Source organism: Microbacterium sp. NPDC089186 (assembly GCF_040685115.1).
GTDB lineage: Bacteria > Actinomycetota > Actinomycetes > Actinomycetales > Microbacteriaceae > Microbacterium > Microbacterium galbum.
Map to the genome: position 1 here is coordinate 195,775 of NZ_JBFBHJ010000001.1, position 230,686 is coordinate 426,460.

Sequence of the window (230,686 nt, forward strand, 5' to 3'; positions counted from 1 at the left end):
CGGACGCCTCGTCTGGACGCTGTGTCTCGCGGGGGCGTCCGAGGAGACGATCGCCGAGGCGGCGGAGGCGGAGTTCGGCGAGCCGGCGGAGGGGAGCGCGTCGGCGGTGATCCGTTCCACTCTCGACGAGCTGCGCACACACGGGTTCATCGAGGCGGCATGACCGACCGGACCTCTCCCCCGGTGCCGCGTGCGCGCGGATGGCGACGGGTGCGCCGGTCGCCCGTGACCCACGTGATCGCGGCGTTCATCGTGCTGGCCATCGTGCAGCTGTTCCTGGTCAAGCCGTTCCAGGTGCCGTCGGAGTCGATGTCGCCCACGCTCGAGACCGGCGACCGCATCGTGGCCGACCGGATCTCGCTCGCCGTGTCCGACCCTGCGCAGGGCGACGTCGTCGTCTTCTCGCGCCCGGACGCGTGGAAGACGGATGCCGCGCCGCGCGGAGCGCTGCGGACGGCGGCGGGGTGGGTCGGCGACCTCGTCGGATTCGGTCCGAGCAACCTCGATGCGCTCGTGAAGCGCGTCGTGGGGACCCCGGGGTCGACGGTACGGTGCTGCAGCACTGAGGGGCAGGTCGAGGTCGACGGGGTCGCGCTCGACGAGGAGTACGTTCGCAACGACCTGCCCTTCATCGCTGGACAGCTCGACTGCGAGAGCGCCCCCACGTCCTCGCGATGCTTCGGCCCCATCGACGTTCCCGAGGGCCACTACCTCGTGATGGGCGACAACCGGGCGAACTCGGCCGACTCGGTCGTCGGATGCCGAGGAGCCCCGGCATCCACGGACTGCGCACGCTTCGTCGACCGCGCGGACATGATCGGCGAGGTACGCGCGATCGTGTGGCCCCTCGACCGCGCGTTCGGCCCACTGGACTGACGGCGGGCGGGCCGCCGCTCCCCCGTCTGCGGCGTCCGTACGACGACGGCGCCGCCCCCGAGGTGGGAACGGCGCCGGCGCGAATTGGTGTCAGGCGTTGCCTATGTGCTTGTCGACGCTCTGACGGACCTCGTCGACCTTTGTGTGCTGCTCGGCCGGCACGACCTTCTTGATCGCGTCGGCGGCGCCGTCGAGGATCTTGTCGCTGACCTCTTCGGCCTTCTCGCTCTTGAGCGCCTCTTCGATCTTGTCGCGGTTCTCGTCGAGGAGCTTCTTGCCCTTGTTGATGATGTCGTCGACGCCCATGGCGTTCCCCCTCACTCGGTCGATCCGGCCGGAACGCCGGGTCGATTCACCGCTCATTGTGGCGCGCGTGGTCATCGCGGGGAAGACGTTGACGCGCACGGACGACGAAGGGCGCCGCGCGGTGTGCGCGACGCCCTCGTGTCACCGGTAGGTCAGATGGTGACGCCGCTGTCGATCGTCTCGAAGTTGACGGCAGAGGCCTCGACGACGGCGCGCGTCGGCGGCAGCGTGTTTCCCGAGGTCGGGCGGAGGATGACGAACGGAGCCGGAACGCGGTTCGCCGAGCCGTTGAGCAGCTGGCCGGAGTACGAGAACGTGATGCTGCCCGACGTCCCAGACGCGACGGTGCCGCCGGACTGGGTCCAGCCGCGCAGGTTCTGGAGGATCGGGGTGTAGTCGCCCGATCCCGACCACTTCACCGTGATCGTGGGCGCAGACGCGTAGTAGGAACCGGCCGGATACTCGTCGCCGTTTCCGTCGTAGATGAAGAACCCGAAGCCCGAGGTCGACTGGTTGATACGGATCTCGTTCGGGTTGCCGCCACGGTAGGTGGAGATCGACGTGCCACCGTCGAGCGTGCTCGCGGACCCCGACGGCACAGGCTGCGGTCCGGTCGTGCTGGCGGAGGCCAGCGGCGCGGCGACGGCCACGGCGATGACGGGCGCGGCCCACGCGGCGGTCTTGATGACGGCGCGACGGCTGACGGAGCCGGTGGCGGTCTCGGAGTTCTCGGTGCTCATGTGTGCCCCCCAGGGGTTCGATCGGATGTCTCGTCCGTCATCGGGTGAAGAACGAGGTGACAACACCGCGATGATCTCGACGCGGGGCGGTGAGCACGCGGGTGAGTGGCGGAAGACGGCGTCTCGGGTATGAGAGATGGCGCGTCAGGCGCGAACCGCGTGCGGGCGGCGCGCAGCGCGCACGCGCGTCGGAGAGGGATGCCCCTCAGCGGCGAACGCCCGAGCAAGAGACGAGCCGTTCGCGAGACCGCAGGTGTGCGCCACCCGCTCGATCGAGAGCGAGGAATACGCTGGATCGCGCAGCAGTGTCATGGCGTGCCGAACACGCGCGCCCCGGATGCTGCGGTCCATCGTCGTGCCGCGCGCCGTGAACTGCCGCTGCAACGTGCGCAACGACGTGTTCAGCTCCGCGGCGACGGACGCCGCCGTCAAGTCGGGATCCCCGACGCGCGCGGTGATGACCGACAGGGCGGCCGCGTGCAGGTCCGCCGCGGGCTTGTCGTGCCGGGCTTTCAGCGACGCCACGACGACGCCGACGATCATCTCCTGCAGCAGTCGCTCCATGAAGTAGAGCGAAAGCCCGGTCTGCCGGTCTCGCGTCGTCGCGCAGGTCCACGCGAAGGTCAAGAACGGCCAGAAGAGGGCGGAATGCGTGTCGATCCCGTGCGCGAAGGGTGCCTCGATCCCGATGCCGTTCAGCACCTGAGCGGGGAACGTCAGCACGAGGTGGCACTTCGCCGCCGGGGTCATCGCCGCCTGCGCTCGTGAGGCGAGCAGTGCCGTGCTCGGCCCCTTCTCGGTCACCGCCCCACGAATGGAGGGAGGGCGGTCGAGCGCGATGAGCAGGGAGACCTCGTCGTCCGCGGCTCCGGATGCCACGGACACCGGCCGCGCGTGAACACTCGCGCGAATACGCACGCTGCCGAATCCGGCTTCGATCGGAGCGGTGTCGTTGAGCGCGATGACCACCGACGCCCCCCGACGCAGTACGACAGGACCGCACCGGATGCGCGATCGTCGCGCCGGATCGCAGCCCAGCGCATCACCCATGCAATCGGGAGGACCGCAATGCTTTCGCGGTGGAACGTCAAGGGATTGTCAAGATTGCGCTAAGACTTGCACAATTCGCGCAGCCGGATGCCGCGAGCGGTGAAGCTCACGGCATCCTTCCTCCCCCTCAGAGCCCGGCGGTGGCTCGAAGAGATCGAGGATCGTCAGCTGGAGAAACCGGCGACGAACGGGTCGCACGACGGATCGATCGTGACCGGGGTGTCGCTCGCCGTCGGGGTGTGGCGCAGATCGAGCGGACCGAGCGGGCCGGAGGGCAGCTGCACGGTATACGAGACGGTGCGGGTCTCGTTCTGGCCGAGCGTGACCATACGGCTCTCGCCGGTGTTGCCGTTCTCGTTGCCGCTGCGCGACAGCGACGCGATGTCGCCCTGCCCGGGGTCCATCGCCGTGATCGCCGCGCCGGGAGGTGCGAAGAACAGCGTGTCCAGCATCATCGTGCGCGGAGGCAGGCCGTAGGAGCTGTTACGGAAGCCCAGCGTGTACGCGTTCGTGATGTCATCCGTGATGCCGTTGCGCATGTTCATGCTGACGTTCACGGTGCGATCCGCTGCGTTGCACGAGGCGAAGACCTCGGTTGAGAGGTGGTACTCGAGCTTGCTGACCGAGAAGTCGTTCAGGTAGATACCCAGCTGCGTCGACGCGGCGTTGTCGCCGCGCAGACCGCCGTCGAGGCCCACCTCCGTGACGAGGGCCTGGGCCTGCTCATCGGTGAACCAGAGGTTGATGCGCTGCTCCTGCGCGCTCCGGGTGAGCTGGTCGAACATCGCGATCGGGTTCCACTGCCCGGCTGCGAGGCGCGAGAAGACCGTCGACGACACGGCCGCGAAGAACTCGTCGGACGAACGTCCGTTGTCGCCGGCGTCGCCGTAGCGCTGGTAGGCGTCGCTGAGCACGAGCTTCACCGCGTTCTCCGCGGTGATCTGCTCGCCTGTCGGCAGATCGACGGGTCCGAGAACCTCGAGCATGTGCGCGAGCACGACCGGGTCGATCGAGATCACACCGTCGAACTGCGAGCCATCGGTGCGCTTCCACAGGGATTCGAACAGGCGCGCCGTGGTCGGGAAGTCCGGTGAGAACGTGAAGTCCTGCGAGTACCGCGTGAAGGTGTCGGGGTAGAGCGCGAGAGTGCTCTCGGGCAGGTCGAGCGCCGAGCGGCCGGCCTGACCCGCGGCGTAGAACGCCATCGAGTCGGACTGCTCCTTGAGCTCGATCCGTCCGTTGTCGACGACCATGACACTCGATGCGGCGGGGTTGCCGCCGGTGGCGCGGATCTCGGCGTTGTTCTGGAAGAGCACCAGATACGTCTTCGGTCCGTCCGCCCCCGCGGCCGCCAGCAGCGACGGCAGGTACTTCTGCACCAGCGTGAGCGAGGGGGCGGCCTGGTCGACGATCTGCGCGACCTGGTCGAGCGGCTCGGTGACGAGCGGCAAAAGGTTGGTGCGGTCGATCCCGTCGGTGACCACCTTGGCATCCGTGAACGCGGCGGTGATCTCGGGCAGAGCGCCCTCGGCCGCGCGGAACGGCTCGAGGTTGATGCCCCCGCCTTCGACGGCGAGCGACGAGAAGTCCGAGGCCGACAGCAGCGCGACCGTCGGCGGGAGCGCCCGCGCGGTCAGCTCTCGCGTCATCGCGGTGAGATTCTGCACCGCCTCGGTGTTGTCCTTGACGAGAGGAAGGGAGGATGCCAAGTCCCAGAGCGGTCCGGACGAATTGGCATCCGCCCGATTCGTCTGCTCGAGCACCTCGCCCGAGACCTGGTTCAGACCCGCAATGTCGCGGTTGGCGACGATCTGCGGAACGAAGGAGAGCTTCGCCTGCGCCCCGAGGAGGTCGGTGCGCACGACGCCCGCCTGGTGGGCGAACGCGAGGGCGACGGCGGCCGCTCCGAAGACGGCGAAGCCGAGAGCGCCCAGGGTCCAGCCGGTGATGGTGGCGGCAAGAGAGGCGCGAGACGAGCGCTCGGGCGCTTCATCCGCACCCGAGCGGCGAGACCTGTCGCGGCGCGAGCTCGCGTCGGCGATCACGAGCTGGTCCCCGTGCCGTCACCGGTGGTGGGGGGATCGACGATGATCGGCGGGAGACTCGGCTCCTCCGTCGGCGGATCCGTCGGGGTATCGGTAGGCGGATCCGTGGGCTGGGTCGGAGGGGTGGACTCCGAGGGCGACGGGGACGGCGACGGCGCCGGGTTCGTCGACCCACCCCCCGAGTTCGACCCGCCCGAGCCCGGGTTGCGCGTCGGCTGCTGCGTGGGCGTCCGCTCGCGTTCGGCTTCTTCGAGCGCGAGCACACGCTGGTTCTCGGCACGAAGGGCGTCGACGGCCGCGGCGTAGACGGGCATCTCGGCGAGACCGTCTCCCCCCGCCTGCTGAGCAGCAGTCACACGTCCCGCCGCGTCGGTGACCGCCGCGCGGAAGCTCTGGGCCGCAGAGTCGTTCTCGATGACCAGCTTGTCGGCCTCCGCCTTGATCGCGGATCCGAGGGTCGCGAGCTGCGACTTGAATGCCGATACCGCCGCGGTGATCTGCGACCGGGCATCGCGTGCGTCGGTGATCAACGTGGGCAAAGACTCGCGGGCGAGACGGACGCCGTCGATCGCCTTGCCCACGTCAGCGAGCGACTTCTCGTCGATCGATGCGCGCTGATACTCCGGGATGGAGACGGACGTCGCGGTCGCGGACGCCTGCAGCAACGTGCCGCGCGCCGCCTCAGCCGCACCCAGGGCTGCTCCGTCTACGCGGCCCTGCAGCGCGACGAGGACCGATTCGCTGGCCTGCGCCAGCGATGCGGCCTCCGTCACCGACGCGTCATAGAGGTCAGCAGCGGTCTGCAGCACCTTCGTGTCGTTGGCCAACTCCGCCTCGCGCTCGCGCAGACTGACCATCGCATCGTCGGCGGGGTTCGCCGTCGCGCGCTGTACGACCGCGAAGGACGCCGTACCGACGATGGCGAGCACCGCGACCACAGCGGCTGCCACGCTCAGATAGTTGACCGCGCCGGCCTTGCGTCGTCCCCCGAACAAGGGCCTCTTGCCGACTTGCGCCAGTTCCGGGGCCTGCCAGCCGGCATCCTCGGCGGACTTGCCGCCAGCGCCAACGAGCGCGGAGAGGGCGGCGCGAGAGTCGGGCGTGGATGCGGGGCGGGAGCCGCCGACGAGCGCCGTCAACGCGCTCCGAGAATCGTCGGACGACGCCTGCGCCGACCCGCCGGTCAGGTCGAGGAGATCCTTCGACCGTGAGGACGTGGCGTGCGAGGCGCTCTCTCCGACGAGGGCGCGCAACTGCGACGATTCCGATGCGGCTCGCGCGTCGACCGAAACAGCGGCCGCAGCGCCCACCAGATCGCGCAAAGCGCTGCTCTCCGTCGGGGCCTTCGCCACCGAACGTGCGTTGCCATCCGATTCGGTCGAGGATCCGACGAGCTTTCTGAGATCGTTCATGGCGTCTCCTCGGCGCATCTTCGGCGCCGTTCTGCGAATGTCGTAGGGTAGTCGAGGGGGCGCCGGGCACGGCGCGGATTGTCTCGGGCAACAATAGCCGCAGAAATCTCGCGTATCCGCCTCGCACCCACTTCCCTACACAACAGGCGAATGGACGAGGCTTGGAACTGCGCGACTATCTCCGGATCCTGCATCGCAACTGGATCCTCATTCTGGCGCTGACGGTTCTCGGAGGCGCAGGCGCGTACGGGTACTCGCTGCTGCAGACGCCGTCCTATGAGGCGAGCACCCAGCTCTACGTCTCTGTCCGCTCGGAGAGTTCGGGCGTCAGCGAACTGGCGCAGGGCACGAACTTCGCACGACAGGCTGTCGTCAGCTTCGTGGACGTCGTCGATAGCGCTCTCGTGCTCGACCGGGTTATCGACGACCTCAACCTGGACGAGAGTGCGCAGCAACTCGCTAGGTCGATCGATGCCTCTTCCCCGACTAATTCGGTAATCATCTCGATCAAGGCGTCGAACCCGAATGCCGAAATGGCTGCGTCGATCGCGAACTCGGTGGGCACGAATTTTGCGGACGTGGTCGTCAACCAGCTCGAGAAGCCGGACGGCAATACCGCCAGCCTCGTCAAGGTTGAGACCATCGAGCCGGCTCTGGTGCCAACCTCTCCGGCTGCACCTCACACACCCATCAACATCATTCTGGGCATCATCATCGGACTCGGACTCGGACTCGGATTCGCAATTCTGCGTTCGATTCTGGACACTCGCATCCATTCCTTGCACGACATCGAGGCCGCCACCGAGTCGCCCGTGCTCGGCGGCATTGCGCTGGACCCTGACGCGAAGAGGCGTCCCCTGATCGTGCACGCCGACCCGAGGAACCCTCGCGCAGAATCCTTCCGCAGTCTTCGGACCAACCTTCAGTTCATCGACGTCGATGGAGCGTCGCGATCCTTCGTCGTGTCCAGCGCCGGTCCCGGTGAGGGAAAATCCACGACAACCGCGAACCTTGCAATCGCGCTTGCTGAAACCGGAGCTCGCGTGGCACTGGTGGATGGTGACCTTCGACTGCCGCGAGTGGCCGATTACATGGGTATCGAAGGTGGTGTCGGTCTGACTGATGTCCTCATCGGCCGTGCTGAGCTCGTCGACGTCCTTCAGCAGTGGGGCACAGGTCGGCTCTTCGTCCTTCCCTCTGGCCGAACGCCTCCCAACCCTTCGGAACTCCTGGGCAGCCAGGCAATGCAACGCACCCTGGCCGAGCTCGCGGGAGCTTTCGACTATGTGCTGGTCGACGCTCCACCGCTTCTTCTTGTGACCGACGCGGCAGTGGTTTCGCGCTTCACGAGCGGCGTGCTCATGGTCGCGGCATCTGGCACGACAAAGAAGCCGCAGCTCACCGCGGCGGTCGAGAAGCTGAACGCTATCGGTAGCCGGCTCTTCGGCGTCATCGTCACCATGCTGCCGGCGAAGGGCCCGGACAGTTACGGGTACGGCGCGTATTCGTACAGCGCCCAGGAGGAGTCCGTCTCCCCCGGTAGGGGAGAGCGACGGGCGCGCCGGCAGAATTCGGAGGACCAGTGACGTTCTCTATCCTGTCCGTCTGCACAGGGAACATCTGCCGGTCCCCGGTCGCAGAGCTCCTGATTGCGAGCGAACTCGAATCGCTCTCGACAGTGAAGGTCTCCAGCGCGGGCACGGGCGCACTCGTCGGAAGCGGAATCCCCGACCAAGCCCAGCAGCTCGCAGCGACCGCCGGACTAGACCCCTCAGGGCACGTCGCGCGTCAATACGACATGGCAATGCTCCGTGAGGCGGACCTCATCGTCGCGATGGCGCGTGAGCACAGAAGGATCGTCGTGGAGACGTTCCCGGGTGCCATGCGTCGTTCATTCACCCTCCGCGAACTCGCTCGAATCGCCGCCATCGCGGAACCGTCCCTCCCCGACGCCGTGCGCGGTGCGGGTGCGTCCTCCGCGGACGAGGGGATGCGCGCCGCCGTCGCTCTCGCGTCGACGCTCCGAGGCACGGTTCCGCCTCCTGCATCGCCAGACGAGTTCGATATCGTCGACCCGTATCGACGCTCGGACGAGACCTATCGCCGCTCATTCGAAGAGCTCGCCCCGGCGGCACGGAGAGTCGCGACGTTCTTGCGGACTGCTGCCGATATCGCTGTCGCCTCCTGATCCAGCGCGCGAATGCTCGCCGTGTCCGTGCGCCTGATGGGCGCGGATGCACGCATATTTCGCACAGATATTCGTCGGCCCAGAATCGCATCAGAGGCCACCGTCGACCGCTCTCGCCGGGAGCGAATGCAGCTAGGGTCCCGATCGTGATGAATGAACCGGTGTCGCCGAGCCGCCGTGACCTGATCCTCATGACGGGTGTCGCTGCTGCGGGCGCTGTCGCAGCGACTCGCGGGTCGTGGGCACCCGAAGAGCAGCCACCAGCCCAGGCCTACGCCGCTATCAACGTGCGCGACCACGGGGCGATCGGAGATGGCGCCGCGGATGATTCGACGGCGGTGCGGCGCGCGCTGAGGTCCGCCCAGGCCAGCGGCCAACCCGCCACGCTGTACTTCCCGCAAGGAACCTACAGTGTGAGAGCCGGAACTCTGGTGGTACCGGCCGGGCACCCGATGACCATCCGGGGCGACGGAGCGCATGCGTCACAAATCTCGCTCAGGGAAGAAGCACAGAACTCGGACGCCTTGGTCGCTTTGAACGCGACCTTCGCGGCAATAGAAAACCTGCAGATCGACGGAGGCGGCACGACCGGTGACAACGATCTGCTCGTGCTAAACGCCGGATACAACCGCGTGAGCAACTGCAATATCAGCCGCTCTCCCGCCACCGGAATCGCCGTGGGCAGGCATGGACGGTCCCTTGCTCATGTGCTCGAGAACATTATCGTTCGAGATTGCGGCGCCTATGGCATCCGCGTTCATGGCACGGCGAAGGCTAGCGACACCGGGTCGACCGACGGTCTGTGGTCCAACGTGGATGTTGGCCGGTCCGGCCTCTCGGGCATCTTTCTCGAATCGTCCTCGCAGAACATGTCCAACGTGCATGTTTGGCAATCGGGTGTTCGCGGAGGGGACAACGGAGACCAGCACGGCTTTCGGGTCGCTTCGCGCACGCACATTTTTGCTGGGTGCCAGGCAGAGAAAAACCTGGGCGATGGGTTCCACTTCGATTTCGGTGGAGGCGAGGGGAGCGTCGTAAGCGGATGTCGCGTCTGGGAGAACGGCGGGTCGGGACTTGTCGGCGAGGGCACCGGTCATCTGACACTCATCGGGTCGACGTTCACCAGGAACGGGCGGATCAACGTCGGAGATGCGGCAGCCGATGACGCCGTTTCTGCGGCGGCGATCCGCAATGAGGGTGGTGACGCGTGGACGATCACGGGTTGCAGCGCCTGGGACGACTCTAGAGAGCTATCCGCCGTGTGGGTGCCGGAGGATTCCACGACGCCGGAGATCCCGCGCCGCGGGGCGGGGATGAGTCAGACGTTCGCCTACGTCGAAACGGGTTCCCAGGGCCGCTCAAGCATAACCGGAGCGATCTTTCGCGCCGAAGAGCACCTCAGCGGGCAGTCCATCAAAACGGAGTCCGCGCTCCTGCGGGTATCAGGCTCAGATCTCGGGGAAGACGACGCGCCGTCGATCCGTGCCGCTACGACTGTCGCTCTGCCGCCCTGGGGAGACGTCATACGCGTGACGGGGTCTCAAACAGTGACGAAAGTGGGGCCGAGCCGGCCGGGTCGCGTGGTCACCCTCATCTTCGATGACGCGAGCAGCGGAGGCATCGTCGGCAGTTCAAACGTGCGAATGCGGGGAGATTTTGTTCCCGACAAAGGATCCAGCGTGACCCTCGTGTGTGTGGGCGAAAACTGGCAGGAGCTCGCGCGCTCGGTATGACGTCCGGACGGAGCCATCCCCGACGATGTTCCGAAATGCTGCGAGGTAGTATCTGCGCGTGGGGACATTGAGTGAGTCGCGTGGATATGGCCGCGGCGCGGTGAAGAACATTCCGGACGCGTCCGCGGAGGTTCTCGTCCCCGCGCCGCCCAGAACAGCCGGATGGCAACTGCGAATCGCCTTCTACGCCGTCTACGTGGCCCTGCTGATGATGGCGCCGACCATCGTCTCGTCCCCAGCGCGGTATTTCGGAGTGTCGTCCGACACCGCCCTCTACTGGACGTGGCTGGCAATCAACGGCTTCGCCGTGCTCCTCGTGCTCGCTGCAGCCCGGCAACGTCCTGCCGCATTGCTGACCGTGATCCTCTTCAGCGGTTACATCCTCGCCTCCTCCATGTGGTCGGTTGCGCCTCAAACTTCCCTCCAGTACGGTTCCACCCTCGTCGGGGTTCTCTGCGTCGCGTATCTGATGTCGGTGGACATGGGCATGCGGGGCATTCTCGTACTGCTGGCACGTGTCACGGTTACTTTGTCGGTCGTCGGTCTGCTGCTTTACGTAATGCGCGCCGACATCGCCATCTACGTCGACGCCGCAAACCGGGCGAATCTTCTCGGCACTCTTCCTTTCAAGGGACTCTTCCCGCACAAGATCGTGGCCGGTTTCTACGCGGCCACGGGCATCGTCGCCATCATGGCGACCTCGCGCCCAGGTGCCGGCAAGGTCCTTTCCGTTCTCTGTCTCCTGGCGGTCATCGTCCTGTCCAGTTCCTCCACCGCGCTGGTCCTGCTCCCATTCGCCATCGCCATCTACCTCCTGACGCGTCGGGCGTTGGAGCGCGGGATGCGCGCTCGCGCGTGGATCGCGTCCCTGATCATCACCGCCATCGTCGGCGGTCTCCTTATGGCCTGGACGTGGTCCGATGTACTCGGACTACTCTCCCGCGACACCACCCTGACCGGTCGAACGACTCTGTGGGACTGGGGGCTTCGAACGTGGGCGGAACGCCCCATATTCGGGTGGGGATACGGCGCATACTTCGAGACCCCCGAGGCCGCGGCGGTTGCGTACTCTATCCCGGAGTTCCGCAGCTGGGACGTTCCGCATTTCCACCAGACCTACATTCAGACCGCGGTCGATTTCGGCGTTGTCGGCCTCGTCGCCCTCGTCGTCGTCATTTTTAAGGTCCTCCTGCGGTCCTACAAGCATGGCGCCGCCCTCGGGAGCTCCGTCGCCGCGGGTACGTTCGCGATCGCGCTGACGGCCGCCGCTGCAGGGTTCGTCATGTACCTGGTGCCTTCGTACGCCTACACCGAGGTCGTGCCACTCTTCCTCTTCGCGACGCTCTTTTCGACAGGGGCGATCGAGAAGGCTCGACGGCGCGCCTCCCCAGCGGGTGCCCGAGACCAACGACGCGTCCGATGATCGCATGACATCCCCCTGTATCATTGTGCTGATACGTTGAGGCGTCTTTCCGCGTACCCCCAAAGATGCGGGGTGGATGCGGCGCTCAATCTTTCCGAGAGAGAGACATCTTGACTGACACGCCGAGCTCGCCCTCGAATGTCGCCGCAAATCGCATCGTGACGCACGTCCTCTATCTATCGGGCGCCCCCCGCCTGTCCACGAAGCCAACAACGGAGAGCCTGGGCCCGAGATCCCACATTCTCGGCGTAATCGGGGCCCTTCGAGAGAGCGGATCGATAGTCCACGCCTTCGTCGTAGGCGACGACGTGCCGCAGTCCTTCCATGCCTCGGGAAGCGAGGCCCGGATGACGGCCTCTGCAGTGAGACTCGTCGCCGCCGACCTTGGGCGTCTCGTCTACCGAGTCCGGTCCGTGGCCAAAGTGCGGCGCATGCTGCGGAAGATCGCACCACCCCCCGCTATGGCTTACGAGCGATATGCACTCATGCAGGAACTGGGCAGAGCGGCGCAACGTAAAGGTGCAACCTGGGTTCTCGAAGTCAACGCCTTGCTCGCCATCGAGTCCACGTCGGATCGGCGGGCGACTTCCAGCCGCAGAATCGCGTCCTGGTTTGAAAAGCGCACCTTCCGCCGGGCAGATCTCATCGTGGCGGTGACCGAACAGCTCAAGCTCGCAATCCACGACATCTATGGCATCCCACTCGACCGGATCGTGGTCGTGGAGAACGGTGTGGATACGGCCCGACACGACGACGCGTCGGTCGAAAGGCAGGCCGTCCCCACGATTGGGTTCCTCGGGACCCTCTACCCATGGCAGCGCGTGGACCGTCTGCTTAGAGCAGTTAGCAGAAGCGAGACCGACTGGAATGTCCGAATCGCTGGCGAAGGGCCCGACTTCGACGCACTGAGACGTCTCTCCGATGAACTGAATCTGGGCACGAAGGTCACCTTTCTCGGCCGCGTTCACCCGGATCAGGTTCCTGCGTTTCTGAAGACCGTGGATGTCTGTTACGCGGGTCACGGCAGTGCTGAGGGAGTTTATTTTTCTCCTCTAAAGCTCTGGGAGTATCTCGCCGCCGGGCGCCCCGTTCTCGCGTCGCGTCACGACGCGACAGTCCGACTCGCATCGGAGGGGTACGCCGTCGAAGTGTTCGATGAGTCCGACAGCGATCTGGAGCGCGCATTGCTCACCGTCTCTTCGAAGCTGCAGGAGCTCCTGGAAACGGGGGTGCGCGACCAAGAAAGAGTCCGTAGCTCTCACAGCTGGACTGCCCGTATACGACCGCTTCTCAATCGAGTTGCCGAGGGAAAGCCGACCCTCACGTGAGAACTGTCTCGCTGCCGTGGGACCTGGGGCTGGTCACTCCACTCGATGCCTCGGAAGCATGCGACTGGATCCTCGGCGCCGCAGAGGACCTGTCACGTCCGCGCATCCTCAGTAATCTGAACCTTCATGCCCTGCATCTGTCTCTCGAGGACGGCCCTGTTCACACGCTGACCTCTCGTAGCGATGTCACGCTGGTCGACGGTTGGCCGATTCTTCTCCTCGCGAAAATGGCATCGCCGAAGTTTGGATGGCCCACGACGCGCGAGCGCATCGGAAGCACTGACTGGCTTTCGGAGCTGATGCGACGCGACCCTGAAATCGCCGTGGTCGCCGTGGGCGGGACGCCTGAAACCGCCACCAGAATGACGAGCTACGTCAACGACCGCACGAGCAACATGCAATGGCAGCACTTCGACGGGTTCAGTTTCGCCCCGGCCGCCGAGGCATCGTCCGAGACGGGGATCCGAGACATGGTCTCGCGGGCTGATGTCGTCCTGGTCGGACTCGGAATGCCCACACAGGAGCAGTGGATCCTCGACCATCTCGCCTTGATGAAGGGCGGCGCAGTCGTCGCCAATGTGGGCGGGTGCTTCGACTATTTCGCCGGGACGCAGCGGCTCGCGCCCCGCTGGATGGGCCGCTTCGGCCTGGAATGGCTGTACCGGCTCGCCCATTCGCCCCGCAGGCTCGCAAAGCGCTACCTGATCGAGCCTTTCCTGCTCCTCAGCCGCCTGGCTCGGAGGGGACAACGCCCGCATGCGTGATCCGCACACCCCGGGAGTGACCTGTACCCGTCTCGCGAGCCGTATCGAGGGATCTTCTTGAGTTCTCTGGCGTCGGCTGCGGCTCGCGGTGGTGGGATCACGATCGTCGCGCAGGTCGTCAAGGTCGCCTTGATGCTGAGTTCGACGGTCGTTCTCGCGCGCCTCCTCGACCCCACCGACTATGGTCTGGTGGCCATGGTGGTGGCCGTCGTCGGAGTGGGGGAGATCTTCCGCGATTTCGGTTTATCGATGGCCGCTCTGCAGGCGAAATCCCTCAGTCAAGCGCAACAGTCCAACCTGTTCTGGATCAACTCGGCCGTAGGACTCGTGCTGGGCGTTGTATTCTTCGCAGTGTCGTACCCGCTGGCGGCGTTCTACGGTCAGCCTCAAGTTGCGATGATCACCCAGGCACTGTCCGCCACCTTCGTTTTGGGCGGGCTGTCTACGCAATTCAAAGTGCATATCAATCGCGACCTCCGGTTCATCGCCTTGGCTGTTGCTGATCTCCTCCCCTACGCCCTAGGCATCGGGGGCGCCATCGCGATAGCGGCGATTTTCGCGAATTTCTGGGCGCTCGTCGCCCAGCAGTTGATCGTTGCTGCCGGGACACTTCTGTTCTCGTTCGCACTCACGAAGTGGCGGCCGGGGCTCCCCCGGCGAGTCCCAATGGACGGACTGATCTCCTTCGGCGCGAGCTTCGCGGGCACTCAGATCATCTCCTACCTGACAAGGAACATCGACAGTCTGCTCATCGGCAAAGTATGGGGCTCCAACGCCCTCGGCTACTACGACCGCGCGTACAACCTGGTGGTCCTGCCGCTGACGCAGATCAACACGCCGATGTCGCGCGTCGCCGTTCCGGTCCTGGCCCGCATCGCCGAGGAAGGCGACCGTTTCGTCTCGTATCTGCGACGCGCCCAGTTGGTGGCCCTTTACGTGACGTCGTCGATCTTCGCCGTACTCTTCGCACTCGGAACACCCCTGGTCGTCGCCGTGCTCGGGCAGCAATGGGAGCCCGCCGGACCCATTCTGAGTGTTCTCGCCGTGAGCGGAATCTTCCGTTCTCTCGTTCAGGTGGCTCACTGGGTCTACATGTCCCAGGGGCTCGCGACCGCTCAGTTGCGCTTCTATCTCGTCGCTCAACCGCTGCTCGTGGGAGTCATCGCGTGCGGGGTGCCCTTCGGGCCCCTGGGTGTAGCGGTGGCCGTGTCGATCGGCTACAGCCTGTTCTGGATCACATCGCTCGCGTGGGTCCGCCGGGTCACGAAGCTCAAGTTGGGGGTGCTGTACACCGACGCGCTGTCGGCGCTGGGGCTTGTCGCAATCCCGATGGCGGCGGCGGCATTCGGAGTGCGGCTCCTTGTGGAGAACTGGGGCGGCGCTCCCATCCTGGTCGTCGTCCTCGGCTCGCTGGCCGCGATGTTGTGGGCGGCGCTCGCCTTCGCGATCTTCCCCCGTATTCGGGCGGATGCAGCTCAACTCATCGACTTCGGACGCCGCGCGATCGGTCGCCGACCTAATGGATAACCACCCGAGCCCCCGTGGCATCGAGAGACGGATCACCCCGTGAAGAATTCAGATGTATTCATAGCCGCTCACGGCCAAGACGATAATGTCGGTGACCCGGCACTCCGGCGCGCCATGCTCGATGGCCTCGCGCTCGGACGCCGCCGGCACATCCTCGTCGGCACCGCTTCACACGCGTACATCAACGCGCTCGGACTACGCGCTGACGACGTGACGTATAAGAGCAGGCGCGAATGGCAGCTCGCCGCGTTTCGGCACGCGCTCCTCGGACGCGCGGCCTTCGTCTCGAACGCAGGTGAGATACAGCTGAATCGAAGGCGCCTGAGAATCAACCGTGTCGATAGGCTCCTCGTCGGCCTGATCCGCCTGAGAGGCGGCGCAGCGATCACGACAGGTCTGGGGGTTCGCAACCCGTCCGGGAGTCCGTCGGCGATGCTGACCTCGCTCTCACGCGCTTGCCAGATCACGACCTGGCGCGACGAAGAAAGCCGCCGCTTCGCTCGCTCGGGTTCGGTACGTCCTGACTGGGCATTCGCGCTGGGATCGAGTGGTGACGATCTGAAACCCGACGGTCGCGCTCTGCTGGTCGTCTCGATGCGGGGGGACACCGCCGATCTCACCGCCGAATGGAGGGAAGCGGTAGCGGAACTCCAATCTGGCCTAGACCTCGAGCTCGTCATCGTCTCCCAGGTCGAACGCGACGTCGAACGAGGAGACCAGATCGGCGCCGATCTCGGCGCGAACGTGCACCCGTGGCACGCCGGAGATCATCTTGCGGCTGAGGCCGACCTGCGGGAGGTCTACCGGCGCGCTCGAGTCGTCGTGAGCGACCGCCTGCACGTACTCATCTTCGCCGCAACGGAGGGAGCCGTGCCGCTCTACCTCCCCAATGTCGAATCGTCGAAGATCCCGCGTACGATGGCCGTGGCCGGCCTCGTTGAGCATCACGTCAGTCCCAGTGATGAACGCCTGGTGGAACGGGTGGCTACGCTCGTCGCCGAGCAAACCATGCTCGTGACCCGGGTCGAGAACGCGCGCGCCCAACTACGCGAACTGTCGGCAGCAATGAACGCGCTCATCTCAGGCGGCGGAGCCCGATGAGCGTCAACGAATCGCCGGCGCCCACGCATCACGACATTCGTTGCGTCGCCATTTCCATCGCGACCTTCCGCCGGCCCCAACTTCTGAGTCAGTTACTCAACGTGTGCGCCGCGCAGACCGCGGAGGTGGACGCTCGAGTCCGGATCGTCGTCGTGGACAACGATCCGCTTGCGTCTGCGCGCGAGGCCGTAGCGTTCTTCCCCGGCGTCGAATACATCCACGAACCCCTACCCGGAATCGCGGCCGCGCGAAATCGTGGTCTCGACGCGACCACGGAAGACGATGATGCGATCATCTTCATCGACGACGACGAGGTGCCGGCGCCGGGATGGTTACGGGAGATGTTGGCCTATGCGGTCGAACACAGGGCGGACATCGTCACCGGCCCGGTGGAGCCGATCATTACCGACTCGATCCCGAGATGGATCGTCAGAGGCGGCTTCTGGCGGCGGCAGAACGGCTTATCCGGCAGCACGCCGGGTTCTGTCGCGACCAACAACACTCTTTTACGCTTGGCTGCGTGGCGGGCCAACCCCACGCGCTTCAGCGAAGCGCTGTCTATGAAAGGCGGGAGCGACACGGAGTTCTTCCGATCGCTGAGAGCAGCTTCTCCCCTGAAGGTACTTTGGTGCGCTGAAGCCGTCGTGTCGGAACACGTCATTCCCGAGCGAGCGAACGCGAAGTGGCTCTTCCGCCGCGCGATCCGTATCGGGAATATCAATGCGCGCTATAGGACGCGGGCCGCAGCCTTCATGGGCGGCATCGCCCGCATCGGGGTCGGGCTGCCTTTCATCGCGTTCGATTTCGCAGTCCATCGACAGCCCATGGCACGCAGCTGGAACATGCTGGCGCATGGTCTCGGTATGGTCGGAAACGTCTTGAACGTCGACCTGGTCGAATACCGTCGCAAAACGAACGGAGCCTGATGTCCGCCTCAACCTTCGCTTGTGTCATCCCGACGCATAACAGACATCACTTCCTTCGCGAATCTTTGTCATCTGTGCTCGAACAGACCGTGCGGCCCGAACAGATCATCGTCGTCTCCGACATCGAAGACGCGACGGCAGCAGAGATCTGCGCGGAACTTGCCGCCGCCGCAGGGCATCGCGGGGTCCTCTTCGTGCACGACCCGTCCGCCGGTTCTGGAGCTTCCGCTTCCCGCAACCGTGGCGCCTCGGAAGCGACCGCTGACTTCATCGGCTTCTTGGATGACGACGATCTCTGGCAGCCCTCATTACTCGACGCCGTCGCACGCGCTCTTCAAGAGAATCCCGTCGACCTGGTGGCCGTCAATCGAGAGATATTCTCTGAATCTGAGTCCCATGAAGGGCCCCGCATCGTCGAAGGCCTGACCTCCGCCGATGTCGCGGCAGCGAGTTTGGGCACGACCGGTAGCAACATGATCGTCAGTCGTCGAGCCTTCCACGAGATCGGGGGGTTTGACTCCCAGCTACCGGTCAAGAACGACACTGACTTCTTCTTCCGATACCTTCTCGCGGGGTTCGCCTACACCGTCGTACCCAGCCAGCTCGTAAGGCAGCGCAAACACGGTCTTGGACAACTCACCACGAAGAATGAACGACGTGCCCACGGTACGGAGTTGTACATCGCCAAGCACCGTGAGCACCTTACGCGCCGAGATCTTCGCAAGCTGCGTCTGACCATCCACCGCATCCGTCGCGCGTCAGCTACGACGTTCAGAGGCAGGACCTTCCACCTCTTCGGAGCTCTCGCGAACTACACCCCCGCAGACTTCATCCGCGAACGGCGCGAGTGGAAGATGTGGCACCAGGCGGACGCCTGAGAGCACGACTGCCCGCCTCCCGCCTAGCGGACGCCCAGGTCCGGCAATGTCTGATCGAGGTCCCGGAGGGCGAGGCGGGCGGCATGCCAGCCCGCCATGCCGTGAACGCCGGCACCAGGCGGGGTAGAGGCAGACGCGAGGTATACACCCGGTAGTGGCGTACGCCACGGCCGTGCGGTCAGCGTAGGGCGAGTGAGCAACTGCCCCGCGTCGACCCGCCCCCCGAGTATGTCTCCGCCGACGAAGTTCGCATTGGTCGCCGCGAAGAACGGGGCAGGACGGGCTTCGTGATGGATGATCAGCTCACGGAACCCGGGGGCGAATGATTCGATGCGTCGCGCTATCATCTCGCTTGCATCAATCTCCGAGTTGTTCGGGACATGAGCGTAAGCCCAGACGATCTCGTCGGATGACCCCTCGGGGAGACGCGATCGATCGAGGCGAGTGGGCTGCGAGAGAAGCACGTAGGGATCCACCGGAACTACCCCTGCGCGTGCTGCCTTCTCCGCCCGCGAAATGTCGGCCTCGTGTCCTCCGATATGGACCGTCCCGGCGTCGCGGAGGCGCGAATCCGCCCAGGGAATGGGCGCGGAAAGGACGAAGTCGACTTTCGACGCTGCGTTGCCATACCGGTATCTCGAAAGGCGCCTCGAGTACGAAGCCGGCAGCAATCCACGACCCAGGCGCGCGAAACCTCGCGGACCGATGTTCAGGATTGCGACGTCTCCAGGTCTCCAGACTTCGCGCAGGTCATCAACGTGATGTCCGACATTAATTTCGCCCCCGTGGGCGACAAGGTCAGACACGAGAGCCTCCGCGATAGCGGCAGAGCCTCCACGCGGAATAGGCCATCCCGAGGCATGTGCCTCTGCTGCGAGGACGGCACCGACAAAACGGGCGGGAAATGAGCCAAACGGGGCCGCGGCGTGCGCCGTCACCCCCGCAGCGAGCGAGCGCGCATCCTCTCGAAGTGTGGAGAACCCACCCACCGCAGCTGCCAGCGCGGCCGCGGCACCGATTGTCGATGGACGCGCGCGCAGATCCATGCCGCCCAGCCTCCGCACCGCCTCAATGTTCAGGAGGAGCGGCTTCATGACCCGCCCCCAGCCCGCCCCGGAGCGTCCCAATTCGTCGATAGTTCGTTGCAGGCTGCGATACGCGACCGCGGATACACCCTCCATAGCATGGGCGTAGGAGATGTCAGGAGTGAGGAAATCGACTCTTCGTGTTATCTCGAAGGACTGGAAGAAAACCGACGCCAGCGCCATCGGGTGCGCTGCGGAACACACATCGAAAATCCCGTCGAATGCTTCAAACCGGTCGGTCCTAAGCCCACCTCCAGCCTTCGCCGCAGACTCGTGCACCGTCACCTCGTGTCCGGCCCGAGCCATGATGACCGCGGCAGCGAGTCCATTCGGTCCGCTGCCGACGACGCTTACTCTCATGATCGACCCCGATCAGGCACGTAGCTCCTGCGACGGCTCGACTGCCCGCCCGATAGACGCCCTGCGCACGACCCACATCACTGCGGGGGCAAAGAAGACAGCGTAGACAAGCGTGTAGTCGATGAAGGATATGCCCAGCGTCAGAAACACTGCGATATGGAAGCAGGAAAGTAGCGCCAGCCAACACCGAAAAAGCAACGGCGTTAGAACGAAGAAGAACAGAAGTCCCTCGGCGGCAATAGTCGCATAGTCCAGCGCCTTCCAGAACAGGTGGTTGTCGAAGGTCAGCATCCACGGTCCGAGAGCACCGAGTTTGTCGTCGGCGGCGATGTCTTTCGCCAGGTATCCGCGTGTCGCGTCGCGGGTTGGGTCGAGCCAGCCGCCCGCGATCTTGGGAGCAGCCGCGGACAGCATCCCCCACCCGATCGTGAAGGCGAAGAGCAGGATCGGCACCCCGCGGGTTACCGCCGGCGTCCGCCCGCGCCTTCGGCGGATGACGGCGTCGAGCGACCATCGCGAACCCCACCCGGCCAAGCCCAGGAAGACCGGCACGAGTTCGAACAGGATGAAGTGGTCCACCTTCGAGAACGAGTACGAGAGCCCCGCGGCCGCCATGATCGTGAGCGTCAGGAACAACGAGACAGGAATGGTGGCGATGCCGATCACCAGAAGAACCGCGAGGACGAACCTCACGACCGAAATGGCGACGAGCAATTCGATGGGAGGTACTGAATGGATGAATCCGAAGAGCCCCGGACGAGGGTTCACGAAATCGTCCGGGAGACCCGCGATCCAGGTGATGTCTACAGGAAGGAAGATTATCCAGGCGCCGTAAGCAATTCGCAGCGCGGCGAGAAAGCGGCCGTCCGCCTGGTACGAAGCCGCCGCGCGCGCAACCGTGCGCTCAAGGAACGTGATCACAGCGCCACCGTCTTCCACGCGCATGGCTGCGACTCCACGACCCTCGCGTCCTCGATGCTGATTGTTGTCGATACCCAGCAGAGCCGTATGCCCGTGACATCTTCGCGTCCCGAGACGATTCGAGCGCGATCGCGCAACCAACTGATGGACTCCTCCGAGAGGGTCGTCTCAGCCTTCGGCCCGAGGATGTAATCAAGGGTCGGCCCAGCCGTAGAGAATCTCAACGGCTCCATCAGTGCAGAAGGGTCGATGGGCGTTGACGTTCCATCCGCGAGGTCGACCTCGGCATCGACGAAGGTCGCCCCAACCGTTCCGTCTGAATTCGCCGCCGTTTGGAAGCCCGGCATCCGAATGATGGGGTATGGCTCGGGCGAGACTCGGAACGAAAAGAAACCCTGAATGACCAAGAAGCAGACGAAGGCTACGACTATCAGGAGGTTCCTGCGCTGCTTCGACGGCCGGAGGCCGGGCTCAGCCGTACGTGACATCAACGTTCCCCTCGCGACCTGACAACTTGTACATCGTATCGATCGACGGGTTTCGGGGTCGTTTCGGCTCGTCGAGCGCCGAACAGATCAATGGTGATGACTCCCGTACGTTCACCTGCCGCGAGCGGACGCGGACTCTGCCGGCCGCATCTCACGGCGCAAACACGATGTCGAGGTAGGGAGGTGCCGCGGATTCTCTGCTCCGAACCTGAACGATGACCGGTTTCGGCGTCAAGAAAGGCGCATCTTCGGTGAATCCGAGTGACATGCTGCTCGAGTCGGCTGCAAGCAACTCGCGAAGGTGATCCGAGATGTCGATGGTGCGGTAGTCAAAGGTGCGACCCACCTCCACGCCACCCACCGGCGCAAGCATCTCCGGACGGTTTCGATAGGTCACCTCCGTTTCCGACCAGGCCCCTTGAACGGCTCGGACGTCGAGTCTTGCACGATCGCCCGTCGCCTCAGTGATGGCAGCGTTGAGCGACAGCGTCGCAGATGCAATCTTCTTCCCCTTCAACCCGCTGATGTCGAACCCCATGTAGGTCAGACGCGTGTACGACTCGTCAGTGGATCCTCCCGTCGTAGGTTTGACGGGCATCTTTGTTTCCGAGGCGTAGTTGGTGTCCGCGACGTCACCACCCCGTACGTAAGCGTCCCCGCTCGAGAAGAGGCGTACCTTCAACGGATCCGTCACCGTCACATCGACTTTCTGCGTGAGCGTCGAGCCGTTGGTCGTGACCTCTACCGATACCGTGGCAGCCCCCACCGCCCTCGGCTTGCACACACCTGAACCATCGACCTCAACCACCGCGGGGTCGCTGGAGGAGTACGTCATCTGCAGAGCCGATGAGGGAATCGATTCGCCAGTCGTACTTTTCGCTGTAACGGAGAGCTGCGGTGTCGTGTCCAAACCGACGGTCGGACCCACCCCGCTCAGTTCTACGGTACTGAGGTAGGGGGCTAGCCTCGTCGCAGGTTCAGGCTTGAGCACCACATCGATGTACGCCGGAGTCGAGGATTCTCGACTCTTGATTTGAGTGATCACGGGCTTACCGGTGAGGAACGGGCCGTCCTGGGTAAACCCGAGGGATAGACGATCCGCTTTGGCCGCCGCCTTGGAAGCCGCGTAGGAGGTGATGTCGGTCTGTCTCTCCGCGAACGTCGTATCCACTGCGGTGCTTCCCACCGTGGCTCCCAAGCTCGGTCGATTCGAGAACGTGAGTCCACTCTCGGTCCAGGTGCCCTCGACGGCATGAGCATCGACTCGCGCCCTATCCGCAGACGGTTCCGTCACCGCAGCCGTAGTTGTGAGAATCGCCGAAGCAATCTCCTTCCCTCTGAGTGCCGAGATGTCGAAGCCCATATACGCGAGTCGGGTGTAAGACTCATCCGTGGATCCCGTGTTGGCGGGTTTGACGGCGAGCTGCGTGTCCTTGGCATAGTTCGTGCCCGCGGAGGTTCCGCCCCTCACCCAGGCGTCGGCGTCAGGATAGATCCGCACCCTTTGCGGATCATCGACCTTGACCACGGCGTACGCGGATGCCGTCACCCCCGCCATCGTGACCACCACCCCGATAGACGTCTCTCCTGCCGCCAGTGCCGTCACTACTCCCGAATCGGAGACCCGGGCCACGGCCGGATTGCCTGAGAGGTAGCGCACCGAGGTGAGGCTCGCTGGATCAATCGAACGTCCGTCGGCTCTCTTGGCTGCGAAAGCCATGGAGGCTGTCTGCGCCTTCGTCATCGTGGCGGGTACGCCGGTGACGCCTACAGAGTCGAGCCGTGAGACAGCTGGTGCCACCGACGGGACCGTGACCGCGTAGCTGTAAAGCTTGATCTCGCTGATGGACGTCTTTGGATCAGTCCCCTGGTCGCCATGGCCGATGATCCGCACCCATTTGGACGACGCGCTCGTCGTCGGAATGATCAATTGCGAGCCAGTGGATCCGTCGTACGCTCCGTCGTACCGAGTGATCCACGTCGAGCCGTTCCAAGAAGTCTGTACTTCGAATTTGGTGTGCCGCGATCGGTTGGCCCGCCAGTCGATCTGAAGAGACTTTATCGATCGGGGCTGGTCGAGTGTGTAAGTGATCGAGTTGTCTAGCCACGTCGTCCAGTAAGTGGCGGGGTCACCGTCGAAAGTCATCGCTGGCGAGCCCTCGGTCGTGCGCGTCGCCGCCGCCGATTTGATCGTCATCGGCCCTCGCTCGATCAATACGCGATAGGTCGTGGGCGTCTTACCCGGCTCTGTGATTGTGGTGGTCGCCACGCCCGGAATGCTCGTAGGAAGGCGGCTCGCCACGGTGGCACCGCTCTTGTACGCGGCGACCGTCGGGACGGCGGATGCAGGATCCCATTGCGTCGTGTAAGCGAGGGTGTTGGGAGAGAAGCCCGAGAGCTCCGTGCCGCCTACCCGGATGCCCTGTGCGCGCGAGCTTCCCTGAGCTTCGAGCCTCCAATCATCAAGCGCGACGATACCTGCTGACGATGGGGCCGAAAGCCCGCTGGTCAAGGGCGTGAATTGCACGGCGAGAGTGGTGTTGCCCTTCGTCGAGACCTGAATTGCGAGCTTGCGGATACCTGAGTTCCCGTTCTGCTGAGCAGGATGGGGCGACGTCGGCAGCGGGGCCGCTGCCGTGTCGACGAACGTTGCCGTTGCGCTTTGCGAGATGATGCGCGCGAGCAATTGCTTGCCGTTGGACGTCAGAGTCGCGGAACGACCGTCGCCCGCGATCTGAATGGCCGCCGCAGTGTGCATGGACCATAGCGCTTCCACCGGCTTGCTGGACCGAATCTCGTCCTGCACGATCACCTGTTGCCGCCCATCGAACAACTTGACCCCGCGCTTCCAGGAGGTCACGTCTCCGGGGTACAAGGCCGAAAGATCGGCGATCGAGAATGCTGATGTCACGTTCGACTCGAACCGCGCGGCGGGGGTCGTTGCGAGGGTGGTCGGGCGGGGCTTGTATGGGTTTATGACGAGGGTGTTTTGTCCTTCTGCGGCGAGCCTGTAGTAGTCCCACCGGCTGCCGGAGGTGCCCTCGTCGAAGTATCCCGACAACCCGTAGTCGTCTTTCCCCAATTCGGTGGCCCAATTCTGGCCCAAAGCGTCGAGATTGAAGGTACCGGCGTCGAGGTGCTGGTGACTCGCGTCGGGGAGGCTTCCGTTCCGGAAGCCGACAAACGTCGCATTCGGGTCGCTCCAGGACGACCTGAAGCTGGCTACCGCCGCGTTTGGGAAATTGCGATCCATCGGCAGCGCCGCTGCCGTGGGCGAGGCCGAGGTCTTTCCGGGCTCGTACCAAAGCAAGCGCTGCACCGAGTTCCCGCCACGTCCTTCGTCGATCCCCGCGTACCGGAACGATGCGTTGTTGTACACATTCCCCAGGCCCGCTAGTACGGGTCCGCGACTCACGCCACGCTCACTATCGCCAAAATTGAACCGATCCCCGGACGGGCTGGACATATAAATAGGGAAGAGTCCGGTGACATCAAGACCCGGCAATGACGACAGACCGACGTCGCCTCCGGTAGCCGACCGGAGGCCTTGCAACATCACCACGAGATATCGCGTCGCGTAATCCCAGTAGCTAAGCCCTTCGGCGTAGCCGCCACCATTCGCGTAGGTGCCGATACCGCGCTGCACACTCGTGATCGCCGCGGCAAGGATCTTGCTGGACGTCGCTGGGTCGTCCTGCGCAACGGCGATGGCTCCGACCGTGAGACCGCTGTTGATCACGATGTTCCAGTTATTGTTGTTTCGGGCCCAATTCCCGCCGTGCGCATAGGGGCCGTTGCTTCCTTCGGCAGCGTCAAAGACCGGGAATGCCGGTTTGAGTCCCAGCTCGACGATCGCTCTCGACAGCTGCGACCGCCGGCCGGAGGACCAGTAGGAGTACAGCCAGTCATAGCCGATCGCCACGCCGTGGGTCATCTCGGCGGTGTCGAGGAAATGATCCGGGTTCCAGTCACCGAATCGAGTGACCGCATCCAGGTCCTTCCACAGACGCTCGGCATATTTCGCGTCCTTACTCACCTGCCACGCCATCCCTAGCGTGTAAGCCCGCTCAACCATCTCTCGGCTGGTGTCGAGGATTTTGATGCCGTCGGGCTTGGTGTAGGTGAGCACGGGCTTCGTGAGGAGTGCATCCGCAGCGGAAACGACACCAGCGTAGGTTCTCGCGCTCCAGTCATCGGACGCAATTTGCGACTTCAGGAGCGAGAACCGCGAACCGTCGGCCAGCAACCGAGGGTGGGCCGTCGTCACCTGAGCAGCAGAGATGGACCCTATGCCCGCGGCCGTTGCCGCACCCACCGGTGCAACCAGGCCGATCAGGAGCGAAAAGACGACACCGATCGCCATCACGCGGGAGCCGCGGCGGACGTCTTGCGAGTTCATGGGAGTCCTCTGGGGGAGTGCCCCATTCCCAGATGACACCACTTGCCGACGGTCACCCGAACGGTCGACAGCTATAGCGGTATCCACGCCAGAGCCCCCGGTGGTAAGGGGCACCGTAGACGTTTCCGACGCCGGCGAATGTGGCCAGCGAATTCAGAATCAGAATAATGTAACTCGGCACCCTCAAGTCGCCGATGTACGAAATACGTGCCGCGGGTGCAGAAGCGGTTCGGCGAAAAGCAGTCTCGTTCGGAGAACCAACGCGTCCGCGTCGCGGAGGGCGGACCTCCTCCGCGCTCTAGCCTTCGCTCCGCTGCCAGAACCGGAACCCCACGATGTCGCCCTCCGATTCGTAAGACCCTGCCACCCACGGCGCCAGCCCCGCGAAGTGGTCCTTATCCGCCGGACACGCGATCGAGATCCCGCACGACACGGGCGACTCCACGATGAGGGCCGGCGGGAAGGCTGTCACGTCTGCCAGGTACTGCGCCGGCAAGCCGCCGTATCCCTGCTCGACAGGCAACGAGTAGGTGATCGCCGTCGGCGACAACCGCTGCGAAGCCGCGAGGATCCACGTCTCGGCTCCGTGCACGAGCACACGGTCGTCGGGACTCGTCTCGGCGAGGACACGGTCCACGATCTGCGCCTGGTACGAGCCGGCGGTGAAAACGCCCGCGCCGAGCGTGGTGCGAAGGCCCTGCAGGGCGGTCGCGCTCGAGCCGGACAGCACGATCGCCGCGAGCGCAACGAGTCCGATCGCTCGGCTCGTACGCTGCCGAGCGCGTGCTTCTCTGCGCCACCACTCCCCGACCGCCGACGACACCTCGGCACCGGCTCCGGCGACAGCGACGGCGAATCCGGCGATCGCCACGACGAGATAGTGCGGGTATGGCCGGCCGGACGCCATCTGAGAGAGCGCGTCGACCACTCCGACCCCGATGAAGACGACGATGACGGTCATGGCCGGTGACCACGTGCCCTTCGCGACGATCCGCCTCATGAGGACGGCGCCGATCATGACGAGCGCGGCGGCGACGACCGCTCCCGAGACGAGCAGCTGGGCCAGCGTCGCGAAAGAAGCGACGCGCTCCCCCAGCGGCGTGCCCTCGGAGTAGAAGAGGTTGTATCGGACGTACTGGTCCACCGCCGCCCGCAGGGCATCACCCGTCCACAACCACAGGGTCAGCGCCACGCCGACCGCGGCGATGACGCCGATGACGGACGCAGCGACGGCGAGGCGCCGCCGGAAGAAGACGACGCACACACCCGCGAGCACCAGCAGACCCGCGACGTTGTTCATACGCGTGAACAGACCGACGGATACGGCGAGGCCGAGTGTCATGCCTGCTCCGACGAGGACCCGTGCGGGAGCGTCCCGCCCGAAGCGCAGCACGATGTCCGCGACGAGGCTGTAGGCGACGAGCTGGAACGGGAACAGCCACGTCTCCGTGAAGTTGCCCCCCTCGAAAACCCCGAGATAGGTCACGCCGGTGATGAGCACGACCACGGCCGCCCATGCCCGGATCCACCGCGCCCAGATCAGGCCCGCGACGGTGAGCCCGAGGAAAAGGACGATCGCCTCGAGGATCGGAGCACCGACGATGCCACCCCCGAGACGCCACGCGAGGGTCTCGATCACCGCGAGGAGCGGGCCCTTGTGATCCCATGAGTCGACATAGGGCATTCCCCCGCGCGAGACGACCATTCCCGTGTAGAGGAAGACTCCGGAGTCACGCGTGATGTGACCGCTGACGATCATCGGCACGTAGGCAGACAGGCTCACGATGAGGGCGGATGCCGCCGTGAGCAGCGCAGGGCGCGCGGTCAGGCGCGTCATCCGACGGACTCGCGGACACCGACGACGTTGCGCTCACGCCACTTCTGCAGCACACGCCGGTCCCGGGCGTGGACGGCAGCCACCGTCGCCGCCGCCGCGGCGACTCCCACCCAACCCCCCACGGTGTTCGCGATCACGTCGTTGACGGTTGCGAAGCGCGCCGGCAGCACGAAGAACTGCAGCGTTTCAAGCGCGACCGACAGGGCGGGCACGAGGGGCAGCGCCAGCCACAAGAATCGCGTCGGGAAGACGAGGGAGAGGAAATACGCCAGGGGGACGAACATGGCGATATTCGCCGAGAACTCAAGCCAGCGGTAGCCGAACCACTGCGGAACACCATTGCGATGCAGGATCGACAGGACGCGCTCGATGGCGCTCTCGTACCCCTGGTCGATGGGTGTCGGCGACAACGTGGCCGCCAGCACGACGGCGAGGCAGAGCCCCAGACCCGTCCAGGCGAACAGGTGACGCACGATCAGCCGCGCACGGCCGCGTCGTGCGGAACCCCGCGCCGAACGGAGCCGAGGATGTCGACCCGCCACAGTTCACCGAGCGCTCGGGCGGCGAATCGCACGAGACGACGCGGAGGCAGTACGGCACGCGCACGCCCGCCACCCCACATCGTGCCCTGTGCGACCGCGCCGCGACGGGGGATGCTGGCGACGGAGACGTACCGCACCCGCAGCCGTTCGCGTGCTTCGGAGATGGAGAAATGCACGTGAGGGACGAGGGCGTCCGCCGGGACACCGTCGACGAGGCGGCGCAAAGCCGCCTGCCCGTAGGCGCGGAGAGGCGTGTTGACGTCGGGGACGGACCTCCCGCACAACAGGAACACCGCGAACCGCACCAGCCCGCTCAAGGCGCGCCGGAACCAGGGATCGGTGCGCCCGCGTCGCACGCCGTGCACGACATCGGCCTCGGCGTGGTCGAGAGCCGAGGCCACGCGGGCGATGTCGTCTCCGTAGAACTGCCCGTCGCCGTCGACGTGCACGATGATCCCGGCTCCGCTGCGGAGGCCCTGTTCGTACGCGGCGAGCGCCGTGGGGCCGTGACCCTGATTGCGCGGGGAGCGGATGACGTCGGCGAGGGGAGCGGCCGCGTCGCTGGTGGCATCCGTGGACGCATCGTCGACCACGATCACGGAAACGGGGACACCGATGCTCTCGAACGAGGCGTGGATCTCCGCGAGGAAGGACGGCAGGGCCTCGGCCTCATTGAAGGCCGGTATCACGACCGCAACATGGTCTTGCGCCTGCACCCTGGCATCCCCGCTCTCAGCCGGGACGGATTCACCCGGCAATTCCCCCGAACATGTAGCGTATGACACTCGTGGGGCGCAGCCGGAATCTTCGTCGTGCGGGCGCTCTGTCTGCCCGCTTCCTCATCGTGGGCGCGATCAGCACCGCGATCGAGATCGCCGCCTTCAATCTGCTGCTTCTGACGGGGATGGGTCCCGTCGCGGCGAAGATCGTCGCGTCGCTCATCGCCCTCGTCAACGCCTACATCGGCAACCGCGAATGGGCTTTCCGTTCGCGCGCACGAACGGGTGCCGGGCGGCAGATGGTGAAGTTCCTCCTCGTCAACGCCGCCTGCACGGGTCTCGGTGCGGGTGCCGTCTGGCTCGGAGCACGCGCGCTCGAGGCCGTGTTCGGAGCGGCCGACCCCGTGGGTCTCAATGTCGTCAACCTGTTCGCGATCGGCGGGGTGACCGTCATCCGGTTCGTGCTCTATCACTTCGTCGTGTTCCCACCGGCGCGGGCGATTCCAGCCGCGGAAAGCCCCTCGGGTAGGCTCGCCCCGTGAAAACCGCCCCCCGCGTGCTCGGCACCTTGTCTCTGCTCGCCGCGCTCGCCTCCATCGGGGTGCAGCTCGCGGTCGTCGCGCGCCTGTGGGCGGCCTTCGTCGAGACACTGTCGCTCACGGGCACCCTCGCCTTGAGCGCCGCGGGTGCGGTGCTCGGCCTGGCCCTCGCCGTCGTCGCGGTGATCCTGCGACGCGGCTCGGTGGGCGTGCTCACCCCGATCGCGGGACTGATCAATCTCGGCCTTCTTGCGGCATACGCCTACCTCTTCGCGGTGCTCTGAGTCACCCCGCGGACCGGCGTCGCCAGGCTTCCGACGAACCGCTGTACCCGATCAGCCGCACGCCGTCTCGGTCACACTGGTGCGCACCGGGTTGACCATGGGGGTGTGCACGAGCGACACCTCGCCGCCGTCTTCGGGCGCGCCCTCGAAGGTCATCGTCAGCGTGTGCGCCTGCTGCAGCCCGTTGACGACCCACATGCGACCCACGGGGCGGCCGAGGTGTTCACCATTGGTGATCTCGACGTCGGTCCCGTCGATCGTCGCCTTCACGAATCGCGCGCCACTGGGCCCGTAGAACTGGATGTCCGTCCCGATCGTTCCCTTCGGGTAGTGCCGCGCGCCGTCGACGTAGTTCACAAGACCGTCCGAGGTCGCTTGGTCGAGCGCATTCACGAAGGTCACCGTCGTGGTGTACGTGGGCACCGCAGAGCAGCGGTCGGCGACGACGTCGGCGGACATCCAGGTGTAGAAGCTCAGCTTGCCCTCGGTGAGGTCGTTGACGAACACACCCAGCGTCGTCTGGTCGGGGCCGTCGCTCTCCGGCAGCGGGCCGGACAGACGCGATCCGTCGAATGCGGACTCGATGCCGTCGTCGAAGGAATGGAAGTAGACCCTGTTCTCGTCGACCGCCTGAACAACGGCCGTTGCGAAGGGGACAGGCTTGAAGTCGCCGGAGGAGACCGCGTCGAAGACCTCCACGGCAGCTGAGGCGAAGAACGCGTCCTGGTCGTCGTTCTTGGGGTACCTGGCGTAGACATCGCTCAGCAGGATCTTCACCGCGTCGTTCGAGGTCAACTTGTCACCGGTCGCCAGCGTGATCGGACCGGTCGCCCGGAGGATGTACGACAGCACCACGGGGTCGATGGAGATGACCCCGTCGATCTGCGTGCCGAACGACTCGGTCCAGTAAGCCTTGGCGAGTTCGGCCGACAGGGTGAAGTCGGGCGTCGACGTGATGTCCTGCGAGTACCGACCGACCTTGTCGTCGTAGAGCTTCACAACCTCGGGGTCGAGGTCGATGATCGGCGTCTCGCGCTTGTTCGTGAAGTCACGGCTCGTCGCCTGCGCGGCGATCTCGAGCTTGCCGCCGTCGAAGCGGAGCATGACCACGGATGCCGGGATGCCGCCGGTTCCGCGCGCCTCAGCGTTGTTCTGCACGAGGAGCAGGTAGTTCTTCGCGCCGTCGGCGCCCATCATCGTCGACAGGTGCGGCATCACGGCGTTCGCGCGAGACAGCGCCGGCTGCAGGGCATCGACGGCGCCCGTGAGCTGCGAGAGCGGCCCACGCAGCATGCCCGGCGTGTCGGCGAGGTCGACGCCGGACAGGGCATCGGCCGCGCGCTCTCCGGCATCCGCCGCCGTCGACACCGGGCCGGCGAGTGAAGAAAGCGCGGCGATGTCGAACACTCCCCCCGTCGGGCGCAGGAGACCCGGGTCGATGTCGGACAGGGCGGGCAGGACGCCTTGCGCCAGCTCATCGATCGCGACAGTCGACTCTCGGACCGCGTGCAGAGTGGGGCCCACGAACGGTGCTTGCTCCGCCACCCACCAGAACGGGGTGTCGGCTGCCCCGCGCGCGGCCGCTGCGTGCCCCTGCAGCGTCTTCACGGACGCCTGAACGGCTGCCGGGTCGTCGCCCCCGAACTCGTCCTGCAGTTGAGAGACCACGGGCACGGCGGCGCGCAATTCTTTTTGCGCGATGAATGCGCCGATTCCGACCGCCGCGACGACGATGACGAGAAACGCCGCGACGACGCCGAGCGCGATCCACGCAATTCTCGTGGGGCTCAGGCGGGTGAGGGAGATACGCGACATCACATTCCGTTCACGCCGCGAGTCCAGGGTCCGGCGTCGTGCGCAACAGGGCCCATCGCGCAAATCGGTATGCTAGCGGAGTCGAATGGAAAGACGGTTGATGCGCAGAGCGCTCACCCTGGGGGCTCATTCGACTCCTACCCGCCGAAAGACGAGGAGCCGCGTGGGATCCGACCGCACGCCATCCGTCGCCATCATCGGCACCCGGGGGTATCCGAGCTATTACGGCGGATTCGAAACCGCGGTTCGCCGGCTCTCTCCTTACCTCGTCGATCACGGCTGGGATGTGACCGTGTACGGGCGTCCCGGGTCGATCGAACCCGACGATCCCGAACGCGACCGCCGGGTGGTCTCACGGCAGACGAAGGGAGTCGATTCGCGCGCTCTCAGCACGTTGTCGTACGGGTTCACGTCCACTTTCGATGCGGTTCGTCGCCGACCCGACGTCGCGCTCATCATGAATGTCGCGAACGGCTTCTGGCTCCCGATGCTGCGCGCTCGTGGCATCCCCACGATCGTCAACGTGGACGGTCTCGAATGGGAACGCGAGAAATGGAGCGCGCTGGGGAAAGCCGTCTTCAAAGCGGGCGCACACGTCACGGCCAGATGGTCCACGGAACGGGTCGTCGACGCACGCACCATCGGTGACGCGTGGCAATCGCGTTTCGGCGTCGGGGGCGAGTTCATCCCCTACGGTGCCGACGTGCCCGCACCGTTGCCCGTCGAACCCGGCTTCTCGCACCGCGGATACGCCTTGCTGGTCGCACGTTTCGTGCCGGAGAACACCGTCGGCCCGTTCTTCGACGCGGCCGAGCGCCTGGCCGAGACCCACGACGTGATCGCTGTCGGCTCGGCGGGCTACGGCGGCGAGCTCGACGACCGCGCGGCCGCCCTCGCCACGCGTCTGCCCCGCTTCCACTGGTTCGGCCATGTGCACGACGACAACCGCCTCCACAGCCTCTGGCAGCACGCCGGCGCGTACTTCCACGGTCACAGCGTGGGCGGCACCAACCCCGCTCTCGTACAGGCCATGGCCGCGGGGGCGCCGATCGTGGCGCGCGACACCGTGCACAGTCGCGAGGTGCTGGGAACGGACGCCGGCGAGTTCACCGGCCCGGCTCCGGCCGACATCGAGAACTCCCTCCGTCGACTGCTCGACAGCCCCGAGCGACAGCAGCAGCTCAGCGCGGCGGCGGTGCGGCGCGCCCGCGAGGCGTACTCGTGGGAGAGCGTCAACGCCGCGTACGAACGGCTCCTGCGCGCGCACCTGAACCCCGCGGGCGACCGTACGAACGAAGCGCAGGAACGGGAACGCTGACGCCATGGGCATCGCCGGGAAGATCATCCACGAGCAGCGCGAGCGCCTGCGCGAGGCCGGCAGCGACCGGTGGCGCATCGTGAGTGCGCAACTCGCGGCGAAGGTCGGGCCGATGGCCGCGCGAGGGGCTCTCCTTGCCCCCCGCCTCGGATCCGTCCGGGGCCTGCCGTTGATCGGGCGGGGCGTGCGCGTGCGCAACCCTCACCTCGTGCACGCCGGTCGTGACCTGGTCGTCGAGGACTTCGCCGAGATCCAGGGTCTCAGTCGAGACGGCATCCGGTTCGGCGACGGCGTCTCGATCGGGACGGGGTCGCTCATCCGCCCGAGCAGCTACTACTCTCGCGCGATCGGCGTCGGGCTTGTCATGGGTGACGGCAGCAGCCTCTCCCCCGGGTGCTACATCGGCTGTTCCGGCGGGGTGACCATCGGCGAGAAGACCATGCTCGGCCCCGGTGTGCGCGTCTTCGCCGAGGATCACGTGATGAGCGACCCCTCGCTCGACGTGAAGTCGCAGGGCGTCGAGTGGTCGCCCATCACCATCGGATCCGGATGCTGGATCGCCAGCGGTGTGACCATCACTTCCGGCGTGACGATCGGCGACGGCGCCGTCGTCGCCGCCGGCGCGGTGGTGACCCGCGATGTGCCCGCCGGCGCGGTCTACGGTGGCATCCCCGCCCGGGAGTTGAAGTCGCGGAGCGCCGAGTGAAGACGCGTCGCTGCATCGTCATCCACCCCTCCGACGAGATGTATGGCGCCGATCGCGTGCTGCTCGAGGTGCTGCGGACGGCCCCCGACGATCTCGACATCGAGGTCTGGTTGCCCACCGACGTGGAGTACCCCGAGCGACAGCTGACGCGGGCGCTCGCGGATGCCGGCATCCGCGTGCGTCATCTCGCTCTGCCCATCATGCGCAGGGCCTATCTGCGCCCGGCGCGGCTGCCGGCGCTGGGATGGAGGACGCTGACCGCGAGTGTGCGCCTTCTGGCGGCTCGTCCTCGGCTCGTCTACCTCAACACCGCCGCTGCGGCCCTGGCCGCACCCGCTGCTCGCGCGTCGGGCGCACGTGTGGTTCTGCACCTTCACGAGCACATCGACGAGCGCTCGCGTGCCGTCGTCCCCTTCCTTCGTTTCGCGCATCGCATCATCGCCGTAAGCCGTGCGGTCGCCGACGTTTTGCCCCCGCCTCTTCGCGCGCGCACCCGGGTCGTGAACAACGGTTTCTCGGCGGACGCCCCCACCGACCTGCCTCCCTTCACTGATGGCATCCGCCTGGTCATCGCGAGCCGGTGGAACGCCTGGAAGGGCCACGCCGTCCTGCTCGCCGCGTGGAACGCCGCGCGACGCGACGATCTGCACCTCACGGTGCTGGGCGACAAACCCCCGAGTGGCGAGGCCGTCGATGTTCCCGCCCTGGTCGCGGTCTCTCCCCGTCCGCACAGCATCACGGTCGTCGGCCCGACCTCGGAGGTGAGGGCACACCTCGACGCCGCGCACGTCGTGGTGGTGCCGAGCACCTTGCCCGACCCGCTGCCGACGATCGCCATCGAAGCCCTCGGCGCGGGACGTGCCCTGCTCGCCAGCGACGGGGGCGGTCTGCGCGAGATCGCAGGAGACAGCCCTCTGCTGGTCGCCCCGGGAGACGTTGCGGCGTGGACCCGCGCGCTGGAGGGCCTCGACGAGGACACCGTGCGCGCCGCCGCGTCCGCCGCTCGCGCTCGCTTCGAGCAGTTGTTCTCTCGCGACACCTTCGATCAGCGCATGCGCGACGAGCTCTGGAACGAGGTCGCCCGGTGACGATCTCGACCGCCTCGGCCTTCCAGCGGCCCTCGCTGACCGGGCGGACCCGCCTCATCACGATCGCTCTCATCGCCGCGGTGGTGGTCAGCTCGTTCCTGGGCCGGTACGACGCGGAGATCCTCGGGTTCCGCGTCCGCGTCGAACAGGTCGTGCCGCTCGTGCTGGCGGGATGGATGCTGATCCATCCGGTGCTGCGGTCGGCGTTGTTGCGCGCGCTGCGGCACCCGGTGCCCCTCGTGTTCGCCGCCTTCGTCGCGTGGAACATCGTCACGACACTGATCTTCTCGCCGAGCCTGACGTGGAGCGCGTCGATCCTCATCTGGCTGCTGATCGATCTGCTGTTGCTGCTGTCGATGATGGCCCTCGCCGAGGGCGCCGACTTCGCCGGCCGGCTCGGGAGATTCTCAGTCGCTCCCTGGGCGCTCGTCGGCTTCGCCGCCTACGTCGTCGCGAACCTCACCCGCGGTCAGGTGGCGCTCGGCGCCGACTTCGACTATCTCTACGAGGTCTACGTCGCCCGCGTCACCGCGATCGAGGCCAACATCTACGCATCGATCCTGATCTTCTGGACGCTGCTCGCGATCACCCGGCGCGGCATCGGTCGCTGGGAGACAGCGGCGATCGCCGTCTCCGTGCCCCTCGGTCTCGTGGCTTCCCAGACGCGCACGGCCGTCTTCAGTCTCGTGCTCGGTCTCGCGGTGTTCGGCGTGTTCACCGTGTTCTCGCTGCGCTCGAGCTGGCGGGAACGCGTCCGGCGCATCGCGCCCGCTCTCGTGCTGATCGGGACGCTCGTGGTCACCTACGGCATCGTCGCCGCGCTGGGCGGCACCGAGCCCGCGGATCGCACCCTGCCGGAAGCGACGGCCTCCGCACCGTCCGCGACGAGCGCCCCGGCCGTGACGCCGACTGCGACCCCTTCCCCCGCCCCCACCCGGGAGCCCGACCCGACCAACCCCGAGCAGCAGAACAAGATCGGCGACGTCGACTTCCAGGGCGGCACGATCGGCTTCCGTCTCGAGGTCGCCGGTCTCGCCGCGCAGGAGATGAAGGGCGTCAACCTGTGGTTCGGCAACGGCACGAACACCTTCGGCCTGCGACACGAACAGCCCGGCACCCCCGGAGTCAGCGGGCACATCATCATGCTGCCCGTGCAGGTGCTCTACGACGGAGGGATCGTCGGTCTCGGGCTGCTCGTCGCACTGTTCGTCGCGGTCTTCGTGTGCGTCCCTCGCCCGCGCAAGCCGATCGCGGCGGGTCTGCTCGCCTCGTACCTGCTGTCGGCGACCCTCACGAGCATGTTCTGGTTCGCGATCACGTGGATCCTCATCGCGGTGCTGCTGCGGCCCCTGACCGAAGACGAACGTGACCTCGACCGCTCCTGAGGCGCCCCGGCCCCATCGCGCCCGCAGCGTCGCCCTGCTGACCGGGGTGTCCGCTCTCTCGGCCATCTCCCCCCTGATCGCGCTGCCGCTCATCACGCGCGCCGCGGGCCCCACGGGGTTCGCGGAGATCGCGATCGGTCAAGCGCTCGGAACCCTCGCGGCGACCCTCATCACCTTCGGCTGGGCCGTGCGCGGGCCGGTCGAGGCAGCGCGGTCCTCGCACCCCTCGCGCGTCTTCCGCGCCAGCATCGTCGTGCGGGGTGCGAACAGCGTGCTGATCCTGCCCGTCGTGGCCGTCGTCGCCGCTCTCGCGAGCCACGCCGACGATCACGCGCTCGCGATCGTCTCGGCCCTGGCCTTCTCGCTGCAGGGGCTCTCCCTCAGCTGGTACGCGGTCGGCGTCGGCCGGCCTCTGCTGTCGCTCGTGTTCGACGCCCTCCCCCGCATCGTGCTGAACCTCGTCGGAGCCGTTCTGGCTCTCGTCACCGGCATCCCCCTGCTCTACCCGGTGATCCTGCTGGCCGGAACCTTCGCGGCGTTCGTCGTCGCCACGTGGCTGATCGGCCTGCGTGAGCGGTTCGCGGTCGGCGAGACCCTGCGCGACGCACGGTCGGCCTACCGCGGGGGCTGGCGCACGGCGCTGGCCGCCGGCCTGCTGACGTTCTCCGAGACGGCGCCGTTGTCCACCCTCGGCGTGGCCACCTCACCCGCGGCGATCGGCTTCGCCCCCTTCGATCGCGTGCTGAAGTACGGCTACATCGGCGTGTACATGATCACGTCGTCGTTCCAGGGGTGGGTGTCGTCCGCGGCCGGAGCCGCCGGGCTCCGTCGGATGCGCCGCGCGGTCGGCATCCACGGGCTGCTCGCGATCGGGCTCGGCGCCGGGTTCGCGCTGGTGGTCCCCTGGGCGACCCCGATCGCGCTCGGTCCGGGCTTCGAGATCGCCCCCCTCACCGCTCTGTTCGGTGGCATCGCCCTCGCCGCGATGACCCTGGCGACCGCCCTCGGAATGTGCGTCGTCCTGCCATCCGGGCGCGACGGCGCCTATCTGGCCTCGGTCTGCGTGGCGGCCGTGCTGATCGTGCCCGCGGTCCTCATCGGCGCGGGCCTCGGCGGGGTCGCGGGCGCCGCCGCCGGCGTCGCTGCCGTTCAGCTCGCGGCCTTGCTGGCGCTGAGCGTCGCTGCGGTGCCGGTGCTGCGCGGTCGGTGACCCTCGTCGCGGCCGATCAGGCCAGGAGGTAACCGGCGGCCGACATCGCGACCCAGACGGCGGTGAAGAGCAGACCGGCGAGCAGAGGCCCCCACGGCCGACGCGACAGGGCGACGAAGACGGATGCCGCCAGGCCGAGGCCGATGAGGAGAGCACGCGGCATCCCCGACACCGTCGGAGAGAACACGGCCGGCACGACGGCGAAGGCGAGCGTCGACGCGGCTGCAGCTGCGACCCGGCTCCACACCGGCGTCAGGCGCGTGGCGGCGAAGGACTCGGCGGCGGGGTAGACGAAGAAGATCGCGAAGAACGTCAGGCCCAGCACGACGATGAAGGGCGCGGCGACGCCGAGCACGAGCCAGCGGGGGGACAGGGCCGCGAGAGCGGGGAACCCGAGGTCAGCGGCGAAGACGCCGGTGAGGAACGGCAGGATGACACCGAGCACGAGGGCCCACAGCACGTCGAGCGCCCGCAGCGAGAAGAACCCGGCGAAGCGCGTCCGGGCCGCCAACGCGAGTCCCGTCGCGCCCAGGATGAGAGCTGCGGCGAGAGCACCGATACTGCGGCCGACGTCGCCGTCGAAGGCGATCGAGGCGAGCGAGCCGACGGCGAGGGCGACGACGAGCGCCCCGAGCGCAGCGGCAAGGGGCTTCCACGTGCCGGCGAAGCCCGCGCCGCGCCGCGGTGTCGAAGACGCTCGGCCTACGCCCCGGCTCTCGGGCCGCTCCGCGGCCGTGCCGCCGATGTCCGCCGGGATTGTAGAGTCGCCGCCGATCGCGACGCTGTTGGCGACGCGTACTTCCCGACGGGATCGTCGGCTCGGGTCGACGGCAGCATCATTCACCCGCTCAGCATACGGGTTTCACCCGCGGCGCCCGGGTGGAGGACGCGAGGCAGCCGCGAGGCACTGCTGCGGCTTGCGCGCCAGGGTGAAGACTCAAGTAGGCTCGCGCTCACGCGAAGGATGAAGTGGGGACGACCGGAACGCTGATGGCACGCACACGTCGCCGTGAGGGGAGCCGCACCGCAGCCGCTCCGCCCGGGGCACCCGGACCAGCCAGCGAGCTGGTCCCGCTCCCCCACAATGTGGCGGTCGAGCTGCTCGCCGCGGCCGTGAACGATTTCGCGGAGCTGCACGGCATCCGCGTTCTGACGATCAAGGGTCGTGTGCTCGCGGATCAGGGACTTCGCGCGGTCCGCGGTTCGTCGGACGTCGACGTATTGGTCGATCCGTCGGCATTCGAACGCCTGTGGCGCCTCCTCCGCTCGAGCGGGTGGACCGATCGCGACAAGGCCGTCCTGGTCGAGCTCCCTCGAGAGGGATCCGTGCTCGCGCCGCACGCGCGAACCCTGGAGCACCCGCAGTGGCCCTGTCACCTGGACCTCCATCGGTACTATCCGGGATTTCTGAGCCCCGCTCAAGACGTGTTCGACACCCTGTGGGAGGCCCGCTCGACGATCGAGCTGGCGCACCGCGTGTGCCCCGTCCCCTCTGCGACCGACCACTGGCTCGTCGCCGCTCTCCACGCCACCCGCTCCCGCGATGCCGTCCAGCTGCTCGATCTCGAGGAACGGGCAGCCGAGCGCCTGAGCGCGGACATGGGCGACCTCTCCCGACGAGCTGTGGCGACGGGAGCAGTCGGACCCCTCCGCGACACCCTGAAACGGCTCACCGGCGATACCTTCGCCCTGTCGCCCGAAGCGGACCGGCTGACGGCATTGTGGCGACGACGCGTGGAGTCGCCGGACGACCTCCCCGAGACCCTTGCCGAGCAATTCGCCGGCGCGAGCTGGCCGGCCCGCGCACGCCTGGCGGCTCGTAAGCTCGTCCCCAGCCCACGCTTCGCTCAAGCGTTCTTCGGCGTCGCCGACGATCCGCTCAGCCTACTCCGCTTCTACCTGCGGCGCATCGTCACCGCGCCCGCCAAGCTGCTCCGCATCCTCGAAGCTGCACGTCGACGGAGGTGGTGAATGACTCACTCCACGCCCGTGTGGCAGCGCTCACCCGGAATCGGTTGGACGCGGGACGGCTCGACGGCGTACATCGCGCTCCCCGCACGGATGACGCCGTTCGCCGTCATCCGGCTGTCCGATGTGGGCGTCGCGATCTGGGAGCTGATCGACGGGCTCCGCGACGAGGATGAGATCGTCTCGGAGATCGTCCGCGTCTGGGAGGCGGACGAGGCCGACGTGCGGCCGACGGTCGCCTCCTTCATCGACGCACTCGCTACGAAGGGCGTCGTGCAGCCGAGCGACGGCTGAGCCGGTCGGTTGGACCCGTGAGCGCGCTTCGTCAGCGGGCCGCTCGGCGGGAGCGCCGCGACGGCGAGACACTGTCGCCAGTCGTCGACGCCGCCACCGCTGTGCTCCGGCGGACGCCGGGCCCCTCATCCACGCGCGCTGACGTTCGCGCCTTCCCCTTGGAAGCCTTCGCGGGTCCCGCTGCCGTCACCGTCTCCGGAGTCGCCGACGGCGGTGCCGCGTAGTAGTCCCCGGTGTACTGGTAGTCGTCGTAGCCGCGGCCGCGTCCGCGGACGGGCACCCGGTTGATGACCACCCCGAGGCAGCGCGCGTTCGCCTTCTCGAGGTTGAGCATCGCCTTCCTCAGCGTCTCGATCGTGGTCTTGCCGACGCTGGCCACCACCATCACGCCGTCGGCATGGTGTCCGAGCACGGCGGCGTCGGTCACGGGGAGCAGCGGCGGTGCATCGATGATGATCGTCGCATCCGCCGACAGCGTGCGCATGAGATCGCGCATGCGCTCCGAGCCGAGGACCTCGGACGGGTTCGGGGGAAGCATCCCCGCTCCCAGGACCAAGAGGTTGCCGTCGACGCCGACCGGCTGCGCGACCTCATCGAAGAGAGCGCGACCGGCCAGAACGTCGGTGAGGCCCGCACCGTCGATCAGGCCGAAGATGTTCGCCACCATGGGCCGTCGGAGGTCACCGTCGATCAGCACGACGCGTTGCCCGCTCGCCGCGAGCACGATCGCGAGGTTCGCGCTGGTGGTGGACTTTCCGTCGCCGGGGAGCGGGCTGCTGATGACGATCACGCGCGGAGGATTGTCCACGTCGATGAATTGGAGGTTGGTGCGCAATTCGCGGAGCGACTCCGCCACGCGGAAGAATTTCGCACGCGCTCCGCCGCTCATCCCTCCGTCGAAGGGAACCAGCCGACCGGTGTCGGTGAAGGACTTCTCGAGAGGGATGGTGCCGACGACGGGATGCCCGGTCTCGCGTTCGACCACCTCTGCAGATCGGATGCGGCGGTCGAGAACGTATCGGACCACGGCACCCGAGACTCCCGCAGCGAGACCGATGAGACCGCCGACGGCCAGCGCGATACGCCAGTTCGGCGAACTGGGCGAGCGGGGCAGCTGAGCGGAATCCCCCGCGATGAGCTGCACGAGCGCTTGGCCCCCGTCTCGCGATTCGAGACGCGAGATCTCGGACGACATCGCCTGGATCCACGCCTGCGCGAGATCACGCGCGCCCTCCGGCGTCGAGGCGTTCGCGACGACGAGGAGGTTCACCGTGTCGACGGGATTGCTCACGCGCACCTGATCGACGAGCGTCTCCGGGCGCGTGTCGAGCCCCAGCTGAGTGATGACGTCTTCCGCGACCGACCGCCACGTGCCCAGATCGATGTACGACTTGACCTTGGACTTCGCGAGGTTGTCGGCGATGAGCGCGGATCCGGTGTCTTCACCCTGGCCCGTCACGGCGACGAAGCCGCTGGCATCCGCGGTGTAGACGGGCTTCTGCAGGGCGACCCAGCCCGCGGCGGCCCCGATGCCGAGGAGAGTGCCGAGAAGCAGCCACACCCAGCCCACTCGGATGATGCGCAGGTACGTCTGCAACTCCACCGGACACACTCCCTTTCACGCCGTCATCGCGACAGCCTCGCCCCCCGGGCGTCTCAGCGCGAATTCCGAGGAATGCCTCGGGCACATGATTCTAGAACCCGCTCGCGCGTCTCCGTGAACACGAACGAGCGCATTCACACTCTCATTCTTAGCGTCCGGAGAAGGTCGGCGTCGACCGACGTCATGCCGAGGTGGACGACGTCTCGGACAGGGCACGTCGCATTGTCCGCTCCGATGCGAATCCGCTCTGCCGCGCAATGCGCTGCACGGTCATTCCCGAATCCGCTCGCACCTCGAGGAGGGCACGGGCGAAATCGACGCGGAGCGAACGGAGATACGTCGACGGCGACGTCCCGCGTTTCTCGAAGAGGCGATGCAGGTGTCGCGACGACACGTGCAGCTCCGCCGCGGCGGCCGCCACCGAGAATCGCGGATCGGTGAACCTCGACTCGAACAGCAACCGCACGCGATTGAACGTCGAGGTCCGCGCCGCCGCGACCACCTCGCGCTCCCCCGCGGAGAAGAACAACGCGAACGCGATGTCGAGGAGCGTCCTCTCCATGACCATCGCTTCGACCATGCTCAATGACGGCCGCATTCCCGCGACCGTCGTCACGTATGCCCGCGCCGCCAGGGCGGCCGTCGTGAGGGACGGCCGACTCGAGACGCGATCGACGTCGAGACCGAGGTCCTCCACCGCGGCCCGCGGAAGCCACAGCGTCGCCGCCGCTCCCCGGCTCCAGACCAGGCGCAGAGGGAATCCGTGGCGGAGGACGATCGGCGCGCGGTCCACCCCCTCGCGCGGGGTGTCGCCCTCGACGGTCGCCTGCGCCTCGTCCACGGGGAAGACGATCCCGATGTAGCCGGTATCGCCGGCCTCCGACCACAGCCACAGATCACCGTGATCGACCGCGTGCAACGTGATCGCGGCGCGCCCGGCTGAGGTGACACCGGCCGGATGCGGAATGCGCGACATCCGCAGGTGGTCCCGCAACAGCGCACGGATCGGGGCACGATCCGCGCCCGGATCGACCGCCGGGGTCGACGATGCGATGCTGCTCATCCGACCCCCCAGCCTCGATCGCAGCGTTGCTTGTCAGGGGGTGTGGTTGCACGGATAGACGGTGTGAGCAGCACTGCGCACGACCGCACCACGGCGCCCCGCCCCCGCCCCCTTACATTCGGGAGACGGGGCGCCGTGATCCTCCACCGCACGGTAGCCGCCGGCATCCGGCGTCGGTCGGCTCGACCGCGGATATCGGTACCGGAGTCAGTAGTCGCGTCGGTAGTCGGCCGGCCCTCCGCCGGCGCTCCTCCGTAGCCCGCCGGTATCCGGCGCGGACGTCAGAGGATGCCGGCTCCGACCGGGACCAGAATCGAAGACGACGCCACGAGCGTGCGTCCCGGGAACACGATGGTCGCGGTGACGGGGAACGACGCCAACGCATTGATCCCGACGCCCGTGCTGACGCCTGCGAGGCCCCACACCACGGGGATGTCGACGGTCCCGTTCGACCCGACGCTGAAATTCTTCGACGTCGTGAACGACGTCTGCGGGAATCCGTACTGCGATCCGAGCGCGCTCTGGTACACCGCGGTCCGCTGGCCGGGCGTCGTCAGCGTGCTGTCGAACCGATAGACCCCGAATCCGCGAGCGCGTCCGACGGAGACGTTGATCCCGACGGGGCGCTGCACCGTGATCGTCACGGTCGCGGTTCCCGACAGCGCGCCGGCGCCGTTGGTGACCCGGAGCGTCGTCGGCACCGTGATCGCCACCGCGGCGGTCGCCGTAGACGCCGAGTCGAGGACATTGAGGGTCAGCAGGCTCGTCACGTCGTCCGTGAGGGCCACGGCGGCGTTGTTCACCGACGCGGAGGCCGCAGGAGCCGCGACAGCGGCCGCGATCACCGGAACCGACCACGCGGCGCCCTTCAGAACGGTACGCCGCTCGATCCCCCGCGCCGCACCCGTCGCACCCGACGCCGTGTCCGATGACAGCTCTTCCAACATCGATTCTCCCCTTTTGCGAAAAAGCGGGAACCGGTCGAACCCGCCACGCGATCGTCGCGAAGGGGGCTACTGGTCGACATCGGTAAGGTCTCATCACGGCCGCGAAAGGTCCGAAAGTGACCGGTCGGAAATGCGAAACAGGCGCCGCGAACGGCGCCTGAATGTCGGAAACGGACGCCGTCAACGGCATCCGGAAATGACAAAGGCCGGGCCCGAAGGCCCGGCCTGTGCCGAGTGAAGTCTGGGGGGACTTACTTGAGGATCTTGGTGACGGTACCGGCACCGACGGTGCGGCCACCCTCACGGATCGCGTAGCCGAGGCCCTCTTCCATGGCGATCGGCTGGATGAGCTCGACCGACATCTCCGTGGTGTCACCGGGCATGACCATCTCGGTGCCCTCGGGCAGCGTGATGACGCCGGTCACGTCGGTGGTGCGGAAGTAGAACTGCGGGCGGTAGTTCGTGAAGAACGGGTTGTGGCGGCCGCCCTCTTCCTTGGACAGGATGTACGCCGTGCCCTCGAAGTTGGTGTGCGGGGTGACCGAACCGGGCTTCACGACGACCTGGCCGCGCTCGACGTCGTCACGCTTGGTGCCGCGGAGGAGCAGACCACAGTTCTCGCCGGCCCAGGCCTCGTCGAGCTGCTTGTGGAACATCTCGATACCCGTGACCGTGGTCTTCTGCGTCGGGCGGATGCCGACGATCTCGACCTCGGAGTTGATCGCGAGGGTACCGCGCTCGGCGCGACCCGTGACGACCGTTCCACGACCGGTGATGGTGAAGACGTCCTCGATGGGCATGAGGAAGGGCTTGTCCTTGTCACGCACCGGGTCGGGGATGGAGGAGTCGACGGCCTCCATGAGCTCGACGATCGAGTTGACCCACTGCTCGTCACCCTCGAGAGCCTTCAGGCCCGAGACGCGCACGACGGGGGCGTTGTCGCCGTCGAAGTCCTGCGACGACAGGAGCTCGCGGACCTCGAGCTCGACGAGCTCCAGGATCTCCTCGTCGTCGACCATGTCGCTCTTGTTCAGCGCGACGAGCAGGTAGGGCACGCCGACCTGCTTGGCGAGCAGGACGTGCTCGCGGGTCTGAGCCATCGGGCCGTCGGTGGCGGCGACCACGAGGATCGCGCCGTCCATCTGAGCGGCACCGGTGATCATGTTCTTGATGTAGTCGGCGTGACCGGGGGCGTCGACGTGAGCGTAGTGACGCTTGGGGGTCTCGTACTCGACGTGCGAGATGTTGATCGTGATACCGCGCTGACGCTCTTCGGGCGCGGAGTCGATCGACGCGAAGTCACGCTGAACGTTGGTGGCCGACGGGAACTTGTCGGCGAGCACCTTCGAGATGGCAGCGGTGAGCGTGGTCTTGCCGTGGTCGACGTGACCGATCGTTCCGATGTTCACGTGCGGCTTGGTCCGCTCGAACTTGGCCTTAGCCACTGGGTCCTCCTCAGGACGTTGGTTGCGAGGTCTCGGGCGCTGGATTGCGACCGATTCTTCGCGGGGATGGTTCTCAGATTACTAGAGAGTCGGTATTCAGTTTGTGCGGATGCCGGGAACCCGAGCAGAACCCGGGATTCCCGGCATCCGTGAGAGCGGTGTTACTCGCCCTTGTTCTTCTGGACGATCTCGTCGGCCACGGCCTTCGGGACGTCGGCGTAGCTGTCGAACTCCATCGAGTAGACGGCACGGCCCGAGGTCTTCGAGCGCAGGTCACCGATGTAGCCGAACATCTCGGACAGCGGCACGTTGGCCCGGACGACCTTGACGCCGGCGGCGTCTTCCATCGACTGGATCTGGCCGCGACGCGAGTTCAGGTCGCCGATGACGTCGCCCATGTACTCCTCGGGAGTACGCACCTCGACGGCCATGATCGGCTCGAGGATGGTGGGGTTCGCCTTGCGGACGGCCTCCTTGAAGCCCATCGAGCCGGCGATCTTGAACGCCATTTCCGACGAGTCGACGTCGTGCGAAGCACCGTCGAGGAGGATCGCCTTGACACCCACCATGGGGTAGCCGGCGAGCACGCCGACGTTCATGGCGTCCTGGAAGCCCTGGTCGGTCGGCGAGATGTACTCGCGCGGGATACGACCACCGGTGACCTTGTTCTCGAACTCGTAGGTCTTGTCGGCCGTGACCTCGAGGGGCTCGATCGCGAACTGGATCTTCGCGAACTGACCCGAACCACCGGTCTGCTTCTTGTGGGTGTAGTCGTGACGCTCGACCGCCTTGCGGATGGTCTCGCGGTACGCCACCTGGGGCTTTCCGACGTTGGCCTCGACCTTGAACTCGCGCTTCATGCGGTCGACCAGGATGTCGAGGTGGAGCTCGCCCATGCCCTTGATGACGGTCTGACCGGTCTCGGCGTTCTGCTCGACGCGGAACGTCGGGTCTTCTTCGGCGAGCTTCTGGATGGCGACACCCAGCTTCTCCTGGTCGGCCTTGGTCTTGGGCTCGATGGCGACCTCGATGACCGGCTCCGGGAACGTCATCGACTCGAGGACGACCTGGTTCTGCGGGTCGCAGAGGGTGTCACCGGTGGTGGTGTCCTTCAGACCAATGACCGCGTAGATGTGACCGGCGGTGACGGAGTCGACCGGCATCTCCTTGTTGGCGTGCATCTGGAAGATCTTCCCGATGCGCTCCTTCTTGCCCTTGGTCGCGTTGACGACCTGGGCACCGGAGTCGAGGTGACCCGAGTACACGCGGATGTAGGTGAGGCGACCGAAGAACGGGTGCGTCACGATCTTGAACGCGAGCGCCGCGAAGGGCTCCTCGCGGTCGGCGTGACGCTCGATGACGACCTCTTCGTCCTTGGGGTCGTGCGCCTCGATGGCGGGCACGTCCAGGGGCGAGGGGAGGTAGTCGACCACGGCGTCGAGCATGGGCTGCACGCCGCGGTTCTTGAACGCCGAACCGCACAACACGGGGTAGACCTCGCTGGCGATCGTCATCTTGCGGATGGCGCCCTTGATCTCCTCGTGGGTGAGCTCTTCGCCACCGAAGTACTTCTCGAGCAGGGCGTCGTCGGACTCGGCGACGGTCTCGAGGAGCTTCTCGCGGTACTCCTGCGCCTTCTCGACGAGGTCGGCCGGGATCTCCTGGATCTCGTACTTGGCGCCCATGGTGACATCACCCTTGGCGTCGCCGGGCCAGACCAGGGCACGCATGTAGACCAGGTCGACGACGCCGACGAAGTCGTTCTCGGCACCGATCGGGATCTGGAGCACCAGGGGCTTGGCCTTCAGGCGGTTGACGATGGTGTCGACCGTGAAGTAGAAGTCGGCGCCCAGCTTGTCCATCTTGTTGACGAAGCAGATGCGGGGGACGTCGTACTTGTCGGCCTGACGCCACACGGTCTCGGACTGGGGCTCGACGCCCTCCTTGCCGTCGAAGACGGCGACGGCACCGTCGAGCACGCGGAGCGAACGCTCCACCTCGACGGTGAAGTCGACGTGACCGGGGGTGTCGATGATGTTGATCTGGTTCTTTTCCCAGAAGCACGTCACAGCAGCGGAGGTGATCGTGATGCCACGCTCCTGCTCCTGCTCCATCCAGTCGGTCGTGGCCGCACCGTCGTGCGTCTCGCCGATCTTGTGGTTGACGCCCGTGTAGAACAGGATGCGCTCGGTCGTCGTCGTCTTGCCGGCATCGATGTGCGCCATGATGCCGATGTTGCGGACCTTGTGGAGGTCGGTGAGCACGTCTTGTGCCACGGGTGTCTTCCTTACCTGTTGGGAGGTTGATGCCGGGCCCATCGGAGGGTCCGTGACCGGGGTTCGATCACGGACCCTCCGCGGGTTTTACCAGCGGTAGTGCGCGAAGGCGCGGTTCGACTCGGCCATCTTGTGGGTGTCTTCGCGGCGCTTGACCGCGGCACCGAGGCCGTTCGAGGCGTCGAGGATCTCGTTCTGCAGACGCTCGGTCATCGTTTTCTCACGACGACCCTTCGCGTAGCTCACGAGCCAGCGCAGCGCGAGCGTGTTGGCGCGGTGCGGCTTGACCTCGACGGGAACCTGGTAGGTCGAGCCACCGACGCGGCGGCTCTTGACCTCGAGGGTGGGACGGACGTTGTCGAGCGCCTTCTTCAGCGTGGCGACGGCGTCCTGGCTGTTCTTCGCCTCGACACCCTTGAGGGCGTCGTAGACGATCGACTCGGCGATGGACTTCTTGCCGTCGACGAGGATCTTGTTGACCAGCTGGGTGACGACGGGGGCGCCGTACACCGGGTCGTTGACGACGGGACGCTTCGGGGCGGGACCCTTACGAGGCATGGTTCTCAGCCCTTCTTCGCGCCGTAGCGGCTACGAGCCTGCTTACGGTTCTTGACAGCCTGGGTGTCGAGCGCACCGCGGACGATCTTGTAGCGGACACCGGGGAGGTCCTTCACACGACCACCACGGACGAGCACGAGCGAGTGCTCCTGGAGGTTGTGACCCTCACCGGGGATGTACGCGGTGACCTCGGTGCCGTTGCGCAGCTTGACGCGGGCGACCTTGCGCATGGCCGAGTTCGGCTTCTTGGGGGTCGTCGTGTACACGCGGGTGCACACGCCGGCCTGCTGGGGGTTCGACTTCAGCGCGGGAGCCTTGGTCTTCGAGACCTTCGGCGAGCGGCCCTTGCGAACCAACTGCTGAATGGTTGGCACGTTCTCTCCTTGATTGGCCGGGCGGTTCCTCTCGGGCCGCCCGGGGTGCTGCACGGTGACAGCGGTCGTGTCTCCCCCGTCATGTCGCTCATCTTGCGATTCGTGACGTGTCGGGCTCACGTGTGATCCACCGCGCGTCAGAATGATCGGACGCGGTTGTGGTGGATATGCCGTGGGGGTGACCTGTTCGCAGGCCAGTCCCTGAGATGGTGCGAGCGTTGATCCGCACGACCTACCCGAAGGCACGACGCACGGCGCGCGTGAACGCACACCCGCTCAATGATACGCGTTCCCCGGAGGACGGGCAAACGTGCACGCGTCTCCCCCAGCCGACGGTCAGGATGCCGCCCGCTCAGCCCAGGAGCAGCACCGCCGCCGCCGCGCCGGCGGCCAGCAGCAGGACCACCGCGGTACCGATCAGCAGTGCTCGCCAGGCGCCCCGTCGAGCCGGCCGCGGCCGCACGAGGGCGGGATGGTCGCGGAGCCCGGACCGCGCAGGCGGCACGGAACGCGCCACCCGGATCGGCGCATCGACCCGCGGATCGTAGATCTCGCGCCCCAGGGCGGCGGGCACGCGCGCCTCACGCACCGCCCCGTCGACGGCCTGCGGTCCCGCGTCCGCCGACCGTCGGCTCGCGGAGGCATCGGCCGCATCGGCACGACGCGCGCGGCGCGTACCCGCCTGGGTGTCGTCGACTCCGTCGGGCGCGCGACGCGGTCGAGTGCTGTCGTCGGGTGGCTCGTCGACGGCGGGCGCGGACGAGCGCCGGGCACGGAGCCCCGGCTGGGTGTCGTCGGCGGGGAGAAGTTCCGGGCTGCGCGCCGTGCGCTCCTGCACCGGGGCACGACGCACGGTCGCGTCCTCGAGCTCCGCCTCCGGAGCGGCGGGCCGCGCGACCACGGTGCGATCGTCGGCGTCCGCTGCGGTGTCGACGCGCCGGGCGATAACCGTCGCGTCGTCCGGCTCCGCAACGGCATCCGCACGACGAGCGATCACCGTCGCGTCGTCCGGCTCCCGCACGTCGGAGCGCACGGTGGCGTCGTCGAGGTCGTCAGCGTGGGACCGCACGGTGGCGTCGTCGGGGTCGTCTGCGTCGGCGGCCGCGGGTGAGCCGCCGTCGGCCGCGGCCGGCGGATTCGCCGGCCAGGGCCGCAGTCGGCCCGCCCACAGCGTGACCTCGTCGGGATCGTCGGCTCGGTCGAACGGGCCGCTCACACGTTCCTCCGCGTGAGGCGCACCTCCGCGTCGCCGAGGAAGAACCGTTCGCCCGCCTCGATCTCCTCGCCGGGGGGAGCTTCCACCTCGGTGCCCATGAGCGTGGCGAACAGCACGCCGTTCGTCGACTCCAGGTCGGTGACGTACCAGGTGTCGCCGCGCAGCTCGAGGCGCGCGTGCGTCTTCGAGACCGTCCGCGTCTCGTCGACGATCGGGACGAGCTGAGCGTCGGGGTGCGCGGCATCCGGGCCGGGACGACGGCCGAGGATGACGACCGACGACGTCAGATCGACCGTCTCGCCGTTGGGGGCGATCAGCGCCCATGGGATGCGCTTGCGCCGCGCCACGACCGTGCGGTCGAGAGCGTCGAAGTCGTCGTCCGACGGGACCTCCGGGCGCGTGTACAACGCCGACACCGACGTGCGGGCCGAGCGCGGAGCGCCCGCGTCGGGGGCGTCGGGTACGGCCGAGACCGCTTCGGAGAGCTCGGGGAACTCGTCGGCGGGGGTCCGGGAGACGCGGGGAGCGGAAACCGGCGTCGGCGCGGGCCGCGTGAGCGGTGCCTCCGGGATGATCGCGGGCGCCTCGTCCAGCTCCTCCGCCTCGCGGCGCGCGGGAGCAGCCCACGGCGACGGGCCGTCGTCGACGGGATGGTCGGGTGCCGCATCCGCCGAGGGGGACGCCGATGCCGCCGAGGGGGAGGCCGACTCGACATCGGTGGGATCACTCGTGCGCCGCGCGGCCGGTGACGCGCCACGGGTGGGAGCTCCGGGCAGCAGCAGCGCGCGGGTCGCGAGGGCGTCGGCATCGGGCTCAGCCGGCGGCTCGGCGAAACGCGGGACCCACCCCGCCGGGGACTGCTCGGCATCCGGCTTCTTGTCGACGTCGGCGCGCCCGGCCTGCTGATCGGCCCGATCTCGCGGCGCGGCCCCGTCGGCCCCCGCGGGCGCGCCGTCGCGCAGCGCGTCGAGCACCTCGAAGACCGATCCGGATGCGGCGGGAACGGACCGGTCCGTCGAGCGGTGTCCGTCGAGACGGGCCGGCGCGAGATCGGTCGGCGGGGCCCAGTCGCTCGGGGACGGGACCGCATCGGCCAACGAACCGGCGGGGGCGGCGAAGGGCTGCACGACGGGCTCCGACACCGGCGGCGCCGCGTCGACGAAGCGGTCGGCTGCGGGGCGGTCGGCTGCGGGGCGGTCGTCCGGGGCGGGCTCGGCCTCGGGCGTCCACCCGCCGATCAGCGGGACGTACGGGCCCTGGAAGTCGCGTCCGCGGCGAACGGGTGCGGAGTCCTCGTCGGCACCGCGGGCGGCGTCGCCCTCCCACCGTGCGGAGCCGAAGCCGAGGACGCTGGCCCAGACGACGAGGAAGACGGCGCCCAGCACGGTGAGGCCGCCGCCCGCGCCGAATCCGACGGTGATGCGGTGGACCGCCACGACGAGGACCACGTAGAAGGCGATGAAGCCGAAGAGGGGCACGAGGTTGATCAGCACGAGCCACGGCGAGAACCCGCCGAGCTTCAGCACGGTGGCGACGTTGACCACCGGCACCCACGCCTTCCAGACCGGCTCGCCAATCTTGCGGAACATCGCGGCCAGGGCGAGGGCGAGCCAGACGTACAGCACCACGACCAGGGCGAGCGAGCTCGCTCCCAGGACCAGCGTCGTCGAATCGGTCATGTCGTGTCGCGCCCCGCCGCCGTGGCGGAACGCTTCCCCCTCTCGTCGCGATGCGGCGACCCCCGCCGAGAAGGCCGGGGGGCGAGGAACCGCAGGAACGATCTCAACGATACGGCCGCGCGCACTCGGCGCCAGAAGCCGCGCTGACGGGTGAGGACGCGACGTTCGTCGTCGACGATGCGCCAGAAGGCGGTGACCTCGTCGGGGGTGATCCGGTCGGCGGCGAACACGGCGCGATCGGCATCAGCGGCCAGGCGGATGCCGGAGGGCGTCGCGAACGCGTCAGCGACCTCGCGACGGGTCGATGCACGCGGCACGGAACGCCCCGCGTCGAGTCCGGCGTCGACGTACTCGTCCCACCCGCCGGCGATCGCTCCCCTCGGATCGGGGTCGCGTCGACGGCCGCGGCGGCGCAGCGCCTTGGCGATGAGCACGGCCAGGAACGGCCCGAACAGCACCAGCACGACGAGCACGGCGATGCCCGCGGTGCGCAGCAGCGGCCAGAGCCACGCGAGATCGATGCCCTCGTCGGTGCGGGAGTCATCGTCGCGGGAGTCGTCCTCCTGCACGGGCTCGGGCGGGACGACCTCTTCGACGGTGTCGGGACGCACCTCGGTGACGTTCTCGGGGTCCTGCTGCTGGGTGACCTCAAGGCTCGGCGACTGCTCCCACTGCGGGGTGACGTCGACGGCCGCCCACCGACCGTCGGCGCCCTGGACCTCCGTCCACGCGGTGAGGTCGCGCGGTCGGCACTCCCCCGCGTCGCACGCCGACAGGGTCGGGTCGGCGGTCTCCAACCGCGTGCCGACGACGACGCGGGCGGGGAAGCCCAGTTCGCGGGCGATGAGCGCCGTCGCGACCGCGAACTGCTCGTCGTCGCCGACGGCGGCGACGTAGTTGCCGGTCGCCTCCGCACGCGGGTCGTCCTCGCGATCGAGGAGACGCTCGAACATGCGGTCGATGCGCGCGAGGGAGTGACCCGAGGCGCTCGGCTGCAGCTGATAGCCGGGGAGGTCGGCGGTCCACGCGGGAGCGGCGGTGCCCGGCGCGGCCAGGCTGTGGCTGAGATAACCGCGCTCCCGGAGCAGCTGGACGAGGGCCTGCAGGGCTGCGCCGTCGGAGCCTGTCGCGTGCTCCTCGACCCACCTCTTCAGGTTGTCTCCGCCCGACACCCCCTGCGGCGCTCCCGGAGGTGTCACGGACGCGAGGTCGACGGGGGCGGGCTCCACACCCGAGAGCTCGTAGCGGTCCCCCACGCGCAGGCCTCCATCGGAGGTCTGCACCCCCGCTTCGGCGGAAGCACTGTAGTAGAAGCGGTCGGCCAGAGCGCCGCGCCGATCGCCCTCGAACGTCGCCGAGGCGAGACGGCCGGCGGTCGGCATCCAGATCCCGTCGAGATCGACGATCTCCACCTCGGCTGCGATCGTGCGACCGTCGCCGGCGTCGCGGGTCGAAGGTAGGCGGACGAAGCCCGCTCCCTCCTCGCCCGAGGCGCGGAAGATCTCTCCGTCGTAGGCATCGAGAGTGGCCAGACGGATGCGCTCGGGCAGCGCCCCCTCGCCGCTCACGCGGAACAGCACCTCGTCGGCCCGGGCGTCCGAGAACATGGCGCGGTACTGCGCGAGGGGACTCACGGCCTCGGCGATCTGCTCCTGCGGTCCGGCAGCGGAACGGAGGACCTCCCGCTCCGCTCCCCGCGACATCCACGGCACGACGGCGACCGTGACGACCGCGGCGAGGGCGACCATCGCCACCCCGAGCGCGGCGCGTCGGCGGTCGGTGCGGGAGCGCCCCGGGGCCACCTGCGCGGCGGAGACCTCGCTCGCGCGGCGGAGCGCGCGGGCACGCTCGTCGTGGGCGCGCCAGGCCAGCCACAGCACGGCCGACAGCAGCGCCGCCAGGCCCACCACCGTCTCCACGGGAGCGGCGAGGACGACGGGTCCGATCGTGAGCGGCGCGCTCGTCGCCGTGCGGCCGAAGAACAGGCCGAAACCGCTCATCCCGAGACCGGGGACGACCGCGATGGCCGCCCATCGGTCGGTGCGCCCCGCGAGCGCGAGGGCGAGCGCGGTGCCGACGAGGAAGACCACGAGGGCGGGGATCAGGAGGTTGCGGTACGCACCGACCGGCAGGTCGACGGTGACCAGGTCTTTCCAGGCGACGACCACGCCGGCATAGGACTCGCCGAGCCCGTGCAGCACGTCCAGCGGCGACGTCAGGCGCGACGGCACGGCGAGAGGGACGGCCAGGAGCGTGAAGGCGGCGACGAGCCCGGCGGCGAGAGCCCATCCGCTCCCGCGCCGCCACGCGACGAGCGTCACCACGGCCGCCCCGGCGAGAGCCCATCCGCTCCCGCGCCGCCACGCGACGAGCGTCACCACGGCCGCCCCGGCGAGGGATGCCGCGACGACGAGAACGAGGAACGACACGGCCGCGTAGATGGGCCATGCCGCCACCGCGGCGAGCGCCGCGGACACCGCGGTGTACAGCGCGGCGGCGGTCCACCGCGGCGCCGACGACGCCTCACGGCGACGCCGGGGCACGCGGTCGCGCGAGCCGCTCACGAGGTGGCTCCCCGCACGAGAAGACCGGAGAGGTCGTCGAGGGTGCCGATGGTGAGCACGGTGAGGCCCGCCACGCTCTGCATCCGCGGGTGCGCGCGTTCGTCGCAGATGACCGCGGCGACCGCGGTGTCGGCGGGGAACGCGAGAGCCGCCTGCCGCAGGCGGGCGAGGGGCACGAGGGAGCCGGTGACGAGGAACGCGATCGACAGGCGCTCGTTCGCCTCGGATGCCAGCCGGCAGACGTCTTCGACGGGCATGGTGTTCTCGTGGCGCTGGATGGCGCTGAACCCGTCCAGCATCGCCCGCGGGGAGACCACCGGGATGTGACGGATCGCCCGGAGCCGGCCCTTCACCACGCGGGGGATCTCCGAGCCCGTGACGATGTCGATGTCGCGCGCATCGCGCACGGCACGCAGACCCAACGAGGCGGCGGCCGAGACGGCGAGCTCGTACTCGTCGGCATCCGCGTACTCCTGGGTCGCGGCGGCGAGCACGACCGCCATCCGCGAGCGGCGCGACTCCTCGTACTGGCGTACCATCAGGCGCCCGGTCTTGGCCGTGGACTTCCAGTGCACCTGGCGCTGCGAGTCGCCGGGAGCGTACTCGCGGATGGCGTGGAACGACATGTCCGCGTCGACGAGACGCCGGGTCGCGTTGCCCTCGAGGTCGCGGACGAGTCCGGCGCTCGTGGACGGCAGGCCGACCGTGCGCGGATGGACGAAGAGGTCGTGGACGTCGTCGAAGGCGTGCTCGCGTCGCAGCAGTCCCACCGGGTCGCTGCGCACGGTGGTCACCGGCCCGACGCGCACGACACCGCGCGGCAGCGGCGGGATCTCGAGAGGCTCGGTGCTGCTGTGCCCCGGCCGCAGGAACGGCACCCCGAATTCGACGAGACCGCGACCGACGGGGATGTCGAGACGCCCCGGCAGCGCCGGCCGCGAGCTGTCGTTGCGGACGACGATCTCGCCCGTGACGCCGTTCCCGGCGGTGACGCGCTCGTGCTCGAGAGCCAGATCGACGTCGTAGGCGCGTGCGCCGAAGAGGAACGGGACGCTCATGAGCAGCAGCAGCAGCGCCGCCGAGCCCGCCACCATCCACTCGACCCAGCCGAAGACGACGCCGAGCGCGAGGCCCACTGTGGCCGCGATCGCGACGACGGCGCCGGCGGGACGGACGGTGCGCCCCGCCCACGACAGGGCCGCGGCCACCGCCTCGGTGATGACGCGCCATGTCTCGGCGACCTGCACCACGGCGCGCACGATACGGCGCTGCCGGCGGGTGGCGGTCGAGGTGATCGACGTGCGCGAGCCCGTGGCCATGGTCGCGGCCGAGGTGCGCGTGAGCCGCGACTCGGTGACGTTCGGATCAGGCATGGCTCACCCCTCGATCCGTGCGGACACGGCGCACGGGCGTCACGCGCTCTCGCGCTGCGTCGGCGGGAGCGTGTCGAGCAGGACCTGGCCGACCACGGCCTCCTGCGTGACCCCGTCGAACTCCGCCTCGGGGTGCAGGATGAGCCGGTGCGAGAGCACGGGCACGGCGAGCGCCTTCACATCGTCGGGCGTCGCATAGGTGCGGCCCTGCGACGCGGCCCGCGCGCGCGTGGCGCGCGTAAGGGCGAGCGCGCCGCGGATGCTGACGCCCAGGCGGACCTCGTCGGCCGTGCGGGTGGCATCCACGAGTCGGGCGATGTAGTCGAGGACGAGCGCGTCGACGTAGACGGATGCCGCGAGATCGGCCATGCCCACCAGCGCCTGGGGGGTGATGATCGGGCGCAGGTCGGCGGTGGCGACGGGGGCGCCGTCGAGGATGCGCACGGTCGCCGCGTGGTCGGGGTAGCCGAGGGACGTGCGCAGCAGGAAGCGGTCGAGCTGGGCCTCGGGCAGGCGATAGGTGCCGGCCTGCTCGACGGGGTTCTGCGTGGCGAGCACGAGGAAGGGCACGCCCACCTCGCGCGAGACGCCGTCGATGGTGACCTTGCCCTCCTCCATCACCTCGAGCAGGGCCGACTGCGTCTTCGGGCTCGCGCGGTTGATCTCGTCGGCGAGCACGATGTTGGCGAAGATGGGCCCGCTGTGGAACTCGAACGCGCCGCTCTTCTGGTCGTAGACGGTGATGCCCGTGATGTCACCGGGGAGCAGGTCGGGCGTGAACTGGATGCGGGTGTTCGTCCCCTGCACCGACTGCGCGACGGCGCGGGCGAGCGAGGTCTTGCCGGTGCCGGGGACGTCTTCGAGCAGCACGTGCCCGTCGCTCAGCATCGCGGTCAGCACGAGCTCGACGACGTGGCGCTTGCCGAGCACCGCACGCTCGACGTTGTCGGCGATCTGCGAGAAGGTCTGGGAGAACCAGGTGGCCTGCTCCTGGGTGATCGTCATGTCGGTGCGTTCTTCCTGTGGGGGATGGATGGATGCCGGGATCAGCCGTTGCCCTGGGGCGGCTGCGAGGGGTCGCCCTTCGGCGGCTCGGAGGGGTCGGCCTTGCCGGGGTCGCAGGTGCCGCCCGTGACGAGCGTGGCGTCATCCAGACCCCAGCCCTTGGCGGACCAGCTGACCTGGACCTTCGCGTTCTCGACGCGGGTGGCGCCTTTCGGCACGACGGTCGGGTCGCTCGCATCGAGCTTCTTGCCGCTCCTGTCGTAGTAGACGACGCCGGAGCGGTCGGTGGAGGTACGCGCCTCGCCGTTGCTGGTCTTCCACCCGAGTTTGAGCTCGCTGCCGGCGACGCAGGAGTCGATACGAGCCGTCGCCTGCACCTGGTACGGGGCGCTGCCGGAGGCCGGCTTCACGACGCCGCGGTCGGAACGCGTCGGCCAGAGGTCGTGCTGGAAGTAGACGCCGATGTTCGGGTCGCTGTCGTAGACCGATGTGCCGTTGTCCCAGTTGTCGTAGACGACACGGTTGTTGCGCGGAGGCTTCGTCCCCTCCTGGATGCCGCTGATCTTCCACCGCGCGGTGTCGCCGCTCACGTCGGGCTTCGTCCCGACACGGAACGTATAGCCCTGCGGGGCGGAGGTGTCCTGCGCGGCGTCGATGCTCTGCTCGATCTGGTCGGAGCCGTAGCTCTTACCCTCGTAGACCGAATCGACGCACATGCGGACCGTGTAGGTCACCCCGTCGTCCTTCCCCGGGAACTCGCGGCGCGGCCCGTCGTCACCGACGCGGCACGAGCCGTCGATGGCGAAGCCGTAGCGCACCTCGGAACCGTCGCCGTTCTTCGACGCCGAACCGGTGGCGACGATCGTCACCTTGCCGCCGCCCTCGGGTTCGGACGTGAGCGTGAGGCCGAGCTGCTGCGGCTTGCCGACGCCGTGCGCGGTGAAGACGAGCGCCTGACCGCTCTGCGAGCCGCCGAGCCCCGGCGGCACGGTGAAGCGCGAGATCGGGGTGACCGTGATCTGCGTGGAGGAGTTGCTCCCGACCGGGAACGCGTCGACCGAGATGTTCTCCTGGTTGCGGCCGATGTCGACGGTGCGCTTCTGCCCCGCGGCGCTGACGATCTCGAGGGAGCCGGTCTCGGCGGAGTCGATGCCGCGGATGGCGAGATCCGCGACGTCTCCGTCACCCCCGTTGTTCACGGGCGCGAAGTCGCCCGACTTCGGCCTGTCGGGGGAGGCGTAGGCCCATGCCGTCGTGCGCACGGCGCCGCGCGACTCGCCGACGCTGTTCACCGCCGTCACCACGTACTCGCGCTGCTCGCCGTTCGGGGCCGAGATCACGGGGCACCCGCCATCGGGGCCGCACTGCGCGACGACCTCGCCGCCGGAGCGGACCGTGAACCCGCTGAGCGCCGGGTAGGCGCGACGGGCCTCGCCCGGATCGACGCGGAGCGTCAGCGAGCCGTCGGCGAAAGCCGTCTGCCGCACGCTCGCGGGCGAACGGGGGTAACCGAGCAGGTCGAGCACGACACGGGCATCGCGCGTGGACGCGGTCGAGCGCCCCTGGGCGTCGCGGAGCGTGACGCTGGTGCTGCAGGTGGCGCCGGGGGCGTCGGCCGTCCACGAAGCGACGACGCTCGACGCCGAGCCGACCGCGAAGGTCACGCCCGTGCACGCCGCCGTGGGCCGCACGTCCACGACCTCGAGCGGCGTCCGCGGCAGCGGGTTGACCTCACCGCTGATGCCGATGACGTCGATCGAGCAGCTCGAGCCCTGAGCCTGCGAGCACTGCGACGACGTCGTTCCGCCCTGGGGCAGCGTCGAGGGCGCCGCGCCGACGCGGAGGACGAGCCGCGCGGGGGCGACGGCGTTGTGACTGGTGACGGAGATGACGGCGGCGTTGTCGGTGCCGGGCACGGAGCGGTCGGCGCCGACCACCGTCACGACCGATCCGTCGAGCGAGACCTGGAACGCGGAGCCGCTGTAGTCGAGGGCGTACCGGATCCCGGCCCAGTCCTCACGCCCCAGCTGCCACGAGGTCATGTTGCGCAGGTCGAAGGTGGCCGTCTCACCGGGGCCCACCGTGAGCGAACCCGGGCGCAGCTCCGGCTGCGGATCGCGGGCGACCACCCCGATGGGCACCGAGAGCACGGTCCAGTCCTGCGTCCCCGCCACCCGCACGGGCACCTGGCACGCGTCTGTCCACGGCGAGCCCGTCCCGGCGTCGTACTGCACGACCGACCCGGTGACGGAGCAGCGCCCCTCGGCGCGGACGCCGGTGGTCGAGACGTCGGTGCCGACCTCGAGCGCGGCCCGACGGGGAAGGGCGACGAGGGATGCCATGTCGAACTGCACCGAGGCCAGCTCATCGACCCGCTGCGCCGACCCGGGGCGAAGCGCGAGGGTCAGGTCGTCGTCGCCCGGCACGCGGAGGAACGCGTAGGTCGTGACGTCGGCGTCGCCGACACGGCCCGTGATCGCGAACGGGATGACGCGACGGGTCGCGGGCAGCTCGCCCGAGATGCGCCGGCCGTCGAGGCGCACGTCGGTGGGCTGCCCCCACAGCGCCACCTCGAGGTCGCCGACCTCACCGCCGGACCAGGTCGCGCGGCCCGCGATCACGTCGACCCCGGTGGTGAAGTCGTCGCGGTTCTCGACCGTGAGCACGGTGTCGGTCACCACGGGGTAATCGGGCACGCTCTCGCGCACCACCTTGACCACGATGAGTCCGCGCCCGGTGTTGCCGGAATCGGACTCCACGTCGTACAGGAACGACATCGTGCCGGGCTCGTCGCCCGCGCGCAGGACCACGCCGGTGTCGCTGACGCTGTCGACGAACCCGTCGAGTCGCGCGTACTCCGGGTTGGCGCTGCCGTCGACGAGCGTCTCGGGAAGGTCGGGCCGCACCGCCGTGAGCGTCAGTCGCCCCTGCGTGGGATCGATGTCGTTCGCGAGCGGACTGACCCGGATCGTGCGGTCTCCCCCGGCCTGCACCTGCACGTAGTCGGTGAAGGTGATCGGACTCGGGTTGGCCTCGGCATCCAGGATTCCGATGCGCACGGTGCCCTCGCCCGTGGCGCCCGAGGAGTCGGCCACGCGGTAGCGGAACGACACCTGCCCCCGGTCGCCCGGCACGGACGAGTAGACGATCGACGACCCGTCCGGGGAGACGGATGCCGTGCCCCGGTCGGGCTGGGCGACGATGCGGTCGAGCGAGACGGCGTCACCGTCGGGGTCGACGCCGAATCCCTGGAAATCGATCGTCGTCGTGCCTCCGCTGAGGACGCGCCCCTGGAGGGTGTCGGGGAGGGGCGCCCGATTGGCCTCGCCGCCGAGGACCGTGATGCGCACGGTCGCCTCGTCCCAGAGGGCGGGCGTACCGGTGGTGTAGACGCGGTACGTCACCTCGTAGGAGCCGGGCGTGGTCGGCGCCAGATAGCGCAGCACGCCGCCCGACGCGAAGGCGAGCGCGTCGCTCGCCGGCTGCGCCTGCACGCTGGAGGGGTCGAGGCTCGGTCGCCCTCCGGCCGGCGAGATGTCGTTGTCGAGCACCGGGATGTCGATCTGCGCCCCCGCGCGCACCGTGACGGTGTCGTCGACGGCGATCGGCGCGATCTCGGGAGCCGGTGGGAGAAGGTAGACGGTCGCCTCGCCGCTCACGCGGGAGCCCTCGTCGTCGGTTCCGTCGCTGACGGTGTAGTCGACGGTACCGAGCAGCCCCGCGCCGCCGTCGGCGGTGGAGCCCGAGACGCGCAGATCGTTCTGCCCGACGGTGTCGACGGTGAGGGAGGCCCCCTCCTCGGCCGCGGGCGTCACGTCGCTGAGCAGCAGCACGCGGCCGGTGGGGTTGGACACCGCGCTGAACACGTCGAGGGTCGCATCCTCCTGCGGGCGCACGAAGGCCACGACGGGGGCGGTCGACAACTGGGCGGGCGCGTCGGCGGGGAGGAGCGTGATGCGAGCCGTCCCCGTGGCGTCGCGACCCCCGGCGTTGACGGTGAAGTCGACGCGGTACACACCGGGCTCGGATGCCGTGAAGTCGAACACCGTGCTGCCGCCGACCACGGTCGCGGTCGCGGCGGCATCGTCGAGGACGCGGACCGAGCCGAGGGAGATCTCCCCGGCGGTGCCGGTGACGTGCGGGCCGACGTCGACGGCGAGGGAGGTGCCGACCGTGTCGACGGTGGCGAAGGACTGCACCGCGAGAGTGGGATCGGGAGCCACCCGGATGACGAGGGGCTTGGTCGTGGTGGCCCCTGCGGTGTCGGCGATCGTGACGTCGAGCTGGATGCTCTGTTCGCCGCCCGACCCGTCGTCGGCATGCTGGTAGACGACGTCTCCGCCGGGGGTGGCGGCGACCGTGCCGACGCCGCTCGGGTTGTCGACCGAGAGCAGCAGGAGCGGGTCTCCGTCGGGGTCTACCCAGCCGGGCAGGACGGGGACCGTGAGGGTGCCGCCGCGCGCGACCTCGGGGGTCGGCCACTGCTGCAGGCATTTGTCGGTGCCGCACCACCCCGGAGCGGCGTTCGACTCCGCCGGCGAGACCGTCAGGGTGACCGTGGTGGGTGCCGACGTGAGTCCGTCGGCCGTCGTGCCGTCGGTCACCGCGTAGCTGAACGTCGCGGTGCCGGTTGCTCCCGGCTCGACCCGCACCGCCAGGCGCTGACCGGAGTCGATGAGCGAGAGCCTGCCGAAGCCGGGATCGAGCCCGGTGACGCTCTCGGGCACGATGCTCAGCACGTCTTCGTTCGGATCGTGGTCGTTCAACAGCACCGGAAGGGTGTTGAGCCGCCCCGCCCGCACCCCGAAGGCATCGGGTTCGGCGATGGGCGGCTTGGGGTCGAGGACGACGCTCAGCTGCTCCTCGCTCTGGACGGCGGCCTCTTCGGTGCGGTCGTCGAGCGACCAGTTCTGACTGGATGCCACGAGGGCGCCGTCGGGCACCGTCCACACCCAGCCGGTGCGCGTCTCGTTCAGGATGACGGCGTGATCGGTCGCGACGAACACCGGGCGCCGCTGGTCGGGCATCGTGGCTCCGTCGTAGGCGAGGTCGGTCTCGCCCTGGTCCGACCGCCACAGGGTGCCCCGACTGTCGCCCGGGAGGAGCCAGGCGGCGTAGGTGACGCCCTGGTGGGTGAGCGGGCGCGCGGGCTGCCCGAGGATGTTGCCTCCCCCGCCCACCTCGCGCCGGGGTCCGGACCCGTCGGTCGGGATCGTCCAGAGCGACTGATCGTCGGCGACGAAGACGGCATCGGCTCCCGCGTCGGCGTCGCCGACCGAGACCTGGTCCCCCAGGTCGAGGTCGACCGGGTCGGTGCCCCGCATCCACACGCGGCCGGCCTCGGGATCCACGAGCACCCAGGTGTCGCCGGCCGCGGAGATCACCGGAGCGGTCACCGTCACGTCGAGGGCGTCGCGCGCGCGCACCTCGTCGGCGTCGATGTCGTACCGGATCACGGACTGGTCCACCGAGGAGTAGGCGAAGAGCATCCCCCGGTCGTCGAGGGCGATGGCATCCGCCGTGTACGACACGGCCTCGTCGTCACCGGCGGTTCCGAAGGGGTCGAGCTCGGCGGCGCGCTGACCCGCTTGGCTCAGCCGCCCCGCGAAGAGGGCTCCCGTGTCGGTGCGGTAGACGACGTAGTCGCCCGCCGTGGCGACCGAGGTGGTGCCGGGCGGGGTGTCGGGGGCGGCCTCGAGCTGGTCCTGCTCCAGGTCGACGGGCTGCGCCTCGTCGATGCGTGTGAGCTTGCTGTAGCTGTCGGTGAACAGGTACGCACCGTCGTGCGCCTGCGCCACCTGACTCGGATTGCCCGCGGTGCGCACCGTGTCGAGCTCGCCGACCGTCGTGTTCACGCGTGCGTAGCGCTGCCCCTCACCGGTCTGCAGCGCCCACACCGAGGTGTCGACCTCGGGGGTCTGCTGCGCGTCGAGGCCGGGCCACACGATGCTCGCGGTCACGACGAGGGTCGCGGCGACGAGGGTGGAGGCGAGCCCGACCAGCGTGCGGCGTTTCATCGCAGCACCCCCGTGGCGTAGAGCGCCGCGACGACGACCGCGCCGGCGGTGACGAGGGTCGCGGAGGCCAGCACCCAGGGCAGCGCCCGCGACGCGGTCGAGACCGGGGCCTGGATGTCGGTGTCTTCGTCACGTGCGTACCCGGTGATGCCCGAGGAGTCCCGCGTCTTGCGCGAGATCTCGCGCTCGATGCGCGAGCGTGCGGGGCCGCGGACGGTGCCGTCGGCGAAGTCGATGGAGCGGGCGGCGGGTGCCCACTCGGCCGCGGGGACCTCGAGCGGGGTCGCCGGCACGCCCATCTCGGCCTGCACCCCCTGCAGCGCCTCGCCGAAGGCGCGCGCGCTCGGGTAGCGCTGGGCGGGGTCGCGCGCCATGGCCTTCGCGAGGACGTCCTGCACCGACGGCGGGACGTCGGACCGGGAGATGGCCGTGTAGGAGGCGCGAGCGATGCGGCGGCGCAGCTGCTCGCGCGAGTTCTGCCCCTTCTCGCGCCGCTCGAACGGACTCTGCCCCGCCAGCAGCGAATAGACGGTGGCGCCCAGACTCCACACCTCGCTCGCGATCGTGCCGGCGGTCTGCTCCGCGACGACTTCGGGGGCGCTCCACGGCACGCTCATGGCGAGCATCTCATCGGCCCCCTGGCGCACGAGCGACGACGAGATGCCGAAGTCGGCCAGCACGGGGGCACCGAAGGTGGTGACGAGGATGTTGCTGGGCTTGACGTCGCGGTGGATGAGCCCCGCGTGGTGCGCCGACTCGAGAGCTCCGGCCATGCGCACGCCGATCGACAGCACCTCGGCCACCGGCATGCGCTCGACGCGGTAGCGCTGGGCGAGCGAGCCCGGGCAGAACTCCATCACGATGTACGGGCGCCCGTCGGCCGAGATGCCCGCCTGGTAGACCGTCACGATCGAGGGGTGCGCCGACAGGTGCGCGAGCACGTCGGCCTCGGCGTTGAACATGCGCAGCAGGTCGGTGTCGCGCACGTCGCTGGGGAGGACCTTCACCGCGACGTCGCGACGGGGCATGTCCTGCCCGTACAGGAAGACGTCGGCAAAACCGCCCGACCCCAGAGGACGGATGTAGGCCAGCCCGGGCAGGATGGGCGGCGACGACGGAAGCCGCTGCGGCATCGAGCCCCCTCCCCCGGACGACGCGCCCGCACCTCAGCGAGCGCACAACCCGTCGATGCTAACAAAGCAGTCTTCATCGGCCCTGCGCGTTGTGCACAGGTGACCGCAGGACACCGAGCGCGCTCAGGATGCCGGGGCGTCAGGCTCGCGCGGATCGAACGGCGCGTCGAGGGAGCGGGTGAGGTCGTCGAGCAGCGCTGCGATCTGCGGCTCGACGTACTCCGCCACGGCCGCTTGGATGCGCAGGCGATGGTGCAGGAGGATCGTGCACACCTCCCGCCCGATCATGTTCGCGTAGTCGTCGGCCAGACCGACCTCCTGCCGCAGCGCCGCCTTGGCGGCATCCGACAGGGGCGGGAGGGCCGGGATCTCGGCGTCCTCCTCCGCGGCGAGACCCGAGAGGGTGAACAGGAAGGGCGACCCGGGTTCGGGGTCGGGGTCCAGCGGCATCCCGTCGAACTCCGGTTCGAGCCCCTCGGCGGGCCGATACGAGCGGCGGCGATTGCGCTCGGCCTGCTGGTCGAGCTCGGCCTGCAGCATCGGGAGGTTGCGCGAGGTGTAGTCGGCGACGGCGTGGTCGACGATGCCCTTCACGCGCGTCGAGAGACCGTGCTGCACCCCGTGCGGAACGTCGGAGCCCAGCCCCGCGGCGGACAGGACCGGCGAGCCGAAGCACCGGCGACACGGGGCGACGCGACCGCGATGGTTCGCGGGCTCCCAGCGCGGCAGCCATCGCAGCCAGGCATCCACGGCCTGGCTGACCTGGCTTTCGAGCGACCGCTCCACGGCGCCTACGTTAGTGCGACACGCCCGGGCACGTGGGGATGCCACGGCGCGGAGGCGCCAGGACGTCCGGACGGGAGTGCCGGATCGGCCGCGCGTGATCATCAGGGGGCGTCTTCGTCGTCCTCCCACCGCCATCGGGGCCCCTCGGACCGGGTCCGGCACAGGAACACCCCGAGAAGGCCGGCGAGCAGCCCGGCCGCCGCGACCACGGGCCCGGGAAAGCCCAGCACGACGCTCCCGGCAGCGGCGAAACCGCGTGCCGGGTCTGCTCCGCTGACGACCGCGCCGACGACGATCCCTGCGGCCTCGCCGACGAATGCCGCGATGGCGCACGGAACCGCGGTGAGGTATCCCGGCGGGTCCGCCCGCAGGCCCCACAGGAGCACCCCGGCGAACAGGGCGAGAGCGGCGACCTGCCCGATGACGCCGGGGATCGAGCCGAGCCCGCGGACGGGGATGACGTCGGCGTCCAACGCGAGGCTCGCCACCCCGAGCCCGCCGATCGAGAGGGCGATGAAGGTGACCGCCGCGAAGACGACCGCGACCGGCGGGGTGACCCCCGCCGGTCGCGGCTCGTTCGTCATGGCATCCGTGTCGATCTCAGCGCTGCGAGAGCTGAGGACCGGCCTCGAGCGTGCGCTCGTACTCGCGCTGCGCTTCAGCGTTGATGTCGGTCACGCGGCGACCCCGTGCCGAGACCCAGGCGCCGAACCAGATGGTGAGCTCGCGCCCCAGCACGAAGGCCACGATCGCCAGCGGCGCAAGGACGTTGTTCTGCAGCAGGTCGAGCGACTCGCTCGAGGTGATGCGCCAGAAGGGGGCGGCGAACAGCACGCCCAGCAGGTGCCCCGCCCAGGCGATGACGCCGACGACCAGACCCCACACCACCCAGTGACCCCAGCGACCCCGGTTGATGAGGGCGCCCAGGAACCAGAAGCCGAGGAAGAACGCCACGGTCGGCACCCACAGGCCCGCGGTGGCGAGCGCCGCCAGCGCCTCGCCTCCGAGCTCCGAGACGCCGAAGGCGCCGGTCAGCAGGCCGAGGCCGAGCGTCGCCGCAAGGTAGAGCACCGCGAAGACGACGGCGGCGAGCAGGCCGATCGCGCCGGCGGCGCCGCGGTTGCCGCGCGGACGCGGCGCCTCGGGAGCCTGCACGAAGATGGGCTGCGGTGCCCCGACGGCACGGGTGGGCTCGTCGGCGACGGGCGTCGCGGTCGTGGCGGACGCGCCCGCGGCGGTCCCTGCGACCCCCGCGGCGACGGCCGGTGCGACCGTCGTCGGCGCGTCGTCGTGACGGGGCGCCTCGGTCTCGGCGGTCGCGTATCGTGCGGTGGGCGCGTCGTGCTCGGGTTCGGCCGACGCGGCGTAGGCGGCCCAGCGTGCGTCCTCGTCGTCCAGATCGACGGATGACGTGCGCCCGGCGGCGGCGGAGGCCTGGGGCTCGACGGGAGACGCATCGTGCACGACCGGAGCCGTGTGCTCGCTCCGGGCGTCGCGCAGTGCGGCGGCCTCGTCGCGCTCGTGTGCCTCGCGCTCGTCCCAGGCGGCCTGGGCCGCGTCGCTGTCGACGGCGTCGCGCTGCGCGGCCTCGGCGTCGGCGAGGCCCTCGTGGGCGCGCCCGACCACGTCGTGCGCGTCGTCACGGGGCTCGGCGACGGGGTCTCCGTACGAGTTCGTGGGCTCAGCGACGGGGTCGCCGTGCGGCTGGTGGTCGCTCATGGGGTCTCCTCACGCGGTGCTTGCGCCGCAAGGCTAACCCGCGCCCGGCGTGTCGCCCGGAAGGCGTGCCGTGGATGTGCGTCTCGCCTGAGTCCGATGAGACGCCTAGGCTGAACGCATGCCCGGTCGCCTGACTCGCACGGCCCTCGTCGCCGCGATCGTCGGCGCGGCCGCGCTCGGCACGACGGCGTGCGCGCCCTCGGCCGACGAGGCGTCTCCGCAGGAGTCGGCGCCGGTCGTCTCGACCAGTCCCACCCCGATCCCCACCATCACGCAGACCGCGACGGCCGTGCGCATCCCCGCGGACTGCCGCGCGATGCTCTCCGCCGACGTCCTCTCGCAGCTCGGGACGGTGCCGCTCAACGACCCCTCGCTGGGGCCGTCCGGCGTGCAGTCGGACGGATCGCTGATCTGCATCTGGCGCGACCCCGCCGCCGACACCACGAGCCTGATGACGACCATCTCGCGCGTGGACCGAGGCCCCGCCCTCGACATGCTCAACGACCTGGTGACCACCCAGGGCTTCAGCTGCTACACGCCCGATGAGGGCACCCGCTGCGAGAAGACCTGGATCAACGACACCTACCCCGTCAACGACGGTCGCACCCTCTTCTGGCGCGACGACGTGCTGGTCGACACCCAGTACTCCAACCTCGCCCCGACCGGCTACACCGCGAGCATCATCTCCTCGGTCTTCGGCTGATCGCGCGACGGCCTGCGCTCACTCCCCGAAGAACGCGTGGGATGCCACGGTCGCGGCGTACGCGTCCGGCATCCAGCCCGTGAGGGTCGACGAGACCCAGCGATCCCCGCGCAGGTCGTGGACCTCGAGGACGTCGCCGGTCGCGCGTTCGCAGTGTGTGACATCGCCGTCGGCCGCGCAGCCGAATCCCTGCGCGGCGAGCGTCGCCTGCGCCGCGGCCGCCCCCTCGGGCGTGACCGTCGAGACGGTCGTCTCCACGAAACGCCCGTCGACGCCGCGCCAGTGGCAGGTGACGACGACGGTGGGACTCGCGGCCGCCACCGCCTCGGGGGTCGAGAGCGGGACGGTGCGGCGCTGCCACAGCAACGCCTCGGGCGACCACACCAGGGACGACCACAGGGGCTGAGAGTAGAGGTGGCGGCAGTCGCCCGCGGGCTCCGCGGCAGGGGCCGCGGTGGCCGTCGGCGTATCGGTCGTCGCGCGCAGGGTGTCGCCCACGAAGCTCACGGCGGTCGGGATGCCGGGCGCGGCGAGGATCCCCAGCGCCGCCACGGCCGCGGCGCAGAAGATGCCAGCCGGCCATGCCAACCACAGGCTGCGTCCACCGATTCGGGCCATGGTTTCCTCCGCATCCACGGTAGGCGCACACCCCCGGCGCACCCTCCCCTCGACACGCCGCGTCCCGGTCCCGACACCCGCGCGACACGCCGCCGGCACGACGCGACACCGGCGTCGTCCACGCGAGACGCTCCGCACGCACGACGAAGGCCCCCGGCGCGAGCCGGGGGCCTTCGGGGTGATCAGGATGCCGCGCCGAGGCGTGGCATCCGTCGATCAGGGTGGAGCCGGCGAGCGGCTCCACCCCGCGATCAGTTGTAGGTGCCGGGCGTGAAGTCGTCCGTCGAGAAGCTGTCGAAGTCGACGTAGCTCAGGTCGGCGTCGGAGTACGCACCGTCGGACGCGAAGATGCGGTTGGGGTACCGCTCGCTCTTCGCCTCTTCCGTCGCCTCGACCGTGACGTTGCGGTACTTCGCAAGACCGGTTCCGGCGGGGATGAGCTTTCCGATGATGACGTTCTCCTTGAGGCCGACGAGCGGGTCGCTCTTGCCCTCCATGGCCGCCTGCGTCAGGACGCGGGTGGTCTCCTGGAACGACGCGGCCGACAGCCACGACTCGGTCGCCAGCGACGCCTTGGTGATACCCATCAGCTCGGGACGACCCGACGCGGGGCGCTTGCCCTCGCCGACCGTCTCGCGGTTGATGGTCTGATAGCGCTTGAAGTCCACCATCTCACCGGGCAGCAGGTCGGTGTCGCCGTGGTCGACGACGGTGACCTTGCGGAGCATCTGTCGGACGATGACCTCGATGTGCTTGTCGTGGATCGGCACACCCTGCGAGCGGTACACGCCCTGGACGCCGTTGACGAGGTACTTCTGCACCTCGCGGGCACCCTGCACGCGCATGACCTCCTTGGGGTCGAGCGTTCCGACCTGGAGGGGCTCACCCACCGAGACGTGCTGGCCGTCCTCGACCAGGAGCGTCGCGCGCTTCAGGACGGGGTAGACCACCGGCTCGTCGCCGTTGTCGGGCGTGAGGATGACCTTCTTGGCCTTGTCGGTCTCGTCGATCGTGATGCGACCGTCGGCCTCGGCGATCGGGGACGCACCCTTGGGGGTACGCGCCTCGAACAGCTCCTGCACGCGGGGCAGACCCTGCGTGATGTCGTCCGCCGACGCGGAACCACCGGTGTGGAAGGTACGCATCGTCAGCTGGGTACCGGGCTCACCGATCGACTGGGCCGCGATGATGCCGACGGCCTCGCCGATGTCGACGATCTTTCCGGTCGCGAGCGAACGGCCGTAGCACTTCGCGCAGACACCGACGGCCGAGTCGCAGGTCAGCACGGAGCGGACCTTGATCGTCTCGACGCCACCGGCGACCAGCTTGTCGATGAGCACGTCGCCCACGTCGTCGCCGGCCTCGGCCAGCACGGTGCCCTGCGCGTCGACGACCGCCGTGGCGAGCGTGCGGGCGAACACCGAGTTCTCGACGTTGGCGTCCTTGACCAGCGAACCGGTCGAGTCGGCCGCGGCGATCGGGAGCTCGAGGCCCTTCGACGTGCCGCAGTCCTCCTCGCGGATGATGACATCCTGCGAGACGTCGACGAGACGACGCGTCAGGTACCCCGAGTCGGCCGTACGGAGGGCCGTGTCGGCCAGACCCTTACGGGCACCGTGCGTCGCGATGAAGTACTCGGCGACCGACAGACCCTCGCGGTACGAGGAGATGATCGGACGCGGGATGATCTCACCCTTGGGGTTGTTCACCAGGCCGCGCATACCCGCGATGTTGCGGATCTGCAGCCAGTTACCACGGGCGCCCGACGAGACCATGCGGTTGATGGTGTTGTCGGCGGGGAAGTTGTCCCGCATGGCCTTCTGGACCTCGTCGGTCGCCTCGGTCCAGATCTTGATGAGCTCCTGACGACGCTCGGCGTCGGTGGTGAGACCCTTCTCGTACTGGCCCTGGACCTTCGCGGCCTGCTTCTCGTAGCCCGCGACGATCTCCGCCTTGTTCGGCGGGGTGAGGATGTCGCTCAGCGCCACGGTGACACCCGAACGGGTGGCCCAGTAGAAACCGGCGTCCTTGATGCGGTCGAGCGATGCAGCGACCTCCACCTTGGGGTACTCCTCGGCGAGCTTGTTGACGATCTGCGACAGCTTGCCCTTGTCGGCCTGCTCGCGAACGAACGGGTAGCCCTTGGGGAGCGTGTCGTTGAAGATCGCCTGGCCGAGCGAGGCGTCGACGAGACCGTGGGTCTCGTAGCCCTCGGGCGCCTGGCCCTCGAGGAACGTCAGTCCGGGGATGCGGATGCGCGCCTTGGCCTGCAGGTCGAGGGTGCCCTCGTCCTTGGCCAGGATCGCCTCGCCCACCGAACCGAACGCACGGCCCTCGCCCACAGCACCCTCCTTGAGGGTGGTGAGGTGGTGCAGACCGATGATCATGTCCTGCGAGGGCAGGGTCACCGGGCGGCCGTCCGACGGCTTGAGGATGTTGTTCGAGGCGAGCATCAGCACGCGGGCCTCGGCCTGGGCCTCGACCGACAGGGGCAGGTGAACGGCCATCTGGTCACCGTCGAAGTCGGCGTTGAACGCCGCGCACACGAGCGGGTGCAGCTGGATCGCCTTGCCCTCGACGAGCTGGGGCTCGAACGCCTGGATGCCGAGACGGTGCAGGGTGGGTGCACGGTTCAGCAGCACGGGGCGCTCGCGGATGATCTCCTCGAGCACGTCCCAGACCTCGGGACGGTAGCGCTCGACGGCGCGCTTGGCGGCCTTGATGTTCTGCGAGTGACCGAGGTCGATCAGGCGCTTGATCACGAACGGCTTGAACAGCTCGAGAGCCATCTGCTTGGGCAGACCGCACTGGTGGAGCTTGAGCTGGGGTCCGACGATGATGACGGAACGGCCCGAGTAGTCCACGCGCTTTCCGAGCAGGTTCTGGCGGAAGCGACCCTGCTTTCCCTTGAGCATGTCGCTCAGGGACTTCAGGGCGCGGTTGCCGGTACCGGTGACGGGGCGACCGCGGCGGCCGTTGTCGAACAGCGCGTCGACGGCCTCCTGCAGCATGCGCTTCTCGTTGTTGACGATGATCTCGGGGGCACCGAGGTCGATCAGGCGACGGAGGCGGTTGTTGCGGTTGATCACGCGACGGTAGAGGTCGTTCAGGTCGGAGGTCGCGAAGCGGCCACCGTCGAGCTGCACCATCGGACGAAGCTCCGGCGGGATCACCGGGACGACGTCGAGCACCATCGAGGCCGGCGACATGCCGGTCTGCAGGAACGAGTTGACGACCTTCAGGCGCTTGATCGCGCGGATCTTGCGCTGACCCTTGCCCTCGGAGATCTGCAGGTGGAGGCTGTCGGCCTCGGCCTGCAGGTCGAAGGTCTCCAGGCGACGCTTGATCGACTCCGCGCCCATGTGGGCCTCGAAGTACTGGCCGAAGCGGTCCTGGAGCTCGTGGAACACGTCGTCCTCGGGCTTCAGGGCGCCGACCTCGAGCGTGCGGAAGTCCTCCCACACGCGCTCGAGCTTGGCGATCTGCTCGTCCGCGTTCTTGCGGGCCGCCGTCATGTCCTTCTCGGCGGCGTCCTTGACCTTCTTCTTCTGGTCGGCCTTGGCACCCTCCGCCTCGAGAGCGGCGAGCTCCTCCTCGAGCTTGGCGAGGCGAGCGGCGACGCGGGCGTCGCGGCGGTCGCCGAGCGTCTTCAGCTCGAGACGGATGTTGTTCTCCTGCGTGGCCAGGTCGCGGTGACGAGCATCCTCGTCGACCGAGATGACCATGTAGGCGGCGAAGTAGATGACCTTCTCGAGGTCCTTCGGCGCCATGTCGAGCAGGTAGCCGAGGCGCGAGGGCACGCCCTTGAAGTACCAGATGTGCGTGACGGGCGCGGCGAGCTCGATGTGGCCCATGCGCTCACGGCGGACCGAGGACTTGGTGACCTCGACGCCGCAGCGCTCGCAGACGATGCCCTTGAAGCGGACGCGCTTGTACTTGCCGCAGGCGCACTCCCAGTCGCGGGAGGGTCCGAAGATCTGCTCGCCGAAGAGGCCGTCCTTCTCGGGCTTCAGCGTGCGGTAGTTGATCGTCTCGGGCTTCTTGACCTCACCGAAGGACCAACGACGGATGTCGTCGGCGGTGGCCAGACCGATACGGATCTGATCGAAAGTGGTTGATTCGAGCACTGGTTCTCCTGTGTCGGAATTCTCTGAAATCTGAGCTGGGTCGCTGAGCTGGAAGCTCAGATCTCGTCGATCGACGAGGACTCGAAGCGGCTGGAGATGTTGATGCCGAGCTCCTCCGCGGCGCGGAAGGCGTCGTCATCCGTGTCGCGCAGGTTGACGGCGGTGCCGTCGGCCGAGAGGACCTCGACGTTCAGGCAGAGCGACTGCATCTCCTTCATGAGCACCTTGAAGGACTCGGGGATGCCGGGCTCCTGGATGTTCTCGCCCTTGACGATGGCCTCGTACACCTTGACGCGGCCGAGGATGTCATCGGACTTGATCGTGAGGAGCTCCTGCAGCGCGTACGCGGCACCGTAGGCCTCGAGCGCCCACACCTCCATCTCACCGAAGCGCTGGCCACCGAACTGGGCCTTACCGCCGAGCGGCTGCTGGGTGATCATCGAGTAGGGACCCGTCGAACGCGCGTGGATCTTGTCGTCGACCAGGTGGTGCAGCTTCAGGATGTACATGTAGCCGACCGAGATGGGCGCCGGGAACGGCTCGCCGGAGCGGCCGTCGAACAGCAGCGTCTTGCCCGAGGAGTCGACCATGCGGTCGCCGTCGCGGTTGGGGATCGTCGAGTCGAGCAGACCCGCGATCTCCGCCTCGAAGGCGCCGTCGAACACCGGGGTCGCGACCTTCGTGCCGGGGGCGGCCTCGCGAGCCGACTCGGGCAGCTGGGCGGCCCACTCCGGGGTGCCCTCGACCTTCCAGCCCTGCTGGGCGATCCAGCCGAGGTGGAGCTCCAGGACCTGACCGAAGTTCATTCGACCGGGGATGCCGAGCGGGTTGAGGATGATGTCGACCGGCGTGCCGTCGGGCAGGAAGGGCATGTCCTCGATCGGGAGGATCTTGGCGATGACGCCCTTGTTGCCGTGGCGGCCGGCGAGCTTGTCGCCCTCGGTGATCTTGCGCTTCTGGGCGATGTAGACCACGACGCGGCGGTTGACGCCCGAGCCGAGCTCGTCGTCGCCGTCTTCGGCGTTGAACTCCTTGACCGCGATGATCGTGCCCTGCTCGCCGTGGGGCACCTTCAGCGAGGTGTCACGGACTTCGCGGCTCTTCTCGTTGAAGATCGCGCGGAGCAGGCGCTCCTCGGCGCTGAGCTCGGTCTCGCCCTTGGGCGTGACCTTGCCGACGAGGATGTCGCCGGGACGCACCTCGGCGCCGATGCGGATGATGCCGCGGTCGTCGAGGTCCTTCAGCAGGTCGGGGCTGACGTTGGGGAGGTCACGGGTGATCTCCTCCTTGCCGAGCTTGGTGTCGCGCGCGTCGACCTCGTACTCCTCGATGTGGATCGACGACAGCGTGTCGTCCTTCACGAGGTCCTGGCTGAGGATGATCGCGTCCTCGAAGTTGTGACCCTCCCACGTCATGAACGCCACGAGGAGGTTCTTGCCGAGGGCGAGCTCGCCGTTCTCGGTCGCGGGACCGTCGGCGATGACCTCGCCGGCCTCGATGCGCTCACCCGCGGAGACGACCACGCGCTGGTTGTAGGACGTGCCCTGGTTGGAGCGGTCGAACTTGCGGAGGAAGTAGTCCTGCGTTCCGCCCTCGTCGAGCTGGATGGTCACGACGTCGGCCGAGACCTCCAGGACGACACCCGACTTGTCGGCGGTGACGACGTCACCGGCGTCGATCGCGGCGAAGCCCTCCATACCGGTACCGACGACGGGCGACTCGCTGCGCACGAGCGGCACGGCCTGGCGCTGCATGTTCGCACCCATGAGGGCGCGGTTGGCGTCGTCGTGCTCGAGGAACGGGATGAGCGAGGTCGCCACCGACACCATCTGGCGCGGCGAGACGTCCATGTAGCCGATCTCGTCGACGGGGAACAGGTCGACCTCGCCACCCTGACCGCGGCGGGCCAGGATGCGGTCCTCCACGAAGTGACCGTCGGCCTGCAGGGCCACACCGGCCTGGGCGACGATGTGGTCGCTCTCCTCGCTGGCGGTGAGGTAGTCGATCGTGTCGGTCACACGGCCGTCGACGACGCGGCGGTACGGCGTCTCGATGAAGCCGAACGCGTTGATGCGGGCGAACGAGGCCAGCGAGCCGATCAGACCGATGTTCGGGCCTTCCGGGGTCTCGATGGGGCACATGCGGCCGTAGTGCGAGGGGTGGACGTCACGGACCTCGACGCCGGCGCGCTCACGCGACAGACCGCCGGGGCCCAGGGCCGACAGGCGGCGCTTGTGGGTCAGACCCGCGAGCGGGTTGTTCTGGTCCATGAACTGCGACAGCTGCGACGTTCCGAAGAACTCCTTGATCGCGGCGACGACGGGGCGCACGTTGATCAGGGTCTGCGGCGTGATCGCCTCGATGTCCTGCGTGGTCATGCGCTCGCGGACGACGCGCTCCATGCGCGACAGACCGGTGCGGACCTGGTTCTGGATGAGCTCGCCGACGGCGCGGATGCGACGGTTGCCGAAGTTGTCGATGTCGTCGGTGTCGAGGCGGATCTCCGCGGCCTGGCCGTTGCGGGTGCCGTCGAACGTGACGTCACCGCGGTGCAGGCGGACGAGGTACTTGATGGTCGCGACGATGTCGTCGACGGTCAGCACCGAGTCGCTCAGCGGCTTGTCGAGACCGAGCTTCTGGTTGATCTTGTAGCGACCCACCTTGGCCAGGTCGTAGCGCTTGGCGTTGAAGTAGAAGTTGTCGAGCAGCGCGCGCGCGGCCTCGGCGGCGACCTGCTCGCCCGGACGCAGCTTGCGGTAGATGTCGCGGAGGGCGTCTTCCTTGGTGAGGATCGTGTCCTTCGACAGCGTCTCTTCGATCGAGTCGAAGCCGCTGAACTCGGCGAGGATGTCTTCGCTGGTCAGGCCGAGGGCCTTGAGGAAGACGGTGACCGACTGCTTGCGCTTGCGGTCGATGCGCACGCCGACCTGGTCGCGCTTGTCGATCTCGAACTCGAGCCAGGCACCGCGCGAGGGGATGACACGGGCCGAGACGATGTCCTTGTCGGAGGTCTTGTCGGGCGTCTTGTCGAAGTAGACACCGGGCGAGCGGACGAGCTGCGACACGACGACACGCTCGGTGCCGTTGATGATGAACGTGCCCTTGTCGGTCTGGAGCGGGAAGTCGCCCATGAAGACCGTCTGCGTCTTGATCTCACCGGTCTGGTGGTTCATGAACTCGGCCTCGACGTACAGCGGCGCGGCGTAGGTCTTGCCGCGCTCCTTGCACTCTTCGATCGAGTACTTCTCGGGCTCGAGGTAGGGGTTCGTGAACGAGAGCTGCATGGTCTCGCTCAGGTCTTCGATCGGGGAGATCTCCTCGAAGATCTCCTCCAGACCGCTGATCTCGGGCACGTCGGTGCGACCGGCGGCCTGGGCCTCGGCGACGCGCGCCTTCCAGGCCTCGTTACCGACGAGCCAGTCGAACGACTCGGTCTGCAGCGCGAGCAGATCGGGAACGGTCAGCTTGTCGGAGATCTTCGCGAACGAGAGGCGGGATGCTCCGCGTCCGCTCTTCGGGGTGGTGGTGGTGGATGCGTTGCTCGCAGCAGCCAAGGGAATAACCTCCAGAAGCCCGGGCGAGGGGCTCGTGATTCCTTGTCGTCAGGTGGAGTGCGTTCCTGCCCCGATAACCTGCTCGTCGCACACCGCGGTGAGGCGGGGACGGGCAGGCTCAGCCGACCACCATATGAGGGCAGGGGGAATCGAGGAGCGCAAAGTCCAAGCATACGCGGCAGGACTCGCCGTGTCCAGTCCAATTCTTGACGCGTCTGCGGACCTGCGGTATAACCGCGTGCGCCTGTCGCCCATTCCCTCTCGGGCCCGCCCTCAGACGCGCCGGAACCGCACGCGATCGCCCGGTCTCACCTGCGCCAGCGCGTCCAACGCGGCATCCGTCACCACGGCGATCACGGGATAACCACCGGTGACGGGGCCATCGGCCAGCAGGACGACGGGGCGGCCGTGCGGAGGCACCTGGATCGCCCCCGGACGCATCCCTTCGCTGGGCAGCTCGTCGTGTCGACCGCGGTCGAGGGCGGGGCCGTCGAGACGGACGCCGACGCGATCCACGTCGCTCGAGACGCTCCAGGGGGTGTCGAGAAGCGTCGCCCATGCGTCGGCCGCGAACCAGTCGGCACGGGGACCCTCCGCGACGGCGACCTGGTGCAGCGAGGGAGGAACCGTCCAGGGGAAGGCGTCGACCACGGGAACGGCGGATGCCGCGGACCCGGCATGCAGCACATCGCCCGCGTGCACGGGAGCGGGGCCGAGCCCCGCCAGCACGTCGCGCGCTCGCGAGCCCAGAGCGGCCGGGGCGGCGATCCCCCCGCGGACGGCGAGGTAGGCCCGCAGCCCCGCACGAGCGGACCCGAGGCGCACCTCGGCCCCGGCGGGAACGAACTGGGGCGCGTAGGCGTCCACCGCGCGGCCGTCGACGACGACGTCGACCAGGGCTCCGGTCACGCACACCCACGCGTCGCGCTCGGCGCGGGCGACGAAGCCGCCGAGGGCGATCTCGAGACCGGCGGCCGCCTCGTCGTTGCCGACCAGGCGGTTGGCCACGCGCAGCGCCCGCCGATCGAGGGCCCCCGAGCGCGCGACACCGAGGGCGGCGCGACCGGCGCGACCGAGGTCCTGCACGGTGGTGAACGCGCCGGGGTGGAGGACGCGGAGGGCGGGGCGGGCGTCGGCGGTCGCGACAGCTGCGGAGGGGGCTGAGCCCGTCGACGCCTCCGGAGGCGGCGGCGCGGCGAGGGGTCCGGCGGCGACGCGCTCGCGCTCCGGGACGAAACGCACGCGCGCTCGCGGGGGCAGCAGCACCGGCGTGGCGGCATCCGGATCGAAGAGCACCGCGTCGGTCGAACCGATCAGCCGCCAGCCTCCCGGGGTCTCACGCGGATAGGCCCCGCTGAAGGCGCCCGCGATCCCCACGGCCCCGGCCGGCACGCGGGTGCGCGGCTGCGCCAGGCGCGGCACGTCGTGGCGCCACTCGTCGCTGACGAGGTAGGCGAACCCCGGGGCGAAGCCCGTGAAGGCCACCGTCCATTCCACCCCCGCGTGCCGGGCCACGAGATCGCCCGCGGGGATGCCCAGCAGCGCGGCGGTCTCGTCGAGATCGGCGCCGTCGTAGCGCACCGGCACCTCGACGAGAGGGCCGGGCGGCGCGGCTCCGGCGGGCGAGAGGGCGGCGCGGCGGATCCACTCCTCGACCGCCGCGCGACCGATGCGGCGCGGGTCGAACGCGACGAGGACGGTGCGCGCGGCCGGGATCAGCTCCTCCACGCCCGCGGGCGGCGCGACGGCGAGGGCCGCGTGCAGGGCCACGACACCGGCGAGGCCGGCGACCTCGGCCAGCACGGCCCGCTCCCCCATGGGCCGCAGGGTGACGGATGCCGCGCGATCGGCATCCCCCGAGGGCGTCACCACGGAGCGCGCACCGCGACACCGGCGTCGTCGAGAGCGATGCGCACCGCCCGCGCCATCTCGACCGCGGCGGGGCTGTCGCCGTGCAGGCAGAGGGAGGCCGCGTCGACCGGGAGGGAGGTGCCGTCGACGGCGTCGACCACTCCCTCGCGCACCAGCCGCAGCGCGCGCTCCGCCACACGGGCGGAGTCGTCGAGCAGGGCTCCCGGGGTCCCGCGCGGGACGAGCGCGCCGTCGCGGGTGTAACCGCGGTCGAGAAAGGCCTCGCGCACGAAAGGAAGTCCCGCGGATACCGCAGCCTCGGCGATCGCCCCCGACAGACCGAGCACGGGCAGGGGCCGACCGAGGCGGGCGGAGTGGTCGGCGACGGCGGCGACGACCGCGGCCGCCTGCCCCGCGTCGTCGATCACCGCGTGGTACAGCGCGCCGTGGGGTTTGACGTAGCGCAGCTCGGCACCCGCCGCGGCGAGCGCGTCGAGCTGCGCCGCGATGCTCGCGCGAAGGTCGGCGGGGGCGGGGTCGCGGCGCACGCGGCCGAAGTTGTCGCGGTCGTCGTACGAGGGGTGCGCTCCGACGGCGACGCCGAAGCGGCGGGCCCGCTCGACGGAGGCCCGCATCGAGGCGGCGTCGCCCGCGTGCGCGCCGCAGGCGACGTTGGCGCTCGACACCACGGCGAACATCGCCTCGTCGTCGGCGGTCGGCATCCCGCCGACCGTCTCGCCGAGGTCGGCGTTGAGGTCCACCTGCATGCTGCCACGGTAGCGGCGCGGCGGCCGGGGCGGTGCCGCGCCCCTCACCGGAACACGGGATGCCCCGAGAACAGGACGCTCGGAGCCCGCGGCATCCTGTCCTCGACGGATCCCCCGTTCCCGACGCCCGGTCGGGCCTCGCCGCCGCCCGAGCCCCCTCACCGCCGCCCGGCCCGGTCGACGCCCCGCCCGGCGGCCGCCCCGCCGGCGAGGGGCGGGCCGGTAGCGTGAACGCATGGCCCGCATGCGCATCGAACCCGACGACGCCCCGACGGCTCGACTGTCGGACGGGTCGCTCGCGCGCGTCTCTCCTTCGGGGTTCGTCTCGGGCTGGGAGCTCGTCGTCGACGGCACCCCGCAGTCGCACGTCGACCTCGACGACCCGACGCACCTGCACTTCGAGTACGTCGCGCGGATGGGCGCCGTCATCGACCGGCTCCGGATGCCGGGCCAGCCCCTCACCGCCGTGCACCTGGGCGCGGGTGCCCTCACGCTCCCCCGCTACGTGGAGGCCACGCGGCCGGGGTCGCGTCAGCAGGTGATCGAACTCGAGCCCGCGCTGTGGGACCTCGTGCGCGAGAACCTGCCCCTTCCTCGCGGCGCCTCGGTGCGCGTGCGCATCGGCGACGCGCGAGAGGGACTCGGTCGGCTGCCCGCGGGCCTGGACGGGGCCGTCGACCTGCTCGTCAGCGACGTCTACTCGGGTGCACAGACCCCCGCCCACCTCACCACGGTGGAGTTCTACCGCGCGGCATCCCGTCTCCTGGCACCCGACGGTGTCCTCCTGGTCAACGTCTCGGACGGACCCGGCCTGGCCTTCGCCCGTCGGCAGGTCGCAACCATCCGCGAGGTCCTCCCCGAGGTCATCGTGCTCGCCGAGGTGCAGGTGCTCAAGGGTCGCCGGTTCGGCAACCTCGTGGTCGCCGCCTCCGCCGCGCCCCTTCCCGTCGAGTGGCTGCCGCGCCTGATGGCGGCGGGACCCCACCCCGCGAAGGTGGCCCAGGGCGGCGAGATCGTCGAGTTCATGCGCGGGTCGCGTCCCGCCACGGATGCCGATGCGACGCCGTCGCCGAAGCCCTCGGCATCCATCTTCGAACGCTGACGTCGCCGGACGTCGGGCAGGGGCTTTCGCCCCTCGACCGCGTGGCGCGTGCGGTGTCGGCACGAGGTCGGCGCAGACTGGAACTCCTGCCCGACCGAGAGGAGCGACGGTGAGCTACATCCACGGGTACGACCCCGACACGTTGCGTGAGATCACCGACTCCCGCGAGTGCCAGGAGCGTCTCGACGAGATCGGGTCGCAGCGCAGTCTGCACGCCCTCCTCGAGCGGGTGTGGCTGCTGAAGGTGCTCGACCGATTCGACGAGGCCTTGGCCGTCTCGGAGCAGTCCGTGCGCGTGGCCCGCATGGCCGGGACCCGCCGCGATCTGCTGCGCGCGCGCATCCTGCACGCCACGATCATGCAGTGCCGGGGCGCCTACGCCGCCGCCGAGCAGGAGCTCACCATGTGCGCCGAAGAGGCTGAGGGACAGGGCTGGGCGAGCATCGCCGCCTTCGCGCTGCAGCACCGCGGCAAGGTGCACTACGACGAGGGCGACTACGAGGGCGCCCGTCGCGACTTCAAGCAGGCGCTCTTCCTCCGTCAGAACGCCGGCGCCACCGACGCGCAGCTCGAGTCCACGCTGCTGGCGATCGACGCAGCCGACCGTCGACGCACGCGCGAGGTCGTCGCGAGCTGAATGTCGTAGGCCACGCCTAACCTTCCGGTCATGTCCGATCTGCAGCGCGTACGCACGTGGGCCGAGGCGCTGATCACCCTGCACCTCGACGCGTCGTGGACGTTCGCGTTCGACAACGCCAAGCGACGCGCGGGGCTGTGCGACTACAGCCGCAAGCGCATCAGCGTCTCGCGGTATCTGGCCGCCCGATACGACGACGACACCAACCATCAGACGCTCCTGCACGAGGTCGCGCACGCGCTCGCGGGGCCCTCGGCCGGCCACGGGCCGCGCTGGAAGCGCACGGCGCTCGAGCTCGGCTACGTCGGCGGCACGACCCACGCCGGAGAGACGGCGAACGAGCTCGCCCCGTGGGTGGGCACCTGCCCCGCCGGGCACGTCGCCTATCGTCACCGACGCGCGACGCGGCCGACGTCCTGCGCGAAATGCGCTCCGTCGTTCGACCCGCGCTTCGCGCTGTCGTGGGTGCACCGCGACATCACGCGCGCCGAACGTCGCGCTGCCGCCACTCCGCGGTGATGGCCTGCGGCGGGTGTCGCCGGGCCCGCGGCCGTCCGCGAGGGGCGGGCCCGATGACGTCGTCGCGTCATCCGTCCCGGCCGGCACTGATGACACTTCGGCCTCGAACGCCGTTCGCGGGCTGACGCCCGGGCCTCGGGGCTCACGCGCCGACGAAGACCCCGTCGCGCAGCACCGGGACCACGGATGCCGCGTCGCGCGCGGCCGCGGCGAGCACGGCGTCGCGACCCCCGTCGGCGGCGAGCGCGCGTCCCCCGCCGCTCGCCGTGAGCAGGTGGCGCACCGCCCCGCCCAGGGCACGGAAACCCTCGCCGGCGACGGCGGCGTCGGGCGAGGCGTGGTCGATGCCGAGGTCGCCGAGGGCGGCGATCACGGCGCCCGCACCGAGAAGGTCCTCGACGGCGAAGCGCAGACCCTGTTCGTCAGTCGACCCGGCGGCGAGGATCGAGATGCTGGTGCGCTCGCCGCGGGAGCGCTGCACCTCGAGCACGTGCGCCGCCACCGCCGCCGCGTTGCGCAGACCTGCCGCGACCACGTGGGCGCCCGTCTCGTGCGCCGCCCGGGCGAGCGCGGCCACCTCGTCGTCGTCCGCCGACACGTCCAGGCCGGCGGCGTTCTCGACGGCGGCGAGGGCGTGGGCGGTCAGGCCGAGAGGCTGCACGATCACCACGATGTGGGCGGGGGCGAGACGGCGGAGCCCACCGAGGCCCCACTCCAGGCGCACCTGGTAGTCGGACTGCGACAGGGCGGGGTCGATCGGCATCCTTCGATGCTAGAACGACGGGGACGTCGCGCCCGCCGGTCCTCCCCGCTGATGACGGATGCCGCGGCGGGGGGCGGTTCGTCACGGCGCGGCCGTCAACCCATCGCTCACCCCCAGGCGGATCGGGCACCATCTGAACATGCGGATCCTGCTGAAGTTCGTGATCGACTGCGACCCCGACGCCGCGTGGCGCGCCCTGCACTCCCCGCGCGCGGTCGCGGAGCTGTACGGACCCCTTCTCACCGTGGACGGGCTGACCCAGATGCCCCCCACCTTCGAATCCGGTGACGACGTGCCCGTGCAGATGAGCGTGGCCGGTGTCGTACCCGTCGGGCGCCAGCTCATCTCGGTGGCGGATCGGGAGACCAGCGACGCGCACGGTCGCGTCCGCGTGTTCCGCGACTGGGGCGTTCCGTTGACCGGACCGCTCTCGACCCTCGACGTGTGGGACCACCAGATGGCGGTCTCCGCCGCCCCCGGTGAGCCGGGGAAGACCCTGTGGCGGGAGCGCCTCACCATCGGCGGCGCGACGGCCCCCGCGCTGTGGCCCGGGCTGTGGGCGACGTGGCAGTGGCGCGCCGCCCGGATCCGAGCACTCGCCCCGACCTGGGCGCACGACCCCGAAGACGAGCCGAACGCCGAGGGATGAGCGACGTGCACGTGCGCGCGGCGACGCCCGGCGACAGCCGGTGCATCGCCCACGTGCACGTGAAGAGCTGGCGCGAGGCATGCACCGCGCAAGTGCCCGGCGCGCTCGTCGAACAGCTCGACGTCGAGCTCTCGGAACGGCGGTGGGCGGCGCGGCTGCGCGGGGAGACACCCCCGGGAGCCGAGCGCCTCGGGGATGCCTGGGTGGCCGTCGTCGACGACCGCGTGATCGGCTTCGCCTCGGGCGGGCCGACGCGCGACGCCGATCGCCCGCGGTCGGAGTCGGAGCTGTACGCCCTGTACGTGCTCGCGAGCCACTACGGCACGGGCGCGGGGGCGGCGCTGCTGCAGGCAGCCGTCGGGACCGGCGCCGCCAGTCTTTGGGTGCTGTCGGACAACGAGCGCGCCCTCGCGTTCTACGCCAAGCACGGCTTCGCGCCCGACGGTGCCGCCCGGGCCGACGAGCGATGGGGCGGGTCGCTGACGGAGCTGCGCCTGACGAGGTGAGAGCCGGCCTCAGACGAGCCCGTGCCGGTAGGCGAAAACCACGAGTTGCACGCGGTCGCGCACCGCGAGCTTGGTCAGGATGCGGCTGATGTGGGTCTTCACGGTCGCTTCCGACAGGAACTCGCGCTCGGCGATCTCGGCGTTGCTGAGCCCCGTGGCGGCGAGCGCGAAGATCTCCTGCTCGCGCTCGGTCAACGCGCCGAAGGCCTCGGGGACCGGCTCGGCACCGGCGCCGTCGGCGATGTGGGCGAAGAGTTCACGGGTGGCCTCCGCCGCGATGACGGCGGAGCCGGCGTGCACGGTCCGCACCGCCGAGAGCAGGAACTCCGGCTCGGCGTCTTTCAGCAGGAATCCGCTCGCGCCGCGCTGGATCGCCCGAGCGGCCGCCTCGTCGAGATCGAACGTCGTGAGCACGACCACGCGGGGTGCGTCGGGCTCGCGCAGGATCTCGGCCGTCGCCGTCAGGCCGTCCATCACGGGCATGCGCACGTCCATCAGCACGAGGTCGGGGCGCGTCGCCCGCACGACCTCGATCCCCTCCCGTCCGTCGGAGGCTTCTCCCACCACCTCGAGGTCGGGTTGCGAGTCGATCACCATGCGGATGCCGGCGCGGAACAGGGCCTGATCGTCGACGAGGACGATGCGGACGGGGGCGGTCATGCGAGGGAGCCTCTCGTGCGGGGATGGGTTCTCGGCATCCGTCCGCTCACTGCGGGCAGCCGATCGGAAGAGTGGCCCGGACGACGAATTCGCCGTACTCGGGCTCGGCCGTCAGTCGACCGCCGACGAGCTGTGCGCGCTCGCGCATCCCGATGAGCCCGTGGCCGCCGGCAGCGGGCACGCCGACGGCGGCAGACGTGGAGCGGGCGTTGCGGACCGACAGCTCGACGCGGTCGGCGAACCACCCGAGACGGACGCGCACGCGGGGATCGACGCCGTGGCGGAGCGCGTTGGTGAGGGCCTCCTGCATGATGCGGAAGACCGCCAGCTGGATCGCGGCGGGCGGTTCGCCGGGCGGGACCGGGTCGACACGGACATCGAGCTCGACACCTGCCGCACGCACCCGGTCGAAGAGCTGATCGAGGTCGGCGAGAGTCGGCTGGGGGCCCTCTCCCTGGCTGTGGCGCAGCTGACTGAGGAGCACACGCACGTCGGTGAGGGCCGCCCGCGCGGTCGACGAGATCGTCGCGAGGGCGTCGGAGGCCGCCGCGGGATCGGCGGCGGCCGCGTACCGTGCGCCGTCGGCCTGCGCGATGACCACCGCGAGCGAGTGCGCGACCACGTCGTGCATGTCGCGGGCGATGCGCACGCGCTGCTGCTCGGCGATCGTCTCGGCCTCGGCGGCGCGCTGCGCCCGACTGTTCGCTGCGGCGCGCACGGCCGTGCGCACCAGGGCGCCCGACACCCATGCGAGCATGAGCGCGAACCCGGATGCCAGCAGCAGAGCGCCCACGGCGAACCAGTCGTTGATCGTGAGCGGCGCCGACAAGCCCCGACCCACGAGATAGAGGGGGACGATCGCCGCCCCCGCGATGCCCGAGGCGAACCCCCACCAGAAGACCCGCCTGCTGCCGTAGGCGGCGGTCGTGTAGAGCACGGCGAAGATGGCGAGGTCGGTGGGCGACGGCTGACGTCCGAAGCCCATCTGCAGGAATGCCCCCACCCAGGCCAGCACGAGGGCGAGTCCGGGCTGCAGGCGGCGCATCGCCAGCGCAGCGGTGAGGGCGAGGGCGACGAGGACCGCGCCGACGTTCTCCCCGACGACGGCGAGAGGGGCCAGCGCCCCGCTCGTGGTGCCCGCCAGCTCGACCGCAAGGGCGAGCAGCCCGAAGACACCGGCGACACCGAGGTCGGTGACCAGTTGATAGCGCTGCAGCGGGCGGAGGGTGAGCATCGTCCTCACGCTACGCGGCGACGCCGGGCGCGGCATCCGCCTGGGGATGTATCCGGGAGCCTCGGAAGGAGGACACCGGGGCGGCGTCAGCCGGGGAAGTCGGCGGGCTCGATCGGGCGCGCTTCGAAGAAGGTCTGCAGCACGACGGTCGTGCGCGTGTTGACCTGTGCGGCGGCACGGATGTCGCGGATCAGCGCCTCGAGATCGCGCGGCGTCGGGACCCGCACGAAGAGCATGTACGCCGCCTCGCCCGCGATCGAGTGGCAGGCCTCGATCGCGCTCAGGTGAGCGAGCAGCTCGGGGGCGTTGTCGGGCTGGGCGGGGTCGAGCGGGGTGATCTCGACGAAGGCCGCGAGCGGACGACCCAGGGCCTCGGCGTCGAGGATCGGACGATACCCCTGCACGATGCCCCGGGCCTCGAGGCGGCGCAGACGCGACTGCACGGCGGAGACCGAGAGGCCGACGCGCTCGGACAGGTGCGAGAGCGTCGCACGAGCATCGATCGAGATCTCGCGGACGATCGCCGCGTCCACCGCGTCGTCGAGGCGGGGGGCGCGCGCGGGGACCTCGGTCATGCGCTCGACAGTAGCAGTGCACCCGAACGGCACCCTGGTGCGTGCCGTAAGTTTTCCGTTAGCATGACGTTTTAGCAGGAATATTTACAGTCCCGATCGGAGGATGCCATGACCACCGCGACACCCATCCGTGCTGACCAGGATCTGCTCGGCGGTCGCACCGTCGACGCGGTCGAGCACACCCCCGCCTGGACCCGGCTCAAGGCCGCCGCGACGGCGCTGCAGACGCTGCAGGCGAAGGACGGCTCGATCGACGACACCGCCGCCGCGGGGCCCCTCATCGACGACGTCGTCGAAGCGATCGACGCCCTCGCGCCGCTGTTCCCGCACGACGCCGCCTACCTCTCCGCCTCCGTCGCCGACTTCCGTCGGTGGAAGGCCGAGGGGCTCGGGACGCCCGACTTCCTCGACTCCCTCGTGGCGTTCCAGCCCCAGGAGCACCGGGTCGACGGCATCCGTCACCTCGTCGTGTTCCCCATGTACACGCAGAACGGCTCGAGCTCGCGTCACGTCGAGGCGGTGCTGGTCGAGGCGATCTGGCCCGAGTTCATCGCCCGCCTGGAGACGGAGTACACCAACCGCCTGTTCGTCTCGCTGCGCCTCATCGACTTCACCGCGGGCTACGACACGAACTCCGCCGTGCTCTTCCCCGAGACGGTCGCGATGCGGGAGATCCCGACCTTCACCTGGGGCGCGATCTTCCAGGACCGCGAGGCCGCGCGGTACCGCCGGGTGACGCGCGCCGCCGCGGAGATCACGAAGCTCGACCTGCCCGGGGCCGCCGCGCGCATGCTCGACGACCAGGCGCTGACCGAGCAGACGTTCGTGATGTGGGACATCATCCACGACCGCACGCACATGCGCGGCGACCTGCCCTTCGACCCGTTCATGATCAAGCAGCGGATGCCGTTCTTCCTCTACTCGCTGGAGGAACTGCGCTGCGATCTCACCGCCTTCCGCGAGTGCGTGTCGCTGCAGGCCCGCCTCTCGGCGCGCGACGACCTCGACGAGGCGGAGCGCGCGATGCTCGAGCACGCCGAGCTCGTGCAGTACGCCGTCATCTTCGATCGCATCTTCCGCTTCGCCATCACCGGGTCGCGCGTGCGCAACTACGACGGACTGGGCGGGCAGCTTCTCTTCGCGTGGCTCCACCAGCGTCGCGTGCTGCACTGGACCGACACGTCGCTCGCGTTCGACTGGGACGAGGTGCCGGCCGCCGTCGTGGCCCTGGCCGACGCGATCGACGAGCTCTACTGGCGCTCGATCGACCGACCGAAGACGGCGCACTGGCTCGCCGCGTACGACCTCGTGCGCGCCGTCGTGACCCCGCACCCCGCCTCGGTATGGGCGCGAGGCCTCCCCGACGACGTGCTCGCGGGCCTGCCCAAGGGGTACACCGACGCGGTGCTCGACGACGAGTTCCCCCTGTCGATGTTCTTCGAGGCGCTGGAGAAGAAGATGCGCCCGGTGATCGCCTCCACGGAGGGCATCCGCGGGACGGACTGACGCCGGGGCCCCGGCCCGGCTCCGGGCGCGCCGCGGCGCCGCGGCCGCACTCACGAGCGTTCGAGTGTCCAGGACACGCCGCGTTGGGCCGCGAGGAGCGGCGTGTCTTGGACACTGGACAGGGTCGCGGCCCCTGGCACGAGCCGCGGGGCACTCGCGCGCGCGGCTTGTGACGAGGACACTCGAGGGAACGTGACCGGCCGAGCATGACGGAGGACGCATGAGCGACGTGAGGCAGACGGAGACGCCGACGCCGGAGCAGGCACAGGAGCTGGTGCGGGGGCGCCTCGTCCTCCTCGCGGGCGGGACGAGCGCGGTGGGCCGCGCCGCGGCGCGCGCGCTGCTCGAGGCGGGCGCGCGGGTGGTGATCGTGGGCTCCGACGCGACGCGTCTGACCGAGGCCGCGGCGGACGCGCCCGGTGCCCACGCGGAGCTGTGCGACCTCACCGACGCGGATGCGGTGTCCGCGCTGCGCGAGCGCGTGCACGCCGCGCACGGCGACGTGGACGGCGTCCTCCACCTCGTCGGGGGATGGCGTGGCGGCGGCGGGCTGGCCGGTCAGAGTGACGAGGACTTCGCGTTCCTGCTCCGCTCGCTCACAGCGCTCCGGGCCGTCAGCCGCGCCTTCGACGAGGACCTGCGGGCCTCGCCCGCCGGCCGTCTCGCCATCGTGTCGTCGACCTCGGTCGCCCGCCCTCTCGCCGGCGGCGCGAACTACGCGGCCGTCAAGGCTGCGAGCGAGGCGTGGACGCGTGCGGTCGCCCAGGGATTCGCGAAGAACGCCCGCGACGCGGGACGCGCGATCTCCGCGGCGGCCGTCATCTTCCGCGTGAAGAGCCTGGACGGTCTCGAGGAGGCCCTGGCCGCCGCCTTCGTCGCCCTGTGGGACGACACGGCGGACGCGTTCAACGACGTCGTGATCGAGGTCGTGGCGGGCGCCTGAGGTCAGCCTCCGGGATGGGGATCGCGCGCGGCCCCGCGTTCCGTCGACTCTCGGTCTGAGGCGCCGGGTGTCGCGGCGTCGTCACGGCGCGACCCATCGGGAACCGCCGCCGCCGCAGACGCCGTGACAGGGACGACGGCCCCGGCGCCGACGGCATCCCCGTCATCGGATGCGGCGGGCGCGGCAGCGACATCGCCGGTGACAGCGGCCGATCGGTACTGCGCCGACAGGACGCGATACGACCGCGTGGAGAAGGCGAGTACGCCGACCACGACCATGACGAGACCCGCGATCACGAAGACGAGCGCGATGCCGCGCGACTGTCCGTCGCCGAGCAGCCATCCCCACGTAGCGCGTCCGTCCGCTTGTTCCATGTAGGGGATGACCACGAACTGGGCGATCGGGGCGATGAGGAACGAGGTGATCGGGGCGGCCGCCGACTCGAATGCCGCGGCGAAGCCGAAGACACGGCCCTGGGTGGTGAACGGCACGACCTTCTGGATGACGGTCTGCTCCGCCGCCTCGACGGGAGGGATCAGCGCCATGTACACCCAGATGCCGATCGCGTAGAGCCACCACCAGTCGCGGAGCGTGAACACCGCTCCGAGCGCGCCCATGGCGATGACGATCCACAGCATGGTGCGGATCGGGTTCTTGCCGAGTCCGAACTTCGCGACGAGCCCCCCGCCGATGATGAAACCGGTCGCGGTCACCGCGAGGACGACGCCCCACACTTCGGCGTCGTAGACACGGCCGTCGATCTCGATGCGGAACAGCTCGAGACCATAGGGGTCCATGAGCGCCATGTAGACGCCGCCGATGAGATTGTTGAGCGTCGAGAAGACGATGAGGGCGAACAGCCCCGGTGCGGCTCGGACCGCTCGCACGGCTCCGCCCAGGTCGACGAGAGGACCCCGTTCGACGCCCGCCGCCGGACGAGGTTCGGGGATGCGGATCGTGAGGAGGTGCACGAGCGCCACGATGGTGAGCCCCACGGCGATCGCCAGCGTCCACCCCATGCCGAGGAATCCGACCGAGAGCCCGCTGAAGACACTCGTCACGACGAACGCGAGACCCTGGACCGTGCCGACGAGGCCGTTCGCGTTCGCGTGACGCTCGACCGGCACGAGGAGGGTGACGGTGGTCGAGAGCGCGATGTTGCGGAGGTTCTCGATGACCGCGCCGCCCAGGATGATCCCGGAGAACAGCCAGAACCACGGTCCGCCGAGATCGAGCAGCGCCGCCTCCGGGAAGGCGATCCAGAGCGCGCCCGCGAGGAGGAAGGCTCCCAGCGTCACCACGCCGGAGAAGACCATGACGCGATGCTTTCGATGCCGGTCCACCAGGGAGCCGAAGACCATCGCGAAGATCGCGAGCAGCAGCATGTAGGCGCCACCCACGATGCCCGTCGCCAGCACCGAACGCGTCTCGAGGTAGACCCAGAACGTGAGCGCGAACCAGAGGAAACTCGTCGTGACGTTGGCGGCGGCGGTGTTGATCAGGACGGCCAGGAACGCGCGCTGCCCACCCTCGACGGCGCCGGCCACCAGGGCTTCGGGAGGCTGCGGAGCGGACATGAGCACACGCTAGACCCGCCCTCCGACATCGGCCAGACCCGTTCGCCACCCGGTCCGGCGCCGTGTCAACCGCTCACACGGTCGGGAAGCGGGGGTCGCGGGCGTAGTCGGCGAGACGTGCGTCGAGAGCCGCGCGGACCTGAACCGGTGCGTCCTCGCCGATCAGCACGCGCAGACGCTCATCGCCGTCGTCGCACACGTGCGCGAAGATCTGCTCCGCGGCATCCTCCGGTCGCGTTCCACCGGTCGGTTCGGATGACGCCGGCCAGGGGATCTCGGCTCGACCGAACAGCCGCGTGCGGAGGTCGTCGTAGACGGGGAGAGCCTCCGCGAAGCGCATGTTCGAGCCCGCCCAGTCGGTGTCGAGGGCACCCGGTTGGATGATGGACACGCGCACGCCGAATCCTCGCACCTCGGCGGCCAGCGCCTCGCTGAACGCCTCGAATCCCCACTTGGAGGCGTTGTAGAGGCCGAGAAGGGGCATCACGCCGACACCGCCCACCGTGGAGATCTGCACGATGCGCCCCGATCCCCGCGCTCGCATCAGGGGAACAGCTGCCTGACTGAGCCACAGCGGACCGAGCATGTCGGTCTCGACGACTGCGCGAACCTCGTCCTCGGATACCTCCTCGACCGCGCCGATCAGGCCGAACCCGGCGTTGTTCACCAGGACGTCCAGCCCTCCCCCACTCGCGGCGGCCGTCTCGACCGCGGCGCGCGCCGCCCCCCGATCGCGCACGTCCAGCGGAAGGACCGTGAGCCTGTCGTGGGCGGGGAGTTCCTTCCCCGGTCGGACCGTCGCGACGACGGTGTGACCGGCCGCCAGGACGCGGGCGACCAGCGCCCGCCCCAGGCCGCTGCTCGCGCCGGTGATCATCCACGTCTTCGAAGAGGTCATAGCGTCACCGTACGCGAAAATGGACGGACCGTCTCGTTTCTCGCGTACGATGGCCGCATGGCGAGATCGGCGACCCGCAAACGCGTGCACGACGCCGTCCTCGGCCTCCTCCGCGAGGGTCGGGTGGGGTCGCTCAGCATGGAAGGAGTCGCCGCGCGTGCGGGGGTCAGCAAGCAGACCCTGTACCGGTCGTGGCCGACGACCGGCGCGATCGTGTTCGACGCCCTCCTCGCTCGCAGCGAGGGTCCTGACGGAGATGTCGTCGTCCCGGACACCGGCGATCTGAGCGCCGACCTGGTCACCCTGGCATCCGGAATGGTCTCCGAACTCACGGGAGCGGAGACGGAGCCTCTCCTGCGCGCGGTCACCGCGGAGGTGCAGATCGACGCCGAGGTGGCCGCCCAGTACCGCGCCCTGCTCCTGGCTCCGCAGATGGCGGCGATCGCGCGGCGCTTCCGGGATGCCGGCGCCGTCGATCCCGAGGAGTGCGCCGAGCTCTTCGTGGGCCCCCTCCTGCACCGCTGGCTCCTGCGCTCTCAGCCGTTCAGCCGGGAATGGATCGCACGCCACGTCACCCGGACGGTGCGAGCGACGGCGAACTGAGCGACGGCTTTCCGCGACCGCCGGAGGATCGCTCGCGATCGCACCGTCGGACGGACCACCCCGAGGTCGCGACGCCGAACGGGCTCCGCGATCGAGCGGCGCCCTGCGTGCGGCTCAGTCGAGGAGGCTCCGGATGTCGTCGGCCGTCAGACGCGGTCCCCCGGCGAAGCTGACGTCGCCGTCGTCGGCGCTCCCGTCGAGCACACGGGAGAAGAGCTCGGACTTCGCCTCTCGAAGGGCCACGACCTTCTCTTCGACGGTGTCGGAGGAGACCAACCGGTACACGATGACGGGTCGGGTCTGCCCGATGCGGTGGGCGCGGTCGATCGCCTGCTCCTCGACGGCGGGATTCCACCACGGGTCGAGCAGCACGACGTAGTCGGCCTCCACCAGGTTGAGCCCCACCCCGCCGGCCTTGAGCGAGACGAAGAACGCCGGGTCATCACCGTCACGGAACCGGTCGATCTCGGCTTGACGGTTGATCGTGGTGCCGTCGAGATACCCGGATGCCAGGCCCGCGTCGGTGCAGCGCTGGCGAGCCGCTCGAAGGAACCGCGTGAACTGGCTCAGCACGAGCACGCGATGCCCCTCCGCCTCCGCCTCGACCAGCAGGTCTTCGAGCGCGTCGAGCTTCGCCGAGGGCGCGTCGCCCTCGTCGACGAGCGCGGGGTCGAGCGCCAGCTGCCGCAGCATCGTGAGGGAGCGGAAGATCGCGAACCGGTTGCCCTCGGCGTCGTCGTCGAGCAGCCCCAGCAGGCGCTGACGCTCGCGGTGGAACCGCCGATCGTAGAGCTTGCGGTGCGCGGGGTGAAGGGCCACCTCGATGATGGTCTCCTGCTTGGGCGGGAGTTCAGCGGCGACGAGGTCTTTGGTCCGCCGGAGCAGGAACGGCCGGATACGCCGGCGCAGGAGATCGAGCCGTTCGGCATCGGCGCCCTTCTCGATGGGCGTGCGGTACAGCTCGGTGAAGGACTCGCGGGTTCCGAGCAGTCCCGGCGCCACGAGCGACATGAGCGCCCACAGCTCGAGGAGGTTGTTCTCCATCGGCGTGCCGGTGATGACGAGCGTGAAGGGCACCGCGAGGGCCCGGGCCGCCCGGTATCCGCGAGACGACGGGTTCTTGATCTGCTGCGCCTCGTCGAGCACGAGTCCCGACCAGGCGACCTCGGCGTACTGCTCCTGCTCGAGACGGAACAGGGCGTAGCTGGTGACGACGACGTGCGCCCCGGCCGCGGCCTCGGCGATGCTGTTCGCACGCCGCGCCCGTGTGGCGGCGATCGTTCGGACCTCGAGGTCGGGCGCGAAGGTCGCGCACTCCCGTGCCCAGTTGCCCACGACGCTCGTCGGCGCGACGATCAGGAAGGGCGGAAGCGTCGGGTCGTCGGCACGCGCCGCTTCCATCATCGCGATCGCCTGCACCGTCTTGCCCAGTCCCATGTCGTCGGCGAGGATGCCGCCGAGCCCCTGGGTGCGCAGGAAGTGGAGCCAGTCGAGGCCCGAGCGCTGGTAGTCGCGGAGGGTCGCCCGCAGGCCCTCCGGGGGCTCGATCCGGGTGAGGGACGCCTCGTCGGTCAGCCCCCGCACGCGCAGCCACCACTCGGCTTCGTGGACGGCGAGCATGCCGAGCTCGGACAGGTCGTCCCACAGCCCGACGTTGTAGCGGTTGATCGTCAGCTCGTCGCCCGGCCGATCGGCGAGGGTCCGGGCCTCGTCGATGACGGACCGGAGGCGATCGAATTCCGGACTGTCGAGCCGGACGTACTCCCCGTCGCCCAGGAAGAGAACCCGGTCGCCGAGCGCCAGGGCGGTGTAGAGGGCGGTGAAGTCGACCTCGACGTCGCCCACGGTCACCCGGGCGTTCAGGTCGAACCAGTCGCTGCCGTCGTCGGGGCCGGTGCTGAGCTGCACCACGGGAGCCTGGGCCGATGCGCGGTACTCGGGGTCGTCGCCGCGCACCTCCACGCGGACGGACGCGAGGGCCCTCAGCTGCGGCAGCATCTCGCCGGCGAACACGGCCGCCGTCGCGGGCGCCATCGCGCGGGCCGGCGCGGTCCCCGTCGTGAAGGGCGCGGGGATGTCGATCCGAAGTTCATCGGCGAGGGCGGAGACCGCGCGCCACACGGCGCCCTCGTGCTCGTCGTGCCGACGGCCCTGCGTCGATGAGCGGTCCCACCGCGTCGCGAGCGACGTGGACCCCTCGAGATGCTCGACGGTCACCTCGAGCACGGGGCGCGGCGCCGGAGGAACCTCGACCGTGCCCCGCGGCGACACCACCGGCGCGTCGAGCTGCAGCCGCGGGAGGTAGTCGTGCAGGAAGGTCTCGGATCCGCGCTCGTCGACCGTGAGCGCACTCGATCGGGCGAGCAGCCCGCGGACCGGTCCCGATGCGGGTGTCGCCAGCCGCGCGAGCGTGATCCGCTCGTCGTCGCCGTCGCGGTCGGCGACGAAGGCCACGGCCACGGCGGGGTCGCCCACCACCCAGGAGGGCAGGGCGGCCGTCTCGACGTCGACGCCCTCCACCGTCCCGCGCACGTGCAGGGTGGAGCCGCGACGGTCGAGCGACACCGCCGCGGTCACGGGCTCGTCGACGACGCGGACCGGGTGATGGACACCGGCACCCGACACGAGCGGGACCCCGGCGGCGACGACCGCCTCCAACTGCAGCCACAGCGAGTGGGGCGGGACCGCGGAGAGCGGCATCCACTCGTCGGAGAGGTACGCGCCGGCGCTGAAGCGCCCCAATCGCCCCAGGCTGTCGAGCGCGGCGCGTGCCCGCGGATCAGCTGGAAGGGCCGCGAGGGCCGACCAGCCGGCCCGGCCCTTGATCCACGTGCCGCGGGAGCCCCGGACCCCCGGCCGCGCGCTGAGGGTGAGCGCCGTTCCGTACCCGCGCCCGCCGCCGCGACGGATGGAGAGGAACAGGCAGAGATCGAAAGGGGCCTCGTCGTCGACGACCGGGGCGGCGGCGAACAGTTCGTCGAGCGAGCGCTGCCACTCGGCGCGGGGCGGGCGCCCCGCCGAGATGAGGCGGTCGAACAGCACGAGAGCCGCCGCGCACGAGTGCTCGCACTCGGGGCCGCGCCCGCACGAGCACCAGCCCGACAGGCGGGACAGATCGTCGGGGACGCGGAGCTCGAGGTGTTCGTACCCCGACGCCCCGAAGGACTGCGCCGTGACGACCAGCACGCCGCTGACGGATCGGGCGTCGCCCACCTCGACCGAACCGTAGACGAGCAGGCGGTCGGCGCGCATCATCGCGGATGCCGAGAACATCTCGCCGGCGATGCTGAGTGCTTCGGGGTCCAACCGCATGCCTCCATTGTGGTCGGGACCGCCGACACCCCGACGCGGTGTGCGGACATCCGTGGAGCGATCCCCCCTGGGGAGGAGCCGGGAAAAGTTACGCTGGAGGGGTGACTTCCCTCCACGACACGTCGGTGCGCGGCTTCGCGTCCGACAACTATTCCGGCATCCACCCCGACGTGCTCGCCGCGATCGCGACGGCCAACGAAGGCCACCAGGTCGCGTACGGCGAAGACGTCTACACCGCGCGTCTGCAGGAGCTGTTCGTCTCGCTGCTGGGCGACGGCGTCGAGGCGTACCCCGTCTTCAACGGCACGGGCGCCAACGTCGTCGGGCTGCAGTCGATGCTCCCCCGCTGGGGCGCCGTGATCTCGGCATCCACCGCGCACATCAACGTCGACGAAGGCGGAGCGCCCGAGCGCGTGGGCGGCATCAAGCTGCTCACGGTCCCCACCGACGACGGCAAGCTCACACCCGAGCTCGTCGACCGCGAGGCCTGGGGCTGGGGTGATGAGCACCGTGCACAGCCGCTGGTGGTCTCGATCACGCAGTCGACCGAGCTGGGCACCCTCTACAGCGTCGACGAGATCCGCGAGCTCGCGGCGCACGCGCACGGGCACGGCATGCGGCTGCACATGGACGGCGCGCGCATCGCGAACGCCGCCGCCGCCCTCGACGTGCCGCTGCGCGCCTTCACCCGTGACGCGGGGGTCGACGTGCTGAGCTTCGGCGGAACGAAGAACGGCGCCATGATCGGCGAGGCCATCGTCGTGCTCGACCCCGAAGCCTCGACCGGTCTGACGTACCTCCGAAAGCTCGACATGCAACTTTCGAGCAAGATGCGCTTCGTCTCGGCTCAGCTCGTCGCCCTTCTCGACGGCGACCTGTGGCTGCGTAACGCCCGGCACTCCAACGCGATGGCGCAGCGCCTGCGCGCGGGCGTCGAGGCGGGTCTCGCCGACGGCTCGATCCAGGGCGTCGAATTCACGCAGCCCACGCAGGCCAACGGCGTGTTCGCGACCCTGCCGGTCGGAGTGGCCGATCGCCTGCGCGCGAGCTTCCGGTTCTACGACTGGGACGAGATGCGCCGCGAGGTGCGCTGGATGTGCTCCTTCGACACGACCGAAGACGACATCGACGCCTTCGTCGCCGCGATCGCGCGCGAGACGACCGCGTGATCTGACGCATCGACACCCGTCGCGGGCGGGATCGACGCGGGAGCGAGGGCCGCGGCATCCGGATCGCCGATGCCGCGGCCCTCGTCGTCTCAGGCCCCCGCGAGCCAGTCGCGGTAGGCGTCGAACGTGCTCTCGCGTCCGAGGAAGGCCTCCACGAGCTCGCGCGCGTCGCGCGTGCCGCCGGGCTCGAGGATCTCGCGACGGTAACGCGTCGCCGTGTCGACGTCGAAGAGGTCGTCGCCGAACGCCGACAGCAGATCGCGCGCGATGACGAGGCTCCACTGGTAGGTGTAATAGCAGGCCCCGTAGCCCGTCAGGTGACCGAACCCGGCATACGAGTGCGAGCCGTCGAGCGGGGTCACCGGACTCGCGGCGCGGTAGTAGCCGTCGACCGCGGACTGCAGGTCGGCGGGCCGATCGACGTGCAGGCGGTACGAGGTCGTCGCGTGCCCGAGCTGCCTGGTCACCTCGAGACCGCGCCCGAAGGCGTCGGCCGTGCGCATGCGCGCGACGAGGTCGGCGGGGATGGACTCGCCCTGGTCGTTCACGGCGAAGGCGGCGAGCGCCTCGGCGTCCCACGCCCATTCCTCGAGCAGCTGGCTGGGCGCCTCGACGAAGTCCCACTCGGTGGCGACCCCCGTCCACCGCGCCCATTTCTGGTGGCCGCCGAGGATGTCGTGCACGAGATGACCGAATTCATGGAAGAAGGTCACGACCTCGTCGTGCTCGAGCAGTCCGCGCGAGAAGTTGCACAGCAGGACCGATTCCGGCAGCGCGCGTCCCGCGATGCCGGAGGCGAGTCCGAAGCATGCGGCGTGGTTGTACTTTCCCTCGCGGGGGTGGAGATCGAGGTGGATGCGACCGAGTCGCTCGCCCGCGCGGACGACGTCGTACGTGCGCACGTCGTCGTGCCACGAGGGAGCCTCGACGGGCACGTACTCCACGTCGAGCAGGCGCCCGGTGGTGGCGAGCACCCCGTCGAGCACGCGGTCGAAGCGGAAGTACGATCGCACCAGCTGCGCGTCGACGTCGTACTCCTCGCGCTTGAGCGCGCTGAGGACGTACCAGAAGTCCGCGATCGTGACGGCGTCGGCGGCGGGGTCGTCGCGGCGCAGGCGGGCGAGGACGCGCTCGTACTCGGCGGTCGCCGCCGGGGCCGCCGCCTCCGCGACCCGTTCGAGGAACGCGGCGACCGCGGCGCTCGAGCCGATCATGCGCGTCTCGGTCTCGTAATCGGCCCAGTCGCCGTATCCGAGGATCCGGGCCCGCTCGGCACGGACGGCGAGCAGCTCGGCCAACACGGGCTCGTTGCCGGGCCACGCGAGGTCGTTGTACGCGCCCACCAGCGCGTGGCGCACCGACCGGTCGCGCGCATACTCGCGCACGGGCATGAGATCGGTGTACTCGGTGGTGAGCGTGACCATCCCCTCGTCGTCGGCGGGGTGCTCCGCGAGGAAGTCGTCGGGCAGGCCGTCGAGCGCCGACGCCGGGACCTTGATCTCGCGGCGGCCTTCGCGGATGTTGCGCGAGAACGTCAGCGACAGCTCGGTGTCGCGATCGGTCAGCTCCCGCACGCGCTCTCGGTCGGCATCCGCGAGGTCGACGCCCCCGCGACGGAAGTCGCGCCGCACGTGCTCGAGGAAGCGCTGCTCGTCGGCGTCGAGCCCGTCGGGGTCGGCCTCGGCGAAGACGCTCCACAGCCCGCGATCGAGGAGGCGGCGCGACTGCACGGCATCCACGGCCTGCGCCTGCTTCTCGGCGGCGTCGCGGACACCGGCATCGGGGTGCGACTCGCTGAGGAGATGGGAGGGCGCCGCGGCCTCGGCGAGCGCGAGATCCGCCTCGTTCCAGAGCGCGAGACGCTCCCGCAGCGTCATTTCGGCCTCGGCGACGAGTCGCGCGTCGATCTCGGCCACCCGATCGAGAAGAGTGCGCGGGCGCTCATGGGCGAAGGCGCGCCAGCCGTCGAGGTCGCGGGGCAGGGTCAGGGGTTCCAGGGGAGAATCCGGCATCCTCCGACCCTAGGCAGAGCCTCCGACGCCGGGCAATGGGCGGTGGAGAACCTCCGGGCGACCCGCCGCTGGGGAGGAAAGGTCAGCGCAGGGCGCCCACCGAGGCCAGCGCGAGCCGGATGAGCGTGCCGCGACCGCCCTCCATCTCGTCGGAGAGCGCGTCGGATGCCGCCTCCTGCGGCGACAGCCACGTGACCTCGAGCGCGTCCTGGCGCGGTTCGCACGTGCCGGTGACGGGCACGACGTACGCGAGGGACACGGCGTGCTGCCGGTCGTCGTGGAAGGCGCTCACGCCCGGGAGCGGGAAGTACTCCGCCACCGTGAACGGGGTGGGCTGCGGAGGCAGCAGGGGGAACGCCATCGGTCCGAGGTCGTTCTCGAGGTGGCGGAAGAGCGCGTCGCGCACCGTCTCGCCGTAGCGCACGCGGCCCGACACCAACGTGCGGGTCATCTCGCCGAGCGGCGTCGCCCGCAGCAGGATACCGACCTGCGTCACCGCGCCCATGCCGTCGGTGCGCACCGGGAGCGCCTCGACGTAGAGCATCGGCAGGCGTCGACGCGCCTCCGCGAGCTCGACCTCGCTCAGCCAGCCCGGATTGGGGTGGGGACCTCCCTGCGCGCCTGAGAACGAGGCGGAGAGCGGTTCGCGCTCGTCGCCGTTGTCGCCGGGTTCGGGGTCGGGGGTGCGCACGGGCATGCTCCCTGTATATCAACGTCTGCTCCGGATGCCGCGTTTCCGATGCCGGCGCGGTCGCCGGGCGATCGTCCGGGGCGGTCCGCGCGCGACGGCTCCCGGGTCCTCGCCCGCGCCACCCCTCGCGCATGCCGCCGTGTCGGAGGCCTTTGCCACAATGGCGGCATGAGTGCGCATCCCTCCCTCGACCCGTCCGTCGTGCGGTGGTCCGTCCCCCCGAGCGAGCGCGGCGACCGGCCGGTGCTCCTCCTGCTCCACGGCTACGGCTCCGACGAGCACGACCTGTTCGGTCTCGCGCCGTACCTGCCCGAACGGTTCGTGGTCGCGAGCGTGCGGGCGCCCCTCGCGCCGCCGTGGCCCATGCCGGGCGCGTCGTGGTACCCGATCGAGGGCCTCGACGGTCGCGACCCCGACGCCGTCACCCTGGCCGCGCGCGCGGTGCTCGCCTGGGTCCGGGATGCCGTGGGCGCGGCGCCCGTGGGCCTGCTCGGGTTCTCGCAGGGCGGCGCGGTGGCCCTGCAGACGCTGCGCGCCGATCCCGACGCCGTCTCCTTCGCGGTCGTCCTCGCGGGGTACGCCGCGGGCGGGGAGCTCCCGGGAGACGCCGTCCTCGCCGCGCGTCGACCCCCGGTGTTCTGGGGACGCGGAGCGGCGGACGACGTCATCCCCGCGGCCCTCGTCGACGCGACGGCGCAGTGGCTCCCCGTCCACAGCGAGCTCAGCGGCCGTGTCTACCCGGGTCTCACCCACTCGATCTCGCAGGACGAGCTCGACGACGTACGGGCGTTCCTCGACGCGCGACTCGCGCTCGCGTCGCCGAGCACCGGGTGAGCCGTGACGCCGGTGCGACCTCGCGCACCGGCGGCCATGCCCACGCTCACGGATGTCGTGGCGCCCTCCCTCGATGCGGCCGGGGGTTCCCCCACGACCGGTCTGCGGTTACGGTGGATATTCCTGTCCCCGAGAACGAGGTCTCCTCCGGTGAAGAACGTCGACGCTTCCGCGCCCCTGTCCGCGCGCTGACCCGTCGACCCGCCGTTTTCTCGGCCGCCCTCCGCTGACGCGGACGGGTCCGGTGTCCGCGCATCCCGCGTCCCCGGAGTCCCGTCATGTCAGCTCTCTCCCCTTCTCTCGTTCTCGACCGCGTCCGCCTCGTGTGGCCCGACGGAACCGTCGCCCTCGACGAGGTCTCCGGCGCCCTCGGCCGGGGGCGCACCGGTCTCGTCGGCCGAAACGGAGCCGGCAAGTCCACGCTCCTGCGCGTGGCCGCGGGGCACCTCACCCCCACGTCCGGCACGGTCTCGGCATCCGGTGACGTCGTCATGCTCCCGCAGCGTCCGGCGGCGGATCCGCACCGGCCCGTCTCGGCACTCCTCGGCGTCGAGACGGCGCTCACCGCCCTTCGCGCCATCGAGTCGGGCGACGTGGCACCGCACCACTTCGACGCGGTCGGCGACGACTGGGATGTCGAGGCCCGCGCCCACACCCTGCTCGCCGAGGCAGGTCTGGCATCCGATGCCCTGGACCGCACGGTCGGGGAGCTCTCGGGAGGGGAGACGATGCTCACCGCGCTCGTCGGGCTCCGCGCCCGCGCGGCCGACATCACGCTCCTCGACGAACCGACCAACGACCTCGACCGCGACGCCCGGGCGCGCGTGAGCGAGCTCGTCGAGAGCTGGCCCGGCACGCTGATCGTCGTCAGTCACGACGTCGGCCTGCTCGAGCGCATGGATGCCACGGCCGAGCTCTACGGCCGCACCCTGAGCGTCGTCGGCGGCCCCTACAGCGCGTGGCGTGCGCAGCGCGACGCGGAACAGGAGGCCGCCGTGCGCGCCGAGCGCGACGCGGCCCAGTCCCTGCGTCGCGAGCGTCGCCAGCGCATCGAGTCGTACGACAAGCTCGCCACCCGATCGCGCGTCGCGCACAAGGCGCAGGTCGAGAAACGCGTCCCCAAGATCATCGCGGGAGGACGGGCGAACGCGGCGCAGGTGAGCGCCGGGCGGCTGAGCACGGAGATGAAGGGCAAGGAGGATGCCGCGCGCGCGGCGCTGAACGAGGCGTCGGCCCGGGTGCGCGACGACGACGTGGTGCGCATCGACCTGCCCGATCCGGGCAACGCGGCCGGGAGACGGATCCTGTCCCTCGGCGACGGCGAACGCGAGTGGATCGTCACGGGTCGCGAGCGCGTCGCCCTGGTGGGTCGCAACGGCATCGGCAAGACGACGCTGCTGGAGATCCTCGTGGGCGACGTGGACCCCGCAGGGCCGATCCGCGCGCGAGCGAGCGTCGAGCACATCGGCTATCTGCCGCAGCGTCTCGACGGCCTGGACGACGCGGCATCCGTCCTCGACACCGTGTGCGCGGCGGCGCCGCGCGTTCCGGTGGCGCTCGTGCGCGATCGACTGGCACGGTTCCTCGTGCGCGGGGATGCCGTCGGTCGACCCGTGGGGTCGCTGTCCGGCGGCGAGCGCTTCCGCGTCGCGCTCGCGCGGCTGCTCCTCGCGGATCCCCCGCCGCAGCTGCTCGTGCTCGATGAGCCGACCAATAATCTCGACCTCGACACGGTCGATCAGCTCGTGGCGGCGCTCCAGGCCTACCGGGGCGCCGTCCTCGTGGTCAGCCACGACGACGCGTTCCTCTCGCGCCTCGGCCTCGACCTCCGGCTGCGGGTGGACGACGGGCGCCTGTCCGAGAACGCGCCATGAGGCGGGCGGCTGGGCGCCGAGGCCGCGCGCCTGTTCCGAGATCTCCTGCCCCCGCGCCCGATCCCTGACGGTCTCGCTCCTCGTCCGCTCTCACGGCTCGGTGTGACGAGATGCCGCTGTTCCGCGACCAGCGAACGTCAAGCCCGAGCCGATGTCGGAGGTCCGGGAGAGGATGTCGGCATGGCCGACGTGCTCGAGAAATTCGGTCCTGCGACGCAGGACTGGTTCCGGGGCGCCTTCTCCGCGCCCACCAACGCGCAGAAGGGCGCGTGGGAATCCGTGTCGTCCGGTCGCAATGCGCTCGTCGTCGCCCCGACCGGTTCGGGCAAGACCCTCTCGGCCTTCCTTTTCGCGATCGACCGGATCTTCCGTGAGAAGGCCCCCGAGGCTGCGGATGCCGCGCCCGCGCGCCGGGGCAGGAAGACCGCCGCCAAGACCCCGGCGACGAACACCCGCGTCCTGTACATCTCTCCCCTGAAGGCGCTGGGCGTCGACGTGGAGCGCAACCTCCGCTCTCCCCTGGTCGGCATCGGCCAGTCGGCACGACGGCTCGGCATCGACGTCCCGGCCGTGAGCGTGGGCGTGCGATCGGGCGACACCAGCTCGAGCGACCGCCGGAAGCTCGTCACCGATCCGCCCGACATCCTCATCACCACCCCCGAGTCGCTCTACCTGATGCTCACGAGCCAGGCGGCCGAGACCCTGCGCGGCGTGCACACGGTCATCATCGACGAGGTGCACGCGGTCGCCGCCACCAAGCGTGGTGCGCATCTCGCGGTGAGCCTCGAGCGTCTCGACGCCCTCCTCGATGCGCCCGCCCAGCGCATCGGTCTGTCGGCCACGGTGCGGCCGATCGACGAGGTGGCGCGGTTCCTCGGCGGAGCGCAGCCCGTCGACATCGTGGCACCGAAGGCCACGAAGGCCTTCGACCTCTCGGTCGTCGTGCCCGTCGACGACATGCTGAACCCGCCTCCGCCGCCGGGATCCCCTGCGCCCGACGACGCCGGCGAGGGCGAGTGGTTCTCCGAGCGCCCCGAGAGCACCGAGATGGCGGGGTCGGTCTGGCCCCACGTCGAGGAGGCCATCGTCGATCGCATCCTGGAGCGGCGATCGACCATCGTGTTCGCGAACTCCCGTCGGCTCGCCGAGAGGCTGACCGGACGACTGAACGAGATCTACGCCGAGCGCCAGGGCATCGACGTGCCCGAGCCGACCGTGCCGGCGGTCCAGATGGCGCAGGCGGGTTCGTCCGCCGGGGTGTCCGCGATCCTCGCGAAGGCTCACCACGGTTCGGTCTCGAAGGAACAGCGGGCCCAGGTCGAAGACGAGCTCAAGTCGGGCGCATTGCGCTGCGTGGTGGCCACGAGCAGTCTCGAGCTCGGGATCGACATGGGCTCGGTCGACCTCGTCATCCAGGTCGAGTCGCCGCCGAGCGCGGCATCCGGGCTCCAGCGCGTCGGGCGCGCGGGCCACCAGGTCGGCGAGGTGAGCCGCGCCGCCCTCTTCCCGAAGCACCGCAGCGACGTGCTGCACACGGCCGTGGTCACGGAACGCATGCTGGGCGGGCGCATCGAGGCCATCTCCGTGCCCCAGAACCCGCTCGACATCCTCGCGCAGCAGACCGTCGCCGCCTCGGCCCTGGGATCGATCGACGTCGAGGAATGGTTCGACACGGTCAAGCGCAGCGCACCGTTCCGGTCCCTCCCCCGGTCGGCCTACGAGGCGACGCTCGACCTCCTCGCCGGCCGCTACCCCTCCGACGAGTTCGCCGAGCTGCGTCCCCGGTTGGTGTGGGACCGCGATGCCGGAACGCTGACGGGGCGCCCGGGCGCCCAGCGCGTCGCCGTGACCAGCGGTGGCACCATCCCCGACCGTGGCCTGTTCGGCGTCTTCGTCGCCGGAGAATCGCAGAACGCCCGCGTGGGCGAGCTCGACGAAGAGATGGTCTACGAGTCGCGGGTCAACGACGTGTTCACCCTCGGCACGACCAGTTGGCGCATCGTGGAGATCACCCACGACCGCGTGAACGTCGTCCCGGCGTTCGGACAACCCGGAAAGCTCCCGTTCTGGCACGGTGACGGCATCGGGCGCCCCGCCGAACTCGGCGAGGCGCTGGGGAAGTTCTCGCGAGACATCGCCGGAGTCGACCGCTCCAAGGCCGAGGAGCGGCTGCGCGAATCCGGACTCGACGACAACGCCATCACCAACCTCCTCGCCTACCTGGCCGAGCAGCGCGAGGCCACGGGGAGCCTTCCCACCGACAAGACGCTCACGGTCGAGCGCAGCCGCGACGAGGTCGGCGACTGGCGCATCATCCTCCATTCCCCGTACGGCATGCAGGTGCACTCGCCCTGGGCCCTGGCCGTCAACGCGCGTATCCGCGAACGGCTCGGCGTCGAGGGCGCCGCTGTGGCGAGCGACGACGGCATCATCGCGCGCGTTCCGGATGCCGCGGCCGAACCGCCCGGCGCCGACCTCTTCGTCTTCGAGCCCGACGAGCTCGAGCAGATCGTGACCGACGAGGTCGGCGGCTCGGCGCTGTTCGCCTCGCGGTTCCGCGAATGCGCCGCTCGTGCCCTGCTGCTCCCCCGACTCAACCCCAATCGCCGCTCCCCCCTCTGGCAGCAGCGGCAGCGCTCCGCTCAGCTGCTCGAGGTGGCGAAGCGGCATCCCAGCTTCCCGATCATCCTCGAGACGCTGCGCGAAGTCCTCCAAGACGTCTACGACCTGCCCGCCCTGTTGCGCCTCACCCGGCAGATCGGCGAGCGGAGGATCCGCCTCGTCGAGATCACGACCTCGCAGCCCTCGCCGTACGCCCGCGATCTGCTGTTCGGCTACGTGGGCGCCTTCATGTACGAGGGCGACTCCCCCCTGGCCGAGCGTCGAGCCGCCGCACTCTCGGTCGATCCGGCCCTGCTGAGCGAGCTGCTGGGCAAGGTCGAGATGCGCGAGCTGCTCGACCCCGAGGTGATCGCGCAGTTCGAGCGCGAAGCGCAACGCCTCGACCCCGACCGTCGCGCTCGGGGAGTGGAGGGGGTCGCCGACCTGCTGCGCATCCTGGGCCCCCTCGAGGCGGCCGAGGTGGCGGCCCGTCTCGACAGTGAGGGGGACGCCGTCGCCGAGGCGGAACAGCACCTCGCGACGCTCGTCGACGATCGTCGCGCCATCCGCGTGACGATCGCCGGTGTCGCGCGCGTGGCGGGCATCGAAGACGCCGGCCGTCTGCGCGACGCGCTGGGCGCGGCGCTGCCCGTCGGCATCCCGAACGCCTTCCTCGAACCGCTCGCCGATCCGCTCGGCGACCTCGTGGCCCGCTACGCCCGCACGCACGCCCCGTTCACGACGGATGCCGTGGCCGAGCGCCTCGGAGTGGGGGTCGCGGTCGCGCGTCTCACTCTGCAGCGCCTCGAATCGCAGGGGCGCCTGTCGAGCGGGTTCTTCCTCCCGGACCCTTCGACGGGCTCAGGGACCGGCGGCGGGTCGCGCGGCGACGACACCGAGTGGTGCGACGTCGAGGTGCTGCGGCGGCTGCGCATGCGCTCCCTCGCCGCGATCCGGGGCAGCGTCGAGCCCGTGCCGCCCGCCGCCTATGCGCGGTTCCTGCCCGTGTGGCAGCACCTCGGTCGACCGCTCGAGGGCATCGACGGCGTCTTGGCCGTCGTCGAGCAGCTGGCGGGGGTTCCCATCCCCGCGAGCGCGTGGGAGTCGCTCGTGCTCCCCTCGCGCGTCGCCGACTACACCCCCGCCCTGCTCGACGAGCTGACCGCCACGGGAGAGGTCGTCTGGTCGGGCCACGGCACCCTGCCGGGCCGCGACGGGTGGATCGCCCTGCATCCGGCGGAGGCTGCGCCCTTCACCCTGCAAGATCCGGATGACGCCGACGACCCCGCCCCCGACTCGCTCGAGGCGCGGCTGCTCGCGGCGCTCACCGGGGGCGGAGCGTACTTCGCGGCGCAGCTGAAGCAGCTGGCCGGCGCCGAGAACGAGCAGTCCGTCAACGACGCCCTCTGGGCGCTCACCTGGGCGGGGCGCGTGACGAACGACACCTTCGCTCCCGTGCGCACCCTGCTCAGTGGCGGAGGGCAGTCGCACCGCGTCGCACGGCGGGCTCCGCGAGCCCGGATGTACCGCGGCGCGGCCATGCCCCGCGCGACCTCGGCTCCGCGTCCGCCCTCGCTCGGCGGACGCTGGTCGCTCCTGCCCGAGCGCGAACCGGATGCCGCGGCGCGCGCGACCGCGACCGCGAGCCTCCTTCTCGACCGATACGGCGTCGTCACCCGCGGCGCCGTCCAGTCGGAGGGGGTGCCGGGCGGGTTCGCACAGGTCTACCGCATTCTCGCCGGGTTCGAGGAGGCCGGACACTGCCGACGCGGCTACGTCATTGAGAAGTTGGGCGCCGCGCAATTCGCGGCATCCGCGACCGTCGATCGCCTGCGCGAGTTCGCCGCGGTCGCCGATCCCCCACCGCTGCGGACCGTCACGCTCGCGGCGACCGACCCCGCCAACCCCTACGGCGCCGCGCTCGGCTGGCCCGCGATCGAAGGGGTCACGCACCGGCCCGGACGCAAGGCCGGAGGGCTGGTCGTGCTCGTCGACGGCGAGCTGACGCTGTACCTCGAGCGCGGGGGGCGCAGCGCCCTGGCCTTCACCGATGACGAGGCGTCGCTACAGGCCGCTGCCCGCCATCTCGCGGAGACGGCGCGGAAGAGGCGGCTCGACACGCTGACGGTGGAACAGGTGAACGGCGAGTTCGTCTACGGCACGGCCGTCGGGCGCGCCCTCCGCGAGGCGGGGTTCGTGGAGTCGCCGAAGGGCCTGACGCTGCGCAAGCTCACCGCGGGCGACACCCTGCGAGAGGCCGCCCGTGCCTGAGGGCGATACCGTCTACCGCGCCGCCGCGAAGCTCAACGCCGCTCTGGCGGGCAAGGTCGTCACGCGCTTCGACATCCGCGTGCCCGGCAGCGCCACCGCCGACCTGCGCGGCGAGACCGTTCACGAGGTCGCCGCCCGCGGCAAGCATCTGCTCCACCGCATCGGCGGGTACACCCTGCACTCGCACCTCAAGATGGAGGGCCGCTGGGACCTCGACCGTCCCGGCGAGCGATGGCGACGCCCCGCGTTCAAGGCCCGCGCGATCGTCGGGGTCGAGGGCGTGAATGCCGTCGGCTTCGACCTCGCCATGGTCGAGGTGCTGCGCACCGCCGACGAGCACACCGTGATCGGGCACCTGGGCCCCGACCTGCTCGCGGACGACTGGGACGAGGCGGAGGCGGTGCGACGGGTCGCGGTCGACGACAGGGCCGCCCATGTCGCCCTGCTCGATCAGCGCAACGTGGCGGGCTTCGGCAACGTTTACGCCAACGAGCTCCTCTTCGTGCGGGGAATCGCCCCCACGACCCCCGCGACGCAGATCGACGCCCGCGCCACGATCGCCCTCGGCGAGCGCATGATCCGAGCGAATCTGCCGCGCCCGGAGCGCACGTTCACCGGCGACAGCAGGCCCGGTCGCCGCTTCTGGGTCTACGGGCGAGAGGGCGCGCCCTGCCGGCGCTGCGGGACCCCGATCCGCGCCACGACCCTGGGGGCGACGGACACCAGCGAGCGCAACGTGTTCTGGTGCCCCACCTGCCAACCCGGCTGACCGCGGCCCGCCCCGCACCACGGGAGTCCGCCTCACGCGCGGCGACGCACCGCGGGCCCGCCTCGCACCACGCGAGTCCGGATCTCCCGCCCGTGTCGCGCGCCCGGCTGCCCGCGGATCCGCCTCGCACCGGGCGGGTCCGCAGCATGCGCCCGCGCCACGGCATCCGCTCGAAAACCGACGCTCCCGCAGGCCGCTGTCAACCCGGCCGCAGCTGTCGGTTCGACATGCGAGAACAAGGGGACAACACAACGCCGGACGACGGCCCGCGGACGATCTCTCGATATCGAGGAAACCGATAGCGGGAGGGGCGACGAAGAACCATTCGAGGGAATGAAGAGCATTCCCCACCCGTTGTCAGACATGTCGGCACACCCGAAGGCCGACCGGAGGGGATCGTGGGAAAGAACTACATCGACATCGAGAACGACCACGGCGAGACGCTGCGTTATCGCAAGCACGTCAATGGTCGAGGACTCGTCGCGCACGGCGCGAAGGTCCACCCGTCGGCGCTCGTGGAGAACGGCGCTTACGTCGAACCCGGCGTTCAGATCGCGGCCGGTGTTCGAGTGGGTCGCGGCGCATGGATCGAATCCGACGCCGTCATCGGCCCGGAGGCCCGCATCGAACCGCACGCGCACATCTGTGCGGGAGCGGTCATCGGCGCCGGAGCGCACATCGGCGTCCGCACCCAGGTCGGCCACAACGCGCGGATCGCGGTGGGGTCGCTCATCGGCGACGACGAGATCATCAACGACGGCGAAGCCGTCGCGACCGATCGCCGGGGCCTGCGCCTCGCGGCCTGACCCCGCCGAGGGGGCATTCATCGACCCGCACGACTCCACGGAGCGTGCGGGTCTTCGTTTTCCCCGGGCGGGATGCCGGCGCGCCGCCGGGGGCGTGTGATGGCCGGCCGGTCAGGCGAGGATCGTCAGCACGAGTCCCAGGAGCGGGAGCGTCCCCTGGATGGCGGCGGGGCGGAGATACTTCCGCCCCGAGGTGACGAGCACGAGCGCGGCTGCGAGCATCGAGCCGAGCGAGAAGATCAACAGCGTCCGCCCCGCGACGTCGCCCGTGCCGTTCACCATCCACAGCACCACGCCCACGGCGGCGCCGATCGCGAGGAACAGATTGTAGAAACCCTGGTTGTAGGCCATCGGCTTCGTGATCTCGGCGGCGCGCTGATCGGCGATGCCGAACACCTTCCACGTCCGGGGCCGCGTCCACCGCAGGCTCTCGAGCACGAAGATGTAGACGTGCAGCAGGGCAGCGAGCCCCGCGAAGACGAGTGCCAGGACGCCGGTCATCCCCCCACGTTAGCGGCGCGGCTAGCCTGGGACCATGGTGAACGGTTCGGGCTCCCGCGGTCGCGGCGGCGCATCGCGACGAGGGGGGCCCGCTCGTGCGGCGTCGAAGGGACGGCCGCGCCCCGCGCCGAAGACCCCGCGCCGCGCCGCGCCGACGCCTCCCCCCGAGCCGCGCGAATTCCGCCTCGGCGCCGTCCCGGGGGCGACGCCCGGCAAATGGATCGGCGTCTGGCGCGAGCGCCTGCCGCATGTGTCGCTGGAGCTCCGCGAGATCCCCGTCGCCGCGCAGCGGGAGGCGCTCGGCGACGTCGACGCCGCCCTGGTGCGGCTTCCCCTCGCGGCATCCGACGACGTCCACGTCATCGAGCTGTACGAAGAACTCCCCGTGGTGGTGACGGCCACCGAGTCGCACCTCCTCGCAGCCGATGAGCTCACCCTCGCCGACCTGGCCGGCGAGATCGTGATCGTCCCCGCCGACGACGTGCTGCACACCGAGGTTCCGGATGCCGTGGCCCCGGCGTTCGCGCCCCCGGCCGACACCGCTGAGGCCATCGCGACGGTGGCCGCGGGCGTCGGCGTCGTGATCGTTCCGATGTCGCTCGCCCGTGCTCATCAGCGCCGCGACGTCGACTACCGCGTCCTCGCCGATGGCCCGCGCTCCACGGTCGCCCTGGCGTGGCTGCGCGAGAACACCACCGACGACGTCGAGACCTTCGTCGGGATCGTGCGCGGTCGCACCGCTCGTTCCTCCCGCTGAGGGACGCCGGGTGCACGGCGCACCGCATCCGTCCGTTCCCGTCGGCGTGCGTGAACCTCGATTCCTGCGCGTGAATGCGGGGGCCGCGCGATGCGAGACCCGAATGTCGTTCCCTCGTTCGAGAATGCGCGGGTCCGTTTCCCCGGGAATGATTTCGGCGCATGTCCAGACCTGCGTCGTGTCGGCGCGGCCCGCATAGAATCCCTGAGTGACCGCCCCCCTCCTGTACGTCTGCGCGCGCCCTCAGCGGGTCGCGGCGGTGGCGGAGTGGGCGTCGTTCCGCGACGGGCTGGGGGTGCGCGACGACGAGCTCGTGCACCATGACCTCGTGCGCGAGCCGCTCCCGGCCGACCTCGACCGGTTCGCCGCGGTCGTCGTGGGAGGCAGCCCGTTCAACGTCACCGACCCCGACAAGACCGACGTGCAGCGCCGCCTCGAGAGTGATCTCGAGCGATTGGCCGCCGCCGCGATCGAGGGCCGGACGAGCGCGCTGTTCACGTGCTTCGGGATCGGCGTCGTCACGCGCTTCCTCGGCGGCGAAGTGACCCTCGGCCATCCCGAGGGCACGGGCCCCGCCGACATCTCGCTCACCGACGCGGGCCGCGCCGACGAGCTGTTCGGCATCCTGGAACCGCATTTCGAGGCCCTGACCGCGCACAAGGAGGGCACCGCGAGCGTGCCGCCGGGGGCGACGCTGCTGGCCGAGAACGCGGCCTGTCCGGTGCAGGCCTACCGGGCGGGGCGCGCACTGTGGGCGACGCAGTTCCACCCCGAACCGACGACCGAAGCGTTCGTGGAGCGCATGGTCGTGTACCGGGATGCCGGGTACTTCGACGCCGACGCGTTCGACGAGGTGTCGGCGCACGTGCGCACCGCGTCGGTCGAGCAGCCCACCCGGCTTCTGCGCTCGTTCGCCGCTCGCGCCGTCGCCGCCTAGCCGGCGCCGTTCCGCCGCGCAGCGACGGGCCGCGCAGCGACGGGCCGCTCAGCGATGGGCCGCGCAACGGCGGAGCGCGCGACGGCGGGCCGACGCGGCGACACGCTGCGCGGCTCGGCCCGCACGCCGGCGCGCCATCGGCGGATGCCGCCGATGCAGGGACGACGGCCCGGCGACGTGACGTCGGGGTCGGGAAAGTCAAGCCCGAGGCACGGATTTACCTAGCTTTTCTAGTGTTCTTGGTATGAACGCAACAGCTCAGTGGCGGGGCGCAGACCTCGCGCGCCAGATCGTCGTCCTCTCCGCGGTGTCGTTCATGCTCATCGCGGCCGTCATCGGGGCGGGTGCCTTCGGCAATTCCGCCGTCGAAGACCAGCAGGGCGGCGCCCTCGACACCGACGGATCGTACCTCGCGCCGGCGGGACCCGCCTTCTCGATCTGGTCGATCATCTACCTCGGTCTCATCGTCTACGCGATCTGGCAGGCCCTCCCCCGCCAGCGCACGAACCCGCGCCAGCGCGCCCTGGGCTGGCTCATCGCGCTCACCATGACGCTGAACGGACTCTGGCTGGTCGCCGCCCGCTTCGGAACGCTGTTCCTCACCGTCGTCGTGATCGTCCTGCTCCTCGCCGCTCTCGGCTGGACCTTCCGCGTCGCCGTCGCCACCCGCGAGCCGCGCGGCGGCGTGGTCGACTCCGTGCTCATCGACGGCGTCACGGGCCTGCACCTCGGATGGGTGACCCTCGCGACCGTGGCCAACACCGCCGCGTGGCTCACCACCGTCGTCCCGCCGTCGTGGGAAGAGGGGGCGGATGCCATCGGCATCGCGGTGCTGATCGTCGTGGCGCTCATCGGACTCGCGATCGCCTGGCGCAGCTCGTGGCGCGTCGCTCCGGCGCTCGCCCTCGCCTGGGGCCTCAGCTGGCTGGCCGTGGAGCGCTTCGGCGGACAGCCCCAGAGCGCACCGATCGGGGTGACCGCGATCATCGTGGCCGTCGTCGTGCTGGTGCCCCCCGCGATCGTGAGCACACTGCGCCTGATCCGCCCGAGCGTCGACTGACCGGGCACGAGCGCGCGAGGGCGTGCGGGGCGCCCGATCCGCTGCCGCGTCGACGGCCTGGGCGAACGGGGCCCCGACGGAGCCACGACGCCTAACCCCTCGGCATCCGCCGCGCAAGAGCATCGGATGCCACGGCGACCGGTGGTCTGATCGGTGCGTGGACTCGTTGCCCTTCGCCCTTCTCGTCGTCATCTTCGTCGCCGCCGCCGCGGTGGTGTGGGTCGCCGGCATCCAGCTCTCGAAGGCGACCGACGTTCTGGACGCGCGGCTGCATCTGGGCAGCGCCCTGGGCGGGCTCATCGTGCTCGCGGTGGCGACCAACCTGCCCGAGATCGCCATCACCGTGTCGGCCGCGATGTCGGGCAACCTCGAGGTCGCCGTCGGCAACATCCTCGGCGGGATCGCCCTGCAGACCGTCGTGCTCGTCATCCTCGACGCCTTCGGCAAACGCGGTCGCGGCGTCAAGCCGCTCACCTACCGTGCGGCCTCGCTCACCCTGGTGTTGGAAGGGCTGGTCGTGGTGGCGGTCCTGGCGGTCGTCATCGCCGGCAGCCAGTTGCCCGACAGCCTGGAGGTGCTGCGACTGACGCCCGACGTGGTCCTCATCGCCGCGCTGTGGATCATCGGGCTGGTGCTCGTGCAGCGGGCCGGAAAGCACCTGCCGTGGCACGAGGACGGCCGCGCCCCCGACGCGAGCCCGAAGCCCGCGCCCGCGAAGAAGAAGATGAGCACCAAGAAGGCCGCGACGGTCTTCTCGGTCTCCGCGCTCGCCACGCTCGTCGCCGGTGTCGTCCTGGAACGCGCCGGTGACGCGGCCTCCTCCCAGATCGGTCTGTCGGGCGTACTGTTCGGTGCGACGGTGCTGGCCCTGGCGACATCCCTGCCCGAGATCTCGACCGGCCTGCAGGCCATCCGTCAGGGCGACGACAACCTCGCCATCAGCGACATCTTCGGCGGCAACGCCTTCCTGCCCGTGCTGTTCCTGCTGGCCACGGTGATCTCGGGATCGGCGGTGCTCCCGCGCGCGAACGGCGCCGACATCTACCTGACCGCGCTCGCGGCTCTCCTGACGCTCGTGTACGTCGTCGGCCTGATCTTCCGTCCGCAGCGACGGATCATCGGAATGGGCGTCGACTCGTTCGTCGTGCTCGTGCTCTACGCCGTGGGCGTCGGCGGGCTGTTCGCGATCTCCGCCTGAGCCGCAGCCATCACGATCGCGACCCGATCACGCGGAGAGCTCGACGACCACCGCCTGCTGGGGGTTCTGGACGGGCGGCCGCAGGCCCGCGACGGCCAGCTGCCGCCCGGTGAGCACGGTGTCGTGGTGGGCCCAGGGCAGCGGAGACTGCGCCGGCTCCTGCACGAGCCCACCCGGGGTGACGAGCCGCACCCGGTACGGGCGGTCGGGGTCGAGCCCGGGCAGGCGCACGCGGCCCGCCGGGGAGGCGATGAGCGTCTCGGTCTGCGCGATCGTGAAGAAGGCGTGGTCGCGCTCGGGAGACACCACGCCTCGGACGTCGAGCCCGGGGTCGGTCGTGTCGACGTTCACCAGGCGCCCGGTCGCCACGAGCGGCCGCACCCGACGGGCGAGCGCCACCCACTCGGCCACGAGCGCCCGGTCGTCGCCGGAGAGGGCCGTGAGATCCCATTCGATGCCGAAATGGCCGAGCAGGGCCACGGCGCCGCTGAACGCGAGCGACACGGTGCGCCCCGTCGAATGCACGTGCGGGGTGGTCAGGTGCATGCCCATCATCTCGGGCGGAACGACGAGCGCGGTGTGACGCTGCGTCTCGAGCCGCTCGACCGGGTCGAGGCAGTCGCTCGTCCAGATGCGGTCGGTGCGGTCCAGGATGCCGAGATCCACCCGCGCTCCCCCCGAGGCGCAGCTCTCGATCTCGAGTCCGGGGAACGCGGCCTTGAGCTCGTCGATGAGGCGGTACACGGCGAGCGTGTGGGCGTGCACGGCCGAGCCTCCGCCGGGCCCGGTCGCGGCATCCACGAGGTCGCGGTTGTGATCCCACTTCACGTACGCGATCGGGTAGGCCCGCAGGACCGTCGTCATGCGCTCGAGCAGGTAGGCGTAGGCGTCGGGGCGGGCGAGGTTCAGCACCTGCTGCTGGCGGGCGGAGGGCGGCAGCTCGTCGCGCCCGCGCAGGATCCATTCGGGGTGCGCGCGGGCGACGTCGCTGTCGGGGTTGACCATCTCGGGTTCGAACCACAGACCGAATTCCATGCCCCGGTCGATCACGTAATCGGCCAGCGGGCTCAGACCGTCGGGCCACACGCCTTCGTCGACGAACCAGTCGCCCAGGCCCGCGGTGTCGTCGCGGCGGTGGCGGAACCACCCGTCGTCGAGCACGTAGCGCTCCACGCCGATCTCGGCGGCGACGTCGGCGAGCTCGAGCAGCTTCGGCAGACGATGGTCGAAGTACACCGCCTCCCAGGTGTTCAGGGTGATCGGGCGCGGGCGTCGCGGGTGCTGCGGACGCGCGCGCCACGTGGCGTGGAAGCGCGACGCGAGCTGATCGAGCCCCTCGCCCCACGAGCCGTACACGATCGGCGACGACACCTCGGCGCCGGGGGCGACGACGATCTCGCCCCACGCGAGCAGTTCGCCTCCCGCGAGCAGCGCCTCGCCGAGCGGCAGCCGCTCGGCGAACACGCGCTGATCGCCGCTCCACCCCACGTGGATGCCGTGCACGAGCCCGCTCTCGAACCCGAAGCCCGGCCGTCCGACGGCCAGGAGCAGCGTGGCGTCCGCACCCGGTCGGCCCCGACGACTCTCGCGCAGATGCGTGCCGAAGGTGAAGGCGTGACGCTGCGCCGAGCGCTCGCGCAGATGACGCCCGGTCGTGTCGAGGATCTCGGTCGCCTCCCACGGCACCGGGAAGGTCGGCTGCAGCGCCTGCACGACGAGGTCGTCGGCGCCGTCGTTGACCAGCGTGAGCCGCTGCGTGAACACTCCCGCGGCGTCCACCCGCAGCTCCGCGCGAAGGCGCAGGGAGCGCTGCGCGTCGACGAGATGCAGCGTCACGGCGTCGACGGTCGGATCGACGGATGCCAGGGAGAAGACCGTTCCCTGCACCACGCCGCCGCGCCCTCCCACGAACCCGGGGGCGCCGGGCCACCCGGCCGCCGCGGTCGGCACGATCGCGAGGCGGGGCGTCTGGTCGATGCCGCCCGAGACGCGCTGCGGCTGCGCGGCGACGACCAGCGACGACAGGGCCTCCGCGCCGAGCTCGCCGAGGTCGGCGCCCCAGTGGATGATCGCGGGCGCCGGGTGCGCGGTGAGGTCGACGACGACGCTCGTCCCGCCGTTGCGGAGATGAACGGCGGTCTCGGCGGCGGTGACGGGATGCGACATGGCATTATTTTTATCACGGAAGTTATTCGCGCTTGATCGACGAGGAGGCCGCCATGCTCACCGACAGCGAAGCCGCCGTCGCGCGCGAGGTGCTCATCCACGGGCCGCTCTCTCGCAGCGCCCTCGCGACGCGCCTGCACCTGTCACCGGCGAGCCTGACCCGTCTCACGCGTCCGCTGCTCGACGCGGGGCTGCTCGTCGAGCGCGACGACGACGGCGGCGGTCCGGGATCGGTCGGCCGCCCATCGCGTCCTCTCGACCTCTCCCCCACCGCCGGGACCTTCGTGGGAGTGAAGCTGACCGGTGAGCGTCTGTACCTGGTCATCACCGACATGCGCGCCCAGGTGATCGCCGCGCACGAGAGCGCCCTCGCCGACACCTCCCCCGACGCGGTCGCCACGACGATCGCGGGCCTCGTGGAGGCCGTGAGCGGGGTACGCGGCGTCGGCGTCGCACTCGGGGGGCACGTGCAGGGCGGTGTCGCCCTGGACGCCCCGTTCCTCGAGTGGCGGAACGTGCCGTTCGCCGAGATGCTCGCCGAGCGGCTCGGAATCCCGGTCGCGCTCGAGAACGACGTCGTAGCCCTCACCGACGCCGAGCGCTGGTTCGGCGTCGGACGGGGCATCCCCGGATTCGCCGTCGTGACGATCGGCGCCGGTGTCGGTCTCGGCCTCGTCGTGGAGGGGCGCACCGTCCGCTCCCCCGACGCGGCCCACGGCACCGTCGGTCACCTCCCCCTCCTCGCCGACGGCCCCTCCTGCCCGCAGGGACATCGCGGCTGCGCCGACGCCCTGCTGACCACCGGCGCGCTGACCGCGCGGGTGTCGCGGGACCTCGGACGCACGGTGGGCGCGGACGACGTGTTCTCGCTCGCCCGCGACGGGGAACCGACGGCCCGGGCCGCGATCGACGACGCCGGCGAGGCCCTCGGCATCCTGTGCGCTCTGGCCGCGAACCTGTCGCTGCAGGCCGACATCGTGCTCGCCGGCGAGGCGACCGCGATCGTCGACCTCGCGCGGGACCGCGTCGACGAGGCCCTCGCGCGCGTCCGTCCCAGCGGCTCGACACCGGTGCGGGTGCACGTCGACCGTGCCGGCTTCTCGGCGTGGGCGCGGGGAGCTGCAGCCGTGGCGATCCAGGCCGAGATGGGGCGCATCCCGCAGACACGCTGACGGCCCCGTCCGGCGCGGGACGGGGCCGTCAGCGAGACGTCAGAGCACCGGCCCCACGATCGCACTCGCCCCCGCCGGCACGCTCAGGGCAGTGCCGTCGAGCATCACGCCCTCCGCGGTGGCGAGCAGCACGCGCGCACCGGAGGCGACGGATGCCGAGGCTTCGGCATTCGAGAGGTTGACCACGACCACGAGGTCACGGCGACGCAGCTCGTACACGCGCCCACCCTCGGCCTCGCGGGCCGCTGCCGACAACCCGTCGCGAGACGGGTCGGTCAGCTCGGGGCGCTCGCGCCGGAGCTTCGCCAGCTCCCGGTAGAGACCGAGCAGCTGCGCATGGTCGCCCTCGCCGACCTCGTCCCAGTCGAGCTTCGAGTTCTCGAAGGTCGACGGGTCCTGCGGGTCGGGGACGGTGGACTCGTCCCAGCCCATCTTCGCGAACTCGGCGATGCGCCCCTCGGCGGTGGCCTTCCCGAGCTCGGGCTCAGGGTGCGAGGTGAAGAACTGCCAGGGCGTGGTGGCGCCCCACTCCTCGCCCATGAAGAGCATCGGCGTCCCGGGAGCGGTGAGCGTCAGCACGGCTGCCGCGGCGAGGTGGTCGTAATCGAGGGACTGCGAGAGGCGGTCGCCCGCCGCGCGGTTGCCGATCTGGTCGTGGTCCTGGGCGAAGGTCACCAGGCGCCAGTTCGGCACGTCCTCCGGGATCGGTTTGCCGTGCTTCTCCTCGCGGAACGACGAGTACGTGCCGTCGTGGAAGAAGCCGCCCTCGCTCACCTTGCGGAACGCATCCCGATCGGCGAAGTCCTCGTAGTAGCCGATCGTCTCGCCGGTGAGGGCGACGTGCGCGGTGTGGTGCCAGTCGTCCGACCACTGCGCGGTGAGCCCGTACCCGCCCGCCTCGCGAGGCAGGATGAGCTTCGGGTCGTTCATGTCGCTCTCGGCGATGGTCGTGAGCGGGATGCCGCGGTGCGCCGACAGGGCGTCGGTGCGCTCCGCGATCTCCTGCAGCACGTGCGGGTCGCGGTGGTCGAGCAGCGCGTGCACGGCATCCAAGCGAAGCCCGTCGACGTGGTAGTCGCTCATCCACATCAGGGCGTTCTCGACGATGTAAGCGCGCACGGCATCCTCGTCGAGGTTGACCGAGTCGCCCCACGTGTTGCGGCTGCCCTCGCGGAGGTACTCGCCGAACTCCGGCAGGTAGTTGCCCGAGGGTCCGAGGTGGTTGTAGACGACGTCCTGGATGACGGCCAGGCCCGCGGCGTGCGCCGCGTCGACGAAGCGCTGGTAGGCCTCGGGTCCGCCGTACGCCTCGTGCACCGTGTACCAGAGCACGCCGTCGTAGCCCCAGTTCCACGTGCCGTTGAACCCGTTCACCGGCAGCAGCTCCACGTGGGTGACGCCGAGGTCGACGAGGTGGTCGAGGCGCCCGATCGCGGCATCCAGGGTCCCCTCGGGCGTGAAGGTGCCGAGGTGCAGCTCGTAGATCAGCCCGCCCGCGAGCTGCTTGCCCGTCCAGGCACTGTCGTTCCACGCGTACACCGAGGGGTCGAACCACGCCGACGCCTCGTGCACGCCGCCGGGCTGGCGCCGCGACCGCGGATCGGGACGCAGGTCGTCGCCGTCGCCGAGGACGAAGCCGTAGCGCTCGCCGTCGGCGAGGTCGATCGGCGCGGTCCACCAGCCGTCCGATGCCGACGTCATCTCGATGTCCTCCACGACGGTGTCGCCGCTGTCGTCCAGCCGGCGCAGCCGCACCCGCGTGCTCTTGGGTGCCCAAACGTCGATGCTCATGAGATGTCCTTACGCGTGAGGTGCCAGAAATTGTCGCTGCGGGAGCGCGTGAGGCGACGAATCTCGGCGCCTCACGCGCTCAGGTCAGAAGATCAGCAGGGCGACCGGGAGGAACGCCAGCAGGTCGGCGAGGGGGGTCGGGCCACCGGCGAACGAGCGACCGGTCAGCACGTCGACGACCGGCACGTCCGGCAGCAGCACGACCGTGTCGCGCCACCCTCCCGCGGCCTGCAGCCCGTGGGGCAGGCGCGTCGCGACGGTGAAGACACCGCCGCGATCGAACGCCACGACGTGATCGGATGCCACCCCGGCAGCCTCCAGCGGACGGTAGATCTCCAGCGGGTGCTCCCGACGCAGCCGCAGCGCACGCGAGGTGACGAGCAGCTTCGCCGCCCCCGTGGCATCCACGACCGGGGGGCGGGCCCCCGGGGCGTCGATCTCGGCGAGCATCCGACGCCGCTCGGCGAAGTCGACAGCACGACGGTTGTCGGGGTCGACGAGCGACTGCTCCCACAGCTCCGAGCCCTGGTAGACGTCGGGGACGCCGGGGCCCATGATCTGCAGCAGCTTCGCCGAGAGACCGTTCGACCAGCCTGCGGGCGAGATCTCGTCGACGAAGGCGCGGACGCGCTCGGCGGCGGGACCGGTGGCCGCGTCGACGACCGCGTGCATGCGCTCCTCGAAGGCCTCGTCCTGCTCCCACCATCCGGTGACCTCGCTCGCCTCGCGTGCCGCCTTCTCGGCGTAGGCGTGCAGGCGTTCGCGGTAGATCTTCAGCCCCTCAGGAGTGGATGCCGAAGCCGGCCAGGCACCGATGATGGCCTGCCACAGCAGCGCGTCGAAGGGGCCGTGCCCGGTGGAGGCGATACCCCGGAACTCCGCCAGCACCTCGGCCCAGCGCTCCGGGATCTCCGCGAGCACCGCGATGCGGGCGCGCGTGTCCTCGCCGCGCTTGGTGTCGTGCGTCGACAGGGTCGTCATGGCGGTGGGCCATGACGCGTGCCGCAGCGCCTGCGCGGTGTGGAAGCCCGCGACGCCGAGCGAGAACTCGCCGGGGTCGCCGCCGACCTCGGTCAGCGAGCCCAGCCGCGTGTAGCGGTAGAACGCCGTGTCCTCGACGCCCTTGGCCATGACGGGCCCGGTCGTCTGCTGGAACCGCCACGCGACCTCGAGGCTGGTGTCGGCGAGCACCGGGACGAGCTTCTCGATCACGTCGCCGAGCTCCGGCCGGCGCACCTCGGCCTCGCCCGCGGCGGCGTCGAGGTGCGCACGACCGGCGGGAAGGTAGGAGCGGTAGACGGGGAAGCACGCGAGGATCTCGGCGAGGGCGTCCTGGAGGACGTCGGCCTCGAACTCCTCGCGGAGGGCCGTCGGGAGGCCGCGCACGAGCCGGCGGATCTCCGAGACCTGTATCGAATCGGCGATCTTGCGCTTGGTGTCGTGAATCAGGTCGTGCCAACCGGTGAGCGGCGCGAGGTCGCTGTCGGCGCGCAGGCGCGCATCGAGGCCGTCGAGCGCCGCCTCGCCCGCGGGGTCGGTGAGCACGCGGTCGATCTCGGCGAGGGCGTCGTAGCCGGTCGTGCCGGCGGTCTTCCACCAGGAGGGAAGCGCCTCGCCGTGCTCGAGGATCTTCTCGCCCAGCACGTAGCCGACCTCGCCGTCACCGGCCTCCTCGAGCGCGACCGCGAGCTGGTCGAGGTAGCCGCCCGGGTCGACGAGACCGTCGGGGTGGTCGACCCGGAGGCCGTCGGCGAGCCCCTCGCGCACCCAGCGGAGGATCTCGACGTGCGTGGCGTCGAACACCTCGGGCACCTCGACGCGCACACCCGCGAGGGTCGTGACGGCGAAGAAGCGCCGATAGTTGAGGTCGTCCGCCTCGTCCTGCCAGAACCGCAGCTCGAAGTTCTGGGCGTCGAGGAGGGCTTCGATCGCGTCGCGCGAGCCCGAGGCCGCGGCATCCGTCCCCGTTCCCGGCGCGACCGGGAAAGCGTGGTCGTAGTAGCGGATCAGACCGTCGGGTGCGTCGTCGGCGGGCGCCGGGTCGTACGAGATCTCGTCGACCACCGCGTCCAGGTGATCGCCGAGCACCGGCACGCGCACCTTGCCGCCGCCGAAGTCCCAGTCGATGTCGAACGCGTCCGCGTGCGTCGACGCGCGGCCCTGGCGCAGCACGTCCCACCACCACGCGTTGCTGCGCGGCTCCGAGACGCCCATGTGATTGGGCACGATGTCGATCAGGATGCCGAGCTCGTCGGCGCGCGCGGAACGCACGAAACGGTCGAGACCCTCCGCACCCCCGCGCGCGGGATCGACGCGCGAAACATCGACGACGTCGTAGCCGTGGTCGGAGCCGGGCGTGGCTTCGAGGATCGGCGACAGGTACGCCCACGAGACCCCGAGGTCACGGAGGTATCCCGTGACCTCGGCGGCGTCGTCGAGGGTGAACGATTCGCGGATCTGCAGGCGGTAGGTCGAGAGCGGAGTCCGCATGTCGCTCACAGCTCCGGCTTGGGCGCCTGGCCGGGCAGGTCGTCGGTGCCGACCACCGGGATCTGCGCCGTGAGCGAGGCGGCGACCGAGTGGTCGACCTCGGGCTCGGGCAGGTGGTGCTCGCGCAGCACGATGAGCGACTTCGGCTCGAGCGGCAGCGTCTCGCCGGGCCCGAGCGGCTCGGTGTTCGCCCGCTCCCCCGCGGTGTCGACATACGCGTCCCACTTGGGGGCGTAGTCGAAGTCGGGGAGCTGGAAGTCGACCTTGTCGTCGCCGGCGTTGAACAGCACGAGGAAGTGGTCGTCGCTGATCGACTCGCCGCGGCGGTCACGCTCGCGGATGCCCTGGCCGTTGAGGAAGACGCCCACGGCGAGACCGAAGCCGTTGTCCCAGTCCTCCGGCTGCATGAGCGAGCCGTCGGGGCGCAGCCAGACCACGTCGGGAACCGGCGCACCCTCCTCCATCTTCACGGGGCGGCCGTCGAAGAACCGGCTGCGGCGGAAGGTGGGGTGCTGCTTGCGCAGGCGGGCGAGGGCAGCCGTGAACTCGATGAGCGGGGCGTCGATGTTCGACCAGTCCACCCACGTGATCTCGTTGTCCTGGGCGTAGCCGTTGTTGTTGCCGCCCTGCGTGCGGCCGAGCTCATCGCCGTGCAGCAGCATCGGCACGCCCTGGCTGAGCAGAAGCGTCGCGATGAAGTTGCGCTGCTGCTGCGCCCGGCGCTTCAGCACCTCGGGGTCGTCGGTGGGACCCTCGACGCCCATGTTGCTGGAGCGGTTGTGCGATTCGCCGTCGTTGTTGTCCTCGCCGTTGGCGTCGTTGTGCTTGTCGTTGTACGACACGAGGTCGCGCAGCGTGAAGCCGTCGTGAGCGGTGACGAAGTTGATGGATGCCACCGGGAACCGGCCCGAGTGCTCGTAGAGGTCGGCCGAACCGGTCAGGCGCGAGGCGAATTCACCCAGGGCCTGCGGCTCACCGCGCCAGAAGTCGCGCACCGTGTCGCGGTACTTGCCGTTCCACTCGGTCCACTGGGGCGGGAAGTTGCCGACCTGGTAGCCCCCGGGGCCGACGTCCCACGGCTCGGCGATGAGCTTGACCTGCGAGACGATCGGATCCTGCTGCACGAGCTCGAAGAACGCCGCGAGGCGGTCGACCTCGTAGAACTCGCGCGCGAGGGTGGAGGCGAGGTCGAAGCGGAAGCCGTCGACGTGCATCTCGAGCACCCAGTAGCGCAGCGAGTCCATGATCAGCTGCAGCGTGTGGGGGTTGCCCACATTCATGCTGTTGCCGGTGCCGGTGTAGTCGGTGTAGTAGCGCTTGTCGTCGTCTTCGAGGCGATAGTAGGCCTCGTTGTCGATGCCGCGCATCGACAACGTCGGGCCCATGTGGTTGCCCTCGGCCGTGTGGTTGTAGACCACGTCGAGGATGACCTCGATGCCGGCCGCGTGCAGCGCCTTGACCATGGCCTTGAACTCCTGCACCTGCTGACCGTGGTCGCCGGTGGAGGAGTAGGTGTTCTGGGGGGCGAGGAACGCGATGGTGTTGTAGCCCCAGTAGTTCGACAGCCCCTTCTCCTCGAGCGTGGAGTCGTTGACGAACTGGTGCACCGGCATGAGCTCGATCGCCGTGACGCCGAGCTTCCTGAGATGGTCGATAACGGCCGGGTGCGCGATGCCGGCGTACGTGCCGCGCAGCTCCTCGGGGACGTCGGGGTGCAGCTGGGTGAGGCCCTTCACGTGCGCCTCGTAGATGAAGCTCTCGGCGTAGGGGATCTTCGGCTGGCGGTCGCCCGACCAGTCGAAGAACGGGTTCACGACCACGCCCTTCATCATGTGCGGGGCGGAGTCCTCGTCGTTGAACGAGTCGGGGTCGCCGAACTCGTAGCTGAAGACCGCCTGGCCCCAGTCGACCTGTCCCTCGACGGCCTTCGCGTACGGGTCGAGCAGGAGCTTCGCGGGGTTGAAGCGCTTGCCGTTCGCCGGGTCGTACTCGCCGTGGACGCGATAGCCGTACCGCTGCCCGGGGAGGATGTTGGGGAGGTAGGCGTGCCAGACGAACGCGTCGACGTCGATCAGCTCGAAGCACGTCTCCGTTCCGTCCTCATCGAAGAGGCAGAGCTCTACCTTCTCTGCCCCCTCACTGAACAGGGCGAAATTCGTCCCGTTACCGTCGTAAGTGGCCCCGAGGGGATAACTGGATCCTGGCCATACCTGCTGCACGTCGCTCACGATAGACCAGCGTCGTTTCCGCGAACGGGCGGGGTCACGGCTGTTGACACCCGGGGCGCCCCCGACTATGCGCGCGGGTCTTTGTGCACGGGGGATCTCACGCGCGCTCGGGCGGATGCCGCAGCAGCTCGACGCGCTCGTCGAGGTACCTCGCCAGCGGCATCCAGCCGCCCGCGACGCTCCACCGCACGAGCGTCTCTCCCTCTCGCACCGCGAGCGGCCGCGAGGCCGCCTCGAGCCGGGACGGATCCACCGGATGCCACCCGATGTGCACCGTCTCGCCCTCGGGAACACCGCCGCGAGCGGCGGCGGCGGCGAGCTCGGCGCGGCGCCGTTGCGACTCCGCCGCGAAACCACGACGCACCTCGGCGCGGGCTCGGACGATGTCGCCGGTCGCGAGCACCTCGTCATCGGTCACGAGCAGCACCCCGAGGTGCCACGCCGTTCCACGCGGCACGATGCGGGGAGCACGCCGGATGCCGAGCAGCCGCCGCCCCTCCTGCAGCTCGCCGATCCGCTCGCGCGGGGCGTCGACGAGACGGGCCCGGGCGGCATCGAACAGGGTCGCGGCGTCGGTCATGCGTCCGCTCCCGCGTCTCGCGCGGCCTCCGCGCGTTCGCGTGCGCGCGCCGCGTCGCGGGCGGCCACCGCGGCGTCGCGCTGCGTCTTCTCGTGTTCGGCCACCGTCCCCTCGGCCTCTGTCGCCTCGGCCTCGGCACGGCGCAGGTCGGCGCGGAGCCCGTCGACCCGCTCGCGCAGTCGATCTGCACGCTCACGGGCCGTGGCGAGACGCTTGTCGGCCGCGGCCTTCTCGCGTTCGGCGTCCGCCTGCGCGCGCTCCGCTTCGCGCACCGCGCGCTCCGCGGCCTTGCGCGCGCGACGCGCCGCCAGGTCGTCGGGCGGAGCGGGGGCAGGGGCGGCGGCGGGGACCGAGCCCGCCACAGCGGCGCCCAGGGCGGAGGCGTCGAGATCGGCCAGGTCGATCGCGGCGACGAGTCTGCCGGTGAGCACCACCGCCGCCACGGTCGCATCGACCACCGCGGCGTTGACGGTCTTCTCGACCGCGTCCGTGACGGCCGCACTGAGCGGGGTGCCCGCCTCGGCCGCCAGGTCGGCCGCGCGGCGCGCGAGGGCGGCGACGAGCTGGCGGCGCTGGCGCCCCAGACGCGCCAGCTCCGCGGCGTCCAGGTCGTCCTGGGCCTCGTGCAGGGCGCGCGACAGCTCCACGGCCTCCCCCAGCTGCCCGTCGACGACGAGGAGGTTCACGGCCCACGCCGCCACCGTCGGCTTCCGCAGCTTCGCGATACCGCGCCCGAGGGCACCGCCCGCGGCGGCAGCGCGTTCGTTCCGGGCGGCGGTGAACCGTGCGGGAGGCAGGGCGAGCAGCTCGGCGGCGGCTTCGTCCAGGCGGGCGGCGTCGTCGCTCATCCCCTCATTGTCGTCGCCCTCGGCCGCCTCGACCACCTGCGGATCAGAGCGAGACAACGCCCGGGCGCGGACCGCGGATCTCACGGTGCAGACGTTCCATCCGGGTGTCGAGCTCGGCGGCCGTGTCGGCGGCGTTCTTCAACTCGGCCAGCAGGTCCGCCGGCACGAGACGGTCGTACTTGTAGTAGATCTTGTGCTCGAGGCTCGCCCAGAAGTCCATCGCGATGGTGCGGAACTGCACCTCGACCGGGACGTCGACCCGCCCCGTCGAGAGATACACCGGCACCTCGACGATGACGTGCAGGCTCTTGTACCCGTTCGCCTTCGGCTCGGCGATGTAGTCCTTGACGTCGCGGACGGTGATGTCGTCCTGCCGGGTGAGCAGATCGGAGAGCCGGTAGGCGTCGTCGATGAAGCTGCAGGTGACCCGGATGCCGGCGATGTCGGTGATGGCGGAGCGGATGGAGTCGAAGTCGGCGTCGATGCCCTTCCGCCGCACCTTGTCGACCAGGCTGTCCGGCGACTTGACCCGGCTCGAGACGTGCTCGAGGGGGTTGTAGGCGTGCATCTCCTGGAACTCTTCGCGCAGGATCGAGATCTTGGTCTCGACCTCCGCGAGCCCGAAACGGTACTCCATGAGGAAACGCTGGAACTCGTCGCGAAGAGCCCGCAACGCCGCCCCGGAAACGGTGATCTGCTGATCGTCCAGCGGGTCCGACATGCCTCCGACGGTAGCCGCGGCGGCTACGAGGTCGCTGGGAGCATCATGCGGGCGGAGCTGCGCGCGGCGGCTCCGTCGCGCGCGGAACCAGTTCACCGTCCACGACGTCGATGCCGATCAGTCCGCGGAAGACCTCTGGCAGGTCGTCGGGGTCGCCCGCCGGTTCGGGATGCCGAGGGGTGGGGGGATGTGTCACGGCGCCTCCTTCCGTGCAGTGCCTCCACTGTGACAGGCCCTCGGGACGCGAGTGGTGGTCTTGACACCCGTCGATCGCGGGCGTATCCGCGCGGCCCCTGGCGTATCGTGAGGGCATGGGGACCATCCACTACGGCGGAAGCGGCACCACGGTGCACATCGAGGACCGCGCTCTGGCCCACCTGAAAGTCGTGATCTCGACGAAGCTCCGCCGCGGCGAGAGCTTCACGCTCTCGTGGCGGCACCGCGACGACGAGGAGCGCGGTCGCAGCACGCTGTGGCTGCACCCGGCGATCCCCCTGCGGTTCGTCTTCGACGATGCCGAACCCACGACCCTCAGCAGGGAATGGATCGAGCGGCTCGCCGACTCGGCGAACTCCTCGGGCGGCATCATGCTCGTCCCCGAGGACGTCGCTCCCGCGCAGGACGCCGAGAAGCGCTAGAGGTCAGCCCTCTTCGACGTGGGCGTCCTCGCTCGGCTCCGGCGTGATGGCCAGGCCGTTGGGGCCGGATGCCGCGAGCATGAGGTCTTCGACCCACACGCGGTTGATGCGCGGCTGACGGCTGCCGTAGAAGTGGAACTGGATCGGCACCGACGGGTGCATCCAGAAGCTGCGGCGACCGCTGCCGTCGCCGACCTCGACATCGAACATGAACGACTCGGAGCGGCGCAGCTTGTTCATCACCACGATGCGAAGGTGCGCCAGCGTGCGGTCATCGATGTCGACGGCGTTCGCGACGGTGTCGTAGATGAATCGGCCCATGCGGAAAATCCTAGTCGAGGAACGCAGCTTCGTCCGGGAACCGCGATCCGGCCGGTCGGGTGCCACGCGCACCGCCCGTGGGGCAACCCCCGGGAGCCGTTGGTCTCTCGGCGAGTAGCGTTCGGGTGTGGGAACGCTGTACTACGGCGACGTTGCGACGCCGATCGAGATCGAGGACCGCGCCCTCGCGCACGTCAAGGTGGTCATCGCGACCAAGCTGCGTCGTGGCGAGAGCTTCACCCTGTCGTGGACGCACGGCCCCGGGCAGGAGGTGGGGCGCAGCACCGTCTGGCTGCACCCGTCGATTCCGCTGCGGTTCGTGTTCGACGAGCCCGAGCCCGCCCTCCTCAGTCGCGCCTGGATCGAGGCCCTCGCGACGTCCGCGAACTCCTCCGGCGGTCTGCTGCTCGTCCCGGAACCGGATCGACCCGGAGCCTGAGCCGGACGCGGCGCTCGTGTACGCCCTCGCCTGCTGTCCCGCTCAGGCCGGCGGCTGGCCCAGGATCTCGCGAGCTCCCTCTTCGACGGCGGTCGGCACGACCAGCGGCCGGCCAGCGGAGAACGCCTCCCATTCGCGGAGGACGATCGCCTCGATGCGGGCGGGATCTTCGCCGGGATAGTCTTCGCGCAGACGCAAGAGGACGCCGCGGAAAGAGGCGACCTGCACGCCGTCGACCGACGGCAGGGCATCGGACGCACGAGCGGTCTCGGTCACATCCACCGCCTTGTCATCCATGACTTCATGGTTTCACGGCTCCGCCGGGGCGCCTAATGCTACGGAGGAAGGAAGGTCGCCTACCTTCTTAGCGCCCGTGCGACCGGCATCCGCTCACTGCGCGGCGTCCACCGTCACGGGGTGGGGGTCGACCTGATCGACCGCATCCTGCAGACGACCGAGACACGCGACGACGGCCGAGCTCTCCTCGGGCGTCATGTCGACGACGGCCGCCATCATGCGGGAGTGCATCGACCCGAGGGTGGCGCGCACCTCCTCGTCGCTCGCCGCGGTGGCCACGATGAAGATGCTGCGACGGTCGGTGGGGTGCGGCACGCGCGTGACATGGCCGGTCTTCTCGAGACGGTCGACGATCGCGGTGGTCGAAGCCGTGGAGACGCCGAGGTAGCGCGTGAGCTCGCTGGGCGAGACCTGGCGGTCCTGCCCGGCCGCCTTGAGCAGGTATCGCAGAACGAGGAGCTCGTTCTCGCCCATCGACATCGATTCGCGCGTGCGACGCCGCATCGCGACCTCGGCCGCACGGTACACGCGGAAGGCCTGCAGGACGTCGACGGCGCGGCGGCGGCGATCTTCTTCGCTCGCGCCGTACCAGTAACGCGACGACTCGGACCCGTTTTCCACCAGGGCAGCTTACGTCAGGGGAGCTCGTCCAGCCCCCTGCCGGTGCGCGTGGTGCACAGGTACGATGGTAAGTAGATCAGCTATCTACTCGACACACGCGTAGATCGACATCGGAGACTCTAGCGCAGCGAGACACAGGGGGAGGCGAAATGAGTGGCACGGCGAGCACGGACGACGTGGTGAAGGCCCTCAACGACCTCACCGACTCGGGCATCGCCTCCGAGCGTGCGGCTCTGTCCACATTGGGGATCGGCCCGAACGACGCGAAGGTGCTGCGCTTCCTGCTGCAGCGGCTGCCCGACGACGAGCCGGTCACGCCGCGGATGCTCGCCGCCATGCTGGGGATCTCCTCGGCGGCGACCACGGCGCTCATCGACCGCCTGGCCGAAGCCGGGTGGGTCGAGCGCGAGCCCTACCCCGGCGACCGACGGTCCATCGTCGTGCGCGAGACGATTGCCGATTCCTCCCCCGCCCGCCGCATCCTGTCGGTACGGCGCGCGTCGGCCACCGCGGCCGCGGCGAAGCTCGGGCCCGCGGAGCGCCGCATCGTCGCCGACTTCCTCGACGACATCGCGCGGGGCGAGCGAGCGGACACGGACGCCATGGCCGCGGACGACGAAGCGTCCCGCACGGCCTGATCGGCACGTACGGGACGCTCGGCGACGCCGGTCACTCGGTGGCGCGACCGGTCTCGTTCTGCAGGCGGTCGATCTGCTCCGAGGCCTCGGCCTTCGTGAGGTCGGCCGGGATCTCCTCGCCCGCCTCGCGAGCGAGGGTGTCGAGGTAGCTGCGCTGGGGAGCGGTCATCGGCTCATCACCGGTGACCCAGTCGGACGGGTCCTTCTCGGCGGGGTTCTCACCCTCGCGGACGGCACCCAGGGTCTCTTCTTCGCGGGAGGTATCGCTCATTCCGGCAGGCTAGGCGGCGCACTCCGGCACACCCCCCGGGATTGACAGGTCGCCCCACCGGGTGCGGCATCCTTGAAGGATGGCCTCCGACCACCGTTCGATCGACGTGCAGGTCGAGTCGTACCGTTCCTCCCGTGCCCGCACGCGCATCACGCGCCTGTCGACCGGCGCGACCGAGGGGCGCTCCTTCGTGCTGATCGCGGGCATCGGGGTGGCGTCGACCTACTTCGAATTCCTCGCGCCGCTACTGGCCGAGAGGGGCGAGGTCTACGCCCTCGACCTCCCCGGGTTCGCCGGGGTGCCGGCATCCGGTGCACAGCCCACCGCCTCCTTCTTCGCCGACCAGGTGGAGGGCGTGCTCGACCACTACGGCCTGACCGACCCCGTGCTCATCGGGCATTCGATGGGGACCCAGGTCGTGACGGAGGTGCTCTCGCGCCGGCCCGAGCTGTCGCACGCCGCGCTCGTGAGCCCGGTCGTCGACGAGGAGGAGTCGGGAGCCGTGGTGCAGGCGGTGCGCTTCGTGCAGTCGACCGCCCGCGAATCCCTGCACGTCGCACTGCTCGCAGTCTCGGCGTACCTGCTGTGCGGCCTGGTCTACTTCCTCGAGACGCTCCCCTACATGCTGCGGTACCGCATCTCCGACCGCATCGGGGCGGGTCACGCGAAGCTGCTGCTGCTGCGCGGCGAGTTCGACCGCCCCTCGCCACGGCGACTGCACTCGCGCCTGGTCACGCGCGCCCGCGATGCGCGACGGTGGGAGATCGAGGGGGCGGCGCACTGCGTCGTCAACAGCCACGCGGTGGGGGTCGCCCGGCTCGTGCTGCGCCACATCGACGACGACCTCCCCCGGAAGGGGCGGATGCCGGCGGCAGAGGCCGCGGTCCCGCCGGCGCGGCACGCCGAGGTGCGCATGGTGCTCGGGGCCGTGGGCAGCCGGCTCGCGGAGTGGTTCAGCGCGGCGCGCGACGACGACGACGGGGTGGAGAAGGCGAAGGCCCGGCACGCGCACGTGCTGTGGAACGCGTACCGTCCCGGGCGCTGACGTACCTCGACTGCTCCGGCGCGGCAACCCCCGCGACGACCGTGCGCCCGACGTTCAGCATGGGAACGTGCCGACTCGCCCCCGCACTCCGCGCCCATGACCGTTCCCCCCGCCCTCGATCCCCGTCGCTGGTGGGCCGACGCCGTCTCCGCCGATCGGCTGCTGCTGGCGGCCAAGACCGCTGTGGCCGCCGCCCTCGCCTGGTACCTCGCGCCGTTCGTTCCCTTCGCCCAGAGCGAGTACTCGTACTACGCCCCGCTCGGCGTGCTCGTGAGCATGTACCCCACGGTCGCGCGCTCGGCGTCCAGCGGCGTCCAGGCGCTGGTGGGACTCGCCCTCGGTATCGGGTTGGGACTCGGATCGCTCGCGGTGGTGGGAACGGGCCTCCCCCGCATCGTCGCGGTCGCGGTCGTGATCCTGATCGGCGTGCTGCTGGCCGGGGTGCGTGCCCTCGGCGTCGGCCGCGACTGGGTGGCGATCGCGGCGCTGTTCGTGCTGCTCCTGGGCGGCGCGGACCCCGACGGCTATTCGTCGTCGTACCTCATGACGATGGCCTTCGGCGTGCTGGTGGGCGTGGTGGTGAACCTCGTCGTCGTGCCTCCGCTGCGCGTCGGGCGGGCCGACGATCGTCTGACGCGGCTGCGCGATGCGCTGGGCGCCGCCCTGGACCGCATGGGGGACGCTTTGGCCGGTCACGCCTTCGACCCCGAGGCCGCGGAGGCCGCGACGGAGGGGCTCATGGCGACGCTGGCCGACGTGCGCGAGGAGGTGGATCTGGCCGACGAGAGCCGTCGGTACAACCCCCGCGGGCGCCGCCTCCACGCGCCTCGCGACCTCGGCCGGCGACGTCTCGACGCGCTGACCGGCACCGCGGACGCGACCCGCGAGCTCGTCGCCGCCCTCACCCGGCTCACGGCGGGACCCGACGCCGACACGCGGCTTCCCGACGATGCGCGCCGCACCCTCGCCGCGGCCGTTCGCGCGGTGTCGCGCCTGGTGACCACACCGCCCGAGCCGGAGGGCACCGCCGTGCAGCTCCACGAGGCCGACACCGCGCTCACCGCCTACACGCAGCGCCTTCGACGGCTGGATGCCGATGACGAGCCTCTCGACGGGTGGGAGGCCGCCGTGGCGCTGCGCCGGGTCATCGCGGCGTGTGGGCCGTTCTCCGACCCGGATGCCGACACCGGGGCGCGGTGAGCCGAGCGATCGCGATCAGCGCGCGATCATCGCCGCCGCGTCGAGGGCCCGTCCGAGGGCCGCGGCGGTCGCGATCCGCGCCGCCGCCGGAACGGCCGCGAGGAACCCTCCGACGAAGGTGTCGCCGAGACCGATGGTGGTGGGGTGCGGGGTGTCGACCACGAACGCGGCGACCCCGGCGGCGGACAGAACCCGCTCCGCCTCCGCGACGACCGCCGCTCCCCCGGCGTGACGGGGCAGACGCGCCGTCTCGTCGAGGTCGGCGGCGGTGCAGGCATCGCCGAGGCGGTAGCGCGTCGCCGCCGTGCGCACCGCGCTCTCGAGCCCGGGCCGGTGGGCCGCGGCGCGGGGCCCCACCGCGATCGCCCAGTACTTCGTGTGCACGACGAGCGCGCGGGCCGGGATGAGGGCGTGAGCCTCGGCGAGCGCCGCGACGACGTCGTCGGGGGAGAGGAGGTCGACGGGCCGGGCGAGGTACTCCTGGAGCTCGTCCTCGTTCATCCCGTAGACGTCGATGCGGTCGAGCAGGCGCGCGCGAACGACCGCCGACAGCTCGCGCTGATAGAACCCCGCGTCCTCGTAGTACACGAGGGCGTCCGCGGGAAGACGCCGCATCGCCGCGACGAGGTCGTCGAGCCGGCGCGCCAGCAGGTCGGCATCCTGCATCGTGTTGAAGCCCGAGACGAGGAACGCGGCGGCGTCGGCGAGGGCGTCTGCGAGCTCGGCGGCGATCGCCATCTCGCGGTTCGGGGCGTCATTGGCGAAGATGAGGCGGTTCGACGAGGGAGCGGTCACCTCCGCGTCGACCAGGCGCACGGTCGTCCCCGCGGGGTACTGCACGATGAGGTGCGGATCGAGCGTGTCGCGCGTGGCCGAGGACACCACCCGCATCGACCGCGGGAGCAGCCTGCGCACGTTGTCGTCGATGCTCACGAGGTGCTGCACGGTCGGGACGCCGATGCGGTCGAGGGCGATCCCCGCCCGTACTCCGGTCCCGCCGAGGGTGATCTCGACGTCGAAGTGCGCCGCGAATCGCTCCACGATGTCGGAGGAGAGGACGAAGCGCTCGCCTCCCCCGCCCGTGGCGAGGAAGGCGAGCACCGTCACGACGAGCGCCCGCTCGTCGATGATCGGCGTCGTGGTGGTCAGCTCGTCGGAACGGATGCCGTACCCCTCCGCGAGTGCGGACAGGACGGCGGCATCCCACCGGATCTCGTAGTCGACGGTTCCGCCGAGCCCGAGCACGAGGTCTTCTGCCATGGCGCCGATCATCCTCCGATCAGTACAGGTCGGCCTTGCCGGCGGCGCCGAACAGGTCGATCTTCTCGGCCGCCGTCACCTTCATCGCCGCGATCGGCTCGGGCTGGATGGCGTTGGGCTCACGCAGACGACGGTCGGTGCCGAGCACCTCGCGCATGCGGTCGTGGTACGCGACCTTGATGTCGCTGGAGATGTTGATCTTGTTGATGCCGAGCGACACGGCGCGGGCGAGTTCGGCATCCGGGTTGCTGGAGCCGCCGTGCAGCACGAGCGGGATGCCGACGGCCGCCTTGATCTGCTCGAGCAGGTCGTGGCGCAGCTCGGGGTTCTTGTCGGAGGGGTAGAGCCCGTGCGAGGTGCCGATGGCGATCGCGAGGCTGTCGACGCCCGTCTGCTCGACGAAGCGCACGGCGTCGTCGACGTTGGTGTAGATGATCTCGGCCGCACCCGACTCGCCGTAGCTGTCGTTCGCCCCGATCGTGCCGAGCTCGCCCTCGACCTGCACGCCGACCGCGTGCGCGGCCTCGACGACCTTGCGGGTCAGGGCGACGTTCTGCTCGAAGGGCTCGAGCGAGGCGTCGATCATGACCGAGGTGAACCCGGCCTGGATCGCGGTGATGATCTGCTCGTAGGTTCCGCCGTGGTCCCAGTGGATGGCCACGGGCACGCTCGACCGGTGGGCGCGGGCGTGCATGGCGGGGATGAGGTCGGTCGTGATGTGCGACACCTCGTCGGGGTGGATGGCGATGATGACCGGAGCGTTCTTCTCCTCGCTGATGTCCATGATCCCGGTGAACATCGCCCAGTCGCTGATGTTGAAGGCCGGGATGGCGAAGCTGTGGGCGTTCGCCACGTCGAGGATGGACTTGCCGGTGTAGAGCACGGATTTCTCCTTGTTCGGGGTGGTTGGTCGGGATCAGCTCTTCACCGAGCCGGCCGTGAGGCCGCTGATGAAGAAGCGTTGGAAGAAGAGGAAGAGCACCAGCACCGGGATCGAGCCGAGGATGCTCATCGCCATGATCTGGTTCCACTCGTAGGAGTGCTGGCCCATGAGCAGCTGGATGCCGATCGGCACCGTGCGCATGTCGATCGTCCGCGTGAGGGTCAGGGCGAAGAGGAACTCGTTCCACGCGATCATGAACGTGTAGATGCCGACCGACACGATCCCGGGGATCGAGATCGGCACGAGCACGCGCCACAGGGCCGTGAAGGAGCCGGCGCCGTCGACGCGGACGGCCTCGTCGAGTTCCTTCGGCAGGGTGTTGAAATACCCGGTCATCATGATGATCGCGTAGGGCAGCGTGAACACCATGTAGGTAAAGATCAGCCCGGGGTAGGTGTTGTACAGCCCCAGCCCGACCATGAGACCGAAGTACGGGATCAGCAGTGTGATGGGCGGCACCGCCTGCACGCTGACGATGATGACGTTGACGATGCGCTTGCCGCGGAACTCGAAGCGGCTGAAGGCGTAGGCGGCCTGGATGGCCACGAGGAGCGTCAGGATCGTGACCGCTCCCGCCACGACGTAGCTGTTGATGAAGAACCGCACGGTCTCGGGGTTGGTGAAGATCGACACGTAGGCGTCGAACGAGAAGGTGTCGGTGATCAGACGCGGCGGCAGCTCGAAGATCTGCGTGTTCGATTTGAACGAGCTCGACAGCATCCACAGCACGGGACCGGCGGCGAAGACGGCGCCGAGGATCAGACCGACCATGACGGCGGTCTTGGCGAGGCGTCGTCGGGCGACGGTGCTCGACGGGCGCCGGCGTGCCGGCGCGGTCGACACGCGCGGGCGCGCGGGGGTGGTCAGGGCCATGTCAGTCCCTCGCCTTCTGGTGGCGGACGTAGAGCACCGCGATGATCATCGACATCGCCAGCACCAGCACCGCTGAGGTGGAGGCCATGGAGAAGTCGTACTTGGCGAATGCGAGCTTGTAGGTGAAGGTGCTGAGCATCTCGGTGACGTCGATCGGCCCGCCGCCCGTGGTCAGCCAGATGAGGGCGAACTGCTGCGAGGTCCAGATGAGATCGAGCAGGACGAGGCTGACGATGATCGGACGCAGCTGAGGGATGGTGACGTTCCAGAAGCGCTGCGCGGGGCTGGCGCCGTCGACGGTCGCCGCCTCGTAGAGGTCGCTCGGGATGCCCTGGAGCCCTGCGAGCAGGCTCACCATGAAGAACGGGTAGCCGGCCCAGATGTTGATGAAAGTCACCGTGCCCAGCGCGAGCTGCGGCGACGCGAGCCACTCGATGTTCGTGTTGAGCAGGAAGTTGACGATGCCGTTGGGGGCGAGCAGCATCCGCCACAGCACCGCGATGACGGCGACGGTGAACAGCCACGGCAGCACGTACAGGCCGCGGAAGATCGCCCGGGGGACGGCGCCGATGAGGCGGGAGTTCAGCATCATCGCGAACGACAGCCCGAGGACGAGGTGGGCGGCGACGCTGGTGAGCGTGAAGAAGAGGGTGTTGCCGGTGGCCTTCCAGAAACCGGGGTCGGTGAGGATCGCGACGTAGTTGTCGGCACCGACGACCTCGGGGCTCTTGTTCAGGATGACGTTGTCTTGGAACGAGTAGCCGATCACCATGACGATCGGGACGATCATCAGGACGAACAGCAGGATCAGCGTGGGCGAGAGGAAGACGTAGGCCTCGCCTGCCTTGCGGAGCTGCCGGGTGCGGCGCGAGACCGGTCGTCCGGTGACGATGACCTCGGTGTCGGGGGGAGTCAGGGTGCGCATGGTCATGGTGTGCGGCTTTCGATGGGCGGGATGCCGCACCACCCGCGAAGGCGGTGCGGCATCCCGGATCGGGGTCGGATCAGAACTCCGACGTCCATTCGTCCTGCGTCTTCTTCAGCGCGTCGCTCATCGACTGCTGACCGTCGAGCGCGGACTGGAACTGCTCGCCGAACTGGCGCATGAGTTCCTCGGCGACGGGGAGACCGGTGAACTCGTTCGCCGGGTAGCCCTCCTTGTAGATGTCGAACGCCGTCTTGAACAGCTCGTCGTCCTCCACGAACGTGGGCACGCTCTCGGTGTTGCCGGGGAAGGCCTTCGCCATGGTCGACAGCTCGCTGTTGACGTCCTTGCTCATCAGGAACTGCACGAGCTTGAAGGCGGCGTCCTTGTGCTCGGAGTTCTCGGCGACACCGATGCCCCACGAGGCGTAGGGGATGCCGCGTTCGCCCGAGAAACCGTCTTCGGCGGGGATGGCCGAGATCGAGAAGGTCAGGTCGGGGTTGGACTCGCGGATGAGGTTGATGTGCGCGAGCGAGTCGATCATCATCCCCACGCGACCGTTGGTGAACTCCTCCACCTTGTCCTGCTCCTTCATGGTGAAGGACCCCGGAGCGATGACGCCGTCATCCCACAGCTGCTGGATGTAGTCGGTCGCCGACGACACGTCGGAGTTGGTGAGGTCGGGCTGCCCGTCCTTCAACATGGAGCCTCCGGAGGCCCAGACCCACGACATGACGTCGTTCTGCACGCCGTTGGGGGCCTCGAGCGAGAGCGGGAGCACCCAGCCCGAGACGTCGCCGCCGAGGGCCTTGATCTTCTTCGCCGCGTCGGCGAACTCGGTGCGCGTCGACGGCGGGGCCGAGACGCCCGCCTGCGAGAGCAGACCGTCGTTGGTGAACATCGGGTAGACGAAGTTCACCACCGGGATCATGTAGGTGCTGCCGTCGACCTTGATCTGGCTGGCGAGCTGGGTGTCGTCGTAGCCGGAGTCGCTCATGAGCTGCGACAGGTCGGCGATGACGCCCTGCTTGGCGAAGTCGCTCACCCACGCACCGTCGAGACCGACGACGTCGGGCATGGTGCCGGAGGCCGCACCGGCGAAGAGCTGCTCCTTCGTCGAGGCGTAGGGGCCGCTCACCAGGTCGACCTTGATGCCGGGGTTCTCCTGCTCGAACTGGTCCATGAGACCGCGGAACTGGCCGTCGCCGAGCTCCGGCTCCCACCACTGCGCGAACTCGATCGTGACGTCTCCGTCGGCCGAGGTGGCCGAGGTGTTCGACGAGCACCCCGCCATGGCCAGGAGGGTCGTGGCCGCTGCCGCGACTCCGACGAGCTTGATGGCGTTCCGACGCCGGCGCCCGCTGTTGTCCATCGTTTCTCCTCGTTGAGATCTGCTGCATTTCGCGCTGTTCTGCGCGTTCTTGCGTCTTTCAGCACGAGTATGCGCCGGTCTGCCGGGCGGGTCAAGGGACTGATGCAGATTCGTGACAATTCCGGCAAACAAATGCGGGCAATCGGGGCACATTCACGCACGGAAGCGCACTTCCGTGCTGTTTTGCCGCGAATTCTGCCGCTGTTCGTGCGGTCCTGTGCTAGACACGACCGCATGGACGCATCCACAGCCACGACGAAGCGGCGACTGCCGGCGGGGCGCAAAGCGGAGTTGGCCGCCTACGTCGCCGATTCGGGCCAGGTCACCGTGGTCGACCTCGCCTCGCACTTCGGCGTCTCCATCGACACCGTGCGCCGCGACCTCGACCAGCTCGACCGCGAGGGCATCGTCGTGCGCACGCACGGCGGAGCCGTCAGCGCCATGTCGGTTCCCGGTCGCGATCGCGGCCTCGACGTGCGCTCGCAGATGCAGATCGCCGAGAAGGAACGCATCGCGGCCCTCGCCGTCGAGCTGATCGAAGACGGTTCCGTACTGATGCTCAACGCCGGCACCACGACGCTCGCCGTCGCCCGCGCCCTGCGCAACCACCGCGACCTGACGATCGCGACCAACAATCTGCGCATCCCGGCGGAGATCTCGCCCTCGGCGTTCCGCGACCTCTTCATCTTCGGCGGCGCGGTGCGCACGATCACGCAGGCGACGACGGGGCCCGTCACGCTCGCGATGAACTCGCACTCCCCCGAGGTCGACATCCGGTGCGACTACGCGCTCATCGCGGTCGGCGCGGTCGACGGCTCGGGCTTTTCGACGAGCAACCTCGGCGACGCCACGATGATGACCGAGATGATCCAGAAAGCCGATCGCACGGCGATCCTGGCCGATTCCTCGAAGCTCGATCGCCGCCTGTTCGCGCAGATCGCGCCGCTCGAGAAGGCGGACTACCTCATCACCGACGCGCCGCCGTCGCCCGACCTCGCCGCGGCCCTCGCCGAGGCGGGCGTCACCGTCCTCACGCCCTGAGCGCCCTCAGTCGCGAACGAGCGGCACCCGGAGGATGGCGTCGGTGTCGCCTCCGCCGCGGTCGGTGTTGCTCGTGACCACCCACACGGCCCCGTCGGGCGCGGCGACCACATCGCGCAGGCGGCCGTAGTCGCCCACGAGATACTCCTCGGCCGACGCCAGGTCGGACGTCGGCACGACGCGGACCCGCTGGCCACGGAGGTTCGCGATCACGACCGCGCCGTCCACGACCGCGAGGCCGCTCGGGCTCGCCTCGGCGGGAGCCCACTGCTGCACCGGATCGACGAACCCGTCCCGCCCGCCGATGCCCTCGACCTCGGGCCAGCCGTAGTTCGCGCCCGGCTCGATGACGTTCAGCTCGTCCCACGTGTTCTGACCGAATTCCGACGCGTACATGGTGCCCTCGGCATCCCACCCGATCCCCTGCGGGTTGCGGTGGCCGAGGCTCCAGACGGGCGAGCCGGGGAAGGGGTTGTCGGCGGGAATCGAGCCGTCGGCGGCCACGCGCAGGATCTTGCCGCCGAGCGCCTCCGGGTCCTGGGCGGCTCGCGGTTCCGACGCGTCGCCCGCGGTGACGTAGAGCATCCCGTCGGGCCCGAAGGCGATGCGCCCGCCGTTGTGGATGTTCGCGGACGGGATTGCGTCGAGCACCGTCTGCGCGGCGCCCAGGCGCAGTGCCCCGGGCTCGCCCTCGAGCGGCGACCGCAGCACGCGGTTGTCGTCCGCGGTGGTCGCGTACGCGTAGAGGAAGCCGTCGCGGACGGCGATGCCGAGGAGTCCGCCCTCCCCGCCGGGCGCGACGCCCGGGATCGCCCCGACCAGGCGCGCGTCGCCGTCGACGACCTCGAGGATCTCGCCGGTGTCGCGCTGGCTGAGCAGGATCACGCCGCCGGAGGACGCCACCGACCACGGCGTCGTCAGTCCGTCGACCACGACCGCGGGGTCGCCGAGGGCGGGCGCGGAGCCGGGCGCCGACACGCGGGGAGAGGTGGACGGTGACGCCGTGGGGACGGCATCCGTCCGCCCCTCGGGCGCACACCCGGCGAGCGCCGTCAGCCCGAGGGCGATGAAACCGGCGACACCCGCGCGTCGACGGGGAAAAGCGGCTGGAGCGGTCATGGGTCTCCTCGTCGGCGTGGTCCTCCTGGGATATCCGACCCGCCTGGGTGGCGGGTGGGGGTTGCCCGGACGCCCGCTGCGATCCCCGGCGATCGCACCCCGCGCGGGCGGATGCCTCAGCGTCCCGCGCAGCCGCGCACGGCCCGCGCCACGCGCATCGCGTACCGTGGTCGGACACCACCGAAAGGCCCCGCCGTGCCCCGGCCGACCCAGCCCAAGCTCTCGCGCGACGCGATCGCCCGCGCCGCCCTCGCCCTCGTCGACCGTGACGGCAGCGAGGGCGCGAGCATCCGCCGCGTCGCCGACCGCCTCAAGGTGCACCCCACCTCGCTCTACAACCACGTGCCCAATCTGGCCGCGCTGGTCGAGGACGTGCGCGCGCTCGTGTCGTCGCGCATCGACTCGTCGTTCCTGCGGGACCGGGAGTGGGAGGAGGGGCTCCTGCTCTGGGCCCGCTCGTACCGCGACGCCTTCCGCCGGCATCCGAGGACGATCCCCCTCCTCATGTCGCACCGCTCGTCGGCGCCGCTGTTGATGTCGCAGTACGAGGACTTCGCCGTCGCGGCCGAGGGCGTCGGCTGGACGAGCGAGGACATCCTGCCGCTGCTGACGGCGTTCGAGTCGTTCATCCTCGGCAGCGTGCTCGACATGAGCGGACCGGCGGTGATGTTCGACCCGACCGGGCAGGAGGCGGCCGTGCCGCGCTTCGCCGCCGCTTACGCCACGCTCTCCGCCCACGACCCGGTGGATCCGGTCGCCACGCGCGCGTTCGAACTCGGCCTGTCGCTGCTCATCGCCGGAGCTCGGCCCCGCGCCGCCTGAGCGACGCTCGTCACATGCGGGCGTAGCGCGCGCGGGCGAAGCAGAACAGGCCGTACACGACGAGTCCCGCGCCCACGAGCCACAGCACGAACTGTCCGAAGGGGAGCCCGGCGAGAGCGCGCAGCGCCGCGTCGAGTCCGCCCGCGGCGTTCGGATCGTGCGCGAAGGCGGCGACGAGGAACAGGATGCCGGCGACGCCGACCGCGATGCCCTTGGCGATGTAGCCGACCATCCCGAAGATGCGGATTCCGCGGCCGATCTCCCCGCCCGGGCTCGACAGTCGCTTCATGAAGGCCTTCGTGATGCCGCGCACCACGAACGCGACGCCCACCGCCGCCACGACGAGCCCGATGAGGACGAGCACGAAGACGCCGCCGGGCATCGCCATGAGCTGGGCGCTCAGCGTGCGGGAGGAGTCGGCCGACTCGGAACGGCCTCCGAGCACCGCCGTGAGGGCCGTGGCGCCGATCGCCCCGTAGGCGACGGCGGTTCCGACGTACTTCGCGCGGTGCGCCCAGCGCTTCTTCGTATCCGGATCGCGCTCGGCGACGGCATCCGCGATCTGCCACACGGCCAGAGCGGCGAGACCGATGACGATGACCCAGAGCAGCAGCATTCCCGCCGGCGCCGCCGCCACCTGCTGGATTGCACCGCTCTGATCGGCGCTCTCGCCCCCGCCGCCGGTCGCGATCGAGATGGCGATCGCCCCGATGAGCAGGTGCAGCAGCCCGAGGACGACGTAGCCGATCCGCGCCGCGACGCGGAAGGCGGTGGAGTCCTGTGCCTTATCGGCCGCGGAGGAAGCGGAGGCGGAAGTCATCCGTGCACGCTAGCGCTCAGGAGTCGACCTCGGCCACCCGTTGCGCGCGACGCACGCGCCACACTTCCACCAGCGCCCACACGAGCGTCGACACCGCGACGCCCTCGAGGAAGCCGGCGACGACGTCCGACAGCCAGTGCGCGTGGAGGTAGGTGCGGCTCCACATCATGAGCAGCACCCAGACCGTCCCCGCGACCCAGATCCATCCGCGGCGGAGGATGAGCGCGAGCGTGATCGCGATCGTCGTGGCCACCGCCGTGTGACCGGAGGGGAACGAGGTCGCCTGCGTCTCGGCCAGCGAGTCGGTGGGCCGCGCGCGGGCGATGACGGCCGCCAGAGGGGCGCCGATCAGCACGACCAGGGCGATGGCCCCCGCCACGTTCAGGGCGTCCCACGGGCGCTTGACCAGCAGGAACACGATGGTGGTGGAGATGCCGATCACGATCATGCCGATGGTGCCGCCCACCGTGGCGGGGATCCAGGCGATGATCACCACGACGGGGTTCGCGAGCGCGGCCATGGTGTCGTCCCACCACTGGTCGAAGGCGAGCGGCGCACCCCCGTCGAGGTCGACCGCGAGCCGCAGCGCCACGAAGAGCACGGTCGCGACGACGCCCACGATCAGCGCGACGGGTCGGCGTGAATCGGTGCGTGGGCGGTCGGGCAGGAGTGCGGGTTCGTCGGTCGTGGCATCCATCCTCGAATCGTGCCAGGACGGCGCCGCCCAGGGGTAGCTCTTGCCGAGTGGGGAGGGAACGCTCGTGGGACGGAAATCCCTCTCGAACTCACAAAACAAACGGTGTAGGTTTTCTGCCATGACCACCGAGGCCTTCACCGTCGTCGAAGCCGACATCGACCGGCTGCGCGCCGCCCTCGACGCCGGCGATGTCACGAGCGTCGAGCTCGTCGCCCGGTACCTCAACCGCATCGCCGCGTACGACCGCACCGGCATCCGGCTCACCAGCGTCCCCGTGCTCGATCCCCGGGCCTTCGCGCACGCGCGGGCGAGTGATCGGCGTCGCGCCCGAGGCGAGACGATCGGCCCCCTCGACGGCATCCCTTTCACGGCCAAGGACAGCTACCGCGTCGAGGGTCTGCCCGTGGCATCCGGCTCCCCGGCGTTCCGCGACCTCATCGCCGGCGACGACGCCTTCGCGATCGAGCGCCTGCGCGCGGCCGGGGCGGTGTTCCTCGGACTGACCACGATGCCCCCGATGGCGGCCGGCGGCATGCAGCGCGGCGTCCACGGACGCGCCGAATCCCCGTACAACGGCGAATACCTCACCTCGGCGTTCGGCTCGGGTTCGTCCAACGGCTCGGGAACCGCCACAGCCGCCAGCTTCTGCGCCTTCGGCCTGGGCGAGGAGACCTGGTCGTCGGGTCGCGCGCCGGCCTCGCACAATGCCCTCGTCGCGTACACGCCCTCGCGCGGCGTCATCTCGGTGCGCGGCAACTGGCCGCTCGTGCCGACGATGGACGTCGTCGTGCCGCACACCCGCACGATCGGCGATCTGCAGCACGTGCTGGACGCCGTCGTCGCCGACGACCCGCAGACCGAAGGCGACCTGTGGCGCACCCAGCCGTGGATCCCGCTCCCCCGCCCGTCCGAGGTGCGCCCCGACTCCTTCACCCGGTTGGAGCCCCTGCCGCTCGCGGGCCTTCGCCTCGCGGTGCCCCGCATCTACGTCAACGGCGATCCCGACAACGCCTCGCCCATCCTCACGCGCGACAGCGTGATGCGACTGTGGGAAGACCTGCGCGGCGACCTCGAGGCCGCGGGCGCCGAGGTGGTCGAGACCGCTTTCCCCGTCGTCGACCGCTACGAGAAGCTGCACGACGGCGACGAGGACTTCCTCGACCGCGGGTTCATCACGCGGGAGTTCCTCGACGACGAGGTGGGCGACCTCGCGGTGTGGGCGATGGACAGGTTCCTCCGCACCAACGGCGACCCGGCGCTGCCCCGGCTGTCCGACGCCGACCCCGCGCTGATCTTCCCCCACCCGCCCGGCGCCCTGCCCGACCGTTACGGCATCTGGCACTACGACATCTCGTACGACATCGGCGAGTACGTCGCCCGCGCCGCGCAGTGGGAGCCGGATTGGCGCGACGTCGCGAGCCTCGAAGACGGCCTCCGCGGCCTCGAGCACACCCGCCGCGTCGACGTCGAGCAGTGGATGGACGCCGAGGGTATCGACGCCGTGATCTTCCCCACGCAGTCCGATGTCGGCCCCGCCGACGCCGACGTGAACCCCGCCTCGGCCGACATCGCCTGGCGCAACGGCGTCTGGGTCTCGAACGGCAACCTCGTACCCCGCCACCTCGGCATCCCGACCGTCACCGTGCCGATGGGCACCATGGACGACACCGGGATGCCGGTGGGCCTCACCATCGCCGGGCCCGCCTACAGCGACGTCCGCCTCGTGCAGCTCGGAGCCGCGATCGCCGGCCTCGGGCAGCGCCGCACCGCCCCTGCGCGCACGCCCGCCCTGCCCGACGAGGCGCTGTTCGCCGCCCCCCGGCCGACGGGCGAGGGAGAGCTCGCGGTCGTCGTCGACGAGGTACGCCGCGACGGCGGACTCGTGCGCTTCCGCGCGACGATCACCGGCGGCACGGCCCGCGACCACGCCGCCTACGTCGACGGCCTGCGGGTCGACGTGGAGGTCGAGGGCGACCACCTCCGCGGGATGGCCCGCGTCGCGCCCGACGCGTACGGTGAGCCCGTGAGCGAGTGGGTCGCCCCCTTCGGTCCGCTCGTCGTCGTCGCCGTGCGCGACGCCGGCGGAGCCGTCGCCGGCGCCGTCGGCACGGCATCCGACTCTCCCCTGTGACACCCGCATCACCCGAGGAACAGCCCGTGAACGACACGACCCCCGTCCCGGTGTTCGACTACTTCCGCCAGGTCGACCTGCCTACCCCGACGCTCCGCGACGACGAGGTGCAGTCCCTCTTCGCCGAGACGTTCGGCGTGGAGATCGACGTGCAGGCGCTCGGCAGTCAGCAGGACCAGAATTTCCGTGTGTTCCCTCGCGGATCGGCTGAGCCCCTCGGCGTGCTGAAGCTCAGCAATCCCGTCTTCAGCGAGGCTGAGATCGACATGCAGGATGCCGCGGCGTCCCGCGTGGCCGAACGGAGCCCGCACGTGCGCATCCCCCGCATCGTCGACGGCCCTCACGGGCCGATGTCGACCTGGTGGGGCTCCAGCCAGGGGCGCATCCACGCGCGCGTGATCGAGAACATCGCGGGGCGCACGCTCACCGGCTCGAGCTACCTCGCGCCCGCGGTCGTGGAGGGACTCGGCGCCCTTGCCGGTGCGGTGAGCCTCGCGCTCGCCGACTTCACGCACCCCGCGAGCGGCCGCGTGCTGCAGTGGGACCTCCGCCACGCCGCGCGCGTGATCGACACCCTGCTCCCCCTCGATCCGGACGCCGAGGTGCGCGGCACCGTGCAGCGCGCCGCCGACGCGGCCCGGGCCGCCCTCGCGCCCGTCGCCGACGCCCTCCCGCTGCAGGCCGGGCACTTCGACGTCACCGACGACAACGTCCTGCGCGCCCCCGGCGCGACAGTGCCCGACGCCGTCATCGACTTCGGCGACGTGTGCGCGTCGTGGCGGGTGGGCGAGATCGCCGTCACCGTCTCCTCCGTGCTGCACCACGACGGCGCCACCCCCGAGAGCGCCTTCCCCGCGATCCGCGCCTTCGACCGGGCGCGCGACCTCGGCGACGACGAGATCACGGCGCTCTGGCCCCTCGTCGTCCTCCGCGGAGCCGTCCTCGTGCTCAGCGGGCGCGCGCAGGTGCGCCTCGACGACGCCAACGACTACGCCTCGGGGGCGCTCGAGCGGGAGTTCCGCATCCTCGAGCAGGCGGCATCCGTGCCCCTCCCCGTCCTCACCGCGGCGACGCGTGCGGCCCTCGGTCGCCCGCGGCGGAGCGAGCCCGGCTGGACCGGGACGCCGCTGCTGCCGCCCGGGCGCCGCGTCGAGCTGGACGCCTCGACCGAGTCTCCGCTCAACGACGCGGGAGCCTGGCTCGACGCCGCGACCCTCGACGACGCGGCCCTCGCCGCACTCGACGCCGGCGCCGAGATCGCGACCGTCCCCGCGTGGCGCGCGCGCCTCACCGGAACGACCGACCCGCTCCCCTCGACCGCCGAGACCGTGCCCACCGACGTGCTCGTGTGGCTCGCGGAACCGCTGCTCCTCGACGGCGACACCCGCGTCGACGGCGATGCGCTCATCGTGACGGAGGATGCCGAGGCCCTGACGATCAGCGGAGCCGCCGCCGCTGCGGCATCCGGAACCCTCCCCGCGCGGACGCGATTGTCGGTGCGGCGGAGCGTCGACGGGCTCGTCCCTCCCCCGCGCACCACGCGTGCCCTCGCCGACGCGTGGCGCGAGGTCGCCGGCGATCCCGGAGCCGCCCTCGGCCTCCCTCCCACCGCACCGGCGCACGATGACTCCCTGCAACGGCGCCACGAGGTGCTCGCCGAGGTGCAGGAGCACTACTACGGGGCGCCGCCGCGCATCGAACGCGGGTGGCGCGAGCTGCTCATCGACGTCGAGGGCCGCGTCTACCTCGACATGGTCAACAACGTCGCCTCGGTCGGTCACGCCCACCCGCACGTCGTGGCGGCGGGATCGCGCCAGATGCACCTGCTCAACACCAACTCGCGCTTCCATTACCGCGCGATCGCCGACTACGCCGACCGCATCGCCGCGACCCTCCCCGACGGCTTCGACACGGTCTTCTTCGTCAACTCCGGGTCGGAGGCGACCGACCTCGCGATCCGCCTGGCGATGGCGGCGACCGGACGCCCCGACATCGTCGCGATGCGCGAGGCGTACCACGGCTGGACCTACGCCAGCGATGCGGTGTCGACCTCCATCGCCGACAACCCCTTCGCCCTCGAGACGCGGCCCGAGTGGGTGCACACCGTCGACGCGGCGAACTCCTACCGCGGAAGACACCGGGGAGCGGATGCCGTGCGGTACGCCCCCGAGGCGGTCGCGGTGATCGACGGGCTCGCGGCATCCGGTCGGCGACCCGCCGGGATGATCGCCGAGACGTACTTCGGCAACGCGGGCGGCGTCGCGCTCCCCGACGGATACCTGCGCGAGGTGTACGCGGCCGTCCGCCGCCACGGCGGTCTCGCGATCGCCGATGAGGTGCAGGTTGGCTACGGACGGCTCGGCGAGTGGTTCTGGGGTTTCCAACAGCAGGATGCCGTTCCCGACATCGTCGCGGTCGCCAAGTCCATCGGCGGCGGGCACCCGCTCGGAGCCGTCATCACGCGCCGGGAGATCGCCGACCGCTACCGTACGCAGGGTTACTTCTTCTCCTCCACCGGCGGATCGCCGGTGTCGTCGGCCATCGGCATGGCCGTGCTCGACGTGATCGAGCAAGAGGGCCTGCAGGAGAACGCGCGGGTCGTCGGCGGACACCTGCAGCGCCGCCTCGAAGAGCTCGGCGAGCGGCACGACCTCGTCGGCGCCGTGCACGGATCGGGGCTCTACCTGGGGCTCGAGTTCGTGCGCGACCGCGAGACCCTCGAACCCGCCACGACCGAGACCGCGGCGATCTGCGACCGTCTGCTCGAGCGGGGCGTCATCATGCAGCCGACCGGCGACTTCCAGAACGTGCTGAAGATCAAGCCTCCGCTGGTGATCACGCGGGCCTCGGTCGACGTCTTCGTCGATGCGCTGGACCGTGTGCTGAGCACCGGCTTCTGACCCCGCGCGGCATCCCCCGCCGCTGAATCCGCCCCCGTACCGAACCCCAGGAGCCCGCCATGTGGCGCATGCCCATCGAATCCGCCCCGCACGAGCGCACGTGGATGGCCTTCCCGCGCGAGGGCGTCACCCTCGGCGAGGGTGCCGAGACCCGCGACGAGGGCTATCGCGCGTGGACCGAGGTCGCGCACGCCGTGGCGCAGTTCGAGCCCGTGACGATGGTCGTCGATCCGACCGAGATCGCGCGCGCCCGGCGCATGCTGTCGACCGACGTCGAGATCGTCGAAGCACCCCTCGACGAGTTCTGGATGCGCGACGTGGGCCCGACCTTCGTCGTCGACCCCGACCGCCCGGGCGTGCTCGGAGCCGTCGACTGGATCTTCAACGGCTGGGGCGCCCCCGACTGGGCCGAGTGGCAGAAGTCGGCGCTGCTCGCGCGCGTGGTCGCCGCGCACGCCGGCGCCGAGCGCATCGACTCGCTGCTCGTGGCCGAGGGCGGCGGCCTGCACGTCGACGGTCGAGGCACCGTGCTGCTCACCGACACGGTGCAGCTCGACCCGCGGCGCAACCCCTTCGCCGACCGCGCGCGGGTGGAGGCCGAGATGGCGCGCACGATCGGCGCGACCGACGCCATCTGGCTCTCGCGCGGCCTCACCCGCGACTACGACGACCTCGGCACGAACGGCCACGTCGACATCGTCGCGACCTTCGCCTCGCCCGACCACGTCCTCGTGCACGAGCAGACGGATGCCGCGCACCCCGACGCCGAGGTCTCGGTCCTCGTTCGACGGGAGCTCACCGACGCCTTCGCCGCCCTCGGTCGGTCGGTGACGATCACCGGCGTCCCCGCCCCCTCCACCCTGCGCGACGAGCACGGCTGGGTCGACTGGAGCTACATCAACCACCTCGTCACCAACGACGGCGTCGTGCTGTGCGGCTTCGGCGACGACGCCGCCGACGCGCGCGCCGCGGAGATCATCGCCGACGCCTATCCCGGCCGACGCGTGGTGACGATCGACTCGCGTCCGATCTTCGATCGCGGCGGCGGCATCCACTGCATCACGCAGCAGCAGCCGAAGGTGGGCTGAGCGGGGGCGGGCGCCGGCGGGCCGTGATCCGAGGCTCTGGCACCGATCTGCCGTGAACCGCGTGATCCTGCTCGCCGCGGAATCGACGGTCATTCCCTCGAGCGCTCGTAGAGTCATCAGCGTGAACTCCCCCGCCGCCCCACACCGCTGGGGTTCGCTCCGACGGACCGGGGGCCTGTGGCTGCGGCGCCTCGGGAGGGTGGCCTCTACGCCTTCGGAGGGCTTCTCGCGGCGGTGCTGCTTCTTCTGCTGATCGCCACCGTGATCGACCTCGGGCAGCCGCGGATGTGGGGGACGTTCACTCAGACGGATTGCGAACAGAGGCCTCGCGGAGGGTGCCGTCCGATCGGCATGTGGGTCAGCGATGATGGGCGCACGATACTCCACGATGTCTTCCTGGACGGGTGGCCGGGCGACGGTGGCATCACACGAGCCAGCTATCAGCCCACCGCGCTCCTCGGCACCGACGTGGTGCACGTACCCACCCTCAGCGGCATCGGGCCATGGGTCATCGGCGGCTTCCTGCTGTGGTGGGTGGGGTATGTCCTCGTCAAGGCTGCGGCGTGGGGCGACCTCACCGTGCCGCGCAGCTGGGTGCTCCCCGGCCGCCGTCGGCCACGCGGTCCGGCCGGAGTATCGCCTCGACGCGCGTACCGGGAGGCACTCGCCGAGCGGTCGAGGGAGGGACATACCGGCGAGTCGGGGACCATCCCTGAGGCACAGCCGAAGGTGGGCTGAGCGGGGGCGCGCCCTCAGCGATTCAGATCGCGCAGCGCGGCGTCGACGGCGTCGACCACCGCCGGCGGCGCGGCCACGGCGGCGAGTTCGGCACGCAGGAGGCGGCCGGGCACCCAGCGGATGTAGGCGTCGAACTCGACCTGCATGTCGACGTCGTGCGCGCCCAGGGCGGCCGACACGACCGCGCACGCGCCGGGTGTGTCGGCGACGACGGCGAGGTCGCTGTCGACGCCGACCGGCTCTCGCGGCGGCGCGAGCGGTGCGTCGACCATCCACCGATGCTCCCCCGCCGTGACCTCGAACACCGGCCGGTCGCCCAGCTCGACCCGCGCGAGCATGCCGTGCGGGACCGTCGCCGTCACGGCGATCGCCTCCCCCGCGCGCCGCCACCGCACCCGGGCGCGACCGAAGGGGGTGTCGTGCACCGCCTCCGCCCACGTGAGGGCCTCGACGAACCACGGCCGCACGTGCACGCGCGCCCTCTCGACCCCCAGGCCCGCCACCCGGCGGTGCAGCACGTCGCCGACGGCACCGAGCGCGTAGTGGTTGAGCGACGTCATCCCCGAGGGATGCACCGTCCCGTCGGGGCGCACGGCATCCCAGCGCTCCCACATCGTCGTCGCGCCCATCGACAGCGGGTAGAGCCACGAGGGACACATCGTCTGCAGCAGCAGGCTCTCGGCTGCGGCCTCATGGCCGTTGTCGAGGAGCGCGTCGAGCACGACGGGAGTGCCGAGGAACCCCGTCGCCATCCGGTATCCGCCGGCGCGCAGGAGGAAGGCGAGACGATCGGCCGCGGCCTGTCGGCGCTCGGCCGGGACGAGCCCGAAGGCGAGCGCGAGAGCGTAGGCGGCGGGGGCATCGGATGCCAGACGCCCGGCCGGGGTGAGGTACGCCTCGCAGAACGCGGCGCGCACCTCCTCCGCCAGCCGCGCGTAGGCCTCCCCGCCGCCGGCGCGCGCGACCAGGTCGGCGGAGCGGAAGAAGTACGCCGTCGCGACGAGTCCCGGGTCGGCCTTGGCCTTGTCGGGGCGCGAGACGGTGGGGTCCAGCCAGTCGCCGTATTGGAAGCCGGTCTCCCACAGCCGCCCGGGTCCCGCCGCCTCGGCGACGGCGTCGACCCACGCCCGCATCGAGGGCAGCAGCTCCGCGACGATCGCCTCGTCACCGAGACGAGCGGCCATCACCGACGGCACGATCGTCACGGCATCCCCCCATCCCGCGGCCATCACGTCGCCGAGCGCCGGCAGCGGGTCGGGCACGACGGTGGGGACCCGTCCCCCGCGCGGTTCCTGTTCGGCGCGCAGGTCGCGCAGCCAGGACGCGTAGAAGGCGCCGGCGTCGAACAGCGTCATCGCCGTCGCGGCGAACACCTGCGCGTCACCCGTCCACCCCAGACGCTCGTCGCGCTGCGGGCAGTCGGTCGGCAGCGCGAGCGCGTTGCCCTCGAAGCTGCGCACGATGTTGGCGTGCAGTCGGTCGAGCCGATCGTCGGAGCACGAGAACCACCCGGTGCGCCGGAGGTCGGTGCGCAGGACGTCGATCACCACGCTCGCAGGATCGACCGCACCGCCGGTGATCTCGACGTAGCGGAACCCGTGGAACGTGAAGGCCGGTCCGCACGCGCGGGGCCCGGTCCCGTCGAGCACGAACTCATCGACCGCCGCCGCCGCACGGAGGGGCCGGACGTTCAGGGCGCCGTCCTCGAGCACCTCGGCGTGCCGCACGGTCACGCGCGAGCCGGCGACCCCGTCGGCGACGAGCCGCACCCGCCCGACGACGTTCTCGCCCACGTCGAGCAGAAGGGTGCCGGCGGCGCTCGGTAGCACCCGCGACCCGCGGAGGGTGCGCACGCGGCGCACCGGCTCCACGTCGATCACCGCCGGGAGGCTCATCGGCGCGATGCACGCGGGGGTCTCCCACCCGGACGCATCGAAACCGGGCTCGCGCCACCCGCCCTGCGCGCGGCGGAAGTCGACGCGCTCGCCCGCGTACAGCCCGCTGGAGACGATCTCGGTGCGCCGCGTCAGCCGCCACCGCTCGTCGGAGCCGATCTCCTCGACGCGCCCGTCGCGGTGCGTCAGCCGCAGCACGGCTCCCACGGCGGCCTGGTCGCCGTAGAAGCGCTCGGCGGTGTCGCCGAACCCGTACCGTTCGGTGAACCACCCGCCCGCGGCGCGGACGGACAGCACCTGGGTCGCACCGGGGCGCAGCAGCGCGGTCACGTCGGTCGTGGCGAGACCCAGCCGTTTCCGGTAGGCCGTCCACCCCGGCGCGAACAGCGCGTCGTCGACCGGGATGCCGTCGATCGCCGCGTCGAAGACACCGTGGGCCGTGACCCACAGGCGCGCGGCGATCACGGTGTCGGCCACGGAGATCTCGCGCCGCACGGCGAACGGCGCGGCTTCCGTGTCGGGGCCGTCGATGGCGAGCAGCGGCGCCGTCCAGGGCCCGGGGAAGACCACCGCCTCGATCTCGGCGGGCCCGCTCCACGGCATCCATTCGTCGTCGACGCCTCGCACGCGCACGCGCAGAGTGTGGCGGGCGCCGGCGGCCAGGTCGGCGAAGGGCCACGGCACGAGCACCCCGTGGGCGGGCACCGCGACCGGTTCGGCGTCGTCGAGACGCAGCTCGGCGCTCTCGGCCCGCCATCCCGTCGGCGCGTCGACGGTCCACGACACGGGAGGGCGGGGCTCCGCGGCGACGGAGACGTCGCGGCGGCGGCCGATGCGCGGGCCGATCAGCCGCACGGACGGAGGGATCACACGGGTCCTTTCGGTCGCGATGCCGCCGCCGGACACGACGGCGGCATCGCGAGAGCGGTCAGCGCCGGGCGAGTCGCCGGCGGACGATCAGCGCTCCCGCGCCGAGGAGGAGCGCGCCGAGGGCGGGGAACAGGATGCCGAGCACCGCGGGAGTCCCCGTGCTCGCGAGCGCCCCCGAGCCGGTGGCACCCCCGGCATCGGGCGCGGGGTCCGCCGACCCCCGGCCGCCACCCGGCTGCGCCGGGGTGCCCGGGTGGGTCGGAGTCCCCGGGTCGGTCGGAGTCCCCGGATCGGTCGGAGTGCCCGGGTCGGTCGGGGTGCCCGGTTCCGACTCGACCGCGGGGAGCAGACGCACGGCGTGGAACTGCGCCGAGTCCTTCTCGGCGGCGATGCCTCCGCCCCAGGCCAGGTAGCCGTCACGGCCCTGGCCGTCGGCCTCGTTCACGATGATCGCGCTCGACAGCAGCGCGGCGTCGCGATCGACTCCGGCGAGCGCCGTCCAGGGCACCGACACCTCGTACACGGTGCGGTGGGTGTCCTCATCGCGGGAGATCGCGACCTCGGTGCCGGGCACGACGCCCGCACCCTGACCGACCGAGAGCCAGCGGTACAGCTGCGGCCCCTCCGAGGTGAGCGCCATGCCGAACTCGTGCCACACGCTCGCCGCCCCCGGCGCGCCACCGGCGACGGTGAACTGCACGGAGTCGCCCTGCCAGATGTTCGCGCCCGTCGCCGGCTGGTCGTGCACGTCGTCGACGACCTCGGCCGAGATGTACAACGCGTCGTCGTCCCAGGTGAGCCACGCGCGCGCCGACTGGTCGTCGACGGCGGGCGGAGTGTCCGTCCCCTCCGGGGTGAACGTCGCCGGTGTGAGGCCGGTCAGGTCGTCGAGCGTGCCGTCGACCGAGACGCGGTGGCGGGCCGCACCATAGGCAGCGGCGACGTCGAGGGGCGCCACGGCGCCCTCGACCCGTACCGCGGCGCCGTCGACGATCGCCTCCGCGGAGAACGTCGTGCGCGCGTCGAGCTCGCCGAGGGGGACGTCGACGGTCACGGCGTCGCTCGCGGGCAGGACGGCGGGCACGTCGGCCGCGGCATCCATTCCGCCCAGGGTGTACGTCAGGGACTGGAGGGGAAGGTCGGATGCCGAGGCGTTGCTCAGGCGCAGCCGGAGCACGTCCGTGCCGTCCGCCGAGATCGCCTGCGTTCCGGTCAGGGCGACCGGCTCCGCGATCGTCGTGCGCGCCCGCAGCACGCCGGCGGCGCGGTCGCCGTCGAACAGCCGCGCCACGGTCTCGTACGATCCCGTCGACGTGGGTGCGGGCGCGGAGATGGCGGTGGTCGCGGGTGCGGTGCCGTCGGTGCTCTGTGTGAACGCACGCCCGTCCGGAAGGTTCAGACGCCACGTGGTCGCCGCGCCGTCCGAGCGGCCCGCGACGCTCCAGCGACCGGTCACCTCCGCTCCCACCACACCGGCGTCCAACGAGACCGACGTCTCCGATGCTGCGGCGCCGGTCACGTCGCCGCGCACGTAGAGCGGGTCGTCGTCGACCGTGACGACGACGTCGCCGCCGTCGGCATCCAGGGTGTCGGCTCGGCCGTAGGCGTCGGTCACCGTCACGGCGCCGGTGCCGCTCAGCCGCAGGGTCTGCGCGGTATCCGCCCAGAGCACGCGCAGCGGGCCCTCCGCCGTGTCGAAGAGGTATTGCCGCACCCCCGCGACGGCGTCGTCGCGACCGGCGGAGGTCGCTCCCTCGAGCTGCGCGGCGGCGACGGAGTACGACGCGAAAGCGGGCTTCGGCGTGTAGGCCCCGCGCGTGTCGTCGGCGGCGCGCAGCAGACCGAAGTTCTGCTCGGTCTCGGCCGGGTCGACGCCGTCGGAGACGAGGTCGTACACGTAGTAGCGCGCGGCGTCGTGCGCCGCGGCGATCACGGCGGAACGGGCGATGTCGGACGCCTGTTCGCGCTCCGAGACGGCGCGGGCGTTGGTGCCGGTGGGCCAGCCGTGCTCGGTGATCCACAGCGGCTTGCTCACCCCGCCGTTGTATTGCCGCACGAGCGCGTCGATGCGCGTGAGGGTGTCGTCGAGGGCGTCGGCCGAGACCGGGTAGCTGTAGGGGTGCAGCACGATCCCGTCGACGTACTGCAGCGCCCCGAGGCGGAACGTCTGCTCGAGCCAATCGGTGTTGAGGTTCGCCACCGCCGGCCCGATGACGGGCAGGTCGGGCGCCGCCGCCTTGACGGCCGGGGAGGCCGCGGCGAGAAGGTTCACGTAGTCCTCGGGCGAGGTGCGGGTGTTGCCCCCGAGCCCCAGGTCCCACTCGTTCCACAGCTCGATCCCCGTGGCCTGGTCGCCGAACTCGGTCGCCATGGCGGCGGCGTAGGCCGCGTAGGCGGAGACGGCTTCGTCGCTCGTGGGCCCGTCGCCCCCGTCGTAGAGCGGGTTGCCGTAGCCGGCGAGAAGGAGCGGACGGACGCCGGCCTCCCGCGCCGCGTCGAGGAACTCCGCGCGCGGGCGGTCCCAGTCGTACACGCCCTTCTGCGTCTCGACCTCGCTCCAGTACACCTCGTCGCGCAGCTGGGCGAAGCCGCCCGTGGCCAGCGTGGGCAGGGAGTCGACGCTCCACGACTGCCCGTAATGCGTCGCCGCTCCGAAACGTGCGGTCGCCGAGTCGGCGGCATCGCGATCGGGCAGCACGGCGAAGCTCGTCTCGGCCCGCGCGGCGTCGTCGTCGACCGAGACGGCGAGCGCGTACCAGCCGAGGCCGGATGCCGGCAGCTCGAGCGTGCCGTCGGCATCCTCGGCGCCGTCGGCGACGACCGCGCCGGTCTGGTCGGTGACCGTCCACGCCACCCGGGCGGCGTCGGTGGCATAGGCGATCCGCGGAGTCTCCCCCTGGCGGAAGAGGTTGCCGGTGACCAGCGGTGTGAGCGCGACGCTCGGAGCGGCGGCGAGGGCGGGGGATGCCGGGACCAGGAGCGCTGCGCACAGCAACCCCGTCCCGATGAGGCCGCCGCGAACGCGCGGGGGACGGTTTCCAGCAGTGGCGGACACGAATTCTCCTCGTCGAGCGGATTCGGAATCTAGGCAAGCGTTTGCCCTCCAGCAGTGTGGGAGAGGCTGATCGATCTGTCAACACCGGAATGCGCGACGGCGCGCCGAAGCGAATCACACTTTGACGCTCAGCCCATGAGGTGCTAGACATCTCAGGGCAAGCGATTTCCCTCTTGCTTCCGCTCTTCGCCAAGGAGTTTCAATGACGAAACGTGTCCGTTCCGTCGCCGCCGTGATCGCACTCGGCGGCCTGTCGGTCGCAGCCCTCGCCGGCTGCAGCTCCCCCTCCACGGGGACCACCGACGGCAAGGTCTCGATTCAGATCGGCGACCGGCCCAGCGCCGACCGACCCGAAGACCGCGCCTACTTCGACAAGCGTGTCGAAGCCTTCCAGCAGGCCAACCCCGACATCACTCTCGAGCCGGTCGAGACGAGCTACGACGCGTCGACCTTCCAGGCACTCTCGGCCGGTGGCAGCCTGCCCACCGTCATGAGTGTGCCGCTGACCGAACCCGCCGGTCTCATCAAGCGGGGCCAGGCCGCCGACCTCACCGACGTCCTGAAGGACGAGGGCCTCCTCGACAGCCTCAACCCCACGGTGCTCAAGCTCGCCGAGAACAGCGAGGGGCGCGCCTACGCCATTCCCACCAACGCCTACTCCTTCGGCCTCGTCTACAACCGCGAGCTGTTCACCAAGGCCGGTCTCGACCCCGACTCCCCGCCCGCCACCTGGGACGAGGTGCGCGCCGCCGCGAAGAAGATCCACGACGCCACGGGCGCCGCCGGCTTCTCCGTCCTCACCACCGCGAACACCGGCGGGTGGCAGTTCTCGGGCATGACCTACTCGTTCGGCGGCACCGTCGAGAACGAGGACGGCTCGCAGGCCACCTTCGACGACAAGCCCTCCACGCAGGCGCTGCAGCTGATCAGCGACATGCGGTGGAAGGACGGCACCATGCCTGAGAACACCCTCTACGACATCCCCACCCAGGGGCAGGACTTCGCCGCCGGCAAGATCGGAATGATCATCGGCGCGAGCGACTCGTACTACAACATCGTGCAGAACCTGAAGCTGCCCGCGGACAGCTTCGGCATCGGCGGGATGCCGCAGGCCAAGGCCGATGAGGGGACCCTCGGCGGCGGCACGGTGCAGATCGTCGACCCGAAGGCGAGCGCCGAGCAGCAGGCCGCCGCGGTCAAGTGGGTGAAGTTCTTCTACCTGCAGCGCTACCTCGACGAGACCACCGCCGTCGACGATGCGAAGGCGTCGAACGAGGCCGGCTCCGTCACGGGCCTCCCGGGGCTTCCCGTCGTCAACAGCGACCAGTACTCCACGTACTTCGACTGGATCGCGGACTACATCAACGTCCCGAGCGCGAACTTCACCCCGTACCTCGACGCGTCGGCATCCATCCCCGTCGTCGCCGAGCCGGTCAACAACGCGCAAGAGGTGTACGGCGCCCTCGACACGGTCGTCCAGACGGTCCTGACCGATCAGGACGCCGACATCCCCTCCCTGCTCAGCACCGCTCAGACCGACGTGCAGTCGCGCCTCAGCCGCTGATCACCCCACCCGGGGCGGGTCGCCGCGCGGCCCGCCCCTCCCTCCCCCGGAGACGTCCATGACCGATCTCGACGAGCGTCCGCGCACCGCCGCGCGAACCACCGCCACTCCCGCGCGCACCGCCCGCCGGCGACGCCCCTGGCGCCCCGGCCTGACCGCGCTGCTCATCGCCGCCCCGGCGATCCTCGTCTACGCCTACTTCTCGTGGGGACCCATCCTCAGCTCGCTCGTGATGAGCGTGCAGCGCGTCGTGTTGACCGGGCAGAGCGACTTCGTCGGTCTCGACAACTTCGTCTACGTCCTGAGCGATCCGGGTCTGCCGCAGGCCGCGGGCAACACGGTGCTGTACACGGTGCTCGCCATCGTCTTCGGCTTCCCGGTGCCGCTCGCCCTCGCGGTGTTCATCTCCGAGATGCGCTCGCGCGCCTGGTACTTCAGCGCCCTCGCCTACCTGCCCGTCATGGTGCCGCCGGTCGTGGCGATCCTCCTGTGGAAGTTCTTCTACGCCCCCGACGCGGATGGCCTGTTCAACACCGTCCTCGGGTGGGTCGGCATCGGTCCCCTGCCCTGGCTCAACTCGCCCGCGAGCGCCATGCCCTCGATCGTCCTGGAGACCACCTGGGCGGGAGCCGGAACCGCGGTCATCATCTACATCGCGGCGCTGACGAGCATCCCCGGCGAGCTGTACGAGGCCGCCGAGCTCGACGGCGCCGGGATCTGGCGCCGCGTCTGGCACGTCGCCCTCCCGCAGATGCGCGGGATCATCGGCACGATGCTGCTGCTGCAGATCATCGGCACGATGCAGGTCTTCACCGAGCCGTTCCTGTTCACCGGCGGGGGTCCGCAGGGAGCGACGAAGACGCTGCTCATGACGATCTACGACTACGCCTTCACCCGCGTCGATTACGGGGCGGCGACCGCGCTCAGCGTGCTTCTCGCCCTCGTCCTCGGCCTGTTCTCCCTGGCCTACTTCCGCCTCACGCGCAGCTGGAGCCGCTCATGAGCCTGCTCTCCCTCGGTCGCCGCCGCCCCGCCGCCACCCCCGAGCCCCTCACCCGCACCAACATCTCGGATGCCGACCGCTCGCGCCCCTCCGTGCGGATCAGCCTCGGCGTCGGTCACGTCCTCGTGCTCGCGGCGCTGATCATCGCCGGCCTCGGGCCGATCGTCTGGCTCGCCCTCGCGGCGGTCTCGCCGACGCAGGACCTCATCCGCGGCCCGTTCTCCTTCTTCTCCAGCGGCGTCGTGCAGTGGGAGAACCTCGGCATCGCGTGGGAACGCGGCCGCATCGGTCACTACCTCACCAACACCGCGATCCTCGCGGCCGGCTCGGTCGTGACCACGCTGCTCGTCTCGACGACCGCCGCCTTCGTCATCACGGTGCTGCGCCCGCGTTGGGGCAAGGTGCTCTCCGGCGCGATCCTCGCCACCCTCTTCATCCCGGGCATCGTCTCGCTCGTGCCGCTGTACCTCACGGTGCGCGAACTGCCGGTCCTCGGCATCTCGCTCATCGACACGTGGTGGGCGGTCTGGCTCCCCGCGGGCGCGACGGCCTTCAACGTGCTGATCATCTCGCGCTTCCTCGAGGCGATCCCCGCCGACCTGTACGAGGCGGCGCGCATCGACGGCGCCGGCCCGCTTCGCATCCTGTGGAGCATCGTCCTGCCCCTGGCGCGACCGATCCTCGGCGTCGTCGGCCTGCTGACCGTGGTGGCGTCGTGGAAGGACTACCTGTGGCCGCTGCTGGTGCTGCCCACCCCCGACAACCAGCCGGTCTCGGTGGCGCTGCCGCGCCTGGCCGACCAGACCGAGCTCAGCGTGCAGATGGCCGCGCTGTTCCTCTCGCTCGTCATCCCGGTGGCGCTGTTCCTCGTCTTCCAGCGCCAGTTCCTGCGGGGCGCGAGCATGGCGGGCGGGGTGAAGGGATGAGCCGCATCCTCGTCACGGGGGCCGACGGAGAGATCGGCCGCGCCGTCAGCGAGAGCCTCGTCGCCGCCGGTCACTCCGTCACCGCCCTGTCGCTGTCGTTCTCGTCGCACCACCCGGCCGACCGCCTCGTCGAGGGGGACGCGACCTCGCCCGACGTGGTCGACCGCGCGATGGACGACGTCGACGCCGTCGCCCACTTCGCCGCGATCCCGCACCCCACCCTCGGCACCCCCATCGACGTGTTCCGCGTGAACACCGCCGCGACCTTCACCGTGCTCACCCGCGCCGGCGAGCGAGGGGTGCGTCGGGCCGTGATCGCCAGCAGCATCAATGCCATCGGATACCCGAACAACCCCCACGGCGCGTTCCCCCCGGCCTTCCCGCTCGACGCGCACACGCAGCCCGACATCGCCGATGCGTACTCGCTGTCCAAGCTCGTCGACGAGCGCACTGCGGCCTACGCCCACCGCCGCTACGGTCTCGACGTCGTCGCGCTGCGCTTCCCCCTGGTGAAGTGGCCCGACGTGCTGCGCGACGTCGCCCTCGAGTTCGAGGCCGACCCGGGTCGGCTCGCCCGCGAGGGCTGGGCGTACCTCACGATGCACGACGCCACCCGCGCGGTGCAGCGCGCGCTCGAAGCCGACGTCGTCGGCGCGCCCGTGATCCCCCTCAGTGCCGCCGACACCCTGCTGCCGATCGACTCGGCCGAGCTGGTGGCGCGATACGCCCCCGGCACCGTCCTCGCGCACCCGGTCGTCGGGCGCGCCGCCCTCGTCGACACGAGCGCGGCCCGCGACCTGCTCGGCTTCGCGCCGAGCGAATCCATCCACGACGGCACCGCCACCGAACGGGCGTCCCTGATCAGGAGCGAACGATGACCCTCGCCGAGACCGACACGGCCTTCCCACAGCCCTGGTTACCGCGCGAGGACGTCCGCATCACCGACCTCCGCGCGATCGTCACCGCCCCCGAGGCGATCCCGCTCGTCGTGGTGCGCGTCGACACCGACCAGCCGGGCCTCTACGGCTACGGCTGTGCGACGTTCACGCAGCGCTGGAAGGCGGTCGTGGCGTTCCTCGAGCACGTGCGCCCGCTCGTCATCGGCCGCTACCCCGGCGACATCGACGACCTCACGCGCCTCGTGCGCTTCACCGGGTACTGGCGCGAGGGACCGGTCGGCAACAACGCGCTGTCGGGGCTCGACATGGCGCTGTGGGACATCGCCGGCAAGAGAGCCGGGATGCCGGTGTACGAGTTGTTCGGTGGGCGGGTCCGCGCCGCCGCCGACACGTACCTGCACGCCGAGGGCGCGGATGCCGCGGCGACCACCGACCACGTGCGGGAGCTCATGGCGGCCGGACAGCGTCACGTGCGCATCCAGTCCGGCCAGCAGGGCGCGGGCCACTACGGGGCGCCCCCGCTCGTCGGCGAGTTCGCCTGGGCGAAGCACGCCGCGGGGTGGCGGGTCGAGGACTACCTCGTCGCCACGCCGCGCCTCTTCGCGCACGTGCGCGAAGAGCTCGGCGACGGTGTCGAACTGCTGCACGACGTGCACTCGCGCTTGAGCCCGAGCCAGGCCATCACGCTGACGCGCAGTCTCGAGCCCTACCGCCCCTTCTTCGTCGAGGACGTGCTCGCCCCCGAGCACTGGCACCGTCTCGGCGAGGTGCGTCAGGCCTCCCCCGTGCCGATCGCGGTCGGCGAACTGGCGACCTCGTTCACCGATGCCGCCCGGCTCGTGCGCGAGCACCAGGTCGACTACCTGCGCGCGCACCTTTCCGACGTCGGCGGGGTGAGCGCGGCCCGGCGCCTCGCGGTCCTCGCCGACATCGAGGGCGTGCGCACCGCCTGGCACTCCCCCGGCGACGCCTCGCCGTTCGCGGTCGCCGCCGCCGTCGCCCTCGACGTCACCTCGCCCGCCTTCGGCATCCAAGAGGGGCACGTCTACAACGAGGCGGCCCACGAGGTGTTCCCCGGCATGATCGACATCGTCGACGGCTGGCTGACCCCCAACGACGCCCCCGGGTGGGGCATCGAGGTCGACGAGAAGGCCGCCGCCCGCTTCCCCGCGGGGCTGTCCGGCCACGACGCGTGGGCCGCGAAGGTGCGCGCGCCCGACGGCGCGTTGATCGCCCCCTGACCCTTCCGCCCCCTCCGAAGAGAGAGATCCCGCATGACCTGGTCCCTCGCGCCCTCGCGGCGCTGGCTGCTCCGCGACGGCGAGCCCGCCTTCCTCCTGGCCGACACCGTCTGGGCCGCCTTCGGCGGCGCCCGCCCCGACGAGTGGCTCGATCACCTCCAGCGCCGGCGTCGTCAGGGCTTCAACGCGCTGCTGTTCAGCATCCTGCCGATCGAGCACGATCGCTCCAGCGGCACGCTCTCGCCCTACGCGATCCGCGACGGGCGGCTCGACTTCGCCGCCGGCGACCCCGCCTACTGGGACGACGCCGAGCGCGTGCTCGCCGCCGCCCGCGCGCACGGCTTCACGCCGATGCTCGTGCTGCTGTGGAACAACTTCGTGCCCGGCACGTGGGGGGCCGGTCTCACCCCGGATCACGTGATGGATGCCGAGCAGACGGCGTCGTACGTGGCCGACGCCGTCGCCCGCTTCGCGCGCTTCGACCCGATCTGGATCGTCTCGGGCGACGACGACCTCAACGACGACATTGCTCTCGCGCGCTACAGCGCGGTCGCGGCGCAGGTGCGCGAACTCGCGCCCGACCAGCTGATCACCTGGCACGACACTCCCACGGCCCGGATGCCGGCATCCCTCGCCGACGGCGGACTGCTCGACTTCCACGGCCTGCAGTCCGGTCACAACGAGGCCTGGGACACCCTCCCCGCCGAGCTGGCCCGGTACTACCGCGCGATGGACGTCGACCGCCCGATCATCAACCTCGAGCCCTGCTACGAGGGGCTCGGGCGCTTCGCCGGGCGCGCACGGCACTCCGCCGCCGACGTCCGCCGGGCGAGCTGGACGGGTGTCGTCGCGGGCGCCGCGGCCGGCCTCGGCTACGGCGCGCACGGCGTGTGGTCGTGGCACCGGCGGGGCGAGGGCTTCGCCGCGGCCGACGTGCACGGCGATCCCTTCCCGTTCGCGGTGGCCGCGGCCTTCCCCGGCGCCGACGACGTCGCCCTCGTGCGGCGCATCGTGGATGCCGAGCGGCTGTGGGGCCTCGACGGCGACGACGATCTGCTGGTCGACGAACCCTCCGGCGCCGTCGCGGGCCGCACGCCCGACGGCGTCGTCGCGGTGTACGCGCCCGAGGCGTTCGCCCTGACCCTGCGCGGGCGCGCCGACGCGGATCTCGAGGTGAGCGTGTACGACCTCGCCGCGCGCCGCCCCGACGCCGCGCGCTGGAGTCTCGTCGACGGCGGCGTGCGGCTCGCGCAGCCGGAGTTCCCCGGCGACGCCCTCTACGTCATCCGCGGACTCGCACCGATCGGCCGCTGATGGCGCACGTGTTCACCCTCGGCGAGGCGCTCGCGACCTTCTTCGTCGATGCCGGCGGGGAGCCGTCGACGGTCGCCGTCGCCGGAGCCGAGCTGAACACCGCCGTGGGCGTGGCTCGTCTCGGCCACCGTTCGTCGTGGATGTCGCGCCTCGGCGACGACGCCTTCGCCGGCCTCGTGCGCGCGACGCTGGCGGCCGAGGGGATCGACGACCGCTTCGTGCGCGCGGCGCCCGGGGAGAAGACCGGTCTCATCGTCAAGCAGCGCCTGAGCGACGACCTGGTGCGCAGCGAGCACTACCGCGTCGGCTCGGCGGCCTCCGGACTCACCGCCGCCGACTTCACGGCCGACGATCTCGCGGACGTCGACCTGGTGCACGTCTCCTGCATCACGGCCTCCCTCGGCGAGGGGCCGCGTGCGCTCTTCGAACGCGTGGTGCACGAGGCGGCGGGTCGCGGCATCCCGGTCTCGCTCGACACGAACCATCGGCCGCAGCTCATCGACGACGCCGGGCTGCGTGACGCCGTCGACGACGTGATCGAGCACGTGGACACCCTGCTGTGCAACGAAGACGAGGCGCGGGTGCTCACGGGCCTCGACGATGCGGAGGAGGCCGTCGCGACCCTCCTGGCCCGCGGACCGCGCACGGTGGTGGTCAAGCTCGGCCGCCACGGAGCCGTCGCGGGCGACGCCGCGGGCGTGCGACGCTCGCCCGCCGTGGAGATCCCCCCGCCGCACCACCCGGTCGGCGCGGGCGATGCGTTCGCCGCCGGGTGGATCACCGCGGTCCTCGAGGGGCTCCCCGTCGACGGAGCCCTGCGCCGTGCCGCGTGGTGCGCCGCCCGCGTCGTCGCCGACCCGGGCGACCACACCGGCTTCCCCTCCCGCGACCGCCTCGCCGAGGTCGCCGCGTGAGCGCCGGGCCGGCGCGCGTCGCGCTGCGATCGGACGACCTGCTCGTCGAGGTCGACGCCGAGGGGGCGCGCATCGCCCGCCTGACCCATGTGCCGACCGGCCGGGAGATCCTCGCGACCACCCCCTGGGCGGACGAGGCGCGCGACGCGTTCTCGCTCCCCGACTCCAGCGGCGAGTGGCACCGCCGTTACCCGGGCGGGTGGCACGTCCTGCTCCCGCGCGCGGGTGACGCCCCCGCCGGCGTCGCGCCGACGCAGCCGTTCCACGGCGAGGCGGCCTGGCGCACGTGGACGCTGTCGCAGGAGGGCGGCTCGTGTCGCGCCCGCGTGTACCTGCGCACGGTCCCCCTCGAGGTCGACCGCGTCGTCTCGCTCGTCGAGAGCGGGCTGCGCGTCGACACCGCCGTGCACAACCACTCATCCGAGACCGTCCGCATCGGGTGGGCGGAGCACCCGGCCTTCGCGGGCGATCTGTTCGATGACGCCGCGGTCTCGACCGGCGGCGGCCTCGCGGTCGCCCCGCCGCCGTCGGCGGGTTTCGACGACGTCTCGGGGGCCGCGGGCTCGCTCACCGTCGAGGGTCGCGAGCTGGCGCTCGCGCTGAGCTGGGACGCGCGGCTCTTCCCCCGCCTGTTCGTCTGGCGCGAGCGCCGCGGATCGACCGGTTTCCCGTGGTGGGCGCAGGTGGATGCCGTGGGACTCGAGCCCTCGTCCGACCCGTACGCCCAGCCGGGCGACGCCCTCGGCTCGATCGAGGTCGCCCCCGGGGCGACGGTGCGCTCGACGGTGACCCTGCACGTCCGCGGCATCGGCGCCGCGACGGCCTAAGATCGATCCGCAATGGCGAAAGACGCGATCTCCCTCCGCGACGTGGCGGCTCTGGCAGGAGTGTCGGTTCCCACGGCGTCGAAGGTGCTGCGCGGACAGGGCAAGGTCTCCGAGACCACGCGCGAACGCATCCTGGCCGTCGCGAAGCGCCTGGACTACCAGCCCAACGCCCTGGGGCAGTTCCTCGCGCAGGGGCGCAGCGCCACCGTCGCGGTGCTGACCGTGAACGCCCCCGGCGCCTTCACGATGCCGGTGCTCACCGGCGCCACCACCGCCTTCGGCGCTCGCGACCTCTCCGTGCTCGTCTCCGACGCCCATCTGGACCGCGCCCTGTTCGCGGCGACGGCCCGCAAGCTCCGCGCCCGCAGCATCGACGGCCTGCTCGTGATCGGTGACGGCTCGAGCTCCGACATCCACTCCATCAGCGCCGGCTTCACGGTGCCCGTGGTCTACGCCTACGGCCACTCCGACGACGCCGAGGACGCGTCGTTCCTCCACGACGGCTACGGGGCCGGTCGCCTCGCCGGCGAGCACCTCGTCTCGATCGGATGCCGTCGCATCGCCCACGTCTCGGCCGCCGACCACGACCGCTCCGCACGCGACCGCTCGACGGGGCTCTCCGACGCGCTGAGCGAGGCGGGACTCGCGCTCGACCCCGCCCTCGTGCTGCGCGGCGACTGGTCGCAGGCGTGGGGCCGCGCGGCCGCCCAGCGCCTCATCGCCTCGGGCGTCGCCTTCGACGGCGTGTGCTGCGGCAACGACACGATCGCCACCGCCGTCGCCGGGGTGCTGGCCGAGGCCGGCATCCGCGTCCCCCACGACGTCGCGATCACCGGAATGGACAACCTCGCCGGCTCCACCGGCCAGGACGACGACAGTCTCACCACGATCGATCTGCGCCTGAGCGCTCTCGGCGACCGTGCCGCGAACTACCTCGCCGACGTCATCGGCGGCACCGAATACGCCCCGGGCCGCCACGTCGAGCCCGCGCAGCTCGTCCTCGGTCGCTCGACCGCCCGCTGAGCGCGAGGCGGTTCCTCGAGCGCGGGCCCGAGTGTCGTTCCTTCGCCGGAATCGGTGACGGGATCGAGAGAAATCGAGCCGCCGCACAACGGGGCTCCCCGTCGCCCTACGCCGGCGACGCGGTCAGCGCACCGCGGCCAGCACGAGCGGGTCGCTGCATCCTCGAGCGAAGCCCCGGATGCGCCGGTCCATGTCGTGCTGCAGCAGCAGCGCGCCGATCCGTTCGGCGAGCGGCGCCAGCCACCGGGGGCGGCACGCGAAGTTGTAGCGCCACACGGCGAGAGTGCTGTGCGGGTCGTGGGCGACGGGGGTGAACTTCCACCCGCCAGCGAGTCGTTCGAAGAACCACGACCCCTTCGTCATCTTCATGCCGACGTTCGACGGCGGGTTGTACGAGACGTACTCGCTCTCCATGCGGAAGCCGAAACGCTGCACGGTGTGGGTCCGCACGCCCTTGCCCGGGGCGGTCGCGCCGTCGACGAAGTACTGGCGTCGGATGAACGGATCCCATCGCTTGCGGATCTCACCGGTGGTCTGCGAGACGGCGAACGCCGTGCTCGAATCGACCGGGACGACGCAGCGGGACTCGATGACGGGCATGCACTCATCGTGGCAGGCCGCCTGTCCGCACATCTCGGGAAGAACATGACGAAGGCCCCGAATCCGTGAGGATTCAGGGCCTTCGTGGTGGCGGTGACGGTGGGATTTGAACCCACGGTAGGGGTGAACCTACACAACATTTCGAGTGTTGCACCTTCGGCCGCTCGGACACGTCACCGCCGACTAGCTTACGACACTCTCCGGGATGCCGCGAATCGGCGCCGGATCGGCATCCGGCATCCGTTCCTCCACCGTCGAAGCACCCCTGTGGAGCCGTTTCGCGCGCGCTGCCAGGATCGAGCCATGAGCGTGATCGAGAACTCGAAGCTGACGGTCGTGGGCGCGGGAAGCGTGGGGGCGAGCGTCGCGTACGCGGCTCTCATCCGCGGGTCGGCCCGCCACGTCGCGCTGTACGACATCGCCGCCGAGAAGGTCGAGGCCGAGGTGCTCGACCTCGCCCACGGCACGCAGTTCACCGGATCGAGCGACATCACCGGCGGCAGCGACGTCGCCGTCGCCGAGGGGTCGCACGTCGTCGTCATCACGGCCGGAGCGAAGCAGAACCCCGGCCAGACCCGCACCGAGCTCGCCGCCACCAACGCCCGCATCATCCGCGACATGATGCCGCAGCTGCTCGAGGTCGCCCCGAACGCGATCTACGTGATCGTCACGAACCCGTGCGACGTGCTCACCGTGCTCGCTCAGGAGGCCACCGGCCTTCCGACGCGGCGCATCTTCGCCTCCGGCACGGTGCTCGACACGTCGCGCCTGCGGTGGAAGATCGCCCAGCGCGCCGGCGTCGCCACCTCGAGCGTCCACGCGTGGATCGTCGGCGAGCACGGCGACACCGAGTTCCCCCTGTGGTCGACCGCGACGATCGGCTCGGTCCCCATCACGCAGTTCGAGCTGCCCGACGGCTCTTACTTCGACCAGGACGAACTGGATGCCATCGCCGTCGACGTCCGTGACGCCGCCTACAAGGTGATCAAAGGCAAGGGCGCCACCAACTACGCCATCGGGCTCTCGAGCGCCCGCATCGTCGAGGCGATCCTGCGCGACGAGCACGCGATCCTCCCCGTGAGCACCGTCCTGTCGAACTTCCACGGCGTCGACGGCATGGCCCTGTCGGTGCCGTCGATCGTGTCGGCACGGGGCGCGGTGCCCATCGCCGCGACACCGTTCTCCGACCACGAGAAGACGCTCCTGCGCCGCTCGGCGGACGCCCTCACGACGGTCGCCGACTCGCTGCGCGGCTGAGGCGCCCTCGCCTCCACCCGCGATGAACGCTCTCCCTGCCGATAGATACGCTCTCGCGCCGTTTTCCCGCACAGGGGGCGTTCATCGGCGCGCTCCCCTGACGTGCCGATTCCGGATGCCGTGGACGAGGCGCGGGCGATGTCGGAGGCCCCGCGTAGCCTGAACCCATGGCATCCCGTCGTCCGGCAACCGCTCCCGCTCCCTACCGGTGCACCGAGTGCGGGTGGACGACACTGAAGTGGGTCGGGCGCTGCGGCGAGTGCCAGTCGTGGGGCACGGTGGTCGAGGCCGCCGAGCAGACCGGCATCGTCCGATCGATCACGCCGGTGGCGCCGGGAGCGGCCCGAGCCGCGCGGCGCATCACCGAGATCGACACGCAAGACGCCCCGCGTCGAACGAGCGGCGTCGGCGAATTCGACCGTGTCCTCGGCGGGGGCATCGTCCCGGGCGCCGCGATCCTGTTGAGCGGCGAGCCCGGCGTCGGCAAGTCGACCCTGCTGCTCGAGGTCGCGGCGCAGAGCGCCCGCGCCGGACGCCGCGTGCTCTACGCCAGCGGCGAAGAGTCCGCCGCGCAGGTGCGCCTGCGCGCCGAGCGCACCGGAGCACTGCACGACGAGCTGTTCCTCGCGGCCGAGACCGATCTCGCCACGATCCTCGGGCACATCGACCAGGTGGAGCCCGGGCTGCTCATCGTCGACTCCGTCCAGACGGTCTCGTCGGCCCACAGCGACGGGGCGGCGGGGCAGCCCGCGCAGGTGCGGGAGGTCGCGTCCGCTCTCATCCGCGTCGCGAAGGAGCGCGGGCTCCCGGTGATCATCGTCGGCCACGTCACCAAAGACGGCTCGATCGCCGGTCCGCGCATCCTCGAGCATCTCGTCGACGTCGTGTGCCACTTCGAGGGCGACCGTCAGACCTCGCTGCGCTTCGTGCGAGCGCTCAAGAACCGCTTCGGCCCCACCGACGAGGTCGGGTGCTTCGACATGACCGGCACCGGTATTGCCGAGGTCGCCGACCCGAGCGCCCTCTTCCTCGGCCACGGCGAGCCCGAGCCCGGAACCTGCGTCACGATCGCGATGGAGGGCCGCCGCGCCCTGCCGGTCGAGATCCAAGCCCTGGCCGTGCGGCAGACGGCTCCCAATCCCCGCCGCATCGTGAACGGCGTCGACTCCTCCCGCGTCGCGATGGTGCTCGCGGTGCTCGAGAGCCGCATGGGTCTCACGCTCTCCGACCGCGACGTGTACGTCTCGACCGTGGGCGGTGTGCGCCTCGTCGAGCCCGCCGCCGACCTGGCGATCGCCATCGCCGTCGCCAACGCGGTGAAGAACCGCAAGGTGTCGAAGCGTCTCGCGGCGATCGGCGAGCTGACACTCACGGGCGAGATCCGCAACGTCACGCAGGCCGCTCAGCGCGCGTCCGAGGCGAAGCGGCTGGGCTATCACACCGTGCTCGACGCCTCGTCGCGCAAGCTCGCGCAGGCGTTGAACGAGCTGCAGGTGCGCGGCGTCCCGCGCGACGACACCGACCCGGGATTCTGACCCTCCCCCGACGTTCGGCGCGACAGCGGTGGTCGCCCCACCGAGGGCGATGCATACCGTGACCGGAACGCCAGCCGTCCCCCCGTTCGCGGCGCCCGGGGCGGGCTGAACGTCCCCGCCGTCAGCGGCCCGGAGGAGCCGACCGGCGACGGCGGTGCGGGGAGGTCATTCCCAGGACGACGGGGATGACAAGTCCGGCGGCGCACACGGCGCCGGCGATCACGTACTCCATGCCGTCGAGTCTCGCACGCGTCCTTCACCCGCGCGACTCGGGTCCTTCACCTTCGACGCATCCCCCGGCCGGAGCACCCGCGACGACCGCCACACTCCACTGCTCGGGCACCGCCCCGCCCGGGCACAGCGGCGGGCCCGCTCGACGACACGCCGCCCCGCACGCACACTCCACCGGCGAGTCGACACCTCCACCCGCCGCTGTGCACACGGACGGCGGCGAGCCGCCGGCAATCGTGCCGCGGCCGCCGCCTCAGGCGTCGAGCGCGGCGATCAGGTCGCCGGGCGACGCCTGGATCGGGTGCGGCCCCGCGATGTCGATGAACACCGTGGTGATGGCATCCTGATGCGCGCCGAGGAACGATCGGAGCCACTGCGGCGACTGCAAGGCGACGTGCGGCGGCAGTGTCTCGGGCTTGTGCGCCGCGTCGCTGAAGAGCAGCAGCGCCAGCTGCCCGGTGTTCGGGTCGCGGTAGGTCCAGACCTCGCCCACGCTGCGCGGGTCGTCGGCGTCTCCCGGGGTCATGAGCGGAACGACCGTGGGTCCGTGCCGGAGAGCGAAGGCGATGGCGGCCATGTCCTGCGTCTGCAGGGCGTCGGTGAGCGCGGTGTTCTTGAAGTCCATGTCGTGCTTCTTTCCCTTGCGCTTCTTGCTCCCGGCCATCCTCCGAGCCTATCCGCGGCATCCATTCCCCGCCCCTCCCGCCCCGGCGTCCGCCCGCTGCCGCAATCCCGGGTTCGGGGCGGAACCTGCGATCCCACGCCCTACGGCGAGGAACGCGTCCCGAACGGGCACGCGAGGCCGCGACGCCGCTGGGCAGCCGACCTACGCCAGGAACCCCCTGAGCAACGCCTCGGATCCGGCGAGGTGATCGCGCATCGCCGCGTGGGCGGCATCCGGTCGGCCCGAGAGGATCGCCGACACGATCGCGGCGTGCTGCGAGGTGGAGTGATCGATGTTGCGGGGCAGCAGCGGGAACGTGTCCAGCCACGCGTTGACCCGCGCGCGGTTGTCGGCGACGAGGGGAACGAGAGAGGGGATGCCGGCGAGCTCCGCGATCGTCAGGTGCAGCAGCGTGTCGAGCCGGCGGTAGTCCACTCCCCCGGCGACGGCGGCGGCCTCGTGCCGGGCCCACAGCACGTCGCGCTCGTCGGCGGAGAGCGAGCGCCCGGCGGCCGCCCACGCGGCCCCGGGCTCGAGGACGCCGCGCAGGGCGACGACGTCGCTGAGCTCGGCGGGCGACACCACGGCCGGCTCCGACGGGCGCGGCACCGGATCGACGACGAACGTCCCGCCGTAGCGACCGCGCCGCGTCTCGAGCCACCCGGCATCGGCGAGCTCTCGAATCGCCTCGCGCACCGTGTCGCGGCTCACGCCGTACAGCGCCGCGAGCTCGCGCTCGGCGGGCAGCGACTCCCCCGGAGCGACCAGGCCCAACCGCACGGTCTGGACGATGCGCGCGGTGGTGTCCTCGAGCGCGTTGCCGCTGCGGACGGGTCGGTAGACGGCCCGGCGCAGATCGTCCAACGGCGCTTCGGTCATCACCTCAGCCTGTCATGCCCCAGGTCACAGGGGCGTCACGTACGCGTTGGTGATCCCGCCGTCGACCACGAAGGCCGTCGCGGTAATGAACGACGCGTCGTCGGATGCCAGGAACGCCACCGCCGCGGCCATCTCGGCGGGGTCCGCGAACCGGCCCATCGGCACGTGCACGAGTCGGCGCTGCGCCCGCTCGGGGTCCTTGGCGAACAGCTCCTGCAGGAGGGGGGTGTTCACCGGTCCCGGGCACAGGGCGTTCACCCGGATCCCCCGCCGGGCGAACTGCACGCCGAGCTCGCGGGTCATCGCGAGGACTCCGCCCTTCGACGCGGTGTACGAGATCTGCGAGGTCGCCGAGCCCAGCAGCGCGACGAACGAGGCGGTGTTGATGATCGAGCCGCGGCCTGCGGGCACCATGTGCCGCAGCGCCGCGCGGGAGCACAGGTACACGCTCTTGAGGTTGACGTCCTGCACGCGATCCCAGGCAGGCAGCTCGGTCGTCTCGATCGAGTCGTCGTCGGCCGGCGAGATGCCGGCGTTGTTGAAGGCGATGTCGACGCTGCCGAGGTCGGCGGCGACGCCGTCGAAGAGGGCGTCGACGGATGCCTCGTCAGCGACGTTCACCTGTCGGAACACCCCGCCCACCTCGGTGGCGGCGGCCGTGCCCGTGGTCTCGTCGAGATCAGCGATGACGACGCGCGCGCCCTCGGCGGCGAAGCGGCGGGCGGTCGCGAGGCCGATGCCGCTGGCCCCGCCGGTGATGATGGCGACGCGGTCGCGCAGACGCTGGGTGAGGTCGATGGTCATGAGCTGTGGTTCCTTATGCGTGGGGGTGGAGAGGGAGGAGGGGTCACTCGGTGGCGTAGAACACGTTCTTCACCTCGGTGAAGTGCTCGGCGGCATCCGGACCGAGCTCCCGGCCGAGGCCGGACGCCTTCATACCGCCGAAGGGGGTCGCGTAGCGCACCGACGAGTGAGAGTTCACCGACAGCACACCGCTGCGCACCCCGCGCGAGACCCGGATGCCACGCCCCAGGTTCTCGGTCCAGATCGAGCCCGCGAGGCCATAGGCGGTGTCGTTCGCGAGGCGGATGGCATCCGCTTCGTCGTCGAACGGCATCACCGCGAGCACGGGCCCGAAGACCTCGTCGCGCGCGATGCGGTCGCCGGGCTGGGCGAGCACGACGGCCGGGGCGAACCAGAAACCGTCACCCTCGGGCGCCGATCCTCGGAAGGCGACATCGACGCCGTCGAGGAATCCCTCGACGGTGGAGCGGTGGGATGCCGAGATGAGCGGGCCCATCTGGGTCGACTCGTCGTGCGGGTCGCCGACCTTCCACGCGGCCACCGCGGGTTCGAGCATCTCGAGGAACCGGTCGAAGACGCTCCGCTCGACGAGCAGGCGGCTGCGGGCGCAGCAGTCCTGGCCGGCGTTGTCGAAGACGGACCCCGGGACCCCCGCCGCGGCCTTCTCGAGATCGGCGTCGGCGAAGACGATGTTCGCGCTCTTTCCGCCGAGCTCGAGGGTGACGGGCTTGAGCATCCGCGCGCACCCGGCAGCGACCTCGGTCCCGACCTCGGTGGACCCCGTGAAGACGACCTTGTGCACGTCGGGGTGCGAGACGAACCGCTGACCGACGACCGAGCCCGACCCCACGATGACCTGGAACAGCCCCTCCGGGAGACCTGCTTCGAGCGCCAGCTCACCGAGGCGGATCGCCGTGAGCGGAGTCAGCTCCGCCGGTTTCAGCACCACGGCGTTGCCCGCGGCGAGCGCGGGCGCGAAGCCCCACGCGGCGATCGTCATGGGGAAGTTCCACGGCACGATGATCCCGACGACCCCGTAGGGCTCGTGGTAGGTCACATCGAGACCGCCGGCGACCGGGATCTGCGATCCGATCAGGCGTTCGGGGGCACCGGCGTAGTAGTTCAGCACCTGGGCGACGTGCTGCGCCTCCCACCGGGCCGACCCGATCGGGTGGCCCGAGTTGCGCACCTCGAGCGCGGCGAGTTCCTCGACGTGCGCCTCGACGACGCGCGCGAACGCCCGCAGCGCGTCGGCGCGGGCGACGGGGGCGAGCCCGGCCCACGCGCGTTGCGCGCGCACGGCGTCGGCGACGGCGGCATCCACCTGCTCGATCTCGGCGCGCGGCAGCGTCGTGATCGGCGATCCGGTCGAGGGGTCGATGACGGTGAAGGTGCTCATGCGGAGACTCCCTGGTGCGCGGAGGAATGCGAGGCGCGGTAGCGTGCCGCGGCGGCCACGAGCCCGAGGAACAACCGCCGGTCCTCGGCGTTCTCCTCCGGATGCCACTGCACGGCGACGAGGTAGTCGTCCCCCTCGGTCTCGACGGCCTGAACCAGACCGTCGTCCGTCCGGGCGGTGACGACGAGACCCTCGGCGACGCGGTCGACTCCCTGATGGTGGTAGCTGTGGACGGTGAGCGCGCCGGCCCCGACGAGGCCGGCGAGGCGGGTGTCGGCATCCACCTCGACGACGTTCTCGGCGAAGACGCCGCCGCCGATGCGGTACCGCTCGGTGCCGAGCGCATCGGGCAGGTGCTGGTGCAGCGTCCCGCCCATCGCGACGTTGATGAGCTGGAGCCCGCGGCAGATGCCGAAGACCGGGATGCCGCGCTCCCGCGCCCCCGCGAGCAGCGCGATCTCCCACGCGTCGCGGTCGGCGCGCGCGGGGTCGGTGGTCGGGTGCCGTTCGGCGCCGTAGAGCTCGGGCTGCACGTCGAGACCACCGGTGAGGATGAGCCCGTCGAGGCCCTCGAGCACGGCGGCGGCGGCCTCGGCGGGTCGGGGCTGCGGCGGGAGCAGCACGGCGGCGGCGCCCGAGGCGGTCACCGCGTCGAAGTACTGCTGCGGCAGGAACGATGCACGCACGTCCCACACGCCCTGCTTCGCTCGTTCGAGATAGGTGGTGAGCCCCACCACGGGGGTCCTGCTCGGATCAGAGGCGCTCGAAACCACGCACCCGCTCCCAATCGGTCACGGCGGCGTCGAAGGCCTCGACCTCGATGCGCGCCTGGTTGAGGTAGTGCTCGACGACGTCGTCGCCGAAGGCGGCGCGGGCGATCGCCGACTCGCTGAAGAGTCGCGCCGCCTCGCGCAGGGTCGTGGGCAGGGTGTCGACGCCCGCCGCGTACGCGTTGCCGGTGAGCGGGGCGGGCAGCTCGAGCTCGTTCTCGACGCCGTAGAGGCCTCCGGCGATGATGGCCGAGATCGCCAGGTAGGGGTTCACGTCTCCCCCGGGCACGCGGTTCTCGACCCGCAGCGATGCCCCGTGGCCGACGACGCGTAGCGCGCACGTGCGGTTGTCGACGCCCCACGCGACGCCGGTCGGCGCGAACGAGCCCTTCGCGTAGCGCTTGTACGAGTTGATCGTGGGGGCGTACAGCAGCGTGAACTCGCGGAGGGTGGCCAGGATGCCGGCGATCCAGTGCTCCATGAGCGGGCTGAAGCCGTGCTCCCCGTCGCCCGCCATGACGGGATCGCCGCCGTCGCCGCGCACCGAGAGGTGGATGTGGCAGCTGTTGCCCTCGCGCTCGTTGAACTTCGCCATGAACGTCAGCGACTTGCCGTGGCGGTCGGCGATCTCCTTGGCGCCGTTCTTGTAGAGCGTGTGATTGTCGGCGGTCTCGAGCGCCTCGGCGTAGCGGAAGGCGATCTCCTGCTGACCGAAGTTGCACTCGCCCTTCACGCCCTCGCAGTACATTCCCGCTCCGTCCATGCCGAGACGGATGTCGCGCAGCAACGGCTCCAGGCGCGTGGTGGCCAGGAGGTTGTAGTCCACGTTGTAGTCGGTCGAGGGGGTGAGCCCGGTGTATCCCTTCGCCCATGCGTCGCGGAACGAGTCGTCGAAGACGATGAACTCCAGTTCCGTCCCCGCGTAGGCGGTGAGACCGCGCTCCGCGAGCCGCTCGCGCTGGGCGTTCAGGATGCCGCGGGGCGACTGCACGACCCGTTCGCGGTCCTCCCACGCCAGGTCCGCGAAGACCAACGCCGTACCCGGCTGCCACGGGATGCGACGGAGGGTGTCGAGGTCGGGGACGAGCAGCATGTCGCCGTAGCCCTTCTCCCAGCTCGACATCGCGTAGCCGTCGACGGTGTTGAGGTCGACGTCGACGGAGAGCAGGTAGTTGCACGCCTCGGCCCCGTGCCCCCGCACCTCGTCGCGCCAGAACCGCGCGGCCACGCGCTTTCCGACCAGCCGGCCCTGCGCGTCGGGGAAGGCGACGACGACGGTGTCGATCTCTCCCGCCTCGATCGCGGCATCCAGGTCGTCGGTGGTGAGATTGCCCGCCATGTGTCGTGTCCCTCTCGCCTCTTCGACGCCCTCCGGTGCGGAGGACGTAACGAGGAACTTACACGCCAAAGGTAGACAGGTCGACCAATAGAGGGCCATGATCTTCCGCAAAGGCGAGCCCGACGCCTGCCCGCATCTTCTTGGAGGTCACATGTCCACCCCGAGCAGTTCCCGCAAAAAGGTCGCCGGAGCCACCTATACGGCAACGGATGCCGGCTACTTCGAGAAACGCACCCTGAAACGCTCGGCGGGCGTGTGGGGCCTGTGGGGTCTCGCGGTCGCCGCGGTCATCTCGGGCGACTTCTCGGGGTGGAACTTCGGCATCGGCTTCGCCGGTTTCGGCGGCATGCTGATCGCCTTCGTCGTCCTCGTCGTCATGTACTACGGCCTCACGTTCTCGATCGGCGAGATGGCAGCCGCCATGCCCCACACCGGCGGCGCGTATTCGTTCGCCCGCTCGGCGATGGGCCCCTGGGGCGGTCTCGCGACGGGCCTGGCCGAAACGATCGAGTACGTCGCGACCACGGCGGTCGTCGTCTACTTCTCGGGCCAGTACGCCGATTCGGCACTCGAACTGCTGACCGGGGTGAGCCTTCCGGCCTTCGTGTGGTGGATCATCCTGTACGCGCTGTTCATCGCTCTGAACGCCGCGGGGGCGAACATCTCGTTCGGTTTCGCCATCGTCGTCTCGATCATCTCGATCGGCATCATCGTCGTCTTCGGCGCGATGGCGCTGATGTCCGGCGCGTTCGACTGGGGCTCGCTGTGGAACATCGCCCCCACCGACGGCAACACCGAGTTCCTGCCCTTCGGCGTGGGCTCGATCCTGCTGGCGCTCCCCTTCGCGATGTGGTTCTTCCTCGGCATCGAGGAGCTCCCTCTCGCCGCCGAGGAGTCGCACGACCCGGCCCGTGACATCCCGCGCGCCGGCCTCTGGGCGCGGGGCACCCTCATCGTGACCGGCCTCATCGTGCTGTTCCTGAACACCGGCGTTCTCGGAGCCGAGGAGACCGGCGGATCGCTCGAGCCCCTGCTCGACGGATTCCGCGCGATGGTCGGCGATCAGGCCGCGGCCCTCCTCTCGCTGCTCGCACTGGTCGGGCTGCTGGCGTCCCTGATGGGCATCATGTTCGCCTATGGCCGCAACATGTACTCGCTCTCGCGCGCCGGCTACTACCCGCGCTGGCTGTCGCTCACCGGGGCGCGCAAGACGCCCTGGGTCGCCCTCGTGTTCGGAGCGGTCCTCGGCTTCCTCGCGCTGGTGATCGTGCAGGCGGCGGGCGGGGACGCGAGCCCCGCCGGAGCGATCGTGCTGAACATCGCCGTGTGGGGCGCGGTGCTGGCGTACTTCCTGCAGATGGTCGCGTTCATCGTCCTGCGGCGGAAGTTCCCGAACGCCGTCCGGCCCTACAAGAGCCCGTGGGGGCTGTTCGGCGCCTACTCGGCCGCGATCATCGCCGCGGTGGTGTTCTTCGGGCTGCTGCTGAACCCCGCGTATCTGCTGGCGATCGTCGCGATCATCGTCGTCTACGCGGTGATCTTCATCGCCTTCGCCGTCTACGGCCGCCACCGCCTGGTCCTCTCCCCCGAGGAGGAGTACGCCCTGTCGGGCGGACTGCACGGCGACCCGCAGAGGGAGGGTTACGACGCGATGGAGGGCGAGGTCTTCGGGGACCGACGCTCCTGAGCGAGAACGGCGGAGGGGCGGATGCCGCGGCATCCGCCCCTCCGCCGCGTTCCCTCGGCAAGGGAGCCCCCGGGTTCGGGGCGCGTTCCGTCGTTCGGGGCGCGAGGATCACGCCCCGAAGGGATGCCGCGACCCGGCGTCACTGCAGGACGAACGACGCCGTCCCCGCGGACGGGATGCCGCCGATCGACACGCTCAGGTGATACGTCGCCCCTCCGCCCGGGGCGTACGGGCGCTCGCTCTCGCACGACCCGACGGACGACCGCGTGCGGTCCCACGTGAGCGGGGCGGAGCTGGTGACGACCTGGCCGGCGGCCAGGGTCACCTCCATGTCGCTCGGCTCGGTCTGGCAATCGGTCGAACGCCACCAGACGTCGGATCCGCTCGTGACGGTGAACGACTGCGCGCTGGTGCCGACGTTCATCGTGCACGGATTCGCCGAGGTGTTGGTGAGCCGGATCGACAGCTGCGGGTTCTCCCCCTGGCCGTACTCGCCCTTGTCGGAGAGCGCCTCGACGGTGATGTCGGCCGCGCTGCACTCGACGGGCCCCGAGGGCGCGCTGGCGGTCGGCGTCGGAGAGGTCGACGGTGCCGCGGGGGCGGACGACGAGGGGGCGACGGCGGGAGTGCTCTCGGCGGGCGCGGGGGCGTCGAGCGCTGTCGGGGCGGAGCGCCACGGCGGAGCCGCGACGAGCCACACGACGAGGCCGATCACGACGAGGGCCAGGAGGCCCGCCGCGAGACGACGACGACGGTAGACCGCCGGGGACTGCCTCCGCCTACGGGGGGCATCGGTCATGGTTCCAGGGTAGGCGCCACGGCCGTGGCCGCATTCCACGGCGCGCACGCAACGGCGCGCTCACAGGCTCTTCCGGGCCTGTCCGCGGAGGCGGGGACGATCAGAGGTGCTTGAGCATCCGGGTGTTGCCGAGCGTGTTGGGCTTCACGTGCGCGAGGTCGAGGAACTCCGCGACGCCCTCGTCAGGGCTCCGCACGAGCTGCGAATAGACGTCGGGGTCCACGACCTGCTCGCCGATCGGCGCGAATCCGCGCCGCGTGAAGAAGTCGACCTCGAAGGTCAGGCAGAACAACCGGGCGACGCCCAGCTCTCGCGCGCGCTGCTCGAGGTCTTCGACGATCGCCCGCCCCACGCCGTGGTGCAGCCAGTCGTCGTGCACGATGAGCGTGCGGATCTCGGCGAGATCGTCCCACATCACGTGCAGCGCACCGCAGCCGATGACGACACCGTCGGCCTCGGCGACGACGAACTGCTGCACCGAACCGTAGAGCACGACGAGGTCCTTGCCCAGCAGGATGCGCTTCTGCACGAACGGCTCGAGCAGTTCGTGGATGCGTCGGACGTCGGCCGTTCCGGCGGGGCGGACGACGAACGGCGCGGATGAGGTCATCGTCCCAGCGTACGCCGCAACGCAGAAGGGACCTGGATGCCGTGGCATCCAGGTCCCTTGTCTGTTACGCGTCAGCTCCCGGCGAGTGTGTCGGGGGTCGCGGCGATCTCGCCGGCCGTCCCGACGCCGATCGCGACCTTTTCTCCGCGCGGGGCGGTGTCGAAGGTGAACTGGCCGTTCTCGACGCCGACCTTCACGTGGTCGCCCGACTCGAGCTCACCGTGCAGGATCTTCTCGCTCAGACGGTCCTCGACCTCGCGCTGCATGGCGCGGCGCAGCGGACGCGCACCGAGCGTGGGGTCGAACCCGATCTCGATGAGCTTGTCCTTCGCGTCGTCCGACAGCTCCACCGTCATGTCGCGGTCGAGCAGACGGTCGGCGAGGCGCTTCACGAACAGGCCGACGATCTGACGGAGCTCGTCCTTGTTCAGCTGCGGGAAGACGATCACGTCGTCGACGCGGTTGAGGAACTCGGGCTTGAAGTGGCGCTTGAGCTCTTCGTCGACCTTGCCCTTCATGCGCTCGTACGAGGTCTGGGCGCTGCCCTCGACCTGGAAGCCCACGGGACCACCGGCGATCGCCGACGAACCGAGGTTCGTCGTCATGATGATCACGGTGTTCTTGAAGTCGATGACGCGACCCTGACCGTCGGTCAGGCGACCCTCTTCGAGGATCTGCAGCAGCGAGTTGAAGATGTCGGGGTGGGCCTTCTCGATCTCGTCGAAGAGCACGACCGAGAACGGCTTGCGGCGCACCTTCTCGGTGAGCTGGCCGCCCTCTTCGAAGCCGACGAACCCGGGAGGGGCACCGAACAGGCGCGAGACGGTGTGCTTCTCGCCGAACTCCGACATGTCGAGGGAGATCAGCGCGCCCTCGTCGTCGAACAGGAACTCGGCGAGCGCCTTGGCGAGCTCGGTCTTTCCGACACCGGTGGGGCCGGCGAAGATGAACGAGCCCGAGGGGCGCTTGGGGTCCTTGAGGCCCGCGCGCTGACGACGGATCGTGCGCGAGAGGGCCGCGATCGCCTCTTCCTGGCCGATGACCCGCTGGTGCAGGGCCTTCTCCATGAACATGAGGCGGCTGGACTCCTCCTCGGTGAGCTTGAACACCGGGATGCCGGTCGCCTGGGCGAGCACCTCGGCGATCAGGCCCTCGTCGACCACCGCGTGGGAGGCGACATCGCCCGAGCGCCACTGCTTCTCGAGGCGCAGACGCTCGGCGAGGAGCGACTTCTCCTCGTCACGCAGCGACGCGGCCTTCTCGAAGTCCTGCTCCTCGGAGGCCTGCTCCTTCTGCTCGCGGACCTTGGCGATCTTCTCGTCGAACTCGCGCAGCTCCGGCGGCGACGACAGGATCGACAGCCGCAGGCGGGCACCGGCCTCGTCGATCAGGTCGATGGCCTTGTCGGGCAGGAAGCGGTCGCTGATGTAGCGGTCGGCGAGGTTGGCCGCCGCGACGATCGCGCCGTCGGTGATCTGCACCTTGTGGTGCGCCTCGTAGCGGTCGCGCAGCCCCTTCAGGATGTTGATCGCGTGGGGCAGGCTCGGCTCGGCCACCTGGATCGGCTGGAAGCGGCGCTCGAGAGCGGCATCCTTCTCGAAGTGCTTGCGGTACTCGTCGAGCGTGGTGGCACCGATGGTCTGGAGCTCACCACGGGCGAGGAGGGGCTTGAGGATGGATGCCGCGTCGATCGCGCCCTCGGCGGCTCCCGCACCCACGAGGGTGTGGATCTCATCGATGAAGACGATGATGTCGCCGCGCGTGCGGATCTCCTTGGTGACCTTCTTCAGGCGCTCTTCGAAGTCGCCGCGGTAGCGGGAACCGGCGATGAGCGAACCGAGGTCGAGCGAGTAGACCTGCTTGTCCTTCAGCGTCTCGGGGACGTCGCCCTTGACGATGGCCTGGGCGAGGCCCTCGACGACGGCGGTCTTTCCGACACCGGGCTCGCCGATGAGGACGGGGTTGTTCTTCGACCGGCGCGACAGGATCTGCATCACGCGCTCGATCTCCTTCTCGCGCCCGATGACGGGGTCGAGCTTGTTGTCGCGCGCGGCCTGGGTGAGGTTTCGTCCGAACTGGTCGAGGACGGCCGAGCCGCCCTGCGCACCCGAGGACTGCTGCTCGCCGGCACCGGTCGCCACTCCCGCGGGCTCCTTGCCCTGGTAGCCCGAGAGCAGCTGGATGACCTGCTGGCGCACCTTGTTGAGGTCGGCGCCGAGCTTGACGAGCACCTGCGCTGCGACGCCCTCGCCCTCGCGGATGAGGCCGAGCAGGATGTGCTCGGTGCCGATGTAGTTGTGGCCGAGCTGCAGCGCCTCGCGCAGCGACAGCTCGAGCACCTTCTTCGCACGCGGCGTGAAGGGGATGTGGCCGGTCGGCTGCTGCTGACCCTGGCCGATGATGTCCTGCACCTGCTCGCGCACGGCGTCGAGCGAGATGCCGAGCGACTCGAGCGCCTTGGCAGCGACACCCTCGCCCTCGTGGATCAGCCCGAGCAGGATGTGCTCGGTGCCGATGTAGTTGTGGTTGAGCATCTTCGCCTCTTCTTGGGCGAGGACGACCACACGACGGGCACGGTCGGTGAATCTCTCGAACATCTCAGTCCCTCCAGAAATGGGCTGACAGGCACGCCTCCGCGCGCCGTACATCGAGAGTAACCAGCGCCCGGATGCCAGAGACGCGTGTTCGCCGTGGGCATACCGCCGTGACACCCGACATTGCGAAACCCATCGATCATCGATACCTTATCGACGATCGATAACAACGAATATCGTTAAGGAGCGACCATGGCATCCCCCCGATCCACCTCGCGCACCCTCTCCCGCGGCGACACCGGCAGCTTCCTGCTCTTCATCGTCGCCGGCGTCGCCATCGCCCTCTGGGCGGTGATCCGCTCCGTGGGAACGATCGTCGCGGCGGCCGGCAACCGTGACGTGCGTGTCCCCGTCGACTTCCTCGACACCATCGCCCAGGCACCGATCGGCCCCGACGGAGCGTCGGTGCCCGTCGAGCTGACCGGCGCGGTCGTCACGGCCCCCTCGCTCCCCCTCGCCTCGCTCTGGGCGCTGTTCCTGGCGGAGGGGACCTTCGCCGCTGCCGTCGTGACGGTGGTGACTCTGCTCCTGATCCTGTGCATCGGCATCCTCCGCGGAGAGATCTTCAGCCGCCGGCACACCCGACTGGTGGTCGCGGTCGGCATGGTCTCGCTCATCGCGGCCTTCGCGGTGCCGTTCTTCCAGAACATGGTCGCGAACGGTGCCCTCGCCTGGCTGTCGGATCGCACCTACGACCGCGGACTGACCCAGCAGATCGATCTCCCGATCCTCATCGTGATCGGCTTCGTCGCGGGACTCTCCAGCACCGTCTTCGCGGTCGGCGACCGCCTGCGTCGCGACACGGAGGGGCTCGTATGAGCCCGGCGGTCGCCGACGAGGGGCCCACCGGCATCCACTGCCGTCTCGATGAGCTGCTGGAAGCACGCGGGATGACGCTGACCCGCCTCAGCGAGCTCGTGGGCGTCTCGGTCGTCAACCTCTCGGTGTTGAAGAACGATCGGGCGCGGGCGATCCGCTACTCGACGCTGTCGGCCATCTGCCGCGTGCTCGAGTGCGAGGTGGGCGACCTGCTGGTCGTCGCCCCATGAGGCCCCTCAGGCGGCGCTCAGCGCGAGCCGAGCACCGGGATGGGGTCCGTCGCGTCGACGCCGTCGCCCGACAGAACCACTGACGCCGCTCCGGCGGGCGCCCCGTCTCCGACGTCGGCAAGGGTGATGCGGGGGGCGAGATCCATCGTGCACACCTGATCGGCGGGCGGGGCGGCGAACTGCACCGCGATCTCCGTTCCGGTCGTGGTGACCGACTCCACCGTGGGCGGGCAGCCCGAACTGCCGTAGGTCACGAGGGCGATCGTGCGGGCGTCGACCCACCCGGCGCTCGGCGCGAACTGCCCCGCGTCGGACGGGGCGGTGGTCAGCGCCGCGAGGGTCGTGCGGCCTTCGGCCGCGCCCTGCACGGTCACCTCGAGCGGTCGAGTCGGATCGACGCCCGCGGGCACGCCCACCAGCGTGGCCCGCGGAGCCATGTCACGCGTGCAGTCCGTACGCGCCGACTCCTCGAGGGTGACGGTGAGGGTGTCTGCGGACGCGCTCGGCTCGCCGCTGACCACGGGCACGCACGTCGAGCTCCCGCGGGTGACGACGGCGATCGCGCGACCCGCGTCGAGCCAGGCGGCGCCGAGTTCCGCGGGCGACGCCGACGCCCCCGAATCCGGACTCGACGTCGCGGTCGAAGGGGCCGCCTCCGGCGACGACGACGCGCCGGTGGCGCAGCCGGTGAGAGCACCGACGGCCAGCAGGCCGGCGCCGAGTGCGGCGACGAGAGTCAGACGGTGACGGGACAGGCGATCACGGGACATGCGAACCTCCGGGGCGAGTTCCGCCCCATGATGGCGGAGATTCCTGGATGCCGGCGGCGAGAACCGCCACGCGCTGACGCCGGGGGATCACTGCAGCGCGGAAGTGAGCCGCGCCAAATTGTCGAGGATCGTGGAGCGGAGGGGCTGACGCTTCCACTCCTCGATGGTGAGCTGGCGGCTGAGGCTGCGGTAGGTGTGCTCGACGGCGCGCATGTCGCGGACGAACTCCTCGCCCCGCACCAGCATCGACACCTCGAGGTTCAGACCGAAGGAACGCATGTCCATGTTGCTCGAGCCGATGACCGCGACCTCGTCGTCGATCGTGACGCTCTTGCTGTGCAGGATGAACGGCTTGCGGTACATCCAGATGACCACTCCCGCGCGCAGGAGCGCCTCGTAGTAGCTGCGCTGGGCGTGGTAGACCATCGCCTGGTCGCCCTCTTCGGAGACGAAGAGTTCGACGTGGACGCCGCGCTGGCACGCCGTCGTGATCGCGAGCAGGAGGGCCTCGTCGGGAACGAAGTAGGGGCTGACGATGATGATGCGCTCGCGTGCGGCGAAGAGCAGCCCGAGGAAGAGCTTGAGGTTGTTCTGGAAATCGAAGCCGGGACCCGAGGGCACGATCTGGCAGTCGAGGTCTCCGGGGCCCGAGCTCACCGAGAACAGGTCGATCTCGTCGGTCAGTGTCTCGTCGGTCTCGCTGTACCAGTCCGAGAGGAAGACGGCGTTGATGCTGGCCACGACCGGACCCTCGACGCGCACCATGAGGTCGACCCAGTGCAGGCCGCGACGGATGTTCTTGCGCAAGTTGTACGACGAATCGGTGACGTTCTGCGAGCCCATGTAGGCGACGTCGCCGTCGATGACGAGGAGCTTGCGGTGGTTGCGCAGGTCGGGCCGCTGGTAGCGCCCGCGCAGCGGCTGCACCGGCAGCATGAGGTGCCAGTGCGCGCCCATCGCCTCGAGGCGCCGGAGGGTCTGCTTGTAGAAGGGCTTGCCACGATTCGCCCAGTGGTCGAGCAGCACGCGGACGACGACGCCGCGCTCGGCCGCCTCCTCGAGCGCCCGGAAGAAGTTGTCGGTCGAGTCGTCGGTCTGCAGGATGTAGAACTCGACGTGCACGTACCGCGTGGCGCGGCGGATGGCCTCGGCCATGGCATCCAGGCTCTGCTGGTAATCGGCGATGAGCGTGGCGGCGTTGTCTCCGGCGATCGGCATCGCCCCGAGGTTGCGGTTGAGGCGAACCAGGGCGCGGAACCAGTCGGGGGCGTTGGGGCGCAGGGTGCCGAACTCCAGCGACGCGCTGGTGTCGTGGATGTACTCGTTGATGGCGGCCTGCTTGCGGCGGCGCGTGCGGGGCAGGCGCGGGTTGCCGATGAGCAGGAAGAGGAACACCCCGAGGAAGGGGATGAAGTAGATCGCCAGAAGCCAGGCCATCGCGGCGGTGGGACGGCGGTTGCGCGGGACGATGATGATCGCGGCGATGCGCACCACGAGATCGACGACGAACAGCGTGATGACGAGCCAGCTCGCGTCGAACGTGGCGTTGATCACGTGTCCTCCTGGGCGGGGTTGTCCACCCAGCGTAGCGACGGGTCCCGACACCCGTCGCGCGTACGTCAGTTCGCGGAGCCGTCGCCGGGGGAGGCGACCGGCGGAAGTCCGCGCTTCGCGCGTTCCTCGGCCTCGATGCGCGAATAGACCTTGCGCTCGGTGCGGTCCATGCGGATCACGTTGCGGAGGATGAAGAAGAACACGACCGAGACGACGATCGTGGGCAGGATCGCCCACAGCATCGCGACCCAGGTGTCATCCATACGGTCCAGGATACCCGCGCACCACTCCTCCCCACGCGCCGGGGGCGCCGGGTTATCCACGATCGAGCTTTCCGATGCCGCGCCGGGATCGCGTCCCCCGGCACCCTCGTGCTCATGATCCCCACCGTCGTCCGCACCGCCTCGTCCGCCTCTTTCCTCGCCCTCGTGCCGCACGTGCTGGAGTGCACACCGCGGCGCAGCCTCGTCGTCGTCCCGTTCGCCGACGGTCGATCGCTCGGGGCCATGCGCGTCGATCTCCCCCGCGGCGGGCCCGCCGAAGCCGAGAGCATCGCGTCGACCGTCATCGGCATGGCATGCAAGGTCGCCTCCACCGATGCCATCGTCCCCGTCGTGTACACCGACGAGGCGGTGGCCGGCGACTCCGGGCTCCCGGAACGTGCGCTGATCGACGAGGTCGTCTCGCGCGCGGGCATCTGCGGCCTGCGGGTGCTCGACGCCCTCGTCGTCGGTCCCGACGCCTGGGCCTGCTATCTCGACCCCGCGGGTGCGCCTCCGGGCCTGCTGTCCGAGATCTCCGACGCAGCGGCTCGGGTGCCCGACGGTCTCCCCCGCACCGATCAGTTCTCCGCCGCAGCGCTGCCCGCGGTCGACGCCGAGGCCGCGGAATCGGTGGCACGACTGCTCGGCGACGTCGACGACGCCCTCGGTCGGCCGAGGGACCGCCGTCGCCTGCCGCTCGCGCGCCGCGCGCAGGCCGACGAGGTCGTGTCGCTGCTGACCGATCCGCCCGCCCTGTTCGAGAGGGCGGTCACCGCGACGGGGGGCATGCGGTCGCCGGTGATCGCAGCCCTGGCGTTCTGCCTCGAACGGCCCTCGTTGCGCGACGTCGCCCTCATGCAGTGGGCCGCCGACGTCGCCACCGGCGATGCGGTGCTGCGCGCGCAGACCGCGTTCAGCGCGGGCACGCCCTTCCCGGAAGACCTCGCGCGCCCGATGTGGGGAGAGGGCGAGCGGCCCGATCCCGAGCGCCTGCGCACCGCGCTGGAGACCTCTCGGCGAGTCGCCGCGGCCGTTCCGCTCGATCGCCGACCCGGGCCCCTGTCGGCCTGCTCGTGGCTGGCGTGGGCCCAGGGGCGCTCGTCGCACGCGGCGACCTACGCCGAAGAGGCGCTCCGCATCGACTCGCAGCATGGTCTGAGCACCATCATGCTGAGCCTGCTCGACGCGGGCCGCCTCCCGGAATGGGTCTTCGAGAGGCCTACTTCACCAGCGGGAAGAGGATCGTCTCGCGGATCCCGAGCCCGGTGATGGCCATCAGCAGACGGTCGATGCCCATGCCCATGCCACCCGTGGGCGGCATGCCGTGCTCGAGGGCCCGGAGGAACTCCTCGTCGATCGGCATCGCCTCGGCGTCGCCGCGCGCGGCGAGCTTCGCCTGCTCGACGAAACGCTGGCGCTGGATCACCGGATCGACCAGCTCGGAATACCCGGTGGCGAGCTCGAACCCGCGCACGTACAGGTCCCACTTCTCCACGACGCCCGCGATGGACCGGTGCTCGCGGACGAGAGGGCTCGTGTCGACGGGGAAGTCCATCACGAAGGTGGGGCGCGTCAGGCCGCCCTTCACGAAGTGCTCCCACAACTCCTCGACCCACTTGCCGTGCGTCTCGTGCGGCGGCGCGTCGACACCGGACTTCTCGCCGAGAGCGCGCAGCTCGTCGAGCGACGTCTCGGGCGTCACCTCATGACCGGATGCCGCCGACAGCGAGTCGTACATCGAGATGCGATCCCACTCGCCGCCGAGGTCGTACTCGGTGCCGTCGGCCCACGTGACGGTGGTCGAACCGGCGACCGCGATCGCGGCATCCTGAATGAGGGTCTGGGTGAGATCGGCGATGCCGTTGTAGTCGGAATAGGCCTGGTAGGCCTCGAGCATCGCGAACTCGGGGCTGTGCGTGGAGTCGGACCCCTCGTTGCGGAAGTTGCGGTTGATCTCGTACACGCGGTCGATGCCGCCGACGACGGCGCGCTTGAGGTAGAGCTCCGGCGCGATGCGCAGGAAGAGTTCGGTGTCGAAGGCGTTCGAGTGCGTCGTGAACGGTCGCGCCGATGCACCACCGTGCTGCACCTGCAGCATCGGGGTCTCGACCTCGACGAAGTCCCGCTCGGTGAAGGTGCGGCGCAGGCTCGCATTGACCTTCGCGCGGGCGAGCACGGTCTCGCGAGCGCGGTCGCGCACGATCAGGTCGAGGAAGCGGCTGCGCACGCGGCTCTCCTCGCTGAGCTCGGTGTGCAGGTTGGGCAGCGGCAGCACGGCCTTGGCCGCGATGCGCCACTCGGCGACCATGATCGACAGTTCGCCGCGGCGGCTCGAGATGACCTCGCCCGACACGAACACGTGATCACCGAGATCGACGAGCTCCTTCCACGCCTGCAGCGACTCCTCGCCGACCGCGCCCTGCGAGACCATCGCCTGGATGCGGCTGCCGTCCCCGGCCTGCAGCGAGGCGAAGCACAGCTTCCCGGTGTTGCGGCTGAACACCACGCGGCCCGCGACGCCGACGGTCTCGCCGGTCTCCGCGCCGGCTTCGAGCTCTCCGAAGCGGGCGCGCACCGCGGTGATGGTGGTGGTGACCGGCACCGACACCGGGTAGGCGCCGCCCGCGGCGTCGTCGCGCTCGGCGAGCAGTCGCTCGCGCTTGGCGAGGCGCACCGCCTTCTGCTCGAAGACCTCGTCTTCGGTGGGTTCGGCGGCGTCGTTCGCGGGCGCGTCGGTCATCGTGGAAGCTCCTCGGGGTCCTCCCCAGTGTATTCGCCCGGCCCGGGCCCCTCGGGGCACCGCGACCCCCGGCCGACACCGGTCGGAAGCCGTCGACCTCGGCGAGCCCACGCCCGCACGGCGCTCCCGCGCCGGTGGCGTCGGGCCTGCGGCGCGTCAGCGCAGCGAGATCTCCGCGTTGTCGATGAATCGATGGCCCCCGACGGTCGCGGCGATGAGCGCGAACGCGCGGCCGCGGTGGCCCTCATCGACCGGCAGGAAGGTCGCCGGGTCGACGACGCTCAAGTACTCCAGGGAGATGCGCTGTTCGCCCATGAGCGCCGACTGGGCCGCCGCGATGCACGCGTCGACGCCCATGTCGGCGTTCGAGGCCGCGGCCTCCAGAGCACGCGGGAGCTTGGCGACCGCGCGACGATCCGCCTCGTCCAACAGGGCGATCCGGCTCGACACCGGCAGGCCGTCGTCGGTGCGCACCGTGGGAACCGTGTCGATCCCGACGCGGAAGTCCAGGTCGCGCACCATCCGCCGCACGAGGAAGACGCGCTGCAGGTCGCGCTCCCCGTAGACGGCGACATCAGGAGCGACCAGGTGGAAGAGCTTCGCCTCGACGGTCAGCACTCCGTCGAAGTAGAAGGGGCGCACCCGCCCTTCGTAACGGAGTCCGATGTCACCCGCCGACACCCGCGTGGTGGCCGTGCCGGCCGGCAGCAGTTCCGCCGCGCTCGGAGCGAACACCACGTCGACCGCGAGGTCGTCGAGCACGCGCGCATCGGCCTCGGGAGAGCGGGGGTAGGCCGCGGTGTCGTCCGCCGTGCGGAACCGCAGCGGGTTGACGAAGGTCGAGACCACGACCACGTCGGCCTGCTCCCGAGCGCGCGTGATGAGGTCGACGTGGCCCTCGTGCAGGGCTCCGAGCGTCGACACGAGGGCGATACGCGGTCCCTGTGCGGCGCGGTCGGTCCCTCGGATCTCGTCGAGTCGGGCGCGCAGATCCTCGAGGGTGGCGATCATCCGTCGATCGTAGCGTCGCCGTCGAGGCGGCCCGCGCCACTGCCCTCGACGAGCGCCTGGTCGACGCTCGAGCGCACCAGGGCCGACAGGTACCCGCCGGGATTGTCGACCCCGACGCGGCTCAGCAGCTCCGACGATTGGCGCACGATCGAGCGGGAGAACTCCGTCGCCGTCGCGATCGCCTCCGCGTACGTCGCCCGATCCGCCTCCGCCACGACCACGGGTTCGCACCCGAGCTCGACGGCGAGCGCCTGGGCGATCGGCAGCACGGGCGCCGGCGCCGTCACCGCGGCGTACGCCTGGGCCAGCTGGCGGAGGTCGATCGACGACGCGCCGGTGAAGACGATCGCGGGGTGGATGGCGAGAGGGATGGCCCCCCGCTGCGCGGCGGGATCGAGCACGCGCGCACCGTGTGCGGCGTCGGTGTGCAGCACGAGCTGTCCGGGCTGCCAGGCACCGAGCTCGGCGAGTCCCGCGACCAGTCCGGGCAGCTGGTCGTGCGGCACCGCGATCACCACGAGTTCGCTGCGGCGCACGACCTCGTCGGCCGTGAGCTGCGGCACCCCGGGGAGGATCGCCTCGACGCGATCGTCATCCGACCCCGAGGTGATCCCCGTCAGGAGGTGTCCCGCGCCCGCAAGAGCCGCCGCGATGACCGGTCCGACACGTCCGGCACCGATCACGCCGACGCCGAGGCGTCCGTCGCGACCGGCGTTCATCCGGCCCACCGGTGCGTGCGGTCACCCGCGGCCGCCGCCACGCCGCCGCGCGCCGTGGCTTCGAACACGCGCAGCGCGTCGTCTCGGTCGATCGCGCCGAGATGGGTCTGCACCGTGCCCGTGATGACGTGACCCGTGAGGGTCGCGGTGCGGGCCGCACGGGCGAGCGGACCCTGGCGCACACCGATCGACTGCAGCCGGGCGAGCGGCAGCACGGTCAGCGAGCGCCACACCCAGCCCCGGCGCAGCAGCAGCGCGTCGGCGGTGAGAAGGACGCCGTTGCGGCGCCACGACAGCGGCCGCAGCCACCGCGCGCGGCGCGGAGTCGTCACGTAGGGGTCGTCATCCACCGGACCCAGGATGCCGTCACGGAACACGAGTGTCCATTCCTCGCTCGACAAGCCGGGCGCGAGGATCCGCAGCACCCGCTCGACGTCTGCGCGTGTGCCGATGGGCAGCACCGCCGCGACCTGATCGGCGCTGGAGTCGGTGGAAGAGCGTCCCGACAGCCGGTTCACCGTCACCGCCCACCAGCCGAACGGACGCCACATGAGCGGTTGACGGACCTCGATCGCGTGCACCCGACCCGGCGGAATCACCTCGCTCACCGTGGTGAAGAGTCCGAACGTCACCCGCACTCCGTCCGAGGTCGGCGCGATCGAGTACCGCAGCCCTCGCGCGATCGAGCGCACGTAGTACGCACCGAACGCGAGGAACATCGGCACGACCGTGAAGAGCAGCCACAGCGTCGACACGGAGGCCGCGACGGCGATGCCGATCACGAAGGCGATCAGCACGAGGGTGGAGCCACTCAGCACACGCGAGGCGACGAGTCGACCCACGGGGATGCGGACGATGCTCTCCGGCTCGGTATCGGAGAAGTCCTCACCGTCGACGATGCCCTGCAGCCCGTCGGCAACGGTGTCGGCGGCCGCCGTGACGCGGGAGCGCTTCCCGCCCGGCCCGGCACCCGCCTCGGCGAGACGCCGACCCGACGCCAGCCGCAGGATGTCGCCGCGGACCGCCTCGGCATCCTTGCCCGAGAGGTACTCGAGCTTGACGTTGGCGTCCAGGCCCGCCCCCACGACCTCGAGCTTCGCCAGCCCGAGAAGGCGCGCGACCATCGGACGGGTCAGGTTCACGCCCTGCACGCGGTCCAGCGGGGCTCGGCGATGGGTGCGGAAGAGCACACCCGAGCGCACCTCGACGTCGTCGTCGCCGATACGCAGGGTGTGGAAGCGCCACGACAGTCGGAAGAGCCCCAGCAGCACCAGGAGGACCACCAGCGCCGCTCCCGCCGCGATGAGGATGAGGTTGTTCGCCAGCAGGAAGTCGACCGGGTCGGGCGGAACGGCCCCGGGCGGCAGGTCGGTGAAGACGGGGAAGAACAGCTCCAGCAGCCGCTCGCGGAGATTCGCGACGATGAGGCCCACGATGACGAGCAGGGACAGGCCGCCGCGCAGCAACGGCGTCAACGGGTGCAGTCGGTGCCATTCACCGTCGCTGTACGGCGAGCGCACGACCGCCCGCGCCCCCGCCCGCCCGCCCGCGCCCGGCGCGATGACGCCCCCGTCACCGGACGGCACGCCCGCACCCGGCACGAGGCCGCTCTCGTCGCCCGCTGACGCGTCCGCGGCGTCGACGGGCGCCCCCGCGGGAGGCCCCGGCGCGTCGCTCGACGGCGGCGGCGTCACCCCTGCGCCGGTCCCGACCGCCTCGCCGCGGTTGCGATCGTCGGTGTCGCTCACAGTCCGGTCCGTCGCGTCTCCGCCACGGCGACGAGCGTGTCGCGCAACTGCTCGGCCGCCTCCTGCGTGAGCCCCGGGATCGTCACACCCGTCGAGGCCGCGGCCGTGACGAGCTTGAGCTGCGCGATACCGAATCCGCGGTCGAGCGGGCCGTGCGTGATGTCGACGAGCTGCATCCGCCCGTACGGCACCGCGACGACGCGCTGCCACAGGATGCCGCGGCGGAAGACGAGATCGTCCTGACGCAGCTGGTACCCGAAGGAGCGCGCCTGCCGCGGCGTGATGAGCAGCCCGATCGCCGTCACGACGAGAACGATGCCGGCGGGGATCCAGGGCCAGGGCACTCCTGTGAAGGCCTGGACGCCGATGGCCACCGCGAGCACGAGGAGGAATACCGCTCCCTGCGAGATGAGCTGCACCCACACGTACGCGCGCGCCAGTTGGTGCCACGTGCCCTCGCCGAGCGGGAGCCGGCCGGCGGCGCGCGGCTCCAGGACGCGCGAGAAGGTCCGGGCGTCGAGCGCATCGGCGCCTGCCCCATCGGCGCCCACCGCGTCGGCGCCTGCCCCATCGGCGCCCACCGCGTCGGCACCCGCCCCATCGGCGCGCACCGCGTCGGCACCTGACACGTCGGCGCCCACCGCCTCAGATGCCGACGGGTCCGGCGGGGGTGTTCCCGGGGGTGTCGTCATCATCGTCCTTCCGGAGGGTGCACAGCTGCTCGGCCACGAGCCCCGCGACGACGAGGACGACCGCGCACACGACCGTCGCGATGATCGATCCCATCGAGCCTAGCGAGGGGGTCGCGGGCCGGCTCAGCAGGAACGCGAGGAGTCCGACGCCGAACCCGAACGCGGCAGCCCCCACCAGGGACGACGCCTTCGCGAGCATCGCGACACGCAGGGCGCGAAAAGGATCGATGCGCCGCTCGCTGCGCCCGCGCGTCGCACGGAACACCGGCACCGCCAGGATGACGATGACCGCACCGACCAGCGCGAGGATCGTGGGCAGGCTCGCCGCGGGGGTGAACGTCGCGCGCCCCATCGCGGTGAGCATAGTGTCGAGGACGAAGCCGACCACGCCGCCGATGATGGCGGCGATGAGCAGGATGCCGGCACCCGTGCGCCTCATCGCGCCCCTCCCCGCAGTTCGGCGAGCAGGGCGTCGACCCGGCCGCGCCCGGGGATCACGGCGTCCGGATCGACGTCGAGCCACGGCACCAGCACGAATTCGCGCTCGTGCGCGCGCGGGTGCGGCACCACGAGGTCGTCGCGGTCGATGATCTCCCCGCCGTAGGCGATGAGATCGAGGTCGAGCGTGCGGTCGCCCCAGCGTTCCCGGCGCACGCGCCCGTGCCGCGCCTCGATGCGGTGCAGGGCGGCGAGCAGCGCCGTCGGGGCGAGTCGCGTGCGCAGCGTCGCGACGGCGTTGAGATAGCGGGGGGCGTCGTCGTCCTCGCCGTCCAGGGTCACGGCGGTCGTCTCGATCGGGGTCGACACCGCGACGTCCGTGGTGAGGGGCAACGCCCGCACCTCCGTCACGGCTGCGGCGAGCGTCTCGGCCCGCTCCCCGAGGTTGGCTCCCAGGGCGATCACCGCGGCGACGGGGGACGTGCGCGGCGCCTCTCCGATGCCGTGGGCCAGCCGCACGCTCACGAGCGCCCGCGCGTGATCGTCACCGACACGTCGGCGAAGGGGACGGGGATGGGCGCCGCAGGCTTGTGCACGGTGATGGTCACGGACTCGACCCGCTCATCGCGGAGCACCTCGTCGGCGATGCGCGCGGCGAGCTTCTCGAGGAGGTCGACCGGCTCGCCCGACACGATCACGGCGATCCGCTCGGCGAGTTCGCCGTAGTGCACCGTGTCGGCGACGTCGTCCGTCACGGCCGCGCGGGCCAGAGGCAGGACCACCGTCGCGTCGACGATGAACTCCTGCCCGTCGCGCTTTTCGTCGGGATAGACCCCGTGGTATCCGAAGGCGCGGACGCCCGTCAGGGTGATGTGGTCGACGGCATCCATCAGGACTCCCAAGCGCGGGCGACGGCGAGCGCGTCGCGGGTGGTCGGCACGTCGTGAACGCGCACGGCCCAGGCGCCGGCCTGGGCGGCGAGGGCGCTCGTGACGGCCGTGGCCAGGTCGCGGCGCGCGAGGTCGGCGTCGTCGCCGAGCGCGTCGGCGAGGAACCTCTTGCGGCTCGTGCCGACGAGCACGCGTCGGCCGCGGGCGACGAGCGCGGGCAGCGCACCCAGAGTCCGCCAGTTCTGCTCGCCGCGCTTGCCGAACCCGATACCGGGGTCGACGACGATGCGCGACGACGGGATCCCGACGGCCTCCGCGGCCGCGACGCGCTCGTCGAGCTCGGCGGTCACCTCCGCGGCGACGTCGACGTACTCCGCTCGCGCGTACATCTCGCTCGACGGCCCGCGCCAGTGGCCGATCGCCATCTCCGCACCGCTCTGCGCCACGGCGTCGAGCATCTCGGGGTCGGCGAGACCTCCTGAGACGTCGTTGACGAGACGGGCTCCGACCGCGACGGCGGCTGCGGCGGTCGAGGCGTTCATGGTGTCGATGCTGACGTACGCCCCCTCGGAGGCCAGGGCGGCGACGACGGGCAGGACGCGCTGCTGCTCGACCCGGGGCGAGACCCGTTCGGCGCCGGGTCGTGTGGACTCCCCGCCGATGTCGAGCAGGTCGGCCCCCTCGGCGCGAAGACGGCGCGCGTGCGCGATCGCCACGTCGGGATCGAGGTACCTCCCGCCGTCGCTGAAGGAGTCGGGGGTGACGTTGACGATCGCCATCACGAGTGTCACGCGCGTGCTCCGATCAGGGCGACGAGCTCGGCACGGGCGACCGGCTCGGCGTACGCACCGCGCGCGGCGATCGTCACGGTCGAAGCGTCGAGCTGTCGTCCGCCGCGCATGGTCACGCACTCGTGGGTGGCATCCAGGACGACGAGCACACCCCGCGCATCGAGGGCGGATGCGATGGCGTCGGCGATCTGCTCCCCGAGACGCTCCTGCACCTGCGGACGGGCGGCCAGGATGTCGATGACCTTCGGCAGCGCCCCGAGGCCCACGACCTCCTCGCCCGGCAGGTACGCCACGTGGGCGCGGCCGCGGAAGGGCAGCAGGTGATGCTCGCACATCGAGCGGAACGCGATGTCGCGCAGCATCACCGCTCCCGAGGGGAGCGTGTCGGGCGCGGGCCCGCGTGACACCGAGATCGTGTGCTTTAGCGGGGCGCCGGCATCCTGGTTCACGCCCGAGAAGAACTCGGCCCAGCTGTCGGCGACCCGGGTCGGGGTCTGCCGCAGCCCGGGGCGATCGGGATCTTCCCCGATCGCCTCCAGCAGCTCACGGACGAGGGCTGCGACCCGCTCTCGATCGACGGCCACGGCGCCTCAGGCGGTCGCCGGGCGCGTCTGTCCGCTCGGACGGGGCTGCGCCTGGGCCTGCGTCTGCGCCTCCGCCTCGGCGGACGCGGCGATGCCGGCCGGAGCCTGGCGACGCGGGACATCGACCGGCGGCTGGTTCGACACGGGACGATCGCCCGACGACAGCCACTGCGGGCGCGGGGTGAGGCGCTTGACGTCCGTGAAGATCTCGGCGAGCTCGATGTGGTCGAGCGTCTCCTTCTCGAGCAGCGCCAGGGCCAGGCGGTCGAGCACGTCGCGGTTGTCGTTGATGACCTGGTACGCCTCGTTGTGCGCCTGCTCGATGAGCGCGCGCACCTGGGCGTCGACCCGCTCGGCGATGCGCTCCGAGAAGTCGCGGCCGTGTCCCATGTCGCGGCCCATGAACACCTCGCCCGACGACGAGCCGAGCTTCACGGGGCCCACCTCGTTGGTCATGCCGTACTCGGTGACCATCTTGCGGGCGATGCTCGTGGCCTTCTCGATGTCGTTCGAGGCGCCGGTGGTGGGGTCGTGGAAGACGATCTCCTCCGCGACACGGCCGCCCATGGCGTACGTCAGCTGGTCCTGCAGCTCGTTGCGGGTGACGGAGTACTTGTCGTCGAGCGGCAGCACCATCGTGTAGCCCAGCGCCTTGCCGCGCGGGAGGATGGTGACCTTCGTCACGGGGTCCGTGTGGTTCATCGCCGCCGCGGCGAGGGCGTGACCGCCCTCGTGGTACGCCGTGATGAGCTTCTCCTTGTCCTTCATCACGCGCGTGCGACGCTGCGGTCCGGCGATCACGCGGTCGATGGCCTCGTCGAGGGCGCGGTTGTCGATGAGCTGCGCGTTCGAGCGCGCGGTCAGCAGGGCCGCCTCGTTCAGCACGTTGGCGAGGTCGGCACCGGTGAACCCGGGCGTCTTGCGCGCGACGACTTCGAGGTCGACCGAGTCCGACAGCGGCTTGCCGCGGCCGTGCACCTCGAGGATGCGCTGGCGGCCCTTGAGGTCGGGGGCATCGACGCCGATCTGACGGTCGAAGCGGCCCGGACGCAGGAGGGCGGGGTCGAGGATGTCGGGGCGGTTGGTCGCAGCGATCACGATGACGTTGACCTTGGGGTCGAAGCCGTCCATCTCGACGAGCATCTGGTTCAGCGTCTGCTCACGCTCGTCGTGACCGCCGCCCATGCCGGCGCCGCGGTGACGGCCGACGGCGTCGATCTCGTCGATGAAGATGATCGCCGGCGAGCTCTCCTTGGCCTGGTTGAACAGGTCGCGGACGCGGCTGGCGCCGACACCGACGAACATCTCGACGAAGTCCGAGCCGGAGATCGAGTAGAACGGCACGCCTGCCTCGCCGGCCACGGCGCGGGCGAGCAGGGTCTTACCGGTTCCGGGAGGGCCGTACAGCAGCACGCCCTTGGGGATGCGCGCACCGACCTCCTCGAACTTCTTGGGGTCCTTCAGGAATTCCTTGATCTCGTCCAGCTCTTCGATCGCCTCGTCGGAGCCCGCGACGTCCTGGAAGGTGACGGTGGGCGTCTCCTTCGTCACGAGCTTCGCGCGCGACTTGCCGAACTGCATGACCTTGCTGCCGCCGCCCTGAGCGCTGGACAGCAGCCACCAGAACAGCAGGCCGAGGAGGATCAGCGGGAGCAGCAAGCCGATCAGGCCGTCGAACCAGCTGGGCTTGGGCACGACGTCGTTGAAGCCGTCGGCGGGGGCCGCGGCGTCGATCGCGCTGGCGACCTCGTCCGCGCGGGCCTGGCTGAAATAGAACTGCACGTCGTTCGCGCCCTCGAAGGGCTGCGACAACGTCAGATCGACGCGCTGATCGGGATCGTTGGTGACGACCTGAGTGACGGTGCCGCCCTTGAGCAGGTCCAGACCCTCCTTGGTGGACACCTGGCGGGCACCACTGAGGTTGGAGATGAGGGAGAAACCGATGACCAGAAGCAGACCGACCAGCAGAACGTAGACGATCGGGTTGCGCGTGATCTTCTTGAAATTCATGGTGGGCGAGCCCAGCCCTTTCGTGATCCTCCGCAGAAACGCGGTCGCATCAGGCTAACGCCCGTGGACTATGCCGGGCCTGTGCGTTCGTCGAGGGCGTACGGAGACTCCGCTCCGAACGCCTCAGGAATACACGTGCGGCGCGAGCACCGCGACGTCGCGCAGGTTGCGGTACTTCTCCGCGTAGTCGAGCCCGTAACCGATCACGAAGTCGTTGGGAATGTCGAAACCGACGTACCGGCAGTCGACCTCGACCTTCATCGCGTCGGGCTTGCGCAGCAGCGCGAGCACCTCGACCGACTCCGCCCCGCGCGAGGCGAAGTTCTCGAGCAGCCAGCTCAGGGTGAGACCGGAGTCGATGATGTCCTCGACGATCAGGACGTGCTTTCCCGTGATGTCGGTGTCGAGGTCCTTCCGGATCTGCACGACGCCGCTCGAGCGGGTGGAGGCGCCGTAGGACGACACGGCCATCCAGTCCATCGACACGTGCATGGGCAGGTGACGGGCGAAATCGGCCATGACCATGACCGCGCCCTTGAGCACGCCCACGAGCACGACGTCGCGGCCCTCGTAGTCCGCGACGACCTGCGTCGCCAATTCGGCGAGCTTGTCGTGGATCTGCTCCTCGGTGAGGAGCACTTCGCTGATGTCGTCGGAGATGTCGGCCGCGCGCATTGGAGAAGTCTACGTCGCTCGATTCCGGATGCCGTGCCCCGGCGATGCGGATCGCCGTCGTGCCGCCCGGAGGGCACCGGGGGCGGGTAGCGTCGCCTTCCGGCCGCCGTTGCTCACTCCGGAAGGGAATCGATGACCTCCACCACGTCATCCCCGCCACGAACGCGCGGCACCGGCGCCGTCATCCTCGCCCAACTCCTGCTGCGGATCGCCTCGGCCGCGGGTGCTCTCGCGCTCGGGTCCTACTTCGTCGACCTCTCCCGACAGGGGACCTCGGTGGGGCCGTTGCTGCTCGGCATCCTGTCGGGAACCGGCTTCCTGGCCGAGCTCGTGCTCGCCCCGCTCGCCGGGTCCGCCAGCGATCGACGCGGGCGGAAGATCTTTCTGGTCACCGCCCCCCTGCTCGCTGCGGCAGGCGTCCTGCTCACGCCCGGAGCCTCGCTGCTCGCGGCCGTGCCGTCGATCGCCCTGGTCGTCGTGATCGTCGGGACATCGCGCCTGCTCGACGGCGCGGGCGCGGCGATCGCGGCTCCGACGACTCTCGGGCTGCTCGCCGACTCCAGCGACGGCGATCCGCGACGCCGCGGGCGGGTCACGAGCCTGTACGAGCTGTCATCGTCGGGCGGGATCGCCCTGGGCGCCGTCGCGGGGCCCCTTCTCTACGGCACGCTCGGGCTCTGGACGTTCGCGGTCCTCGCCGCCGTCTACGTCGTCGCGTCCCTGCTGGTGCTGGTCTTCCTACGGCCGGGGCCGGCATCCATGATCACTCCCGCCCGCGCCTCGCTCGGCGACCGCGTGCGTGTCCTCGTCCAACCGCGCCTGCTGGCGTTCCTCCCGGGGTGGATCGCCGTGAACGCGATCCTGGGCACGTGGGTGACCTCGCAGATCACCTTCGTGCTGGCCGGCGACGGGCGGGCGGACGGTCAGCTGTTCCCCGGGGCGTTCCGCGGCGACGAGGCGGGACTGTCGATCGTCCTCGGTGTCTACGTGCTCTTCTTCAGCCTGTGTATCGTCGCGTGGGCCTTCTTCATCGGGCGCCTTCCGACCATCCCGGTGCTCTTCGTCACGGCGGCAGGTGCGCTGATCGCCTCGGTCGGGCTGATGCTCGCCAACCGCGGGGCGCCCCTGGCGGTCGCGCTGCCGCTGGTGATGATCGGGGTGTTCCTCGAGGCGGGATTCACCCCCGCCGCACTGACCCATCTGAGCGACATCTCGGCGGAGTTCCGCGACGACCGCGGACTCATCATGGGCGCGTACTCGGTCGTGGTCGGCGCCGGATATCTTCTGGGCAACCTGCTCGGCGGTGTCTTCGCCCAGTGGCTCCTGTTCGATGGTCTCGCACTGCTGACGATCGGGCTGGCGGCGATCGCCCTGGTGTCGATCACGACGATGTCGGCGGTCGAGAAGCGTCTCGCACGACAGCGTTCCGTCAGCTGAGCCGACGGCGATCAGGAGCGCTCGCGCGCGACGATCTCGATCCGGTTGCCCACGCGCCGCGCCACGCACGACGGCAGATCGATCGGGCCCTGCCCCCGCCAGTCGACGGCGAGACGGGCGACCTCGAGCGTCTGCGCCCGCGTCAGCGAGACGCCGAACTCGCTCTCCACGACGTACCGGACGATCCGGTTGCGCAGCGCCGCGGGGTTGGCGGCGAGGGCGGCGACCGAGATCGAGATCCCCGCCTCGGCGTGCTCGACGATGTCCTCGATGGTCTCGTCGATCATGTCCTGGAAGGCCGCCGCGTCTTCGCGCAACTGCTCGGCCGTGCGCGCCAGCGCCTCGGCGACACCCGGTCCCAACTCGTCCTCGAGTGCGGGCAGCACCCGCTCGCGCACCCGCACCCGCGTGTAGGCGGGATCGAGGTTGTGGGGATCCGCCCACGGCTCGAGCCCCTCGGCCGCGCACGCCGCTACGGTCGCCGACCGGCGCACGCCCAGCAGCGGTCGCAGCCACGTCGGGCCGGTGGCATCCCGTCGCTCGGCCGGCATGCCGCCCAGGCTCGTCGCCCCGGACCCGCGCGCGAGACCCAGCAGCACGGTCTCCGCCTGGTCGTCCAGGGTGTGCCCGAGCAGCACCACGTCCGCGCCGACCTCCGCCGCTGCGCCGGTGAGGCCCGCGTACCGGGCGGTGCGGGCGTCGGCCTCGGGTCCGTCCGCGGACCCGACCTCGACCGCGACCACGCGCGCGTCGATGCCGAGCCCGCGCGCCGCCTCGGCCGCACGATGCGCCACGGCATCCGATCCCTGTTGCAGCCCGTGATCGATCACGACGGCTTCGACCCGGATGCCGAGCCGCGCCGCCTCGAACGCCGTCGCCGCCGTGAGGGCGAGCGAGTCGGCCCCGCCCGACAGCGCCACGATCACGGCACCCTGGCGACCCTCGAGGGCTGCGCGCACGGCGCGGCGCACCTCGGCGACGGCAGGGTCGAGACCGGGTCGCCGTTCGTGCATGGCGTCCACGCTATCCCTCCCGGCAGAAGGGTCGCCGCGGACACAACGCGGGAAACCTCCCCAGAGCCTCCAGCACGTCCGGGGCGGGTCCGCGGGGTGCCGCACGGATCTCCATCGTTGTGTCGGGGGGCAGGGAACCGGCGGGACAAAGGACGCTCCGGCTAGGCTGGGCCGCGGAAATCCACAGATCTAAGGAGCACGAGTATGGGCGCTTTCGACGCCGTCATCGAGATCCCCCGCGGCAGCCGCGTGAAGTACGAGGTCGACCACGGCACCGGCCGCGTCTACCTCGACCGCATCCTCTACACGGTGTTCGGCTACCCGGCCAACTACGGCTTCTTCGAGAACACCCTCGGCGAAGACGGCGACCCGCTCGACGTGCTCGTGCTGCTCGACCGCGACCTGCACCCCGGCATCCTGGCCAAGGTGCGTCCCGTCGGCGTGCTGAAGATGAGCGACGAGGCCGGTGGAGACGACAAGGTCGTCGCCGTGCTCGCGAAGGACCCGCGATGGGACCACATCCAGGACGTCGACGACATCGACGAGTGGACCAAGAAGGAGATCTCGCACTTCTTCGAGCACTACAAGGACCTCGAGCCCAACAAGTGGGTCAAGGTCGACGAGTGGGCGAACGCCGCCGAGGCCGAGCGTCTCGTGGCCGAGGCCTTCACGCGCTTCGACGAGCACGACGCGCAGACCAAGACGCAGGGTGCGGGCGAGGCTCCCAACACCCTCTGAGTTCGGTGACACGAAGAAACCCCCGGTCGATGGACCGGGGGTTTTCTCGTGCCGGGATCAGACCCAGACGCCGCGATCGCGGAGCCAGGGGGCCGGATCGGTCGTACCGCCCCAGGGCGGGTAGACCTCGAAGTGCAGGTGGCAGCCGAAGGAGTTGCCGGTCTGGCCGGTCGCCGCGATCTGCTCCCCCGCGCCGACGCGCTGGCCGTACGACACGTAGATGCCGCCGTTGACGATGTGCGCGTAGCCGGTCGCCGACCCGTCGTCGTGCTGGATGCGGATGTAGTTGCCGTAGCCGCCGTTGTACCCGGCGTAGGTCACGCGCCCGGCCGACGCCGCGTAGATCGGCGAGTAGCAGCCGGCGCCGAAGTCGAGACCGAGGTGCCACGAGCTCGCGCAGTAGCTGCCGTTGCACTGGCTCGATCGCGGGCCGTAGCCCGAGGTGGTTCCGGCCGACGACGGACGCGCCCAGCCGGAGCCGGTGGCCTGGCCGCCGCCTCCGCCACCCCCGCCGCTGTTGGAGCCGCCGCCCCCACCGCCGCCGCCACCGTTGTTGTTGTTGTTCTGCCGGTCGCGCTCTTCCTGCTCGCGACGCGCGCGCTCGGCGCGGTCCCGCGCCTCGGCCTCTTCCCGAGCCTTCCGCTCGCGCTCTTCGCGGGCCTTGCGCTCGGCCTCGACACCAGCTTGGTAGTCGGCGACGGTCTTGGCCGTGGTGTCCTGGAGAGCAGCCAGCTGGGCCTCGAGGACCACCTGGTTCGCCTGCTGGGCGGCCAGCGCCTCCTGCGCGGCCTGGGCGGCCTGCTGGGCGGCCACCATCTTCTCCTCGGCGATCTTCTGCAGACGATCGCGCTCGGTGCGGGCGTCGTTGGCCTGGTTGCTCAGCTGCGTCGCGGAATCGCGCGCCGTCACGGCCGCCGCGTACACCGAGCGGTTGCGCTCGATGAGCTTGTCCATCGTGCCGAGCTTGGCCAGCAGGTCGTCGGCGCTGGCGGCCGACCCCGAGAAGAAGAGGTCGAGCGAGGTGTCGTCGCCGCCGGAGCGATAGAGCTGCGCGGCGACCTTGCCGGCTTTGGCCGCGGCGTCGGTGGCCTTGGCCGCTTCGGCGTCGGCCTGCGCCTGGATCTGCTGCGCACGGTAATCGGCGTCGAGGTAGGCCTGCTGCGCGGTGTAGTACTCGTCGGAGCGGGCGACGACCTCGGCCTGCGTGCGCGCCACCTCGGACTGCAGGCCCTGGATGAGGCCCTGAATGCGGGCGATCTCGCCGGCTTTCGCCGACTCGTTCGCCCGCGCCGCCTCGACGTCGGCCCACGAGGGGTAGTCGGCGGCGACGGCGGGAGAGGAGAACCCGGATGCCGCAGCGCCGAACGCGCCGAGGGCCGCGGCGCTCAGGGCACCGAACTTCAGCGCGCTGCGTCGATCGAACGTCGGCCACAGGCGCCGCCGCTCGCTCGCGGTGGGCGCGCAGCCGCAATCGTCTGACTCAACGGGGCGCTCGAGCGTCACGGGAATACCTCATCTCACCGGTCGCAACTCGACTCACAGTAGCAACACGAGTCACACACACAACAGGGCGAGTTCCCGTCGGCAGCGCCCATCCTGCGCCCCCGACACGCGCGAGCCGCGTACGCCACGCCCCGAATTGGCAATCTCGCGAGATGTGAAGTAGGCTCGGTCGTCGGCAAGCGAGAAGGAAATCGCAAGGTTTTCGCCTCATCCGGCCCCATCGTTTAGCGGCCTAGGACGCCGCCCTTTCACGGCGGTAGCACGGGTTCGAATCCCGTTGGGGTCACTTTCCGGTGAAGTACAATTGAACATGCATGGCCCTGTAGCGCAGTTGGTTAGCGTGCCGCCCTGTCACGGCGGAGGTCGCGGGTTCAAGTCCCGTCAGGGTCGCTCCACAGCGACGGGCCTTCTTTCGAGGAGGCCTTTCGTTTAGGAAGCGGCAGACATGCCGCTCGGCTCTGTAGCTCAGTTGGTAGAGCGCACGACTGAAAATCGTGAGGTCACGGGATCGACGCCCGTCGGAGCCACACGGACCGTCATTACAACGGCCCCAGAAACCCTCGCCTAGCTTCTACATGGCGGGGGTTTTGCTTTGCCCTGGTGAGAGTCGATTTTCCGCTCACGCGTGAGAGTCCGATTCCCCGGTCGTTGAGCGAGCGAAGCGTGTCGAAACGCCCGGCGAGGATGCTGATTCGCCAGCCGCGTCGAGGTCATGGGCCGGCCTGCAGCCGGTGAGGGCTCAGATACGGTTCGAATGTGCCCGCGCAAACTCTCTCGATCCGACAGCTCGCTGATGAGCTGAAGGTCGACCCAAAGACGATCCGAGCATGGATGCGACGCCAGAACTGGCGAAACCCCGTTGAAGCTGGGAGCGCTTGGGTTTTCAGCGCTGAGCAGGCTGATCTCGTGCGCCAACGTTTCAGCGGTAGCGACCAGATACCTTCCATCCGTCCGGCCGCTTCAGCGGGTGGCGACGATCTCGCTGCTGTATCGGTCGGTCGGTTACTCCAACGCTACGCCGGCATCCTGGCAGAACTGCGGCTTCGGGGATTGGTGCGCACCAATAACGCCCCCATCGGGGACCTCGTCGAGTACTGCGCCGCCATCGTGTACGACGGCCTGCTTGCCCCGAACTCCGAGAAGTCCTACGACCTCGTCGCGCATGATGGCCGTAAGGTGCAGGTCAAGGTTCGCGTGATCAGATCCGACACGAGCCCATCGGCGGTCTTCTCGCCGATCAGGTCGTTCGACTTTGACCTCGGCGTCTTCGTCCTGATCGATGGTGATCGAGGTGGCGTGCTGGTAGCACGCGAGTTGACTGCGGAGCAAATCCAGCACGTTGGCAAGCACCGCGCGCATACGAATGGTGTGGTGGTGCGAGTCGGCCAGGTCAGATCGGCAACCGCTCGGGGAGTCGACCTCACCGACAGGTTCCGGGCAGCGTGGGACGAACTCCTCCAGCAAGTCCGCTGAGCGATAACGGGTACACGTCGACCTCAGCCAGACCTAATGATCGACGACGTACTCGTCAATATCGAACGCCTCGAGCTGAACATCCGCCCTCACATAGAGCGGATGCCGAGGGTGTCCTTCCTTCGTCGGCGCACCCAGGGACACCCAACGGCAGGTGGCGAGCGCAGTCCTCGCGACAATGTCCTGAAGGAGCGGCCGCAGGTACGGTCGCGAAGAAATCAGCCCGCCCCACGCGGCAAGGACCGTGAGCGAGCGCCCGTCGATCACGCGGGCGATGTGAGCCTCGTTCTTGAGCTTCAACTCCTCGCGATGAGTGTGGTCCATCAGCTTCGGATTGGTCGAGATCTGAGGGTAGACGTTCAGCATCGTCCAGCTGTCGAAAGCATTGTCTCGGGCGAATCGCGCGACGCGCTTAACCGTCGGGTCGAGAGCTCCCGGCCTCGCGGTGCTCGGGTTGATCCCGAAGCACACCAAGGGGTTGTCGCCCCGCGTTCCGAGCACGAACCTCGCGCCCCCATCGTCGGACCGTTCGTAGATCCAGTTCTCCCTCATCATGATCGCCCTAGGGCTGCTGCGCCGGGTGCACATCGGGGCACTCAGCGAGGCAGCAACCGCACATATGATGCGCGACGGAGCTAGCATCTGCTTCGCTCTCGCAGACGCAGACGATGCACGAGCACCCCGTGCCGCGTGCGGGCAGATCCAGCTCAGCACGCCGCTCGTCACCAACCTCAGACTCAAAAACGACGTCGTACTCGATACCGCCAAGCACGACCACTCTGTCTGGATCCTGGATTTTCATAACGGATCAGGATAGCTGCACACGCCTGTATCCGCTTCTTGTGTTGCTGGCGCAGAAGATTGCTCGAGCGCGCGTCACTCCTCCTCGTTCGGAAATTGGCGCTGTTCTGGAACGAGGTGCGAATCCAGACGCCAAAGAAGCCCCTGAGAAGCGGCGAGTGGACTGCAGACCTTGTCAAGGCTGACAGCAAGCGCTTTGCATCCCAGATCGCGGAGCTTTGGTATGGAACTGACTGACGCTCAGGCCCACCTAATAGATCACCTCGGCGCACCCCAACTGTCGTCGGAGCATCATCTGAAGGCCCTCAACATCGCTTCATTGGACAACCTCGGTCAGGCAGCCTGCATCGGGCTCGACACCAATGTTTTAGAGGTCCTGCGACGAGAACCGATACTGGCAAACAGCCTGTTCGTGACCGCTCAGTCGAATAGCACAACCTTGATCGCTCCCGGTCAGTGCGTTGTCGAGTATTGGAACAATCACCAAGTCTTTGCGAGCGACGAGTGGAGTACGTTCAAATCGGATCTCGCGAAACTGACTAAGCGAGCTAAGTGAATAGGGATCGCACCGCGCACACGACGATGGGGCAATCCCGAGCTAGAAAGCGCGCTTGAAGACTGCTACCCCTACGGACAACACGAGGGGTCGCCAACGGCGAGGCCTACGCAAGGCACATCAGTCGCGGCGGCGCGTGACACGAACTCGCTTTCCGCGGGCGGTTTCCCGAACGTCCATCCGTGGGATGGTGGTACCTCGTCTCGCACACAGTTTGCTTGTGCCGCACTGGGAAGGAAAATTGTGAACGGCAAACAGATCCGCGTGTTTCTCGTGGACGGTACGCCTGGTGGGCTCTTAACGGCTGAGATCATGAATTGGACCGGACATGTTGTGGCCGCGCCGAGATCCGATATTGCCAGTCTCCTGGCTCGCGATGAAGTACGTCGAACTGGTGTTTATCTCCTGATCGGCGATGACCCTGAATCGCTGTCCCCATCAGGCAAAGCAGTTTACGTCGGCGAGGGCGACGACATTGCCGTGCGGCTACGTCAGCACGCCCGCCCGGAGAACGCCGGCGGAAAAGACTTCTGGGATCGGGTGGTAGTCCTTACCTCCAAGGACGCCAACGTCACCAAGGCTCACGCGCGCTATCTGGAGGCCCGACTCATCCGCGCGGCGAGTTCCGCAAAGCGGGCCACAGTCGTGAATAGCACGGCGCCCGCGCCGATACACCTGCCCGAGGCCGACATCTCTGACATGGAGTACTACCTCAGCCAGGTGCATATTGTCCTTCCGGTTCTCGGCATCACGGAGCTCCGATCGGTGCGATCCGCCGGCGCCACTGAGGTCGTATCGATCAACGACCGAAGCGCTGCCGAGCGCACATCCCCGACATTTCGATTCGACGTCCCTCGGCATGGTGTCACGGCGATGGCGCAAGAGATTGACGGCGAGTTCACTGTGTTCGAGGGCTCGACTGCGCGCGCAGACTGGGTGGGCACGCATCGACACCCCGGTTACCAGCAACAGCACGCGGCGCTGATCGGCGACGGGACACTGCAAATTGACGGCCAGGGACTCGCGCGGTTCACTCAGGACGTCGTCTTTTCTTCCCCCTCTGCTGCTGCTGCTGTTGTGGCTGGCCGATCGGCAAACGGTCGTACGTCGTGGATCGACACCGCATCGGGAATCACCTTCGGTGAGTGGCAGAGCCGTGGCATCGGGGAGTAGGTCGCCGAGCTCCGGCCGGTCCCGGGCCGGGAACTCGGCTGAAACCACCCAAAATCAGCCACCACCAACGAGCGCGACTTCCGCCGAATCACGCGGCAAACGAGCACTCGTGAGCACCCGTAAACCCGGCGCGTACAACTGAGAATCGTGAGGTCACGGGATCGACGCCCGTCGGAGCCGCACGGATCGTCATTACAACGGTCCCAGAAACCCTCGCCTAGCTTCTACATGGCGGGGGTTTTGCTTTGCCCCGGCGCCTGCCTCCGACCGCTCGGTCGTCGAACCGCCGCAGCACGCCGACCCGCCGCGCCGGGCGCCGGCCTCCGCCACGCGCCACGCGCGAGAACAGGCGATGGTTCGAGAACAGGACGATCAGCCCCGACACCGCCCTGTGCTGGCGCGATTTCCTGGTTTCGTGCGAAGCCGCCGCGATCCGCGCCCGCCTCCTGCGTGCGCGGGGACGGCCCACCTGCGCCCCGCCTGCCGACTCGAGGCCCACTCCCCTCACCGGGGTATTTCTGCACGCCGGCTCCGGTGCGGGCCTGCAGGTGGTTCCCACCCCTCCCGGACAGCGCTACTATTTGTTGACTTTTAGCAAACACCTGGCGCCCGGCCCCGCCCGATCGAGCCGCCCGCCACCCCTTCTCGATGAGGACAGATGTCAGACATCACCCGCAGCCGGCGCGCGCACACCGGCACCACCGACACGGTCATGACCCACCGCATGATCATGTTCGTGATCTTCGGCCTCATGGCCGGAATGTTCCTGTCCGCCCTCGACCAGACGATCGTCGGAACCTCGATCCGCACGATCGGCGACGACCTCCAGGGCCTGAGCCTGCAGGCCTGGGTCACGACCGCCTACCTGATCGTCTCGACGATCTCGACGCCCATCTACGGCAAGCTCTCCGACATCTTCGGCCGTCGCCCGCTGTTCCTGCTCGCGATCCTCATCTTCATCGTCGGATCCGTGCTCGCGAGCTTCTCGACCTCGATGGCCGAGCTCGCCGCCTTCCGCGCCATCCAGGGCCTCGGCGCCGGTGGCCTGATGTCGATGCCGCTGGCGATCATGGGCGACATCCTCGCCCCGCGCGAGCGCGCGAAGTACCAGGGCTACTTCCTCGCCGTCTTCGGCATCTCCAGCGTCATCGGCCCGCTCGTCGGCGGTCTGTTCGCCGGCGCCGACCAGATCCTCTTCATCACCGGCTGGCGCTGGGTGTTTCTCATCAACGTGCCGATCGGCATCGCGGCCCTCGCGATCGTGTGGCGGTTCCTGCACATCCCCAAGCAGCCGCGCCATTCGGTGCGCATCGACTGGTGGGGCGCCACGACCGTCATCGTCGCGCTGGTCCCGCTGCTGCTCGTGGCCGAACAGGGGCGCGAGTGGGGCTGGGGCTCGCCCATCGCGATCGCCTGCTATGCGGTCGGGGCCCTCGGCATCCTGGCGTTCGTCATCGCGGAGACGAAGATGAAGGACGACGCGCTCATCCCGCTGAAGCTCTTCCGCTCCCCCACCTTCTCGATGGCGACGATCATCGGCGTGCTCGTCGGCTTCGGCATGTTCGGCGCGATGCTCACGCTGCCGCTCTACCTGCAGCTCGTGCTGGGCTCGACCCCGACCGAGAGCGGCTTCGAGATGCTCCCGATGATCCTGGGCCTCATGATCGCCTCGATCGCGAGCGGTCAGATCATCGCGCGCACCGGTCGCTACCGCATGTTCCCGATCCTCGGCACGGCGCTGATGTCGGTGGGCTTCTTCCTGCTGACCTTCCTCAAGTACGACAGCCCCTACTGGCACGTCGCGCTCGCGATGCTCGTGATCGGCCTGGGCCTCGGCCAGCTCATGCAGACGCTCACGATCGCCAGCCAGAACTCCGTGGGTCTGCGCGACATGGGCGTGGCGACAAGCGGGTCGACGTTCTTCCGCCAGATCGGTGGAACGCTCGGCACGGCCGTCCTGCTCTCGCTGCTGTTCACGCTCATGCCGTCGAACATCATCGGGTCCTTCTCCGACCGCGGCACCCTCACCGACGCCCTCGACGCCGCCTTCGACCCCACGGTCGCCTCGGCACCGGCCAACGAGAAGATCATGTCGGGCATCTACACGCCCATCGTGACCCAGACCACCGATGCCGTGACCCAGCAGGTGCAGCAGGGCGTGCAGCAAGCACAGGATGCCGCGACTCAGGCCGTGGCGGCGCAGGTCGCCGCGGGGCAGATCCCGGCCGCCGCGCAGGCGCAGGCCACGCAAGCGGCGATCGCCCAGGCGACGTCGGCCGCCGCGACGCAGATCCAGCAGCAGATTCCGGTCGCCCGCGTGGGCAGCGACGGATCGGTGAGCCTGGACTTCTCGAACGCCGCCGACCGCGCGGCCTTCGTCGACACCGTCGCGACGACGCTCGAGGAGCGATTCGCGGACGGCGGTGAGAACACCTCGATCGGCGACTCGACCCTGGACGACACCTCCTTCCTCGTGGGTGCCGACGCGCGTCTGACCAAGCCCTTCCTGGTCGGCTTCAACTCGTCGGCGACGAGCGTCTACTGGGTGGCGATGGGCGTGGTGCTGCTCGCGTTCGTGCTGTCGCTGTTCTTCCGCACGCCCCCGCTGCGCGCGAAGTCGGCGCTGCAGGAAGCCGCAGACGAGCGTCGCGGCCGCGACGACGAGGAGAAGCGCGCGGAGGAGTCCGCCGCGCAGACCGGCGCCCTGCTCACGCCGTGACCTGAACGACGAAGGGCGGGGCCGTCGCTAGACGCCCCGCCCTTCGTCGTCGTCACACCGCTTCGCGCGCGCGCAGGTCCTTCCGCAGGATCTTCCCCGACGTCGACTTGGGCACCACGTCGATGAACTCCACCCGCCGCACCTTCTTGTGGGGCGCGACCTGGCCGGCGATGAAGGCCATGACGTCCTCCGCCGTCAGGCCGGCATCCGGTGCCGCCACGACGAACGCCTTGGGGATCTCCTCACCGTCGTCCCCGCGCACGCCGATGACGGCGGCATCCTGGATCTTCGGATGCGACAGCAGCAGCGCCTCGAGCTCGGCGGGGGCGATCTGGTAGCCGTGGTACTTGATGAGCTCCTTCAACCGGTCGACGATCGTGAAGTAGCCGTCGACGTGGTGGACGCCGATGTCACCGGTGTGCAGGAAGCCGTCGGCGTCGAGCGTCTCGGCGGTGGCGTCGGGCCGGTTCAAGTAGCCGAGCATGACGTTGGGGCCGCGCACCCAGATCTCGCCCGGCGCGGTCAGCCCGTCGTCACCGTGCTGCTCGAGCTCCGCGCCGGTCTCGGGGTCGACGAGCTTGGCGTCGCACCCCGGGATGAGCACGCCGACCGAACTGACCGGGAATCCCGAGCCGGCGGGGATGGCGTGCGAGACGGGACTCAGCTCGCTCATGCCGTAGCCCTGGAAGAACCGGGCACCGATGCGCCGGCCGGCTGTCTCGGCGGTCTCGCCGTCGAGCGGGGCCGCACCGGAGAAGACGCTGTGCACGCTGGAGAGGTCGAACTGGTCGACGGCGGGGTGCTTGGCGAGGGCGACCGCGATGGGCGGCGCGATGAAGAGGAACGTGCAGCGGTGCTCCTGCACGACCCGGAGGAACTCCATGAGGTCGAAGCGGGGCATGGTGACCAGCGTCGCCCGCTGACGCAGAGCGAGGTTCAGCAGCACCGTCATCCCGTAGATGTGGAAGAACGGCAGCACGGCGAGAACGCGATCGTCGGGTGAGATCTCGATGACCGATCGGCACTGGTGCACGTTCGCGACGAGGTTGCGGTGCGACAGCATGACCCCCTTCGGCACTCCGGTCGTGCCCGACGAGTACGGCAGCACGGCGACGTGCGTGGCAGCGTCGAACGACACCTCGGGCGGCGTCCGGCCCTCGGTGAGCAGCGAGCGCAGATCGGGGTGCCCGTCCGCACCGTCGAGCACGATCACGTGATCGTCGGCGATGCCCGCTGCGTCGGCCGCGGCCTTCGCCTGCGCGAGCAGCGGTGAGACGGTGACGAGCCAGGTGGCGGAGGCGTCGCGCAGCTGGTTCTCGATCTCGCGGGCCGTGTAGAGGGAGTTCACGGTGGTGATCGCAGCCCCCAGACGCAGGATGCCGTGGAACACCGTCGCGAAAGCCGGCACGTTCGGGCACAGCATCGCCACGACCGTGTCGGTGTCGACCCCGCGTGCGGCGAGCGCCCCGGCGAAGGCGTCGACCTGCGCGCGCAGGGCGCGGTAGGTGGTCTCCGCCCCGCTGGACGGGTCGACCAGGGCCACCCGGTCGAGATCGTCGTCCCCCAGCGAGGCGAACAGGTAGTCGTAGATGCTCTGATCCGGAACGTCGATGCTCGGATAGGGGCTCTGGAACACGGTTCTCTCCCTCGAAAACAGGCGCGGCGGCCGGGGCCGTCCGCTCATCCTGGCATCGGTGGGACGCGGTGTCACCCCGTGCGGAACCGGCTCTCGGCCGCCGCTCAGGTGAGCGACAGGATGACGCCGCCGGCCGCCCCCACGAGCACCACCGCCCACGCCGGCGTCTTGACCGCGACCAGCAGCACGAATCCCCCCACCGCGAGCACGAGGGGCCCCGGCCCCGTGATCGCGGTGGTGAACACGGGAGTGTAGAGAGCAGCGCCCAGGATGCCGACGACGGCGGCGTTCGCCCCGCGCATGGCCGCCCGAACACGCGGCCGCGTGCGCACGGCATCCCAGAACGGGAGGACTCCGAGCAGCACGAGGAACCCGGGGAGGAAGATCGCCACGAGCGCGATCGCGGCGCCCGCGACGCCGCCCGGTCCCACGTCGGAGACGGCGCCGAGATAGGCCGCGAACGTGAAGAGGGGGCCGGGCACGGCCTGCGCCGCGCCGTAGCCGGCGAGGAAGGCCTCGGGCGTGACCCACCCCGTCTGCACGACACCGGCCTGCAGCAGCGGCAGCACGACATGACCGCCGCCGAAGACCAGGGCGCCCGAGCGGAAGAAGGCATCGGCGAGGGCGAGCACCCCCGCCCCGGTACCCGCGGCGAGCAGCGGGAGAGCGACGAGCACGACCGCGAAGAGCACGAGGCACGACACGGCAGCCGCGCGGGGGACGCCGAACGGGGGCAGCTCGACCCCCGGGGGTTCGTCCGCACCGCGCAGCAGGAGCAGCCCCGCGACGACGCCCATCGCCAGCGCGCCGAGCTGCCCCGGAGCGGCGGGGAGCAGCAGCGCGAGGGCCAGGGCGACCACCGCGATCCCGGCTCGGCGGGCATCGGGCGCGAGGGTGCGGGCCATCCCCCACACCGCGTGGGCCACGATCGCCACCGCGACGATCTTGAGCCCGTCCAGGATCCCGTCGCCGATCGGTCCGCCGATCACGGCCGCGCCCGCCGCGAAGGCGACGAGCAGCACCGCCGAGGGGAGGGTGAAGGCCGCGAAGGCCGCGAGCGCGCCCGCGATGCCCGCGCGCTGGAGCCCCATCGCGAACCCGACCTGGCTGGATGCGGGTCCGGGGAGGAATTGGCACAGGGCGACGAGGTCGGCGTACGCCCGATCGTCCATCCAACGGCGGCGGGTCACGAGATCGTCGCGGAAGTACCCCAGGTGGGCGACGGGACCGCCGAAGGAGGTGAGTCCCAGCCTCAGGAACGCGAGGAAGACCTCGCCCACCGATCCCGCCCGCCGCATCCGTCGATCCTCTCGCCGTGGGGGAAACGACAGGTGAACTCGTGGAGCTCCGTCTACGCGAGCGGGACGGCGAGCAGCTCGTCGACGAGGCGCAGCGTCGCCGCGGTGAGGCCCTGGTCCCCGGCGATGTCGGCGCCCTCGATCGCCTGTCGCAGACGCTCGACCTCCCCCACCATCGGGTTGTCGGGGGCGTCGACCTCGATCGCGTACGGGGCCCGACCGCGCGGGGTCACGGTGAGCCGTCGGGGCGCGTCGACGGCATCGATCGCGAGCGAGGCGTCCTCGCCCTGGATCTCGCTCGGCAGGGCCGTGTCGGTGATCTTCGACCAGGCGACGTCGGCGATGAATCCGTCGTAGACGGCGAGGGCGCTGCCGAGACCGTCGGTCCCGGAGGCGATGCCCACGCGCGCGCCCTGGATCGACCTCGGCTCGCCGAACAGGCGGACGAGGGCATGCAGGGGATAGACCCCGAGATCGCGCAGCGCGCTGCCCCCGAGCGCCGGGTCGAAGATGTTCGTCTGCTCTCCCGCGAGGACGTGGTCGTACCGCGCCGATCTCTTCTCGTAGCGCAGAGAGACCCGTCGCACCGCGCCGAGACGCGGAAGGAGGTCGCGCACGGCGGACAGCCCGGGGTCGTAAGCGGTGCGCATGGCCTCGAGAAGCACCACGCCCCGCGCCCGGGCACGTCCCACCGCGGTGTCCCAGTCGGCGGCCGACAGCACGGCCGGCTTCTCGACGAGGGTCGGGATGCCGGCATCCACCGCCTGAGCGATCTGCGCGGCGTGCACGGAGTTGGGGCTCGCGAGGTAGACGGCATCCACGTCGGGGGCGGCGAGGAGGTCGTCGAGCCCGACCGCGACACCGGGGGCGCCGATCACGTCGGCGAAGGCGCGCGCCCGGCCCTCGTCTCGAGAGGCCACTCGCGAGACCACCGTGTTATCCACCGCACCCACCGCCTCGGCGAAACGCTCGGAGATGCTGCTGGTGCCGACGATGCCGATACGGATCATGCGCCCATCCTCTCGCGCCCGCGCATCGCGACGCGAAGGGTCCCGGGCGCGCGCGAAGCGCCCCGCTAGGATCGCGGCGAGCCGCCCCACCCGATCCCGAGGCATCATGACGACCACCCGAGCCGCCCGCCGTCGGCGCGCCAGCCGCCGCGTCCGCGCGCGGCGCACCCTCGTCGCGACCGTCGCCGTCGCCCTGATCGCAGGGGCGGTCGCCGTCTTCGCCCTCACCCGCGCGCCGGTCGCGCCGTCCGAGACGAGCGCCGCGAGCGGAGCGCCGTCGAGCTCCCCGACGCCCACCCCGACGCCGACGCCTCTCTCCCCGGCGCAGCGGTTGCTGTCGACCACCACCGACCCGAACGCCTGCGCGGTCTCGTTCGCGGGCGACGGCATCGCCCTCGACCCGCAGGTGCAGACGCAGGGGGTCCGCTACGAGGCGCTGCCGATCCCGCGCGCGGACGGCCGGGTGTTCGCCGGCTGGTACCCGACCACCTCCGACGCCTCCGCACTGACCGCCTCCACCCGCGTCAACGGCGCCGACCTCGTGACCTGCACCGATCGCGAACGGGTGCTGCACGCCGGGTGGGTCACGCCCCAGGCGAACGCGGCGGAGGATGCCGGCATCCCGATCCTCATGTACCACCAGTTCACGCGGAAGCCCGGGGGAGAAGACGGCTGGCTACGCGGCAATTACGCGTACGTCGGCGACTTCGATGCCCAGATGGCGTACATCAAGGACGCGGACTTCTACCTGCCGACGTGGGACGAGCTGAGCGCCTTCATCGACGGAGCCCTCTTCCTGCCCCGACACTCCGTGATCATCACCGACGACGACGCGGACTCCAGCTGGCTCGAACTCGCCGCTCCCATCGTCGACGGCAAGAACCTGCTGACCACGTCGTTCGTCATCACGTCGTTCCGCACCGAACCGACACCGAACAAGTTCGTGCTGCAGCGTTCGCACACGCACGACATGCATCGCGCCGGCGCCGACGGCAAGGGGCGCATGGTCAACGAGGATGCCGACACGATCGCCGCCGATCTGGAGCAGTCCGCACGGATCCTCGGGGCGAAGGAGGTCGTCGCGTATCCGTTCGGCCACTACAACGACACGACCAAGGAGGGCGTGCGCCGAGCCGGCTTCGAGCTCGGACGCACCATCGAGCCGGGGTATGTCCGCATCGGCACGGATAAGCTGGCCCTGCCTGTCGTCCGTATCAATTACGGAATGACGGTCGACGATCTGAAAGCGAAGATCGGCTGAGCGTCGACGCGATATCGCGCCGGTAACGGGCGGTTTCTGGCCGGACGCTGGGGTGAACACCCGCTAGCTCCCAGGTAACTCCTCCACAATCCCAATTTGGGCACGCGTCGGCCGGTCTACGCTGTGTACTTCTGTCTTACCGAGAAAACGCGAGCACACATGGATATTTCCGTCATCGTTCCGACCTTCAACGAGGGTCCGAACGTCGCCGAGCTCGTTCGTCGCACGACGGACGCCCTGCTCGGTCGTGACGTGGAGATCATCTTCGTCGACGACTCCCGCGACGACACCCCCGACATCATCCGGGCCGTCGCAGCGACCTCCGCCGTTCCGGTTCGCCTCATCCACCGCGACGAGCCCGTCGGCGGGCTCGGTGGCGCCGTCGTCGAGGGCATCAAGGCCGCGGTGTCCGACTACTGCGTCGTCATGGACGGCGATCTGCAGCACCCGCCGGAGGTCATCGCCGAACTGCTCGCGCGCGCCGAGGTGGGCGATGCCGACGTGGTCGTGGCATCCCGCTACATCGCCGGCGGAACCTCCGACGGTCTGGCCAACGCCGTACGCACCACGGTGTCGCGGGCGTCCACGCTTCTCACCAAGGCCATGTTCCCCAAGAAGCTGCACAACTGCTCCGACCCCATGACGGGGTTCTTCCTCGTCGACCGGCGCTCCCTCGAGGTCGAGACCCTGCAGCCGCGCGGCTTCAAGATCCTGCTCGAGATCCTTGCGCGCAAGCAGATGCGCGTCGCCGAGGTGCCTTTCTCGTTCGCTCCCCGCTTCGCCGGCGAGTCGAAGGCGTCGTTCAGCCAGGGCATGCGCTTCCTCACCCAGCTCACGATGCTGCGATTCGGCCGCATGTCCGCGTTCGCCCTCGTCGGCGGTCTCGGGGCCGTCGCGAACCTCGTGATCATGTGGGCGCTTCAGGCCGTCGGCGTTCAGTACCTCATCGCCGCGGTGATCGCGAGCGTCGTGACCATCGTGGCGAACTTCCTCGCCCTCGAGTACCTCGTCTTCGCCGACATGCGCGCGGAGTCCGGGCTCATGCGACACCGGTTCATCAAGTCGTTCACGTTCAACGGCGTCGAAGCCATCGTGCGCATCCCGGTCATCTGGGTCCTGGTCAGCCAGGCGCACATCCAGAGCGTCGTCGCCGCCGCGCTCACGCTCATCGCCGCCTTCATCGTGCGATTCGTCTTCCACGCGCTCGTCGTGTACGCGCCCAAGAAGAGCCGCGTCGGGAAGGTCGTCCACGCCATCGAGCCCCTCGAGGACGAAGTCACCGCCTGAGCCCCGGCCAGCGGTCATGCGCCACCCGTCGGGTGGGGTTCTCAGCGCCCGCTGAGCGCGGGCGGCGTACGCTGGAGCCATGTCTTCCGACGCATCCATCCGTATGTTCGGCGCCGACTGGTGCCGTGATTGCATCCGCACCAAGAAGCAGCTCGACGAGCTCGGCATCGACTACGAGTACGTCGATCTGGTCGCCGATCCCGCCGCCGCCGACGTCGCCAAGGAGATCTCGGGTCGCACGAGCATCCCCGTCGTCGTCTACCCCGACTCCAGCCACCACGTCGAGCCCTCCAACGCCGACGTCGAGGCCAAGCTCCGCGAACTCTCGCTGATCTGACGACCGTGCGGTCGGTCCGACGGGCGTTGACCGGCGAGAGCGGCACGATGCTGCCGGCCTTCGTCGACCACCACGTGCATCTGCACCTCGTCGACTCCTCCGACCTCCCCCGGCGCGGGATCGCCGCCGTCGTCGACCTCGGCGGTGATCCCGTCGCGCTCGCCCGGCGCCCGGACGGGCTCCCCCGCGTCGCCTACGCGGGAGCGTTCCTCACCGTCCCGGGCGGCTACCCCGCCGGGCGGCCATGGGCACCGGAGAGCATCGTGCGCGTCGTGACGGGCAGTTCGCGGCATCCGGGAGTCGACGGAGGAGCGCGCACCGCGGTCGACGCGCAAGCGGATGCCGGCGCGTCGGTCATCAAGGTCGCCCTCCATGCCGACGCGGGCCCCGTCCCCGACGACGACACGCTCGCCGCGATCGTCGAGAGCGCGCGCGAGCGCGGAATCGCGGTCGTCGCGCACGCGCAGGGCGACGGCCAGGTGGAGCGCGCGATCGACGCCGGCGTCTCGGCCCTCGCTCACGCCCCTTTCGACGCTCCACTGTCGCGCCGGGTGATCTCGCGGGCCGTCGCGGCCGGGCAGGCGTGGATCTCGACCCTCGACATCCACCGCGGCGAGGCCCGGCGCCTGGCGATCGCGAACGTCCGCGCCTTCGCCGCGCGCGGAGGGCGGGTGCTGTACGGCACCGACCTCGGCAACGGTCCCCTGCCGGTGGGGCTGAACCGCCGCGAGCTGCTCGCCCTGCACGAGGCGGGCGTCCGCGGCGATGCCCTCGTCGCCACCCTGACCGATCCCTGGCCCGGCTCCACGGCGACGGACGCCGTCTCGACCTTCATCGCCGGTCCGACCCCCACCGACCCCGACGACGTGCCCACCTGGCTGAGCCGGGGGACGGTCGTCCCGACCGAGGAACTCACGCGTGTCGACTGACCCCTCCCCCGCCTTCGGATCCGTCGACCGCATGGAGGTGCCGCACGCCTCCCTGGAGGTCGAGGCGGCGGCCCTCGACGCCGACGATCCGCTCGCGTCGTATCGCGACGCCTTCGTCGGGGCGGAGACCCCGCTGGTGTACTTCGACGGCAACTCGCTCGGCCGACCGCCCCGGGCCACCGCCGAACGACTCTCCCGGTTCGTGACCGAGGAGTGGGGCGGCCGCCTCATCCGCGGCTGGGACGAAGCGTGGATGGAGCTCCCCTTCGCGATCGGCGACCGTATCGGGTCGCTCGCGCTCGGCGCGGCCCCCGGGCAGACGGTGATCGGCGATTCCACCACCGTGCTGCTGTACAAGCTGATCCGCGCCGCGCTCGACGCGCAGAGCACGGCCGACCCCGAGAGGGTCGAGATCGTGGTGGGGCGCGACGACTTCCCCACCGACCGCTACCTCGTCGAGGGCATCGCGGCCGAGCGGGGCGCCCGCGTCGTCTGGGTGGAGGTCGACACGGAGCGGGGCGTGGATGCCGACCTGCTGCGCGCCGCGGTCGGCCCGCGCACCGCGGTGGTGCTGCTCAGCCACGTCTCGTACCGCTCCGGGTACCTCGCCGACGGCCTCGCGCTCACCGCGATCGCGCACGAGGCGGGAGCGCTCGTGCTGTGGGATCTGTGCCACTCCGCCGGATCGGTGCCGATGGAGCTCGACGCGTGGGGCGCCGACCTCGCCGTCGGGTGCACCTACAAGTACCTCAACGGCGGCCCCGGCTCCCCGGCGTTCGCCTATGTCGCCGCACGCCACCAGCGCCGCCTCACCCAGCCGGTGCAGGGGTGGATGGGGGCGGCCGACGTCTTCTCGATGGGGCCGCAGTACCACCCCGCCGACGGCATGCGCCGCTTCCTGTCGGGGACGCCTCCGGTGCTCGCGATGATCGCGATGCAGGACACCCTCGACCTGCTCGCGGAGGCGGGCATCGCGGCGGTTCGACGCAAGTCGATCGCGCTGACCGAGTTCGCGGTGCGCGCGGCGGACGGCATCCTGGCTCCTCTCGGGGTGCGCCTCGCGTCGCCGCGCGATGCCGCCGAGCGCGGAGGGCATCTGACGCTGTCGCACCCCGCGATGCGTGCGGTGACCGCTCGGCTGTGGGAGGACGACGTGATCCCCGACTACCGCGACCCGCACGGTCTGCGCATCGGGCTGTCGCCCTTGTCGACGAGCTTCACCGAGACGCTGACGGGACTGCACGCCGTCGCAAACGCCCTCCGCGCGGAGGGCTGAGACCCCGCGGTCGAGGACGCAAGAGGCGGAGGGCTAGCCTCGGAGGGTGATCGATCCGCTCCTCGTCGTCGTCGCCGGCGTGGTGGTCGTCGCCCTCGCCACGGTCATCGGGCCGCGCTTCAACATCGCCGGACCCCTGGTGCTGCTCGCCATCGGCGCGGGGGTGAGCCTCCTCCCCTTCGTCCCCGCCTTCGCGGTCAACCCCGAGGTCATCCTCATCGGGGTTCTCCCGCCGCTGCTGTACTCGGCGGCGGTGCAGCTTCCCGCCATCGAGTTCCGGCGCGACTTCGCCCCCATCGCCGGGCTCTCGGTGCTGCTCGTCGTCTTCAGTTCGCTCGTGCTCGGCCTCTTCTTCTGGGCCGTCATCCCCGGCCTCGGGCTCGCTCTCGCGATCGCGCTGGGCGCCATCCTCAGCCCCACGGATGCCGTGGCCACCTCGATCGCCAAGCGCCTGGGCATCTCGCCGCGCGTGGTGACGATGCTCGAGGGAGAGAGCCTGCTCAACGACGCCACTGCGCTCGTGCTGCTGCGCACGGCGGTCGCAGCCGTGGCATCCGGCTTCGCCTTCGGCGATGCCCTGGCCTCGTTCGCGTGGGCCGTGGCGATCGCCCTCGCGCTGGGCGCCGTCGTCGGCTGGGTCAACCTCCGCGTGCGCGAGCGTGTGACAAACTCCGCCGCGAACACCGCGTTGAGCTTCACCGTGCCGTTCATCGCCTACCTGCCGACCGAACACCTGGGCGGCTCGGGTCTGGTCGCCGCGGTGGTCGCGGGCATCGTGACCGGACAGGGCGCGGCACGGCGCTTCACCCCGGAGCAGCGCATCAGCGACCGACTCAACTGGCGCACGATCGAGCTGATCCTCGAGGGCGGGGTCTTCCTCGTCTTCGGACTCGAGCTCAAGGACATCGTCACGGCCAACCTCCGCGAGCACGAGGGCCTCTGGCACGGGACGTGGCTGGCGCTCTCGGCGCTCGGCATCACCCTCGCGGCCCGTGCGCTGTACGTGTCGTGGCTCATCTGGATCCAGGGGCGGCGCAGTCGCCGCGCCGACCGTCACCAGGAACGCGTCGACGACGCGCAGCGCCGCCTCGACCGGTTCGAGGAGGCCTACCGCACGGCGCCCGAGCAGTTCGGCATCCGGGCCGAGGACCCCGCTCGCGCCGCGCGGCGCATCGGGTGGATGCGCGCGCGCATCTCGCGCACCCTGGCCGATCTGGACTACTACCGCGACACCCCGTTGGGCGCGCGGCATGGGAGCGTCATCGTCTGGGCGGGGATGCGCGGCGTGGTGACCCTCGCGGCGGCGCAGACCCTCCCCGAGGACACCTCGCAACGCCCGCTGCTGATCTTCGTCGCCTTCCTGGTCGCCCTGTTCAGCCTGGTCCTCCAGGGGCTGACCCTGCCGGCCGTCGTCCGCCGGGTCGGACTCGCGGGCGACGGGGGCGAGGGACCGTCGCGCGAGGAGCAACGCGCCCTCGACGCGGAGCTCCGGGATGCCGCGATCGCGGCCGTGCAGTCGGGCTCGCTCGTCCGGCGGGACGGCGCCGCCTTCCCGGCCGACATGATCGAGCGCGCGGGCGCCCGCCTCGTGCAGCCGCCCGACGAGGAGGCTTCGATGCGCGTGCGCGACTTCCTCGAGTTGCGGCTCGCCTCGATCGAGGCGATGCGCCGCCGTCTGCACGACGTCGGCCGCGACGGCCGCTACAGCACGGCCGCGCTCAGGCATGCCCTCGCCGAACTCGATGCCGACCAGCTCAGCCTCGAGCTGCGCATCGACGACGGCGAGGACGACTGACGCGGAATACCGCGGCCGGCGTCGGGGTTTTCATTCACGCGCATGCGGTCACCGCGAGATCCGCGTTGACTCGACGGCGGGAGAGAAGTGCATCCATGAGCAGGTTCGCCCAGAAGGTCGCCCTCGTCACCGGTGGCGGAAGCGGAATCGGAGCCGCGATCGCGCGGGAGCTGGCCGCAGAAGGCGCGTCGGTCGTCGTGACCGACATCAACGAGGATGCCGCCCAGGGCGTCGTGCAGCAGATCACCGACGCGGGAGGAACCGCTGCGGCCTTCGCGCAGAACACCGCGAAGTGGGAGGACTCCGAGGCGGCCGTCGCCTTCGCCCGCTCGACCTTCGGCGGACTCCACCTGGCCGTGAACAACGCCGGCATCGGCGCCCCGCCCCAGAACATCGGCGACTACGACATCGAGGCCTGGGACCGCGTGCGCGCGGTCGACCTCGACGGCGTCTTCTACGGCCTCAAGTTCCAGTTGCCGGCCATCGTCGCCTCCGGCGGCGGTGCGGTGGTGAACATGGCATCCGTCCTCGGGTCGGTCGGCATCGCGCAGAACGCGGCCTACGTCGCCAGCAAGCACGCGCTGGTCGGTCTGACGAAGGTCGCCGCCCTCGAGTACACGAAGCAGGGCGTGCGCACGAATGCCGTGGGCCCGGGCTTCATCGACACCCCGCTGGTGCGCTCGAGCCTGACCCCCGAGGCCCTGACGCACCTCGAGAACGAGCACGCGACCGGACGCCTCGGCACGGACTCCGAGGTCGCCGCGTTGACGCTGTTCCTGCTCAGCGACGCCGCGTCGTTCATCTCGGGCAGCTACCACCTCGTCGACGGCGGGTACTCGGCCCACTGAGTCCCGACTCCCGGGCCCGTCGCACGTCGCGTGCGGCGGGCCCTTCCATGTGCGGGGGCTGAGGGCGGTGGGTCGGGCCGGTGCGGGGGTCACGTTGGCGTTGGGGGTGGCGTCGGTGTCGGCGTTCGCGGTAGCGAGCGTGTCCCACGTATGCCCGGCGCGGGACTGCGTGAAGGGCACTTCCCGGGCCACTCATCGCCCTCGGCGGGACGAGGGGCCGCGGGCGTGGCCCGGGGGGCGGTTTCGCAGGAGCGTGGGGCACAATGGTCGCGGAGGTTTCCATGAGCGATCCGATCCCGACGATGCCGTCATCCACGGATGCCGCCGGGAGCGCCGCGGTGCCCGTGATGCATACCGCGGCCGAGTGCCCGGAGTGCTTCACCGAGCTGCAGAGCGATCGGGACTGGTGGCGTGCCCGCCCCGCGGGGTCCCGCCTCGTCGGACTGGTCGTGTCGCGTCCCGACATGCCCACCGTCGTGCAGCAGCGTGACGACCTGACGCGCTTCGGGGTTCCCATCGAGGGCTTCCGACACCCGGCTCCCGAGACGCTCGAGGGGTGGGCGAACCGACTCGACCGATTCTTCGGCACGCTGACGCGCGGCGATGTGCTCGTGGTGGCGAGCGTTCACGCGCTCGGTCTGACGCGCGAAGACGAAACGCGCGCGGTGGCCGACCTGCGCCGCCGCGGCGTCATGGTGAAGGTGCTGTCGCACGGCGACCGGCACCTGCACGACGCATCGCTCCCCGCGCGCGGCTGACCGGAGTCCCCCGCGGAGACGGCGGCGCACCGCGAGCTGCGGGACCGGAACCTCGTCGCGTGCCGACGCGACGTGCGCCGGGCCCCGTGCCCGGAGACCGACGACGCGCGCGACCGCCCCGGCGATCAGCCGCCGACGTAGCGTGCGAGGTGCTCTCCCGTGAGCGTCGAGCGCTCGGCGACGAGGTCGGCGGGCGTCCCCTCGAACACGACCGTGCCGCCGTCGCGACCGGCCCCGGGGCCGAGGTCGATGAGCCAGTCGGCGTGCGCCATCACCGCCTGATGGTGTTCGATCACGACGACGGTGTTGCCGGCATCCACGAGCTGATCCAGGAGCCGAAGGAGCGTGTCGACGTCGGCGAGGTGCAGTCCTGTCGTGGGCTCATCGAGGACGTAGACGGCACCGGACTTCGCCATCGAGATCGCGAGCTTGAGGCGCTGGCGTTCTCCGCCCGACAGAGTGCTGAGTGATTGTCCCAGCGTGAGGTAGCCGAGCCCCACATCGCGCAGACGACCGAGGACGGCCACCGCCGGACCGGCGACGAGGAACTCCCCCGCCTCGGCGACCGACATCGCGAGCACTTCGGCGATGTTCTTCCCGTCGAGCGTGTACTCGAGCACGTCGTCGGAGAACCCGGTGCCCTCGCACAGTTCGCAGACGGTCTCGACCGTGGACTGGAACCCCAGCTGCGTCACGATGACGCCGAGGCCCTTGCATGCGGCGCACGCACCCTGACTGTTGGCGCTGAACAGCGCCGGCTTGACCCCGTTCGCCTTGGCGAACGCCGCCCGCACCGCGTCGAGGATGCCGGTGTAGGTCGCGGGGCTGCTGCGCCGCGAGCCCTTGATCGCGGTCTGGTCGACCACGACGACGTCGTCGAACGAGGGGAGGTTGCCGTGGATGAGCGACGACTTGCCGGAGCCGGCGACCCCGGTCACCACCGTGAGCACTCCGCGCGGGATGTCGACGTCGACACCGCGGAGATTGTGCTGGCTCGCCCCACGGATGGGGAGCGCGCCGGTGGCCTCGCGCACACTGTCGTTGAGGTGCGCGCGGTGGTCGAGGAAGCGACCGGTCAGGGTGTCGGAAGCCCGCAGCCCCGCGACATCGCCCTCGAACTGGATCACGCCGCCCTCGCGGCCGGCGCGCGGACCGAGGTCGACCACGTGGTCGGCGATGTCGATGACCTCCGGCTTGTGCTCGACGACGAGCACCGTGTTGCCCTTGTCGCGCAACTGCAGGAGCGTCTCGTTCATGCGCTGGATGTCGTGCGGGTGCAGGCCCGCGGTGGGCTCGTCGAACACGTAGGTGATGTCGCTCAGGCTCGAGCCCAGGTGGCGGATCATCTTGGTGCGCTGCGCCTCCCCGCCCGACAGCGTGCCGCTCGAACGGTCGAGCGAGAGGTAGCCGAGGCCGATGTGGACGAAGGCGTCGAGCGTCTCGCGCAGACCCTGCACGAGCGGTGCCACCGAGGGGTCGTCGATCGTGCCCACCCAGGCGGCGAGGTCGGTGATCTGCATGGCTGCGGCATCCGCGATGTTGACGCCGCCGATGCGCGACGAGCGCGCGCCGTCGTTGAGACGCGTGCCCTCGCACGCCGGGCAGGGGACGACCGTGGCCGCGCGGTCGACGAAGGCGCGGACGTGCGGCTGCAGCGCGTCGCGGTCTTTCTGCAGCATGCTCTTGGTGATCTTGGGGACGAGCCCCTCGTATGTCATGTTGGTGTTCGCGATGCGCACCTTCGTCTGCTCTTTGTAGAAGAAGTCGTCGCGCTCCTGCGGAGTGAAGTCGCGCACGGGCTTGTCGGGGTCGAGGAAGCCCGACTCGCTGAAGACGCGCACCATCCAGCCGTCGGCCGTGTAGCCGGGCACGAGGATGGCCCCCGCGTTCAGCGAGAGCGACGCATCGACGAGCTGGTCGAGGTCGAGGTCGCCGACCTGGCCGAGGCCCTCGCACTCGGGGCACATCCCGCCGGTGATCTCGAAGGATCGGCGCTCCTTCTGCCCCTTCTTCGCACCCGTCGCGATCGTCACCGCGCCCGCTCCGGAGATCGAGGGCACGTTGAACGAGAACGCCTGCGACGACCCGACGTGCGGCTGACCGAGGCGGCTGAAGAGCACGCGCAGCATGGCGTGGACGTCGGTGGCCGTGCCGACGGTGGAGCGGGCGTTCGCGGCCATGCGCTCCTGATCGACGCGGATGGTCGCGCTGAGGTTCTCGAGGGCATCGACGTCGGGCCGCGACAGCTCGCCCATGAACTGCTGCACGAAGGTGGGATAGGTCTCGTTGATGAGCCGCTGCGACTCGGCCGCGATGGTGCCGAACACCAGCGACGACTTTCCCGACCCGCTGACCCCGGTGAACACCGTGAGACGCCGCTTGGGCACGTCGAGGTCGAGGTTTTTGAGGTTGTTCTCTCGCGCGCCCCGCACGCGGATGACGTCGTGGGCGTCGGGACCGGTCATGGGCGCCTCCTCGGGATCGTCCCCAGTGTGGCGCAGACCACCGACATCGGCCAGCGAGGGCGCGGGGTGCGCCGGTCCGGGCGGCATGCCGGGTGCGGCGGGCGGGGGTGCGGCGTGTGCGGCGGGCGGGGGTGTGGCATGCCGGGTGCGGCGGGCGGGGGTGCGGCGGGCGGAAGGCGGCGGGCCGGTCAGGCGCGAGCACAGCGGCGGGTCGGGGCCCCGACACGCCGCGACACCGGCGACCGCCCGCGGCGTGCCGCCCGCGGCATCCGCCATTGCGCACACAGGACGGGCGGAGCCAGAAGGCCCCACCGGCACACGGGACGGGCGGAGCCGGAAGACCCCACCGGAACGCGACGGTGGACGGGGGCTCAGCCCTGCGCGCGGCGATTCGTGCGCGGCGAACGGGCGCCGACGACCATGCCGGTCGTCGGGGCACCGGATGCCGAGCGACCCGCGCCCTGGGCACGGGCGGCGCCGGCGCGCTGGGCGCCGCCGGCCGACTGTCCGCGTCCGGCACCCGAACGCTGGCCCTGGCCGCGCCCGCCCTGGGGCGCGTGACCGGCGGCCGCGGGAGCCTCGGAACCCTGACCGCCACCGCTGCCACCGCGTCCGCGACGACGGCGACCGCCACCGGCGGCCGGGGCTGCGGCATCCTGGCCCGGGGTGCGGGCGGCGCGCTTGCGCTGGGCGTTGGCGCCCTGCGAGCGGCCCCCGCCCTGCGGCTGGGCGACGACCGGCTCGGGCTTGACGTACGGCGCGACCTCGCCGACCAGCGCCACGACCTCGGGCGAGGCGGGGGTGACGGGCTGCGGGGTGGCGGAGATCTTCGCCTTGCGGAGGATGTCGAGGGTGTCGCGACGCTGCTCGGGCAGCATGATCGTCACCACATCGCCGGCGGAGCCCGCGCGGGCGGTGCGGCCGGAGCGGTGCAGGTACGCCTTGTGCTCGACGGGCGGGTCGACGTGCACGACCAGTTCGACGCCGTCGACGTGCACGCCGCGGGCGGCGACGTCGGTGGCCACGAGAACCTTCGCGCGGCCGTCGCCGAAGGCGGCGAGGTTGCGGTCGCGAGCGGGCTGGGACAGGTTGCCGTGCAGGTCGACGGCGGGGATGCCCGAGGCGGTGAGCTGCTTCGCGAGCTTCTTGGCCTGGTGCTTGGTGCGCATGAAGAGGATGCGTCGCGCCGTGCCCGAGGCGAGGGTCTGGACGAGGTCCTTCTTGGCATCCGCGTCGGCCGGGGCGAAGACGTGGTGCGTCATCGCGGCGACGTGCGAGTGCGCCTCGTCGACCGAGTGCAGGACCTCGTTGCGCAGGAAGCGCTTGACGAGCTTGTCCACGCCGTTGTCGAGCGTCGCCGAGAACAGCAGACGCTGACCGTCGGCGGGGGTGCGCGAGAGCAGGCGGGTGACTCCGGGGAGGAAGCCGAGGTCGGCCATGTGGTCGGCCTCGTCGAGGACGGTGATCTCGATGTCGCCGAGGTTCGCGAAGCCCTGGCCGATGAGATCTTCGAGGCGGCCGGGGCACGCGACGAGGATGTCGACGCCGGCGTTCAGCGCGTCGACCTGACGCTTCTGGTTCACGCCGCCGTAGACGGTCGTGGTGACGAGTCCGAAGGGCTGGGCGAGGGGCTTGATGACCTCGTCGATCTGGTTCGCGAGCTCGCGGGTCGGGGCGAGCACGAGCGCGCGGGGCTTGCGTCCGCGACGGCGATCGGTGGACGCGGCGAGACGCGCGACCAACGGCAGCGAGAAGGCGAGGGTCTTGCCCGAGCCGGTCTTGCCGCGGCCGAGCACGTCACGCCCGGCGAGGGTGTCGGGCAGGGTGTCGGCCTGGATCGGGAAGGGCTCGTTCTTGCCCTGGGCGGCGAGAACGTCGATGAGAGGGGCGGGCACGCCGAGGTCGGCGAAAGTCTGGGACGTCATGAATACTCCTGCCGCGGCGCACGCGCGCACGGCGGTTCGGGATGCCGCGATGCTGCGGCCAAGTGGGCGAAGGCGCCGGGTGGCGCATCCGTTCGCCGTGAAGGTCAAAGGCCCGAGAAGAAGGGGCCGGTGCGTTCGACGACGCGCGGAGCGAAAGCTCCTGGGTCCAGTCTACCGGTTTCGGGCCGCGCGGCCGTCAGGCCGCACGCCAGCACCCCGCAACGTGGTCGTCGACCATGCCCGACGACTGCATGAGCGCGTACATGGTGGTCGGTCCGACGAAGCGGAACCCGCGGCGGCGGAGGTCTTTGCTCAACGCGGTCGACTCGGGCGTCACCGCGGGCACCTCGGCGAAGGTCGCCGGGGGCGTGTGGGATGCCGGGGCGAACGACCACATCAGTGCATCGAGCTCGCCCGGGCCCATGGCCGCGACGATCGCCGCGTTGCCGATCGCGGCCTCGATCTTGCCGCGGTGGCGGATGATGCCGGCATCCTGAAGCAGACGCTCGACGTCGTCGGGGCCGAACCGCGCCACGACCGACGGCTCGAAGTCGTGGAACACCTCGCGGAAGCGCGGACGCTTGCGCAGGATCGTGATCCAGGCGAGGCCCGTTTGGAAACCCTCGAGGCTCATCTTCTCGAACAGCGGGCGGTCGCCGTGCAGCGGGGTGCCCCACTCCTCGTCGTGGTAGCGCTGGTACTCCGCGTCGGAACCGGCCCATGCGCAGCGGGTGACACCGTCGGCTCCGGTCACGAGGTCGTTCATGCTCCCAGGCTAGGCCGGGCCGCCGACATCGACCGATCAGGGAGCGCGCTGCACGGACGGCTCGGGCGCGGGTCGTGCGAGGACAGGGGATGACACGAGAACAGGCCGACCCTGCACGGATCGGCCTGTTCTCGTCGCATCCCCTGTCCTGGCGACAGGGATGCCGCTAGCGCGCGGGCTTCTTCTCCGGAACCGGGGCGTCGCCCGAAGCCTTCAGGGCGGCATAGTACGACGCGGCCTCGTTCTGCCGGTCGTCCTCGACGCCGGACGCGATCGACGCGCGGATGTGCTCCGGGCCGTAGCCGAACGCGTCGACGAGGTCCTGCGCGTGCGGACGCAGCCGAGCGCAGAGGCGATCGATGTAGCTGGAGACGGCGGCGGCCCGCTGCGTCGAGAGCCGACCGTGGATCAGGTACCACGCGAGGTGCTTCTCGATCAGCTGCAGTCCGAACAGGTCGCGCAGCCAGGTCAGCACCTTCAGGGTGTCGCGGTCGTCGACGCGGTTGATGGCGTCGGTGAACGCCTCCCACTGCAGCAGCTCGCCGTGCGCGCGCGCGGCCTCGATGAGCTCGGCCTGGTTCTCGTTGAACAGTGCCGCCGCGTCGTCGCGGGAGAGCTTGGATGCCGGACGGAGGCGCCCCGCGATGTCGGCGATCATCTGCTGGACACGGCCGGCCAGGAGCTCGTGCTGCTGTTCGGCGCGCAGACCCTTCTCCACCGATCGGGCGGTCGAGCCGAAGTCGCTGACGGCCTGACCCAACTGACGCATGCCCGCTCCGTGGAAAAGCTTGCCGGCGGTCTGGCCGACGGCGAAGGCGGCGAGCTGCTTGGCATCCTTGCCCTTGAACTGCTTCGCGTAGTCGGCGAGGAGGCGCTTGCCGACGAGCTGCAGGAGGATGTTGTTGTCGCCCTCGAAGGTGACGTAGATGTCGAGGTCGGCGCGCAGACCCACCAGGCGGTTCTCGAACAGGAAGCCCTGTCCTCCGCACGCCTCGCGCGCCTCCTGCAACGTGTCGAGCGCGTGCCAGGTCGACAGGGGCTTGAGGGCGGCGGCGAGGGTCTCGAGGTCTTCGCGGTCGGCGTCGGTGTCGGCCTTTCCGCTGAAGACGCCGTCGAACTTCTGAAGGAACTCGTCGTGCGCGAAGATCTCGGCGTAGGTCGTGGCCAGGCGCGGCAGGAGGCGCCGCTGGTGCTTGCCGTAGTCGAGCAGGGTCACCTCGGGGGTGCCGCTGCCCGAGTCGAACTGGCGGCGCTGGTTGCCGTAGGTGATCGCGATCGTCAGACCGATGGCCGATGCCCAGGCGGCCGCGCCGTCGAGCGAGACGCGTCCCTGGACGAGGGTGCCGAGCATTGTGAAGAACCGGCGCCCCGGGCTCGCGATCTCGCTCGAGTACGTGCCGTCGGCCGCGACGTCGCCGTAGCGGTTGAGGAGGTTCGTGCGAGGGACGCGCACCTGGTCGAAGTGCAGACGACCGTTGTCGATGCCGTTCAGACCGCCCTTCAGACCGTCGTCTTCTCCGCCGATGCCGGGGAGGAAGCTCCCCTCCTCGTCGCGCAGCGGCACGTAGAAGCAGTGCACGCCGTGGTTGACGCCCTTCGTGATGAGCTGGGCGAACACCGTCGCGGCCTTGCCGTGCAGGGCGGCGTTGCCGAGGTAGTCCTTCCACGCGCCGCGGAAGGGCGTGTGGATGACGAACTCCTCGGTCTCGGGGTCGTAGGTCGCGGTGGTCCCGATCGCCGAGACGTCGGACCCGTGTCCGGTCTCGGTCATGGCGAAGGCGCCAGGGATCTCGAGGCTCATGATGCCGGGGAGCCACTTGTCGTGATGCTCGCGCGTGCCCAGCTGCAGCACGGCCGAGCCGAACAGGCCCCACTGCACGCCCGACTTGATCTGCAGGCTGGGGTCGGCCGCGACGAGCTCTTCGAAGCCGGCGATGTTGGCGCCGTTGTTCTCCTCACCGCCGAGGCGCTTCGGGAACGCGCGGTGCACGGCCTTGTTCTGCACGAGGAGGTGGAGCTGGCTGAGGGTGCGCTCGCGGTGCGCATCCATGCCGAGGCTGTCGTCGCGCCAGAGCGCGGGGTCTTTGATCATCTCGCGCGCCTCGCGGCGGGTCTCGGCCCACGTGCCGAGCAGCAGATCGGTGACCCGCTCGGTGTCGATGCGGGCTTCGGCGGCCTCGGCCGCGGTGTGCGCGGCGGTGGGCGCTCCGCCCACGGGCGTGCGCGTGCTCGTGGCGGGCGTGGTGGGACGGACGGCGGCGTCGGTCATTTCGGCACCTTTCGACGTTGCAAAGGGATGACTCCACGGTAGGTGTCCCACAACGACCACTCAAACCTCCTGTCGGTTCACCACAACGGACGCGCATCCGTCCGCGCTGGGTCGTTGTGGGGGGTCAACATTCCCGAACAGCGGCTGAACGGCCGCCCGCACGCCGGAGTGACGGGGGTCAGTTCGCCGCGACCACCGTCAGGATGCCGTCGCCGTACGCCTCGCGCTTCTTGGCGCCGATGCCGGTGATGCCGTCGAGGTCGCCGATCGCGCCGGGGCGGGCGGCGGCGATCGCGCGCAGGGTGGCATCGCCGAACACGATGTAGGCCGGAACACCCTGCTCTCGCGCCTTCTCGGCCCGCCACGCGCGCAACGCCTCGAACAGCTCGCGATCGTCGGGGGCGACGTCGTCGGCGCTCGACTTGCGCTGACGACTCCCCCCGCCGCCACCCGTGCGGCCGAGGGCGTCGCGACGCAGAGGGACGGGTGTCTCGCCGCGCAGCACTCCGGCCGACGCCTCGCTCAGCGCGAGCGTGCCGTAGTCGCCCTGGGCCACGATGATGCCGCGCGCGAGCAGCTGGCGGATCACGCTGCGCCAGTCCTGGTCGGACAGATCGGCACCCAGACCGTAGGTGCTCAGGCGATCGTGCCCTTGCTGCGCGATGCGCTCGGTCTTCGCCCCGCGCAGGATGTCGATGAGGTGACCGGCGCCGAACGCCTGCCCGCGCTCGCGCTGCAGGCGCACGATCGTCGACAGCAGCTTCTGAGAGGCGATGAGGCCGTCCCAGGTGTCGGGCGGGGTGAGGCACGTGTCGCAGTTGCCGCAAGGCTCGGAGCGTTGACCGAAGTAGTCGAGAAGGTTCTGCCGGCGGCATCCGACCGTCTCGCACAGCGCGAGCATCGCGTCGAGATGCTGACCGAGGCGCATCTTGTAGGAACGATCACCCGGCGACTGATCGATCATGCGGCGCTGCTGCACGACGTCGCCCAGTCCGTAGGCCATCCACACCACCGACGGGTCGCCGTCGCGGCCTGCACGACCGGTCTCCTGGTAGTAGCCCTCGACCGACTTCGGCAGGTCGATGTGGGCGACGAAGCGCACGTCGGGTTTGTCGATGCCCATGCCGAACGCGATCGTGGCCACCATCACCACCCCGTCGTCGCGGAGGAAACGCGACTGATGCGCCGCGCGCACCGAGGCGTCGAGACCCGCGTGATAGGGCAGGGCGTCGAGGCCCTGCGATGCCAGATAGGCGGCGGTCTGCTCGACGGTCTTGCGGCTCAGGGCGTAGACGATGCCGGCGGAGCCCTCGGGCTGCGAGCGGATGAACTGCACCAGCTGCCGACGCGGGTCGACCTTCGCGTCGATGCGGTACTGGATGTTGGGACGGTCGAAGCTCGCGACGAAGCCGCGGGCGTCGCGCAGGCGCAGGCGCTCGACGATCTCCTGCGCGGTCTCGGGCGTCGCCGTGGCGGTGAGCGCCATGCGCGGCACGCCGGGGAACCGGTCGGCGAGGTCGCCGAGCGCGAGGTAGTCGGGGCGGAAGTCGTGACCCCACTGCGACACGCAGTGCGCCTCGTCGATCGCGATGACGCTGAGGCGACCGCGGGAGAGCAGCCCGAGGGTCTGCGCGCCGTTCAACCGCTCGGGCGCGACGTACAGGAGGTCGAGCTCGCCGGCGAGGTATGCCTGCTCGACGGCCTGGCGCTCGGCGGGCGCCTGCGTGGAGTTGAGGTACCCGGCCCGCACACCGTTGGCGATGAGCGCCTCGACCTGGTCGTGCATGAGGGCGATCAGGGGGCTGACGACCAGCCCCGTACCGGGACGCACGAGCGCCGGCACTTGATACGTGACGCTCTTTCCGCCGCCGGTCGGCATGAGCACGACCGCGTCGCCGCCGTCGACGACGTGCTGGACGATGTCGGCCTGGTCGCCGCGGAACGCGTCGTAGCCGTACACCTCGTGCAGAACGGCGCGCGGGTCGTGGCCGGTGAAGTCGCGCACCGCCGGCAGCTCGCGGGCCGTCCCCGTCGCGGCGGCCGCGCGGGCGAAGGCCGACGCGGGGTCGACCGGCGGCGGTGGCGCATCGAAATCGTCGGGCGGCGCGAACTGGTCGGGGTCCCACCGCGCGCCGGCGTACGGGTCGTCGGGGACGTCGTACGACTCGGGCGGAGCGTCGGCGTACGACTCGGGGGCGGCGCCGGGATATGTCACCCCACCACGGTAACCCGGGCCGCCGACACCGACACCGCCCCGTCATCCGATGGGGAGGACGGGGCGGCTGGGGAGGAGGCACGCGGCACGCCGCGGCACAGGAGCACTCAGTGCGTCGGTGGCGAGAACGCGAGCTGGGATGCCACGAGCCCGTGCTCCCGGCTGACGATCTGCGCGCGGCCGGGAGCGGCGCGCTCCGGCTTGACGCGGCCGATGAGCGCCCCCTCCTCGGGGTTGCCGCCGAGCAGGATGCCGGTCACTCCGAGATCGGTGAACCGCTGGATGATCGGGTCGTAGGCCGCGCGGCTGGCGCCGCCCGAGCGCCGGGTGAGCACCACGTGCAGGCCCAGGTCGCCCGCCTGCGCCAGCAGCGGCTGCAGGACGGCGAGGGGGTTGCCCTGGCTCGTCGCGACGAGGTCGTAGTCGTCGACGAGGATGAAGCCCTCGGCTCCCTTCCACCAACTGCGCTCGCGCAGCTGCGTCGGGGTGACGTCGGGCCCGGGGACGCGCGTCGAGAAATACTGCGCGAGGTCGTTCATGCCCCCGGTCGCGAGGTCGTGCGACGTCAGGTAGGCGCCGAGGTAGTCGTCGGGGATCTCCCCGAGGAGCGCACGGCGGTAGTCGACGACGAAGATCTTCGCCTCGGCAGGGGTGTACAGGCGCTGGATCTCCTTCGCCACCGCGCGCAGGAACGACGACTTGCCCATTCCGGAGTCGCCGTACACGAACAGATGCGGCTCGACGCGGGGGTCGACGCCGAAGGGCGCGAGCTGCGCCTCCTCGATGCCGAGCAGCATGCGGCCGTCGCCGGGCTCGGTGAGCGCGCGCACCTCGTCGAGGGTGATGTTCTCCGGCAGCAGGCGCAATTTCGGGCCGGGCTCACCGTGCCACGCCGCCGCCACGCGGCCGATCATGTCGGCGACGCCGTCGGCGATCGTGGCCGGGTCGTCGGATCCGTCGACGCGCGGCACGGCCGTGAGCATCTGCAGCTTCGACGCGCTGAGACCGCGGCCGGGCTGCCCGACGGGCACGTTCGCCGCCTGCTTGCGGTCGACGTCGGAGTCGGTCGGGTCGCCCAGGCGCAGTTCGAGGCGGGTCTGGATGAGGTCCTTGAGGTTCGCCCGGATCTCGAGCCACCGGTTCGCGGTGACGACGACGTGCACGCCGAAGCTGAGACCGCGGGCGGCGATGGTCTGCACCCGGGCTTCGAGCGGCTCGAACTCCGAGCGAAGGGTCGACCAGCCGTCGATGACGAGGAAGACGTCGCCGAAGCCGTCGTCGAGGCGCCCCTCGCGGCGACGCGAACGGTACGTCTCGATGGAGTCGACGGCGTTGCGGCGGAAATACTGCTCGCGCGCGTCGAGCACGGCCTCCACCTCGGCGACGGCCCGACGCACCGCCTCGGGCTCCGTGCGCGTCGCGACGCCCGACACGTGCGGGTGCTGCTGCATCGCGGTGAAGCCGCCCCCGCCGAAGTCGAGCACGAAGAACTGGAACTCCCGCGGGGTCCCGGTCAACGACAGGGCCGAGACGAGGGTCCGCGCGAGCGTGGACTTTCCGCTGAGGGGCGAGCCGACGATCGCCACGTGACCCGCGGCGCCACCGAGCGACACGGTCAAGTGGTCGCGGCGCTGCTCGAGCGGGATGTCGACGAGCCCGATCGGCACCGTGAGGGCGCCGGCGCTGCGCCAGCGGTGCGACACGAGTCCGAGCTCGGGATCCTCGGCCAGATCCGGCATGAGGGCATCGAGGGGCGACGGTTCCGCGAGCGGAGGCAACCACACCTGGTGCGCCTCGGGGCCGCGGTCCTTCATGCGGTCGACCGCGATCTGGAACGTCGAGCGCTTCTCCGCCACGGGGGCCGCGATGGCCGCGGGCGCGGCATCCATCTCCTCCGGGGACCCGTCGTCGTCGGGCTGGGCGAGGGCCGTGAACACCTCGACGCGGGCGGGACCGCCCGAGACGGACGCGGGGTCGGCGACATCGACGCCGGCCGTGCCGCGCGGGCGCCCGGAGACGTAGGCCGCGCGGAATTGCACGAGGTTCTCGGTGTCGCTCTTGAGGAAGCCGACGCCGGGCTCCTGCGGAAGCGTGTAGGCGTCGGGCGTGCCGATGATGGTGCGCGACTCGGATGCCGAGAACGTGCGCAGACCGATCCGGTACGACAGGTAGGTGTCGAGGCCGCGGAGCTTGCCCTCTTCGAGGCGCTGGGATGCCAGGAGCAGGTGCACGTGCAACGAGCGGCCGACGCGGCCGATGTTGAGGAAGCTGTCGACGAACTCGGGCTTGGCGGTCAGCAGCTCGGAGAACTCGTCGACGACGATCAGCAGTGCCGGAAGGGGCGCCAGGTCGGTGCGTCCTCCGCGCCGCGCCGCCTCGTACTCGCCGACGTTGGCGAAGTTGCCCGCGGCGCGCAGGAGCTCCTGGCGGCGCACGACCTCGCCCTGCAGGGCGTCCTGGAAGCGGTCGACGAGGGCGAGCTCGCTGCCGAGGTTCGTGATGACCGCCGACACGTGCGGCATCTCGGCCATCCCCGCGAACGTCGCTCCACCCTTGAAGTCGACGAGGACGAAGTTGAGCTGCTCGGGCGAGTGGGTCATCGCGAGGGCGAGCACGAGGGTGCGCAGCACCTCGGACTTGCCCGATCCGGTCGCACCGACCATCACGCCGTGCGGGCCCATGCCCTGCGAGGCGGACTCCTTGAGGTCGAGCACGAGCGGCGCGCCCGAGGGCTCCTGACCGATGGGCACGCGCAGGCGATCGCGCTCCAGGCGCGGCGTCCACGCCTGATCGAAGTCGACCGCGCGCACGTCGGGCAGACCGAGCAGCTCGGTCAGCTCCGCCTGGCCCTGCGTCGTGGGGGCGTCGACGACGACCATCGGGGCGGGGCGCAGCGGCATGAGGCGGCGCGCGGTCGCCTCCGCTTCGGCGACGGTCATGGCATCCGGGACGAAGGACTGCGCGCGTCCGGCGCCGTCGATGAACTCCGCCGGCGCGGTGGCGGGGGCGGCCTCGCCGCGCCGCGTACGGACGGCGACCGGGGCGTCCGCGAGGGCCACGCGAGCGACCGTCGGGTCGTCGAGTTCGTCCCAGCGGGTGGGGAGGTCGATGACGGTGACGCCCTGCGCGCCCTCCAGCCCGGTCAGCGGGGCGTTCGACGACGACTCGACCCCGTCGATCACCAGCACGACGTGCGGGGTGACGCCGCCGCCGGGAGTGAAGCGGGCGCGCGAGGCGAGCTGGGCCGGCAGCATTTCCATCAGCTCGTCGGGGGATGCCGCGATCATGCGCGCGGGTCCGAGTCGGTCCTGCACGCGCGACGACATCGCGTGCGGCAGCCACTTCACCCAGTCCCATGCGCCGATCTGCGCGGGTCCGGCGAGGACGGCGATGATGACGTCCTCCGGGTCGTGGAGCGTGGCCGCCGAGGCCACGAGCGAGCGGGCGAGGCTGCGGACGGCCTCCTCGTCGGGGCCGACGAGTTCGATACGCGCGTACTCGCCGAGGGGGAAGCCCAGCGGCAGATCGCGCTGGATCTCGTGCGTGAGCATGAAGCGGTGCGCCGCCGAGGCGGCCACCGGGTCGAGCTGGGCCAGGGGCGGCAGCTCGGGGGCCTCGAGGGTGAGGCTCAGGGGCTGATCGGCCACGCCGATGCGGGCGAGCAGGAACGTCTCGTCGCCGGGCTGGCGCTCCCACACGCGCGAGCGCTCCTCGGCGATGAAGGGCAGGGCCGAGGGGGCGGGCATGATCCACCCGCCGTGGCGGCGCTGCTTGCGTGCGGCCACGCGCACGGTCTCGCGCAGCTCGGACAGATAGGCGAGGTACTCGCGCCGGTTGCCGAGCACCTCGGCATTGCGCTGCGCACGCTGGCGCCAGCCGTTCACCGCCACGAAGCCCAGCGACGACAGCAGGAACATGCCGCCGATGAGGAAGCCCGTCGGTCCGCTGTTGGAGATCGTCACCATCACGATCGCGCCGACACTGCCGAGCATCGGCAGGAGGGAGGTCAGGATGCCGCTGCCGCCCTCGTTCGGGACGAGCTCGGGCGGCGGCTGCAGCACGACCCGCCCGTTGGGCAGGGACGGCGGGGCGATACGCGGGCCCGTGCTCACACCGGACCTCCGATCAGTCGGCTCAGGGTGAACACGCGCTCGCTCAGACGCACCCGGGTGCCGTCTTCGAGCAGGGTGCGCGCACCGGGCTGCAGGGGGTGGACGGCTCCGTCGTCGTCGATGAGCTCCGAGCCGTTCGTGGAACCGGCGTCGATGACCCACGCGGTCTCGCCGTCGTGCTCGAGGCGCAGGTGCGTCTTGGAGATGAGACGGTCGGGGTCGTCGACGGCGATCAGCACGTCTGCGGGCTCCGTCGCGACCGGGGCGCGCCCGAAGTTGACCGCGGCGGGCAGGTCGATCTGCGCGCGCTGTCCGGTGTCGAAGACCACGAGCAGCTGCGCGCGTCCGACGGCACCCGTGACCACCGGCTCCTCGGCCGCCCGCGCGGGCGGTGCGGCCGCGGGGGTGCGCCCGCCCGCGGCGGCGGGGGCGTCGACGGCGGCCGGGGCATCGGTCGCGGCCGGAGCATCGACGGCCAGCAGCGGGGTGTCCCACGCCGGCGCGGTCGGCAGCGCCGCGGCGGCGGCGGACACGCGGAGCGGCTCGCGGCCGGCCGAGGAGCGCGCGTGGACGGTGGGTTCGGCGAGGGCGGAGGAGCCGTCGGCATCCTGATCCTGCCGATCCCGGGGAGCGACGACGAGGACGGTACCGGCCGCGCGGTCGGCCCAGGAACGCCGCAGGCCCGAGCGGTCGAACCCGGCCGAGGCGACGACGACCCAGGCTCCGGCGACGAGGACGAGACCCCCGAGCAGCACCAGCGACCCGCGGACGAAGGCCCTTCCCGCACCGGGCACGAGCGGCGCCTCCGCACGCGAGGTGCGCAGGCCGAACAACAACGCACCCGGACCGAAGCCGCGGCGCGCCTGGAGGATCCACAGGCCCAGCAGGGCTTCCGCGGCGACCGCGGCACCGAGGACGGGCGAGGCGAGGAGGGATGCCGCGCCGGCGGCGATGACCACGAGGGCGGCGTCGACGCTGAAGGCGCCGATGCGCACCCCCACCGTCGCGGGCACGCCGAACGGCGGCGACTGCGTCATGTCGCCATCATCGCACGCGCGACCTCGATCGCTCCGGCGGCCAGCATGCCCGCCGGAAGCGACAGGGCCGTCGCGAGCGCCTCGAACACGTCACCCGTGCGCGACCATCCCAGCGACCGCAGGCCGCGTCCCACCGGGACCACCAGGAGCGCGACGGCGAGGGCCGCGAGCAGGATGACCCCCGCGACGACGACGAGCATGTCCGACGGGATCGTGGGCACGAGCGCCGTCAAGACGGCCGCCAGGACCACGGCGGCGCCGAATCGGGCCACCCACCTGAGAAAGGGCACCGTGCTCTTGCGCGAGCCGAGCAGCAGGGCGAGCACCACCGTGACGGCGAGGGCGATGCGCCCGCCGAGCACCACGGGATCGGCGACCGAGAAGGTCGGCAGGGCGGTGAACGCGCTGGCGGCTCCCGCCGCGACCAGGAGCACGACGCCGACGGTCAGCCGGGCGGTCGAGCGTTCGACGAGGGCGTCGGCGTCATCGGCCTCGATCGTGCGCACCTCGTCGGGCAGACTCTGCCGCACCGTCCATCGGGTGCTCTGGAAGCGTCCGTAGTCGATGAACGTGCCGGGTTCGACGTCGACGAGGCTCGACTGCAGGATGCGCTGGGCGACGGGGACGAGCCCGAGGGTCACGGCGGCCGGGGCCGAGGGGTCGAGGTGCAGCAGGAGCGCGAGCGCCCACACGGCCGCGAGCATGGCGGAGACGATCGTCGCGGTGCGGCTCTGCGCGCGCAGGGTCTGCGTCGCCCCCATCACTCCGCCGACTCCGGTCGTCACGGCCGCAGCGAGGAGACCCGTGAACACCGCCACCTGCGCCGACGAGGCCGGAAGGTCGGGCACGATCGCCACTCCCCCGCCGAAGGCAAGGGCCGCGACGGCGACGACGGGAGCGAGCGTCGGCGTGCGCGGCCGCGCGCGCAGCGAGAAGACCGTGGCCGCGGCGAGGGCGGCGAGCAAGGACGCGGCGGCGACGGGAGTGCGCACCTCGGCAGGAAGGGCGACGGCGTCGAGCAGACGGAGGAAGGCCAGGATGCCGCCCGCCGCAGCGAGCACCATCCATACGGCCGTCGCCCGCGCGGCGATCGGCGCCCGCGTCGAGCGGCGTTCAGCCGACTCGATCGTGGCGGCGGGATCGACCAGCACGAGGACGACTCCGTCTTCGAGCGCGGTCATCGCCGTCGAGCGGTCGATCTCGCGACCCGAGAGCCCCACCACGCGCACATCCCGCTCGGTCGCCGTGCCCGCGGCGCGCAGGACGTCTCCGACCTCGGCACGCAGAGGCACCACGAGGTCGAATCTCGACGCGCCGTCGATGAGGGCGACGCGTCGCCCCTGCATCACTTCCGCGCTCAACGGTCCCCCTCGTTCTCGCGCCACCGACCCGAGGGCCGGCTCAACCGCACCAGCGTATCCGCCCGCACGGAGGCGGGTCTCACGTTTCCACTCATCACCGGGACTAAACATGAGAGTTTTGTCATCTTTCAAAATGCGCAAGAGGGTTGTCGCGTCGCAGAGCATTACGTATGTTCGAAGGCCGGTGGGGGGCTCCGGCCACTCCATCGATCCCGCGCTCGGGGCCGAATCCCGTGCGTGCAGACATGATCCGCAACGCCCGG

At 70.2% G+C, this 230,686-nt stretch carries 187 protein-coding genes, 4 tRNA genes and 1 pseudogene (1 of these 192 cut by a window edge); 84 read left to right on the forward strand and 108 right to left on the reverse strand.

Features of this window, described 5'->3' with window-relative positions:
• Window positions 1-163, forward strand: the 3' portion of a protein-coding gene (locus AB0N82_RS01050) for a PqqD family peptide modification chaperone (protein ID WP_363387064.1). 923 nt of this gene lie to the left of the window's left edge; the window shows 163 of its 1,086 coding nt (coding positions 924-1,086); the start codon falls outside the window, past its left edge; it ends in the stop codon at window positions 161-163.
• Entirely contained in the window at window positions 160-876 is a 717-nt protein-coding gene (lepB, locus tag AB0N82_RS01055) for a signal peptidase I (RefSeq protein ID WP_363387067.1), read from the forward strand. Before AB0N82_RS01050 ends, lepB begins: the two co-directional genes overlap by 4 nt.
• A gap of 90 nt (window positions 877-966) precedes the next feature.
• Here the strand turns inward: lepB and AB0N82_RS01060 are convergent, their stop codons facing one another.
• From AB0N82_RS01060 to AB0N82_RS01080, 5 genes are all read right to left on the reverse strand, one after another.
• Complete coding sequence (locus tag AB0N82_RS01060) at window positions 967-1,182, reverse strand: hypothetical protein (protein WP_363387070.1); 216 nt, start codon at window positions 1,180-1,182, stop codon at window positions 967-969.
• A gap of 152 nt (window positions 1,183-1,334) precedes the next feature.
• Complete coding sequence (locus tag AB0N82_RS01065; RefSeq protein ID WP_363387073.1) at window positions 1,335-1,922, reverse strand: hypothetical protein; 588 nt, start codon at window positions 1,920-1,922, stop codon at window positions 1,335-1,337.
• 144 nt (window positions 1,923-2,066) lie between these two features.
• Window positions 2,067-2,891, reverse strand: coding sequence for a helix-turn-helix domain-containing protein (locus AB0N82_RS01070; protein WP_363387076.1), 825 nt, complete (start codon window positions 2,889-2,891; stop codon window positions 2,067-2,069).
• Window positions 2,892-3,136: 245 nt separating this feature from the next.
• Window positions 3,137-5,017, reverse strand: coding sequence for a DUF4012 domain-containing protein (locus tag AB0N82_RS01075; protein WP_363387079.1), 1,881 nt, complete (start codon window positions 5,015-5,017; stop codon window positions 3,137-3,139).
• Entirely contained in the window at window positions 5,014-6,429 is a 1,416-nt protein-coding gene (locus tag AB0N82_RS01080; protein ID WP_363387081.1) for a hypothetical protein, read from the reverse strand. Before AB0N82_RS01080 ends, AB0N82_RS01075 begins: the two co-directional genes overlap by 4 nt.
• A 161-nt stretch (window positions 6,430-6,590) precedes the next feature.
• Here AB0N82_RS01080 and AB0N82_RS01085 point away from each other — a divergent pair, with 161 nt between their 5' ends.
• The 10 genes from AB0N82_RS01085 (at window position 6,591) to AB0N82_RS01130 (ending at window position 18,297) form a co-directional block, all read left to right on the forward strand.
• Entirely contained in the window at window positions 6,591-8,015 is a 1,425-nt protein-coding gene (locus AB0N82_RS01085; protein ID WP_315993621.1) for a polysaccharide biosynthesis tyrosine autokinase, read from the forward strand.
• Complete coding sequence (locus AB0N82_RS01090) at window positions 8,012-8,617, forward strand: low molecular weight phosphatase family protein (RefSeq protein ID WP_315993622.1); 606 nt, start codon at window positions 8,012-8,014, stop codon at window positions 8,615-8,617. Before AB0N82_RS01085 ends, AB0N82_RS01090 begins: the two co-directional genes overlap by 4 nt.
• Before the next feature lie 149 nt (window positions 8,618-8,766).
• On the forward strand, window positions 8,767-10,350 hold the full coding sequence (locus AB0N82_RS01095; RefSeq protein WP_363387085.1) for a right-handed parallel beta-helix repeat-containing protein: 1,584 nt from the start codon (window positions 8,767-8,769) through the stop codon (window positions 10,348-10,350).
• A 58-nt stretch (window positions 10,351-10,408) separates the two neighbouring features.
• Window positions 10,409-11,773, forward strand: coding sequence for an O-antigen ligase family protein (locus AB0N82_RS01100; protein WP_363387088.1), 1,365 nt, complete (start codon window positions 10,409-10,411; stop codon window positions 11,771-11,773).
• Between the two features lie 158 nt (window positions 11,774-11,931).
• On the forward strand, window positions 11,932-13,101 hold the full coding sequence (locus tag AB0N82_RS01105; protein ID WP_315993624.1) for a glycosyltransferase: 1,170 nt from the start codon (window positions 11,932-11,934) through the stop codon (window positions 13,099-13,101).
• Window positions 13,098-13,865, forward strand: a complete 768-nt coding sequence (locus tag AB0N82_RS01110) for a WecB/TagA/CpsF family glycosyltransferase (protein ID WP_315993625.1) — start codon at window positions 13,098-13,100, stop codon at window positions 13,863-13,865. The genes AB0N82_RS01105 and AB0N82_RS01110 overlap by 4 nt, the downstream gene beginning before the upstream one ends.
• A 57-nt stretch (window positions 13,866-13,922) precedes the next feature.
• A complete protein-coding gene (locus AB0N82_RS01115; protein WP_363387092.1) occupies window positions 13,923-15,392 on the forward strand; it encodes a lipopolysaccharide biosynthesis protein in 1,470 nt (489 codons plus the stop codon).
• A 39-nt stretch (window positions 15,393-15,431) separates the two neighbouring features.
• On the forward strand, window positions 15,432-16,493 hold the full coding sequence (locus AB0N82_RS01120; RefSeq protein ID WP_363387094.1) for a polysaccharide pyruvyl transferase family protein: 1,062 nt from the start codon (window positions 15,432-15,434) through the stop codon (window positions 16,491-16,493).
• Window positions 16,490-17,419: a glycosyltransferase gene (locus AB0N82_RS01125; RefSeq protein ID WP_363387097.1), complete on the forward strand. Its 930-nt coding sequence runs from the start codon at window positions 16,490-16,492 to the stop codon at window positions 17,417-17,419. Before AB0N82_RS01120 ends, AB0N82_RS01125 begins: the two co-directional genes overlap by 4 nt.
• Complete coding sequence (locus tag AB0N82_RS01130; RefSeq protein WP_315993629.1) at window positions 17,419-18,297, forward strand: glycosyltransferase family A protein; 879 nt, start codon at window positions 17,419-17,421, stop codon at window positions 18,295-18,297. The genes AB0N82_RS01125 and AB0N82_RS01130 overlap by 1 nt, the downstream gene beginning before the upstream one ends.
• Window positions 18,298-18,320: 23 nt before the next feature.
• Here the strand turns inward: AB0N82_RS01130 and AB0N82_RS01135 are convergent, their stop codons facing one another.
• The 7 genes from AB0N82_RS01135 to AB0N82_RS01165 all read right to left on the reverse strand — a co-directional run bounded on the left by AB0N82_RS01135 (window position 18,321) and on the right by AB0N82_RS01165 (window position 28,645).
• Window positions 18,321-19,742 carry an NAD(P)/FAD-dependent oxidoreductase gene (locus AB0N82_RS01135; protein WP_363387100.1) on the reverse strand — a complete coding sequence of 474 codons (1,422 nt, stop codon included), beginning with the start codon at window positions 19,740-19,742 and terminating at the stop codon, window positions 18,321-18,323.
• A 12-nt stretch (window positions 19,743-19,754) separates the two neighbouring features.
• Window positions 19,755-20,663, reverse strand: coding sequence for a hypothetical protein (locus tag AB0N82_RS01140; protein ID WP_315993631.1), 909 nt, complete (start codon window positions 20,661-20,663; stop codon window positions 19,755-19,757).
• Window positions 20,660-21,151, reverse strand: coding sequence for a hypothetical protein (locus tag AB0N82_RS01145; RefSeq protein ID WP_315993632.1), 492 nt, complete (start codon window positions 21,149-21,151; stop codon window positions 20,660-20,662). Before AB0N82_RS01145 ends, AB0N82_RS01140 begins: the two co-directional genes overlap by 4 nt.
• 151 nt (window positions 21,152-21,302) lie before the next feature.
• Window positions 21,303-25,550 (reverse strand): DNRLRE domain-containing protein, encoded by a 4,248-nt coding sequence (locus AB0N82_RS01150; RefSeq protein WP_363387103.1) that lies wholly within the window; start codon window positions 25,548-25,550, stop codon window positions 21,303-21,305.
• A gap of 298 nt (window positions 25,551-25,848) precedes the next feature.
• Window positions 25,849-27,387, reverse strand: a complete 1,539-nt coding sequence (locus tag AB0N82_RS01155) for a hypothetical protein (RefSeq protein WP_363387106.1) — start codon at window positions 27,385-27,387, stop codon at window positions 25,849-25,851.
• Entirely contained in the window at window positions 27,384-27,860 is a 477-nt protein-coding gene (locus AB0N82_RS01160; RefSeq protein ID WP_315993635.1) for a VanZ family protein, read from the reverse strand. The genes AB0N82_RS01155 and AB0N82_RS01160 overlap by 4 nt, the downstream gene beginning before the upstream one ends.
• Before the next feature lie 2 nt (window positions 27,861-27,862).
• Window positions 27,863-28,645, reverse strand: a complete 783-nt coding sequence (locus AB0N82_RS01165; RefSeq protein WP_363387110.1) for a glycosyltransferase family 2 protein — start codon at window positions 28,643-28,645, stop codon at window positions 27,863-27,865.
• 62 nt (window positions 28,646-28,707) lie between these two features.
• On the opposite strand from AB0N82_RS01165, the gene AB0N82_RS01170 reads away from it, so the two are divergent.
• A complete protein-coding gene (locus AB0N82_RS01170; protein ID WP_363387113.1) occupies window positions 28,708-29,190 on the forward strand; it encodes a GtrA family protein in 483 nt (160 codons plus the stop codon).
• A complete protein-coding gene (locus tag AB0N82_RS01175) occupies window positions 29,187-29,471 on the forward strand; it encodes a hypothetical protein (RefSeq protein WP_363387116.1) in 285 nt (94 codons plus the stop codon). Before AB0N82_RS01170 ends, AB0N82_RS01175 begins: the two co-directional genes overlap by 4 nt.
• 51 nt (window positions 29,472-29,522) lie before the next feature.
• Here the strand turns inward: AB0N82_RS01175 and AB0N82_RS01180 are convergent, their stop codons facing one another.
• Window positions 29,523-31,286, reverse strand: coding sequence for a DUF4012 domain-containing protein (locus AB0N82_RS01180; protein ID WP_363387119.1), 1,764 nt, complete (start codon window positions 31,284-31,286; stop codon window positions 29,523-29,525).
• 163 nt (window positions 31,287-31,449) lie between these two features.
• Between AB0N82_RS01180 and AB0N82_RS01185 the strand changes: the two genes are divergently transcribed.
• Genes AB0N82_RS01185 through AB0N82_RS01205 form a run of 5 tightly spaced genes read left to right on the forward strand, consistent with a single transcriptional unit; the run spans window position 31,450 to window position 36,993 of the window.
• The gene (locus AB0N82_RS01185) at window positions 31,450-32,604 is read left to right on the forward strand and encodes a glycosyltransferase (protein WP_363387122.1); all 1,155 of its coding nucleotides are present in this window, start codon (window positions 31,450-31,452) and stop codon (window positions 32,602-32,604) included.
• A gap of 4 nt (window positions 32,605-32,608) precedes the next feature.
• Complete coding sequence (locus tag AB0N82_RS01190; protein WP_315993640.1) at window positions 32,609-33,310, forward strand: DapH/DapD/GlmU-related protein; 702 nt, start codon at window positions 32,609-32,611, stop codon at window positions 33,308-33,310.
• Window positions 33,307-34,398 (forward strand): glycosyltransferase family 4 protein, encoded by a 1,092-nt coding sequence (locus AB0N82_RS01195; RefSeq protein ID WP_363387127.1) that lies wholly within the window; start codon window positions 33,307-33,309, stop codon window positions 34,396-34,398. The genes AB0N82_RS01190 and AB0N82_RS01195 overlap by 4 nt, the downstream gene beginning before the upstream one ends.
• Window positions 34,395-35,783, forward strand: coding sequence for a hypothetical protein (locus AB0N82_RS01200; protein ID WP_363387130.1), 1,389 nt, complete (start codon window positions 34,395-34,397; stop codon window positions 35,781-35,783). Before AB0N82_RS01195 ends, AB0N82_RS01200 begins: the two co-directional genes overlap by 4 nt.
• On the forward strand, window positions 35,764-36,993 hold the full coding sequence (locus tag AB0N82_RS01205) for a hypothetical protein (protein ID WP_363387133.1): 1,230 nt from the start codon (window positions 35,764-35,766) through the stop codon (window positions 36,991-36,993). Before AB0N82_RS01200 ends, AB0N82_RS01205 begins: the two co-directional genes overlap by 20 nt.
• Window positions 36,994-37,009: 16 nt before the next feature.
• Here the strand turns inward: AB0N82_RS01205 and AB0N82_RS01210 are convergent, their stop codons facing one another.
• Entirely contained in the window at window positions 37,010-37,837 is an 828-nt protein-coding gene (locus tag AB0N82_RS01210; protein WP_363387136.1) for a hypothetical protein, read from the reverse strand.
• Window positions 37,838-37,983: 146 nt separating this feature from the next.
• On the opposite strand from AB0N82_RS01210, the gene AB0N82_RS01215 reads away from it, so the two are divergent.
• On the forward strand, window positions 37,984-38,964 hold the full coding sequence (locus tag AB0N82_RS01215) for a nucleotidyltransferase family protein (RefSeq protein ID WP_363387139.1): 981 nt from the start codon (window positions 37,984-37,986) through the stop codon (window positions 38,962-38,964).
• Window positions 38,965-39,255, forward strand: coding sequence for a PqqD family protein (locus AB0N82_RS01220; RefSeq protein WP_363387142.1), 291 nt, complete (start codon window positions 38,965-38,967; stop codon window positions 39,253-39,255).
• A gap of 31 nt (window positions 39,256-39,286) precedes the next feature.
• Here the strand turns inward: AB0N82_RS01220 and AB0N82_RS01225 are convergent, their stop codons facing one another.
• The 17 genes from AB0N82_RS01225 to AB0N82_RS01305 all read right to left on the reverse strand — a co-directional run bounded on the left by AB0N82_RS01225 (window position 39,287) and on the right by AB0N82_RS01305 (window position 65,013).
• Window positions 39,287-40,858: a polysaccharide biosynthesis tyrosine autokinase gene (locus AB0N82_RS01225; protein ID WP_363387145.1), complete on the reverse strand. Its 1,572-nt coding sequence runs from the start codon at window positions 40,856-40,858 to the stop codon at window positions 39,287-39,289.
• 181 nt (window positions 40,859-41,039) lie between these two features.
• Window positions 41,040-41,921 carry a helix-turn-helix transcriptional regulator gene (locus AB0N82_RS01230; RefSeq protein ID WP_363387148.1) on the reverse strand — a complete coding sequence of 294 codons (882 nt, stop codon included), beginning with the start codon at window positions 41,919-41,921 and terminating at the stop codon, window positions 41,040-41,042.
• A gap of 281 nt (window positions 41,922-42,202) precedes the next feature.
• Complete coding sequence (locus tag AB0N82_RS01235; protein ID WP_363387151.1) at window positions 42,203-42,868, reverse strand: hypothetical protein; 666 nt, start codon at window positions 42,866-42,868, stop codon at window positions 42,203-42,205.
• 251 nt (window positions 42,869-43,119) lie between these two features.
• Complete coding sequence (gene tuf / locus AB0N82_RS01240; protein ID WP_076673648.1) at window positions 43,120-44,313, reverse strand: elongation factor Tu; 1,194 nt, start codon at window positions 44,311-44,313, stop codon at window positions 43,120-43,122.
• Between the two features lie 161 nt (window positions 44,314-44,474).
• Window positions 44,475-46,589, reverse strand: a complete 2,115-nt coding sequence (fusA, locus tag AB0N82_RS01245; protein ID WP_076673646.1) for an elongation factor G — start codon at window positions 46,587-46,589, stop codon at window positions 44,475-44,477.
• An 87-nt stretch (window positions 46,590-46,676) separates the two neighbouring features.
• Entirely contained in the window at window positions 46,677-47,147 is a 471-nt protein-coding gene (gene rpsG / locus AB0N82_RS01250) for a 30S ribosomal protein S7 (protein ID WP_013584050.1), read from the reverse strand.
• Between the two features lie 5 nt (window positions 47,148-47,152).
• Window positions 47,153-47,521, reverse strand: coding sequence for a 30S ribosomal protein S12 (rpsL, locus tag AB0N82_RS01255; RefSeq protein WP_013584051.1), 369 nt, complete (start codon window positions 47,519-47,521; stop codon window positions 47,153-47,155).
• A 352-nt stretch (window positions 47,522-47,873) separates the two neighbouring features.
• Window positions 47,874-48,737 (reverse strand): hypothetical protein, encoded by an 864-nt coding sequence (locus AB0N82_RS01260; RefSeq protein ID WP_363387156.1) that lies wholly within the window; start codon window positions 48,735-48,737, stop codon window positions 47,874-47,876.
• Window positions 48,734-50,416, reverse strand: coding sequence for a DUF5684 domain-containing protein (locus AB0N82_RS01265; RefSeq protein ID WP_363387159.1), 1,683 nt, complete (start codon window positions 50,414-50,416; stop codon window positions 48,734-48,736). Before AB0N82_RS01265 ends, AB0N82_RS01260 begins: the two co-directional genes overlap by 4 nt.
• A complete protein-coding gene (locus AB0N82_RS01270; protein WP_363387162.1) occupies window positions 50,413-52,980 on the reverse strand; it encodes a transglutaminaseTgpA domain-containing protein in 2,568 nt (855 codons plus the stop codon). The genes AB0N82_RS01265 and AB0N82_RS01270 overlap by 4 nt, the downstream gene beginning before the upstream one ends.
• Window positions 52,977-54,353 (reverse strand): DUF58 domain-containing protein, encoded by a 1,377-nt coding sequence (locus AB0N82_RS01275; protein WP_363387165.1) that lies wholly within the window; start codon window positions 54,351-54,353, stop codon window positions 52,977-52,979. Before AB0N82_RS01275 ends, AB0N82_RS01270 begins: the two co-directional genes overlap by 4 nt.
• 39 nt (window positions 54,354-54,392) lie before the next feature.
• Window positions 54,393-55,358 (reverse strand): MoxR family ATPase, encoded by a 966-nt coding sequence (locus AB0N82_RS01280; protein ID WP_315993654.1) that lies wholly within the window; start codon window positions 55,356-55,358, stop codon window positions 54,393-54,395.
• Window positions 55,359-55,399: 41 nt separating this feature from the next.
• Window positions 55,400-61,375 (reverse strand): Ig-like domain-containing protein, encoded by a 5,976-nt coding sequence (locus tag AB0N82_RS01285; protein ID WP_363387169.1) that lies wholly within the window; start codon window positions 61,373-61,375, stop codon window positions 55,400-55,402.
• The gene (locus AB0N82_RS01290; protein ID WP_363387172.1) at window positions 61,372-62,508 is read right to left on the reverse strand and encodes a serine/threonine-protein kinase; all 1,137 of its coding nucleotides are present in this window, start codon (window positions 62,506-62,508) and stop codon (window positions 61,372-61,374) included. The genes AB0N82_RS01285 and AB0N82_RS01290 overlap by 4 nt, the downstream gene beginning before the upstream one ends.
• Window positions 62,509-62,631: 123 nt before the next feature.
• The gene (locus AB0N82_RS01295) at window positions 62,632-63,294 is read right to left on the reverse strand and encodes a spermidine/putrescine ABC transporter substrate-binding protein (RefSeq protein WP_315993657.1); all 663 of its coding nucleotides are present in this window, start codon (window positions 63,292-63,294) and stop codon (window positions 62,632-62,634) included.
• A 101-nt stretch (window positions 63,295-63,395) separates the two neighbouring features.
• Window positions 63,396-63,878: a hypothetical protein gene (locus AB0N82_RS01300; RefSeq protein WP_363387176.1), complete on the reverse strand. Its 483-nt coding sequence runs from the start codon at window positions 63,876-63,878 to the stop codon at window positions 63,396-63,398.
• A 16-nt stretch (window positions 63,879-63,894) separates the two neighbouring features.
• Complete coding sequence (locus AB0N82_RS01305; RefSeq protein WP_363387179.1) at window positions 63,895-65,013, reverse strand: ABC transporter; 1,119 nt, start codon at window positions 65,011-65,013, stop codon at window positions 63,895-63,897.
• A gap of 118 nt (window positions 65,014-65,131) precedes the next feature.
• On the opposite strand from AB0N82_RS01305, the gene AB0N82_RS01310 reads away from it, so the two are divergent.
• A complete protein-coding gene (locus AB0N82_RS01310; RefSeq protein WP_315993660.1) occupies window positions 65,132-65,716 on the forward strand; it encodes a hypothetical protein in 585 nt (194 codons plus the stop codon).
• Between the two features lie 18 nt (window positions 65,717-65,734).
• Here AB0N82_RS01310 and AB0N82_RS01315 read toward each other — a convergent pair whose 3' ends face one another.
• The 5 genes from AB0N82_RS01315 to AB0N82_RS01335 form a co-directional block, all read right to left on the reverse strand.
• Window positions 65,735-66,334: a hypothetical protein gene (locus AB0N82_RS01315; RefSeq protein ID WP_363387184.1), complete on the reverse strand. Its 600-nt coding sequence runs from the start codon at window positions 66,332-66,334 to the stop codon at window positions 65,735-65,737.
• Between the two features lie 251 nt (window positions 66,335-66,585).
• Window positions 66,586-70,461 (reverse strand): DNA-directed RNA polymerase subunit beta', encoded by a 3,876-nt coding sequence (gene rpoC / locus AB0N82_RS01320; protein ID WP_315993662.1) that lies wholly within the window; start codon window positions 70,459-70,461, stop codon window positions 66,586-66,588.
• A gap of 56 nt (window positions 70,462-70,517) precedes the next feature.
• A complete protein-coding gene (locus AB0N82_RS01325; protein WP_315993663.1) occupies window positions 70,518-74,015 on the reverse strand; it encodes a DNA-directed RNA polymerase subunit beta in 3,498 nt (1,165 codons plus the stop codon).
• 273 nt (window positions 74,016-74,288) lie between these two features.
• Window positions 74,289-75,887: an urea amidolyase family protein gene (locus AB0N82_RS01330; protein WP_363387189.1), complete on the reverse strand. Its 1,599-nt coding sequence runs from the start codon at window positions 75,885-75,887 to the stop codon at window positions 74,289-74,291.
• The gene (locus AB0N82_RS01335; protein ID WP_363387192.1) at window positions 75,881-76,633 is read right to left on the reverse strand and encodes a 5-oxoprolinase subunit PxpA; all 753 of its coding nucleotides are present in this window, start codon (window positions 76,631-76,633) and stop codon (window positions 75,881-75,883) included. The genes AB0N82_RS01330 and AB0N82_RS01335 overlap by 7 nt, the downstream gene beginning before the upstream one ends.
• A gap of 235 nt (window positions 76,634-76,868) precedes the next feature.
• Here AB0N82_RS01335 and AB0N82_RS01340 point away from each other — a divergent pair, with 235 nt between their 5' ends.
• The 3 genes from AB0N82_RS01340 to AB0N82_RS01350 all read left to right on the forward strand — a co-directional run bounded on the left by AB0N82_RS01340 (window position 76,869) and on the right by AB0N82_RS01350 (window position 78,891).
• Window positions 76,869-77,735, forward strand: coding sequence for a fused MFS/spermidine synthase (locus AB0N82_RS01340; protein ID WP_315993666.1), 867 nt, complete (start codon window positions 76,869-76,871; stop codon window positions 77,733-77,735).
• 109 nt (window positions 77,736-77,844) lie between these two features.
• Complete coding sequence (locus tag AB0N82_RS01345) at window positions 77,845-78,372, forward strand: hypothetical protein (RefSeq protein WP_315993667.1); 528 nt, start codon at window positions 77,845-77,847, stop codon at window positions 78,370-78,372.
• A 30-nt stretch (window positions 78,373-78,402) separates the two neighbouring features.
• The gene (locus AB0N82_RS01350) at window positions 78,403-78,891 is read left to right on the forward strand and encodes a SprT-like domain-containing protein (RefSeq protein WP_315993668.1); all 489 of its coding nucleotides are present in this window, start codon (window positions 78,403-78,405) and stop codon (window positions 78,889-78,891) included.
• Window positions 78,892-79,033: 142 nt separating this feature from the next.
• Here AB0N82_RS01350 and AB0N82_RS01355 read toward each other — a convergent pair whose 3' ends face one another.
• On the reverse strand, window positions 79,034-79,654 hold the full coding sequence (locus tag AB0N82_RS01355) for a 2-phosphosulfolactate phosphatase (RefSeq protein WP_363387197.1): 621 nt from the start codon (window positions 79,652-79,654) through the stop codon (window positions 79,034-79,036).
• Between the two features lie 139 nt (window positions 79,655-79,793).
• Between AB0N82_RS01355 and AB0N82_RS01360 the strand changes: the two genes are divergently transcribed.
• Complete coding sequence (locus tag AB0N82_RS01360) at window positions 79,794-80,303, forward strand: hypothetical protein (protein WP_315993670.1); 510 nt, start codon at window positions 79,794-79,796, stop codon at window positions 80,301-80,303.
• A complete protein-coding gene (locus tag AB0N82_RS01365) occupies window positions 80,300-80,809 on the forward strand; it encodes a GNAT family N-acetyltransferase (protein WP_363387200.1) in 510 nt (169 codons plus the stop codon). The genes AB0N82_RS01360 and AB0N82_RS01365 overlap by 4 nt, the downstream gene beginning before the upstream one ends.
• A gap of 9 nt (window positions 80,810-80,818) precedes the next feature.
• Here AB0N82_RS01365 and AB0N82_RS01370 read toward each other — a convergent pair whose 3' ends face one another.
• The 3 genes from AB0N82_RS01370 to AB0N82_RS01380 all read right to left on the reverse strand — a co-directional run bounded on the left by AB0N82_RS01370 (window position 80,819) and on the right by AB0N82_RS01380 (window position 83,278).
• Complete coding sequence (locus AB0N82_RS01370; RefSeq protein WP_315993672.1) at window positions 80,819-81,469, reverse strand: response regulator transcription factor; 651 nt, start codon at window positions 81,467-81,469, stop codon at window positions 80,819-80,821.
• A gap of 46 nt (window positions 81,470-81,515) precedes the next feature.
• Window positions 81,516-82,703: a histidine kinase gene (locus AB0N82_RS01375; RefSeq protein ID WP_363387204.1), complete on the reverse strand. Its 1,188-nt coding sequence runs from the start codon at window positions 82,701-82,703 to the stop codon at window positions 81,516-81,518.
• 86 nt (window positions 82,704-82,789) lie between these two features.
• Window positions 82,790-83,278, reverse strand: coding sequence for an Lrp/AsnC family transcriptional regulator (locus AB0N82_RS01380; RefSeq protein ID WP_315993674.1), 489 nt, complete (start codon window positions 83,276-83,278; stop codon window positions 82,790-82,792).
• Between the two features lie 108 nt (window positions 83,279-83,386).
• On the opposite strand from AB0N82_RS01380, the gene AB0N82_RS01385 reads away from it, so the two are divergent.
• Together AB0N82_RS01385 and AB0N82_RS01390 are read left to right on the forward strand one after the other, a co-directional pair.
• On the forward strand, window positions 83,387-84,784 hold the full coding sequence (locus AB0N82_RS01385; protein WP_363387208.1) for a DUF6421 family protein: 1,398 nt from the start codon (window positions 83,387-83,389) through the stop codon (window positions 84,782-84,784).
• A 220-nt stretch (window positions 84,785-85,004) separates the two neighbouring features.
• The gene (locus tag AB0N82_RS01390; RefSeq protein ID WP_363387211.1) at window positions 85,005-85,727 is read left to right on the forward strand and encodes an SDR family oxidoreductase; all 723 of its coding nucleotides are present in this window, start codon (window positions 85,005-85,007) and stop codon (window positions 85,725-85,727) included.
• Between the two features lie 2 nt (window positions 85,728-85,729).
• On the opposite strand, the gene AB0N82_RS01395 is transcribed toward AB0N82_RS01390, so the two are convergent.
• Together AB0N82_RS01395 and AB0N82_RS01400 are read right to left on the reverse strand one after the other, a co-directional pair.
• On the reverse strand, window positions 85,730-87,304 hold the full coding sequence (locus AB0N82_RS01395) for an MFS transporter (RefSeq protein WP_363387214.1): 1,575 nt from the start codon (window positions 87,302-87,304) through the stop codon (window positions 85,730-85,732).
• A 73-nt stretch (window positions 87,305-87,377) separates the two neighbouring features.
• Window positions 87,378-88,202, reverse strand: a complete 825-nt coding sequence (locus tag AB0N82_RS01400) for an SDR family NAD(P)-dependent oxidoreductase (protein ID WP_363387217.1) — start codon at window positions 88,200-88,202, stop codon at window positions 87,378-87,380.
• A gap of 57 nt (window positions 88,203-88,259) precedes the next feature.
• Here AB0N82_RS01400 and AB0N82_RS01405 point away from each other — a divergent pair, with 57 nt between their 5' ends.
• On the forward strand, window positions 88,260-88,805 hold the full coding sequence (locus AB0N82_RS01405; protein WP_315993679.1) for a TetR/AcrR family transcriptional regulator C-terminal ligand-binding domain-containing protein: 546 nt from the start codon (window positions 88,260-88,262) through the stop codon (window positions 88,803-88,805).
• 114 nt (window positions 88,806-88,919) lie between these two features.
• Here AB0N82_RS01405 and AB0N82_RS01410 read toward each other — a convergent pair whose 3' ends face one another.
• Window positions 88,920-92,117: a DEAD/DEAH box helicase gene (locus tag AB0N82_RS01410; RefSeq protein ID WP_363387221.1), complete on the reverse strand. Its 3,198-nt coding sequence runs from the start codon at window positions 92,115-92,117 to the stop codon at window positions 88,920-88,922.
• 101 nt (window positions 92,118-92,218) lie between these two features.
• Between AB0N82_RS01410 and AB0N82_RS01415 the strand changes: the two genes are divergently transcribed.
• Entirely contained in the window at window positions 92,219-93,286 is a 1,068-nt protein-coding gene (locus AB0N82_RS01415) for a low specificity L-threonine aldolase (RefSeq protein WP_363387224.1), read from the forward strand.
• Between the two features lie 89 nt (window positions 93,287-93,375).
• On the opposite strand, the gene AB0N82_RS01420 is transcribed toward AB0N82_RS01415, so the two are convergent.
• Complete coding sequence (locus AB0N82_RS01420) at window positions 93,376-95,298, reverse strand: M3 family metallopeptidase (RefSeq protein WP_363387227.1); 1,923 nt, start codon at window positions 95,296-95,298, stop codon at window positions 93,376-93,378.
• Window positions 95,299-95,380: 82 nt separating this feature from the next.
• Complete coding sequence (locus AB0N82_RS01425; protein WP_315993683.1) at window positions 95,381-95,995, reverse strand: NUDIX hydrolase family protein; 615 nt, start codon at window positions 95,993-95,995, stop codon at window positions 95,381-95,383.
• Window positions 95,996-96,157: 162 nt separating this feature from the next.
• Here AB0N82_RS01425 and AB0N82_RS01430 point away from each other — a divergent pair, with 162 nt between their 5' ends.
• The 5 genes from AB0N82_RS01430 (at window position 96,158) to AB0N82_RS01450 (ending at window position 105,144) form a co-directional block, all read left to right on the forward strand.
• Window positions 96,158-96,823: an alpha/beta fold hydrolase gene (locus AB0N82_RS01430; RefSeq protein WP_363387230.1), complete on the forward strand. Its 666-nt coding sequence runs from the start codon at window positions 96,158-96,160 to the stop codon at window positions 96,821-96,823.
• A gap of 278 nt (window positions 96,824-97,101) precedes the next feature.
• Window positions 97,102-98,697 carry an ABC-F family ATP-binding cassette domain-containing protein gene (locus tag AB0N82_RS01435; RefSeq protein ID WP_363387233.1) on the forward strand — a complete coding sequence of 532 codons (1,596 nt, stop codon included), beginning with the start codon at window positions 97,102-97,104 and terminating at the stop codon, window positions 98,695-98,697.
• A gap of 180 nt (window positions 98,698-98,877) precedes the next feature.
• Window positions 98,878-103,569: an ATP-dependent helicase gene (locus tag AB0N82_RS01440; RefSeq protein ID WP_363387237.1), complete on the forward strand. Its 4,692-nt coding sequence runs from the start codon at window positions 98,878-98,880 to the stop codon at window positions 103,567-103,569.
• Window positions 103,562-104,338, forward strand: a complete 777-nt coding sequence (locus tag AB0N82_RS01445) for a DNA-formamidopyrimidine glycosylase family protein (RefSeq protein ID WP_363387240.1) — start codon at window positions 103,562-103,564, stop codon at window positions 104,336-104,338. Before AB0N82_RS01440 ends, AB0N82_RS01445 begins: the two co-directional genes overlap by 8 nt.
• Before the next feature lie 398 nt (window positions 104,339-104,736).
• Complete coding sequence (locus AB0N82_RS01450; RefSeq protein ID WP_076673580.1) at window positions 104,737-105,144, forward strand: transferase; 408 nt, start codon at window positions 104,737-104,739, stop codon at window positions 105,142-105,144.
• A gap of 111 nt (window positions 105,145-105,255) precedes the next feature.
• Here AB0N82_RS01450 and AB0N82_RS01455 read toward each other — a convergent pair whose 3' ends face one another.
• Window positions 105,256-105,645, reverse strand: a complete 390-nt coding sequence (locus AB0N82_RS01455; RefSeq protein ID WP_363387244.1) for a DUF1304 domain-containing protein — start codon at window positions 105,643-105,645, stop codon at window positions 105,256-105,258.
• Window positions 105,646-105,679: 34 nt separating this feature from the next.
• Here AB0N82_RS01455 and AB0N82_RS01460 point away from each other — a divergent pair, with 34 nt between their 5' ends.
• From AB0N82_RS01460 to AB0N82_RS01475, 4 genes are all read left to right on the forward strand, one after another.
• On the forward strand, window positions 105,680-106,402 hold the full coding sequence (locus AB0N82_RS01460; protein ID WP_363387247.1) for a LysR substrate-binding domain-containing protein: 723 nt from the start codon (window positions 105,680-105,682) through the stop codon (window positions 106,400-106,402).
• A 208-nt stretch (window positions 106,403-106,610) separates the two neighbouring features.
• Window positions 106,611-107,339, forward strand: a complete 729-nt coding sequence (locus tag AB0N82_RS01465) for a GMP synthase (protein WP_315993694.1) — start codon at window positions 106,611-106,613, stop codon at window positions 107,337-107,339.
• Between the two features lie 244 nt (window positions 107,340-107,583).
• Window positions 107,584-108,399: a tryptophan-rich sensory protein gene (locus AB0N82_RS01470; protein WP_363387250.1), complete on the forward strand. Its 816-nt coding sequence runs from the start codon at window positions 107,584-107,586 to the stop codon at window positions 108,397-108,399.
• 157 nt (window positions 108,400-108,556) lie between these two features.
• Complete coding sequence (locus tag AB0N82_RS01475; protein ID WP_363387253.1) at window positions 108,557-109,597, forward strand: sodium:calcium antiporter; 1,041 nt, start codon at window positions 108,557-108,559, stop codon at window positions 109,595-109,597.
• Between the two features lie 27 nt (window positions 109,598-109,624).
• Here AB0N82_RS01475 and AB0N82_RS01480 read toward each other — a convergent pair whose 3' ends face one another.
• Window positions 109,625-111,763 carry an alpha-galactosidase gene (locus AB0N82_RS01480; protein ID WP_363387256.1) on the reverse strand — a complete coding sequence of 713 codons (2,139 nt, stop codon included), beginning with the start codon at window positions 111,761-111,763 and terminating at the stop codon, window positions 109,625-109,627.
• Between the two features lie 53 nt (window positions 111,764-111,816).
• Here AB0N82_RS01480 and AB0N82_RS01485 point away from each other — a divergent pair, with 53 nt between their 5' ends.
• Window positions 111,817-112,935, forward strand: coding sequence for an ROK family transcriptional regulator (locus AB0N82_RS01485; protein ID WP_363387259.1), 1,119 nt, complete (start codon window positions 111,817-111,819; stop codon window positions 112,933-112,935).
• A gap of 39 nt (window positions 112,936-112,974) precedes the next feature.
• Here AB0N82_RS01485 and treZ read toward each other — a convergent pair whose 3' ends face one another.
• From treZ to AB0N82_RS01520, 7 genes are all read right to left on the reverse strand, one after another.
• A complete protein-coding gene (gene treZ / locus AB0N82_RS01490) occupies window positions 112,975-114,726 on the reverse strand; it encodes a malto-oligosyltrehalose trehalohydrolase (protein WP_363387262.1) in 1,752 nt (583 codons plus the stop codon).
• Window positions 114,727-114,810: 84 nt separating this feature from the next.
• On the reverse strand, window positions 114,811-117,216 hold the full coding sequence (gene treY / locus AB0N82_RS01495) for a malto-oligosyltrehalose synthase (RefSeq protein WP_363387265.1): 2,406 nt from the start codon (window positions 117,214-117,216) through the stop codon (window positions 114,811-114,813).
• Between the two features lie 5 nt (window positions 117,217-117,221).
• Window positions 117,222-119,444: a glycogen debranching protein GlgX gene (gene glgX, locus AB0N82_RS01500; protein ID WP_315993701.1), complete on the reverse strand. Its 2,223-nt coding sequence runs from the start codon at window positions 119,442-119,444 to the stop codon at window positions 117,222-117,224.
• 97 nt (window positions 119,445-119,541) lie between these two features.
• A complete protein-coding gene (locus tag AB0N82_RS01505; protein WP_363387269.1) occupies window positions 119,542-120,024 on the reverse strand; it encodes a glutaminase in 483 nt (160 codons plus the stop codon).
• Window positions 120,021-120,872: a transposase gene (locus AB0N82_RS01510; RefSeq protein WP_315993703.1), complete on the reverse strand. Its 852-nt coding sequence runs from the start codon at window positions 120,870-120,872 to the stop codon at window positions 120,021-120,023. Before AB0N82_RS01510 ends, AB0N82_RS01505 begins: the two co-directional genes overlap by 4 nt.
• A 43-nt stretch (window positions 120,873-120,915) precedes the next feature.
• Window positions 120,916-121,593 carry a GTP pyrophosphokinase family protein gene (locus AB0N82_RS01515; RefSeq protein WP_363387272.1) on the reverse strand — a complete coding sequence of 226 codons (678 nt, stop codon included), beginning with the start codon at window positions 121,591-121,593 and terminating at the stop codon, window positions 120,916-120,918.
• A gap of 43 nt (window positions 121,594-121,636) precedes the next feature.
• On the reverse strand, window positions 121,637-121,789 hold the full coding sequence (locus AB0N82_RS01520; protein WP_315993705.1) for a hypothetical protein: 153 nt from the start codon (window positions 121,787-121,789) through the stop codon (window positions 121,637-121,639).
• Between the two features lie 115 nt (window positions 121,790-121,904).
• Here AB0N82_RS01520 and AB0N82_RS01525 point away from each other — a divergent pair, with 115 nt between their 5' ends.
• Window positions 121,905-122,231, forward strand: coding sequence for a hypothetical protein (locus AB0N82_RS01525; protein ID WP_315993706.1), 327 nt, complete (start codon window positions 121,905-121,907; stop codon window positions 122,229-122,231).
• Window positions 122,232-122,234: 3 nt separating this feature from the next.
• Here the strand turns inward: AB0N82_RS01525 and AB0N82_RS01530 are convergent, their stop codons facing one another.
• The gene (locus AB0N82_RS01530; protein WP_055959437.1) at window positions 122,235-122,552 is read right to left on the reverse strand and encodes a hypothetical protein; all 318 of its coding nucleotides are present in this window, start codon (window positions 122,550-122,552) and stop codon (window positions 122,235-122,237) included.
• Between the two features lie 127 nt (window positions 122,553-122,679).
• Between AB0N82_RS01530 and AB0N82_RS01535 the strand changes: the two genes are divergently transcribed.
• Window positions 122,680-122,991 (forward strand): hypothetical protein, encoded by a 312-nt coding sequence (locus AB0N82_RS01535; RefSeq protein WP_363387277.1) that lies wholly within the window; start codon window positions 122,680-122,682, stop codon window positions 122,989-122,991.
• Window positions 122,992-123,033: 42 nt separating this feature from the next.
• Here the strand turns inward: AB0N82_RS01535 and AB0N82_RS01540 are convergent, their stop codons facing one another.
• Entirely contained in the window at window positions 123,034-123,288 is a 255-nt protein-coding gene (locus AB0N82_RS01540; protein WP_363387280.1) for a hypothetical protein, read from the reverse strand.
• Between the two features lie 93 nt (window positions 123,289-123,381).
• Window positions 123,382-123,909, reverse strand: a complete 528-nt coding sequence (locus AB0N82_RS01545; RefSeq protein WP_315993709.1) for a MarR family transcriptional regulator — start codon at window positions 123,907-123,909, stop codon at window positions 123,382-123,384.
• A gap of 149 nt (window positions 123,910-124,058) precedes the next feature.
• On the opposite strand from AB0N82_RS01545, the gene AB0N82_RS01550 reads away from it, so the two are divergent.
• Window positions 124,059-124,547 carry a MarR family transcriptional regulator gene (locus AB0N82_RS01550; protein ID WP_315993710.1) on the forward strand — a complete coding sequence of 163 codons (489 nt, stop codon included), beginning with the start codon at window positions 124,059-124,061 and terminating at the stop codon, window positions 124,545-124,547.
• A gap of 31 nt (window positions 124,548-124,578) precedes the next feature.
• Here the strand turns inward: AB0N82_RS01550 and AB0N82_RS01555 are convergent, their stop codons facing one another.
• On the reverse strand, window positions 124,579-124,818 hold the full coding sequence (locus AB0N82_RS01555) for a DUF3072 domain-containing protein (RefSeq protein ID WP_315993711.1): 240 nt from the start codon (window positions 124,816-124,818) through the stop codon (window positions 124,579-124,581).
• Window positions 124,819-124,897: 79 nt separating this feature from the next.
• On the opposite strand from AB0N82_RS01555, the gene AB0N82_RS01560 reads away from it, so the two are divergent.
• Entirely contained in the window at window positions 124,898-125,863 is a 966-nt protein-coding gene (locus AB0N82_RS01560) for an alpha/beta fold hydrolase (protein ID WP_363387285.1), read from the forward strand.
• Between the two features lie 96 nt (window positions 125,864-125,959).
• Window positions 125,960-127,063, forward strand: a complete 1,104-nt coding sequence (locus AB0N82_RS01565; protein ID WP_363387288.1) for an FUSC family protein — start codon at window positions 125,960-125,962, stop codon at window positions 127,061-127,063.
• A 15-nt stretch (window positions 127,064-127,078) separates the two neighbouring features.
• On the opposite strand, the gene AB0N82_RS01570 is transcribed toward AB0N82_RS01565, so the two are convergent.
• The 5 genes from AB0N82_RS01570 to AB0N82_RS01590 form a co-directional block, all read right to left on the reverse strand.
• A complete protein-coding gene (locus AB0N82_RS01570) occupies window positions 127,079-128,323 on the reverse strand; it encodes an ADP-dependent glucokinase/phosphofructokinase (protein WP_363387291.1) in 1,245 nt (414 codons plus the stop codon).
• A 19-nt stretch (window positions 128,324-128,342) separates the two neighbouring features.
• The gene (locus tag AB0N82_RS01575; protein WP_076673539.1) at window positions 128,343-129,206 is read right to left on the reverse strand and encodes a ketose-bisphosphate aldolase; all 864 of its coding nucleotides are present in this window, start codon (window positions 129,204-129,206) and stop codon (window positions 128,343-128,345) included.
• Window positions 129,207-129,239: 33 nt separating this feature from the next.
• Entirely contained in the window at window positions 129,240-130,139 is a 900-nt protein-coding gene (locus tag AB0N82_RS01580) for a carbohydrate ABC transporter permease (protein WP_363387296.1), read from the reverse strand.
• 1 nt (window position 130,140) lies between these two features.
• Window positions 130,141-131,070, reverse strand: a complete 930-nt coding sequence (locus tag AB0N82_RS01585) for a sugar ABC transporter permease (RefSeq protein WP_315993716.1) — start codon at window positions 131,068-131,070, stop codon at window positions 130,141-130,143.
• Between the two features lie 73 nt (window positions 131,071-131,143).
• Entirely contained in the window at window positions 131,144-132,436 is a 1,293-nt protein-coding gene (locus AB0N82_RS01590; protein WP_363387300.1) for a sugar ABC transporter substrate-binding protein, read from the reverse strand.
• Window positions 132,437-132,670: 234 nt separating this feature from the next.
• On the opposite strand from AB0N82_RS01590, the gene AB0N82_RS01595 reads away from it, so the two are divergent.
• Window positions 132,671-133,477 carry a DeoR/GlpR family DNA-binding transcription regulator gene (locus AB0N82_RS01595; RefSeq protein ID WP_363387303.1) on the forward strand — a complete coding sequence of 269 codons (807 nt, stop codon included), beginning with the start codon at window positions 132,671-132,673 and terminating at the stop codon, window positions 133,475-133,477.
• Between the two features lie 6 nt (window positions 133,478-133,483).
• Here AB0N82_RS01595 and AB0N82_RS01600 read toward each other — a convergent pair whose 3' ends face one another.
• Window positions 133,484-134,596, reverse strand: coding sequence for a PQQ-dependent sugar dehydrogenase (locus tag AB0N82_RS01600; RefSeq protein WP_363387306.1), 1,113 nt, complete (start codon window positions 134,594-134,596; stop codon window positions 133,484-133,486).
• A gap of 195 nt (window positions 134,597-134,791) precedes the next feature.
• Between AB0N82_RS01600 and AB0N82_RS01605 the strand changes: the two genes are divergently transcribed.
• Window positions 134,792-135,418 (forward strand): TetR/AcrR family transcriptional regulator C-terminal domain-containing protein, encoded by a 627-nt coding sequence (locus AB0N82_RS01605; protein WP_315993720.1) that lies wholly within the window; start codon window positions 134,792-134,794, stop codon window positions 135,416-135,418.
• Between the two features lie 10 nt (window positions 135,419-135,428).
• On the opposite strand, the gene AB0N82_RS01610 is transcribed toward AB0N82_RS01605, so the two are convergent.
• Together AB0N82_RS01610 and AB0N82_RS01615 are read right to left on the reverse strand one after the other, a co-directional pair.
• Window positions 135,429-136,238: a DUF1206 domain-containing protein gene (locus AB0N82_RS01610; protein ID WP_363387310.1), complete on the reverse strand. Its 810-nt coding sequence runs from the start codon at window positions 136,236-136,238 to the stop codon at window positions 135,429-135,431.
• A gap of 16 nt (window positions 136,239-136,254) precedes the next feature.
• Complete coding sequence (locus AB0N82_RS01615; protein WP_363387313.1) at window positions 136,255-136,935, reverse strand: phosphatase PAP2 family protein; 681 nt, start codon at window positions 136,933-136,935, stop codon at window positions 136,255-136,257.
• Between the two features lie 118 nt (window positions 136,936-137,053).
• On the opposite strand from AB0N82_RS01615, the pseudogene AB0N82_RS01620 reads away from it, so the two are divergent.
• From AB0N82_RS01620 to AB0N82_RS01635, 4 genes and pseudogenes are all read left to right on the forward strand, one after another.
• A pseudogene (locus AB0N82_RS01620) lies at window positions 137,054-138,727 on the forward strand (amidase); the annotation flags it as partial.
• A 365-nt stretch (window positions 138,728-139,092) separates the two neighbouring features.
• Window positions 139,093-141,966 (forward strand): aminotransferase, encoded by a 2,874-nt coding sequence (locus AB0N82_RS01625; protein ID WP_363387316.1) that lies wholly within the window; start codon window positions 139,093-139,095, stop codon window positions 141,964-141,966.
• Window positions 141,967-142,025: 59 nt separating this feature from the next.
• Window positions 142,026-143,054: an agmatine deiminase family protein gene (locus AB0N82_RS01630; RefSeq protein WP_315993724.1), complete on the forward strand. Its 1,029-nt coding sequence runs from the start codon at window positions 142,026-142,028 to the stop codon at window positions 143,052-143,054.
• Window positions 143,055-143,231: 177 nt separating this feature from the next.
• Window positions 143,232-143,792 carry a hypothetical protein gene (locus tag AB0N82_RS01635; protein ID WP_363387320.1) on the forward strand — a complete coding sequence of 187 codons (561 nt, stop codon included), beginning with the start codon at window positions 143,232-143,234 and terminating at the stop codon, window positions 143,790-143,792.
• 14 nt (window positions 143,793-143,806) lie between these two features.
• Here the strand turns inward: AB0N82_RS01635 and AB0N82_RS01640 are convergent, their stop codons facing one another.
• Window positions 143,807-146,557, reverse strand: coding sequence for a family 78 glycoside hydrolase catalytic domain (locus tag AB0N82_RS01640; RefSeq protein ID WP_363387323.1), 2,751 nt, complete (start codon window positions 146,555-146,557; stop codon window positions 143,807-143,809).
• Between the two features lie 58 nt (window positions 146,558-146,615).
• The gene (locus tag AB0N82_RS01645) at window positions 146,616-149,612 is read right to left on the reverse strand and encodes a sugar-binding protein (protein ID WP_363387326.1); all 2,997 of its coding nucleotides are present in this window, start codon (window positions 149,610-149,612) and stop codon (window positions 146,616-146,618) included.
• Window positions 149,613-149,814: 202 nt separating this feature from the next.
• Between AB0N82_RS01645 and AB0N82_RS01650 the strand changes: the two genes are divergently transcribed.
• Genes AB0N82_RS01650 through AB0N82_RS01690 form a run of 9 tightly spaced genes read left to right on the forward strand, consistent with a single transcriptional unit; the run spans window position 149,815 to window position 159,323 of the window.
• Window positions 149,815-151,176: an extracellular solute-binding protein gene (locus AB0N82_RS01650; protein WP_363387329.1), complete on the forward strand. Its 1,362-nt coding sequence runs from the start codon at window positions 149,815-149,817 to the stop codon at window positions 151,174-151,176.
• Between the two features lie 58 nt (window positions 151,177-151,234).
• A complete protein-coding gene (locus tag AB0N82_RS01655) occupies window positions 151,235-152,179 on the forward strand; it encodes a sugar ABC transporter permease (protein ID WP_315993728.1) in 945 nt (314 codons plus the stop codon).
• Window positions 152,176-153,105, forward strand: coding sequence for a carbohydrate ABC transporter permease (locus AB0N82_RS01660; RefSeq protein ID WP_363387333.1), 930 nt, complete (start codon window positions 152,176-152,178; stop codon window positions 153,103-153,105). Before AB0N82_RS01655 ends, AB0N82_RS01660 begins: the two co-directional genes overlap by 4 nt.
• A complete protein-coding gene (locus tag AB0N82_RS01665) occupies window positions 153,102-153,983 on the forward strand; it encodes an NAD(P)-dependent oxidoreductase (protein WP_363387336.1) in 882 nt (293 codons plus the stop codon). Before AB0N82_RS01660 ends, AB0N82_RS01665 begins: the two co-directional genes overlap by 4 nt.
• Window positions 153,980-155,245, forward strand: coding sequence for an enolase C-terminal domain-like protein (locus AB0N82_RS01670; protein ID WP_363387339.1), 1,266 nt, complete (start codon window positions 153,980-153,982; stop codon window positions 155,243-155,245). The genes AB0N82_RS01665 and AB0N82_RS01670 overlap by 4 nt, the downstream gene beginning before the upstream one ends.
• A gap of 33 nt (window positions 155,246-155,278) precedes the next feature.
• On the forward strand, window positions 155,279-156,559 hold the full coding sequence (locus tag AB0N82_RS01675) for a DUF4038 domain-containing protein (protein ID WP_363387342.1): 1,281 nt from the start codon (window positions 155,279-155,281) through the stop codon (window positions 156,557-156,559).
• The gene (locus tag AB0N82_RS01680) at window positions 156,559-157,473 is read left to right on the forward strand and encodes a sugar kinase (protein ID WP_363387345.1); all 915 of its coding nucleotides are present in this window, start codon (window positions 156,559-156,561) and stop codon (window positions 157,471-157,473) included. The genes AB0N82_RS01675 and AB0N82_RS01680 overlap by 1 nt, the downstream gene beginning before the upstream one ends.
• Window positions 157,470-158,300: a hypothetical protein gene (locus AB0N82_RS01685; protein ID WP_363387348.1), complete on the forward strand. Its 831-nt coding sequence runs from the start codon at window positions 157,470-157,472 to the stop codon at window positions 158,298-158,300. Before AB0N82_RS01680 ends, AB0N82_RS01685 begins: the two co-directional genes overlap by 4 nt.
• 12 nt (window positions 158,301-158,312) lie before the next feature.
• A complete protein-coding gene (locus AB0N82_RS01690) occupies window positions 158,313-159,323 on the forward strand; it encodes a LacI family DNA-binding transcriptional regulator (RefSeq protein ID WP_315993735.1) in 1,011 nt (336 codons plus the stop codon).
• Between the two features lie 123 nt (window positions 159,324-159,446).
• Here AB0N82_RS01690 and AB0N82_RS01695 read toward each other — a convergent pair whose 3' ends face one another.
• A complete protein-coding gene (locus AB0N82_RS01695) occupies window positions 159,447-159,923 on the reverse strand; it encodes an SRPBCC family protein (protein ID WP_363387352.1) in 477 nt (158 codons plus the stop codon).
• 88 nt (window positions 159,924-160,011) lie between these two features.
• Window positions 160,012-160,101, reverse strand: a tRNA-Ser gene (locus AB0N82_RS01700).
• 125 nt (window positions 160,102-160,226) lie between these two features.
• Between AB0N82_RS01700 and AB0N82_RS01705 the strand changes: the two genes are divergently transcribed.
• Together AB0N82_RS01705 and radA are read left to right on the forward strand one after the other, a co-directional pair.
• Window positions 160,227-161,180 (forward strand): L-lactate dehydrogenase, encoded by a 954-nt coding sequence (locus AB0N82_RS01705; RefSeq protein WP_363387355.1) that lies wholly within the window; start codon window positions 160,227-160,229, stop codon window positions 161,178-161,180.
• A gap of 167 nt (window positions 161,181-161,347) precedes the next feature.
• Window positions 161,348-162,715 carry a DNA repair protein RadA gene (gene radA, locus AB0N82_RS01710; protein ID WP_315993737.1) on the forward strand — a complete coding sequence of 456 codons (1,368 nt, stop codon included), beginning with the start codon at window positions 161,348-161,350 and terminating at the stop codon, window positions 162,713-162,715.
• 484 nt (window positions 162,716-163,199) lie between these two features.
• Here the strand turns inward: radA and AB0N82_RS01715 are convergent, their stop codons facing one another.
• The 6 genes from AB0N82_RS01715 to AB0N82_RS01740 all read right to left on the reverse strand — a co-directional run bounded on the left by AB0N82_RS01715 (window position 163,200) and on the right by AB0N82_RS01740 (window position 168,801).
• Window positions 163,200-163,610, reverse strand: coding sequence for a dehydrogenase (locus AB0N82_RS01715; RefSeq protein ID WP_363387359.1), 411 nt, complete (start codon window positions 163,608-163,610; stop codon window positions 163,200-163,202).
• A 162-nt stretch (window positions 163,611-163,772) separates the two neighbouring features.
• Window positions 163,773-164,489 carry a GntR family transcriptional regulator gene (locus tag AB0N82_RS01720; protein WP_363387362.1) on the reverse strand — a complete coding sequence of 239 codons (717 nt, stop codon included), beginning with the start codon at window positions 164,487-164,489 and terminating at the stop codon, window positions 163,773-163,775.
• 24 nt (window positions 164,490-164,513) lie between these two features.
• Window positions 164,514-165,293 (reverse strand): 3-oxoacyl-ACP reductase, encoded by a 780-nt coding sequence (locus AB0N82_RS01725; RefSeq protein ID WP_363387365.1) that lies wholly within the window; start codon window positions 165,291-165,293, stop codon window positions 164,514-164,516.
• Between the two features lie 43 nt (window positions 165,294-165,336).
• Entirely contained in the window at window positions 165,337-166,692 is a 1,356-nt protein-coding gene (locus AB0N82_RS01730) for an aldehyde dehydrogenase family protein (protein ID WP_363387368.1), read from the reverse strand.
• The gene (locus tag AB0N82_RS01735; protein WP_315993742.1) at window positions 166,689-167,465 is read right to left on the reverse strand and encodes a gamma-glutamyl-gamma-aminobutyrate hydrolase family protein; all 777 of its coding nucleotides are present in this window, start codon (window positions 167,463-167,465) and stop codon (window positions 166,689-166,691) included. Before AB0N82_RS01735 ends, AB0N82_RS01730 begins: the two co-directional genes overlap by 4 nt.
• Complete coding sequence (locus AB0N82_RS01740; RefSeq protein WP_315993743.1) at window positions 167,446-168,801, reverse strand: glutamine synthetase family protein; 1,356 nt, start codon at window positions 168,799-168,801, stop codon at window positions 167,446-167,448. The genes AB0N82_RS01735 and AB0N82_RS01740 overlap by 20 nt, the downstream gene beginning before the upstream one ends.
• Window positions 168,802-168,952: 151 nt before the next feature.
• Here AB0N82_RS01740 and AB0N82_RS01745 point away from each other — a divergent pair, with 151 nt between their 5' ends.
• Window positions 168,953-170,488 carry an amino acid permease gene (locus AB0N82_RS01745; RefSeq protein WP_363387373.1) on the forward strand — a complete coding sequence of 512 codons (1,536 nt, stop codon included), beginning with the start codon at window positions 168,953-168,955 and terminating at the stop codon, window positions 170,486-170,488.
• A gap of 139 nt (window positions 170,489-170,627) precedes the next feature.
• On the opposite strand, the gene AB0N82_RS01750 is transcribed toward AB0N82_RS01745, so the two are convergent.
• The 3 genes from AB0N82_RS01750 to AB0N82_RS01760 form a co-directional block, all read right to left on the reverse strand.
• A complete protein-coding gene (locus AB0N82_RS01750) occupies window positions 170,628-171,287 on the reverse strand; it encodes a hypothetical protein (RefSeq protein WP_363387376.1) in 660 nt (219 codons plus the stop codon).
• Window positions 171,288-171,387: 100 nt separating this feature from the next.
• The gene (locus AB0N82_RS01755) at window positions 171,388-171,897 is read right to left on the reverse strand and encodes an amino-acid N-acetyltransferase (RefSeq protein WP_363387379.1); all 510 of its coding nucleotides are present in this window, start codon (window positions 171,895-171,897) and stop codon (window positions 171,388-171,390) included.
• Between the two features lie 71 nt (window positions 171,898-171,968).
• On the reverse strand, window positions 171,969-174,494 hold the full coding sequence (locus AB0N82_RS01760) for an ATP-dependent Clp protease ATP-binding subunit (protein ID WP_315993747.1): 2,526 nt from the start codon (window positions 174,492-174,494) through the stop codon (window positions 171,969-171,971).
• A gap of 189 nt (window positions 174,495-174,683) precedes the next feature.
• Here AB0N82_RS01760 and AB0N82_RS01765 point away from each other — a divergent pair, with 189 nt between their 5' ends.
• Together AB0N82_RS01765 and AB0N82_RS01770 are read left to right on the forward strand one after the other, a co-directional pair.
• Window positions 174,684-175,310, forward strand: coding sequence for a hypothetical protein (locus AB0N82_RS01765; protein WP_363387382.1), 627 nt, complete (start codon window positions 174,684-174,686; stop codon window positions 175,308-175,310).
• Window positions 175,307-175,540, forward strand: coding sequence for a helix-turn-helix domain-containing protein (locus tag AB0N82_RS01770; RefSeq protein WP_315993749.1), 234 nt, complete (start codon window positions 175,307-175,309; stop codon window positions 175,538-175,540). Before AB0N82_RS01765 ends, AB0N82_RS01770 begins: the two co-directional genes overlap by 4 nt.
• 17 nt (window positions 175,541-175,557) lie before the next feature.
• Here the strand turns inward: AB0N82_RS01770 and AB0N82_RS01775 are convergent, their stop codons facing one another.
• The 3 genes from AB0N82_RS01775 to AB0N82_RS01785 all read right to left on the reverse strand — a co-directional run bounded on the left by AB0N82_RS01775 (window position 175,558) and on the right by AB0N82_RS01785 (window position 178,127).
• Window positions 175,558-176,310 (reverse strand): hypothetical protein, encoded by a 753-nt coding sequence (locus tag AB0N82_RS01775; protein ID WP_363387385.1) that lies wholly within the window; start codon window positions 176,308-176,310, stop codon window positions 175,558-175,560.
• Between the two features lie 87 nt (window positions 176,311-176,397).
• Window positions 176,398-177,864 (reverse strand): cardiolipin synthase, encoded by a 1,467-nt coding sequence (gene cls, locus AB0N82_RS01780; protein ID WP_315993751.1) that lies wholly within the window; start codon window positions 177,862-177,864, stop codon window positions 176,398-176,400.
• 65 nt (window positions 177,865-177,929) lie between these two features.
• The gene (locus AB0N82_RS01785; RefSeq protein ID WP_315993752.1) at window positions 177,930-178,127 is read right to left on the reverse strand and encodes a hypothetical protein; all 198 of its coding nucleotides are present in this window, start codon (window positions 178,125-178,127) and stop codon (window positions 177,930-177,932) included.
• Between the two features lie 114 nt (window positions 178,128-178,241).
• Between AB0N82_RS01785 and AB0N82_RS01790 the strand changes: the two genes are divergently transcribed.
• Complete coding sequence (locus AB0N82_RS01790; protein WP_363387389.1) at window positions 178,242-179,396, forward strand: DUF4192 family protein; 1,155 nt, start codon at window positions 178,242-178,244, stop codon at window positions 179,394-179,396.
• Here AB0N82_RS01790 and lysS read toward each other — a convergent pair.
• The 12 genes from lysS to hpt form a co-directional block, all read right to left on the reverse strand.
• On the reverse strand, window positions 179,347-180,867 hold the full coding sequence (gene lysS / locus AB0N82_RS01795; RefSeq protein WP_363387392.1) for a lysine--tRNA ligase: 1,521 nt from the start codon (window positions 180,865-180,867) through the stop codon (window positions 179,347-179,349). The two genes, AB0N82_RS01790 and lysS, sit on opposite strands and share 50 nt — an antisense overlap.
• A 156-nt stretch (window positions 180,868-181,023) precedes the next feature.
• The gene (panC, locus tag AB0N82_RS01800; RefSeq protein WP_363387395.1) at window positions 181,024-181,878 is read right to left on the reverse strand and encodes a pantoate--beta-alanine ligase; all 855 of its coding nucleotides are present in this window, start codon (window positions 181,876-181,878) and stop codon (window positions 181,024-181,026) included.
• On the reverse strand, window positions 181,875-182,597 hold the full coding sequence (locus AB0N82_RS01805) for a DUF2520 domain-containing protein (RefSeq protein ID WP_363387398.1): 723 nt from the start codon (window positions 182,595-182,597) through the stop codon (window positions 181,875-181,877). Before AB0N82_RS01805 ends, panC begins: the two co-directional genes overlap by 4 nt.
• On the reverse strand, window positions 182,594-184,345 hold the full coding sequence (locus tag AB0N82_RS01810) for a PH domain-containing protein (RefSeq protein WP_363387401.1): 1,752 nt from the start codon (window positions 184,343-184,345) through the stop codon (window positions 182,594-182,596). The genes AB0N82_RS01805 and AB0N82_RS01810 overlap by 4 nt, the downstream gene beginning before the upstream one ends.
• A complete protein-coding gene (locus tag AB0N82_RS01815) occupies window positions 184,342-184,896 on the reverse strand; it encodes a PH domain-containing protein (RefSeq protein ID WP_315994591.1) in 555 nt (184 codons plus the stop codon). The genes AB0N82_RS01810 and AB0N82_RS01815 overlap by 4 nt, the downstream gene beginning before the upstream one ends.
• A gap of 94 nt (window positions 184,897-184,990) precedes the next feature.
• A complete protein-coding gene (locus tag AB0N82_RS01820; RefSeq protein WP_363387404.1) occupies window positions 184,991-185,476 on the reverse strand; it encodes a DUF3180 domain-containing protein in 486 nt (161 codons plus the stop codon).
• Window positions 185,473-186,000 (reverse strand): 2-amino-4-hydroxy-6-hydroxymethyldihydropteridine diphosphokinase, encoded by a 528-nt coding sequence (gene folK, locus AB0N82_RS01825; RefSeq protein WP_363387407.1) that lies wholly within the window; start codon window positions 185,998-186,000, stop codon window positions 185,473-185,475. Before folK ends, AB0N82_RS01820 begins: the two co-directional genes overlap by 4 nt.
• A complete protein-coding gene (gene folB / locus AB0N82_RS01830) occupies window positions 185,997-186,365 on the reverse strand; it encodes a dihydroneopterin aldolase (protein ID WP_315993760.1) in 369 nt (122 codons plus the stop codon). The genes folK and folB overlap by 4 nt, the downstream gene beginning before the upstream one ends.
• Window positions 186,365-187,156: a dihydropteroate synthase gene (gene folP, locus AB0N82_RS01835; protein WP_315993761.1), complete on the reverse strand. Its 792-nt coding sequence runs from the start codon at window positions 187,154-187,156 to the stop codon at window positions 186,365-186,367. Before folP ends, folB begins: the two co-directional genes overlap by 1 nt.
• A complete protein-coding gene (folE, locus tag AB0N82_RS01840; protein ID WP_363387412.1) occupies window positions 187,153-187,740 on the reverse strand; it encodes a GTP cyclohydrolase I in 588 nt (195 codons plus the stop codon). Before folE ends, folP begins: the two co-directional genes overlap by 4 nt.
• A 6-nt stretch (window positions 187,741-187,746) precedes the next feature.
• Window positions 187,747-189,750, reverse strand: a complete 2,004-nt coding sequence (gene ftsH, locus AB0N82_RS01845; RefSeq protein WP_315993763.1) for an ATP-dependent zinc metalloprotease FtsH — start codon at window positions 189,748-189,750, stop codon at window positions 187,747-187,749.
• Window positions 189,751-189,873: 123 nt separating this feature from the next.
• On the reverse strand, window positions 189,874-190,425 hold the full coding sequence (hpt, locus tag AB0N82_RS01850) for a hypoxanthine phosphoribosyltransferase (protein WP_315993764.1): 552 nt from the start codon (window positions 190,423-190,425) through the stop codon (window positions 189,874-189,876).
• A 132-nt stretch (window positions 190,426-190,557) separates the two neighbouring features.
• On the opposite strand from hpt, the gene AB0N82_RS01855 reads away from it, so the two are divergent.
• Complete coding sequence (locus AB0N82_RS01855) at window positions 190,558-191,862, forward strand: MFS transporter (protein WP_363387417.1); 1,305 nt, start codon at window positions 190,558-190,560, stop codon at window positions 191,860-191,862.
• A gap of 11 nt (window positions 191,863-191,873) precedes the next feature.
• On the opposite strand, the gene tilS is transcribed toward AB0N82_RS01855, so the two are convergent.
• Entirely contained in the window at window positions 191,874-192,875 is a 1,002-nt protein-coding gene (gene tilS, locus AB0N82_RS01860) for a tRNA lysidine(34) synthetase TilS (protein ID WP_363387420.1), read from the reverse strand.
• A 204-nt stretch (window positions 192,876-193,079) separates the two neighbouring features.
• On the opposite strand from tilS, the gene AB0N82_RS01865 reads away from it, so the two are divergent.
• Complete coding sequence (locus AB0N82_RS01865) at window positions 193,080-193,613, forward strand: inorganic diphosphatase (RefSeq protein ID WP_136586076.1); 534 nt, start codon at window positions 193,080-193,082, stop codon at window positions 193,611-193,613.
• Window positions 193,614-193,670: 57 nt separating this feature from the next.
• On the opposite strand, the gene AB0N82_RS01870 is transcribed toward AB0N82_RS01865, so the two are convergent.
• Window positions 193,671-195,116 carry a M23 family metallopeptidase gene (locus AB0N82_RS01870; RefSeq protein ID WP_363387424.1) on the reverse strand — a complete coding sequence of 482 codons (1,446 nt, stop codon included), beginning with the start codon at window positions 195,114-195,116 and terminating at the stop codon, window positions 193,671-193,673.
• A gap of 213 nt (window positions 195,117-195,329) precedes the next feature.
• Here AB0N82_RS01870 and AB0N82_RS01875 point away from each other — a divergent pair.
• From AB0N82_RS01875 to AB0N82_RS01890, 4 genes are all read left to right on the forward strand, one after another.
• A tRNA-Glu gene (locus tag AB0N82_RS01875) sits at window positions 195,330-195,402 on the forward strand.
• A gap of 30 nt (window positions 195,403-195,432) precedes the next feature.
• Window positions 195,433-195,506, forward strand: a tRNA-Asp gene (locus tag AB0N82_RS01880).
• A gap of 64 nt (window positions 195,507-195,570) precedes the next feature.
• Window positions 195,571-195,643 (forward strand) — tRNA-Phe (locus AB0N82_RS01885).
• A 229-nt stretch (window positions 195,644-195,872) separates the two neighbouring features.
• Window positions 195,873-196,589 carry a hypothetical protein gene (locus AB0N82_RS01890; RefSeq protein ID WP_363387428.1) on the forward strand — a complete coding sequence of 239 codons (717 nt, stop codon included), beginning with the start codon at window positions 195,873-195,875 and terminating at the stop codon, window positions 196,587-196,589.
• 33 nt (window positions 196,590-196,622) lie between these two features.
• On the opposite strand, the gene AB0N82_RS01895 is transcribed toward AB0N82_RS01890, so the two are convergent.
• The gene (locus AB0N82_RS01895) at window positions 196,623-197,141 is read right to left on the reverse strand and encodes a DUF1643 domain-containing protein (protein WP_363387431.1); all 519 of its coding nucleotides are present in this window, start codon (window positions 197,139-197,141) and stop codon (window positions 196,623-196,625) included.
• Between the two features lie 472 nt (window positions 197,142-197,613).
• Here AB0N82_RS01895 and AB0N82_RS01900 point away from each other — a divergent pair, with 472 nt between their 5' ends.
• From AB0N82_RS01900 to AB0N82_RS01910, 3 genes are all read left to right on the forward strand, one after another.
• Window positions 197,614-197,946: a hypothetical protein gene (locus tag AB0N82_RS01900; RefSeq protein ID WP_363387434.1), complete on the forward strand. Its 333-nt coding sequence runs from the start codon at window positions 197,614-197,616 to the stop codon at window positions 197,944-197,946.
• 243 nt (window positions 197,947-198,189) lie between these two features.
• Complete coding sequence (locus AB0N82_RS01905) at window positions 198,190-199,119, forward strand: GIY-YIG nuclease family protein (RefSeq protein WP_363387437.1); 930 nt, start codon at window positions 198,190-198,192, stop codon at window positions 199,117-199,119.
• A 658-nt stretch (window positions 199,120-199,777) separates the two neighbouring features.
• The gene (locus AB0N82_RS01910; RefSeq protein ID WP_363387441.1) at window positions 199,778-201,838 is read left to right on the forward strand and encodes an MDR family MFS transporter; all 2,061 of its coding nucleotides are present in this window, start codon (window positions 199,778-199,780) and stop codon (window positions 201,836-201,838) included.
• Window positions 201,839-201,890: 52 nt separating this feature from the next.
• Here AB0N82_RS01910 and AB0N82_RS01915 read toward each other — a convergent pair whose 3' ends face one another.
• From AB0N82_RS01915 to AB0N82_RS01925, 3 genes are all read right to left on the reverse strand, one after another.
• Entirely contained in the window at window positions 201,891-203,474 is a 1,584-nt protein-coding gene (locus tag AB0N82_RS01915) for an AMP-binding protein (protein ID WP_363387444.1), read from the reverse strand.
• A gap of 104 nt (window positions 203,475-203,578) precedes the next feature.
• Window positions 203,579-204,772 (reverse strand): chromate efflux transporter, encoded by a 1,194-nt coding sequence (chrA, locus tag AB0N82_RS01920; protein WP_363387447.1) that lies wholly within the window; start codon window positions 204,770-204,772, stop codon window positions 203,579-203,581.
• A gap of 53 nt (window positions 204,773-204,825) precedes the next feature.
• Window positions 204,826-205,782 (reverse strand): Gfo/Idh/MocA family oxidoreductase, encoded by a 957-nt coding sequence (locus AB0N82_RS01925; RefSeq protein WP_363387450.1) that lies wholly within the window; start codon window positions 205,780-205,782, stop codon window positions 204,826-204,828.
• Window positions 205,783-205,888: 106 nt separating this feature from the next.
• On the opposite strand from AB0N82_RS01925, the gene AB0N82_RS01930 reads away from it, so the two are divergent.
• The 8 genes from AB0N82_RS01930 (at window position 205,889) to AB0N82_RS01965 (ending at window position 214,273) form a co-directional block, all read left to right on the forward strand.
• Complete coding sequence (locus AB0N82_RS01930) at window positions 205,889-207,043, forward strand: xylanase (protein WP_363387453.1); 1,155 nt, start codon at window positions 205,889-205,891, stop codon at window positions 207,041-207,043.
• 159 nt (window positions 207,044-207,202) lie between these two features.
• Window positions 207,203-208,330, forward strand: coding sequence for a glycosyltransferase family 2 protein (locus AB0N82_RS01935; RefSeq protein WP_315993773.1), 1,128 nt, complete (start codon window positions 207,203-207,205; stop codon window positions 208,328-208,330).
• A 79-nt stretch (window positions 208,331-208,409) separates the two neighbouring features.
• Window positions 208,410-208,667 (forward strand): glutaredoxin domain-containing protein, encoded by a 258-nt coding sequence (locus AB0N82_RS01940; protein WP_055959528.1) that lies wholly within the window; start codon window positions 208,410-208,412, stop codon window positions 208,665-208,667.
• Window positions 208,668-208,672: 5 nt separating this feature from the next.
• Entirely contained in the window at window positions 208,673-209,596 is a 924-nt protein-coding gene (locus AB0N82_RS01945; RefSeq protein WP_363387458.1) for a hypothetical protein, read from the forward strand.
• Between the two features lie 31 nt (window positions 209,597-209,627).
• Window positions 209,628-210,872: an aminotransferase class V-fold PLP-dependent enzyme gene (locus AB0N82_RS01950; protein ID WP_363389411.1), complete on the forward strand. Its 1,245-nt coding sequence runs from the start codon at window positions 209,628-209,630 to the stop codon at window positions 210,870-210,872.
• A 46-nt stretch (window positions 210,873-210,918) separates the two neighbouring features.
• Complete coding sequence (locus tag AB0N82_RS01955; RefSeq protein WP_363387461.1) at window positions 210,919-212,667, forward strand: sodium:proton antiporter; 1,749 nt, start codon at window positions 210,919-210,921, stop codon at window positions 212,665-212,667.
• Between the two features lie 95 nt (window positions 212,668-212,762).
• Window positions 212,763-213,515 (forward strand): SDR family oxidoreductase, encoded by a 753-nt coding sequence (locus AB0N82_RS01960; protein ID WP_363387464.1) that lies wholly within the window; start codon window positions 212,763-212,765, stop codon window positions 213,513-213,515.
• Window positions 213,516-213,796: 281 nt separating this feature from the next.
• Window positions 213,797-214,273: a dehydrogenase gene (locus AB0N82_RS01965; RefSeq protein WP_363387467.1), complete on the forward strand. Its 477-nt coding sequence runs from the start codon at window positions 213,797-213,799 to the stop codon at window positions 214,271-214,273.
• A gap of 125 nt (window positions 214,274-214,398) precedes the next feature.
• Here the strand turns inward: AB0N82_RS01965 and AB0N82_RS01970 are convergent, their stop codons facing one another.
• The 8 genes from AB0N82_RS01970 to AB0N82_RS02005 all read right to left on the reverse strand — a co-directional run bounded on the left by AB0N82_RS01970 (window position 214,399) and on the right by AB0N82_RS02005 (window position 230,423).
• Window positions 214,399-216,738, reverse strand: coding sequence for an excinuclease ABC subunit UvrA (locus AB0N82_RS01970; protein WP_363387470.1), 2,340 nt, complete (start codon window positions 216,736-216,738; stop codon window positions 214,399-214,401).
• Between the two features lie 371 nt (window positions 216,739-217,109).
• Window positions 217,110-218,663 (reverse strand): DEAD/DEAH box helicase, encoded by a 1,554-nt coding sequence (locus AB0N82_RS01975; RefSeq protein WP_363387473.1) that lies wholly within the window; start codon window positions 218,661-218,663, stop codon window positions 217,110-217,112.
• Between the two features lie 196 nt (window positions 218,664-218,859).
• Window positions 218,860-219,429 (reverse strand): DNA-3-methyladenine glycosylase I, encoded by a 570-nt coding sequence (locus AB0N82_RS01980; RefSeq protein WP_363387476.1) that lies wholly within the window; start codon window positions 219,427-219,429, stop codon window positions 218,860-218,862.
• A 166-nt stretch (window positions 219,430-219,595) separates the two neighbouring features.
• Complete coding sequence (locus AB0N82_RS01985) at window positions 219,596-221,698, reverse strand: acyl-CoA dehydrogenase (protein WP_363387479.1); 2,103 nt, start codon at window positions 221,696-221,698, stop codon at window positions 219,596-219,598.
• A 178-nt stretch (window positions 221,699-221,876) separates the two neighbouring features.
• The gene (recQ, locus tag AB0N82_RS01990) at window positions 221,877-223,913 is read right to left on the reverse strand and encodes a DNA helicase RecQ (protein WP_363387482.1); all 2,037 of its coding nucleotides are present in this window, start codon (window positions 223,911-223,913) and stop codon (window positions 221,877-221,879) included.
• A 107-nt stretch (window positions 223,914-224,020) separates the two neighbouring features.
• The gene (eccCa, locus tag AB0N82_RS01995) at window positions 224,021-228,025 is read right to left on the reverse strand and encodes a type VII secretion protein EccCa (RefSeq protein ID WP_363387485.1); all 4,005 of its coding nucleotides are present in this window, start codon (window positions 228,023-228,025) and stop codon (window positions 224,021-224,023) included.
• Window positions 228,022-229,062, reverse strand: a complete 1,041-nt coding sequence (locus AB0N82_RS02000) for an FHA domain-containing protein (protein ID WP_363387488.1) — start codon at window positions 229,060-229,062, stop codon at window positions 228,022-228,024. Before AB0N82_RS02000 ends, eccCa begins: the two co-directional genes overlap by 4 nt.
• On the reverse strand, window positions 229,059-230,423 hold the full coding sequence (locus AB0N82_RS02005) for a hypothetical protein (RefSeq protein WP_363387491.1): 1,365 nt from the start codon (window positions 230,421-230,423) through the stop codon (window positions 229,059-229,061). Before AB0N82_RS02005 ends, AB0N82_RS02000 begins: the two co-directional genes overlap by 4 nt.
• Between the last annotated feature and the right edge of the window lie 263 nt (window positions 230,424-230,686).

Coding starts and splice junctions, on each gene's coding strand:
- tilS (WP_363387420.1), bottom strand. CDS start 192,875: ATGCACGAACGGCGACCCGGTCTCGACCCTGCCGTCGCCGAGGTGCGC.
- lepB (WP_363387067.1), top strand. CDS start 160: ATGACCGACCGGACCTCTCCCCCGGTGCCGCGTGCGCGCGGATGGCGA.
- AB0N82_RS01300 (WP_363387176.1), bottom strand. CDS start 63,878: ATGACGAACGAGCCGCGACCGGCGGGGGTCACCCCGCCGGTCGCGGTC.
- AB0N82_RS01705 (WP_363387355.1), top strand. CDS start 160,227: ATGAGCGTGATCGAGAACTCGAAGCTGACGGTCGTGGGCGCGGGAAGC.
- AB0N82_RS01775 (WP_363387385.1), bottom strand. CDS start 176,310: ATGTCCCGTGATCGCCTGTCCCGTCACCGTCTGACTCTCGTCGCCGCA.
- chrA (WP_363387447.1), bottom strand. CDS start 204,772: ATGCGGCGGGCGGGATCGGTGGGCGAGGTCTTCCTCGCGTTCCTGAGG.
- AB0N82_RS01550 (WP_315993710.1), top strand. CDS start 124,059: ATGAGTGGCACGGCGAGCACGGACGACGTGGTGAAGGCCCTCAACGAC.
- AB0N82_RS01930 (WP_363387453.1), top strand. CDS start 205,889: ATGACGACCACCCGAGCCGCCCGCCGTCGGCGCGCCAGCCGCCGCGTC.
- AB0N82_RS01900 (WP_363387434.1), top strand. CDS start 197,614: ATGGAACTGACTGACGCTCAGGCCCACCTAATAGATCACCTCGGCGCA.
- AB0N82_RS01855 (WP_363387417.1), top strand. CDS start 190,558: ATGACCTCCACCACGTCATCCCCGCCACGAACGCGCGGCACCGGCGCC.
- AB0N82_RS01400 (WP_363387217.1), bottom strand. CDS start 88,202: ATGACCTCTTCGAAGACGTGGATGATCACCGGCGCGAGCAGCGGCCTG.
- AB0N82_RS01935 (WP_315993773.1), top strand. CDS start 207,203: ATGGATATTTCCGTCATCGTTCCGACCTTCAACGAGGGTCCGAACGTC.
- AB0N82_RS01220 (WP_363387142.1), top strand. CDS start 38,965: ATGACTCACTCCACGCCCGTGTGGCAGCGCTCACCCGGAATCGGTTGG.
- AB0N82_RS01470 (WP_363387250.1), top strand. CDS start 107,584: ATGAACGCAACAGCTCAGTGGCGGGGCGCAGACCTCGCGCGCCAGATC.
- AB0N82_RS01675 (WP_363387342.1), top strand. CDS start 155,279: ATGACCTGGTCCCTCGCGCCCTCGCGGCGCTGGCTGCTCCGCGACGGC.
- AB0N82_RS01760 (WP_315993747.1), bottom strand. CDS start 174,494: ATGTTCGAGAGATTCACCGACCGTGCCCGTCGTGTGGTCGTCCTCGCC.
- AB0N82_RS01410 (WP_363387221.1), bottom strand. CDS start 92,117: ATGCGGTTGGACCCCGAAGCACTCAGCATCGCCGGCGAGATGTTCTCG.
- AB0N82_RS01965 (WP_363387467.1), top strand. CDS start 213,797: ATGAGCGATCCGATCCCGACGATGCCGTCATCCACGGATGCCGCCGGG.
- AB0N82_RS01440 (WP_363387237.1), top strand. CDS start 98,878: ATGGCCGACGTGCTCGAGAAATTCGGTCCTGCGACGCAGGACTGGTTC.
- AB0N82_RS01755 (WP_363387379.1), bottom strand. CDS start 171,897: ATGACCTCATCCGCGCCGTTCGTCGTCCGCCCCGCCGGAACGGCCGAC.
- AB0N82_RS01215 (WP_363387139.1), top strand. CDS start 37,984: ATGGCACGCACACGTCGCCGTGAGGGGAGCCGCACCGCAGCCGCTCCG.
- AB0N82_RS01785 (WP_315993752.1), bottom strand. CDS start 178,127: ATGGATGACACCTGGGTCGCGATGCTGTGGGCGATCCTGCCCACGATC.
- AB0N82_RS01600 (WP_363387306.1), bottom strand. CDS start 134,596: ATGACCGCTCCAGCCGCTTTTCCCCGTCGACGCGCGGGTGTCGCCGGT.
- AB0N82_RS01155 (WP_363387106.1), bottom strand. CDS start 27,387: ATGACGCGCCTGACCGCGCGCCCTGCGCTGCTCACGGCGGCATCCGCC.
- AB0N82_RS01180 (WP_363387119.1), bottom strand. CDS start 31,286: ATGTCGCGTATCTCCCTCACCCGCCTGAGCCCCACGAGAATTGCGTGG.
- AB0N82_RS01125 (WP_363387097.1), top strand. CDS start 16,490: ATGAGCGTCAACGAATCGCCGGCGCCCACGCATCACGACATTCGTTGC.
- AB0N82_RS01790 (WP_363387389.1), top strand. CDS start 178,242: ATGATCCCCACCGTCGTCCGCACCGCCTCGTCCGCCTCTTTCCTCGCC.
- AB0N82_RS01455 (WP_363387244.1), bottom strand. CDS start 105,645: ATGACCGGCGTCCTGGCACTCGTCTTCGCGGGGCTCGCTGCCCTGCTG.
- AB0N82_RS01595 (WP_363387303.1), top strand. CDS start 132,671: ATGGACGCATCCACAGCCACGACGAAGCGGCGACTGCCGGCGGGGCGC.
- AB0N82_RS01895 (WP_363387431.1), bottom strand. CDS start 197,141: ATGAGGGAGAACTGGATCTACGAACGGTCCGACGATGGGGGCGCGAGG.
- AB0N82_RS01695 (WP_363387352.1), bottom strand. CDS start 159,923: ATGCCCGTCATCGAGTCCCGCTGCGTCGTCCCGGTCGATTCGAGCACG.
- AB0N82_RS01275 (WP_363387165.1), bottom strand. CDS start 54,353: ATGCCTGATCCGAACGTCACCGAGTCGCGGCTCACGCGCACCTCGGCC.
- AB0N82_RS01080 (WP_363387081.1), bottom strand. CDS start 6,429: ATGAACGATCTCAGAAAGCTCGTCGGATCCTCGACCGAATCGGATGGC.
- AB0N82_RS01370 (WP_315993672.1), bottom strand. CDS start 81,469: ATGACCGCCCCCGTCCGCATCGTCCTCGTCGACGATCAGGCCCTGTTC.
- AB0N82_RS01375 (WP_363387204.1), bottom strand. CDS start 82,703: ATGCTCACCCTCCGCCCGCTGCAGCGCTATCAACTGGTCACCGACCTC.
- AB0N82_RS01960 (WP_363387464.1), top strand. CDS start 212,763: ATGAGCAGGTTCGCCCAGAAGGTCGCCCTCGTCACCGGTGGCGGAAGC.
- AB0N82_RS01290 (WP_363387172.1), bottom strand. CDS start 62,508: ATGCCGCAGCGGCTTCCGTCGTCGCCGCCCATCCTGCCCGGGCTGGCC.
- AB0N82_RS01655 (WP_315993728.1), top strand. CDS start 151,235: ATGACCGATCTCGACGAGCGTCCGCGCACCGCCGCGCGAACCACCGCC.
- panC (WP_363387395.1), bottom strand. CDS start 181,878: ATGATCGCCACCCTCGAGGATCTGCGCGCCCGACTCGACGAGATCCGA.
- AB0N82_RS01865 (WP_136586076.1), top strand. CDS start 193,080: ATGGGCGCTTTCGACGCCGTCATCGAGATCCCCCGCGGCAGCCGCGTG.
- AB0N82_RS01525 (WP_315993706.1), top strand. CDS start 121,905: ATGGGGACCATCCACTACGGCGGAAGCGGCACCACGGTGCACATCGAG.
- AB0N82_RS01615 (WP_363387313.1), bottom strand. CDS start 136,935: ATGGATGCCACGACCGACGAACCCGCACTCCTGCCCGACCGCCCACGC.
- AB0N82_RS01390 (WP_363387211.1), top strand. CDS start 85,005: ATGAGCGACGTGAGGCAGACGGAGACGCCGACGCCGGAGCAGGCACAG.
- AB0N82_RS01580 (WP_363387296.1), bottom strand. CDS start 130,139: ATGGCCCTGACCACCCCCGCGCGCCCGCGCGTGTCGACCGCGCCGGCA.
- AB0N82_RS01315 (WP_363387184.1), bottom strand. CDS start 66,334: ATGGCCCGAATCGGTGGACGCAGCCTGTGGTTGGCATGGCCGGCTGGC.
- AB0N82_RS01265 (WP_363387159.1), bottom strand. CDS start 50,416: ATGACCGATTCGACGACGCTGGTCCTGGGAGCGAGCTCGCTCGCCCTG.
- AB0N82_RS01430 (WP_363387230.1), top strand. CDS start 96,158: ATGAGTGCGCATCCCTCCCTCGACCCGTCCGTCGTGCGGTGGTCCGTC.
- AB0N82_RS01485 (WP_363387259.1), top strand. CDS start 111,817: ATGCTCACCGACAGCGAAGCCGCCGTCGCGCGCGAGGTGCTCATCCAC.
- AB0N82_RS01135 (WP_363387100.1), bottom strand. CDS start 19,742: ATGAGAGTAAGCGTCGTCGGCAGCGGACCGAATGGACTCGCTGCCGCG.
- AB0N82_RS01425 (WP_315993683.1), bottom strand. CDS start 95,995: ATGCCCGTGCGCACCCCCGACCCCGAACCCGGCGACAACGGCGACGAG.
- AB0N82_RS01235 (WP_363387151.1), bottom strand. CDS start 42,868: ATGTTGGAAGAGCTGTCATCGGACACGGCGTCGGGTGCGACGGGTGCG.
- AB0N82_RS01510 (WP_315993703.1), bottom strand. CDS start 120,872: ATGAGCGACGACGCCGCCCGCCTGGACGAAGCCGCCGCCGAGCTGCTC.
- AB0N82_RS01230 (WP_363387148.1), bottom strand. CDS start 41,921: ATGAGCAGCATCGCATCGTCGACCCCGGCGGTCGATCCGGGCGCGGAT.
- AB0N82_RS01610 (WP_363387310.1), bottom strand. CDS start 136,238: ATGACTTCCGCCTCCGCTTCCTCCGCGGCCGATAAGGCACAGGACTCC.
- AB0N82_RS01505 (WP_363387269.1), bottom strand. CDS start 120,024: ATGACCGACGCCGCGACCCTGTTCGATGCCGCCCGGGCCCGTCTCGTC.
- AB0N82_RS01420 (WP_363387227.1), bottom strand. CDS start 95,298: ATGCCGGATTCTCCCCTGGAACCCCTGACCCTGCCCCGCGACCTCGAC.
- AB0N82_RS01925 (WP_363387450.1), bottom strand. CDS start 205,782: ATGATCCGTATCGGCATCGTCGGCACCAGCAGCATCTCCGAGCGTTTC.
- treY (WP_363387265.1), bottom strand. CDS start 117,216: ATGCGGACTCCGCTCTCGACCTACCGCCTGCAGATCCGCGAATCGTTC.
- AB0N82_RS01285 (WP_363387169.1), bottom strand. CDS start 61,375: ATGAAACGCCGCACGCTGGTCGGGCTCGCCTCCACCCTCGTCGCCGCG.
- AB0N82_RS01670 (WP_363387339.1), top strand. CDS start 153,980: ATGACCCTCGCCGAGACCGACACGGCCTTCCCACAGCCCTGGTTACCG.
- AB0N82_RS01170 (WP_363387113.1), top strand. CDS start 28,708: ATGACACTCGTGGGGCGCAGCCGGAATCTTCGTCGTGCGGGCGCTCTG.
- AB0N82_RS01395 (WP_363387214.1), bottom strand. CDS start 87,304: ATGTCCGCTCCGCAGCCTCCCGAAGCCCTGGTGGCCGGCGCCGTCGAG.
- AB0N82_RS01560 (WP_363387285.1), top strand. CDS start 124,898: ATGGCCTCCGACCACCGTTCGATCGACGTGCAGGTCGAGTCGTACCGT.
- AB0N82_RS01435 (WP_363387233.1), top strand. CDS start 97,102: ATGTCAGCTCTCTCCCCTTCTCTCGTTCTCGACCGCGTCCGCCTCGTG.
- AB0N82_RS01730 (WP_363387368.1), bottom strand. CDS start 166,692: ATGAGCACCTTCACCGTCATCGACCCCTCGACCGGATCGCCGATCACG.
- AB0N82_RS01380 (WP_315993674.1), bottom strand. CDS start 83,278: ATGACCGAGGTCCCCGCGCGCGCCCCCCGCCTCGACGACGCGGTGGAC.
- AB0N82_RS01565 (WP_363387288.1), top strand. CDS start 125,960: ATGACCGTTCCCCCCGCCCTCGATCCCCGTCGCTGGTGGGCCGACGCC.
- AB0N82_RS01335 (WP_363387192.1), bottom strand. CDS start 76,633: ATGCAGGTGGACCTCAACGCCGACCTCGGCGAGACGGTCGGCGGGATG.
- AB0N82_RS01820 (WP_363387404.1), bottom strand. CDS start 185,476: ATGAGGCGCACGGGTGCCGGCATCCTGCTCATCGCCGCCATCATCGGC.
- AB0N82_RS01095 (WP_363387085.1), top strand. CDS start 8,767: ATGAATGAACCGGTGTCGCCGAGCCGCCGTGACCTGATCCTCATGACG.
- AB0N82_RS01340 (WP_315993666.1), top strand. CDS start 76,869: ATGGCCCGCATGCGCATCGAACCCGACGACGCCCCGACGGCTCGACTG.
- AB0N82_RS01480 (WP_363387256.1), bottom strand. CDS start 111,763: ATGTCGCATCCCGTCACCGCCGCCGAGACCGCCGTTCATCTCCGCAAC.
- AB0N82_RS02000 (WP_363387488.1), bottom strand. CDS start 229,062: ATGACGCAGTCGCCGCCGTTCGGCGTGCCCGCGACGGTGGGGGTGCGC.
- AB0N82_RS01950 (WP_363389411.1), top strand. CDS start 209,628: ATGGAGGTGCCGCACGCCTCCCTGGAGGTCGAGGCGGCGGCCCTCGAC.
- AB0N82_RS01590 (WP_363387300.1), bottom strand. CDS start 132,436: ATGGACAACAGCGGGCGCCGGCGTCGGAACGCCATCAAGCTCGTCGGA.
- AB0N82_RS01985 (WP_363387479.1), bottom strand. CDS start 221,698: ATGACCGACGCCGCCGTCCGTCCCACCACGCCCGCCACGAGCACGCGC.
- AB0N82_RS01740 (WP_315993743.1), bottom strand. CDS start 168,801: ATGGCGGGCAATCTCACCACCGACGACCTGGATGCCGCGATCGAGGCG.
- AB0N82_RS01630 (WP_315993724.1), top strand. CDS start 142,026: ATGTGGCGCATGCCCATCGAATCCGCCCCGCACGAGCGCACGTGGATG.
- AB0N82_RS01460 (WP_363387247.1), top strand. CDS start 105,680: ATGGTGAACGGTTCGGGCTCCCGCGGTCGCGGCGGCGCATCGCGACGA.
- AB0N82_RS01980 (WP_363387476.1), bottom strand. CDS start 219,429: ATGAACGACCTCGTGACCGGAGCCGACGGTGTCACCCGCTGCGCATGG.
- AB0N82_RS01190 (WP_315993640.1), top strand. CDS start 32,609: ATGGGCATCGCCGGGAAGATCATCCACGAGCAGCGCGAGCGCCTGCGC.
- AB0N82_RS01975 (WP_363387473.1), bottom strand. CDS start 218,663: ATGACGTCCCAGACTTTCGCCGACCTCGGCGTGCCCGCCCCTCTCATC.
- AB0N82_RS01280 (WP_315993654.1), bottom strand. CDS start 55,358: ATGACGATCACCCAGGAGCAGGCCACCTGGTTCTCCCAGACCTTCTCG.
- AB0N82_RS01665 (WP_363387336.1), top strand. CDS start 153,102: ATGAGCCGCATCCTCGTCACGGGGGCCGACGGAGAGATCGGCCGCGCC.
- ftsH (WP_315993763.1), bottom strand. CDS start 189,750: ATGAATTTCAAGAAGATCACGCGCAACCCGATCGTCTACGTTCTGCTG.
- AB0N82_RS01570 (WP_363387291.1), bottom strand. CDS start 128,323: ATGGCAGAAGACCTCGTGCTCGGGCTCGGCGGAACCGTCGACTACGAG.
- AB0N82_RS01770 (WP_315993749.1), top strand. CDS start 175,307: ATGAGCCCGGCGGTCGCCGACGAGGGGCCCACCGGCATCCACTGCCGT.
- AB0N82_RS01720 (WP_363387362.1), bottom strand. CDS start 164,489: ATGACCGAAGCGCCGTTGGACGATCTGCGCCGGGCCGTCTACCGACCC.
- AB0N82_RS01150 (WP_363387103.1), bottom strand. CDS start 25,550: ATGAACTCGCAAGACGTCCGCCGCGGCTCCCGCGTGATGGCGATCGGT.
- AB0N82_RS01530 (WP_055959437.1), bottom strand. CDS start 122,552: ATGGGCCGATTCATCTACGACACCGTCGCGAACGCCGTCGACATCGAT.
- AB0N82_RS01540 (WP_363387280.1), bottom strand. CDS start 123,288: ATGGATGACAAGGCGGTGGATGTGACCGAGACCGCTCGTGCGTCCGAT.
- AB0N82_RS01745 (WP_363387373.1), top strand. CDS start 168,953: ATGTCCACCCCGAGCAGTTCCCGCAAAAAGGTCGCCGGAGCCACCTAT.
- lysS (WP_363387392.1), bottom strand. CDS start 180,867: ATGACCGACGCGCCCGCGAACGACGCCGCCGAACCCACCGAAGACGAG.
- folB (WP_315993760.1), bottom strand. CDS start 186,365: ATGGATGCCGTCGACCACATCACCCTGACGGGCGTCCGCGCCTTCGGA.
- AB0N82_RS01750 (WP_363387376.1), bottom strand. CDS start 171,287: ATGACCGATGCCCCCCGTAGGCGGAGGCAGTCCCCGGCGGTCTACCGT.
- AB0N82_RS01725 (WP_363387365.1), bottom strand. CDS start 165,293: ATGACCATCGACCTCACCCAGCGTCTGCGCGACCGCGTCGCCATCATC.
- AB0N82_RS01350 (WP_315993668.1), top strand. CDS start 78,403: ATGTCCGATCTGCAGCGCGTACGCACGTGGGCCGAGGCGCTGATCACC.
- AB0N82_RS01365 (WP_363387200.1), top strand. CDS start 80,300: ATGAGCGACGTGCACGTGCGCGCGGCGACGCCCGGCGACAGCCGGTGC.
- AB0N82_RS01910 (WP_363387441.1), top strand. CDS start 199,778: ATGTCAGACATCACCCGCAGCCGGCGCGCGCACACCGGCACCACCGAC.
- AB0N82_RS01060 (WP_363387070.1), bottom strand. CDS start 1,182: ATGGGCGTCGACGACATCATCAACAAGGGCAAGAAGCTCCTCGACGAG.
- AB0N82_RS01305 (WP_363387179.1), bottom strand. CDS start 65,013: ATGAGCGACCACCAGCCGCACGGCGACCCCGTCGCTGAGCCCACGAAC.
- AB0N82_RS01360 (WP_315993670.1), top strand. CDS start 79,794: ATGCGGATCCTGCTGAAGTTCGTGATCGACTGCGACCCCGACGCCGCG.
- treZ (WP_363387262.1), bottom strand. CDS start 114,726: ATGAGCATCGACGTTTGGGCACCCAAGAGCACGCGGGTGCGGCTGCGC.
- AB0N82_RS01405 (WP_315993679.1), top strand. CDS start 88,260: ATGGCGAGATCGGCGACCCGCAAACGCGTGCACGACGCCGTCCTCGGC.
- AB0N82_RS01555 (WP_315993711.1), bottom strand. CDS start 124,818: ATGAGCGATACCTCCCGCGAAGAAGAGACCCTGGGTGCCGTCCGCGAG.
- AB0N82_RS01385 (WP_363387208.1), top strand. CDS start 83,387: ATGACCACCGCGACACCCATCCGTGCTGACCAGGATCTGCTCGGCGGT.
- rpsG (WP_013584050.1), bottom strand. CDS start 47,147: ATGCCTCGTAAGGGTCCCGCCCCGAAGCGTCCCGTCGTCAACGACCCG.
- AB0N82_RS01515 (WP_363387272.1), bottom strand. CDS start 121,593: ATGTCGGACCCGCTGGACGATCAGCAGATCACCGTTTCCGGGGCGGCG.
- AB0N82_RS01130 (WP_315993629.1), top strand. CDS start 17,419: ATGTCCGCCTCAACCTTCGCTTGTGTCATCCCGACGCATAACAGACAT.
- AB0N82_RS01660 (WP_363387333.1), top strand. CDS start 152,176: ATGAGCCTGCTCTCCCTCGGTCGCCGCCGCCCCGCCGCCACCCCCGAG.
- AB0N82_RS01310 (WP_315993660.1), top strand. CDS start 65,132: ATGCCCGGTCGCCTGACTCGCACGGCCCTCGTCGCCGCGATCGTCGGC.
- AB0N82_RS01765 (WP_363387382.1), top strand. CDS start 174,684: ATGGCATCCCCCCGATCCACCTCGCGCACCCTCTCCCGCGGCGACACC.
- AB0N82_RS01065 (WP_363387073.1), bottom strand. CDS start 1,922: ATGAGCACCGAGAACTCCGAGACCGCCACCGGCTCCGTCAGCCGTCGC.
- AB0N82_RS01715 (WP_363387359.1), bottom strand. CDS start 163,610: ATGGCCGGGAGCAAGAAGCGCAAGGGAAAGAAGCACGACATGGACTTC.
- AB0N82_RS01145 (WP_315993632.1), bottom strand. CDS start 21,151: ATGTCACGTACGGCTGAGCCCGGCCTCCGGCCGTCGAAGCAGCGCAGG.
- hpt (WP_315993764.1), bottom strand. CDS start 190,425: ATGCGCGCGGCCGACATCTCCGACGACATCAGCGAAGTGCTCCTCACC.
- AB0N82_RS01970 (WP_363387470.1), bottom strand. CDS start 216,738: ATGACCGGTCCCGACGCCCACGACGTCATCCGCGTGCGGGGCGCGCGA.
- AB0N82_RS01805 (WP_363387398.1), bottom strand. CDS start 182,597: ATGAACGCCGGTCGCGACGGACGCCTCGGCGTCGGCGTGATCGGTGCC.
- AB0N82_RS01355 (WP_363387197.1), bottom strand. CDS start 79,654: ATGCCGATCGACCCCGCCCTGTCGCAGTCCGACTACCAGGTGCGCCTG.
- AB0N82_RS01940 (WP_055959528.1), top strand. CDS start 208,410: ATGTCTTCCGACGCATCCATCCGTATGTTCGGCGCCGACTGGTGCCGT.
- AB0N82_RS01680 (WP_363387345.1), top strand. CDS start 156,559: ATGGCGCACGTGTTCACCCTCGGCGAGGCGCTCGCGACCTTCTTCGTC.
- radA (WP_315993737.1), top strand. CDS start 161,348: ATGGCATCCCGTCGTCCGGCAACCGCTCCCGCTCCCTACCGGTGCACC.
- AB0N82_RS01690 (WP_315993735.1), top strand. CDS start 158,313: ATGGCGAAAGACGCGATCTCCCTCCGCGACGTGGCGGCTCTGGCAGGA.
- AB0N82_RS01585 (WP_315993716.1), bottom strand. CDS start 131,070: ATGACCATGCGCACCCTGACTCCCCCCGACACCGAGGTCATCGTCACC.
- AB0N82_RS01650 (WP_363387329.1), top strand. CDS start 149,815: ATGACGAAACGTGTCCGTTCCGTCGCCGCCGTGATCGCACTCGGCGGC.